Below are 165,945 nucleotides of genomic sequence, written 5' to 3'. Positions count from 1 at the left end.
AGCGCATCGAACCCGGCCGCGGCGGCGGTGAGCGGGTTCGGTGCGGTGCTGGTCATAGGTCCATCCAAACACGGACCACTGACACTAGAACGGCCAAAGAATTAGCTTTTGATCTGGGATTTTGTCCAACAGTTGATGCTTGCTCGGAGTGCCCTTCGACAGGCTCAGGGAACGGGACTCCGCGGTTGCCGAAGAGTATCGACAGCCTCGGGCTGTTCCGACGCGCTCAGAGGGCGCTGCTCAGTCGAGCGACGCCGGGACGAGCCGGAACCCACCCTCGGTGACCGGCTCGAGCCGCAGTTGGAAGAGACCGTCGATCACGAGGTCCGCATCGAGTTCGTGCGCCTCGTGCGTCCCAGCGATGCCGACCGTCCAGCAGCCGGCGGCGCGCGCTGCGGCGAGCCCGGCGGGCGCGTCCTCGAACACGACGCACGGCTGCGACTCCATGCCCAGCCGGGTGCGGCCGAGCAGGAACGGTTCGGGGTCCGGCTTGCCCTTCGTGACGTCGTCGAAGGTCACGACGACCTCCGGCCGCACGAGCCCGGCGGCCGTGATCCGGTTGCCGGCGATGAGCCTCGTGCCGCTCGTGACGATCGCCTTCGCGTCGTCGCTGAGCGCCGCCAGTGCCTCCGCCGCCCCCGGGAGCGCGATGACGTCGGCGACCTCGTCGGCCTCGATCTCGATGATCCGTGCGAGTGCTTCGGCGACCTGCTCGGGTGGGAAGATCGCGGCGAGCACCTGGGCGGCGGGCTGGCCATGTCCCGCGGCGAGCAGGTCGCCCTCGAGACCGTATTCGCGGGCGAGCTGCGCCCATGACCGGTTCACGGCCGGCGTCGAGTCGATGAGGGTCCCGTCGAGGTCGAAGAGTCCTGCGGCGAAGACCTGGTCGAAGATCGGTGCGGAGGCCTCGATGGTCCGTCCGAGGCCGAGCGCGCGTTGGACGGCGGCGAGCTGCTGCGAGGTGGACAACGCCGCTTCGATCGACAGATGCTCGATGGCGGGTGGGGTGTCGGTCGACGGGTCCACGATGTGCGTGTCCCGCTCGGCACCGCGTTCGGCCCGGCGGGCTGCGAGCGTGGCTGCATCGGCGCGCAGCCAGACGACCTTCGGGACGATCCCTGCCGCCTCGACGAGCGCGTCCCATTCGGCGCCGCCGCGGAGTTCCGCGGTGAAGGGGGCGACGAGCACCGCGCCGACACCGCTGTCGCGCTGGTCGGCGAGGACCGCTCGGAGGGCCGCGTACCGTGCCGGACGCATGGTCGGGCGCAGCTTCGCGTCGTTCCAGTGGAGCGGTTCGGCACCGTCGGGATCGGTCAACGCACCGAGACCGTCGAGCAACGGATTGGTGATGGTGTCGAGGTCGAGGAGCGGGAGTCGGAGGGCCCGGGCGAGCTCACGTCCGAGGGTGGTCTTGCCGCTTCCGGCTGCTCCTGCGACGACGACGATCACGCTGACTCCTCGATGATTCCGGGATGGCGACCCGCATCCGAGGGGGCTGAACGCCTCTTCGATGCAAGTTCCAAATGAATTTGATCTCTTTCAGACAACGTTGCTTGACAACGTTGTCGGTCTGCGGTCAGTATAGGCGCACGAAGGAACGACGGGGTTCTGCAGCTGCACCACCCCGACCGATGACAACGCTGTCAGGAGGTGGAGCCCATGGGCACCTGCAACCCCGCGATCACCGCGACCAGTCCGATCCGGACACGTGCGCACGTCCCGTCGCTCCAGGCCGGCTGCGACGTCCGGCCCGTTCCGCTTCCCGTCAGGGGGACCCGCTGATGCGGCCGCCCGGGATCAAGGATGTGGCTGCGCAGTCCGGCGTCAGCATCAAGACCGTCTCGCGGGTGGTGAACGGCGAACCGTCCGTGCACCCCGAGACCCGAAGCCGCGTGCTCGAGGCGATCGATCGCCTCGGGTACGTGCCCAACACGGCCGCCCGCTCGCTGAAGTCCGGCACCGGCGGCGCGATCGGCGTCCTCATCGACTCGCTCGCCGACCCGTTCTTCGCCTCGCTCGTGAGCGCCATCGAGGCCCGCGCGCTCAAGGAGGGCCTGAGCGTCCTCGTGGCGAGCACCGGGCTCGACGAGGGGCGCGAGCGCGACCAGCTCACCGGGTTCATCGCCGGCCACCAGGTCGCCGGCGTCATCATCGCCCCGGTCGCCGCGGAGCTGCCCTACCTCGAGGCGTTCCGGAACGTGACGCCCGTCGTGGCCGTCGACCGTCCGCTCGCCGCCTTCGACAGCGTCGTGGTCGACGACTACGCCGCCACCCAGCTCGCTATCCGCCAGTTCGTCGAGCTCGGCCACACCCGCATCGCCTTCTACGACCGGGACGAACGCTTCCTCACCATCCGTCGGCGCTACCGGGGCTACACCGACGTCCTCGCCGAGGCGGGGATCGACCTCGACCCGTCACTCGTCTCCTGGACCATCGACGGCTCGCTCGACTACGCCGCCGAGACGGAGCGCCTGCTCGGGCTCGAGGACCCGCCCACCGCGTTCTTCGCGTCGAACGCGAAGGCGGCGATCGGTCTGACGAGCTCCCTGCACCGCATCGGGCGCGAGGAGACGGCGCACATCGCGTTCGGCGACTTCACCCTCGCCGACGTCCTGCGGCCGGCCGTCAGCTGCATCAACCAGGATCCGTTCGTCATCGGCACCGCCGCGATCGAGCGACTCCTCGAACTGCGCGAATCACCTGCCGACGAACCGCGCGAGTGGGTCGTCCCGACCTCCCTGGTGTCGCGTGGTTCCGGAGAGATCCCAGGCCCGGCGCCGCGTCACACCGTGGACGCACGCACCGCGTCCACCACGAGCATGGTCGGAGGACCAGCAGCATGAGCACGACCCAGCCCACGAGGCTCGCCCAGCCGACGCGACTCGCGCCGAACCTCATCGAGCACTTCTACCGCGGCGGCGACCGCATCGCCGGCCTGCGCGGTATCGAGCAGCAGAGCGAGTTCCAGCCGGAGGAGTGGCTCGGAGCGACCGTGAGCCGCGCCGACCAGGAGCCCGGCGGCGCCATCGGACTCGCCCGCACCGTCGACGGCGTCCTCCTCCGAGACCTCGTCGCGGCCGACCCCGAGCAGTGGACCGGGGCAGGACAGGACCACGGCACCGACGCGGCCGACACCGGCATCCTCGTCAAGCTGCTCGACGCCCGTCAGCGACTCCCCGTCCACGTCCACCCGGATCGAGCGTTCGCCGCCTCCCACCTCGACTGCGCCTACGGCAAGACGGAGGCCTGGTTCATCCTCGACGCCGAGCCCGGTTCGGCGGTCCACCTCGGATGGAGCGAGGACGTCGAACCCGACGAACTCGACCGCCGTCGCGACGCCCAGGACAGCGAGTGGATGCTGTCGCACATGAACCGGATCGTCGTCGAGCGCGGCATGGGCATTCTCGTGCCGGCCGGCACGGCCCACGCGATCGACGGCGGCATCTTCCTCGCGGAGGTGCAGGAACCGACCGACCTCTCCATCCTCCTGGAGTGGTCGGTCACGACCTCGACGCGCGACGAGTCCCACCTCGGCCTCGGGTTCGAGACCGTGATGGGCGCGGTGTCGACGAAGGCGCTCCCGCAGTCCGAGATCGAACACCTCGTCGTGCTGCACGACCTCGACGCCCGGACGGATGCACCGGTCTCGTTGTTGCCCGCGGCCGCCGACCCCTACTTCCAGCTCTTCGCCGTGGCGCCCGGCACCGACGGCAGCGCATCCGTGGACGCCGGCTTCTCGGTCGCACTCGCGCTCACCGGCGCAGGCGCGCTGGTCCCGGAGGCCGGCGCCGAGGCCGTCGACTTCGCAGCCGGGGAGGTCTTCGCCGTCCCGGCCGGGTTCGGGCCCTGGACCGTCAGCGGCTCGGGCACGGTGCTCGTCGCCGGACCCGGTGCGGGCTGGCCGGCGACCCTCGCGTCGGGAGACATCCGATGACGCCACCCCTCGACGCAGGACCCGAGATCACGCAGCAGCGCACCACACACCACCGCCCCGAACGGCGGTACGACAGCCACCACACGCCGGACCCGTCCACCGGGGCCGGCTGGAAAGGAACGAGAACGACATGACGACTCCCGTCTTGGAGGCCAGAGGCCTCACCCGGCAGTTCGGGCACGTCCGCGCCCTCGACGAGGCGGACTTCGAGGTCTACCCCGGCGAGGTCACCGCCCTCATCGGCGACAACGGCGCAGGCAAGTCCACCCTGGTCAAGGCACTCTCCGGCAACCTCGCGGTCGACAGCGGCGTGATCAGGTTCGAAGGCGAACCGATCACCCTCACCTCGCCCATGCAGTCGAGTGCGCTCGGCATCGAGACGGTCTACCAGGACCTCGCACTCGCGCCCCACCTCGACCCCGTGCAGAACGTCTACCTCGGCCGCGAGATCATGCGGCCGGGCCTCGGCGGCCTGCTCGGCCTCATGAACGTCAAGGAGATGAGCAAGCAGTCGCGTCACGCCTTCGACGAACTCGGCGCGACCGTCCGTTCGCTCACCGACCCGGTGGGCGCGATGTCCGGTGGGCAGCGCCAGGCGATCGCCATCGCCCGTGCGGTGCACTGGGCCAACAAGGTCGTCTTCCTCGACGAACCGACGGCCGCCCTCGGCGTCCGTCAGACGAAGAACGTGCTCGAAACGATCCGCCGCGTGCGCGACAAGGGCATCGCGGTCGTCTTCATCAGCCACTCGATGCCGCACGTCATGGAGGTGTCCGACCGCGTGCAGGTGCTGCGGCTCGGCCACCGCGCGGCGACGGTCGACACGAAGGACACGAACATGGAAGAACTCGTCGGTCTCATGACCGGTGCCAGCACGAGGAACGTCGCATGAGCGCGGTGAAGCAGGCCGAGATGGGGCCGGAGACGACCGCCATCGAGACGGCCAAGGACCGGGAGACCCCGATCAAGAAGCTCTTTAAGGCTCAGGCCTTCCAGATCTTCATCGTCCTCCTCGTCGTCATCGCGATCTTCTCCGCGATCGCACCCGACACCTTCGCGCAGCTGTCCAACCTGCGGCTCGTCGTGCAGAACGCCTCCATCCTCGCGGTGCTCGGCGTCGGCATGACCTACGTCATCATCACCTCCGGCATCGACCTCTCGATCGGCTCCGTCCTCGTCTTCTCGGGCGTCGTGTCCGCGACGACGATGCGGGCCATGGGCGGCGACGACTGGGGGACCGCGATCGTCGGCATCCTCGTGTCGATCGGCGTCGGCATCCTCTGGGGTACCTTCAACGGCATCCTCATCTCCAAAGCGAAGGTGCCGCCGCTGATCGTCACCCTCGGTAGCCTCGGCATGGCGCTCGGCCTCGCCCAGATCCTCACCGGCGGCGTCGACATCCGCGAGGTGCCGTCGGTCCTCACCGATTCGATCGGGTACGGCAACATCTTCGGCGCAGTCCCGATCATCTCGGTCATCGCCCTCGTCGTCGTCATCATCGGTGCGCTCGTCCTCCACAAGACGAAGTTCGGCCTGTACACCTACGCGGTGGGCTCGAGCGAGGAGGCGGCACGACGCGTCGGCGTGAAGGTCGACCGTCACCTCATCCGCATCTACGCGATCTCGGGTGGCCTCGCGGGTCTCGCCGGCATCCTGTCGCTGTCGCAGTTCGGCACCACCGCGATCGCCGGTCAGTCGCAGACGAACCTGAACGTCATCGCCGCGGTCGTCATCGGTGGCACCTCGCTCTTCGGTGGCTACGGGACGATCTTCGGCACCGTCGTCGGTCTGTTCATCCCCGCCGTCCTCCAGAACGGCTTCGTCATCACCGGCGTGCAGCCCTTCTGGCAGCAGGTCGCGGTCGGCGCCGTCCTCATCCTGGCCGTCTACGTCGACCAGGTCCGCCGTTCCTCCGCAGCCCGCGGTGGATCCACGAGCTTCTGGCGAGCCCTCGTCAGCAGGAAGAAGAAATAACCCCTACACAGATCAACACCCCCCGCACCATCCCAGTAGTCCAGCAGTTCAAGAGAAACGGGAAATCACAATGAAGTGGAAGAAGTCAGTTCTCGGAGTCCTCGCGCTCGGCGCGTCGGCAGGCCTCATGCTCACCGGGTGTTCCGGTGGCGCGAGCTCGGGCGGCAGCAGCGCAGGCGCAGGTTCCGACGGCTACAAGATCGCGTTCATCCAGGGCGTCGCAGGCGACGAGTTCTACATCTCGATGCAGTGCGGTATCGAATCGGCGGCGAAGGATGCCGGCGCGACGGTCACGACCCAGGGTCCGGAGAAGTTCGACCCGACGCTGCAGAAGCCGCTCGTCGACTCGGTCGTCGCCTCGAAGCCGGACGCGATCCTGGTCGCCCCGACCGACGTGAAGGCCATGGAGGCCCCGCTGAAGGCTGCGGCCGACGCGGGCATCAAGGTCGTCCTCGTCGACACCACCGTCGACGACCCGTCGTTCGCGGTCTCGCAGATCTCGAGCGACAACAAGGGCGGCGGCGCTGCGGCGTTCGACGCGATCAAGGAAGCGCACCCTGAGGGCGGCAAGGTCCTCGTGGTCTCGGTCGACCCCGGCATCTCGACCACGGACGCCCGTGCCGAGGGCTTCCAGGAAGCGGTCAAGGGCGATGACAAGTTCACCGACCTCGGCGTGCAGTACAGCCACAACGAGCCGTCCACGGCTGCCGAGATCGTGACCGCGGCGCTCCAGAAGGACCCCGACATCGTGGGCATCTTCGCAGCGAACCTGTTCGCGGCCGAAGGTTCCGCGACCGGTGTCAAGCAGGCCGGCAAGGAGGACTCGGTCACCATCGTCGGGTTCGACGCGGGTCCCGCCCAGGTCAAGCAGCTGAAGGAGGGCACCGTCCAGGCGCTCGTCGCTCAGGAGCCGGCCACCATCGGTTCCGATGGTGTCGCCCAGGCGATCGCTGCGCTGAACGGCGACAAGGTCGAGGCCAAGATCCAGACCGGCTTCACCATCATCACCAAGGACAACGTCGACGGCGACGCGAAGGATGCCGTCTACCAGTCCAAGTGCGGCTAGGCCTTCCGGCCACTCCGCATCACCAGACCGCGACGGCGTCGGAGCATCGAGCTCCGGCGCCGTCGCGCTGTGTCCGGTCCGCCCTGCCTCGACGCCACCCTCCACGGGGTGCGAGAATCGCGACATGACCCAGGTGATCGTCGCGGCGACCGCGGTGCGCCGGCTGTCCGACGATGCTCCGGGACGGATCGAGGCGGAGGTCGTCGATGCGGCGGGGCGAGCCCACCGCCTGGTCATCACGGTCCCCGAACGCGCGAGCCATGCGGTCAGCGCGTCGACCGACGTCCCGTTCCGAATCGGGCTCCGGGCCGAGTACGTGCGGATGGAGGGACCGGCCGTGGTGATCCGGTTCGCGGACGGCGTCACCACCACCGAGGGCCTCGGCGGGATCCGCCTGGACCCGGACATCGTCCACTGGCTGTGAACGACTCGATCGACTGACGGTCGGGTCGGCGACGAGTCCTAGGCGACGAGGGTGAGGAGGCGCGCGACCTCGGCGGCGACGGCGCCGCGCGCGGGCCCCAGGTACTTCCGCGGATCGACGAGCGAGGGGGTCGCGTCGAGGTGCTCACGGACGGCTCGGGTGAAGACGCCGTTGATGTGGGTCGAGATGTTGATCTTGCGCATGCCCGCGTCCACCGCCCGCACGAGGTCCTCGTCGCTCACGCCGCTCGAACCGTGCAGGACGAGCGGGACGGGGACGGCCGACGCGAGTTCGCGGATGAGGCCGAAGTCCAGGGTCGCGCTCCGCGACGTCATCGCGTGCGAGCTGCCGACCGCGACCGCGAGGCCGTCGACGCCGGTGCCCGCGACGAACGCCGCAGCCTCACCGGGGTCGGTCCGGACGCCGGGCGTGTGTGCGCCCCCCTTCCCGCCGATCGCCCCGAGTTCCGCCTCGACCCACACGCCCTGCGCCTGAGCCGCGCGGGCGACCACTGCGGTGCGCTCGCGGTTCTCCTCGTCGGGGAGGGTGGCCGCATCGAACATGACCGAGGTGAAACCGAGACGCACCGCCTCGTCGACGAGCGTCTCGTCCTCGGCGTGGTCGAGGTGCACGGCGGTCGCGGTGCCGGCCTCGCGGGCGAGCTCCAGACTCGCGAGCCCGATCGGCGCGAGGCCGCCGTGGTACCTCGCCGCGTTCTCGGACACCTGCAGGATCACACCCCGGCCCGCGAGCTCGGCGCCGCGGAGGATGGCCTCGCCGTGTTCGAGCTGGATGACGTTGAAGGCGAGGACGGCGCGCTGCGCGTCGAGGAGCACGGCGGTGGAGACGAGCGTCATGATGGTTCCTCTCGGGGTGCACGCGGGACGATCGACCCGGTGCCGGTGGGGATGGTCAGGTGGTGGCCAGCAGCAGCTCGGGTCCGCTCTCGGCGAGTGCGTCGACGGTGTCCGGGTCGAGCCCGTCGTCGGTCACGATCTGGTCGAACTCGTCGAGTCCCGCGGCCCGGTGGAACGAGGTGGTGCCGAACTTCGCGGCGGTGACGGCGAGGATGCGTCGTCTGGAGATGTCGAGCATCGCCCGCTTCACCTCGGCCTCCTCGGGCAGGGTCGTCGTGGCGCCCGAGGTGAGCCCCACCCCGTTGGCGCCCAGGACGGCGACGTCGGCGTGGAGCCCCGACAGCCGTTCGACGGTCCACGCGCCGACGGTCGCCTGGGTGACGGCGCGGACCCGCCCCGGCAGGGCGAGCACGGTGAGTCGCGGCCGGTCACCGAGCAGGGCGACGATCGGCAGGCTGTTCGTCACCACGAGGAGTCGGCTGGCGTGGGGGAGGAGTGCGGCGACCTCCAGGGTCATCGCACCGGAGTCGAGGAGGACCACTCCCTCCTCGGGGAGCTGCTCGACGACGAGCCGCGCGACGGCAGCGCGCTCGATGCGCTCGCCTTCGCGGCGTCGTTGGAGGCTGGGCTCGAACGCGGGTCGCCGGGCGAGGACCGCGCCACCATGGTGGCGGCGGATGAGCCCCTGTCGCTCGAGTACCGCGAGGTCGCGACGGATGGTCTCCGGCGTGACGCCGAGTCGGCTGCTCAGCTCGGCGACCGACAGGGCGCCGTCGCCGTCGCGGGCACCCGCGAGGATCGCGGCGTGACGCTCTGCTGGGTACATGACTGCTCCGTCCGGTCTGGCCAGCGTATCCGAATCTGTCCGATATCCCTTCCGATTCGGTGGGATCGGTGCGAAGATCAACATGATCGGGCGCACCCGACGACGACGATGACGACGAACGGAAGGCCGCCGATGGCTGAGCACGGGCCGCACAGCGCACCCCACGAGTCGAGGTCGCGGTTCCTCCTCGGGATCGACGTCGGGCAGACCGCCGTCAAGGCCGTCCTGCACGACGAGCGGTTGCACCCGGTCGCCGTCGCTCGGCGCGCGAGCCCCGTCGACCGCCCGGTCGCCCGGCACGCCGAGCGGTCGCAGGACGACCTGTGGGCCGCGGTCGCCGACGCGGTGTCGGAGGTGATGGCGACGTCGGGTGTCGACCCGAGCCTGGTCGCCGCCGTCGGGATCACCGGCCACGGCGACGGCCTGCACCTCGTGACCGCCGCCGGAGCGCCGGTCGGCCCGGCCATCACGGCGATGGACTCCCGGGCGCACGTCGAGGCCGCCGAACTCGCCTCCGATCCCGACCGGCTGCGCGTGGTGCTCGAACGCTCCGGACAGCTGCCGACGCCGGGTGCCGCCGGCAACCTCCTCCGCTGGCTGCTCCGCCACGACCCGGAGCGTGTCCAGCAGGCAGACGCGATGCTCTTCTGCAAGGACGTGGTCCGCCTGCGGCTCACCGGCGAGATCTCCACCGACTACTCCGACGCCTGCGCCTCCTTCCTCGACGTCGGGACCGCCACCTGGAGCGCCGAGGTCCTCGACGCCTACGGCCTGCCCGCCGAACTGCTCCGTCTGCTGCCGCCGATCAACCCGAGCGGCACGATCGTCGGGTCGGTGCTGCCGGCGGCCGCCGCGGTCACGGGCCTCGTCGCCGGGACGCCGGTCGTGTCGGGACTCCACGACGTGCAGGCCTCGTCGATCGGCATGGGAGCGCTCGTCCCCGGGCGGCTCGCCCTCGTGGCCGGCTCGTTCAGCACGAACGGCGTGACGACGACCCAGCCCGACGTGGACCCGCGGTGGCAGTCCCGCCTCTCGATCACCCCGGACCTGCGGATCGCGATGTCCACCTCGGCGACGGCATCGCCCTCCTTCGACTGGACGCTCCGGCTCCTGGGCGTGACCGACGCCACCGGCCGCGACGCGCTGATCGCCGAGGCAGCAGCACTCCTTCCGGAGGAGCAGGTGCCGCTCGTCCTGCCCTTCCAATCGGACTCGCCGCTCGGCGCCGAGGCGTCGGCCACCCTCGTCGGCGTCCGAGACTGGCACACCCGGGCACACGTCCTGCGCGGAGCCCTCGAGGGCATCGTGCTCATGCACCGTTGGCACACCCGGGCGCTCGGCGAACGGTTCCGGTGGGACGAGCCGATCGTCCTCGGCGGCGGCCTCGCGCGGTCGCCGCTGTACGTGCAACTCGTGGCCAACGCCCTCCGGGCGCCCGTGACGGTCGTCGACTCCGAGGAGGCCGGAGCCCTCGGCGCCGCGATCGTCGCCGGGGTCGCCATCGGACTCCTGCCGTCGGTGGAACAGGCCCAGCACGACGTCGTCCGACACGCACCCGCCGTCCTGCCGACGGACGCCTCGGCGGCGTACTGGGCGGGGGTCGGAACCGCGTTCGACGAGCTCGTCGATGCCCTCGTCCCCTGGTGGCGACGACGGGCTGAGGAGTCGATCCCGGACGGTCCGGCGTGGGAACGCGACGACCGTGCCGGGGTGGAACGATGAGCGCGTCCGTCGGCGGCCGCGGGACGGCCACGTCCAGTCCGGTGGACGACCGGCGTCGGGAGATCCTCACCCGACTCGACCAGGACGGGCGGGTCGAAGTCGGCGTGCTCGCAGTGGACCTCGGTGTGACCGAGGAGACGATCCGGCGCGACCTCCGCGTGCTCGAACTCGACGGACGCCTCCGACGCGCGCACGGCGGGGCGGTGCGCACCGACCTCGACCCGGGCCAGGACTCCGGAGTGTCCGGTACGCTCGCCGCGCGGGCGCTGACCCTGGTCGACCCGGGCTCAGCGGTCTTCCTCGGCGCGGGCTCAGCCTGCGAAGCGCTCGCCGGGGGCCTCGCGACGACCGCCGGGACCGTCATCGTGACCGCTTCGGTGCCGGTCGCCCTGGCCGCGGCCGCTGCCGAGGGAGCGGCCGTCGTCCACCTCGTCGGCGGAACGGCGGACGGGCGCGGCGTCCTCACCGGTGCCTGGGCGCGCGAGCAGCTCGCCGGCCTCCGCCTCGACGTCGCGGTCGTCGAGGCGCTCGGTGTCTCCGCGGACGGCCGACTGCTCCACGCCTCGCCGGAGGAGGCGGCGGTCGTCGCGGCCGCGGTCGAACTCGCCTCCGCGGCGATCCTCCTGGCCGACCCGGCGACGTTCGGCGCCGACGGCCTCGCGGCCTCCGTCCCGGCCGCCCGCCTCGACGTGGCGGTGGTGCACCACGGCGTCGACGAACCGACCCTCGACGCCCTCCTCACGACCGGCGTCCGCGTCGAGACGGTCGGGGTGGACGCATGAGCGGCATCGTGACGGTCACGCCGGCGGCCGCGATCGACCAGACCTACCGCGTCGACGGGCTCCGACTCGGCGACGTCAACCGGGCGGTGGGCGTGTCCACCGAGCTGAGCGGCAAGGGCGTCAACGTCGCGCGGGCGGTCACCCTCTCGCCGCTCCCGGTCCGTGCGGTGGTGCCGATGGGTGCGGACGGACGGATCCTCGCCGACGACCCGGCGCTCCGGACGTTGCTCGCCGTCGTTCCGACCGACGGTCGGACACGCGTCAACACGACCATCCTGGACGCGGCGACCGGGACGACCAAGGTCAACGAACCGGCGATCCCGCTGCGTGCCGAGGACTGGGCCGCCGTCGTCGCCACCTCCGGCGCGGAGATCGACCGGATCGGCGCGGACTGGCTCGTCCTCTCCGGCACGATCCCGACGGTCCAGGGAAGCACCGGCCCCGTCGACATCCTCCAGTTGCTCCGTCAGGCGGGTGACCGGGGAGCGCGCGTGGCCGTCGACACCGCGGGTGCGGCGCTCGAGACCGCCGTCGCGAACCTCGACCTCGTCCACCTGCTCAAGCCGAACGCGCACGAGCTGGCCGAGCTCACCGGCCGTGAGCTGCTGACGATCGGTGACGTCGCGTCCGCCGCCGACGAACTGCACCGTGCCGGCTGCGACCTCGTCTACGTGAGCATGGGGGCAGACGGGGCGCTCCTCCGCACCGCGGCGGGGCTGTGGCACGCGCACGTCGCAGCCACGGTCGTGAACACCGCCGGTGCCGGCGACGCCTCGTTGGCCGGATTCCTCGTCGGACTCCACGGCGAGGACGGCCGGGACGACCCGGCGGCCGCGGTCGCGTCGGCCGCCGCCTGGGGTGCGCTCGCCGTGTCGAGCGCGACGACCATCCTCACCTCCCTCGAGGCGCTGACCACACCGGTCGCCGTCCAGGACCCCGACCCGACGACACCGCTGAGCGAGCCGGCCACGCCGCCACGCGACGAGACGGCGACGCCATGATCGATCAGGCCGTTCCACGCTTCCACGCCGCCGTGGACCTCGGTGCGTCGAGCGGTCGCGTCATGCTCGGCCGCTGGGCCGACGGCCGCTTGGCGCTCACCGAGGTGCACCGGTTCCCCAACGGCCCGATCACGCAGGACGGTCGACTCCGGTGGGATGCGGAGCGCCTGTTCGAGGAGACCCTCGTCGGGCTCGCGGAGGCCGTCCGGATCGCAGCGGCCGCGGGCGGTGTGCTCGACGGGATCGGGGTCGACAGCTGGGGCGTCGATGTCGCCCTCGTGGGCGTCGGCAGCGGTACCGCGTTCCCGACCGTGCCGCACCACCGCGGCGCCGACGCCGACGGTCCGGCCCGTGCCGCCGTGCTCGTCGACGCCGCGACGGCCTACGCGGTGACCGGCGTGCTGGAGCAGACCATCAACACCTCCTACCAGCTGCGGTCCCGTGCCGAGGAGCTCGACGTCCGCCGAGCCGACGGCGATCGCCCGACCGTGTTGCTCGTCCCGGACCTCTGGGTGTGGCTGCTCACAGGCGTCGTCGGAGCGGAGCGCACGATCGCCTCGACGACGCAGCTGCTCGATCAGGGCACCGGCGACTGGGCGGCGGAGCTCATCCGTCGCTGGGGTCTCGACGGCTTCGACTTCCCGCCGGTGGTCGCACCGGGGACGGTCGCCGGCCCGACGACGCCGGAGGTCACCGCGCGTCTCGGGTCGAGCGTGCCGATCCCCGTCCACCGCGTCGCGGAGCACGACACCGCGTCCGCACTCGCCTTCGCCCGCCCGGACGGCGCGGAGCTCCTCGTCTCGAGCGGCAGCTGGTCCCTCGTCGGGGTGTGCCTGCCGGCGCCGGTGCTCACGGAGCACTCGCGGGACGCCGGCTTCACGAACGAGGCCGGTGCCGCCGGATCCTCCCTGCTCCTCCGCAACCTGGCGGGGATGTGGCTGCTCACGGAGTGCGCCCGCGCCTGGTCCGCAGAGGACGGGAGCGCGGTCGACCTCGTCGAACTCGTGGCGGCCGTGTCGGAGGCAGAAACAGACGCGGCCACGGACGTCACGCCCGCCGTGTTCGACGTCGCCGACCCACGCCTGCTCGTGCCGGGGGACATGCCGGAACGCATCGCGACGCTTTGCCGGGAGACCGGACAGCGTCCACCGGGCGGACGGAGCGACACCGTGCGCAGCGTGGTCGAGAGCCTCGCGGTCGCCTACGCCGAGACGGTCCGGGCCTGCGAGGCGATCACCGGGGTGACGATCCGTTCGGTCCGCATCGTCGGCGGCGGATCGCGCAACCGGCTCCTGTGTGCCCGCACAGCGGCACGGACCGGTCTTCCGGTCACCGTCGGCCCGGCGGAGGCTTCGGCGCTCGGCAACCTGGCCGTGCAACTCGTCGCGGCCCGTCACGCGCCGTCGCTCGACGCGGTCTACCGGCACGGCCAGGACGATCACGACCATGACCATGACCATGAGCGGACACCGACATGACCGACCGCATAGACCAGCCGGAGACCGAGACGGACCTCCTCGACCGCTTCGTCGCCTTTTCGCGCGACCTCGGCCGCCCCGATCGGGCGTGGGCGCTCCTGGCGGAGGGCAACACCTCCCTGCTCCTGCCAGAGGACGGTGTTCGGACGATGCTCGTGAAGGCGAGCGGCGCGTCCATGGCCGTGGCGACCGCCGACGACGCGGTCCGTCTCGCGATCGGACCGGTGCTCGACCTCGTCGACTCGCACGCGGGCGGGGACGCCGAGGTGGCCGCGCTGTTCGATGCCGCGGCGCTCGCGGGGAACGGTCGGCGCCCCTCGGTGGAGGCGATCCTCCACGCCGTCTGCCTCGACCTGCCCGGCGTCGTCGCGGTCGGCCACACCCACCCCGTGCCGGTCAACGCCCTGCTCTGCTCGCCGTCGGCCGACACCCTGACCCGCGGTTCGCTCTTCCCCGACCAGATCGTGGTCCTCGGCACCGATCCGCTGCTCGTGCCCTACGTCGACCCCGGGCTCGAACTCGCCCGCACGGTCCGCCGGATGCTCCGTGGGCAGCTCGCCACGACCGGCCGGGTGCCGAAGGTCGTGTACCTGCAGAACCACGGGATGTTCGCCCTCGGTTCGAGTGCGGCCGAGGTCCTCCGGATCACCGAGATGGCCGTGAAGGTCGCCCAGGTGCTCCTCGGAACGCTCGCCGCGGGCGGGCCGGTGTACCTGAGCGACGAGGCCGTCGCACGCATCGACACGAGACCCGACGAACTGCTGCGTCGAGCCGCGCTCGCCGCACAGGAATCCACGACCCACCGCGCCGGGACGGCGCACGGAAGGACCACGACATGAGCCAGCCGACCAGCGCCACCGACCTCACCGGGCAGGTCGCGATCATCACCGGAGCGTCCTCGGGCATCGGCCGCTCGTACGCCCAGGCGCTCGCCGCCGCCGGGGTGCGCACGGTCCTCGTGGGACGCTCCACCGAGCGACTCTCGGCCGTCGCCGACGCCCTGCCGACACCGAGCGTGTTCCTGGCGGGCGACCTCGCCGACCCCGCCGTGTCCGAGCAGGCCGTCGCCCTGGCGCTCGCCGCCTTCGGACGCCTCGACATCGTCCTCGCCAACGCGGGCCTCTACGTCGGTGGTGACGTCGTCGACACCCCGATGACCGCGATCGAGGAGCTCGTCGGCGTCAACGTCCTCGGAGCGATGGCGACGGTTCGCGCAGCGCTGCCGCACCTCGTCGAGCAGGGTGCGGGCGACGTCCTGGTGACGAGCTCGGTGTCCGGGCACCAGGACATCCACTGGGAGCCCGTCTACTCCGCGACGAAACACGCCATGCAGTCGTTCGTCCACACCACCCGGCGGAACCTCGTCGGATCCGGGGTGCGGATGGGCGCGGTCGCCCCCGGCGTCGTGCTCAACGAGCTGTGGGGGATCGCGGAGGGGGCCTCAGGCGTGGAGGACCAGATCGCCGCACGCACCGGCATCCGCTCCGAGGACGTCGCCGACGCCGTGCTCTTCATGCTCACCAGACCCCGACACGTCACCATCCGCGACCTCGTCATCCTGCCCACCGACCAGGAGATCTGAGCGACTCGCGTCGCCCGACGACACCTCCATCAGCCCGCCCCGATCGAAGGACCACACATGTTCTCTGACCTCCACGGCCGTACGGCCGTCATCACCGGCGGGGCCCGCGGGCTCGGCTACTCGATCGCCACGGCGCTCGCCGCGCAGGGCGTCCAGGTGGCGTTGCTCGACCTCTTGCCGACCGTCCACGAGTCGGCCGAGCGGTTGGCGTCCGAGTACGGCGTCCGCACCTCGGCGCATGCGGTCGACGTCACCGACGCCACCGCCGTCGAGGCCGCCTTCGCCGCTGCCGAGGCCGAGCTCGGCGCGCCGTCGCTGCTCGTGACCGCGGCGGGCATCACCATCTGGGGCGACAGCGTCGACGTGCCGGCGGACACCTGGCGGAAGGTGCTCGCCGTGAACCTCGACGGCACCTTCTTCGCCGCGCAGTCCTTCGCCCGTCGAGCCATCGCCGCGGGCCGGCCCGCCTCGGCGGTCTTCATCTCGTCGATGTCGGCGTTCATCGTGAACCAGCCGCAGTTCCAGGCCTCCTACAACGCGTCGAAGGCGGCGGTCAGTCACCTCGCGTCGTCGCTCGCGGTCGAGTGGGCACCCTCCGGTGTCCGCGTCAACGCGATCGCCCCCGGGTACTTCCTCTCGGACATGACCCGTGAGTTCACCGAGGCGAACCCCGACCTGGCCGCCGAGTGGACCGCGGCCATCCCGGCGGGCCGGATGGGTCAGCCCGAGGACCTCCACGGGCTCGTCCTGCTGCTCGCATCCGACGCCTCCTCGTACCTCACGGGCCAGAGCCTCGTCATCGACGGCGGCTACACCGCCCTCTGAGCCGGCCCCACCCGCCGAACCGTTCGACCCGACCACACCGACCCGAGGACCCGCAATGACGACGACGCCGCCCGAACAGACGCCTGACGACCAGGCCGACCGCGACGCCGTGTGGGGCGCCAGGCGTCGACGCTTCGTCGAGGCCCGATCCGGTGCCGTCGAGCGTGCGTGGGCTCCGCGTGCAGTCCGCGTCGACGACGGACCGTCGACGGGCCGGCGCCAGGTCGAACTGCGCCACCTCGGCGGACTCGAGGTGACGGTCGAGGTCGACCAGTTCCTCGACCTCGGCGAGGCCTCCTGGAACGGCGAGGTCGTGTCCTTCGTCGCGCCGACGACCGCTCCGCAGGCCGAGAGCTGGGCCCGTCGCTGGCAGGGCGGTCTGCTGACGACCTGCGGGCTCGCCGCGGTCGGCGTGGCCGCGGAGGCGGACGGCGGGATGCACGGTCGGGCGCATCGCATCCCGGCGACCGTGACCCGCCGCGAGGGGCGATGGACCGCGGCGGGCCGGTACGAGCTCCTCGTCGGCGGCCTGCTCCGCGAGGGCGCCGTCTTCCAACAGAACCTCACGGTGTCCCGCAACATCCGAGCGGAGGTCGGCGTCGCGCGGATCCGTCTGCACGACGTCGTCCGGAACGAGGGGTTCGTCGCCGAGCCGGTGCGCCTGCTCTACCACGTGAACCTCGGCTGGCCGCTGCTGCACGGCGGTGCCGTCGTGGCGGCCGAGGCCGACGTCCCTGGCGGGGCGGGGTCCGAACGCACGGACCCCGGTGGCTGGCGGCGGGTGATCGGCGAGCCCGAGCCGGCGGCCGACGAGCAGGTCGATGCCCTCGACGCGGTCGCCGGGCCCGACGGCTGGTCCATCGCGACCCTGTCGGGCGAGGCCGGCACGGTCACGGTCCGGTTCCGACCGGAGCAGTTGCCGTTCCTCACGGTGTGGCGGAGCACGGCCGCGGGGTCGTACGCCCTCGGCATCGAACCCGGCACCTGCTGGCCGAGTCACGCGGCCGGTCCGGATCGCGGGAAGGCGGGCTGGATCGTGGAGCCCGGGGAGTCGTTCGAGGTCGACCTCGAGATCGTGTTCGAGCCGGCGGCCGACGACTTCGGCGACTGAGCCCACCGGCCTCCGTCACCATCCGGTTCCCGGTTTCCGAAGAATTCGCGCTCGGGTATGTCATCGATGACATGAACGAGGTATGCTCGCCATGACATCGATGACATGGAGTCATCGTCGGAAGCCGACACGGACGTCGGAACCTGAACGGACACCGCCGTGCACCCTGCTGCGAACCTCGACTCGACCGCCGTCACCTCCGTGGCCTCGGATCGATTCGTCGCCGGCCTCGACCTCGGCAGCACCGGCGTCAAGATCCTCGTGACCGACGCCGACGGTGCCGAGGTCCTCATCCACCAGCTGCCCACCCCGTGGCTCGCCGGTCCAGGCGGCACGACCGTGATGGAGGCAGCGTCCCTCATCGCCACCGTCCGGGAGCTCCTCGACCACGTCGGTGCGGAACTCGTGGACCGGTTCGGGCCAGCCGCACGGGTTCGGGCGCTCGCCGTCTCCGGCATGGGGGAGTCCGGGATCGTCCTCGACGCCGTCGGCCGGCCCGTCGCGCCCGCCATCGCCTGGTTCGATCCGCGCGGCGCCGAACAGCTCGCGGCCCTCCCCGCCGAGATCGCGGAGCAGTTCGCCGGTCGGACCGGCCTGCCGCTCGGCGTGCAGGTCTCGGTCGTCAAGCTCCTCCACCTCCGTGACGCCGGACTCGACCTCGCCGGGACGCGCTGGCTCAACCTGCCGGAGTACCTCGTCGCGGCCCTCGGCGGCGAGGAGGCCGCCGAGTACTCGCTCTCGTCGCGCACCGGCCTGCTCGATCAGGACACGGGTGAGCCGTGGCCCGAGCTGCTCGACCACCTCGGCGTCGACGCCTCGTTCCTCCCGCCGTTCACCGACGCCGGTGCCCCGCTCGGCACCGCGAGCAGTCCGTGGGTGCCGGCGGTCTTCTCCGGTGCGGCACTGACCGTCGCCGGCCACGACCACCTCGTGTCGGCCGTCTCCACCGGCTCGTTCCCCGCCGAGCGGTACCACGTGTCGATGGGCACGGCCGAGGTCCTGCTGCGACGCCTCGACGAACCACTCCCGTTCGCCGCCCGCGAGCGGCTCGCCGAGGTGTTCATCAACTGCGTCCGTCACGTCGTGCCGGGCACCTGGGTGCTCGTCGCCGGCGTCAAGACCGGTCTGCTCATGCGTCGCACCCTCCAGCTCGTCGGGGTGACCGACCGCGCAGGGCGCGACCGCCTGGACGACGAGGTCATGGCGCTCCCGGCGCGCGGGCTGCTCGGCGACGGCGACGTCTCGGTCGCGGGCGCCCGGAACGACGACGGCGTCCTCAAGCTCACGGTCCGTGCCGACGGTGCGGGACCGGCCGAGATCTTCGAAGCGGTGCTCCGGCATGGCAACGACGAACTCGCCGTGCTCATCGCGGCGATGGACCGCGAGGTCGCCCCGGCCACCTCGGCGCTGCTCACTGGCGGCTGGGCCGGCATGCGGTCCGTGCAACGCGCCCGAGCGGCCGTCCTGCCCGGCGTGCAGGTGTCGCACCGGTCTCAGGACACGGCATACGGCGCAGCCGTCTTCGCCGGGGCCCTCCTCGAACCCGCCACCTCCCGATCACATCCCTGACCGACCACCCGACCACGCAGACCGATCCTCCCCGGCGCGACCGCTGCCGGGACCAGACCCCATCCGAAGCACAAGGAGTACCTCATGAACGCAGTAGCCACCAGGACCAACGAGCTGACGACGCTCGAACGCCGCGCCATGGCCACGATCAGCACCCCGGGCGGTGGCATGCTCATCGTCGCCGGCGACCAGCGCAACGGCATGAAGGCCGTCATGACCGACGCCCCGAACGGCGCGGCCGGCATCAGCCGTGACGAACTCGCCGAGGCCAAGAGCGACCTCGTCCGGTTCCTCGGCAACCACGCACCCGCCATCCTCCTCGACCCGGAGGTCGCCCTCCCGCTCGTCGTCGACGAGCGCACCCTCTCCCGCACGACCGGTCTCGTCGTCGGCATGGACTCCTCGGGATTCGACACCGAGAACGGTCTGCGCCGGACGAAGTACGTCCCCGGCATGGACGCCCGCCGGGTCCGCGAACTCGGTGGCGACGCCGCCAAGATGCTCTTCTACCTGCGCTCCGACCAGCGGGAGGCCGAGCAGGTCGTCATCGACGAGATCGCCCGCCTCGTGGAGGAGTGCACCGCCGAGGGCGTGCTGCTCATCGTCGAGATCCTCGTGTACCAGCTCGACGGCGAGAGCGACGAGGCCTACGCCGAGATCTTCCCCGAGCTCGTGCGCGGCGCCGCGGAGATCTCCGTCGCCGCCGGTTCCAAGGTCCTGAAGCTCCAGTACCCGGGCTCCGCCGAGGCCGCCGCAGCCGTGACCGAGGCCGCTGCCGGCGTGCCGTGGGCCGTGCTGTCCGCCGGCGTCGACCACGAGACCTTCGTCGGTCAGGTCCGCACCGCGGTCGAGAACGGTGCCGGCGGCGCGATGGCCGGTCGCTCGCTGTGGAAGGATAGCCTTTCGATCTCGTCGGCGAAGCGCGAGGAACTGCTCACGAACCGGGCGCTGCCCCGCCTCCGTGAGCTCGAGCAGGTCATCGAGACCGCGCTCGCCGGTCGCTGACGGATCGTGGGCGGCGTCCTCGGTCGCCGCCCGCGAACCAGCCCGATCCGACCACGCCACGCAGGTGGAACCACCCGAGGAGCAGCCATGGCCACGATGCAGGACGTGGCGTCCCTCGCCGGAGTGAGCTCGAAGACGGTCTCCCGCGTGTTCAACGACGACCCGCACGTGCTCCCCGAGACGCGGTCGCGGGTCGAATCGGCCATGCGGGAGCTGAACTACGTCCCGAACGTCCTGGCGCGCACCTTCCGCGCCGGGCGGTCCTCCTCCGTCGGCGTCGCGGTCCCGGACGTCGTCGACCCCTTCTTCGCCGCGGTCGTCCGCGCCGTCGAGGAGGTCTGTTCCGTCTCGGGCATCACCACCCTCGTCACGAGCATCGGCGACGACCCGGCGCGCGAGCGTGCCGTGCTCGACTCGCTGCTCCGGTCACAGCTCATGGGGCTCGTCCTCGCGCCCGTCGCGGAGGACCAGTCGTGGCTCGCGCCGTGGGCCGAGCACACGCCCATCGTGTTCGTCGACCGCGCCCCCGGTGGACTCGACGCCGACAGCTTCGTCGAGGACGACCACCGCGGCGCCTACCTCGCGACGAGGCACCTGCTCGAGCACGGGCACACCCGGGTCGCCTTCATCGCCGACTCGGCACACCCGCCGAGCACCCGTCGCCGGCTCGAGGGCTACCGTTCGGCGCTCGCCGAGAGCAGGATCGACCTCGACGACGCGCTCGTCAGCCTCGACGCGACGGACCGCGGACCGGCCGCCGCCGTGGTCGACGCTCTCCTCGCCCTCGCTTCCCCACCGACGGCCCTGTTCTCGGCGAACGCGCGCGTGACGATGGCGCTCGTCCCCGCGCTGCGCTCACGGGGGATCGCCTCGCTCGGCTTCGGTGACTTCCCGATGGCCGACCAGCTCGATCCGGCGGTCAGCGTCATCGAACAGGACCCGGCACGCCTGGGCCGCCTGGCCGCCACCCGGGCGCTCGCCCGCTTCGGTGACGCGGACGGCGAGCACGAGCGCAGCACCGTCGTCCCCGTCGGGCTCCTCCTGCGGGAGTCCTGCGGCTGTCACCTCACCGCGTGATCCCCCGGGCGGCGGATGCGCCCCGCGCCGTCGCTCCGTAGCGTGGGAAGCTGTTCGCGACCACGGGGGATCACATGCAGCGACCGGACGACACACCGAACGAGGGCGGCTGGGCGCCGATCGGACAGCCCGCGCCTGGACCGATCCGGACGACGCTCGCCGACGGATCGCCGGCACCAGCACCGGCACCGGCACCGGCCGCGGCTCCGGTGATCGGTGCCGCCGGGCGTGCCGTGCTCGCGCAGCAGCCGGAGTCGGCGGCGGACCGCGAGCGCCGGCGCAACCGCGAGCTGGCCCCGATCCTGCCCACCAGGGTCCCGTGGGTCGCCGTCACGGTCTTCACCGTGCTCGCCGTCGGCCTCGCCTGGCTCGTCGCCGCACCGCTGTGGCTGTCGGGTGAGGGACTCGCGAACCCCTGGTTCCAGCTCATCGCCCTCGGCATGATGTACACCCCGACCATCGCCGCGCTCGTCGTGGTGCTGTTCGTCGCCCGGCCGAGGAGCATCCCGCGGCTGCTCGGACTCGCGCCGCTGCGCCCCCTCGGCCGGACCCTCGGGCTCTGCGCGGCGGCGCTCGTCGGGTTCCCCGTCCTCGCGTTCTGCTCCATGCTGCTCGGGCAGGCCATGGGGCTCATCGAGCTCGACCTCGTCGGCCTGTCCGGTCTGGCCGCCATCATGACCGCCTCGGGCGCCGGCGAGCTCGGGCGGGACGACCTCACCACGGTCGCCCTGGTCCAGCTCCTCACCCTGCCCCTCGGCGTCCTGGTGGCATCGCTGTCCGCGTTCGGGGAGGAACTCGGCTGGCGCGGCTGGTTGCTGCCGAACCTCCTGCCGCTCGGCACCTGGCCCGCCCTCCTGCTGTCCGGGGCGATCTGGGGCGTGTGGCACGCACCGCTCATCCTCCTCGGCTACAACTACCAGCGGACCGACCTGGTCGGCCTGCTCCTGATGGTGGGCTGGTGCATGCTGCTCGGCGTCCTCATCGGCTGGTTGCGGCTCCGCTCCGCCTCGGTCTGGCCGGCGGTGATCGCCCACGGCGCGGTGAACGCCGCCGTCGGGGCACTGCTGCTGTTCGCCAGCCCGACGTCGATGCAGGACACCGGCAGTGTGTTCGGCACCCTGCTCGGCTGGCCGGGCTGGATCCTCCTCGCAGCGACGGCGCTCATCCTGGTCGTCACCGGCCAGTTCGGGAAGCGTGCGGTGCCCGGACTGCGTGGCTCGGAGGTCGCCTCGCCCGTGAGCTGATCCTCCGACGCATGCGCGCCGCGTATGAGTCGCACCGGGCGGGCTGCTTGTCCGCCGCTTCGGCGCTTGGTGCACTGGGACGATGCGCAGACCCGATCTCCCCGAGGCACCCGTCCGCCCACGTGCCGCCCACGCTCGCCGTCACGGCGGTGGGGTGAGCGCACGGGTCCGCCGCCGGCGCCTCATCGTCGGCATCGCAGGCGGCCTCGTGCTCGCGCTCCTCGGAGGTGTCGGTGCGCTCGCGCTGCGGCTGCAGGGCAATCTCAGCTCCGAGGCCATCGCCGCCCCGACCGGACGTTCGACCGAGCCTGCGGAGCCAGGCGCACCGGACCCGGCGATCAACGTCCTCCTCCTCGGCTCCGACAGTCGTGACCTCGAGATCGGCGACTACGGCGAGGACACCGGTACCAAGCGCAGCGACGCGATGGTGCTCGTGCATGTGTCCGAGGGCAACACGCGGATCGACGCGATGCAGATCCCGCGTGACACGCTGACCGACCTGTCGATGTGCACGGACACCGGGCGGGGGACGCCCGACGACTACGGGATGGTGAACGCGGCGTTGAACTCGGGGGCCGCCTGTTCAGTCGCCGCGGTGCAAGCGATGACCGGTGTGCCGATCGACCATTTCATCGAGCTCGACTTCAGCGGCTTCCAGGCGATCGTCAACGGCATGGACGGGCTGGCCGTGTGTCTGCCGGCGGACATGGAGGACCCCTATTCGAACCTCGCGCTGCCCGCCGGAGCACAGGTCATCGACGGGACGCAGGCGCTCGCGCTCGCCCGCACCCGGCACGCGGTGGGTGACGGCAGTGACATCTCGCGCCTCGGCAACCAGCAGATGGTGATGTCCGCGATCGTGCAACGGGCGCTGAGTGCCGAGGTGCTCACCCGGCCGGACCGCCTCATCCGCTTCCTGGACGCGGTCACCTCCTCGCTCACCGTCGACACCGCGCTCGGCGACCTCGCGAGCCTGACCTCGCTCGCGCACCGGGTCTCACAGGTGCCGGCGTCGGCCATCACCTTCCTGACGATGCCGTGGACCGAGGCACCGTCGGACGCCAACCGGGTCGTCCCGAGCGATGACGCGGCGATCGTCTTCTCGAGCCTCGCCACCGATGTCCCGGTGCCGATCGCGGGAGTCGCTGACGCGTCCCCGGCGGAGCCGGTCGCCCCGGTCGAACCGGTGCGGGTCGAGGCGGTCAGCGTCCTCAACGGCTCGCAGACGAACGGGGTCGCGACGGCGACGGCCGACCGACTGACCGCCCTCGGCTACACCGTCGCGTCGATCGGTGACGCGGAGACGGACACCCCGGTGACGGTCCTGCTCGCGCGCGATTCGGACGCGGCTCGGGCGACGGCCGCCTCCCTCGCCCAGGAGCTGGGGATCACGGTCGTCGTGAGCGGCGAACCGGGGCCGGACGAGGAGGACGTCGTGCTCGTCATCGGTGACGACTTCGGCTCGCTGACCCCGCCTGCCGCGCCGGCGCCCGTCGAGGTCGAGTCCCGCAACGCCGCCGCGGACCTCTGCGGCTGACGCGGGGCGTCGTCAGACCCCGGGTGGGACCCGCTCCGCCAAGCGGAGGAAGGCACTCACGGCCGGCGTCCCGAGGCTGTCGTGGCGGACGAGCAGGCCGATGTCCCTCGTGACCGGTGTCGGGAACCGGCGGACCCGGGCGCCGTTCGCCGCCGCCCAGTCGGCGAGCCGCTCGGGGACCACGGTCAGCCCGACACCGGCGGTCGCGAACCGCGTGAGCGCGTCGCGCTGGGTGGTCACGATCACCCGCGGTGGCTGCACGCCGAAGCGGGCGTAGGCCTCGTCGGTCACGGCGCGCATCGACGTCCCGCGCGGGAGGGTCACCAGGGTGTGCGCAGCCAGCTCGTCGCCGGTGATGGTCGGCGGCGTGTGGCCGGCCTCGCGCTCGGCGACGGTCATCAGGCCGGGGAGGACGATCGCGAACCGCTGTTCCTCCAGGAGCCGCACCTCGACACCGGGGCCGGCGGTGGCCACATCGGCGACACCGAGGTCGATGCGCCCGAGGTCGACGGCTTCGAGGAGTTCGGCGGAGTCGACGGAACCCGTGACCTCGATGCGGACGTCTGGGTGCGCGGCGTGGAACCGGGCGACGAGTTCCGGGACGTGGGTCGCGACGAGCGAGGGGAGCGCACCGATCCGGAGCGAGCCGGCGGTGAGCGCCTGCTGCGCGTCGGCGAGCGCGCGGAGCCCTTTCGCCTCCTGGAGCATCCGTCTCGCCGGACCGAGCACGGACCGGCCGGCATCGGTGACCTGCATGCGTCGACCCACCCGGGTGAAGAGCGCGAGCCCGAGGTCCGTCTCGCAGCGTTGGATGCGTCTGGTGAGCGACGGCTGCGAGATGCGGAGGACGTCGGCCGCTGCGGCGTACGAGCCGTAGTCGACGACGGCGACGACCGCCTCCAGCTGCTCCAGGTTCATGCGTCGTGGATCCGGATCATGCCTCCACGGTACCGACACCTGCTGGATATGCCTGAGCGCCGAGGATCCCCACAGCAGGATGCCCCGCTGCGGGGGCTCCTGCTCCGGAGCGGATGCCCGGTCGGTGCCTACGGTGCGCAGGCCTCGAACACGTGGTCGGGGTCGTCCGACGGCGTGAGGTCGCGGTCCCGCAGGATCGTCGAGAACGGGACCTGCGGATCGGCGCACACCTCGTCGAAGGTGCCGCGCAGGTCGTCGGTGTACTCGATGTCCAGCACGGCGCCTCCGTACACCTCGGTGTAGGTGGCGCACTCGTCGAAGCGGTGGCACTCCTCCGTGACGGCGAAGTCGAACCCGACGTCGTCCCGACCACGTGTGCCGAGCTCGGCGGCGTTCTTCTGCCCGATGAGGAGGCCGGCATCGTGGGCGAGGTCGGCGTACCGGGTGGCGAGGGCGATCGCGTCCTCCACGGTGAGTCGACCGTCGGACCGGGTGTACGAGTCGAGGTTGTCGATCTCGACGGCGTCGAAGCCTGCCTCAGCGCAGCGGGTGATGCTCGCACCGACCCGCTCGGCGATGCGCGCACGACGGTCGTCGGTCGAGAGGTCGAAGATGAGTTCGTCGGGCCAGTTCTCGTCGATGATCGGTTCACCGGTGTCGTCGGTGAGGACCAGGTCGGGCTCGGCCAGCCAGGCCTCGCGATCGGCCGGCTGGCTCTGGAACCCGTTGACGTAGCAGATGGAGTACCGGTCGGGGTCGGGGGAGTCGGTGCTGTCGCGCGCGACGCCGCCCACCCCTGCCGCCGGTTCGTAGCCGCCACCGAGCTGGTAGTCGAAGACGACGTCCGTGGGGAACCCGCCCGCTGAATGGGTCGGTCCGGTGTCGGAGCTCGCACCACTCGGGAAGGTGGAGCAGCCGGCGGCGGTGACCGCGAGCAGGACGGCGGCGCCCGCCGCGATGAGCAGCTGCGCGCGACGACGGAGACGGTTCATGTCTCCACCCTAGGTCGCGGTCCCGTCCGGGGGTCGTCGCTCAGCCGGTACCGTTGGGGCATGAAGTATCTGGTGTTGTTCTCCGCGGGTGCCGCGCTCATCGTGCTCGGGATCGTCTTCGCGCTGCTCCTGGAGCTGCCCGTCGGGTTCCGCATCGCCGGGCTCGTGTCCATGCTGCTCGGCACCGTCCTGATGGGTGTCAACATCGGTCTGCAGTTCTTCGATCGCCGCAAGGAACGCGCACGTCGCCTCTGAGTCACCGCGGCGCAACCACCTCACCCGGTCGGTTCCCCGGCGTTACCCTCGATGGAACCCACTTCCACCGAGGCGGGACGACGACAACCCGGAGGCATCGTGGCGCGCGCGCTCTTCATCATCGACGTACAGAACGACTTCACCGAGGGCGGTGCGCTCGGTGTGGACGGCGGCGAGGCCGTCGCCGCGGGGGTCACGCGGCTGCTGGCCGAGCACGGGGACGAATACGCGCACGTGTTCGCCTCACGCGACTGGCACGACGCCGAGGGCGACAACGACGGTCACTTCGCGACGGGTGAGCCCGACTACGTGACGAACTGGCCGGTGCACTGCGTCGCGGGGAGTGCCGGCGCCGAGTACCACCACGCGCTCGACACCAAGAGCGTCGACACCCACATCCGCAAGGGCCAGGGCGCCCACGGATACTCGATCTTCGAGGGCGTGACGCCGGAGGGTCGGAGCCTGGGGGATGTCCTCGCCGAGGCGGGCATCACCGACGTCGACGTCGTCGGCCTCGCGACGGACTACTGCGTCCGGGTCAGTGCCCTCGACGCCATCGAGCATGGCCTGCAGGTCCGCGTCCTCGCCGGTCTCGTCGCGCCCGTCGACCAGGCCGCCGGGGATGCGGCGCTCGCCGAGATCGCCGAGGCCGGGGGTGTGGTCGTCCCCGTGTGACCTCCGTCCCCGGGTGCCCCACGCAGATAGTAAGCTAGCTGCGTATTCTTCGGAGCAGGGCGAGAACGGGGCGCGCGCATGACGCACGGACGACACGGCGGAACGCGGACGGACGCGGAAGCCCGGACGCAGCAGCGGGACCGTGCGGGTGCGCCGCGGTGGCTGCGGGTCGTGCTCCCCGCGGTCCTCATCCTCCTCTGGCTCACGGCCGCCGGCGTCGGCGGTCCGTACTTCGGGAAGGTGAGCGAGGTCGCAACCAACGACCAGACGAGCTTCCTCCCCGCGAGCGCGGACGCGACCGAGGTGCAGACAGCACTCGACGGGTTCCGAGAGGGCGACGACATCCCGGCCCTCGTGCTGTTCGTCCGCGACGGCGGGATCACCGACGAGGACCGGGGCGCAATCGACGACGAGCTGTCAGCGCTGTCCTCGACGGAGGGCGTCGCCGACGGCGTCTCGCCGGCCATCCCCTCCGAGGACGGAGCCGCGGTCGAGGTCTTCGTCCCGATCAGCGGTGACGCGGAGGTCGGCGACGTCGTCGAGGCCATCCGTGCACAGCTCGCCGAAGCGGCCCCGGCCGGCCTCGACGTCTTCGTCACCGGACCGGCGGGGTTCACCGCCGACCTCACCGACGCCTTCGCCGGCATCGACGGCATCCTCCTCCTGACCGCGCTCGGCGCCGTCTTCCTCATCCTCATCGTCGTGTACCGCTCGCCGGTCCTCCCGTTCCTCGTACTCGGCACCTCGTTGTTCGCCCTCTGCACCGCACTCCTGACCGTGTGGTGGCTCGCGAAGGCCGGCGTCGTCCTGCTGAACGGCCAGGTGCAGGGCATCCTCTTCATCCTCGTGATCGGTGCGGCGACCGACTACTCGCTGCTCTACGTCTCGCGGTACCGGGAGGCCCTCCGCGACCACGAGCGGCGGTGGGATGCGACGTGGGCTGCGCTCCGTGGATCGTTCGAGCCGATCGTCGCGTCGGGCGGCACGGTCATCGCCGGACTGCTCTGCCTGCTGCTCAGCGACCTGAACTCGAACAAGGCGCTCGGGCCGGTCGCCTCGATCGGGATCGTCTTCTCGGTCCTCGCGGCGCTCACCTTCCTCCCCGCGCTCCTGCTGGCCTGCGGTCGCACCTCGTTCTGGCCGCTGCGCCCGAAATACGGGAGCGAGCACCGGGTGCGCGCCTCATCGACCGACGACACCGCTGTGCCGACCACCGGTCTGTGGGGTGGGATCGCCCGTCTGATCTCCCGTCACGCCCGCGTCGTCTGGATCGGGAGCACCCTGCTCCTCCTGGTCGCGAGCCTCGGGGTCTTCCAGCTCAAGGCGGACGGCGTCGCCCAGAGCGACCTCATCCTCGGCACCTCCGAGGCCCGTGACGGTCAGGCCGCCCTCGGTGAGCACTTCCCGGCCGGCTCGGCGAGCCCCGTGTACGTCCTCACGCAAGAGGGCGATGCCGCGCAGGTCATCGGGATCCTCGAGGATGCTGACGGTCTCGACAGCGTCCAGGTGCTGTCGAGCGACGCCGCGACGGGCACCGCGGATGCGACGGTGAGCGACGGGGAGGCGGTGTTCACGGCTCCCGCCGCGGGGCCGCCGGGGACCCCGGTGGCGTCCGCCGAACCGACGGTCGACGACGGCCGCATCCTCCTCCAGGCGACCCTCGACGCGGCACCGGACTCCGTGACGGCGGAGGAGAGCGTGCGACAGCTGCGCTCGACCCTCGACGCCGAGGTCGGCACCCACACGCCGGTCGGCGGCGTCACGGCGACCGCCATCGACTCGAACGACGCGTCCATCCACGACCGGAACCTCATCATCCCCGTGGTGCTCGCCGTCATCCTCCTCATCCTCATGCTGCTGCTCCGCTCGGTGCTCGCCCCGGTCCTGCTGATCCTCAGCGTGGTGGTGTCCTTCGGTGCGGCCCTCGGGGTCTCCGCGCTCGTGTTCGACCACGTGCTCGGGTTCCCGGGCGCGGACCCGAGTGTGCCGCTCTACGGCTTCGTCTTCCTCGTGGCGCTCGGGATCGACTACAACATCTTCCTCATGACGAGGGTCCGCGAGGAGTCGCTGCGGGTCGGGACGAGGGCCGGCGTGCTGCGGGGGCTGGCGATCTCGGGCGGCGTGATCACCTCGGCCGGCCTCGTGCTCGCGGCCACGTTCGCGGCGCTGGGCGTCATCCCGATCCTCTTCCTCGCGCAGATCGCGTTCATCGTGGCGTTCGGGGTCCTCCTCGACACGATCATCGTCCGGACGCTGCTCGTCCCGGCCCTCAGCCACGACATCGGGAGCGCCATCTGGTGGCCGTCGAAGCTCGCGAAGGATCGGGTCGAGCACCGGCACGCGGCCTGACCGAAGCGGTCGCGACCGACTACCCCTGCTCAATGAGGAACGCCAGCACGGCGTCCTTGAACGCTCGCGACGAGACCGCGTTGAAGTGCTCGCGGCCGGGCAGCCCCACATAGCGGGCACCGGCGGCTTCGGCGAGCCGCCGACTGCCGGCGGCGACCGCGTCGTCGTCTCCGGTCACGAGCAGCATCGGCAGCGGCGGCACCTCGGCCGTGCTCGGCTGGGGTCCTCCGCGGAGGCCTTCCACCAGGGCGATGAGGGCCTCCACGTCGTTGCCCGGGACGCCCTCTGCCATCGTCACGTAGGTGTCGGTCAGGGCGTGCGCGATCGTCGTCCCGGTCCTGACATGGTGACGGGCCGACTCCAGGTCGAAGTCGCGGAGCGAGTCGCCCTCGGGGAGGCCGCCGAGGCTGAGGGAGCGCACGCGGTCGGGGTGCCGGACACCCAACCGCCAGCCCACCCGGGAGCCCAGCGAGTACCCGAGATAGTGCGGCTCGTCGACGCCGTAGCCGTCGAGGACGGACAGGACGTCGTCGACGAGGATGTCGAGTCGGTACGCGGCGGGATCCGTCGGTTTGTCGGAGGCTCCGTGACCGCGTTGATCGAGGGTCAGCAGGCGGTATCCGGCGCGCGTCAGCGTGCGTGTCCACCCGGCGAGGTCCCAGTTGAGTCCGGCGCTCGAGGCGAAGCCGTGCACCGCGACGATCGTGCCGAGGTCGCCTGAGCCCGGAGCCGGTTCGTGGAGGTACGTCGCGATCCGGATGCCGTCCGTCGACATGACGTAGGTGGGTTTGGTCGGGGCAGGCTGAGGAAGCACCCGTCAACGATACCCGCGGTGGCGCCGCGCAGGCTCAGTCGACGGCGACTGGCCGTGGTCCCTGCTGCATCATCTCGGAGAGGTACGGGGCGATGACGCTCGTGGAGATGCGGCAGTCGAGCAGGAGGACGCCCTGCGCCCCGGCGTGGACCCAGTCGGTGAGTCCGTCGAGGTCCGCGAGCGTGTCGATCGTCACGCCCTGGCCCCCCAAGGCCCGCGCGAGGGCGGCGAAGTCGACCTCGTCGATGAGCATCGGGGTCTGGTCGAGTCCACGCGAGCCGTATTGGTGGACCTCGGCTCCGTAGGCGGCGTCGTTGAAGACCACGATCACGCCGCTCGGTACCGTGCGGATGACGGTGTCGAGGTCGGGGAGCGCCATCAGGCCGCCGCCGTCGCCGGTGCAGAGGACGGTGGTGCCCCTGTGCCCGGCCGCCGCGGCACCGACCGCGCTCGGGAACCCGAGCCCGATCGACTGGTAGGCCGTCCCGACCATGACGAGGCGGTCGGGGGAGGGGATGTCGAAGTACATCGGCGCCCAGCCGATGAAGTGGCCGCCGTCCTGCACGACCGTGCGGTCGGCCGGGAGCAGCTCGTCCAGTCGATGCGCGAGGCTGCGCGGGTCGAGGCGCCCGTCGGCGCACAGTCCGTCGCCGGACGAGTCGTCACCCAGGTCGCGGTCGAGGTGCGGTGCTGGGCGGGCGTGACCGGCCGACGCGACCCATCCGGACCCCGCGCCGTCGGAGAGCCGTTCCAGGAGACCTGCGGCTGCGAGGGCCGCGTCACCGTGGACGAGCTCGTCGACCCTGGCGTTCGTCGGGGCGTCGGCGAGGTCGACCTGGATGACGTGGGCAGCGGGGGAGAAGGCCTCGCCGAACCGCATCGTGAACTGGTTGAGGCCGGCGCCGACGACGAGCACGACGTCCGCCTCGGCGATGCGACTCGCGGCGTGCTCCGTCGCGAAGCCGCCGGCCACCCCGAGATCGCGGGGGCTGGAACCGAAGAGCCCGCGTCCGAGCGCCGTGGTCGCGGTGTGGGCGTCGAGCCGCTCGGCGAGCTCGCCGAGGACCGGTCCGGCGTCGGCCAGCCAGGCTCCACGCCCGGCCAGGATGAGCGGACGGTGTGCGCCGCGCAGAGCGGCGGCGGCGGTGTCCAGGCGCCGCGCGACGGGCTCCACGCGGGACGGCCGGACGAGCGCCGGGTGGTGTGGTGTCCCGTCCGCTCGCAGCGGCTCGTCGGACGCCACGGCGGCGAGGTCGTAGGGGATCGCGAGTACGACCGCGGTCCGGCGGTGGACGGCGTGCTCGATGGCGCGGAGCGTGGTCGCGGTGGCGTCGTCACGACCGACGGTGAAGGTCGGCGCACCGAGCCCGGCGGCGATCTGGAACTGGTCGACGTCCCAGGGGCGGGCCCCGGTGGTCGGGGCGTCACCGACGACGAGGATCAGCGGGATCTGGGCCATCACCGCCTCCGCGAGGGGCGTCAGGGTGTTGGTGAATCCGGCTCCGTAGGTCGCGGTCGCGGCAGCGAGACCGCCGCCGGCGCGGGCGTAGGCGTCGGCTGCGGCGACGCCCCCGGCCTCGTGACGCATGGCGGTGAAGCGGGTTCTGGTCGTGGCGAGTGCGTCGAGGAGGTGCGCGTTGCCGTTGCCCATGACGCCGAACACCTCGGAGACATGGCGGGTGAGTGCCTGTGCCACCCGGGCGGAGACGGTGGAGGAGCGGGTCGACGTGGGAACGGTCGACGAAGCGTGTTCGGACATGGGAGACCTTCGAGAACGTGGACGGATGGGATTCCGTGTGTGTCTCGCCGGTGCTGGCCGCGCTATCGCCCTTTTTTCGAGCAACGACCCCCGTGCTGCGGAGTCTGACGAGCACACTCTACTCCGCGGCGACCGCGCTGCACAGTGCGGCAGCGACAGCATCCGCTCCACATCCGTGACGCCTGCCGGACAGTCGGACCCGGGTTCGACGGAGGCTGGCTCCATGAACCACATCGTGCAGGCCAACGCGGCCGAAGACCTCCTCGCCCTCATCCCCGGACTCGTCGGAAGCACTCCGAGATCGAGTCTCGTCGTCGTCCTGTTCGCGGGCCGTCACAGCCGCGGCGCACTCCAGGTGCACCTGCCTGCCGGAACGGACGTCGACCGGCAGGTGGCGGACGCCGCCGCGGAGCGAGCACTCGGGTTCGCCTGCCGGGCACCGGGTGTCGACGCCATCGTGCCTGTGGTCTACACGGACGACGCATTCGGAGCCGGGGCGGAGCCGCCGGGCAGGACGATCGCCGACGCCGTCCTCGAGCTGGCGAGCGCGCAGGGCTTCACGGTCAAAGACGCCCTCTGCTCGGCCGCTGACGGCTGGGGCTCCTACCTCGACCCCGGACTCCCCGCCGGAGGGCGTCCGCCGGCGATGGTGGCCTCGGCGGCGGTCCCGCCGGTCCCACCGCTCCCCTGGGAGCTCGTCACGACCGAGGTCCCGTCGGTGGACGTGGCGACGTTCGCAGCCGTCGACCTCGAGTACCGGGTGCTCTGCGCTCGACTGGCCTCCATGCTCGACGAGGCCGCCGATCGTGCCCGCATGACCTGGCGGATCGACGTCGGAGACGCCGTGGAACGACTCGACGGCCTTCCTGCGGTCTTCGAGGACGCGCTCGCCCGCGGCGTCGAGGGGATGACCGCCCGGGAAGTGGCCTTCCTGTTGCTGAGCCTCTCACGTCCTTGGGCGAGCGATCTCGCACTCATGCAGTGGGCGTTCGGGCGCGAGCTGGGCGAGGAACTCGACGACGCCGAACGCGCGTACGGGCATCTGCCGGTCGGGACGGACGACCCGGAGGTGTTCCATCGGGTCGCCCACCTGCTGGTCGGCGACGGACCGCATCCCGACGTCCAACGCATCCGTGCAGCGAGCAGCCTGCTCCTCGGCGTCGCGGCGCGAGCGTCGGAGTCCGCACGCGTCGCGCCGCTCGCCATGCTCGCCTGGCTGTCATGGGCGCTCGGCCAGAGCACGCGCGCGACCGCCTTCCTCGCCGAGCTGGTCGACGAGGAGCTGGACCACCCGCTGGCGGCGACCGTCGGGTCGCTGATCCGCCAGGGGCACCTCCCGGCCTGGGCGTTCTGCAGCACCCCGGGAACACGCGACGGTGTGGCCGCCCCCAGCGATCAGCCCGCCGCGTGACGCTCCAGGAAGTCGTAGACCTCGGAGTCGTCGACGCCCGGGAAGGTGCCGCTCGGCAGCGGGGAGAGGATGTGGGTGTGCAACCGGGCGCTCGGCCAGGCCTGCTCCCGCCACTTGTCGGCGAGGTCCGACGGCGGTCGACGGCAGCAGGTCGGGTCCGGGCAGGTGGAGACCGCACGCGTCGTGGTCTCCCGTCCGCGGAACCACTTCGCCTCGCCCCAGGGCACGCCGACCGAGATCGAGAACTCCCCGGCCTCGGTCGTGCCGGTCTGCGTCGCGCACCAGAAGGTACCGGCCGGGGTGTCGGTGTACTGGTAGAGCTCCGTGGTGCGGTTCGTCCGCGCGAAGGCGTTCCGTGCGCTCCACTTCCGGCACACGATCTGGCCCTCCACCGCGCCAGTCACGTCGACGGGCAGCGGCAGCGCATCATTCTCATAGGCCTTCGAGATCGCCCCGTCCTCGGAGACCCGCAAGAAGTGCAGGCGCATGTCGAGCCGGGCGGTCGCCAGGTTCGTCAGGCGCAGCGCCGCGGCCTCATGGGTGACCCCGAAGGCGTCGCGGAAGTCCTCGACGGCCAGGTTGCGGTCGCGCTTGGCCTGTTGCAGGAACGACACCGCGGCCGTCTGCGGCATGAGCGCCGCCGCAGCGAAGTAGTTGATCTCGAGCCGTTGCCGGAGGAACTCCGCGTAACTCGTCGGACGCTGGTGCCCGAGCAGGCGGTGCGCCATCGCCTGCAGGGCCATGGACCGCAGGCCGTGTCCGCCGGGGATCGAGGCCGGTGGCAGGTAGATGCGCCCGTTCTCGAGATCGGTGACGCTGCGGGCGGAGTGCGGCAGGTCGTTGACGTAGATGAGGTCGAAGCCGAGCTGTTCCGCCATGATGCTCACCGTGCGGTGGGTGAGTGCGCCGGTGCTGTGCCCGGCGCGCAGCACGCGCGACTCCGCGAGTTCCTCGATCTCGGGCAGGTGGTTGTCGCGCTCCCGCATCCACTCCCGCAACTCGGTGTTGGCACGCCGCGCCTCCTCCGGGGTCGCGATCGCCTCGCTCGCGTGCCGCTGCAGTTCGCGGTGCAGGCCCACGAGTGCGCGGAGGGCCTCGTCGGGGATGCCTTTCGACGGCTTGACGATCGGCAGGGTCAACTCGCCGTAGAGGGCACTGCGCTGGAGGCGGTCCAGCTCGATCTCCAGTGCCGCGCGGGGGTTCGGTGCCTCCTTCGACAGCAGGTCGGTCAGGTCGACCCCGAGCGCGGTCGTCAGCTCCTGCAGGACCGACAGCTTCGGCTCGCGTTTCCCGTTCTCGATGAGGGAGAGCTGGCTCGCCGCCAGCCCGACCCGTTCGCCGAGGTCGTCGAGGGTGAGGCCTCGCCGGGTCCGGAAGTGCCGGATCCGATGGCCGAGCGTGAGGAGTTCGGCAGCGGCGGTCGATGTGGGAGTCGGCGTCATTCCTTCACCGTATCGAAAGAACCGCGATTCTTGAAGGGTGAATACCCGTGAAGATCAACACAATCAGGCGCATGGTGGCTCTACGACCACTTCTTGACCGTCCCACCAACGCCGGAGGAACGCATGTCCATCGCCGAACTGATTCCCGATACCGCACCCGCCCTCGCCGCCCGCGCGGAGCTCCGAGCGGTGCCGCGCCCGAAGCGGACCGGCCTCGCCGAGCTGCACGCCTGGGTCGACGACCTCGCGGCCCTCCTGGGGCCGTCCGCGATCCACTGGGTCGACGGCTCCGCGAGCGAGTCGCACCGGCTCACCCACCAGCTCGTCGAGGAGGGGAAGCTGATCAAGCTCAACCCCGAGTGGCGGCCGAACAGTTTCCTCGCCCGCAGCGATCCGCGCGACGTCGCGCGCGTCGAGGACCGCACCTTCATCTGCTCCGAGCAGGAGGAGGACGCCGGCCCGACCAACAACTGGCGGGATCCCGCGGTGATGCGTGACGAACTGCACGGGGTCTTCGCCGGCAGCATGCGCGGTCGCACGATGTACGTCGTGCCGTTCTCGATGGGCGCGGTCGGCGGGCCGCTTTCGCAGCTCGGCGTGCAGATCACCGACTCGGCGTACGCGGTGCTCAGCATGGGGATCATGACGCGGATGGGTGACCGCGTGCTGGAGCTCATCGCCGACGGACAACCGTGGGTCAGGACCGTCCACTCGGTCGGCGCCCCGCTCGACGCGGGGCAGGCCGACGTGGTCTGGCCGTGCAACGACACCAAGTACATCGTCCAGTTCCCGGAGACGCGCGAAGTGTGGTCCTTCGGCTCCGGCTACGGCGGTAACGCACTCCTCGCGAAGAAGTGCTTCGCACTGCGGATCGCCTCGGTCATCGGACGCGACGAGGGTTGGTTGGCCGAGCACATGCTGCTGGTCCGGGTCGTCTCGCCGGAGGGCCGGGCGTTCCACATCGCCGCCGCGTTCCCCTCGGCCTGTGGCAAGACCAACCTGGCGATGCTGCGTCCGACGATCCCCGGGTGGACGGTCGAGACCCTCGGCGACGACATCGCGTGGATCCGACCCGGCGACGACGGCCGTCTGTACGCCATCAACCCGGAGGCCGGCTTCTTCGGGGTCGCACCCGGCACGGGCGTCGGCACGAACGCGACAGCCGTCGACACCCTGTGGGGCAACACGATCTTCACGAACGTCGCGCTCCGCGACGACGGAGACGTCTGGTGGGAGGGACTGACCCCCGAGCCGCCCGCTCACCTCGTCGACTGGCAGGGGCAGGACTGGACGCCCGAGTCGGGGCGCCCGGCGGCCCACCCGAACTCGCGATTCACCGTCGCGGCGGCGCAGTGCCCGTCGATCGCCGACGACTGGGACGCGGCCGACGGCGTCCCACTCGACGCGATCCTCTTCGGCGGGCGTCGCGCCACGAACGTCCCGCTCGTGGTCGAGGCCAGCAGCTGGGAGCACGGCGTGTTCATGGGGGCGACGATCTCCTCCGAGCAGACCGCCGCCGCAGAGGGCACGGTCGGCGAGCTCCGTCGCGACCCCTTCGCGATGCTCCCGTTCTGCGGCTACAACATGGCGGACTACTGGAGTCACTGGCTCCGAGTGGGCGGTGCACTCGAGCACGGCAAAGCGCCGCGGATCTTCCAGGTCAACTGGTTCCGGAAGGACGCCGACGGCTCCTTCCTCTGGCCGGGCTTCGGCGAGAATTCCCGGGTCGTCGAGTGGATCGTGCGGCGGCTCGAGCACGAGGTCGACGCACGGGAATCGGCGATCGGCCGGTTGCCGGTCCTCGACGAGCTGAACCTCGACGGCATCGACGTGCCCGAGGCCGACCTCGACGCCCTGTTCGCCGTCGATCGCGAGTCCTGGCTCGTCGAGTGCGACCTCACCGAGTCCTTCTTCGACACCTTCGGCAGCCGCGTCCCGGCCGCCCTCCGTGCGGAACTCGCCGCCCTGCGCTACCGCCTCCGATCCTGATGCGTCCGCTCGCCCCCCCCGACGACGGTCGGGCGAGCGGAGCGTCACACGAGGAGCTGGTGCTTGGCGAGTTCGCGGTAGAGCGGGACTTCGGTCACGAGGTCGCTGTGGGTGCCGACGCCGACCACCCGACCCTCCTCGAGGACGACGATCTGATCGCTGTCGACGACGGTCGAGAGCCGGTGCGCGATGACGATGAGTGTGCGCCCCGTCGCGACCGCGTCGATGGCCTCGCGCATCATCTGCTCGTTGACACCGTCGAGGCTCGAGGTCGACTCGTCCAACAACAGGATCGGGGGAGCCGCGAGGATGGCGCGAGCGATGGCGAGGCGTTGCCGCTCGCCACCCGACAGCATGATGCCGTCCTCGCCGACCGGAGCGGCGAGACCGAGCGGGTTGCGGTCGAGGACCCCGCCGAGGTTGACCGCATGCAGGACGCGCTCGCAGTCGGCGTCGCTCGCATCCGGTGACGACAACAGCAGGTTGTCACGCAGCGTGCCGGCGAGGACCGGGGCGTCCTGTTCCACGTACCCGATCTGGTCCCGGAGGTCGGCGCGGGGGATCGTGCGGATGTCGACGCCGCCCAGCCGGATGGCACCGGCCGTCGGGTCGTAGAACCGTTCGATGAGCCCGAGGATGGTGCTCTTGCCGGCGCCGGACGGTCCGACGAGCGCCGTGCGTCTGCCCTGCATCGCGGCGAAGGACACCCCACGGAGCACCTGACGACCGAGCGCCGACTGCGCCTCGGTGAGCCGGGCGGCGTCGGCGGCGACGACCTCTGGTGCGCTGGTGCCCTCGCTCAGCGCCTCGGTCGCGAGCGCCTCCGCTGCGGCCCGTTCGCGCTCGATGACCGCCGCGTCCGGGTAGGCGAACTCGACCCCGTCGAACTCGATCGCCGGAGCGGACGCTGAGGCGGCCCCGGGACGTCCGACCCGCGCGGCGATGGCCGCGTCGTCGTCGCCCTCGTCGGGCAGGTCGAGGATCTCCTGGATCCGGCCGAGCGCTCCGAGCGCCTGGTTGACGCTCGTGATCGCACCGAAGGCCTGACCGAGCGGCATGATCATCATGAACAGGAAGAGGATGAACGCGACGAGACTCGCGATGGTGATGGCCCCGGACGCGACGCGGAACCCACCGACGCCAAGGACGACCAGGAACGAGGTCTGCATGGCGATGCCGGCGACCGGGACGACCAGCGAGGAGATCTTCGCGATCCGCACGCCCACGCCGTAGACCTCCTTGGCCACGCCGTCCACCGCGTCGATCTCGCGGTCGGTCGCGTTGGACGCGCGGATGGTGCGGATGGAGCTGATGGCCCGCTCGACCGCGGCGGCGAGCTCACCCACCTTGGTCTGCTGCTCGCGGCTGGCGACGCGGATGCGTCCGCTCAGCGCGACGACCACGACGACCGAGAGGACGACGACGAGGAGGGTGAGGCCCAGCAGGACGGGGTCGATGATCGCCATGGCGATGAGTGCGCCGAGGAAGGTGATGGCACCGCCGACGGCGTCCACGAAGCCCTGCGTCAGGACGGCGTAGAGCATGGTCGTGTCGCTGCCGACCCGCGAGACGAGGTCGCCGGTGCGGCGCGTGTCGAACTGGCTGATCGGCAGCCGGAAGATGCGCGCGATCAGCTGGCGCCGGGAGGAGTACACGACTCCGGTGCCTGCACGCTGCAGCAGGTAGTGCTGGTACCCGCTGATGACGCCGGAGACCACGACGAGCCCGACGAGGAGCCACGCCAGGTTGCCGAGCGACCGGCCCGCCTCGACGACCCCGATCACCTGGCTGACGATGAGCGGCTGGGCGAGTGACGCGGCTGCTCCGATGACGCTCAGGATGATGACGACGATGAGGATCGAGCGGTGCTCGAAGATGTACGGCATGAGCTGCTTGAGGCTCGCGCGGGGACCGTCGTCCTTCGGTCGGCTGAACGGGTTGCGGCTGCGTGCCGGGCGCGCTGGGGTGCTCATGGTGCTCTTCCTCCGAGGTGCGGTGCGCGGCTCCGAGACGTCCATGGCGACGGCGCACCGTGGTTCAACTCTAGGCGACGGTCGCACGCGCCGAGCCCGAAGCCGACGCGCCGAGCGCCGACGCAGCAAGGGCCGGTGCGCGGAGGTGTCCTCCACGCACCGGCCCTCGGTGATCGCCTCGATCAGGCGTCGATGTCGACGTCCTTGGTCTCCTTGGAGACGATGAGGGCGACGAGCGTGATCAGGGCCATCACCGAGAGGTAGACGCCGACCCAGAACGGGCTGCCGCCGCCGGCACTCCACAGTGCGACGGCGATGAACGGTGCGACCGCTGCGCCGAGGATCGACGACACGTTGTACGAGATCCCCGACCCGGTGTACCGCACGTTCGTCGGGAACAGCTCGGGCAGCAGGGCGCCCATCGGTCCGAAGGTGAACCCCATGAGGCTGAACCCGATGATGAGCCAGATCATGACCCCGGTGAACCCGGCGCCGAGCAGCGGAACCCAGACGAGCCCGAACACGAGGATCGCGCTCGTCACGACGATGAGCGTCCTCCGGCGTCCGTACTTGTCGGCGAAGGGGCCGGACACGAGCGTGAAGATCCCGAAGAAGACCACGCCGGCGATGAGCATGAGGACGAAGGTCGTGTAGCTGTAGCCGAGGCCGGCGACCGGTGCGTCGAGCGGCGCACGGCCGTAGCTCAGCGAGAACGTCGTCATCAAGTAGAAGAGGACGTAGGTGGCGAGCATGAAGAAGGTGCCGAGGAGCAGCTTGCGCCAGTGCAGCTTGACGACGCTCGCGAGCGGCGACCGCTGCACCTTGCCCTGCTCCTTCGCGTTCGTGAACGCGTTGCTCTCGACGAGGCGGAGTCGGACCCAGAGGCCGACGATCACCATGACGACGGAGAACAGGAACGGGATGCGCCAACCCCACTCGAGGAACGCCTCGGACGGCATGGACGGGTCGTCGCTCGGCAGGATAGCCGCGATGATCAGGAAGAGTCCGTTGGCGATGATGAAGCCGATCGGCGCACCGAGCTGCGGGAACGTGCCGAACAGGGCACGCTTGCCGGTCGGCGCGTTCTCGGTCGCCACGAGGGCGGCACCCGACCATTCGCCGCCGAGCGCGAAGCCCTGTCCGATGCGGAGGATCACGAGCAGCAGCGGGGCGACCCAGCCGACGAGCTGGTAGGTGGGCAGGAGGCCGATGAGGAAGGTCGCGATCCCCATGGTGAGGAGGGCACCGACGAGCGTCGCCTTCCGACCGCGCTTGTCGCCGAGGTGCCCGAAGATGACGGCACCGACGGGGCGTGCCACCATCGCGGCGCCGAACACGGCGAAGGAGGCGAGGAGACCCGCGGTCGGGTACTCACTCGGGAAGAAGAGGTGCGGGAAGACGAGGACGGCGGCCGTCGCGTAGACGTAGAAGTCGTAGAACTCGATCGTCGTGCCGATGAGGCTGGCGAGGACGACACGAGAGCGCGGATTGACCGGGGCCTTGGTGACTGGGGTTGCTTCGAGAGACATGCGTGCGCGTTTCGGTTCGGGAATGGACGCCGTCGAAGCATCAGCACCGGTCGCGCACGCCCGCCGACGACGGCAGGATCAGAGGTTCGCCCGCTTGTGGCAGGACCATGACACTGTACGCCGAAGTGCGGCATTCCGGTATTCGGTTGCCCAGCAGGGCGGATGCCGATACCGGAATGCCGCGTGATGCGACGCGCTCGAGTCAGCCGCGCAGCTCGCGGAGGACGACCGCGGTGGCCACGGCGGCATCGGCGGCCTCCGCCCCCTTGTCCTCCTTCGACCCGGGAAGCCCCGCGCGGTCGAGCCCCTGCTTCTCGTCGTCGAGGGTGAGGACGCCGAAGCCGACGGGCTTGCCCGTCTGGATGCTGACCTGGGTGAGGCCGCTCGTCGCGGCGTCGGAGACGTACTCGAAGTGCGGCGTGCCGCCGCGGATGATCACCCCGAGGGCGACGACCGCATCGGCCCCGGCCTCGAGAGCGGCTTTGGCGACGACCGGGAGCTCGAAGCTCCCGGGGACCCGCACGAGGCGATGGTTGGCACCGCTCGCATCGAGGGCCTTGACGGCTCCGGCGATGAGACCGTCGGTGATGGTCTCGTGCCAGGTGCCGGCGATGACGACGATGTCGAGGCCGGTGCCGTCGACGCTGATGGTTGGGGATCCTTCGCCGCTCATGCGGTCTCCTGTCTTCGTCCCCGAGCGCATCGGGGGTTGGTGGTGTTCCCGCTCCTCGAAGGAATCGAGGGGCGGTGGTGAACTACGGGTGCGGGTGCGGTTCCGGTGCGAGCTCGAAGCCGATGCTGTGGCCCATGCGGTCGCGCTTCGTCTCGAGGTAGCCCTCGTTGAACAGGCCGACGCCGACCACCAGCGGGACGCGCTCGCTCACGGCGATGCCGTGGTTCGTGAGCTGTCGCTCCTTCTCAGGGTTGTTCGAGAGCAGGCGCACGGAGGTGATGCCGAGGTCCGTCAGGATCGCGCTCGCCGCCGTGTAGTCGCGGGCGTCGGCCGGCAGCCCGAGCGCGAGGTTGGCGTCGAGGGTGTCGAGACCGTCCTCCTGCAACCGGTACGCACGCAGCTTGTTGACGAGACCGATGCCGCGCCCCTCGTGCCCACGCAGGTAGACGACGACACCGCCGTGGCGCTGGATGGTGTCGAGGGCGCTGTCGAGCTGCGGACCGCACTCGCACTTGAGCGAGCCGAATGCCTCGCCGGTCAGGCACTCCGAGTGGACGCGCACGAGCGCACCGGTGGCCTGCGGGTCGCCGGCGATGATGGCGACGTGGTCGGCACCGGTCCTGCGGTCGCGGTAGGCGCGCAACCGGAACGAGCCGTGCGTCGTCGGGACGGTCGTCTCCACCTCGAAGGACACGTTCGACGACTCGGGGATGGCCGCCTGGGCGGCGCGTTCCTCGGCGCAGACCGCGGCCGCGTCGGGGTTCTCCTCGAGGAACGCGACGAGCGCGGCGATCGTCGTGACGAGCACGCCCTCCCGCTCGCCGAGCGCGATGAGGCCGGGCAGACGCATCATCTCGCCGTCGTCGGCGACGATCTCGGAGATCGCCCCGACCGGGACGAGCCCCGCGAGCTTCATGAGGTCGACGGCCGCCTCCGTGTGCCCGTCGCGCTCGCGCACCCCGCCGTCGACGGCGCGCAACGGGACGATGTGTCCGGGGCGCGAGAGACTGGCAGGCACGGACGCCGGGTCGGCGAGCACGCGCAGGGTGTGGGCGCGGTCGGCGGCGCTGATGCCGGTGCTGAGCCGGTCGGCCGCGTCGACCGTGACGGTGTACGCGGTGCCTCTGGGGTCCTCGTTGAGCGCGACCATCGGCGGGAGTGCCAGCCGGTCGGCGATCTCGTTCGTCATCGGTGCGCAGATGAATCCGGAGGAGTGCCGGACCGTCCACGCGATCCACTCCTGGGTGGCGGACTCCGCAGCGAGGATCACGTCGCCCTCGTTCTCGCGGCCTTCGTCGTCGGCCACGATGACCGGACGGCCCTGACGGAGTGCCTCGAGGGCCTCCGGGATGCTGGCGATGCTCATACGTTGCCCCTTCCGGTGGCGGTGGTGCCGACCGGGGCCGCGGACTGCGGATCCTGGTCGATGCTGCTGGGGAGTGCCGACTCGAGACGGCTGAAGGCGAGCATGCGCTCGACGTGCCGGGCGAGGATGTCGGTCTCGAGGTTCACACGGTCGCCGGGGACCCGATCGCCGAGCGTCGTCGCGGCCAGCGTCTCGGGGATGAGGGACACCTCGAACCAGGCCTCCGGTGCGTCCGGTGCGCTGATGGCGCTGACGGTGAGCGAGACGCCGTCGACGGTGATCGACCCTTTGTCGACGACGAGCGGCGCGAGTGCCGCGGGGAGCGAGACGCGCACGATGCGCCAAGCCTCGCCGGGCACCGTGGCCAGGACGCTGCCGGTGCCGTCGACGTGCCCTTGGACGATGTGTCCACCGAGGCGGTCACCGACGCGGGCCGCACGTTCGAGGTTGACCGGAGATCCGACCGTGACGCCGTCGAGCGAGCTCATCGCGAGGGTCTGGGCCATGACGTCGGCCGTGAACGTCTCACCGGTCTGCTCGACGACGGTGAGGCAGACACCGCTCACGGCGATGGAGTCCCCGTGCCGGGTGCCCTCGAGGGCGAGCGGGCCACGGACGGTGAAACGTGCCGAGTCGTCGCCGTGGTCGATGGCGACGATGGTGCCGAGTTCTTCGATGATGCCCGTGAACATGGGTGGTCCGTTCTCTGGGGGTCAGGCGGTGAGGTGGTGGGCGGCCGAGGCGGAGGCGCTGCGGTCGGGTGTCGTGATGACGAGGAGGTCGTCGCCGAGTGGTTCGACGCCGACGGTGGTGAGTCGGATCGCTTCGCCGATGCTGTCGACACCGAGGTCGCCGATCGCGAGGCGAGGGCCGCCGAGGAGCACGGGGGCGAGGTAGGTGAGGACCGTGTCGGCGAGTCCTGCGCGGAGGAACGCCGTGGCGATGGTCGGGCCGCCCTCGATGAACACGCTCCGGACGCCCGCGGCGCGGAGCTCGGCGAGCAGCGCGGCCGGATCATGCCCGTGGTGGAGGACGACCGGCCGGGGGTGGCGGTGGACGGCGGCGTCCCGGGGGATCGGGCGATCGCCCATGACGACGGGCAGGGGCTGCTCGGGCAGGAGGTCGCCGCGGTCGTCGCGAGCGGTGAGGCTCGGGTCGTCGGCGAGGACCGTCCCCGTGCCGACGAGGATCGCGTCGTGGGCGGCCCGCCGACGGTGGACGTCGTCGCGTGCGGCATCGCCGGTGATCCAGCGGCTCGTGCCGTCGCTCGCGGCGATCCGCCCGTCGAGACTCGAGGCCCATTTCACGGTGACGAGCGGACGCCCGAGGCGGGCGGTGGTGAGCCAGTCACCGAGGAGGTCCTCCGCCGGTCCGGCGAGCACGCCGCCGATGACGGTCACGCCTCCGTCGCGGAGCCGTTCCGCTCCACCCCCGGAGTGGTGGCCGGGGTCGTCCACGGCGAACACGACGCGCTCGACGCCGGCCTCGAGGAGGGCGACGGCACACGGACCGGTCCGGCCCGTGTGGTTGCACGGTTCCAGGGTGACGACGGCGGTCGCGCCACGGGCCGCCCCGGGCGCGAGGTGGGACAGGGCGTCGACCTCCGCGTGCGGGGTGCCGGCTCCGCGGTGCCAGCCCTCGGCGAGCACGGTGCCGTCGGCGTCGAGGATGACGCAGCCGACGCGGGGGTTGACGCCGCGGGCGGGGCCGTTGGCGGCGAGTTCGAGCGCGCGCAGCATGGCCTGCTCCTCGCGGACACTCGCCCGCGGTGCTTCGGTTCCTGCGCTCATCTGTCCGTCATCTCGGTCGGTACTGACACGAGTTCCGGGGTCGCGGGCAGGTGCTCGCCGGCGTCGACCATCGGCCGACGCCCGTGCTTCCTTCCATCCGGACTCGAACGCCGTCTGCGAGCAGACGCGTTCATAACCGTCGGTCCTGGAGTTCCACCAGGTCAACCGGGGCTCGCTTGCGCGAGACACGGGTCGCGGACTATCACCGCCGGTTCGGACTCTCACCGACCCCGGAGCACGTTACGTGTTGTCGATTCTAGGTCAACGGGCTGAGTGGGTGCCCTATTCCCGGTTCGGATGACGCCCGGTTGCAGCGCCTGAAGCGGCCGGGGTCAGCGCTGGGCGTCGTGCTGATCGATCGCCGCGCGGGCGGTTCCCTCGTCGACCACGAGGTCGGAGATGAGCCCTCCCGCCAACGCCCCGAGGAGCGGCGGCACCTTGGCGGCACCGGCGACCACGCAGATCCGACGGGAGACCCCGCGCAGCACGTCGAGGTCGGGTCCGGATGCGCGGTTGTTGAAGGGGATGTCCCGCCACGAACCGTCGGCGCGGAAGAAGACGGTCGCGACGTCCCCGACCGCCCCGGCGCTCGCGAGCGCCTCGAAGTCGCTGTCGTCGAGGTAGCCGCCGACGTACACGTGGCTGGGTACGCCCGAGAGCTGCGAACCGAGACCGAACAGCGCGACGTCCATGCGCCGTTGGATCTCGAGCACGCGTCGGATGCTGCGCTCCCGCCACAGGGCGAGCTTGGTCGACGGGTCGTCGAAGAAGGCCGGCACCGCGAACTGCTGCGCGTAGGCCCCGTAGGCGTCCGCGTACCGATGCAGGATCTCACTCGCGTAGAGGATGCCCGAGGTGCGCGTGTTGGCCGCACCGTTCAGCTGGACGATCTGCGAGTTGTGGGTCCGCTTGGGGGTGAGGTGCCTCGCCACCGCACTCACGGTCGAGCCCCATGCCAGGCCGAGCGTCATGTTCGAGTCGAACACGGAGCCGAGAAAACGTGCAGCCGAGAGGGCGACCCGCTCCAGACGGTCGATGTCGCTCGTGTGGTCGGGGACCGGGACGATGTGGGCGGTCACGCCGAACCGGTCGCGGAACTCCGCTTCGAGCCGCGACGGCATGTCGTGCGGGGAGCGCACCTGGATGTCGACGAGCCCGCTTTCCCGCGCATATCCGAGCAGGCGGGACACCGACGACCGGGAGGTGTGGAGCTCCTGGGCGATGGCCTCCATGGTGAGGTCCTGCACGTAATACAGCTGTGCGGCACGGAGCGCCTCGGCCGTCCGGTCCGGCTGGCTGAGCGCGTCTGCGAGCGACATCGGGTCTCCTTGCACGTTTGTTCACTAGGGCTGTTCAGAGTTGCAGCGGGTGTCACGATGTATTCAGTCACATCATTCAGCGGCGCGCAATCCCGGCAGCGTCGCGTTCCAACCGCGAAGAAGCGAGGCATCTCATGTCCCTCAAGTCGTCAGCTCCCCGTTCCACCGTTCAGTCCGTCATCGACCGCCCGCAGGCGTCGGTGCTCATCATCGGCGGCGGTATCAACGGCATCGCGACCTTCCGCGACCTGGCGCTCCAGGGCGTCGACGTCACGCTCGTGGAACGCAACGACTGGGCCTCCGGCGCCTCCGCCGCGTCGAGTCACATGATCCACGGCGGCATCCGGTACCTCGAGAACGGCGAGTTCCGCCTCGTCCAGGAGTCGGTGCAGGAGCGCAACGGGCTCATCAAGATCGCCCCGCACTACGTGAAGCCGCTCGAGACCACGGTCCCGATCTTCTCGACCTTCTCCGGCATCCTCTCCGCACCGTTGCGCTTCCTCACCCACAAGCAGGGCAAGCCGCAGGAGCGTGGCGCGCTGCTCATCAAGGTCGGCCTCACCGCGTACGACTCCTTCTCCCGTGACGGGGGCAGCGTGCCGCGTCACCGCTTCCACGGCCGCAAGAAGTCCCTCGCCGACCTGCCGAAGATGAACCCGGGCCTCAAGTACACGGCGACCTACTACGACGCCTCCATGCACGACCCGGAGCGCCTCGCGCTCGACGTCCTCATGGACGGCCTCGCCGCCGGCCCGCACGCCCGCGCCGTCAACTACGTCGAGGCGGTCGGCATGGGTGCCGACGGCGTCGAGCTCCGCGACACGGTCACCGGCCAGACCTTCACCGTGACCAGCGACGTCGTGGTCAACACCTCCGGCCCCTGGACCGACCTCACGAACGCCGGCCTCGGCGAGCCGACGACCTACATGGGCGGCACGAAGGGCTCGCACATCGTCCTCGACAACCCGGAGCTCTACGCGGCAACCAAGGGGCGCGAGATCTTCTTCGAGCACGAGGACGGCCGCATCGTCCTCATCTACCCGCTCAAGGGCAAGGTCATGGTCGGCACGACCGACATCGACGCCGACCCGAGCACCCCGAGCGTCTGCACCGAGGAGGAGGTCGACTACTTCTTCGACCTCGTGAAGCACGTCTTCCCGACCATCGCGACCTCGCGTGAGCAGATCGTCTACCGGTTCTCCGGCATCCGCCCGCTGCCGAAGCACGACGACGAGGCCCCCGGCTTCGTGTCGCGCGACTACCGGATCGAGCGCCGGGCCGCCGCTGCACGTCCGTCCACCACCGTGTTCAGCCTCGTCGGTGGCAAGTGGACCACCTTCCGGGCCCTCGCCGAGCACCTCAGCACTGACGTGCTCAACACCATCGGAGCCCCGCGCCCCGTGGAGACCCTCGGACTCGCGATCGGTGGCGGCGCAGGCTTCCCGCGCACCGACGCCGCGACGCGCACCTGGGTCGCCGCGCACGAGGACGGCACCGGCGCCAAGCGCGCCGAGCAGCTGCTGGGCCGGTACGGCACGAAGGCCGCCGCACTCCTCGAGCACCTGTCCGAGCACGGCGATGACCGCTTGCAGGGCGATGCCTACTACAGCGTGCAGGAGCTGGAGTACCTCGTCGAGCAGGAGCAGGTCGTGCACCTCTCCGACGTGCTGCACCGCCGCACGAGCCTCGCGTTCACCGGATCGCTGACCGCCGGCCTCGTCGACGAGATCGCCCGCGTCGTCGGCGGTGTCCTCGGGTGGGACGACGCCGAACGGACCGCGCAGATCTCCGCAGCGCTCGACCGCCTGCGCGACGCCCACCAGGTCGACCTCCGGGTCGACGCCGCTAAGGAGGCCCCGGCGTTCTCATAATGCACGAATGTGCAGGCAAGGCCCTTGTCCTGTGCAACAGGAGCTGGCTACCTTACAAACAACTGGTCAGTGCAACCTCGCCCAGCGGGGGCTCGCGCCTCGGCGTCGGCCCCCACACGGCCACACCTATGAAAGGTCAATGAAGACATGAACCTCGGAACCATCTTCCTCTCCGAGACCGTGGGGACGGCGATGCTCGTCCTGCTCGGTACCGGTGTGGTCGCCACGGCGATCCTCACGAAATCCAAGGGCCTCGGTGGCGGCTGGCTGCTGATCAACTTCGGTTGGGGCCTCGCGGTCTTCGCCGGCGTCACGGTGTCCTACGCCTCCGGCGGACACCTGAACCCCGCCGTCACGATCGGCTTCCTCACCACGGGGTCGATCGACTTCGGTACGGCGCTCGTCTACTGGGCGGCGCAGATGGTCGGTGCCTTCATCGGTGCCGTGCTGACGTACTTCGCCTTCAAGCAGCACTTCGACCAGGAGGAGGACCCGGGCAAGAAGCTCGGCGTCTTCTCGACCGGTCCGGAGATCCGCAGCTACGGCTGGAACCTCGTCACCGAGGTCATCGCGACCTTCGTCCTCGTCTTCGTCGTGATGTCCTTCGGCAAGACCGGCCCCGACGCGGTGGTCATCGAGGGCGTGCCCGGAGGACTCGCAGCCCTGGGCGCCCTCCCCGTCGCCCTGCTCGTCGTCGGTATCGGAGCCTCCCTCGGTGGCCCGACCGGCTACGCGATCAACCCGGCACGTGACCTCGGTCCGCGCATCGCCCACGCCCTCCTCCCCATCAAGGGCAAGGGCAAGAGCGACTGGTCCTACGCCTGGGTGCCGGTCGTCGGTCCTCTGCTCGGTGGTGTCCTCGCGGCCCTCGCCTCGATGGTGCTGCTCCCGGCCGTCTGACCTGACGCTGCGGCGGTGACCGGACACGATCATCGCCGCGGCACCCCGGGGCACCGGTTCCGGTGCCTCACCTCGCAACGCACGCAACGAAGGAGTATCCAATGGCGGACTACGTCATCGCAATCGACCAGGGGACGACGAGTTCCCGGGCCATCGTCTTCGACAAGAGCGGATCGATCGTCTCGACGGGCCAGCTCGAGCACGAGCAGATCTTCCCGAAGGCCGGCTGGGTCGAGCACAACCCGAACCAGATCTGGAACAACACCCGCGAGGTCATCGGCCAGGCGCTCAGCAAGGCCAACATCACCAGGCACGCCATCGCGGCCATCGGCATCACGAACCAGCGCGAGACCGCCGTCGTCTGGGACAAGACCACCGGTCAGCCCGTCTACAACGCGATCGTCTGGCAGGACACGCGCACGCAGGACATCGTGAACCGCCTCGCTGCGGACGGTGGCGTCGAGCGCTTCAAGAAGACCGTCGGCCTGCCGCTGGCGACCTACTTCTCCGGCACCAAGATCGTCTGGATCCTCGAGAACGTCGAGGGTGCTCGCGAGAAGGCCGAGGCGGGCGACCTCCTGTTCGGCACGACCGACAGCTGGGTCATCTGGAACCTCACCGGTGGTGTCAACGGCGGCGTGCACGTCACGGACGTCACCAACGCCTCGCGCACGCTCTTCATGGACCTCGAGACCCTGCAGTGGGACGACGAGATCCTCAAGGCGTTCGGTGTCCCGAAGTCGATGCTCCCGGAGATCAAGAGCTCTTCCGAGGTCTACGGCCACGCGTCCGACGACAGCCTCCTCCGCGAGACGCCGATCGCCGGCATCCTCGGCGACCAGCAGGCGGCGACCTTCGGTCAGGCCGCGTTCCAGCAGGGCGAGGCCAAGAACACCTACGGCACCGGTAACTTCATCATCTTCAACACCGGTGAGGAGATCGTCCACTCCGAGAACGGTCTGCTGACGACGCTCGGCTACAAGCTCGGTGACGCGAAGCCGCACTACGCGCTCGAGGGTTCGATCGCCGTGACCGGTTCGCTCGTCCAGTGGCTGCGCGACAACCTCGGCATGTTCTCCTCCGCTCCCGAGGTCGAGGCGCTCGCCAAGACCGTCGAGGACAACGGTGGCGCGTACTTCGTGCCGGCGTTCTCCGGGCTGTTCGCGCCGTACTGGCGTCCGGACGCCCGCGGTGCGCTCGTCGGGCTCACCCGGTACGTCAACAAGGGCCACATCGCCCGGGCCGCCCTCGAGTCGACGGCGTTCCAGACGGCAGAGGTCATCGACGCCGTCAACGCCGACTCCGGTGTCCCGCTGACGGAGCTCAAGGTCGACGGCGGCATGACCGCCAACGACACGCTCATGCAGTTCCAGGCCGACATCCTCGGTGTCCCGGTCATCCGACCGGTCGTCGCGGAGACCACGGCGCTCGGCGCGGCCTACGCGGCCGGTCTCGCCGTCGGCTTCTGGTCCGACCTCGACGACCTCGCGAAGAACTGGCAGGAGGACAAGCGCTGGGAGCCCAACATGGACTCCGCAGAGCGCGACCGCCTCTATCGCAACTGGAAGAAGGCCGTCACGAAGACCTTCGACTGGGTCGACGACGACGTGCAGTAGTCACGACCGACCGGAACGGCCCGTCCTCCTCGCGGAGGGCGGGCCGTTCTGTCGTCCGTCCTCGCTCGGCCCCGAAGGGTGCATTTGCGCAGAACTCCTGCAGTTTGAGGACCGGCATGGGAACAACCGCGCCATTCCGCCTGCCCGCGCCGACCGGTCCTGTCAGGCGCAGGAGTTCTGCGCAGACGAACTGCTCCCGCAAGACTCGCTCCGAGCCCCATCTCGTCGAGATGGGTGTCCCATCTGCGCACAACTCCTGCTCGTCGCTGCTGCGGTGCCTCCCTGGGGCCGATCCTGGGCGTCGGCCAGTGGCCAGCAGGAGTTGTGAACCATGCGCGACGGTGAAGCCCCGGCCGTGACCCTCCTCCACAGGGTTCCGGCAGTCCTCGACCGACGGTGAAGCCATCGCTCGTGACCGCCCGCTCGACCGGTGCCCCAACCATCGATGGATGGACAGCGCATCTTCTGGTCACACGATCTTCGCCCGCTCGACGCTTCTCGAGGAGGGGATGCGACCGCGTGAGATCACCCAGGCTGTGCGCGACGGAACGATCGTTCGCGTGCGGCGCGATCGATACGCGCTCCCCGGAGTGCACGATGATATCCGTGCCGCAGTGCGCATCGGGGGGAGGCGAGCATGCCTGTCCACCCTGGCCGCCCGTGGTGTGTTCGTGTTCGACGCCACCCGGGTCCATGTGCATGTGGACCGCAGCGCCTCACGACTTCGCGGACCGCGGGCGGAGGACCGACGGCTGGCTACCAGCGATCGACGGGAGTTCAGCCTCCACTCGAGACCGCTTGACCAGCCGTGCGGCACGTTCGACTGCGACGTGTCGATCATCGACGCACTGGCCCAGTCCATCCGGTGCCAGGCGCCGCGTATGGCACTTGCGACGCTCGACAGCGCGGTCCATCTCGGGTTGGTCGATGAACCTGACCTCCGTCGAGTCTTCGCCCTGGTGCCCGAACGCTTTCGTGCGCTCATGGCGTTGATCGATGGACGCGCCGAGTCAGGTCCGGAGACACTCCTGCGCTTGATCGTCCGCAGCCTCGGTCTGTCGTACGAGGTGCAGCCCCGCCTGGCGGAGGGTGGACGCGGTGATCTCCTGGTGGCTGAGTCGTTGTTGATCGAGGTCGACAGTCGAGCCCATCATGAGGGGTGGTCGCACGCCGTCTCAGACCGCACCCGTGACCTCAGAGCCGCCTCGCGCGGGCTGACGACGTTGCGACCGCTCTACCAGCATGTGGTGTCCGAGCCCGGCCTCGTTGCGGCGGCCATCACCGGTCTGATCGGGGAGGTGCGCACAACTCCTGCCCACCGCGCGGGCACTTCGCGGGCTGCGCGCTGAATGCGGCGGGCGCGGGCTTGCGGACAGCGACGAGCAGGAGTTGCGAACGGACGGCGGGATCAGGCGGGGCGGAGGAGTCCGACGCGGTCGTAGACCTCGGCGAGGGTCTGCTCGGCGACCTCGGTCGCGCGCGCGGCGTTGACCGCGAGCAGGCGGTCGAGCTCGGCGGGGTCGTCGAGGAGCTCGAGCGCGCGCGCACGGACCGGCTCGAGTTCGCCGACGACGACTTCGGCGAGGCCCTTCTTGAGGTCGCCGTAGCCACGACCCTCGAACTCGCCGACGACGGCCTCGATGGGGGAGCCGGTGATCGCGGAGTAGATGCTCAGCAGGTTCGAGACACCGGGCTTCTCCTGTGCGTCGAAGGCGATGACGCCGTCGTTGTCGGTGACCGCACGCATGATCTTCTTCTGCGTGACCTTCGGCTCGTCGAGCAACCAGATGATCCCCGCCGGGGTCTCGGCGGACTTCGACATCTTCGACGTCGGGTTCTGGAGGTCGTAGATGCGCGCGGAGTCCTTCTGGATCTGCGCCTTCGGGACGACGAAGGTGTCGCCGAAGCGGGCGTTGAACCGCTCGGCGAGGTCGCGCGTGAGCTCGATGTGCTGTCGCTGGTCGTCGCCGACCGGCACGATGTCGGTCTGGTAGAGCAGGATGTCGGCCGCCATGAGGATCGGGTAGGCGAAGAGACCGACCGACGAGGCGTCGCGCCCGTGCTTAGCCGACTTGTCCTTGAACTGCGTCATGCGCGCGGCCTCGCCCATGCCGGTGATCGTGTTCAGCACCCAGGCGAGCTGTGCGTGCGCCGGGACGTGCGACTGCACGTACAGGGTCGAGGCCGAGGGGTCGATGCCTGCGGCGATGTACTGGGCGGCCGTGCGGCGGGTCTTCTCGCGGAGCTCGGCGGGGTCCTGCGGCACCGTGATCGCGTGCAGGTCGACGATGCTGAAGAAGGCGTCGTGCTCCTGCTGCATCTGCTTCCACTGCAGGAGGGCGCCGATGTAGTTGCCGAGGTGGAGCGAATCGGCGGAGGGCTGCATGCCGGAGTACAGGCGTGGCTTGGTCATGTGGGTTCTCGCAGAGGGATGAGCGGCCGGAGCCGGGGCACGGGTGGTCTGGGTGGTGTGGTGCCGGTGGTCAGACGGCGTAGTCGACGACGACGGGGGCGTGATCGGACCATCGCTGGTCGTATGCCGCAGCCCGGTCGATCGTGTAACCGGACGCGAGGGCTGCGAGCTCGGGAGTGGCGAGCTGATAGTCGATGCGCCAGCCGGTGTCGGTGTCGAAGGCCTGGCCGCGCTGGGACCACCAGGTGTAGGGACCAGGGACCTGGCCGGCGGACTGACGCCCGATGTCGACCCAGCCGAGGCCGGTGCCGGTCACGCCGTCGACGCCCGTCACCGGCTCGCCCGCCGGGCCGAGGTAGCGGTCGAAGTAGGACCGTTCGGCGGGCAGGAAGCCGGCACGCTTGACGTTGCCCTTCCAGTTCTTGATGTCGAGCTCGGTGTGGCCCACGTTGAGGTCGCCGACGACGAGGGACAGCGGGTTGTGCTCGCGCAGTGCGGGCAGCCGCTCGAGCATCGCCTCGAGGAAGCGGAACTTCTCGACCTGCTTGGGGGTGTCGACCTCGCCGGAGTGGACGTAGGTGCTCACGACCGTGACGAGGGTGCCGTCGATGTCGAAGTCGGCCTCGATCCAACGACCCGCGCTGTCGAAGTCGTCGGCTCCGAGGGCGACGCGGTGGATGCCCGCCGATCGACGGCTGACGATCGCGACACCTGCGCGCCCCTTGGCGGTCGCGGCATCGTGCAGGATGTTCCACTCCGGTCCGAACAGTGTCTCGAGGTCGCTCGTCGCGGCGCGGACCTCCTGCAGGGCGAGGATGTCGACCCCGCGGTCTTCGAGCCAGTCGCCCATCCCTTTGCGGAAGGCCGCGCGGACTCCGTTGACGTTGACACTGGCGATGCGGAGGGGTGCAGACATGCCTCCAGCTTAGTCGCGGGGGCCGACAACGCCCTGGCCCCGGCGTCCGCCCGGGCGTCGGCGATGGGGTGGGTCCGACGCGTCCGCCGCGGGCGACTCGGGGGCTTCGCCGTGCTGTCGGATGAGCTCGGCGGAGGCCTCCTCGGCGTGCCGCACGCGTCGGCGGGCGAACCAGACCGCCGGGCCCTTGGCGCGCCGGAGGGACTCGCGAGCCTCCCGCAGTTCCGCCTCGGCGATCAGTCTCCTGGCCGCCAGCTCTTCGGCCGCCTGCTCCTCCGGTGTCGTCGTGCGCACACTGATGCCCTGGTCGTCGAGACCCACGGCGATCCACGCGGCGGAGGCGAGGATGACGCGGCTCACGAGGTTGAACCACAGCATGAGGCCGATGAACACCGCGAAGGTCGCGAGCAACGGGTTCCGAGAGGCCCCGGCGATCACCGCACTGCTCGCGACGCTCAGGAGCGAGAGCACCAGACTGCCGAGGAGCGCGCCGCCGAAGAGGTTGCGCCACGGGATCCGGATCCGGCTGAGCACACGGTACATGGCGCCGAGGGTGACGAGGTTCACGACGACCGCGACGACCAGTCCGACGACCCGGCTGCCGACGGTCACCCAGAACGTGCCCTCCAGTCCGACGAGCGACAGCAGCCAGCTGAGCGCCTGGGTGCTGGCGACCGACAGCGTCGCGGAGACGAGGAGGAGGACGCCGAAGGCGAGCGCCAGCACGAGGTCGACGACCTTCAGCAGGAAGAAGCTCGCGGCGACCTTCGGGAGCGCGAAGATCGACCGGACCGCCTGCCGGGTGTAATACAACCAACCGATCGCCGTCCAGATGAGACCGATGGCGGCGATGACCCCGGTCCACCCGAGGAGGGATGCGCTCGACAGCTGCTCCTCGGCGATGATGCCTTCGCCGTCGGTGCCGATGAGGCCGGGGACGGCGCGGTTGATGATCTCCACCAGTGCTTGGAAGACCTCGGCGTTGTTACCGAGCCAGATGCCGGTGATGGCGAATCCGACGTAGACCGCTGCGAACACGGCGAAGACGGCCTGGAAGCTGATCCCGGCGGCCAGGAGGTTGCCGTCCATGGCGAGATACCGATGGATGACGCGATAGGGCTTCAACCGCATGACCCACGTCGTGGCGCGCTCCGCTCTCGCCGCGCGGGGCGCGAGTCGTCGGATGAACGGGTTCTCGCTGTTCTGGATCCACTGGAACACCAGCGGTGGCGGCGTCTGCTGGAGCCGCACCCTGGGGGTGGTGCTGACGTCCGGCGCGTCGGCGGAGTCCTTCCTCGGCGCACGCGGATTGGTCACCGGACCAGCCTACAAGCGGGCCGGACCGGGGGAGAGGCGGTGCACTAGGGTCGAACCATGCGCGAGGCGGAGGGGCAACGCACGTTCACCGGCACCGGCGTCGGACGCGGCGTCGTGGCCGGTCCCGTGCTCCGCATGCCTGAGCCGCTGCCTGAACCGAGTGCCGACCCGTTCGGCGGGGACGTCACGCTCGAACAGGCCCGTGCCGTCGCGGCACTCAGCGCGACGCGGGCCGACCTGGAGGAGCGGGCTCGACGAGCCGGCGGACATGCGCAGGACGTGCTCGAAGCGCAGGCGGTCATGGCCGACGATCCGGCGCTCGCGGAGGACGTCGCGACGCGCATCGCAGCGGGGCGTTCCGCGGAGCGCGCCGTGTTCGAGGCCCTGGCGACGGTCCAGCAGGTCCTCTTCAACCTGGGGGAGCCGATGGCGGCGCGCGCGACCGACGTCGGCGACGTCTCGCAACGGGTCATCGCGCGGTTGCTCGGTCGGCCTGTCCCCGGCCCGCCCGAGTCGGACGAGCCGTTCGTCCTCGTCGCCGCGGACCTCGCTCCGGCGGACGCCGCGCTCCTCGATCTCGATCGGGTGCTGGCCCTCGTGACGAGTGGCGGCTCGGCGACCTCGCACACGGCCATCCTCGCGCGCGAGCAGTCGCTCATCGCCGTCGTGGGCGTCGCCGGAGCCGAGCAGTTCGAGGACGGTGAGATCGTCCTCGTCGACGCCGGGGCCGGGGTCGTCACGGGGTCGCCGACGAAGCGCGAGGTGCGGTCGGCCCGGTCCACCGCGGCCGAGCGCGTGCGGGTCTCGCCGCGCTCGCCGGGCGAACTCGCCGACGGCACTCCGGTGCCCCTGCTCGCGAACCTCGGGTCCGTCGCCGGCGCGCCCGGTGCCCTGGCCCTCGGCGCTGAAGGGGTCGGGCTGTTCCGCACCGAGCTCCTCTTCCTCGATCGCGCGGAGGCGCCTGGCGTCGCCGAACAGGCTGACCGCTACGGCGAGTTGCTCGCGGCGTTCCCGGGGAAGCGCGTCGTCGTCCGGGTGTTCGACGCCGGAGCCGACAAGCCGCTCGCCTTCCTCCGACCGGACGACGCCGAGCCCAATCCGGCGCTCGGGGTGCGGGGCATCCGGGCGCTCCGCGCTCATGACGAGGTGCTCCGAGACCAGCTCACGGCGCTCGCGCTCGCACAGGACGCCCACGAGGCGGACCTCTGGGTGATGGCCCCGATGATCGCCGACCTTCCCGAAGCCGCGGCGTTCGTGACCCTCGCCAAACGGCTCGGGCTGCGCACGGTCGGGGCGATGATCGAGGTGCCGTCGAGTGCACTGCTCGCCGCGCAGATCCTCGGGGTCGCGGACTTCGTGAGCATCGGGACCAACGATCTGTCGCAGTACACACTCGCGGCGGACCGTCTCCTCGGGCCCCTTGGCTCGTACCAGGATCCGTGGCACCCGGCCGTGCTGCGGCTCGTCAAGCTCGTCGGCGACGCCGGTCTCGCCTCAGGGCGCTCGATCGGCGTCTGTGGGGAGGCGGCAGCGGATCCGGCCCTCGCGGTCGTGCTCGTCGGCCTCGGGGCGACGAGTCTCTCGGTCACCCCGGCCGCGCTCGGCGACGTCCGGAGCGAGCTGCGCCGCTACACGCTCGAGGCGGCTCGCGCCATGGCGATGGACGCCCTGAGCGCCGCGTCGCCTGCTGAAGCGAGAGCTGCCGCGCTGGCCTGACGTCGCTCGACGCGCGGATCTTCTCGCACGAACACGTCCGGCCCAGCGCGGTGCGCTGGGCCGGACGGATGAACCGGGTGTGGGCTAGGAGACCTTGCCGGAGATCATGGCCTGCTTGACCTCGGCGATCGCCTGCGTGACCTGGATGCCGCGGGGGCACGCCTCGGTGCAGTTGAAGGTGGTGCGGCAGCGCCACACGCCCTCCTGGTCGTTGAGGATGTCCAGGCGGACCTGCGAGGCGTCGTCGCGGGAGTCGAAGATGAAGCGGTGCGCGTTCACGATCGCCGCCGGGCCGAAGTACTGGCCGTCGGTCCAGAAGACCGGGCACGACGAGGTGCACGCGGCGCACAGGATGCACTTCGTGGTGTCGTCGAAGCGGGCGCGCTCGGCGACCGACTGCACGCGCTCCTTGTTCTTCTCCGCGGGCTTGCCGGGCATGAGGAACGGCTGCACCTCGCGGAACGACGCGAAGAAGGGGTCCATGTCGACGACGAGGTCCTTTTCGAGCGGCAGACCCTTGATCGCCTCGACGTAGATCGGCTTCGAGATGTCGAGGTCCTTGATCAGCGTCTTGCAGGCGAGGCGGTTCCGGCCGTTGATCCGCATGGCGTCGGAGCCGCAGATGCCGTGTGCGCAGGAGCGACGGAAGGTGAGGGTCCCGTCCTGTTCCCACTTGATCTTGTGGAGCGCGTCCAGGATGCGGTCCGTCGGGAACATCTCGACGTCGAAGTCCTCCCAGCGCGGCTCGGCGTCCACGTCCGGGTCGAACCGACGGATGATCAGGGTGACCGTGAAGGACTGGATCTCCTCCGGTGCCGCGGCCGGCGGGTTCTCGAGCGTTGCAGTGCTCATCGCTAGTACTTCCTCTCCATCGGCTGGTACCGCGTGATGACCACGGGCTTCCAGTCGAGCCGGATGTGGTCGGCCGCGTCGGACGAGTGCGGGTCGCCGGACAGGTACGCCATCGTGTGCTTCATGTAGTTCTCGTCGTCGCGCTTCGGGTAGTCGTCGCGCATGTGACCGCCACGGCTCTCCTGGCGGTTGCGAGCGGAGTAGACGACGACCTCGGCGAGGTCGAGCAGGAAGCCCAGCTCGATCGCCTCGAGGAGGTCGGTGTTGAAACGCTTGCCCTTGTCCTGGACGGCGATGTTCTGGTACCGGTCGCGCAGGTTGTGGATGGTGGCGGTGACGCCGGCGAGGGACTCGTCCGTCCGGAACACCTGGGCGTTGCGGTCCATCTCCTCCTGGAGCTCCTTGCGGATCGTGGAGATCCGCTCGGTGCCGTTGGAGTTCCGCATCTGCTCGATGAGGCCGGAGACGAAACCGGCGGGGTTCTCGGGCAGGGGCGTGAAGTCGACGCTCTGGACGTACTCGACGGCGTTGTTGCCGGCGCGCTTGCCGAACACGTTGATGTCGAGGAGGGAGTTCGTGCCGAGTCGGTTCGAGCCGTGGACGGACACGCACGCGCACTCGCCGGCCGCGTACAGGCCGGGGACGACGGTGTTGTTGTCGCTCAGGACCTCGGCCTTGACGTTCGTCGGGATGCCGCCCATGGCGTAGTGCGCCGTCGGCATGACCGGGACGGGCTCCGTCACCGGGTCGACGCCGAGGTAGGTGCGCGCGAACTCGGTGATGTCGGGCAGCTTGGTCTCGAGGACCTCGGCACCGAGGTGGGTGCAGTCGAGGTAGACGTAGTCCTTGTTCGGTCCGGCACCGCGGCCTTCCGCGACCTCCTGGACCATGCAGCGCGCGACGATGTCTCGCGGGGCGAGGTCCTTGATGGTCGGCGCGTACCGCTCCATGAAGCGTTCACCGCTCGCGTTCCGGAGGATCGCACCCTCGCCTCGGGCTCCCTCGGTGAGGAGGATGCCGAGACCGGCGAGGCCGGTGGGGTGGAACTGGAAGAACTCCATGTCCTCGAGCGGGAGTCCCTTGCGCCAGATGATCCCGACGCCGTCGCCCGTGAGGGTGTGTGCGTTCGAGGTCGTCTTGTAGATCTTGCCGAAGCCACCGGTGGCGAAGATGACCGCCTTCGCCTGGAAGACGTGGATCTCGCCGGTGGAGAGCTCGTACGCGACCACACCGGACGGCTTGTCGACGCCGTCGACGTTCGTCATGATCAGGTCGAGTGCGTAGTACTCGTTGAAGAAGTTGATGCCGAGGCGGACGCAGTTCTGGAACAGCGTCTGCAGGATCATGTGGCCGGTGCGGTCTGCCGCGTAGCAGGCGCGGCGGACCGGAGCCTTGCCGTGGTCGCGGGTGTGGCCGCCGAAGCGACGCTGGTCGATCTTGCCCTCGGGGGTGCGGTTGAACGGCAGACCCATGTTCTCGAGGTCGATGACCGCGTCGATGGCCTCCTTCGCGAGGATCTCCGCAGCATCCTGGTCGACGAGGTAGTCGCCGCCCTTGATGGTGTCGAAGGTGTGCCACTCCCAGCTGTCCTCCTCGACGTTCGCGAGCGCAGCGGCCATACCGCCCTGCGCCGCTCCCGTGTGGGACCGCGTCGGGTAGAGCTTGGAGATGACGGCCGTCTTCGCTCCGGGGCCGGCCTCGATCGCGGCGCGCATGCCGGCACCGCCGGCACCGACGATCACGATGTCGAACTGGTGGTAGTGGATGCCGTCGATGACGGTGGACTCGGTGGTTTCTGTAGTCACGGTTTCCGTTGCTCGGTCTCGGTTGCTCAGTTGGCGGGGCAGAACGACGCGAGCAGGTCTGCAGGTGCGCCGGCGGGGCACGGGTCGAAGGTGAAGACGACCAGGGTCCCGAGGATGATGAGGATGGTGACGGCGGCGAGGATCGCGACCTTGAGGACGCCGCGGATCGTGCGACCCGTGGCGTAGTCGTTGACGATGGTGCGCATGCCGTTGCCACCGTGGATCAGCGCGAGCCACAACATGGCGACGTCCCACCACTGCCAGAAGGGGTTCGAGAGCTTGCCGCCGACGAAGGCGAAGTCGATGGCCTTGATGCCGTCACCCACCATGAGGTTGACGAACAGGTGGCCGAAGATGAGGACCAGCAGGATCACGCCGGAGACGCGCATGTAGATCCAGCCCCACTTCTCCCAGTTGACGCCCTTGCGGCGCGCGGGACGGGCGGGGGTGCGGGGAGCGGCGATCGTCGTCATCAGTGGCCCATCTCGCTGAACACGTTGATCAGGTGGCGCGGCGTGAAGCCCAGCATCGTCACGACCCAGAGACCGATGACGATCCAGAACATGGGCCGCTGGTACTTGGTGCCCTTCGACCAGAAGTCGATGAGGATGATGCGGATGCCGTTGTACGCGTGGTAGGCGATGGCGGCGACGAGCGCGACCTCACCGAGCCCCATGATGGGGTTCTTGTACGTGCCGATGACCGCGTTGTACGCCTCGGGGGAGACCCGCACCAGCGCGGTGTCGAGGACGTGCACGAGGAGGAAGAAGAAGATGGCGACGCCGGTGATCCGGTGGAGCACCCACGACCACATGCCCTCACGGCCCCGGTACAGGGTGCCGGCCGGGCGTTTGGATGTCGTGGATTCCAACGGTGACGTTCGCGTGAGACTCGCGGTCACGAGGTCCTCCCTGATAGTCGCTATCTGCGGCAGATCGTTCTGCCGTGCGGGGGTTGTTGCCTGCCGTGCGTCGAATCGGCGCGCTGGACCAAGTGTAGGCGGGGGATGCGCCGTCCCGCCGCTAAGGCTGGCCTAACTGTCTCGACGTCGAGAGAGGCCGGACATCTGCGCGACGACCGGGCGACACCGGGTGTTCACAACCAGTTCCGACGTTTGAACACCTTGTAGAGGATGACGCTCGTGGTGGCCATGAGCGCGAGCGCCATCGGGTAGCCGAACCACCACGACAACTCCGGCATGTGGGTGAAGTTCATGCCGTAGATCCCCGCGATGAGACTCGGGCCGAACAGGATGGCGGCCCAGGAGGAGATCTTCTTCACCTCGTCGCCCTGCTTGAGGCTCGCCTCGGTCATCTTCGCCATCTCCTCGTTCTGGCGTTGACCGACGAGGGTGCTGTTCACGGTCAGGATGTCGCGCAACAGCTCACGGTAGGCGTCGATCCGCTGGTTGACGCTCGTGAGGTGGTCGGCGACGTCGCGGAGGCCGCGTTGCAGTTCGTCGGCGACGCCGTACTTCGCGCTGCCCTGTTCGAGCGACAGCATCACATCGCTGAGCGGGTGCGTCGCCCGCTCGAAGGCGATGACCTCGCGGGAGAGCTGGTAGATCCGGCGGGAGACCTGGGACTCGCCGACGAAGACCTGCTCCTCGATCTCGTCGATGTCGTTCGAGAGCCCGGCGACCACCGGGCCGTAGCCGTCGACGACGGCGTCGATGATGGCGTACAGGATGGCCTGCGGACCGTAGGCGAGGAGTTCGTGCTCCTGCTCCATCCGCGCCCGCACGTGGGAGAGGTCGGGGGACTCGGCGTGCCGCAGCGTGATGACGAAGTTCGGGCCGACGAAGACGTGCAACTCGCCGAACTCGACGGTCTCGGTCTCGTCGACGTAGTTGGCGGCCCGGAGGACGACGAACAGGACGTCGTCGTACCGCTCGATCTTCGGCCGCTGGTGCGCGGTGATGGCGTCCTCGACGGCGAGCGGGTGGAGACCGAACTCCGCCGCCAGGACGCCGAGCTCGCCCGCGTCGGGCCGGTAGAGCCCGATCCACGCGACGCCGTCCGGGGTCTCATGGAGTGCGCGGAAGGTGTCTTCGAGCGAGGTGAGCGTCGAGCTGCGGGATCCGTGGCGGTAGATGCAGGCGTTGACGATGCTGTTGCGGCCGTCGAGGTCCGCTGCGTCCGGCGGACCGACGGGGACCGGGGGAGCCTGCTTGCTGCCGAAGGACGGGATCGGGATCCCGAGGACGTTGCGTCCAGCCATGCTCGTACCGTTCTTTCTCACGCTCGATCTGGCGCTCATCGTAAACCCGTCAGATGACGCTTCCGTGCCGTCGTCCTCAGGGTGGAGCCTGGCGGTACGCTCGGGGGATGACCACGCCCCTCGAACGCTTCTACGCAGTGATCCCGGCCGGCGGCATCGGCAGTCGTCTCTGGCCGCTCTCGCGAGCCGACGCACCCAAGTTCCTGCACGACCTCACCGGCTCCGGCAGCACGCTGTTGCGCGCGACCTGGGACCGCCTCGCGCCGATCGCCGGCGACCAGCGCATCATGGTCGTCACCGGGCGTGCGCACCGAGCGGCCGTCGAACAGCAGCTGCCCGACCTCGCCGACGCCAACGTGGTCCTCGAGAGCGAGCCGCGCGACTCGACCGCCGCGATCGGGCTCGCCGCCGCGATCCTCGTCCGCCGCGAACCCGACGTCATCGTCGGCTCGTTCGCCGCCGACCACGTGATCCGCGGCGACCGGCTGTTCCGCGCCGCGGTCGCCCAGGCCGTCACGGCCGCCGAGGAGCGCTACATCGTCACGATCGGCATCCAGCCCACGGAGCCCGCCATCGGGTTCGGCTACATCAAGAGCGCCCGCGACCTCGGCATCCGCGGAGCCGAAGGGGTCATGCTGGTCGACTCCTTCGTCGAGAAGCCCGACCTCGCCACGGCCAAGCGGTACGTCTCGAGCGGCGAGCACCTCTGGAACGCCGGGATGTTCATCTCGCGGGCCGACGTCCTGCTCGAGGAGATCGGCCGACAGAAACCCGAACTCCTGGCCGGCCTCCTCGAACTCGCCGAGGTCTGGGACGACGCGGCGGCCCGCGGACCGGTCGTCGACCGCGTCTGGCCGGCGCTCGAGAAGATAGCGATCGACTACTCCGTGGCGGAGCCCGCCGCGGCCGCCGGTCGCATGGCCGTGGTGCCGGCGCACTTCGACTGGGACGACGTGGGGGACTTCGCCTCGCTCGCCAAGCTCAACTCCGGTGGGCGCAAGTCCGACCTCGCCATCCTCGGCGAGAACGCGCGCGTGCTCTCGGACGCTTCCAGCGGCATCGTCGTCAGCCAGACCGGTCGGGTCATCAGCCTCATCGGCGTGCAGGACATCGTCGTCGTCGACACCCCGGACGCCCTGCTCGTCACCACGAGTGCCAACGCGCAGCGGGTGAAGAGCGTCGTCGACGCCCTCAAGCTGTCCGGTCGCGACGACGTCCTCTGATCGGCGACCGCGGTGACCGCGCTGCGCGAGCTGCTCCTGCAGGCGGCCGCGCGTCTCCAGGCCGCAGGCGTCCGTGACGAGGCTCTGGCGGAGGTCTACACACCCCGCGGACTCCCGCTCACGAAGCGGGCACCCGCGCTGCGGCCGATCGGCCGGGCGTGGCGCCTCGGGGTCGTCCTGCTCTCGGCCGACGGTCGCCTCTTCACCGCGGCCGAGTCCACTCGGGCGGTGGAGCCGAAGTGGTTCAACCACCGCTCCTCTGAGGTCGAGCACCGTCGGATCGCGCAGCAGGCGGCGCACCGCGGCCCGTTCGCCGAAGGCGACGTCGTCAACTTCGAGGTCGTCGAGCTCGCGCTGGACGAGGCGTCACTCCGGGAGGGTTCGGGTCCGTTGCGCCTCGTCGACGACACGGTCATGCTCCGCTGGGCCGGGCACGACCTCGGGCTCACCCCGCTCGACGCCTACCTCGACGACCGCGTCTCACTCCTCATCGGCGAGTGACCCGTCAGTTCGCCCGAGAACGGGCGGACCGACGGGGCGATCAGATCGCGGGGCCGAACCACTCCGTGTAGAGCCGCCAGAAGTTGCGGTTGCCGTAGGCGCTGCAGGCGTCGCCCGTGCCCGAGACGTTCGCGAGGGCTGCGGGGTTCGGTTGGTACGGCGTGTAGAGGTAGAGGTTGGCCGTCGCCTGGTTGCGGATGTCGACCTGGGTGCCGCCGCAGGCAGCGTCGGGGCTGTACTGGATGTAGACCGATCCCAGGTGATACGCCCGCTGGTAGGACTCACCCGGCACGTTGAGCGGGTACAGCGTGTACTGCCGGAACTGCCATGCGGAACGGTAGACCTGGTTCTGGAACCCGAAGTAGTCCGCGTCGCAGCTCGCGCTGAAGTTCGGGCCGGTGTCGGGACAGCCCCAGCCCATGGCGCGCGCGTAGCCGTATTCGCTCGGCCCGGTGATGAGCGACTGCTCCTTCTGCATGAGGACGAGCAGCACCTTGGGGCTGATCCCACACGCGTGGGCGACCTTCGCGACGATCCTCGCCGCCGACTCGTTCACGGCACCGCGGTAGGCCTCGCAGTGTCCGGGCTCGGCCGCCGGGACGGACTCGGTGCTGGCACGGAAGTCCGCCAGGCACGGCACGCCATCTTTCGGGGTACAGGGCTGGGAGGCGAAGAACGCCTGGACGTCAGCCTCGCTCATGGCGTTCGCGTCGTAGAAGTTCGCGTCGCTGATGATCTCGCCCGGGTCGAAGTCCGTGCCGCGGACCGTGGGCTGCGCCGGCTGGGTGGGCTTGCCGGGGGCCGGCGTGGCCGGCTTCGTCGGCTTCGGGGTCGCCGTCGAGGGCGTGGTCGGCGAGGGACTCGGGGTGGGCGTCGGCGTCGTCTGCGTCCGGCTCAGCTGCGAGCTCGCAGCGGCCGCGGTCGCCGGCGTGGTCGGCAGTGCGCCGAGTGCGACGAGCGCACCGATGCCGAGCGCGGCGAGCAGCCAGGCCGCGGTCGATCGATGCGCACGGCGACGCCGCGCGGGCGAGGGGACCGACGGAGCACGCATGACGACCAGCCTAATCGGGACCGGTGACGTGCAGGGCTTGCGGCGGCCGACAACCGACGGATAGCCTGAAGGCACTGTGAAGAACTGAGCGAATCGACGTCCCGCGCCTGCGGCAGACCATCACGAACGTGATGTGCCCGGCGGGAATCCATCGAGGTACGCCAGACGCTTCCAGGTCCGCCCAGGAGTTCGAGCCCAGCGCTCGCTCCCGACGTGTCGGACGACGACCGTACGCGGCGTGCCCCATCTCGAAAGGGGCCTCCATGCGAGCACCCGTGACCCACGCGACACCAGTCCACCGCCGCACCGCTTCGAGGTTCGGGCGATCCATCGACATCCAGCAGCTCCGCGCCGACGGCGTCACCCGCTCCTACGGCGACCGCGTCGTGTTGCGCGACGTCGACCTCGTCGTGTCGGCCGGGGACCGTCTCGGCCTGATCGGCGAGAACGGCGCGGGGAAGTCCACGCTGCTGCGCATCCTCGCCGGGATCGACGAGCCGGACGACGGCGAGGCCGTCCGCCCGGTGCGCACCGGCATCCTCATGCAGGAACTCGAACTCCCGGGGGACACGACGGTCGGCGAGCTGCTGGAGCAGGCGCTCGGCGAGGTCCGCGCCGTCGAGCGGGAGCTCGAGACGTCGGCGGCGTCACTCGGTGAGCGGGGTACCGCCGGTGACGGTTCCGCCGAGCAGCGGTACGCCGCCGCGCTCGATGCGGCGGAACGCGCGGACGTCTGGACGGCGGACGCCCGGTTGGACGCGGTCGTCGACGGCCTCGGCATCGCCGCGATCGAACGGTCGCGACGACTCGGTGAGGTGAGCGGAGGACAGCGATCCCGCTTCGCGCTCGCCGCGCTCCTCGTCGCCAGACCGACCGCACTGCTGCTCGACGAGCCGACCAACCATCTGGACGACGAGGCGGTCGCCTTCCTCCGCTCCCACCTGTCGGAGTGGCCGGGGCCGGTGCTCTTCGCGAGCCACGACCGTGCCTTCCTCGACGAGGTGGCGACGGGGCTCGTCGACATCGATCCGTCCCGACCGGTCCCCGTCGGCGAGGCGTCCGGCGTCGTGGAGTTCGGCGGGCCGTTCAGTGAGTATCTCGGCTGGAAGGCCGCAGAACTCGACCGGTGGTCGACGCGTTACGAGGAGGAGCAGGCCGAGCTGCGACGGCTCGCGTCCGCGGTGCACGACGTGGCCCCGCGGATCAACCACGATCGGGGCATCCGCGACAACAACCGGATGGCGTTCGGCATGCGAGGCGACCGCGTCGAGCAGCAGATCAGTCGGCGGGTGCGGAACGCGCAGCTCAGACTCGAGGTCCTCGAGCGCGAGCAGGTGCGGCGCCCGCCTCGCCAACTCTCGTTCGCAGGGATCCCGAGCGGCTCGACGGTCCTCGACGAGGGGGAGCAGCTGCTCGACCTCGCCGACGCCCGCGTCGACGGCCGGCTGCACCTCGAACGCCTGCAGCTGGCGCCCCGGTCGCGCGTGCTGGTCACCGGGGCGAACGGTTCGGGGAAGTCGACGCTCCTGTCGGTGCTCGCCGGTTCGCTGCGTCTCGATGCGGGGACCCTCCTCCGGCGGAAGGGGCTCCGGGTGGGGCTCCTCGAGCAGGACGTCGCGTTCCCGGAGGCGGATCGATCACCTCGGGAGGTCTACGACCGGACGCTCGGCGAGGCGCGTGCAGCGCGGACCCCGCTCGCGGGTCTCGGGCTCCTGGCGCTTCGCGATCTCGACCGTCCGATCGGTCGGCTCTCCGTCGGGCAGCAGCGCCGTCTGGCCTTGGCGCTCATCATCGCGAGGCCTCCGCATCTGTTCCTCCTGGACGAGCCGACGAACCACCTGTCGCTCGCGCTCGCGACGGAGCTCGAGGACGCGCTGGGCGATTACCCGGGTGCGGTCGTCATCGCGAGCCACGACCGGTGGCTCCGTCGGCGCTGGACCGGCGACACCCTGATGCTGGACCGCCGCTGACCGGGATCCCGGTCGGTCCTGCCTGGGCACCGAGCCGCGCTCGGTGCCCAGGTCGGAACTGCAGCTACCCGGAGCGCAAGGCGCCCGTCGACGGGGTCGCTCCGCGCTCACGTGCGCAGGAGCGCGGTCCGGTGATGCGCGTCTGCGCATCGCCGTGTTTCCGGCGGATGACGCCGGTGCCACCGTTCTGTAACGCTTCGGTCGCGAAGCCGGGATCGTCCGTCCGGCAGTCGTCGCATTGGGTAACGTAACCCCATACGCCCCGTGACCCGCGGGGCTGCATCTTGGAGGCTACCTTGGCAATCTCAACTCGGAAGGCCGCTGCGGGCGCAATCGCCGGCGTCGGTCTCATGGCACTGCTCGCCGGCTGCGCATCGGCTCCCAGCACCGGCGACGGCGACTCGACCGGTGCCGCATCCGACTTCCTCCCGTGCATGGTCTCCGACGCCGGTGGCTTCACCGACAAGTCGTTCAACCAGCTCGGCTACGAGGGTCTGACCGAGGCGGCGAAGGAGCTCGGCGTCGAGCCCATCACCGTCCAGTCCGACAAGGCCGACGACTACAAGCCGAACCTGCAGAGCCTGGCCGACCAGGGCTGCTCGCTCATCGTCAGCGTCGGCTTCGCCCTTTCCGCCGACACCGTCACGGCCGCACTCGCGAACCCCGACATCGACTACGCGATCATCGACGACGCCGCCGACAACGACTTCGACGGCAAGGTCGACGCCCCGAACATCAAGCCGATCCTGTTCGACACTGTCCAGGCCGCCTTCCTCGCCGGCTACGCAGCGGCCGACTACTCGAAGACCGGCGTCGTCGGCACCTTCGGCGGCCAGCCCTTCCCGTCCGTCCAGATCTTCATGGACGGCTTCGCCGAGGGCGTCGCGTACTACAACGAGCAGAAGGGCAAGAGCGTCCAGGTCGTCGGTTGGGACGTCGCCGCTCAGACCGGTTCGTTCACCGGTGGCTTCGAGGCCAACGACACCGCGAAGCAGCTCGCCCGCACGCTCATCGACCAGAACGCCGATGTGCTCATGCCCGTCGGTGGCCCGATCTTCCTGAGCGCGATCGCCGAGATCCAGGAGACCGGTAAGGACATCGCGATGGTCGGTGTCGACGCCGACCTGTTCGTCACGAACGCGGACACCGGCAACCTCTTCCTCACCTCCGTCCTGAAGGACATGAAGGCCGGCGTCGGCGACGTCGTGACCGAGGCGGGTGGCGGCAAGTTCGACGCCGCCGCGTACATCGGCACCCTCGAGAACGAGGGCGTCGGCATCGCGCCGTTCCACGACTTCGAGTCCAAGGTCTCCCCGACCCTGGCCGACGAACTCGACACGATCAAGCAGGGGATCATCGACGGTTCCATCAAGGCGACCTCGGTCTCCTCGCCCGTCAAGTAGTCCCTCTTCACCCGGGCCATCGCCCGGGACTCCGGGGGGAGGTCGCGATCCGCGACCTCCCCCCGCTTTGTCCGCGGCACGGTCGGACGGCGATCCCGACCGCCTGTGCCGACATCCGACACGTGACTAGATTGGGACCCATGAAGCTCGAGCTCCGCGGCATCACCAAACGGTTCGGCGCACTCACCGCCAACGACCACATCGACCTCACCGTCGAACCGGGGGAGATCCACTGTCTCCTCGGCGAGAACGGTGCCGGCAAGTCCACCCTCATGAACGTCCTGTACGGCCTGTATCAGGCCGACGAGGGCGAGATCCTCCTGGACGACGTCGTCCAGCACTTCCAGGGCCCTGGCGACGCCATGGGCGCAGGCATCGGCATGGTGCACCAGCACTTCATGCTCATCCCGGTCTTCACCGTCGCCGAGAACGTCATGCTCGGCCACGAGCAGACCAAGGGCGGTGGCCGCCTCGACGTCGCCGCGGCCCGCAAGCTCGTCATCGACATCTCCGAGCGGTTCGGCTTCAGCCTCGATCCGGACGCCATCGTCGGCGACCTCCCGGTCGGGGTGCAGCAGCGCGTCGAGATCGTCAAGGCGCTGTCCCGCAACGCCAACGTCCTCGTCTTCGACGAGCCCACCGCCGTGCTCACGCCGCAGGAGACGGACGAGCTCATGGCGATCATGAAGCAGCTCAAGGAGGAGGGGACGTCCATCGTCTTCATCACCCACAAGCTGCGCGAGGTCCGCGAAGTCGCCGACCGCATCACCGTCATCCGCCTCGGCAAGGTCGTCGGCGAGGCCTCGCCCACCGCGACGAACGCCGAGCTGGCGTCCCTCATGGTCGGGCGTCCCGTCGAACTCACGGTCCATAAGGAGGCGCCGAACCTCGGCGACACCACCTTCACCGTGCAGGACCTGTCCGTCGTCGACCACCTCGGCCAGCTCGTCGTCAACGGCGTCAGCTTCGAGGTGCGCGAGGGCGAGGTGCTCGCCATCGCCGGCGTGCAGGGCAACGGACAGACCGAGCTCACCGAGGCGATCCTCGGGCTGCAGCCGCACACCAAGGGCAGCATCAAGCTCGACGGCGTCGAACTCGTCGGGTCCACCCCACGGAAGGTGCTCGACGCCGGCGTCGGGTTCGTGCCCGAGGACCGGTCCGAGGACGGGCTCGTCAAACAGTTCACCATCGCCGAGAACCTCATGCTGGACCGATCGACCGGTGCGCCCTTCGTGAAGGGCGGCAACGTCCAGCGCGGGTTCCGCGACGAGTTCGCCCGCGAGAAGTCGCAGGAGTTCGACGTCCGGTCGCAGGGCATCGAATCGCCGGCAGGCTCCCTGTCCGGCGGCAACCAGCAGAAGGTCGTCCTCGCCCGTGAGCTCAGCCGTGAGCTGCGGCTGTTCGTCGCCGCACAGCCGACCCGCGGCATCGACGTCGGCTCGATCGAGTTCGTGCACAAGCGCATCGTCGCCACGCGCGACGCAGGCATCCCCGTCATCGTCGTGTCGACCGAGCTCGACGAGGTCGTCGCGCTCGCCGACCGCATCGCCGTCATGTACCGCGGCGGTATCGTCGGGATCGTCCCGGCATCGACCCCCAGAGAGGTCCTCGGCCTCATGATGGCCGGCGAACTCCCGGCAGGAGCAGCAGCATGAGCGAGACGTCCCACACCCCGCCCGGAACGGTCCAGCCGGTGGCACCGGGTGAGGCGAAGCCCGACACGACCCAGCCGCGCTCGAACAAGGTGCTCGCCGAGATCCTCAACTCGAGCATCGTCATCTCGATCCTCGCCGTCGTCCTGGCGATGGTCGTCGGTGCGATCCTCATCGCGCTGACCGATCCGAAGGTCCACACCGCCGCCGGGTACTTCTTCGCGCGCCCGGGTGACACCATCGCGGCGGTCTGGCAGTCGGCGACCGGTGCGTACGGCGCGCTCTTCCAGGGGTCGATCTACAACTTCAAGCGCCCGGACTTCCTGAACGGCATCCGCCCGCTGACGGAGACGCTGACCTTCGCGACCCCGCTGATCCTCGCCGGACTCGGTGTCGGCCTGGCGTTCCGGGTCGGCATGTTCAACATCGGTGGGCGTGGTCAGATGCTCATCGCCGCCGCCTGCGCCGGATGGGTCGGCTTCACGCTCGACCTCCCGCCCGTGGTGCACCTGCTCGTCGCGATCGCCGCCGGCATCATCGGTGGCGCGTTCTGGGGCGGCATCGTCGGTGTCCTGAAGGCCCGCACCGGTGCGCACGAGGTGATCATCACGATCATGCTCAACTACGTCGCGTTCTACCTCATCACCTTCATGCTCTCCACGCAGGGGCTGTTGCAGGCTCCCGGCTCGAACGTGCCGAAGAGCGCTGCGATGGCACCGAACGCGGTGCTGCCGAAGCTCCTCGGAGACCGCTACAACCTGCACGCCGGCTTCCTCATCGCGATCCTCGCGGTCGTGTTCGTGTGGTGGTTGTTCAGCCGGTCGTCGATCGGGTTCCGCTTCCGAGCGGTCGGTGAGAACCCGAACGCCGCGCGCGTCGCGGGTATCGACGTGAAGAACACCTACGTGTACGCCATGCTGCTCTCCGGCGGACTGATCGGTCTCGCCGGCGTCTCGCAGGTGCTCGGAACGGTGACCTCCGGGTTCGACAACGGCATCGACGCCGGCATCGGCTTCGACGCCATCACCGTCGCGCTGCTCGGACGCAGCCGGCCGGGCGGCATCCTCATCGCCGGCATCCTGTTCGGTGCACTCAAGGCCGGCGGGTACTCCATGCAGGCCACCCAGGGCGTGAACGTGCCGATCGACATCGTGCTCGTCCTCCAGGCGCTCATCGTGCTGTTCATCGCGGCTCCGCCGCTCGTGCGGGCGATCTTCTTCCTGCCGAAGCCCGACGGTTCGACGCGCCGAACGCGTCGCTCCGCCAAGAAGGAGGTGTCCGCATGAGTGGATTCACGCTCGACAAGCAGACGCCGCAGCCGGCTCCCGACGCCCCGATCGTCCTCGAGACGGTCGTCGTCCGCAGCTGGAAGGCTCCGATCGCGTTCGGGATCTTCACCGTCATCGCGTTCCTGTTGTTCGTCATCTGGCACCGCGACGGCAACAGCACGTTCCGGCTCTCCAGTGACGGCGACGTCATCCAACTGCCGACGGTCGTGCTCCCGTCCACGGTCACCGGCATCGTCGTCACGATCCTCCTGGCCGCCATCGCGGCGCTGAGCGCGTACCTCGTCACCACGGGCAAGAAGATCCCGCTCTGGCTCATCACCGTGTTCGGGGTGCTGTTCATGGTCGGGTTCCTGTCGTGGGCCGCCGCGGGCAAGGCGATCCCGATCACCGGGCTCCTGCTCGGCACGGTCGCGCTGAGCGTCCCGCTCATCTTCGGCGCGCTCGGCGGCGTCATCTCCGAGCGGGTCGGCGTCGTGAACATCGCGATCGAGGGACAGCTGCTCGCCGGCGCGTTCTCGTCCGCCTTCGTCGCCTCGGTGACGGGGAACGCCTTCCTCGGGCTCGTCGCGGCGATGATCGCCGGGACGCTCGTGAGCTTCCTGCTCGCGGCGTTCTCGATCAAGTACCTCGTCGACCAGGTCATCGTCGGTGTCGTGCTCAACGTCCTCGTCGTCGGCTTGACGAGCTTCCTGTACTCGCAGGTGCTCACGAAGAACGAGGCGCTCTTCAACAGCCCGCCGAAGTTCCCCCGGATCAACATCCCGATCCTCAGCGAGATCCCGCTCATCGGACCCGTGCTGTTCCGCCAGACGATCATCATCTACCTGATGTACATCGCCGTGGCCGTGGTGTTCTTCTGCCTGTTCTACACGCGCTGGGGCCTCCGCCTGCGCGCCGTGGGTGAGCACCCGCAGGCGGCCGACACCGTGGGCATCAACGTGAACCGGACGCGCTTCTGGAACGTCGCGCTCGCGGGCGCGATCGTCGGCCTCGGCGGGGCCTACTTCACCCTGGGCTCGGTCGGTGCGTTCAACAAGGAGATGACGGCGGGTGCCGGCTACATCGCACTCGCGGCGGTCATCTTCGGACGTTGGGACCCGCTCAAGGCGACCCTCGCCGCGCTGCTGTTCGGCTTCACGCAGAACCTCCAGTTCGCGCTGAGCGCCATCGGCTCCCCGGTGCCGAGCGCGTTCATGCTCATGCTGCCGTACGTCGTGACGATCTTCGCGGTCGCCGGACTCGTCGGCATCTCCCGCGGACCGGCGGCCGCCGGCAAGCCCTACGTGAAGGGCTGACCGTGAGCGACACGACGACCACGCCACCCGTCGACTGGGAGGCGCTGCACACCGCGGCCCGGGAGGCGATGGGTCACGCCTACGTGCCCTACAGCCGTTTCCCGGTCGGCGCGGCCGCCCTCGTGGACGACGGCCGGATCATCTCCGGCTGCAACGTCGAGAACGCCAGCTACGGCCTGACGCTGTGCGCTGAGTGCGCGCTCGTCTCCGCGCTCCACATGTCGGGCGGAGGACGCCTCGTGGCGTTCGCCTGCGTCGACGGCAAGGGCGAACGCCTCATGCCGTGCGGCCGTTGCCGACAGCTGCTGTACGAACACTCGACGGCGGGCATGCTGCTCGACACCGTCTCCGGCATCCGCACCATCGACGAGGTCCTGCCGGACGCTTTCGGACCACGTCAACTCGAGGAGTACCACGCATGAGTTCCGTAGAAGCATTCGACGTCGTCGACCTCATCCGCACGAAGCGCGACCGCGGTGAGCTGTCGACGCCGCAGATCGACTGGCTGATCGACGCCTTCACCCGGGGCTACGTCGCCGACGAGCAGATGTCGGCGCTGGCGATGGCGATCCTGCTGAACGGCATGGAGCGGCGCGAGATCCGCGACCTCACGATGGCGATGATCGCGAGCGGTGAGCGGATGAGCTTCGCGTCGCTCGACAAGCCGACCTCGGACAAGCACTCGACCGGCGGCGTGGGCGACAAGATCACCCTGCCGCTCGCCCCGCTCGTCGCCGTGTTCGGCGTCGCGGTGCCGCAGCTGTCGGGCCGCGGGCTCGGGCACACGGGTGGGACGCTCGACAAGCTCGAGAGCATCCCGGGATGGCGCGCGGCGCTGACGAACGACGAGATGATGGCGCAGCTGGCGGACGTCGGCGCGGTCATCTGCGCCGCCGGTTCCGGTCTCGCCCCGGCGGACAAGCGCCTGTACGCCCTGCGCGACACGACGGGCACGGTCGAGGCGATCCCGCTCATCGCGTCGAGCATCATGTCGAAGAAGATCGCCGAAGGTACCGGGGCGCTCGTCCTCGACGTCAAGTTCGGCTCCGGCGCCTTCATGCAGGACTACGAGCGCGCCGAGGAACTGGCGCGCACGATGGTCGCGCTCGGGACGGACGCCGGTGTGGCGACGACCGCGCTGTTGACGGACATGAACGTCCCGCTCGGTCTCGCGATCGGCAACGCGAACGAGGTCCGCGAGTCCGTCGAGGTCCTGGCGGGCGGTGGTCCGGCGGACGTCGTCGAGTTGACCCTCGCCCTCGCGCGGGAGATGCTGACCCTCGCCGGGCAGCCGGACGCGGACGTCGAGGGCGCCCTCGCGGACGGTCGGGCCATGGACGTCTGGAAGCGTATGATCCGCGCACAGGACGGCGACCCGGACGCACCGCTGCCGGTCGCCAAGGAGACGCACGTCGTCACGGCATCGCGCGACGGCGTGCTGGCGACGCAGGAGGCACTGCCGTTCGGCATCGCGGCCTGGCGCCTCGGTGCCGGTCGGGCCAGGCAGCAGGACCCGGTCATCCACGCGGCGGGCATCGACCTGCACGCGAAGCCGGGTGACGAGGTCCGGGCCGGACAGCCGCTCTTCACGCTGAGCGCCGACGACGCCGCCCGCTTCCCGCGGGCGCTCGAGGCTCTCGAGGGTGCCTACACGATCGAGGACACCGCGCCGCCGCGCGGCCCCATCGTCCGGGCCCGCATCGAGGCCTGACGGCCGCAGACGCTCAGTCCGTCGCCCGGTCCTCGAGGCGACGGACTGAGCCATGTCGCAGGATGCGCGTGAGCGGTACAGTGAACCCCGTGACCTCTGCAGACGAATCCCCCCTCTCCGGCGTCGACCTCCGCGCGCTCCCGAAGATCTCGCTCCACGACCACCTCGACGGTGGTGTGCGGCCGGCCACGATCATCGAGCTGGCCGAGGCCATCGGTGTCGACGTCCCCGTGTCGGACCCCGACGGCCTGGCCGACTGGTTCTACACGCAGTGCAACGCCGGTTCGCTCGTCGAGTACCTCAAGACCTTCGATCTCAGCACCGCGGTCATGCAGACCGAGGAGGGGCTCGTCCGCATCGCGCGCGAGTTCGTTCAGGACCTCGCTGCGGACGGCGTCATCTACGGCGAGGTGCGCTGGGCTCCTGAGCAGCACCTCACCCGCGGCCTCAGCCTCGACGCGGTCGTCGAGGCCGTCCAGGAGGGTATCGAGCTCGGTGTCAAGGACGCGGCCCACTCCGGCTCCGACATCCAGATCGGTCAGCTCGTCACGGCCATGCGGCACGCCGACCGTGCGCTCGAGATCGCTGAGCTCGCCGTGCGTCATCGCGAGCGCGGCGTGGTCGGGTTCGACATCGCCGGCGCCGAGGCGGGTTTCCCCGCCAGCAAGCACCGCCTGGCGTTCGACTACCTCGCGGCCGAGCTGTTCCCGGTCACCGTCCACGCGGGAGAGGCCGACGGCATCGAGTCGATCCGGAGCGCCCTGCTCGACGGCCGTGCGTTGCGACTCGGCCACGGTGTCCGCATCGCCGAGGACATCTTCATCGAGCGCGACGACGCCGAGTCCCTCTACGCCACGCTCGGTCCCGTCGCGGAGTGGGTCCGCGACCGCAAGATCCCGTTGGAGCTCAGCGCGCAGTCGAACCTGCAGACCGGAGCCATCGCGGCCTGGGGCGAGGAGCTCGAGGACCACCCGTTCGACCTGCTCTACCAGCTCGACTTCGCCGTCACGGTCAACGTCGACAACCGCACCATGAGCGACACGAGCCTGACGAAGGAGCTCGCGCTCCTCTCCGAGGCGTTCGACTACGACCTGACCGACCTGGAGACCTTCCAGCTGAACGCCGCCGCCGCGACGTTCCAGCCGTTGGAGATCCGCGAGGCCTTGGCGGACCGCATCTCGGAAGCGTTCGACGAGTTCCTCGACGACGACGAGGACTGACGATGTCGGCAGGTGCTGTTCCGGCGACCGCCTGGGCGGCACCTGCGCGGCAGGCTTCCAGCCTCGGAGCGTTACGATGGTTCCGATCCACTCGGGTCGACCGATCCTCTGATTGAAGCGATGCCACTCCCAGAACTGTCCGAAGCCAGCGTCGCGCTCCACGTCGATGCCGACGACTGGCGCGAGGCGATCCGCGTAGCCGGAGCGCTGCTGTCCGACACCCGCGCGACCGACGTCGCGTACACGCAACGGATGATCGACGTCGTCGAGGAATTCGGCGCGTACGTCGTGATCGCGCCGGGCCTGGCGCTCGCGCACGCCCGACCGGGCGCCGACGTCCACGAGGACGCCCTCGTCGTCGCGACCCTCGCTGCTCCGGTCCGGTTCGGCCACCCCCACAACGACCCCGTCTCGGTGGTCCTCGGCCTCGCGGTCACCACCGCTGAGTCACACGTGGGTTGGGTGGCGGAGATCGCCAACGTCTTCAACGACGAGACCGCCATCCCGCGGCTCGCTGCGGCCACGACGCTCGACGAGGTGCGAGCCGTGTTCGGTGCGTCACCGCTGTCCGGCGGGGGCCAGGCATGAAGATCGTCGCCGTCTGCGGTTCGGGAGTCGGCTCCTCGGCCATCCTCAAGCTCAACGCCGAACGCGCGCTCGAACGCCTCGACCTCGAGGCCGACGTCGTCGCCGGCGACATCGAGAGCCTCGGCACCACCGCGGCCGACGCCCAGGTGATCCTGACCTCGCCGGAGCTCGTCGAGCGCATCGGCAAGACCTTCGCCGACATCGTCGTCATCGACAACTACTTCGACCTCGCCGAACTCACCGAGAAGCTCGAACGCGCCATCGGCTGAGTGGTGTGCGCCCCGGTCTCCGGGCCGCACACCACCGGGCGCCGAGCCCGTCGAGGGGCTAGGAGACGAGCGCCGTGAGGTCCGTCCGCAGAGCGGCGAGCCGTGCGGTGACCGTGGCCGCCCGCTCGGCGGCGTCGCCGTCGGCGGACTGGACGTCGACGTACACCTTGAGCTTCGGCTCCGTGCCGCTCGGCCGGATCATGACCCTGGTGCCGTCGTCGAGCCAGACGCGCAGGACGTCGCTCGGCGGGAGCGCCTCGAACCCGTCGGCGAGGTCGTCGATCCGGGTCACCCGAGCTCCCGCGAGCTCCGTCGGCGGGAGCGCCCGCAGCCCGGCCATGACCTCGCCGATGCGGCTGAGTTCGGTGTAGCGGATGGAGATCTGGTCGCTGCCGAAGGAACCGAAGGTGTCCGCGAACCGGTCGAGGAGCCCCGCGACGCTCTCGCCCGCCTGCGCCGACGCCGTCGCGAGACCGAGGAACGCGACGGCGGCCGAGATGCCGTCCTTGTCGCGCACGGTCCCGGGGTTCACGAGGTAGCCGAGGGCCTCCTCGAAGCCGAAGAGCATGCCCGGCGTCCGGGAGATCCACTTGAACCCGGTGAGCGTCTCGCGGAACTCGAGGCCGTGCGCCTCGGCGACGAGGCGTAGGGCGGGGGAGGAGACGATCGAGCACGCGAGCGTGCCCTCGGGAGCCGCATCGCCGTCGAGTGCGGCACTGGCGGCCTGGGCGGCCCGCCAGCCGAGGAGGAGACCGACCTCGTTGCCGGTGAGCCGACGGAACCCCGAGGGGGCCGCGTCGTCGGGGATCGCGATCGCCAGGCGGTCGGCGTCGGGGTCGTTGGCGATGATGAGGTCGGCACCGACCGCTCGCGCCGTCGCGAAGGACAGGTCGAGCGCGCCCGGCTCCTCCGGGTTCGGGAAGCTGACGGTCCGGAAGGTGGGATCGGGATCGATCTGCTCGGTGACGAGATCCGGTGCCGGGTACCCGGCGGTCTCGAGGACGCGTCGGGTCGTCTCCCAACCCACGCCGTGCATGGCCGTGTAGACGACGCGCAGCTGGCCGCCCGCCGGGGCGGGAGCGACGGCCGCGGTCTCGGCGACATAGGCGTCGACGACGTCCTCGCCCGCGATCTCGAACCCGTCGCTGCGCGGGAGGTCCTGGACGAGCGCCGTCTCGGCGATGCGCCCGATGTGGGCGGCGATGGCCGCGTCGGCGGGCGAGACGATCTGGGACCCGTGGTGCTCGCCGCCCAGGTACACCTTGTAGCCGTTGTCGGCGGGCGGATTATGACTCGCGGTCACCATGACGCCGGCCGAGGCGTCGAAGAACCGCACGGCGAACGCGAGGACGGGCGTCGGCAGGAGCCGTGGCAGCAGGATGGCGCGGACACCGGCACCGGCCATCAGCTCGGCGGTGTCGCCGGCGAACACGGCGGAGTTCTTCCGGCCGTCGTAGCCGATGACGACGCTCGGCGTCACGCCTTCCGGTGCCTGCTCGAGCAGGTAGGCGGCGAGTCCGGCCGCGGCCTGCGACACGAGGACCCGGTTCATCCGGTTGGAACCGGCCTCGATGCGTCCGCGGAGGCCGGCCGTGCCGAACTGCAGACGGGTGTCGAAGCGGTCGTGCAGCTCTGCGACGGCCACGTCGTCGGACGCGCGGGCACGTTCGACGAGACCTGCCAGCTCGGCCCGGGTCTCGTCGTCGGGATCCTGGGCGAGCCAGGCCTCGGCGGTCGCGAGCAGGCTCGTCGCCTCGCTCACAGGGCCGCGACGATCTGCGCGAGGAGCTTGCTGATCACCGGCTCGGCCGCCTGACCGGCTTCGATGACCTCGGCGTGGCTGAGCGGCGTCTGCTGGATGCCGGCGGCGAGGTTCGTGATGAGCGACATCCCGAGGACCTCCATGCCGGCCTGACGTGCGGCGATCGCCTCGAGCGCGGTGGACATACCGACGATGTGGCCGCCGATCGCCTTCGCCATCTGGACCTCGGCCGGGGTCTCGTAGTGCGGTCCGCGGAACTGCGTGTAGACGCCTTCGTCGAGGTCGGGAGCGACGCTGTGCGCGATGTCCCGCAGCCGCTTGGCGTAGAGGTCGGTGAGGTCGATGAACGTCGCGCCCTCGAGCGGCGAGTCGGCCGTGAGGTTGATGTGGTCGCTGATCAGCACCGGCGTGCCGGGCGTCCAGTGATCCTTGATGCCGCCGGCGCCGTTCGTCAGCACCATGATGCCCGCGCCGGCCGCAGCGGCCGTCCGCACGCTGTGCACGACGCGGCGGACACCGTGGTTCTCGTAGTAGTGCGTCCGGGCGCCGATGACGAGCGCACGCTTCCCACTCGGGAGCAGGACCGAGCGCAGGGTGCCGACGTGGCCTTCGAGCGCCGGCTTCGAGAACCCGACGATCTCCGAGGCCGGGATCGTCGCCGTCGTCTCACCGATCAGGTCGGCCGCCTTGCCCCAGCCACTGCCGAGCGTGAGCGCGATGTCGTGGCGTTCCACGCCGGTCTTCTCGGCGATCTGGCCGGCGGCTTCGCGGGCGATCTCGAAGGGATCGACATCGGACAGATCGAGTGGATTCGCAGAGGTTTCGGACATCCTCTCACTCTAGACAGGGGTGGGGCCGCCGCCCAACCGTGGCGACCCCGCTCATCCGCGCACGATCCCGGCCGCCGCAGGCCCGAACGGGTTTGGTCCCGCCCCTGGTGGCGCGCGAGAATGGAGGCATGGCCTACGAGTTCGAACGCAAGCAGCGAGTGGCGATCATCGGAGGCGGACCCGGCGGGTACGAGGCTGCCCTCGCCGGGGCGCAGCTCGGGGCCGACGTCACGCTCGTGGAGCGTTCGGGCGTCGGCGGAGCGGCCGTCATCACCGACGTCGTCCCGTCCAAGAGCCTCATCGCCACGGCCGACGCGGTCGGAGCCATCGGTGAGGCGGCCGACCTCGGTGTGCAGTTCTTCGTCCGCTCGGAGACCACCGGCAAGCCCAGCCGGCCCGAGGTCGCGGTGAATCTCGCCGCCGTCAACAAGCGACTGCTCGGGCTGGCCCGTCAGCAGTCCGAGGACATGCGCGCGAGCCTCATCCGCGCCGGGGTCCGCATCGTCAACGGTCAAGGCCGGCTCGACGGACCGAACGAGGTCATCGTCTCGACCGACCTGTCCGCCGGCACCGACTTCGACCGGATCGAGGCCGACACCGTCGTCGTCTCCGTCGGCGCGAGCCCGCGCCAGCTGCCCTCCGCCCTGCCGGACGGCGAGCGCATCCTCACCTGGACGCAGCTCTACAACCTCACCTCCGTCCCCGAGCACCTCATCGTCGTCGGCTCGGGCGTCACCGGCGCCGAGTTCGCCTCCGCCTACACGGCGCTCGGCTCCAAGGTCACGCTCATCTCGAGCCGCGACCAGGTGCTGCCCGGTGAGGACGCCGACGCGGCGGCGGTCATCGAGAACGTCTTCAAGCGCAACGGCATGACGGTCCTCTCGAAGTCACGGGCCGATTCCGTCACCCGCACCGAGCACGGCGTCGTCGCCACGCTCTCCGACGGCCGCACGGTCGAGGGCTCGCACTGCCTCATGGCGGTCGGTTCGGTCCCCAACACCGCCGGGATCGGCCTCGAGGAGGCCGGCGTGCAGCTGACCGATTCCGGACACATCCGCGTCAACCGGGTCGCCCGCACGAGCGTCCCCAACATCTACGCCGCCGGCGACTGCACGACCTTCCTGCCGCTCGCGTCCGTCGCGTCGATGCAGGGTCGCACCTCGATGTTGCATGCGATGGGCGACGCGGTGAACCCGACCGAGATCCGCAACGTCGCCGCGAACATCTTCACGCAGCCCGAGATCGCGACCGTCGGCTGGACCCAGAAGCAGATCGAGGACGGCATCGCCCAGGGCGAGATCTACAAACTGCCCCTCGCCCAGAACCCGCGCGCGAAGATGATGGGCATCAAGGACGGCTTCGTCAAGCTGTTCGCGCGGACCGGCAGCGGCACGGTCATCGGCGGGGTCATCGTCGCGCCGAAGGCCAGCGAGCTGATCTTCCCGCTCGCCCTCGCCGTCGAGCAGCGGTTGAACGTCGATCAGGTCGCGCGCGCCTTCACGGTCTACCCGTCACTCACCGGGTCGATCACCGACGCGGCGCGCGCCATGCACATCGTCGAATAGACGTCGTCCTCGTCGAACCGTCGCCGATGAGCCGGACGTCACCGATCGCGGTTCGCGAGCACGATGCGTGCGACGGCGACCCGCGAGCGCACGCCCCAGGCGTGGAAGACGGCGCTGAGATGCTTCTCGACGGTCTTGCGGGAGATGCCGAGGGCCGTCGCGATCTCGTCGTTGGACAGGCCGTCCGCGACGAGTTCGGTGAGGTCGCGCTGTCGGGGCGTCAGCGGCGTGGTCGGGACGGGGACGGCGGTCAACGGCAGTGTGGCCGGGAGGCGTGAGGGGAGCTGGCGGCGGGACACGATCCCGAACGCGGCGAGCACCCGGGTGACGTGCGCGTCGACCGTGCGCGAGGAGAGCTGGAGGACGGACGCGATCTCCGCCGTCGAGTTGCCCTCCGCGGAGAGCAGGGCGACCTCGCGTTCGCGCGGCGACAGTCCGTCCCAACCGGATCCCGCGACCGGCGCGAGACGTCGACCGATCGCCTTCAGCTCCCGGGCGGCGGAGCGGGTCGCGGCGGTGTGTCCGCCGCGGACCGCCTGCTCGGCGAGCGCGGCCAACTCGCGGACGGCCTGCGTCCGGTCGGACATGGCGATCAGGGCGCGCGTCGCGAGGATCTCGCCGATCCCGGCTTCCAGCATGCGGCCGTCCGCCAACGCGCGGGTGGTCGCCGTGCGCGCGAGCGCCAGCGCCTCGGCGGGGCGCCCACGGAGGAGTTCGAGCTTGCACTGCATCCGGAGGATGGCCGGCCCGGGGACCCTGCGGTCGACGTCGGCGGCGATGAAGCCGATGAGGCGTTCCGATTCGACGATGTCGCGGTCGAGGAACGCGCTCGAGACCAGCAGTTCGATCGCGAGGGCCCGGTCCTGGACGGACAGGCCGCTGAAGTCGTTCCCCGAAGCGCTGCGGGCGAGGGCCGCGGCGCCGTGGTCGTCCGCGAGGGCTGCGAGACCGTAGCCGACGAGGAGATAGCACGTCGTCTGGAAGGCGCCCGTGGGCTCGGGGATGGCCTGACGGACGCGGCGCGCGAGCGTCCTGGTCGCCCCCTGCTCGGCACGGTTCCCGGCGACGAGGCACTGCACGGCCTCCGCGTACAGCGCGGTCGGTCCGCTCCCGGCCCGCTCGAACATCGCGAGCGCGGCGGCCTCGGCCTCGGCGACGCGTCCCTCGTTGAGCAGGAGGCGGGCGAGGACCCCGTCGACGAGTGTCCGGTACAAGCGCCCCGGGGTGGCGGCGATGTCGTCGGCGAACGCGTCGGCGAAGCGCCGGGCGGCGTGGATCAGGACGTTGACGACGGCACCCTCGACGAGCAGGTACCCGACGAGCCAGGCGAGGGTCGGTTCGAGGTCCCCGCCGTCGTCGACGAGGGCGTCCGCCTCCGCGAAGCACCCCTCCAGCTCCGAGCCGGACGAGCGGTCCGACCCGAGGGCCAGCCCGGCGGCTCCGAGCACGAGCAGGCGGGTCGTCCGGTCGGAGTCCGTCGAGGCGGCGAGCGCGTCCACCGCGTCCCGGCGACACCCCGCGAAGTCGGCGGTGGTGAACCGGGCGTAGGACAGGAGGGCGAGGACGCGGGGATCGGACGCAGCGCCGGGATCCGCCTCGAGCAGTGCGATCGCACCGGCGGCGTCGAAGTCCGCCACACGATCCAACGCATCTTCGAGGAGGTCGGCTGCTGACACCTGCTCAGCGTATCGTCGCCGGGTCCGATACGACGCCCGAAGGCGCCGTCCGGGTCAGCTGATGGTGAGGAGCTGGTGACCCGAGGAGACCGTGGCACCGACCGTCGCGTCGATCGCGCCGACCGTGCCGTCCTTGTGCGCTGTGATGGGCTGTTCCATCTTCATCGCCTCGAGGACGACGACGAGGTCGCCCTTCACGACGACATCGCCCTCGGCGACCGCGAGCTTCACGATGGTTGCCTGCATGGGCGCCGAGACGGAATCACCCGTCGCACCCGAGACCACTGCTGCACCACCGCGGCGGTGCGGAGCGGGAGCGGCGACCGGCGCACCGACGTTCAGTCCCAGCTGTCCGCCCGGAAGGCTGACCTCGAGACGCTTGCCGCCGACTTCGACGACCACCGTCGAGCGGGCAGCGGGTGCCTGCTGCGCATCGATGGATCCGTCCCAGGGCTCGATGTCGTTGACGAACTCCGTCTCGATCCATCGGGTGTAGACGCCGAAGGTGCCGTCCTCCGCCGTGAACGCGGGGTCGCGGACGATCTTCCGGTGGAAGGGGATGACGGTGGGGAGGCCGGCTACCTCGAACTCGTCGAGTGCGCGACGGCTCCGTTCGAGCGCCTCCTCGCGGGTACGTCCCGTGACGATGATCTTGCCGAGGAGCGAGTCGAACGCGCCTGAGATCGTGTCGCCGGCCGTGACACCGGAGTCGAGCCGGACACCGGGGCCGCCGAAGGTCTTGAACACGTGGATCGGGCCCGGCTGCGGGAGGAAGCCGCGTCCCGGGTCCTCGCCGTTGATGCGGAACTCGAAGGAGTGGCCGCTCGGCTGCGGGTCGTCGTAGTCGAGGACGCCGCCTTCGGCGAGACGGAACTGCTCGCGGACGAGGTCGATGCCGGTGACCTCCTCGGAGACCGGGTGCTCGACCTGCAGGCGGGTGTTGACCTCGAGGAAGGAGACGGTGCCGTCCTTGCCGATGAGGAACTCGCAGGTGCCGGCACCGAGGTAGCCGACCTCCTTGAGGATCGCCTTCGACGCGCGGTAGAGCTCCGCCACCTGGTCGTCCGAGAGGAAGGGTGCCGGTGCCTCCTCGACGAGTTTCTGGTGGCGACGCTGCAGCGAGCAGTCGCGGGTGGAGACGACGACCACGTTGCCGTGCGCATCGGCGAGGCACTGCGTCTCGACATGGCGTGGCTGGTCGAGGTACTTCTCGACGAAGCACTCGCCCCGGCCGAACGCTGCGATGGCCTCGCGGGTGGCCGACTCGAAGAGCTCGGCGACCTCCTCGCGCTCACGGGCGACCTTCAGGCCGCGACCGCCGCCGCCGAACGCCGCCTTGATGGCGACGGGCAGGCCGTGGACGTCGACGAAGTCGAGCACCTCCTCGGCACCCGATACGGGGTTGAGCGTGCCGGGGGCCAGCGGAGCGCCCACCTTCTCGGCCACGTGGCGGGCGGAGACCTTGTCGCCGAGCCGTTCGATGGCCTCGGGCGACGGGCCGATCCAGATCAGCCCTGCGGCCATGACGGCACGCGCGAAGTCCGCGTTCTCGGCGAGGAAGCCGTAGCCCGGGTGGACGGCGTCGGCGCCGGACCGTCGGGCGATGGACAGGAGCTTGTCGATGACGAGGTACGTCTCCGCGCTCGTCGTCCCGTCGAGGGCGTAGGCCTCGTCGGCGAGACGGGCGTGCATGGCGTCGCGATCCTGGTCGGCGTAGACGGCGACGGAGGCGATCCCGCTGTCCTTCGCGGCTCGGATGACGCGGACGGCGATCTCGCCACGGTTGGCGATGAGGACCTTGGTTATACGTGGCACAGTCCACGAGCCTACCGGGAGGCCCGGGTGAGCCTTTGGCTCACACGCACAAAAAAGCCGCAGGAACGACGTGTCGCCTCTACAAGGACCGGTCGTCAGAGGGCGCCGCGCCGGTTGCGCAGCTCGTGCCAGTCGTGTCCCAGCGTGCGGACGAGACGCCGCAGGGTCGGGAGCGAGAGGCCGACGACGGTCGACGGATCACCCTCGATGCGGGTGATGAAGGCGGCGCCCAGACTGTCGATCGTGAAGGCACCCGCCACCGCGAGGGGTTCCCCCGATGCGACGTAGGCGTCAATCTCGGCGTCGTCGAGGTCGTCGGCGAAGGACACCTCGGCGCTTGCGACCGCGCCGATCCCGACCGGCGAGGCGCCGGTGCAGTCGATGAGCCAGTGGCCGGAGTATAGGGTCCCCGTCCTCCCGCGCTGGGCGTGCCAGCGTTCGCGGGCGCGCTCGGGTGTGTGGGGCTTGCCGTGGACGACGCCGTCGAGGACGAAGACCGAGTCGCCGCCGAGGATGAGGTCGACCGCCTCGCCGCGTTCGCGCACGACGGCCAGAGCGGCTTCCGCCTTCGCACGGGCGAGGAGTGCCACCACCTCGTCGGGGGCGAGCGGTGCACCTGCGGCGAGGGTCGCGTCGTCGACGGCCCGTTCCTCGTCGACCGACGACGGGACGACGATCGGCTCGATGCCACTCGACCGCAGCAGGGCGAGTCTGGCCGGTGACGTGGAGGCGAGCGTGAGGCGCATGACGGTTCCTTCTGCAGTGGACGGTGGACTCCCGGCAGCCGCCCGTGTGACATGCTCGACGCATGAGCACGACGACTGCACGCACCGTGGAACTGGACATCACCAACGTAGCCCACGGGGGTGTCTTCGTCGCCCGGCACGAGGGCCGGGTGGTCTTCGTCCCCGACACGCTCCCCGGCGAGCGCGTGCGGGCACGCATCGTCGACGAGAACGAGAAGCGCTTCTGGCGGGCTGAGACCCTGGAGGTCCTCACGCCGTCCGAGCACCGCCGTCCGCACGTCTGGGCCGAGGCCTCCGTCGACCGCGAGCCGAGCGAGCGGGCGGGAGGAGCGGAGTTCGGACACATCGAGCTCGCCCACCAGCGTGCGTTGAAGCACCAGGTCCTCGCTGAGGGGCTCGAGCGGTTCGCCGGAGTCGCTCCCGATTTCACGGTCGCCGCGGTCGAGGGCGAGACGCCCGACGGCACCCGGTGGCGGACGCGGGTCTCCCTGCATGTCGACCAGCACGGCAACATCGGTCCCTACGCCTCGCGGTCCCACCACGTCGTCCCGGTCGACGACCTGCCGCTCGCGATCGAAGCGGTCGCTGGAGCGGCCAAGCTCGAGGAATTGCCGGACGGCACCACGTCCATCGACATCGTCGCCTCCTCGACCGGGGCGGTCCGCGTCCTGACTCGTACGGACGAGGTCGGAGGCGGCGACCGCCGACGCGGTGGCGGGCGCGGTCGACGCGGGGGACCGAAGCCGGTCCGTCCGGCGGCAGACCCGATCCGCGAGCTCGTCGGCGAGCGCGAGTTCATCGTCGACGCGAACGGGTTCTGGCAGGTACACCGTCAGGCTGCGACGACCCTCCAGCAGGCCGTGTCGGCGGCCATCGACGACGCGCGCTTCGACCCGCGCGCCGCGAACCTCGACCTCTACGGCGGCGTCGGCCTCCTGGCCGCGGGCGTGGGGGACCGCTTCGGCGCGACCACCCGCATCACGACCGTGGAGAGTGACGAACGGGCCACCGAGTACGCGGGCGAGAACCTGTCCGAGTGGGTGGGCGCACAGGCCGTCACCGCGAAGGTCGACGCCTTCCTGCGGTCGGAGATCGCGACGGGCAGTCGGATCGAGCGGTCCCGGTACGCCACCGCGACCGTCGTGCTCGACCCGCCCCGCTCGGGCGCCGGCGCGGAGATCGTCGCCATGCTCGGCGAGCTGCGGCCCGCGTCGATCGTCTACGTCGCCTGCGACCCCATCGCGCTGTCCCGCGACGTCGCCCTCCTGGCGGAGCAGGGCTACGAGCTCGACCACCTCGCGGCCTACGACCTCTTCCCCAACACGCACCACCTCGAGGCCGTCGCGGGCTTCTCACGGACGGCTTGAGCGGGCCCGAGCCGACGGAGGCGACTCGCGATCCGGCCGTCGCGCCCGGCGGGTCCGTCACTCGCTACGATGGTGCCGTGGTGACCGTCGCAATCATTGATGATCACGAGTCCGTGCGGCTCGGGATCGAAGCGGTGTGTGCGCACGCCGGGTATCAGGTCGTGGCGAGTGCCCCGACCGCCGTCGAGTGCATCGCCGCGTTGAACGGCGTCGTGCCCGACGTGGTCGTGCTCGACCTCTCGCTCTCCGACGGCAGCACGCCGACCTCGAACATCCACGCGGTGCAGGCTGTGGGGGCACACGTCCTCATCCACTCGATCGCCGATCGGGTCGCACTGGTGCGCGAGGCGCTGGCCGCCGGAGCGTCCGGGGTCATCCCCAAGTCCTCACCGACGGACACGGTCATCGCCGCCATCGGCACGGTGGCCCGTGGCGAGGCCCTGAACAACATCGAGTGGGCGAGTGCGATCGACGCCGACAGCGATTTCGCGCGGGCGCAGCTGGGTCGTCGCGAGCGAGACGTCCTGCACCTCTACGCGTCCGGCCTGCCGCTGAAGACCGTCGCCATGCAGCTCGGCATCGCCTACTCCACGGCCCGAGAGCACATCGACCGCATCCGGGTGAAGTACGTCGAGGTGGGTCGCCCGGCACCGACGAAGGTCGACCTGCTCCGCCGAGCGGTCGAGGACGGGATCCTCCCCGGCCTCGATCAAGGCGGGACGGATGTCTCCTAGCTTCCGGGCACCGACCAGGCATCCCGCGATCCCCGCGACCACGAGAGATGTCCAGGTTCAGCGCCGGATGCTGAACACCGCGAACTTCGAACGCCTCCTCGGCCGGTCGGTCGCGATCATCGGACTCGTCTTCGGACTGCAGACCGCGTTCACCACGCTCGGACAGGGCGTCCAGATCACCGGCTGGTTCGGCGTCGTCTACGTCTCGCTCGTCTTCGGGACGATGTTCGGCGCCATCATCTGCTGCCTCTTCCTGTGGCACCACCGCATCGCCTCCGGCGTCTTCGCCGCCGTGTTCTTCGTGGCCCTCCTCATCTGGCCGGCGGTGAACGCGCAGGCGTCGGCGGACATCAACCAGGAACCGTGGATCTGGTACCTCTGCACGATCGCCGTCGCGTTCGCCTGCATCCCGCTGCAGTTGCGGGGGGCCATCGTGTACCTCGTCGTGACCTCGGTCATGTACGGCGTCAACCGCGTCATCGACGCCGACTTCGCGCCGGCGTCCTTCGAGATCGGTGCGCTCGACGCGTCGTACGCGACGATCATCGGAGGGCTCATCGTCGTCCTCGTCGGGCTGTTCCGTGTGCTGGCCGGTCGGGTCGACATCGCAAGGGCGGCCGCCCTCGCCACCTACGACGCGGCCGTCAAGCAGCACGCCACGGAAGTGGAGCGCGTCGAGGTCGATTCGATCGTCCACGACAGCGTCCTCGCCTCCCTGCTCGCCGCGGATCGGGCGCTGACCCCGAAGTCGGAGGCGCTCGCCGTCATGATGGCGCGGGTCGCGATCGAACAGCTCGAGGGTGTCGGAGCGCCGATGACGAACGAGGACGAGGTCACCGGTCTCGCCGAACTCATCGAACGGCTGCGTGCGGCCGCGTCGATGCTCGGTGAACCGTTCTCCGTCACGGTCGAGGGGGCGTCCGGCCGGGTCCTGCCCGTCACGGTCGCGAACGCGGTCTACTGGGCGACGGTGCAGGCGATGGTCAACAGCGTCGAGCACGCGGGTTCGGGAGTGGCGCGGAGCCTGTCCATCGAGGGCACGGTCTCCGGCGGCGTCTGCGTCATCGTCGGCGACGACGGCGTCGGGTTCTGCCCCGAGCAGGTCGCCGAGGAGCGGCTCGGGCTGAAGGTCTCGATCGTCGAGCGGGTCGCCGCGGTCGGCGGTCGCTCGACGGTGATCTCCCGTCCGGGTGAGGGTGCCGTGATCCGCATCGAGTGGTCACCGGAGCACGACTCGTGACCCCGGCACCGCGGTACGCCCTCGTCATCCTCGCCGCCCTGTTCTCGGCGTACCACCTGCTCCGCGCGGCGCTGACGCTCGAGACACCCCGCGACGTCGTCCCGGTCCTCATCGCGATGCTCGTCTACGCCGTCGCGAGCGTCCTGAGTCTCTGGCCGATGGGCACGACGCGCATGCCGTCGTGGCTCGCGAGCATCAACCTCGCGACCGCGATCGTCGTCCCGTTGCTCGTGACCAGCCAGCTCGACCCCACGCGGAACAACGGGTACGCCACCTGGCACGTCGCGTCGATCGGGACACTGATGACGATCACCGTGGTCCGGCAGCGGGAGGCGGTCGCCTACATCGGGATCGTCTTCCTCACGGTCCAGTCGCTCCTCTGGGCGGGTCCGGGACTGGCGCTCGGGATGGGTGTCACGGGCAGCCTCATCTGGGTCGTCCTCGCGAGTGTGCTCACCCGATCGATCGCCGGGGCGCAGCATGACGCCGAGCGCCTGACGCAGGCGGAGCATGCGACCTCGGACTGGCAGGCGGCGCAGTACGCGCACGTGCACGAGCGGAGACGACGCCTCAGCCAGACGGGCCGACTGGCGACCCCGATGCTGCGCACGATCATCGCCAACGGCGGCAGGCTCTCCGTGGCCGATCGCACGGAGTGCCGGACGCTCGAGGCCAGTCTCCGCGACGAGATCCGTGGCCGCCACCTCCTGAGCGACCCGGTCCGGTCCGAGGTGCTCGCGGCCCGGCGGCGCGGCGCGATCGTGAACATGCTGGACGAAGGTGGCCTCGAGGAGCTGGACGCCGGCGTCCTCGACGCGATCCACGAGCAGATCGCCGAAGCGCTCGCCGCCTCGCAAGCCACCCGCCTCATCGTGCGGAGCGTCCCGGACGACGAACGCGTCGCGGTGACCGTGGTCGGCCTGCGCGCGGTGCACCGTGAACCGGGCGTCGCTGCGGGTCCGGACGACGACGACGAGGAACTCGACGTCTGGCTCGAGATCCCGCGCGACGGGTCCCGTGCCGACGTGGGTGCGGTCGGCGTGTCCGACGAGGACTGAACCGCTCCGACGAGGGCAGCGCCCGTCCACGGGCTCAGGGACCGAGGTGTTCCGGGTGGACTTCTTCCGGTCACTGAGCTTGTCGAAGTGCCCACGAGGAACCCCTTCGTCGGCGGGGTCAGAACGGGGCGGGATCGGGTGCCGTCCGGTGGTGTTTCCCGTCGGGTGTCGTCCAATCGAGCACCCCGCCGGGTCTGTGGTCGAGGTTCCACCCCGGCAGGTGCTTCATCCGATGGTGATGTCGACACAGGCAGGCGAGATTGCCGACATCCGTGGTGCCTCCGTCCTCCCACGCGATCGAATGATCGAGGTCGCAAGCCCGGGCCCGTCTTCCGCAGCCTGGTGCTCGACAGGTGCCGTCCCGGAGGCGTACAGCGCGTTGGAGGTCGGCCGGAACGCGGTACTGATTCCGCCCGACTGAGAGAACCGCACCGGTCTCGGGTTGGACGAGGATCCGGGTGTAGCTCGGTGCGTTCACCGCGATGCGTGCGGCGGTCTCGGGGTCGATGGGGCCGTAGCCGTCGAGCACGGCCGGGGCATCGCTCATGCCGACAATGCTGAGCGCCGGGACGGTGATCTGCACGGTCGGTGTGATGTGTTCCTGGACCTCGATCGGGTGCGGGAGCACCGGGTTCGATGCGACGTCTTCCGGGGTCACACCGGTCAGGGCGAGGGCCGCGAGCGCGTCGGCCTGGAGTTGTCCGCAGGTGCGGGTGTCACCGGCCTTGCGCGATTCCGTCGCTGCCGTCTCGACCCGCTCGATGATGCCTTGCGCGATCGGTGCGGTGGTGAACAGGTGCACCCACGCCATGCCGTCGGCGGCGGGTTCGAACTCGATCCGACGGTCCGCCTCGGACCGCCGGGCGCGGGCGGTGATCGACTCGGGGTGGAGACGCTCGCGCAGGACGCGGGCGCGCCTGCGGAGGTTCGCGTTGGTGGACGCTTCCGCGACCTGCAAGACTTCCGCGAGGAACACCGCCCGCCCCGCGGTCGGCACGTCACTGAGTTGGTCGATGATCGTCTGCGCATGCCGCGCCGAAATACGACCGGCTTCGAGGGATTCGAGCACAGCCGGCGCTTCGTTCACGAGCAGTTCGGCATCGTTGGTCGCACGCTGAACCGTCCGTTCCGGCGTCCGGGTCGCCATCGCGAGCGCCGCACAGGTCGACCGACGTGACAGGGCCTGCCGTTCCGCCGGCGGGAAGAACGCCGGAACCGTGGCGTCGGCGAAGGCGTCCGCGTAGGCGGCGGAACGGGCGAGGAGCCGGGCCTCCTCGGCGTCCAGAGCAGCACGCCGACGCTGGATGTCCGCGTAGCGGTCCGAGAACTCCGCGAGCTGCGCGGCGTATTCGTCGCCAGCTCGAACTGCGGAGGTGGTCTCGATCATGGCTCCAGTCCACCATGGACCACTGACATTCCAGATGCCGAGTGACGGTGACTGTGGAAGTTGCTCGTGTGCCCTTCGACAGGCTCAGGGACCGGGACAGGGTTGCTCGGAGCCGGAGGGAAACCGGGTGGACCTCCTCCCGTCACTGCGGTTGTCGGGGTGCCTCCGTGTGCCCTTCGACAAGCTCAGGGACCGGGGAGGGTGCTCAGGGGACCGGGGAGGGTGCTCAGGGACCGGGGGTGCTCCGGATCGGAGGAGGGCGCTCAGGGGCCGGGGGTGCTCCGGACCGGGGAGGGTGCTCAGGGACCCGGGGGAAGTCGCGCAGGCGGCGGGAGAGGTCGAACGAAAGGAGGGCCAGCACCCGATGCTGGCCCTCCGTGACGTTCGTGGGTCAGAGCGGTAACCCGAATACTGCTCTGACCCGCCCCCGAACTCCTGCCCGCTTACCCTAGATGGAGCAGGAGCTGGTGAAGTGGTCTCGATGAGACTCAACTGTCGAGAATGATCATCCCCCATCAGGGGTACCCCCGACAGTCGGCACTATGGAGGACACGAACGGGGGACAGCACCGCGCGCCACGAGGGGCAACCGGTGGTCGTCCGCCCAGGCGGCTCAGCCCGTGAACGCGCGCCAGTGTCCGGGGCCTGCTGTGATCCCCGTACGGAGGTTCCGCCTCGTCCGCTCCCACGTCGACGGGACGCGGGGCGCCGGGGCGGTGTCGGCGTCGCGCAGCGCCTGTTCGGCGATCGCGACGCTCAGCACCGCGGTCAGCGCAGCCAGCTCCTCGTCTGTGGGCGCACCGCGCACGATCCGCAGATCGATCGACGACGGCTCGGTCGTGCTCGGCTCGGTGCCGGTGCTCACAGCGGGATGTTCCCGTGCTTCTTGGCGGGCAGGCTCGCACGCTTCGTCCGGAGTGCGCGGAGCGCCTTGATGACCGAGACCCGCGTGGCAGCCGGCTCGATGACGCCGTCCAGCTCGCCGCGCTCGGCGGCGAGGAACGGGCTCGCCACGTTGTAGGTGTACTCGTTCGCGAGGCGCGTGCGCACGGCGGCGACGTCCTCGCCGGCCTCCTCGGCCCGCTTGATCTCGCCGCGATACAGGATGTTGACGGCACCCTGCCCGCCCATGACCGCGATCTCGGCCGTGGGCCAGGCGAGGTTGATGTCGGCCCCGAGCTGCTTCGAGCCCATGACGATGTAGGCGCCGCCGTAGGCCTTGCGCAGGATGACGGTCACCAGGGGCACCGTGGCCTCGGCATAGGCGTAGAGGAGCTTCGCGCCGCGGCGGATGACGCCGGTCCACTCCTGGTCGGTGCCGGGCAGGTAGCCGGGGACGTCGACCAGGGTGAGGATCGGGATGCTGAACGCGTCGCAGAACCGGACGAACCGACTCGCCTTCTCGCCCGCTTCGATGTTGAGCGTCCCGGCCATCTGGGAGGGCTGGTTCGCGATGACACCGACCGACCGTCCTTCGACGCGCGCGAAACCGATGACGATGTTCGGCGCGAAGAGCGGCTGGACCTCGAGGAAGTCGGCGTCGTCGACGACGTGTTCGATGACGGTCTTCACGTCGTAGGGCTGGTTCGGCGAGTCGGGGATGAGGGTGTTGAGGCGACGGTCCTCGTCGGTCGTCTCCAGCTCCACCTCGACGTCGAAGACCGTGGCCTCGGACAGGTTGTTGTCGGGCAGGAAGCCGACGAGGGTCCGGGCGTAGTCGAGGGCATCCGGCTCGTCGCTCGCGAGGTAGTGGGCGACGCCCGAGCGGGTGTTGTGCGTGTACCCGCCGCCGAGCTCCTCCATGCCGACGTCCTCGCCCGTGACGGTCTTGATGACGTCGGGGCCCGTGACGAACATCTGGCTGGTCTTGTCGACCATGATGACGAAGTCGGTGAGTGCGGGGGAGTAGACGGCGCCGCCGGCCGCCGGACCCATGATGATGGAGATCTGCGGGATGACCCCGGAGGCCTGCGTGTTGCGTCGGAAGATCTCGCCGTACTTGCCGAGCGCGACGACGCCCTCCTGGATGCGCGCGCCGCCGGAGTCGAGCATGCCGATGATCGGGACGCCCGTCTTCAACGCGAGGTCCATGATCTTGATGATCTTGTCGCCGGCGACCTCACCGAGCGAACCGCCGAAGATGGTGAAGTCCTGCGAGTACACGGCGACCTGGCGGCCGTGGATGGTGCCGGTGCCGGTGACGACGGCATCGCCGTACGGTCGTGAGCGGTCCATGCCGAAGGCGGTCGTGCGGTGCCGCACGAACTCGTCGAGTTCGACGAAGCTGCCGTGGTCGAGCAGCTGCTCGATGCGTTCCCGCGCGGTGAGCTTGCCCTTCTTGTGCTGCTTCTCGATGGCGGCTTCGCCGCTCGCCGTCACGGCCTCGTGATAGCGGTTCTTGAGGTCGGCGAGCTTCCCGGCCGTCGTGTACAGGTCAGGGCCGGAGGTGGTTTCGTCGGTCACGCTTTCACCTTACCCGGTGGTCCCCCGGCCGACCCGTTGACGATCGGGTACAAGCGGCGCGCTGATCCGTTGTCGGCATCGTCCAAGCATGCCGGTGGGTGACGCGGGCACCGACGACCGGCCTCAGTAGGGTTGTGCCATGGATCTGCCCCTCACCGCCGCCCTCGTCCCACGCCTCGAGATCCTCGCCCACGCCGGCTCCACCAACGACGAACTCGCCCGACGCGTGCGCGAGGACGGCGGCGACGCGTGGCCGGACCGCGCGGTCGTCGTCACCGACGATCAGCGCGGGGGACGAGGCCGCCTCGGTCGCGTGTGGACAGTGCCACCCGGCACGTCACTCGCCGTCTCGGTCCTGCTTCGGCCGGTCACTCCGTCGGGTGATCCGCTCCCGCTGCAGGCCTACGGCTGGCTCCCGCTCCTCGCGGGTGCGGCGCTCGCGGAGTCGCTCCGGGAGCTCGGGGTGCCCGCCGACGTGAAGTGGCCGAACGACGTGCTCATCGGCGGTCGGAAGGTGTCCGGCATCCTCGCCGAGCTGCTGCCGAGTGGGGACGCGGTGATCCTCGGGACCGGTGTCAACCTCCGTCAGCGTGCCGAGGAACTGCCGACCGACCGGTCCACCTCGCTCGCGCTCGCCGGTCTCGTCGATCCTGACCCGGACACCGTCCTCGTCGGCTACCTGCGCGCGTTCGGCACACTGTACGACGCCTACCTGGCGGCGTCCGGTGACGCCGAGGCCAGCGGGCTCCGAGCTGCGGTCACCGAGCGATGCGTGACGTTGGACAGCTCGGTGCGGGTGGAACTCCCCGGCGGCGACGTCCTGACCGGGACGGCCGAGCGGATCGACGCCGACGGGCGGCTCGTCGTCCGACCGACCGACGGTGGTGCGCCGGTCGCGGTGGCGGCCGGCGACGTCACGCACGTGCGCTGAGCGTTCCCGCCTGTTCGGTGAGGGACCGGCGTGCGAGTACCGTCGCGCCGGAGACGGCTGCCGGCATGACCAGCACGGACAGGACCGGCAGGAGGAAGAGGACCGCGACCGTCATCCCGAAGCCCAGGGTGCGGGCGCGTCTCCTCGCGAGGGTCCGGCGGCGGTCGCGCAACGACAATCCCCTCGCGTCGAACGCGTAGCCCGTCAGCTCGAGGGCGAGGAACCAACCGCTCATGGCGAGCCCGAGCACCGGGACCACCGTCTGGCCGATCACCGGGACGAAGCCGAGGAGGAAGAGGACGGCCGCCGTCGGGATGGTGAGCATGAGCAGGCCGAGTGCCCGGGTGACACCGGTGAGGAGTCCGCGCCAGGCGGACTCACCCGACTCCGGAGGAGCGTCGCCGAGGGTGCGTTCGACGTCGGCCCAGATCCGCTCGTAGAAGGGGTCGCCGACGAGGAGCGTCGCTGCGGCGTAGGCGTACAGCATCACCACGACGGCGACGGCCACCAATGCCACCGCTGCGGCCACCCGGATGGACGAGCGGTACGGCTCGTCCCAGGTGTCGGCGAACGGTGTCGCCCAGTCGACGATCGTGGCGGCGTTGACGCCGAGGAGGACGAGCAGCGCGATGAACACGACGCCCACGATCGCGGCGGGGACCATGCCGAGCAGCATGCGCTTTGGCGAGGTACCCCAGAGGCGGAACCCGCCGAAGAGGATGCCGATCCCCTCGAGGAACGACCCGACGACGCCGGGGTGCTGCGCCGTCGGTGCGGTGCTGTCGGCCGGTTTCACGCCTTCATGCTAGCCGGGCGGCCGATGTACGGATGCTCGGGATCGCCGACGGGCGGGGTGGGAGCAGGCGGCGGGTTGCCGCGACTGCTAAGAATGGGAGTATGGCTGATCCCGGTATGACGGGGCCGGGCAGGCCGGCTCCTCCCGCGGCGGCGACCGAACGTGTGGTCGCACGCCTGCGTCCGCATGCCCGGCGGCTCCTGCTCCCCGCCCTCCTGCTCATCGCGGTGAGCGGCGCCGGTGCGTACTTCTTCGGCTCGTTCGACCTCGAGTGGCAGAACTGGGCCGTCCTCATCGGCGGCGGGGTGATCGTGCTGGTCGCCTGCGTCCTGCCGTTCATCGCCTGGCTGTCGGTCCGCTACGTGATCACGACCCGGCGACTGATCGTCCGTCGCGGGTTCTTCGTGCGGACGCGCCAGGAGCTCTACCACGCCCGCGGCTACGGCATCACGGTGCACAAGAGCTGGGTGCAGAGCGCCTTCGGGAGCGGCAACGTCCGGGTGACGAGCGGTGGCGAGGTGCCGGTCGTCCTACGGGACGTCCCCGGTGCGGTCCTCGTCCAGAACGCCCTGCACGAGCTCGTCGCGGAGAACCAGAGCATCGCCGCGCCGTACCCGGCAGCACCGCCTCCGATGCAGCAGCCACCGGTCCGACGCTGACCGGTGCGGGGCGCGCCCGGCCGGTACGATGTTCGAGTCGGGGCACCCGCCGATCCGCCTCCGGATCCGCCCGTCCCGCCTGCCGAAACGAGACCCGCCGGCCGGTCGCCGGAGAGCTGGAGTGAACCCATGAGCATTCGCGTCGGAGTGATCGGCGGTGGTCAGCTGGCCAGGATGATGGTGCCCGCGGCCGTGAACCTCGGACTCGACATCCGGGTGCTCGCCGAGCAGGAGGGCATGTCTGCCCGGCTCGCCACCGTCGAGGTGGGCGACTACCGCGACGCCGACACGGTGCTCGCCTTCGCCGAGACGGTCGACGTCATCACCTTCGACCACGAGCACGTGCCACAGCACGTCCTGCGGGCGCTCGTCGACGCCGGTGTGCAGGTACACCCGGGACCGGACGCGCTCGCCGTCGCCCAGGACAAGCTGCTCATGCGCGAACGCCTCACGGAGCTCGGACTGCCGGTGCCCGACTGGGCGCGCGTGCACGATCAGGAGGAGCTCGCCGCCTTCCTCGCCGAGCACGGCGGGAAGGGCGTCGTGAAGACGCCACGTGGTGGCTACGACGGCAAGGGCGTCCGCGTCGTCCACGGACCGAACGAGGTCGACGACTGGTTCACAGCGCTCTCCGAGGACGCCAACGGCGGAGCACTGCTCGTCGAGGAGCTGGTGTCGTTCCGGCGCGAGCTCGCCCAGCTCGTCGCCCGGCGCCCGTCCGGCGAGGTGGTGCCGTGGCGCGTCGTCGAGACCGTCCAACTCGGTGGGGTGTGCAGCGAGGTCATCGCTCCGGCGCCCGGCTCGGCCGGTCGGCTCGCCGACACCGCGGAGGAGATCGCCGTGACCGTCGCGACCGCGCTCGGGGTGACGGGCGTCCTGGCCGTCGAACTCTTCGAGACCGACGACGACCGCCTGCTCATCAACGAACTCGCCATGCGTCCGCACAACAGCGGGCACTGGACGCAGGACGGTAGCGTCACGAGCCAGTTCGAGCAGCACCTGCGCGCCGTCCTCGACCTGCCCCTCGGCTGGACGGGCTGCCACCGCGATTGGACCGTCATGGTGAACGTCCTCGGCGGGCCCGCGGAGGGGACGCTCGACGACCGTTACCCGCAGGTCCTCGGTGCGCACCCGCTGGCGAAGGTGCACAACTACGGCAAGGACCCCCGCCCCGGGCGCAAGGTCGGCCACGTCAACGTCGCGGGCGACGATCTCGACGACGTCGTGTACGAGGCACGCGCCGCCGCGGCATTGCTCGGAGCCGAGAACGCCTGACCGCCCTTCGACAAGCTCAGGGGCCGGGTGAGGGCCTCAGGGACCGAGGGCTGGGCTCAGGGACCGATGACCGGTCCCTGAGCCTGTCGAAGGGCCTCGCCCTCGACCCCGGAGCGCCTCAGTACACGTCGCGGATATAGCGCTTCTCGCGCTTCAGCGTGTGCACGTACTCGGCCGCGGCCTCCGTCGAACGCCCGCCGTGTTCGGCGATGAGCTCGTGCAACGCCTGGTCGACGTCCTTCGCCATCCGTGAGGCGTCACCGCAGACGGCGAAGTGGCCGCCCTCTTCGAGCCAGGCGTAGAGCTCCTTGCCGTTCTCGCGCATCCGGGTCTGGACGTACACCTTCTCGCGCTGGTCGCGGGAGAACGCGAGGTCCAGACGGTCCAGCACCCCTCCGGTGAGCAGCTCGCCGAGTTCGTCCTCGTAGATGAAGTCGTGCGCGCGGTGCTGGTCGCCGAAGAACAGCCAGTTCCGACCCGTCGCCCCGCGCTCGCGGCGCTCCTGGAGGAACGAGCGGAACGGCGCGATCCCGGTTCCCGGGCCGACCATGATGAGCGGTGCATCGTCGTCCGACGGCACCCGGAAGCCCGCGTTCGCGGAGACGAAGATCCCGCTCGTGGCACCCTCCGCGACCCGGTCGGCGAGATGCGTCGACGCGACGCCGCCGTGCAGACGGTCGCCGACCGCGTACCGGACGCTCGCGACGGTGAGGTGCACGCGCCCGTCGGCCGCCAGCGGACTGGACGAGATCGAGTACGCGCGGTGCTGGAGCGGACGCAGCACGTCGAGGAGCGAGGCGGCGTCGAACCGGACCGCGGTGGAGCGCAGGAGGTCGAGGATGTCGCGGTCGCGCAACCAGGAGTCGAGCGTCTCCGCCTGGGCGAGCGCGAGGATCCCCGCCAGCTCCGAGTCCGGCGCGCGGTCGGCGAGCTCGGCCACGAGGTCCTTCGACGGGGTGCGGATCTCGAACCCGTGGGTGAGCCGGTCCGCCAGGGTCGAGCCGTCGACCGACTCGTCCGCGGTCGCGTCCAGTTCGGCGATGATGGCGTCGACGAGCGCCGGGTCGTTGCTCGGCATGACGCCGAGGGCGTCGCCGGCCGCGTATTCGATGCCGCTGTCGCCAAGGTCGAACTCGTAGTGCCGGATCTCCTTCGACGAGGCGGGCCCGGACAGGACGCGGTTGACGGCGAGGGTCGCGCCGTACGGCGTCTTGCGGGTCCACGGTGAACGCGTGCGGCCGGGCTTCTTCGCCGGTTTGGCCGCCGGCGCGGGAGCGGGTGCCGCATCGGCGTCCGTCGGGGCGAGGGCGCCGAACAGCGACAGCGCCTGCGTGGTCCACGCCGCGGCGGGCTCCTCGTAGTCGACGTCGCAGTCCACGCGGGCGAGGATGCGTTCCGCGCCGAGCTGCTCCAGACGCGTGTCGATGAGCTTGCCCGCCTGGCAGAACCCGTCGTATCCGGAGTCGCCGAGCGCGAGCACGGAGAACTTCAGGCCGTCGAGGCGTGGTGCGGTGCTCGCCTGAAGCGTCTCCCAGAACAGTTCGGCGTTGTCGGGCATCTCACCTTCGCCGTACGTGGAGGTGATGACGACGACGTGTCCCATCGTCGGGAGCCGGTCGACCTCGACGTCGTCGAGCCCGATCGTCGTCACCGCCACACCGTAGCCGGAGGCGGCTCGGCCGAGATCCTCCGCGATGGCCTCCGCGGTGCCCGTCTGCGTCCCGACGAGCACGTGCAGGGCGAGCTGCGGCGTGCGGCCACCTGCGTCGGTGGCGTCGATCGCGCTGGAGCGGACACCGGCCAGGAAACCGGCGAGCCAGACACGCTGCTCGGGGCTGAACGGTGCGTCCGCCGGGATGAACGGGTCGTCGGCGCTGCTGCCGAGCGCGGCGAGCGCCTCGAAGAGCACCGGGCTCGATCCGATCGCCGTCGGTGTCCGTGTCTCGGTCATGATCCCCTCCGGGCCGGGCGCGTTCATCGGCCACCCGCCAGCGTCAGTTCGGCCAGAGCGGCCGATGCAAGGAGTGCTTCGGTGCCACCGGTCACTGCGGATCGGGCACGGTTCTTGGCGTGCTGGTGCATGATCCACCCCGTGGTGCCCGGGTGGTCGATCGACCGCACGTTCCGCAGCCGCAGGGCCTCCGTGTAGTCGTGGAGTCGCTTCGCCGCGATCATGGCGGCGAGCGCCCCGTCGTCGTACCGTTCGAGCAGCTCTCGAGCCGCCCGCTGCACCCGCTGCATGACGAAGAAGTCCTCGGTGAGGATGAGCGTGCGCACGCTCGCCTGCACGAGCGGGTGCGACGGGTCGTCGACGCCGGGGGTGCGGGACAGCGCGACCTCCTGGGCGAGCTTCAGCACCGTGTAGCTCGTGAGGAGTGCGTAGACGTCCTGCGGGTCCGCCGCCGGTTCGCCGAGTCCGGGGGCACGACCGCCGCGGACCGGCCGGCGGTCGCGGTAGTCGAGCTTGAAGGTGCGGAGCTGCTGCGCCGCGAGGGCCGCGCCGAGCTCGTCGAGGAGTTCCTTCCGGCTCTTGGCCGCGAGGATCGCGTCGCTGTCCTGGTAGAGGAGCAGTGCGCGCGGCATGCCGAACACGAACTGGTGCCTCGCCGTGTCCCACTCGGCGAGCAACCGGGAGGCGAGCGGCGAACCGGTCGCCTCGACGTGCCACTCCAGCAGCAGGAGCACGGCGGCCTCGTGGAACGCGGCCTGCTCGCCCTCGGTGATCGATCCGAGGAGGAGCGAGTCCGCGCTGACCTTGCTCGGCAGTTCGCCCCGCGGGTCGTACTGGTAGACGAAGCCACCGCTCATCCCGTTGCCGAAGCCGATACCGAAGCCGCCGAGGTTCAGCACGGCGCCGTTGGTCATGTACTCGCAGGCGTAGTCGCCGACGCCTTCGACGACCGCGGTTGCGCCCGAGTTGCGGACGGCGAAGCGGTCGCCGGCCTCGCCCTGGACGAAGGTGCGTCCGCCGGTCGCCCCGAAGAGCGCGAAGTTGCCGATGAGGACGTTGCCGCCGTCCTCCGAGCTGCCGCCGCCGGGGGAGAGGATCGCGATGGTGCCACCGGAGGCGCTCTTCCCGACGCCGTCGTTGCAGGTGCCGGTGTGCCGCCAGTGCAGGCCGTCGACGCAGAACGCCGCGTACGACTGCCCCGCGGAGTGTTCGGTACGGATGGTCACGGTGTCGGCGGCGAGCGAACGGTGGCCGCGGTCGTCGGTGACGACGGACGGGATCGCCGCCGCCTGGGCGTCGTCGAGCTCGTGGTTGAGGATGCGCTCGAGGTCGATCGCGAGCTGCCCGCCCACGGAACGCCAGCGGTTGCCGAGGCGGATCCCGCCGTCGGCGTCCTCGGCTCCGAGGTCGAGCGTCGTCCGGCCGTCGTCGAAGAGTCCTGCCCGTACCCGCTCGATGAGGGCGTCGTCGAGCGTGAAGTCCTTCTCCAGGTAGACGGGGTCGGTGACGACGACCTCGGGGACGACCGCGAGCATGGCCCGCAGGTCGAGGTCCGCGACGGCGGCCGGGTGGTCGACGAGGTGGAGGAGGTCGGTGCGACCGCGGGCTTCGCGGAGCGAGCGGAGGCCGAGGATGGCGAGCCGCTCGCGGACGTCGTGCGCGATGTTCAGGAGGTACTGCGCGAGCGCGCGTGGGTCGCCGTCGAAGGTCTCCGGGTTGGTCGTGAGACCGGCCGGACACTTCACGTTGCAGTTCTTCGCCATGACGCACTTGAGCATCATGAGCGCGGTGGTCCCGAACTCGAAGCTGTCGCCGCCGAGCAGGGCGGAGATGACGACGTCGCGACCGGTCTGGTGCGCGCCGGAGCAGCGCAGGGTGACCTTCGACCGCAGACCGTTCGCGCTGAGGGCCTGGTGGACCTCGGCGATGCCGATCTCGGCGCTGCGTCCGGCGTACTTGAGGCTCGTCACGGCGGCTGCGCCGGTCCCTCCGGTGTTGCCGGCCACGTTGATGACGTCGGCACCGGCCTTGGCGACGCCGACGGCGATCGTGCCGATGCCCTCGGAGGAGACGAGCTTGACGACGACGCGGACCCGTGCCGCCTTGCAGTCGTGGATGAGCTGCGCGAGGTCCTCGATCGAGTAGGTGTCGTGGTGCGGTGGCGGCGAGACGAGCTCGATGCCGGGCGTGCCACCCCGGGCGGCGGCGATGTCCACCGTCACCTTGGGAGCCGGGAGCTGACCGCCCTCGCCGGGCTTGGCGCCCTGGCCGATCTTGATCTCGAGCTCCTGGAGCATCGGGTCGGCGAGGTAGCCGGCCCAGACGCCGAAGCGCCCGGAGGCGAACTGCTTGATGCGTGAGCCGCGGATGGTCCCGTAGCGGGACAGGTGTTCGCCGCCCTCGCCACTGTTCGACATCCCACCGACCATGTTGGTGCCGTGGGCCACCGCCTCGTGGGCGGTCGCCACGAGCGCGCCGTGGCTCATCGCCCCGGATGCGAGGGATCGGGTGATTTCGCTCGCCGGCTGGACGAGGTCGGTCGAGATGCTCTCGGCACCCTCGACGAGCATCGAGAAGTAGTCGTCGGCGGACCCCGTCGCCTCGACGATGAGGTCGCCACCGGAGATCCAGTGCCCCGTCACCTCGCCACCGAAGCGGTGGACGTAGTACTCGCCGAGCGCCGAGACCCGCGTGAGGTCGCCCGCGAGCGGTCCCGTGAGCTGCAGCCGGTGCCGCCCCTGTTCGGTCCGCGTCGCGCGCAGGCCGCGGACGACGATCGAGGAGTTGCCGACGGGGCCGAGCCGATCGAGCTCGCGCGCGAACTCCTCCGGGGTGGTCAGCCGGGTGATGTCCTCCGGCAGCACGAGCACGTCGCGGAGGGCGGCCGGGCGACGGCGCCGCTCGGTGGTCATCGACTGGACGAAGGAGCGGTAGCCGGGCGTGATGGTGAAGGCGTCGATCTCGTCGTCGTCGAGGGCGTCGAAGGAGGTGTGCTGGTAGGCGTCGTCGTCGATCCCGAACGCGTCCTCGAGGTTCCCGATGGTGTGGAGGCGCAGCGGGTCGTCGCCGAGCATGCCGCCGTCGCGGTCGACGGCGGTCGTGCCCGCTCGCGGCAGCTGCACGGGCTCCTCGGTGAGGTCGACGAAGCCGCGGACCGCGGTCGTCCCGTAGGAGTGGCCGGCGCCCTCGGCGCGTTCCTTGAACAGGCCGAGGAGCGGGACGTCCGCGTCGCTCGACGTCGTCAGGGCGCGCTGGTGCCAGGCGCTCGCCGTCCGGGCGATCCCGGCGAACCCGACGCCGCCGACGGGGGCGCGGAGGTGCGGGAAGGCGCGCGCGAGCACGGGGTCGCTCGTGTCGAGGTAGTTCGGCTCGAAGAACTCGCCGCCGATGTAGCTCTCGACGGTGCACAGGCCGACCCGACCCATGGTCTTCAGGAGCGACTTCTCGGCGGCGTACGCGAACCGTCGGAACGCGGCTTCCACGTCGTCGGGGTGCTGCTGTTCGGCGCGGAGACGGACCGCGAGCGGGTGCACCGCCGATGCACCGAAGCCGAGGGCGGAGGCGACGTGGTGCGAGGACGGCAGCTGGCCGCTGTCGACCACGAGCGACACGCGGAGCCGGAGGCCGTCGTCGATGAGTCGCTGGTTGACGGCCGCCACGACGAGGATGAGCGGCAGGGCAGCACCCTCCGCGTGGACGCCGCGGTCGCTGAGGATCGCGATGCCGCCGTTCTCTGCGGCGAACCCGGCGACCTCCGCGGCCACGCGCTCGACGGCGGCCTCGAGCGCGTCGGCGTTCGCCTGCGCGTCCACCTCGGGCCGGTAGAGGATGTCGAACCACGCGACCGGCGACTCGTGCTGAGCGCTGAGGCGCCGCAGTTCGTCTTCGCTGACGATGGGGGATCGGAGGACGAGCTGCTTCGTGCCGACCGTGCCGCTACCGGGCTTCGGACCGAGCGCGACCCGCAGGGTCATGCCGTCAGCCTCACGGATGCTGTCGAGCGGCGGGTTGGTCACCTGGGCGAAGCGCTGGGAGAAGTACTTCGCCAGGCCGCCCTCCTGGTCGGACAGGGCGTTGATGGCGTTGCCGTAGCCCATCGCCGAGATCCGCTCCTTGCCCGAGGCGAGCATCGGGTCCGTCATGAACCGGAAGCTCTCCTGGTTGAGGGAGTAGGCGACGTAGCGCTGCACCTGACTCAGCCCACCGCGGTAGGCGAACGCGTCGTCCGCCGAGGCCGTCAGTGCCGACACCGGGACGCCCCGGTCCTCGAGCGCGTCGAGGTCGGTGGCCGATGCGGCGAGCATCGCCGGGTAGTCCTTGCGTGCCGCGAGGAGCTCGAGCGCCTCGCCCGTTCGGAGGCGCGTGCCCGTGCGGTGGTCGTAGGCGAGCATGCCACCGGCCTCGATGCGACCGCGGTGGACCACCTCGTCGTCCGGGAACGGCAGCTGCCCCGCCTCGGAGGTGACGCAGAGGTAGTCCGCCGTCTCGACGCTGCGCAGTGGGCGCAGGCCGAGGCGGTCGAGCCGGGCGCCCACGGTCGTGCCGTCGTTGAAGATGAGGGCGGCCGGGCCGTCGTTCTTCTCCTCGACGAGCGAGAAGTACTCGAGCATCGCCCGAACCTCGCGGCTCAGCGTGCGATCGTTCTCCCAGGCCGGGGGCATGACCGATACGACCGCCTCGAGCAGTTCGAGGCCGTCCTCGACGACGCGGCTGTGCAGCGTCTGGTCGAGGCGCGAGCTGTCCGACTGACCCCTGGCCCGGATGATCTTCCGGCCCCGCGATGCCGCCAGCGCCGTCTCGGACAGACGGTTCTTGCGGTCGGTGTTGAGCTCGCCGTTGTGCGCCATGAGGCGGAAGGGCTGCGCCATCGACGGGTGGGGAGCGGTGTTCGTCGAGAACCTGGTGTGGAAGGCGAGGGTCCTCACCCGGTGCAGGGGGTCGGCCAGGTCGGCGAAGTAGGGGATGACCTCGCCGGAGTTGAGGCGTCCCTTCAGGACCTGCGTGCGCGTGCTGAGCGACAGCGGGTACAGGCCGTCGAGGGTGAGGTCCGTGTAGGCGGTGGCCTCGATCGCGAGCAGGGCCGCGTGCGCGCGCCGGTCGAGGTCCTCCGTGGAGGCGTCGTCCGACGGCTCGAAGATCCACTGCCGGATCGGCAGCTGGTACTGCACGGCCTTCGGGCGCAGGACGGCGTCGACCGTCGGCACGGCACGCGTGAGCAGCACGGTGAAGCCGGCCTCGGCGAGCGAGCGTTCGATGAGCGCCTCGGCGTCGCCGATCCGACCGTGGTCGACCGGGAGGAAGACGTTCGCGACGCCGAACCGCCCGGCGACGAGCGGCTTGCCGACGAGGGAGCTGAAGAAGTCGACCGAGAGGTCGATCTGCACGCCCGCTCCGTCGCCGACACCCTCGGAGGACATGCCGCCGCGGTGGGGGATGGCGCACAGGGCGGTGTCGCCGAGGGCGATGACGTCGTGGCTCTGCACGCCGTCCTTACGGGTGATGAAGCCGACGCCGCAGTCGCTCTTGTCGGTCTGGCGATCGACGAGGTCGGGCAGGGGCGATGGTGCTGCGGTGCGCGGGCGCGGTGGAACGGAAGACGAGATCACGACGGGGTACCCCTCGGAATGCGGGCGCTGGACGGCCCGGAGACGGTGAGATGACGGGACCGGATCTACGTCGCTGGAGGGTGGGTCCGTGTCGACGCGGGCGCTGGGTGCGGCGGCCGTCGTCTGCATGAATGGAGGTGTTCCGATCCTAACCGGGCCGTCCGGCCCACTCAACCGTAACGAGCCGAACCCGGCCGATCGGCGTAGGCTGGGTGTTTCCGGTACGTATGGGACACGCCGTGAGCGCTCCGGCGGCTCCCGTCGACGGCCCATCGCGCAGCGCCCGGATGCGCTGCGGGGCGGCTCACGGGCCGGCCCGTGGTGGATCGGATCGCGACCGGACGACCGATGTGCAGCCAGCTGCATGTTTTTCGGACCAGAATGGTGAGATGACGACAGAGCACACGGCTGCGACCGGTCGCGGCTTCGCGCACGCCAAAGCGATCCTGCTGGGCGAGCACGCCGTCGTCTACGGTTCTCCAGCCGTCGCCCTGCCCATCCCGTCGCTCCGGGTCGAGGCGACCGCCCGGCGCATCGACGGGGCCTCGGTCCTCGACACCGAGATCTCGCTCGGCCCGCTCGACGCCTCCGATCCGCTCGGGACCACCGTCCTCGAGACCCTCGCGCACGTCGGTGCGGCACCGGCCGGCGTCGAGGTCGTCGTCCGCGGGACGCTGCCGATCGGCAGAGGCCTCGGCTCGAGTGCCGCAGCGGCCAACGCGATCGTCGACGCCGTCGCCGACCTCCACGGTGTGGCGCTCGACGACGCCGACCGGTTCGAGCTCGTGCAGCGTGGCGAACGCGTCGCCCACGGGACGCCCAGCGGTCTCGACGCCCGGGCGACGAGCGCCTCGACGCCCATCCTCTTCACCGCCGGCCGCGTCGAGCATCCGCCGATCCGCTTCGGCGGCAGCTTCGTCGTGGCCGACACCGGTGCGCGCGGATCGACCCGGAAGGCGGTCGCCGACGTCCGCACCTTCGTCGAGCTGCACCCCGAGCGCGGCCGGGCGCTGCTGGCCGAGCTCGAACGCGGGACCGTGGAGGGCGTCGCCGACCTCGCCGCGGACCGCCGCGATGACCTCGGGACCCGCATGAACGCGGCGCAGGTGGTCCTCGACGAACTCGGCGCCGGTCACCCCGCCATCACGGCGCTCATCGCGGTCGCCGCGGCGAACGGCGCCCTCGGCGCGAAGCTCACGGGCGGCGGGCAGGGTGGATGCATCATCACCCTCGCCGCGGACCCCGCGTCAGCCCGACGCATCTCGCAAGCCCTCCTCGAGGCCGGAGCACTCGGCACCTGGACGATCGACGCGGAGGACTACGCGTGACCCCGACCCCACAGCAGCACGCCGAGACCGCGTCGGCCGACGGCGCCGCGACCGCGCTGGCCAACCCCAACATCGCCCTCGTCAAGTACTGGGGCAAGCGGGACGAGGCGCTCATCCTCCCGTGGACTGGAAGCCTCTCACTGACCCTCGACGCAGCGCCCACGACGACGACGGTGCGACTGACGGACGCAGCCGACGACGTCGTGCTCCTCGGCGGACGCCCCCTCGAGGGCACCGCCCGCTCCCGTGTCACACGCTTCATCGACCTCGTGCGCGCGCTCGCCGACCGAGACGAGCGCGTCACCGTCGACTCCCACAACGAGATCCCGACGGGGGCCGGCCTCGCCTCCTCGGCCTCGGGCTTCGCCGCGCTGGCGCTCGCCGCATCGACCGCGTTCGGACTCGACCTCGATCGCCGTGCCCTCTCCCGCCTGGCCCGCCGTGGCTCGGGGTCGGCCTCCCGCTCGATCTTCGACGGGATCGCCGTCTGGCACGCCGGCCACGATGACGAGAGCTCCTTCGCCGAGGCGGTGCCCGCGCCCGGACTCGAGCTCGGCATGGTCCTCACCGTCCTCGACGCCCGGGCCAAGTCGGTCTCCAGCCGCGACGGCATGCGGCGCACGGTCGACACCTCGCCGTACTACCCCGCCTGGGTGGAACGCACCCCCGTCGAACTCGAGGAGATGCTCGCCGCGATCGCCCGCGCCGACTTCACCTCCGTGGGCACGATCGCCGAGCGGAACGCGATGCGGATGCACGCCACGATGCTCGGCGCCGAGCCGCCGGTCCGGTACTGGGGACCGGCGAGCGTGGAACTGCTCGACCTCGTCGCAAACCTCAGAGGCCACGGCCTCGAATGCTATGCGACGATGGACGCCGGCCCGAACGTGAAGATCCTGTGTCGAGCCGACGCGGTCGACGAGCTCGCGACTCGGATCCTCGAGGCGCAGCCCGACATCGGCGTCATCCCCGCCAGAGCCGGACGGGGCGCGAGGCTCATCACCTCGGAGCCCGGCGGATCGGCGGGCGAGCAGACAACGGAAGGAGCGCGATGATCGAGATCAATGCGCCCGGCAAGCTCTTCGTGGCCGGCGAGTACGCCGTCGTCGAACCAGGGCACCCCTCCATCCTCGTCGCGGTCGACCGGTGCGTCACCGTCCGACTCGAGGCGAGCGAGCACGAGGGCCGCATCTTCTCCGACCAGTACGGCCGAGCGCCCATCATCTGGCGTCGCAACCGCAACGGGGTCGTCGTCGAGCACGAGGAACGCCCGCTCGACCACGTCCTCTCCGCCGTGAGCACGATGGAGACCCTCGTCGCCGAGCTCGGCGTGGCGCAGCGGTTCTCCGCGCTGTCCATCACCAGTGAGCTCGACGACGCGAGCGGCAGGAAGTTCGGCCTCGGCTCGAGTGCCGCCGTGACGACCGCCACCATCCGCGCCCTCGACGAGTTCTACCAGCTCGACCTGACCCGGACGCAGATGCTCAAGCTCGCGATCCTCGCCACCATCGACGTCGCGCCGGCAGCCTCCGGGGGCGACCTCGCGGCGAGCATGTTCGGCGGCTGGCTCCGCTACACCTCGCCCGACCGGGCGCGGCTGCGGGAGGTGCGCCACCGCGAAGGGGTGCTCGCAGCCCTCCGCGACCCCTGGGCCGAGCTGGGGCTCGAGCGTCTGTCGCCACCGACCTCCCTCCGGCTCCTCGTCGGCTGGACCGGCGAGCCCGCCTCGACCACGCGTCTCGTCGACGAGCTGCAGTCCCGCAAGTGGGCGGAGACCGCCCACTACACCTCGTTCCTCGCGGCCAGTCGCGCCGCCGTCGACGCCCTCACGATCGGCTTGAACGACGAGGACCCGGCCCTCGTGCTCGGCGCCGTCCGCTCCGCGCGCGCGACGCTCGCCGGTCTCGGCCGCGACGCCGGTGTCGACATCGAGACCGCCGCGCTCGCGCAACTCTGCGACGCCGCCGAACGCCTCGGCGGGGCCGCCAAGTCCTCCGGTGCCGGTGGTGGCGACTGCGGGATCGCGTTCATCGGGCAGTCCGTCTCCACCGCCGCCCTCGAGGACGACTGGTCGGCGCACGGCATCGAGCGGCTCCCGCTCACGGTGCACCCGCCGACCGGACTCATCGACGCCGCCCACAGCCCGTGGGGGCCGTCGGAGATCAGCCGTACCGACGACGACGCGGTCGAATCCATCAGATCCACCTACGCTCGTGCCTTCGCCGAGCAGCACGACGTCCTCCGGGGCGGAACGGAACCCCACGCATGAGCAACGAACCCGACGGCGTCGCACCGGTCCCACTCAAGTGGATCGGTCCGCTCCACCTGAGCGGCAACGTCATGGAGGGCGAGCAGGAGGTCCCGCTCGCCACCTACGAGAGCCCGCTCTGGCCGTCGGTCCGACGGGGCGCCCGCATCTCCTCCATGGTCCCCGGCGGCATCCGCGCGACGCTCGTCGACGAGCGGATGAGCCGCTCCGTCCTGTTCGAGGTCGACTCCGCCGGCGACGCCCTGCAGGCGCTCCGCGAGATCGAGCGCAGCCTGCCCGAGCTGCAGGCCGTCGTCGCCCGGTCGAGCCACTTCGCAGAACTCATCGAGATCAACTCGCAGATCGCCGGCAACCTGCTCTTCCTGCGCCTCGAGTTCCGCACGGGTGACGCGTCCGGGCACAACATGGTCACGCTCGCGGCGGACCGTCTCATGCCGTACATCATGGAGCGTTGGCCGATGCTCCGGTACGGTTCGATCTCCGGCAACTTCTGCTCCGACAAGAAGGCGACCGCGGTCAACGGCATCCTGGGCCGTGGCAAGAACGTCGTCACGGAGATGACGATCCCGCGGGCGATCGTCGAGCGGTTCCTGCACACGACGCCCGAGCAGATCGTGCAGCTGAACGTGCGCAAGAACCTCGTCGGGACGATCCTCGCCGGCGGTCTGCGCAGCGCGAACGCCCACTACGCCAACATGCTGCTCGCGTTCTACCTGGCGACCGGCCAGGACGCGGCGAACATCGTCGAGGGCTCGCAGGGCGTCACGCACGCCGAGGTCCACGACGGCGACCTCTACTTCTCCTGCACCCTGCCGAACCTCATCGTCGGCACGGTCGGCAACGGCAAGGGGCTCGGCTTCGTCGAGGAGAACCTCACCCGCCTCGGATGCCGCGAGGACCGTGAACCCGGCGCCAACGCCCGGCGACTCGCCGTCCTGTGCGCTGCCGCCGTCTGGTGTGGCGAACTGTCACTCCTCGCCGCGCAGACCAACCCCGGTGAACTCATGGCCGCCCACCTGAAGCTCGAACGCAGCGCGCAGACCGCGGCCGGCGCGCCCGCCTGACCCTCCCACCGCACCGGGGGACCGGTGCATCGTCGACGCTCGAACGGAGCACCCCGCACGTGAACACCAACCAGACCACCAGCCCCGCCGTCGGCATCGACGACATCGCCTTCGCGACCGGTGCGAACCGCATCGACCTCGCCGAGCTCGCGGGGCGCTTCGGCGTCGAGCCCGCCAAGTATTACGTCGGTCTCGGCCAGAGCGAGATGAGCGTCCCGGCCGCCGACGAGGACATCGTGACGATGGCCGCCGCCGCTGCCGCGCCCATCATCGAACGGCACGGCAGCGACCGGCTCCGGACCGTCCTGTTCGCCACCGAGTCCGGGATCGACCAGTCGAAATCCGCGGGCGTCTACGTGCACCGGCTCCTCGGCCTGCCGCAGGCGGTCCGCGTGGTCGAGCTCAAGCAGGCCTGCTACTCGGCCACGGCGGCGCTGCAGTTCGCGGCGGCGCTCGTGGCGCGGAACCCCGAGGAGACGGTACTGGTGATCGCGAGCGACATCGCGCGGTACGAACTGCACTCCAACGCCGAGCCGACGCAGGGCGCCGGGGCCGTCGCCATGCTCGTGGCCGCAGATCCGGCCATCCTCGAGCTCGAGACCGCGACCGGCGTCTACACGCAGGACGTCATGGACTTCTGGCGCCCGAACCACAGTGCGACGGCGATCGTCGACGGCAAGCTGTCGATCTCCGCCTACCAGGACGCGATCGAGGGTGCCTGGGCGGACTACCGGTCACGCGGCGGAGCGGACTTCTCCGAGGTCGACCACTTCTGCTACCACCAGCCGTTCACGAAGATGGCGATCAAGGCGCACCGGCACCTGGCCAAGTCGCTCGGCGCAGGGCGCACCCAGGAGGAGTTGGACGCACAGATCGAGCCGACGACCGGGTACAACCGCCGGATCGGGAACAGCTACACGGCCTCCGTGTACCTCGCGCTGCTCGCGCTGCTCGACGGTGACGACGACCTCACCGGTCGGCGCATCGCGTTCCTCAGCTACGGATCGGGTGCGGTCGCGGAGTGCTTCAGCGGCATCGTGCGACCGGGCTACCGCTCGGCGCTGCGGAGCGACGCGAACCGTGCGCAGCTCGATGCGCGGACGGTCGTCGACGATGCCCGCTACCTGCAGCTCCTCGAGGACGCGGCGTCGGCCGACGTCCACGACTCCGACCGTCCGCGCGAGACCGGAGCGCCGTTCCGTTTCGCGGGCGTCGTCGGCGATCGCCGGCAGTACGAGCCCACCTCCGCCTGACCCCCCGGCCTGGCTGTCTTGGGTGGTCGCCAGCGCGGTGCGCTGACGTCACCGCGGGTCGGGGACGTGAGCGCGGGTCTCCAGAGGGGCGCGCTCACGCGTGTGCCCCGCGGTCGTGCCGGTTCCCCCGCGCTCGCGTCAGCGCACCGCGCCGACGCCGGGTTCGACACCCTCGCGTCAGCGCACCGCGCTGGCACTCCACCAGGTCAGGGGCTGGTCACCCTCGGGAGGTGGCGGCTCGGATCCGGTCGACGAGGAACGGGCCCAGGGTCCGCGACCAGGTGGCCGTGATGTGGTGCAGATCGCGATAGACGAGCACGTTCCCGACGGCGAGCGGACAGGTCCCGGCGGCGCAGTACAGCTCGCCGAGGTCCACGACCGGCACGGCACCGTCGGTCATCGCCGCCGTGGCGGTGTTCAGGTCGAACGTCGGGTACGCCTCGGCCACGGGGAAGGCGCACGCCCCCGCGATGAGCTCGGCCGCGCTCGTGCGGTCGACGCACGCCGCCGCTTCGGTCGGTACACGGGGATTGTCCCGCAGCACGACGATCGACGTCCCCTGCTCGAGCACCGGTCTCCAGGCCGCGAGCGTCGCGCCGCGGATCGCGGCCTGCTCGGCCACCGACGTCTCGTCCGGACTCTTCGAGGTCACCAGGATGATGTCGTACGGCCGCTCACCCGTGAACGCCTGCTGCATGAGCGTCCGCCGCGCGTCACAGGCCGCCGAGTCGTCCGGTCCCGGCTCCCGCCACTCGCAGCCCTTGCCGACGTACACGTCGAGCCGCCAATTGCGTGCCTCGAGCTGGTCGACGAGGCCGGGGATGAGCATCGTGGCGTGCGAGTTCCCGGTGAGCGCGACCCGCGTGGCGTCCGGGCGATGGGAACCGAAGGTGCAGCCGGGGAAGTCCGGCGCATCGGCGGCTGCGGAACACCGGAAGGTGTCACCCGTGTCCTCGGTCCGCACCGAGAGCGGCGGCAGCAGTTCGTCCGCCAATGCCGGATTGGTGCAGCCCGAGACGGCCGCGTCGGCCCCGAAACACGGCTCGCCGTCCGTGACATAGGTGTCCACGGTGCTCGCGAGGGTGCGTTCCTCGGCGGCGACGGTCAGCAACCCCGCCGTCGGGATGCAGAGCACGAGTGCGGTCGCCGCGCCAGCCAGCAGGACGGTCCGTGTGGAGCGCGCGTGCGCGAGGACGGGGGCTCGTCGGACGGGGTCCTCGACGAACCGTTTCGTCAGCGCGGCGAGGACCACGGCGACGACCAGGAGTGCGGCAGCGACCGCCCAACCGAGCGGATCGCCGAGCGCGACGGGCACGCCGAGCACCCACGGCGCGACCACGATGAGCGGCCAGTGCCACAGATACAGCGAATAGGAGAGATCGCCGAGCAGGAGCGACGCACGTGTGCGCGCAATGGTCGTCACAGACCACCGGTGGGTCGACGACCCACCGACGATCACGAGGAGCGTCCCGAGGACCGGGAGGGCGGCGGCGATGCCGGGGAAGGCCGTCCGCTCGGTGAATGCGATCAGCGCGACCGCCAGGAGGACGACGCCGAGGACGCCGGAGGCCGTCCGCCAGCGGGTGCGGTGCACGACCACGACCGGCCCGAGGAGCGCGAGCAGCCCTCCGGCCGCGAATTCCCAGGCACGTGTCGGTGTGGCGAAGTACGCCGGCGCCGGATCCGCCGCCGTGTACAGGATCGAGCACAGGAGTGAGGCGGCACCGATGATCCCGAGCGCCACACCGAGGGTGCGGCGGAGGTCCGACGCTCGCCGCCGGGTGAGCCACACGCACAGCACGACGACGAGTGGCCAGGCGAGGTAGAACTGCTCTTCGACGGACAGCGACCAGAAGTGCTGGACCGGCGACGCGGCGCTTCCCTGCGCGAGGTAGTCGACGGAGCTCCCGGCCAGGAACCAGTTCTCCCAGGAGGTCCCGGCCGCCACGGTCTCGGTGAAGAACTGCGTCCAGGCGCTCGGCGGAGCGAACCGCCAGACGAGGATCGCGGTGACGGCGAGGACGAGCAGCGCGGCCGGCAGGAGTCGCCGGATGCGGCGGGCCCAGAACGCCGGGAGGTCGATGCGGCCCGTCTCGGTGGCCTGGCGTGCGAGGTGGCTCGTGATCAGATAGCCGCTGACGACGAAGAACACGTCGACGCCGACGTACCCACCGGGCAGGAGGCTCGACGACAGGTGGAAGACCACGACGGACAGGACGGCGATCGCGCGGAGCAGCTGGATGTCGGGTTGTGTGCGCGGAACCGCACCGAGGAGGGGAGACGCGCCGGTCCGCTCCTGCACCTGCCTCACGCGGTCTCCTCCGCCGTCCGGGTCGACGGACGGCGGGCTCAGCGTAGGGAACGCCGGTGACGCACTCGTGGACGACAGATGACCGGTTCGCTTCGGCTTCGGGTGTCGACGGCGGACGGCCGACGATCGGGTCAGCCGACGTTCGCGCCGAAGAGCAGGCCGAGCACGTAGGTCGCCGCGGCCGCCCCGTATCCGATCGCGAGTTGCCGCAGTGCCCGGCGGAGCGGTGGACCGCCGGAGAGGAGCCCGACGACGGCGCCGGTTCCGAGCAGGGCCACCCCGACCAGGAGTGCGGCGACGAGCAGTGCGGCGACACCCTGCAGCCCGAACAGGTAGGGCAGGACCGGGATGACGGCGCCCGATGCGAAGAAGCAGAAGCTCGAGAGTGCAGCTCCGAGTCCGGTCCCGATGGCCTCGTGCTCCAGCGCGGCACGGGCCTCGCGCTCGTAGGTCCCGGCACCGACGCGGGCCAGGACGTCCGCGGCGTGGGCCTCGGCTTCCCCGACGTCCATTCCGCGTGCGCGATAGACGAGGGCGAGTTCGTTCGCGTCGACGTCGAGGTGGGGGAGGGCGTCGTCGGCCGCCGGGTTGGGGCTGGACGCCTCGAGCAGTTCCCGCTGCGACCGGACCGAGACGTACTCGCCGGCTCCCATCGACAGCGCGCCCGCCAGGAGGCCCGCGAGCCCGGCGGCGAGGACGACGCCGTTGCCGACGCCGGTGGCGCTCATGCCGATGACGAGCGCGAGGTTCGAGACGAGTCCGTCGTTCGCTCCGAACACGGCCGCCCGGAAGGTTCCGGACAGGCGGTTGCGTCCGCGGGCGGCCAGGCCCCGGACGACCTCCTCGTGGATCTGCTCGTCGGCGGCCATGCGTTCGGTTGCCGCCCGTTCGGTCGCGTAGGGCGAGCGCGACTCGGCGCGCTGGACGAGCGCCAGGACGAAGACGGATCCGAACCGCCTCGCGAGCCAGCCGAGCAGCCTGGTCCGCAGGTCACCGCGTTGCGGCTTGCCGATGTCGTCGCCGAGGAGGGCGATCCAGTGCGACTCGTGACGTTTCTCGGCCTCGGCGAGCGCGAGCAGGATGTCGCGCTCCTCACCGCTCCGCCGACCGGCGAGATCGCGGTAGACGGCGGCCTCGGCGCGTTCGTCGGCGAGGTACCCGCGCCACCGACGCAGCTCGCGCTGGCTGGGCGGCTCATGGCGTGCTGCGGATCCATCCGCGGTCGTCGTGCTCATCCGCCGATTGTCCCAGACACCTGTCGATCGGTGCGCTGCGCGGTGCGGAGGCGTCCCCGGACTGGGGTCGCCTTGGGGAGGGCTTGTCCGCCAGCTGCGGTGCGTCATGAGCTGATCTTCAGCCGTCGCGATCTACGATGGTGCTCATGCCCGAGAACCCCGCCCCGTCCCTTGACGCCCCGCCGCTCGTCGGCGTCGTGATGGGCTCGGACTCCGACTGGAACGTCATGAGCGATGCGGCGCAGGTGCTCCGCGACTTCGGCGTGCCGTTCGAGGTCGAGGTGCTGTCGGCCCACCGCACGCCCGAGAAGATGATCGCCTACGGCAAGGCCGCCCATGGCCGTGGCGTGAAGGTCGTCATCGCCGGAGCCGGCGGCGCGGCGCACCTTCCTGGGATGCTCGCCTCCGTGACGACCCTGCCGGTCGTCGGCGTCCCGGTGCCGCTCTCCCGCCTCGACGGTCTCGACTCGCTCCTGTCGATCGTGCAGATGCCCGCGGGGGTGCCGGTCGCGACCGTGTCCATCGGCGGCGCGAAGAACGCCGCACTGATCGCCGTCAAGATCCTCGCCACGGCCGACGACGCCCTGCACCAGGCGCTCGTCGCCTACGCCGAGGCCCTCGCCGACTCGGTCGAGGAGAAGAACCGGAACCTCAAAGCGCAGCTATGACGAGTGCAGCCACCGCCGCGAAGCCGATGCGGTATCCCGACACCCGTTCACGCGAGGTGATGACCAAGCGTGCCTGGTGGCTCGTCGTCCTCAACCTCCTGATCCCCGGCTCCGCGCAGGTGCTCGCCGGCAACCGGAAGCTCGGGCGGTTCGGACTCTTCTGCACCCTGTCGCTCTGGGTGGTGGCGATCGTGGCCGTCGTCGCCTACCTGCTCTGGCCCGCCCCGGTCATCACCGTCGCGACGAACTGGTTCACCCTGACCGCCGTGCAGGTGCTCCTCGCTCTCTACGCCGTCCTGTGGGTCGTCCTCACCCTCGACACGCTGCGCCTCGTCCGCCTCGTGCGGGCCTCTCCGAACGCGCGGCTCGGCGTCGCGCTCTTCGCCACGTTGGCACTCGTCGCGGTCGCCGGGACAGCGGGCTATGGTGCGGTCGTGGCGGGCTCCGCACGTGGCACGATCGGCTCGATCTTCGCCCAGACCGCACCGGTCGAACCGGTCGACGGGTACTACACCTTCCTCCTCCTCGGGGGTGACGCCGGCGCCGACCGCGAGGGACTGCGACCCGACAGCACCTCGGTCGTCGCCGTCAACGCCGAAACGGGCAAAGCGACCGCATTCGGGCTCCCGCGCGACCTCGACCCCGTCCCGTTCCCGGAGGGCTCCGAGATGGCCTCGCTGTATCCGAACGGCTACGGCTACGAGGACGACTGCGACGTCGACGTCTGCCAGCTGAACTCCATCTATACCGAAATCCAGCTCAAGAACCCCGAGCTGTTCCCGAAGGCCGAGGCCGCAGGAAGTGAGCCGGGCATCGAGGCCATGAAGCAGGCGGCCGAGGGCGCGACCGGTCTGAAGATCCAGTACTACGTGCTCGTGGACATGCAGGGCTTTGCGACGCTCATCGACGCGCTCGGCGGCATCACCATGACGCCGACGCAGCGGCTCCCGATGGACGGCGATGAGGACCTCAACGACGTCACCGAGTGGATCGAGCCCGGTAAGCAGGTCATGGACGGTCGGACGGCACTCATGTACGCACGCTCCAGGCACTCGACGAGCGACTACGACCGGATCGCGCGCCAGCGCGAACTTCAGGACGCGATGCTCAAGCAGTTCAACCCGACGAACGTTCTGTTGCGCTTCCAGGAGATCGCCGCGGCGAGCCCGGACGTCGTGAAGACGGATGTCCCGCAGTCGATGCTCGGGTACTTCGTGAACCTCGCCGGGAAGACGAAGGCCGCAGGTCTCGCGAGCGTGGAGTTCGTGCCGCCGCTCATCGACCCCACCGAACCTGACTACGGGCTCATCAAGCAGACCGTCCAGGACACGCTCTGGCCGCCGACACCGACCGCGGATCCGACCGACGCGGGTTGACCCCGCGACCGGCCCACCGGGACCGGTCAGATCTCGGCGTGCAACTGCCAGACGCGCTCTGCGGAGTCGCGCCAGCTGAACGCCTGCTCGCGGTCCATGCCGAGGATCCGCAGTCGAGCGAGTCGTTCGGTGTCACCGACGACGTCGTTGATGGTGGCGATGAGACGGTCCGCGTAGCCCTTCGCACCGGACTCGACGACGACACCGGCTCCGCCGCCGACCTCGACGAGCGCGGGCACGTCGGAGTGGATGACGGGCGTGCCGAAGCGGAAGGCCTCGACGAGCGGGAGGCCGAAACCCTCGGCCAGACTCGGGTATACGAGTGCGGTGGCACGGTCGAGGACGACGGCCAGGTCGGCGTCGTCGAGGAATCCGAGTGCTCGCACGCGGCCCTCCGGAAGACCGGCCTCGTCGGCGACCTGCGCGAGCGTGACGTCTCCCCAACTGTCGGTACCGACGATGAGCAGCGGCAGGTCAGGCGCTCCCGGACGACCGAGCCCGGTGATGAGTTCGGTGATACCGCGACGCGGGTCGAGCGAGCCGACCGAGACGAGGTACTCGGAGGGGAGGTCGAGCGTCCGTGCTCGGCCGTCGGCATCCGTGGGGAGGGCGAGGGTGGATGCGGCGGCGCCTCCGATGACGCGGACCCGGTCGCCGAGGTCGATGATCTGACGCAGTTCGTCTGCCACGGCGTGGGTCGGGACGACGATGGCGTCTGCGTGTTTTCGGGCGCGTTTCACCATGGCCTTCTGCCAGCTGACCGACAACGGTGTCAGCGAGGACGGGTGTGACCAGGCGAGCGTGTCATGGATGGTGACGACGATCTGATTGCCGTCGTTGATGCGGTCGTGCCTGCTGAGCGGAGCGAGGAGACCCGGCGCGTGCACCATGCCGGTGCCGGCGCCGGGCGTGACGATACCGAGCTGCCAGGCGGCGCTGAGTTCACGCCGAGGCAGCGTCGTGCGGTGCAGGGCTGCGAGGCCCGGCAGCTTCGATTCGAGGAGGTCGACCTTCTCCTTCGACACCGCGGACACGATGCCTTCGACGTCGCAGCCGGGAGGTGCGCTCGCGATGATCTCGCGGGTGAGTTCCTCGGAGTACCGGCCGACACCACCTGCCACCGGAGCGACGATCTGGTCGACGACGACCCGGAGTGTCGTCACGGTGCCGTCACGACGCCGTGCTGCGTCGCTGCTTCGAAGGCCTCGCGCCAGTCGCGCATCGGCGCCAGACCTGCGACGGCCCAGGCGCCGTGGCCCAGCACCGAGTAGGCGGGGCGCGGCGCAGGACGGACGAAGGCGGAGCTGTCGGTGGGGGAGACCCGGGCAGGGTCCGCGCCGACCGCCGCGAAGACGGCCTGTGCGAACTCGTACCAGGAGGCCTGCCCACCGTTCGTGCCGTGGTACACCCCAGCCGGCGCGTCAGCATCGAGCAGCGCGACGATCTGCGCAGCCAGGTCCGCCGTCCAGGTCGGCTGTCCCAGCTGGTCGGTCACGACGCCCGGATCGACGCCGTTCGCCGCCAGCTTCGCCATCGTCGCGGCGAAGTTCCGTCCGTTCTTCCCGTACAGCCAGGCCGTACGGACGATGTAGGACCCGTCCGGGTGTTCCGCGAGGACGGCACGCTCACCGTCGGCCTTCGTCCGGCCGTAGGCGCTGATCGGAGCGAGCGGGTGGTCCTCCTGGTACGGCGAGGTGGCGGAGCCGTCGAAGACGTAGTCGGTGGACACCTGGACCAACTTCGCACCGGCCTCACGAGCGGCCACCGCGAGGTTGCGGGCTCCGACGGCGTTCACCGCGGCCGCGTCGGCCTCGTTCGATTCGGCGTCGTCCACCTTCGTGTATGCGGCAGCGTTGATGACCGCCGAGTGGCCGGCGACGGCGGCGCGGACGGCCTCGAGATCCGTCACGTCGAGCTCGGCGCGGCCGAGGGCGGTGACCGGACGGCCCACGAGGGCCTCCTGCAGGTCATGGCCGAGCATGCCGGAGGCTCCGGTGATGAGATAAGACAAGGTGTGGTTCCTCTCCGATGGGGCGAAGTCATCGTAACGTGTGGGGCTTCGGGAGGTTTGGACGGTCGGGACCGGACACCCCGAGCCGCCGCGGAACCGGTGTCCGCCTCAGCCGAGGGAAGGGCGGTCTGTCGGCTCCCTGACCGTGCCGGTCCGCGATGGGGGTTCTTCGAAGATCGTCCGTTGTGCTTCCTCGACGCGGGCTGCCGATGCGAGACCGTCCTTACGATGGTGCCCGTAGACCCAGTAGCGGTACAAGGCGAACCGGAACAGCGTGCCGAGGCCCAGCCCGATGACGTTGCTCGCGATGTTGTCGGCGAGGAGCGTGTCGTACCCGAGAACGTAGTGGCTGATGTAGAGGCAGAGGAGCGCGATCCCCATGCCGCCGAGCGACACGACCACGTACTCGACGAGCTCGAGGACGAAGTTCTTGCGACGGTGCTCACGGAACGTCCAGTAGCGATTGCCGATCCAGTTGAAGACGATGGCGACCGAGACGCTGACGGCCTTCGCCCCGATGGGCGACTGCAGGGCGTGATCGTGTCCGAACACGCCGAGCCGCAGCAGGTTGAACAGGGCGATGTCGATGCCGAACCCGATGAGCCCGACGACGCCGAACTTGAGCGCGTACTGCGCGATGCCGAACCAGACGCGCTCTGCGAGCCTCTTGAGGCGCTCCATGTTGCTCCCAAACGACGAAACCGATCGTTCGAGTATCACAGGGGACGCCGCTCCGTGCGCTGTGAGCGTTGTCACAGAGTGCCGCGGCAGTCGACGGATTGGTAGGATCGCCGGGTGCAGATCCGAGAACTGAACGTCCCAGACAGCTACGAGATCACGCCGAAGCAGTTCGGCGACGACCGAGGTGTCTTCCTGGAGTGGTACCGCTTCGACAAGCTCGAGGAGGCGAGCGGTCGCTCGATCAAGCTCGCCCAGTCGAACACGTCCGTGTCCAAGCGCGGCTCCGTCCGTGGCATCCACTTCGCCGACATCCCGATCGGGCAGGCGAAGTACGTCACGGCGACGCGTGGCGCGGTCCTCGACTACGTCATCGACATCCGCGTCGGTTCGCCGACGTTCGGCCAGGTCGACTCGGTGCTGCTCGACGACACCGACCGCAAGGCGATCTTCATCTCCGAGGGGCTCGGGCACTGCTTCGTGGCGCTGACCGACGATGCGACCGTCAGCTACCTCGTCACCGACGTGTACCGTCCTGACCGCGAGCATGGCATCAACCCGCTCGACCCGGAGATCGGACTCGTCATCCCGGACGCGGCAGGAACACCGCTCCTGTCGCCGAAGGACACCGAGGCTCCCGGCCTGTCGGAGGCGGCAGCGGCCGGCCTGCTGCCGACGTGGGACGACGCCCGCGCGTTCTACGCGTCGCTCCGGTCGAGCTGATCGCATGAGCGAGCCCGCCAACCGGTCGCTCGTCGGCACGGCACCCGTGGTGATCGAGCCCGACTGGCTCGGTCCCACGGCCTTCTGGCAGCCGAGGTTCTTCCCGCTCTCGGCGTGGGTCGAGCACGCGCCATTCGCCTTCTGGATCGCCGATGCCGTCCGACCACGTGTCTTCGCCGAACTCGGCACGCACTACGGTTACTCCTACTTCACCTTCTGCGAGGCGTTCCGTCGCCTCGGCTTGGAGACGAAATCCTTCGCGCTCGACACCTGGCAGGGCGACGACCACGCGGGTGCTTACGGTGAAGAGGTCTACGAGTACGTCACGGGCGTGAACGACCGGGAGTTCGGATCCTCATCGACCCTGCTGCGAGGGTACTTCGACGACTCCGTCGACCAGTTCGCCGACGGCACCATCGACCTCCTCCACATCGACGGGCGTCACGGCTACGAGGACGTCCTGCACGACTACGAGTCCTGGCGGCCCAAGCTCTCTGAGCGCGCCGTGGTCCTCTTCCACGACATCGCGGAGCACCAGGAGGGGTTCGGCGTCTGGCGGTTCTGGGACGAGATCAAGACCCGCCACCCCTCGTTCACCTTCGAGCACAATCACGGCCTCGGTGTCCTGGGCGTCGGTTCCGAGCTGCCCGAGACGATGGTCCGGTTCTTCGAGGTCGCGGCTCGGGAACCTGAACGCGTCCGCGACGCCTACGCGCGGCTCGGTGCGGACTTGTCCGCCATCGTCGCGGGGCGGGACGACGATGCCGCTGTGCGGGTGGCTCTCGAGGAACGAGGGGCTGCCCTCGAGGAACGAGGGGCCGAACTCGAGCATGCCGAACAGCTCGTCGCGGCCGCTGAAGCCGAAAACCTCGGCCTCCGCCAGCAGCTCGAAGCGGTGCGAGCAAGTACCAGCTGGAAGCTCACGGCTCCCGTGCGAAAGGTCAGCGGAGTGGTGAGGCGTCGCGCGGACTGAATCGCGCCGACCACGACCGTCTCGGCGGCGTCGGATCGCCGTGGCGAACTCCGACTAGACTGCATGAGTTATGCGAGGAATCATTCTGGCCGGAGGATCCGGCACGCGACTGTGGCCGATCACCAAGGGCATCTCGAAGCAGTTGATGCCCATCTACGACAAACCGATGATCTACTACCCCCTGTCGACGCTGATGATGGCCGGGATCGACGAGATCCTCATCATCACCACGCCGGAGTACAACGAGCAGTTCCGCGCGCTCCTCGGGACCGGGGCCGAGCTCGGCATCCGCATCGAGTACGCGGTCCAGCCCTCGCCCGACGGCCTCGCCCAGGCGTTCATCATCGGTGAGGAGTTCATCGGCGACGAGAGCGTCGCGCTCGTCCTCGGCGACAACATCTTCCACGGCACGGGACTCGGCTCCGCCCTCCGCAATCACAACAGCATCGACGGTGCGCTGATCTTCGCCTATCAGGTCGCCGACCCGACCGCCTACGGCGTCGTCGAGTTCGACGACGACTTCACGGCGATCTCGATCGAGGAGAAGCCGGCGAAGCCGAAGAGCAACTACGCCGTCCCCGGTCTGTACTTCTACGACAACTCGGTCGTCGAGATCGCGAAGACGATCGAGCCATCCGCTCGCGGCGAGCTCGAGATCTCGACCGTTAACGAGCGCTACCTCGAGCAGGGATCGCTGCAGGTCCAGGTCCTCGATCGCGGCACCGCCTGGCTCGACACCGGCACCTTCGAGTCGATGATGCAGGCATCCGAGTACGTCCGGGTCATCGAGGACCGTCAGGGGTTCAAGGTCGGGTGCATCGAGGAGATCGCATGGCGCGCCGGGTGGATCGACGACAAGCAGCTGGCCGTCCTCGCCGCTCCTCTGGTCAAGAGCGGATACGGACGTTACCTGCAGACCCTGCTCGCGCAGGCATGACGCTCGTCACCTCGCGCTGAGCGCACTGATCGTCACTCCGGGCCCGGTGCCGCAGTAGGTCGTCCGACCGCTGGGGTGCCGGGCCTGATCCGTGCGACGGCGAGCGCGTACAGGCACACGGCGATGTCGATGACGATGAGTCCGAACCGGCTCACGAGCACGATACCGAGGACCGAGCCGACCGGGACGACACTGGTGAGCACGAGGGCGAGGATCGCCTCCCGGACGCCAGCGCCGGCGGGCGCGATGATCGCGAGGAACCCCGCGACCCAGGCCAGGGCGTAGCCCGAGGTCGCGAGCGGCAGCAGACCCGGATCGAATGTGCCCAGCGACGTGACGATGGTCCAGAGATGGACGCCGAAGCACACCCAGCTGATGAGCGACCATCCGATGGCTGCGGTCAACGGGAGGGCCCGGATGGGCGGTAGAGGGTCCTTCCGGCGGAGGAGTCGGAAGGCGAACCCGATGATCCTCGTGAGGACCGGTGGCAGGAGGGCGATGACGCCGACGGCGATCGCGAGGACGACGAGCCAGCCGTAGGAAGCGGCCAGTGCCGGAAACGCGAGGAACGTGCCGGCGGCGACGGTTGAGCCGGCGATGAGGCTCACCAACAGCTGGGCTGTGAGGGTGATCGCCGTGACCCCCGTCGGGATGCCCGCGCGCGCGCCGAGCTGGCTGCCGGCGACGATGGGCCAGACACCGCCCGGCAGGTACTTGCCGATCTGGGACACGAACACGACGTGCGAGGCGTCCCGCACCGAGATGCGGTAGCCGAAGGCGATGACGACGGCCCGCCAGGCGAGCATCGAGAAGAAGACGCCGAGGAAGCCGGCCACGAGAGAACCGAGCAGCCAGACCGGTTGCATCGTGAGCACGCTCGAGACGAAGTCGTCCCAGCTGCGGATGACGGTCCACGTGATGAAGCCGATGACGACCACCGCGAAGGCGATCTGGAGGGGCCGTTTGACCTGGGTAAGCTTGTTCATGGCAGATGCCCATTATCTCCCACGGCGTCCACAGCCGGTGCGTGCGGCGATCGCCGCACGTCGATGGGAGCACCCGCCCGATCCGGAGGTCCCGTGCCACGTCCCCGTCTCCTCGTCCTCGCCTCCACGTTCCCGGCCCGTGCCGGCGACGGCGTGCCGGCGTTCGTGAGGGATCTGGCTCTGCAGGAATCCCTCGACTTCGACACCAGGGTCCTGGTACCACGGGTGCCAGGGGCCGCATCGGATGAGCAGGACGGTGACCTGCACATCACGCGATACCCGTATTTTCCGAAGCATTGGGAGGACCTCGCAGACGGCGCCATCATCGAGAACCTGCGTGCGAAGCCGATTCGCTGGCTGCAGGTTCCAGGGCTGTTCCTGGCCCAACTGATTGCGCTCCGACGTGTTCTCCGTGAGTTCCGTCCCGACGTCCTCCATGTGCATTGGATCATCCCCCAGGGGGTCGTGGCCCTGCTCGGCGGCCGACGCGTCCCGCAGCTCGTGACGACCCTCGGCGGCGACCTGTACGCGCTGAACGCCGCTCCGCTGCGTGCGCTGAAGGCGCGGATCGTGCGTCGGGCGGGCGCGGTGACCGTCATGAACGCCGACATGCGTGACCGCGTGATCGCGTTGGGCGCAGCGCCTGCAAGCGTCCAGGTCATCCCGATGGGTGCCGATCTGCCTCCGCTCCCTGCGTCGGAGCCGGCAGGGGCGGACGAGGCCGTACCGGCTCCAGGCGTGGTGCCCGCCCGCTTGATGTTCGTCGGGCGACTCGTCGAGAAGAAGGGTCTGTCCTACCTCATCGAGGCCGTCCGCCGGGCACCGGCCGGGTCGCTGGAGCTCGAGATCGTGGGCGACGGACCGCTGCGGACCGCCCTCGAGACGGAGGCATCCGGCCTACCCGTGGTCTTCATCGGTCAGCAGGGGCGCACCGAGCTGTTCGCTGCGTACCGCCGTGCCGACGTGGTCGTCTTCCCCTCGGTCGCGTCCACCTCCGGCGATCAGGACGGTCTTCCGGTCGCTCTGCTCGAGGCGATGCGTGCCGGCCGGGCCATCATCGCGACGGATCTGCCGGGGTTGAACGAGGTCGTGCTCGACGACGCGACCGGCTTGGTCGTACCCGATCGGGATACTGCTGCCCTGCTCCGAGCGATCCAGCGGCTCGCTGACGATCCAGACCTCCGGGAACGACTCGGCGCGGCAGCCGCGACGCACGCCGAGCAGTTCTCGATCGAGGCGATCGGCTCCCGATACCGCACGCTGCTGCACGACGTGCTGGGTGCCGTCGGTCGTCGTTCGTCCGACTGATCGGTCAGCGTCGTCCGAGCTGTTCCCAGGTCGAGGCGATGCCGCGCTCCAGGGGGGTCGTCGGAGGGGCGCCGAACTCGGAGCGGTAGCGTGCGGTCTCGAGCACGACGGTCTCGACGAACGTGCTCGGGACAGGTCGCGGAGCGACGTCCAGCGGTTGGCCGACGACCCGTGCGATGGCGTCCAGGACCTCCGAGACCGTGTGTCCGACGCCACTCCCGATGTTGTAGACCGAGTGTGCCGGGTCACCGGCGACGATCCGGGCGATCATCTCGATCGCGTCGTCGATGTAGAGGTAGTCGCGCACCATGCTGCCGTCGCCGTAGCGGACGATGGCGTCGCCCGCGGCGATGTTCGCGAGCGCGATGGGGATGAGCCCCTGGCGGCGGCCGGGGTGCTGACCGGGCCCGTACGGATTCGAGATGCGGAGTGACACCGCGTCGAGCCCACGCTTGACCCGGAAGTACCGGAGGTAGTGCTCGATCGTGAGCTTCCCGATGGCGTACGGGGAGCGGGGGAGGGCCGGGTCGGTCTCCCGGTATCGTTCGAGACCCTGATCGCCGTAGATCGCGCCACCGGTGGAGGCGAAGTAGAACCGTTCGATCTCGGCGTCGGCACACAGACCCAGGAGCTCGACGGTCTGTCCCACATTGGTGCGGAGATCGAGCGAAGGGTCGTTCTCAGAGGTCGCCGGCGCGGTCGTGGAGAGGAAGTGGAACACGAGGTCCTGACCGCGGACCGCGGCTGCGAGGTCGCTGCGGTCGAAGAAGTCTCCGGCCAGGATCGTCGCGTCGCGCGTGTCGAAGTTCCGCGGGGATCGGAACCGGTCGAACACCGTCACGTCATGACCGCGTTCGACGAGGGCGTCCACGAGTGGTCCGCCGAGGAACCCGTTGCCGCCGATGACGAGGCTGCGCACCATGGCTCAGCCGCCGTACCGCTGCAGCTTGAGGTAGTCGAGCATCTCCTCGTTGAGCGTGCGGTTGATCCTGGTGAGGTCGGCGACCACACCGATGGCGAAGGACAGGAGCGCGCCCATCAGCAGCGTCGCCCCGACGAGCAGGCTCTGGAGGTGGTTCCCCTCGTCCTGGACGATCGTGAGGATGAGGTACCGGACGAACGGGGTGAGCCCCGCGAGCAGCAGCAGGAGTCCGAGCCCGGCGAACACGACATAGGGCCGGTACATCAGGAAGGCCCGCACGATCGCGACACCCGACTGGTACATGTGCTCGCCGATGGATCGGAACAGTCGTGACTCGCGCGTCTTCGGATTCGTCGTGACCGGGATGCTCGTGATCGCCAGGCGTTTGTTGCCCGCCTGGATGATCGTCTCCATGCAGTAGCTGAACTTGGTGACCACGTTGAGCCGGATGAGGGAGTACTTCGAGTACGCGCGGAACCCGCTGGCCGCATCCGGGAGCGTCGTCTTCGCCGCCTTGTTGACGATGAAGCTCCCGAAGCGCTGCATCGCCTTCTTGAACGGGGAGAAGTGCTCGATGAGCGCCGTCTGCCGGTCCGCCACGACGATCTCGGCCTCACCCGCGAGGATGGGCTGGACCAGGTCGCCGATGCGGTTCTGCGGGTACTGGTTGTCGCCGTCCGTGTTCACCACGATGTCGGCGCCGTGGAGCAGGGCGTAGTCGACGCCGTCGCGGAACGACCGGGCCAGTCCCATGTTCGTCGAGTGCTTCACGAAGTGCTTCACGCCGTAGGACTTGGCGACCTCGATCGTGCGGTCGGTCGACCCGTCGTCGATGATGAGGATCTCGATCTCGTCGATGCCCGGGATCGAGGTCGGAATCGACTCGAGGACAAGCGGGAGGGTCTCCTCTTCGTTCAGGCACGGGATCTGGACAAAGAGCTTCATAGGCGACTTCCGGAACTGTAGGCGATACGACCGGTCCCAGAGTACCGTCGGATCCGTCGGGTCGCTGCTCGGAGCCGACCCGAGCAGGTCCGTCGGGTCATGCGGTCACCGGTTGCAGCACGAGGGTTGAGGCATACTGGGGGCTTTGACCCTGACGAGCCCGAGGAGTGCCGTGCAACGATCGCGACCTCGCGACGGCGTGTCCGCGCCTCGGAATCCCTCGATGCTCGGCCCGAGTCTCGGGTCGTCGGCGGTGTCCGTGATCGCGTGGGCTGCACTGGTGGCCTTCGTCGTGTGCACGATCGGGCCCGCGCTCGTCGGTGTCACGAGTTTCCTCGGCACCGACCTGCTGGTCTCCTTCGCCCCGTGGCAGTCGTCGATCGGGTTGCCGCAGGATCCGACGAACCGCTTCATCGGCGACACCATCGACACCGTGGTACCGCAGACCGCCTTGATCGTCGAGGCCGCACGGGAGGGCTCGTTCGCGGCGTGGAATCCGTACGCGGCGGGTGGTGCCGAGCTTGCCGGCCTGCCGAACTCGGGCGTGTACTCCCCGCTGTCGCTGCCGTGGTGGTTCCTCCCGGTGAGCGCCGCACCCGGCTACGTGAAGCTCCTCGAGATCGTCGTCATCACCCTCGGCATGTCCTTGCTCCTGCGGCGCTGGAGGCTGCCGAACGCGAGCTGGGCGGTCGCGAGCCTCATCTTCGCGTCGTCCGGATTCATGATCTCCTGGACGAACTGGCCGCAGACCCGTGTGGCGGCCCTGCTGCCGTTGTTGTTCTGGGCGCTCGACCGCATTGCGATCCGTCCCCGACCGGTCGACGTGGCCATCCTCGGGCTCGTGGTCGCCTCGCTCCTCCTCGGTGGCTTCCCGGCGGTCGCCGGCTACGCGCTCTATGCGGGAGGCGCCTACCTGCTCGTGAGGTCGATCGTCGTCCGGCGGCGATGGCAGGGGGTGCTGTCAGCAGTCGGCACCGGTGCCGCCGGTGTCGTGCTCGGTGTCGGTCTCTCCGCTTGGCAGCTCGTCCCGTTCGCGGTGAACGCGTCGAGTGTCCTCGATCTGTCTGCCCGCGCGGCAACGTCCGGCGCGTCACTGCACTGGGGCGACCTCGCGTCGCTCCTCGTACCGGAGGTTGTCGGAGATGTCGACGCCGGGCTCACCTGGGGAGCCGGGAATCCGATCGAGCGCTTGTCCTACATCGGCGTCGGAGCACTGGCCCTGGTCGCCGCCGCCGGTCTCATCGTCCCCCGGAGCCGGCGACTCCGCCCGAGTTTGACCTTCGTCGTCGTCGCGCTCGCGCTCAGTGTCGTCCTCACCTTCGTGGGCGGTCCGATCCTCGCGGCGTTCCAGGAGCTTCCGGTCTTCTCCAACAACCCGATCGCGCGGCTGCGGGTCCTCGTCGGGTTCTTCCTGGCGCTGCTCGCGGCGGTCGGCTTCGCCGCGGTGATCGATCCGACCTCGCTGCGAGCGGAGGTGCGTCTCCTGCGGCGCGCTCGGACGAGACGTCATCTCTGGTGGCGGATCCTGGCGCTCGTCGTCGTGATCGCCATCGGGTGCGTCGCGGCGTTCACCGTTCGCGACACGCTCTGGACGCTGCCCGCCGACGTCATCCCCGCGATGCGCGAGCACATCGGCGTGGTCGGAGCCTTCGCGGCCTTCGCCGTCCTCGTCGTCGTCGCCGCCTGGGTCGGTGGTCGACGTGTCGGCATTCTGGCGGGCTGCATCCTCCCAGTCATGCTCGTCGTGCCGGCGATCGTGGTCGCGAACGAGTGGTGGCCGCAGTCGCCCCCGGAGACGGTCTACCCGACCACGGCGACACATCGGTTCCTGGAGCGCGGACTCGGGGAGAGCCGGTACGCGTCCGTAGACCAGACGATGCTCCCGGGGACGAACACGATCGACCGGCTCCGCTCCGTCGGCGGGCACGCGTTCCACACGAGCGAGTGGCAGGATCTCCTGGAGGCGGTCGAGCCGGACGCGTTCTTCAGCCGGACGTACTCCGCTCTGCGTTCCGGGGATCTCGCGACCTCGATCCGCTCACCGATCCTGGACCGGCTCGCCGTCAAATACGTCGTCGACAATCCGGAGGCCACGGTACTCGGCCAACCGGAAGGCACGATCGACCGCACCGGCCGGGTGCAGGTCGCCGACGGGGACCGAGTCCGTTCCGCGGTGCAGTCCGGCCCGGTGCGAGGCGTCGTGTTCGCGTTGCCGGACAGCGTCGTGGGGCAGGACGACCCCGACGGAGTGACCGTCACCCTCGACATCCGCGACGCGGTGACCGATGAACGGATCGCGACGACGTCGACCTGGTTTCCCGCGCTGACCGCCGACCAGTCGGTCGCGGTGGAAGGCGAGGACATTCCAGCCGACCGAGCCTGGGTGGCAGAGCTGCGGTTCGACGGCATCGGCATTCCGGCTCCGGTCGCAGCCGATCCCTCCGGTCGGTTGGGGATCTCGCTCGTCCGTCCCGCCGACGACGGGCTCCGCGTCGCGCACACGGGCGACGCCACCGTCTATGAACGGACGACGGCACTCGATCGGATCAGATGGGCGTCGACCGCGGTGACGGAGACTGACCCTGCCGAGCAGGTGGCGACGATGGCGGACGGCTCCCTTCCGAGCACGGCCGTCCTGCTGGAGCGTCCGGAGGATGCTCGGGAGGTCGCGAGCGACCGAGCGGCCTCGACCGCCGCGGTCACGGTCCTTCCCAGCGACACCAGTCGCATGGAGGTCGAGGTGGTCGCCGATGGAGCAGGCTGGGTCGTGGTCGCGGACTCGCTTCGCCGACCGGGCTGGGCGGCGACGGTCGACGGGAAGCCCGTCGAGCTGCTGCCGGCCGAGCATGCCGGCGCGGCCATCGCGGTCCCGACCGGCGAGCACCGTGTCGTCCTGCAGTACACGGTCCCCGGGCAGCAAGTCGGTCTGGGGGTGACCGCGGCGTCGTCGCTCGTCGTCGTGGTCCTCGTCGTCGTGGACGCGTTCCTCGTCCGCCGCCGCCGGCGATCGCTCCTGAGTGGTGACCCAGGACTTCTAGGTTAGATTGGTCAGCATGTCTTCACGCCCGACCCCCGGGGTGCGATGAGCTACGTCAAGGAGATCCTCGGATCCCGCGAGCTCCTCGCGAACCTCACCCTCCGCGACATCCGCGGCCAGTACAAGCGAACCATCTTCGGCCAGCTGTGGTCCTTGGCGAACCCGCTGGCGCAGATGCTCATCTACACCTTCGTGTTCTCGTTCATCTTCCAGGTTCCGCTGCAGACGGGCGACCCGAGTGGGCTGCACATCTTCGCGCTCTGGCTCCTCTGCGGGCTCCTGCCCTGGATGTTCTTCTCGAACGTGGTGAACACCGGCATGGGCTCCCTCATCGCGAACACCGGACTGATCCAGAAGGTGTACTTCTCGCGCATCGTGCTCCCGATCTCCGCGGTCGGTGCCATCGGCTTCAACTGGTTGTTCGAGATGGCCGTGCTCTGCATCGCGCTGAGCCTGCTCGGTGCGTTCGTCCTGCCGTGGCTGCCGCTCGTCGTGCTCACCATGGTCCTCCTGGCGATCTTCGCCGCGGGCCTCGCACTGATGCTGTCCATCGCCAACGTCTACTTCCGCGACACGCAGTACTTCATGGGCATCATCATGCAGATCTGGATGTACGCGACGCCGATCATCTACCCGATCTCGCTCGTGCAAGCGCAGTCCGACAAGTACGGCCCGCTGTTCGGGACGCCGATCACGATCATCGACATCTACCGCATCAACCCGCTCGAGCACTTCGTGGCCGTGTTCCGGAACCTCCTTTACGACAACCGGTTCCCCGACCCCGCCGACCTGCTCACCATCGCCGCCTGGGCGCTCGTGTCCTTCACCGTGGGCCTGCTCGTCTTCCGCCGGCACGAGAAGAGATTGGCGGAGGCCCTGTGAGCACCGCAGCAGTCGTCGTGGACGACGTCAGCAAGAAGTTCCGGCTCTACCACGAGCGCAACCAGAGCATCAAGTCGGCCATCATGCGCCGACGTCGTTCCGTCCACGAGGACTTCTGGGCCCTCAAGAACGTCGGGTTCGAGGTGCCTGAAGGATCGACCTTCGGTCTCATCGGGTCGAACGGCTCGGGCAAGTCGACGCTGCTCAAGTGCCTCGCCAAGATCTACTATCCCGAGCAGGGGTCGATCACCGCGCGCGGCAAGCTCGCCGCGCTGCTCGAGGTCGGCTCGGGATTCCACCCGGAACTCTCCGGGCGGGACAACATCTTCCTGAACGGGTCGATCCTCGGGATGTCGCGGAAGGAGATCGAGCGCAAACTCGACACGATCATCGACTTCTCCGGCGTCGAGCAGTTCATCGACCAGCCGGTGAAGAACTACTCGTCCGGCATGTACGTGCGTCTGGGCTTCTCCGTCGCGATCAACGTCGACCCCGACGTCCTCGTCGTCGATGAGGTCCTCGCGGTCGGTGACGCGGAGTTCCAAGAGAAGTGCCGTCAGAAGTTCGTCGAGTACAAGCAGCAGGGCAAGACGGTGATCCTGGTGAGCCACTCGATGGACACGGTGCAGCAGATGTGCGATCACGCGGCCTGGTTGCGGCACGGCGAACTCGTGGAGAGCGGTGAGGCCGCTCCGACGATCGCCGCCTACCTCAACAGCCTCGGTGAGAACGCCGGCTGAGTGGAGCGAGCGGCGGTCCGAACCGCCGCTCAGGTGCGGAACGATACACTCGGCAGGTCTGTCGAGGACAGGATATGTCGAGGAGCAAGAGTGAAGAACACACGTAAGAGACGTCCGGGCGTCGTATCCGTCATCCTGGTGAACTACCGCGGATCCGCGGACACGATCCAGTGCGTGCGGACGCTCCGCGAAATCGACTTCCCGCAGGACCGCCTCGAGATCATCGTGGTCGAGAACGGCTCCGGCGACGACAGCCTCGAGCAGCTCGCCACCCTGGGGGACCTCGCGACGATCGTGCCCTCCAAGGTCAACGGCGGCTTCACCGGTGGTTGCAACCTCGGCGTCTCGAAGTCGAGCGGTGAATTCGTCGCCTTCCTCAACAACGATGCACGCCCCGACGACCAGTGGATCAACGCGGCGATGGACACCTTCGCCGAGAGCAAGGACATCGGCGCCGTCGCGAGCAAGGTGCTCGACTGGGAAGGTGAACGCGTCGACTATGTCGGCTCGGCGCTCACGTGGTACGGCATGGGGTACAAACCGCACGCCGGTGAACACGACCGACCCGAATGGAGCGTCGAGAAGGACGTCCTGTTCGGTACCGGCGCGGCGATGTTCGTCCGGGCCGAGCTCTTCGAGCAGCTCGGAGGGTTCGACGACCGCTACTTCATGTTCTACGAGGACGTCGACCTCGGCTGGCGCTTGAACCTCCTCGGCTACCGGTTCCGGTTCCAGCCGAAATCGCTGGCGTTCCACAAGCACCACGCGTCGATGGAGAAGTTCGGCAACTACTTCGAGACCTACCTGCTCGAGCGCAACGCCCTCTACACGCTCTACAAGAACCTCGACGACGAGGCCCTCAGCCGCTCGTTCGCCGCGGCGGTGCTGCTGGCGACGCGTCGCGCCACGGGTCGGGCGAAGCTCGACACCACGGCGCTCGATCTGCGCAAGTCGAAGGACGACGACGGCAGTCCGGCATCGATGCTCTCGAAGCAGCTCCTCGCCGGCGTCAACGCCATCGACCAGGTCGTGGAGAACCTCCCGGAACTCGCGAAGGACCGCGAGCTGGTGCAGGCGACCCGTACCCGGTCCGATCGCCAGCTGCGGCTCCTGCTCGGCAACATCGACGAGCCCGCATATCCGATCGAGAGCTATCTCGAGGGGTACGACAAGATCGTCTCATCACTGAACGTCCTCGACGAGCCGCTTCGACGCCGCGTGCTGATCATCACCGGCGATCCGATCGGTGCCAAGATGGCCGGTCCGGCGATCCGTGCTTGGAACATGGCCGACACGCTCGCCGACGAGCACGACGTGCGCCTCGTGAGCATGACCGGCGTCTCGATCGAGAGCGAGCGGTTCGAGCTCGACGTCGTGTCGCACCACCGGCCCGCGAGCATGAAGCCGCACGAGAAGTGGGCCGACGTTATCATCCTGCAGGGGCACGCACTCGCACTGTTCCCGGCGCTCGAGACGACGACCAAGGTGCTCGTCATCGACGTGTACGACCCGCTCCACCTCGAACAGCTCGAGCAGGGCAAGAGCGACAACCTCGTCACCTGGGGCGACCAGGTCTCCGACGCCACCGACGTGCTCAACCACCAGCTGGCCCGCGGAGACTTCTTCCTGTGCGCGAGCGAGCGCCAGCGACACTTCTGGCTCGGCCAGATGGCCGCGCTCGGCCGGATCAACCCCTACACCTACACGCGCGACGAGGACCTCGAGACCCTCATCGCGATCGCTCCGTTCGGCATTCCGGCCGGCCGTCCCGAGCACACCCGTCCCGCATTGCGCGGTGTCGTCCCGGGCATCGGTGTCGACGACAAGGTCATCATCTGGGGTGGCGGCATCTACGACTGGTTCGACCCGGGAATCGTGATCCGTGCGGTCGGCGAGCTCGCCAAGCAGCACCCGGACCTGCGGTTGTTCTTCATGGGTACGAAGCACCCGAACCCCTCCGTCCCCGAGATGCCCGCTGTGGTGGCAGCCCGTGCGTTGAGCGACGAACTGGGCCTGACCGGCACCCACGTGTTCTTCAACGACTCGTGGGTCGCATACGACGACCGCCACAACTACCTCCTCGAGGCGGACCTCGGGATCTCGACCCACTTCCAGCACGTCGAGACCACGTTCTCCTTCCGCACCCGCATCCTCGACTACCTGTGGGCCGGACTGCCGATCGTGACGACCGAGGGCGACTCGTTCGGTGACCTCGTCCGCGAGGAGACACTGGGCGTTTCCGTTCCGGAGCGCGACCAGCGCGCGCTCATGGACGCGATCGAGCACGTGCTCTTCGACGATGCGTCCCGCGAGGCGGCGAGGGCGAACGTGCAGCTCGTCCGCGAGCGGTTCGTCTGGTCGAGCGCGCTCGCCCCGCTCGTCGAGTTCGTCCGGAACCCCCGGCTCGCCGCGGACAAGGCCCCCGCCGAGGCCGGTGCGAAACCGGTCGTCCTGTCGTCCTCGCGTCAGCAGCAGACGCCGCCGCGGCGCACCGGCATGCGGCGTGACGTCGACCGGGTGGCGTACTACCTCAAGAACGGCGGCCCGAAGGTCGTCGTCGAGCGGTTCGCCGCGCGTCAGCAACGTAAGCGCGACGCCGACAACGTGTAGATATCGGCGTCGTGACGGCGTCGCTCAGGAAGGTTGCATGGACATGGTTGACGAGACGGAACACGAGGCGGGGACCGCGGACGACGGCGCCCTGTGGGTGCAGCCCGCTGGGCGGAGCACTGAGGAGCTCGTGGCGCAGGTCAAGGCGCTCCAACACCGCGTGCTGCTCGACGCCGACCGCCTCGTCGGTCTGGCGGCGGAGCGCGACACCCTGCGTGCTGAGGTCGATCGGTTCGCCGAGACCGAGCTCGCCGTCGCCTTCGCGCGGGTGGACCAGCTCGAGGACGAACGCGAGGGGCTCGTGCACGAGGTGCACAAGCTGCTGCGAGACCACCGTCTCGCGCTCGAACTGCGCGACGAGCGGACCCGTACCGAGGTCGACCAGATCCTGGCGTCGACCACCTGGAAGCTGGGCTCCGCCGTCATCAAGCCCATCAGCGGCATCCGCTCGGTGGTGCGCCGCTCGTGACCGCTCCACTGTTCAGCGTCGTCACCCCGGTCTACAATCCTCCGATCGACATGCTGCGGCAGATGGTCGAATCGGTCCGGCGGCAGGCGTTCCGCGACTGGGAGTTCATCCTCGTCGACGACGTCTCGCCGGATCCCCGGGTCCTCGAGGCACTTCGCGGCTTCGCGGCGGAGGACGACCGGATCGTCGTCGTCACCCGTGAATCGAACGGCGGAATCTCCGCTGCATCGAACGACGGCGTCGCCGCGGCGACCGGGCGGTTCCTGGTCCTGCTCGACCACGACGACCTCCTCGGCCACGGGGCGCTCGCGCAGGTCGCGCAGGCGATCGCCGCGGACGATCGGATCGATTACGTGTACACCGACGAGGACAAGGTGGACCTCGACGGGTACCACTACGACGTCTTCAAAAAGCCGGACTGGTCGCCCGAGCGGCTCCGCTCGCACATGTACCTCGGGCACCTGTCGGTCATGCGTCTTGCCCTCGTCCGAGCGGTCGGTGGATTCGACAGCACCTACGACGGATCGCAGGACCACGACCTCGCGCTGAAGGTCACCGAACGCGCACGGGTGGTGCACCACATCCCCGAGGTCCTGTACCACTGGAGGGCCCTTCCTGAGTCGACCGCCTCGTCGAGCGGGGCGAAACCATACACCTGGGATGCGGGTGTCCGTGCGGTCGATGCGCATCTCCAACGGGTCGGTATCGACGCGACCGCCGAGCGTGGTGACTGGCCGAACACCGCTCGCGTCCGCCGCGCGTTGGACCCGGCGACCTCGGTCAGCGTGATCATCCCCACGCGCGGCAGTTCGGGAGTCATCGACGACGTCGAGCGCGTGTTCGTGATCGGTGCCGTCCGGTCCGTGCTCGAGCATGCCGGAGACGTCGATCTCGAGATCGTCGTGGTCTACGACCTGACGACGCCGGCGACCGTCCTCGACCTCCTGCGCGAGATCGCCGGCGATCGGCTCACCCTGGTGCCGTTCGACCGGCCGTTCAACTACGGGGAGAAGTGCAACGTCGGGTTCGTCGAGAGCCGCGGCGAGATGATCGTCCTGCTCAACGATGACGTCGAGGTCATCTCGGACGACTTCCTGGTCGAGCTGGTCGCACCGTTGCTCCAAGCGGACGTCGGAATGACCGGCGCGCAGCTCGTGTACGAGGACGGGCTCATCCAGCACGCCGGTCACCGTTACGCGAATCGAGGGTTCTCGCATCCGCTCACCGCCTACCGCTTCGGTGATTCGGCGCCGCACGCCGCTCTCAAGATCGACCGCGAGGTTTCGGGCGTGACCGCCGCATGCGCCGCGCTGCGCCGCGACACCTACGCTCGCGTCGGCGGCGTCACTGAGTCGCTGCCGTTGAACTTCAACGACGTCGACCTGTCCCTGAAAGTGCGCTCCCTGGGACTTCGTATCCTGTATCTCGCTCGGGTGCACCTCTACCACTACGAGTCGAAGACCCGGATCGCGATCGTGCACGAGTGGGAACTGAGGACGGTACGTGCTCGCTGGGGCGTGATCTACCGTGACCCGTACCTTCCCGAACACCCGGACGACGCCTACCACCCCTACGCTTCCCGACGTTCGCGATCGCGCTCGTGGACGCCCGATTCGGCCTGAGCACCATCGACGCGCCGACATTCAGGTCATCGACAGCTGTTTCGAACCCGGTACCCTGAAAGGGGCACATCCGGCGTGCCGAGGAGGACTGATGACCGAGTGGCGCATACGCCCAGCGGCCTGCGTGGTGACGGCTCTGCTCGTCGGCGTCGGTCTGACCGGCTGCTTCGGCGGTGATCCGGCCGAGTCGAGCGCAAGCCCGACGCCGAGCCAGACCCTGCTTCCAGGCGTCGAACCCACCTTCAAAACCGCGGATCCGGAACCGATCCCGCTCGACGCGGTCATAGTGTTCGCCGGTGTCGACCCCGACGGAACGACGGTCTCGGCATCCGGCTACATCGCCGGCGTCATCGAGAACGGCGGGACCTGCACGTTCACGTTCTCCGGCTCGGGCCCGGACGTGGTCGTCACCAGCGAGGGACTCGCCGACTCGAAGACCACCTCGTGCGGCACCGTTCAAACCCAGATCAGCGACTTCACCAGCGGGACGTGGACGGCCGTCCTCTCCTACCAATCGGACAAGGCCGGAGCGCTCACCTCTGAGCCGCTGACGGTGGAGGTACCATGACGCGCCGCAGCCCACTCATCGTCATCGCGACGGTCTTCGCTCTCCTCGTCGGCGTGTTGACGGTCGCCCCGGCCGTCGCCCCGAGCGCCGAGGCCGCCAACGGGTCCGACTTCCGAGCCGGTTCGATCATCAGCGACCAGCTCTTCTACGACGGCGGCGCCATGAGCGCGCCTGCGGTCCAGGACTTCCTGAATCGAGCTGTGCCGAGCTGTCGTGCCGGTTACACCTGCCTCAAGGACTACGCTCAGGCGACTCCTTCCCGGGCCGCTGTCTCCGGTCGCTGTGCCGCCTATGCGGGTTCCGGTCGGGAATCGGCGGCGAGCATCATCTCCAAGGTGGGAGCGGCCTGCGGGATCAGCCAGAAGGCCATGATCGTCCTCATCGAGAAGGAACAGGGACTCATCACCGACACCTGGCCGAGCGATCGGCAGTACCGCAGCGCGACCGGCTACGGGTGCCCGGACACGGCCGACTGCGACACGACCTACTACGGGTTCTTCAACCAGGTGTACGCGGCTGCACTGCAGTTCAAGAACTACCAGGCGAACCCGACCCGGTGGAACCATGTTCCTGGGCGCGTCAACGCCGTCCGGTTCTCGCCGACCGCCTCGTGCGGGTCCAGCAACGTCTTCATCGAGAACGCCGCGACCGCAGGGTTGTACAACTACACGCCGTACCAGCCGAACGCCGCGGCGCTCGCGAACCTCTACGGCACGGGCGACGGCTGCAGTGCGTACGGCAACCGGAACTTCTTCCGCATCTACACCGACTGGTTCGGACCGACCAACGGGGTGTTGAACCCTGCAGGCGCCTACGACGCGTTGAGCGTCAACGTCGGGGCGAATGATGCGACCATCTCCCTGTCGGGCTGGACCCTGGACCTCAACCGCACCTCCGCATCGCTTGAGGCGCATGTGTACTTGACCTACCCTGACGGCTCGACCAAGGGGTCGGTCATGCAGGCGAACAAGTCCAGACCGGATGTCGCGCGCGCGTACCCGGGCGCCGGTGAGGCCCACGGCTACAGCACCAACATCACCGTCACCCGTGGGGGGACCTACACCGCTTGCGTATACGGGATCGGTTTGAGCGCCAACCGGTTGCTCGGATGCAAGTCGGTGAGCGTGCCGCAGGATGCGCCGATCGGTTCACTCGACGCGGTCCGGGTTACCGGAAGCGGTTCGACGACGGCGCTCTACGTCGCGGGGTGGGCGATGGATCCTGACGCCAAGTCGGTTTCGAACGACGTGCACATCTACGTGAGGCAACCCGACGGGCAACGTCCGGGAACCGCCATGACGGCGTCCGCATCACGCCCCGATGTCGCCAACGTGTACCCTGGGGCGGGCGCTGCCCACGGGTTCAGCCAGAGCTTCCCGGTGTCTGCAGGCGGGCGGTATGAGGTCTGTGCTTACAGCATCGCCAAGTTCTGGCAGAACGTCGGAGTGAACACGGAGCTCGGCTGTGTGGCGGTCGACCTCGTGAAGGACTTCCCGGCCGGCAGCTTGGATCTCGTCGACGTCAGTCAGTCAGCCACAGGCGCGTCGATCAACGTGGGTGGATGGACGCTTGATCGTGGCGCACTCGGAACAGCGATCCCGGTACACGTCTACATCACCGATCCGACCGGGAAGCGCTCCGGCTATGTGCGCGGGTCCGGCGGCCAGCGTGATGACGTGAATCGTGTCTACGGGGCCACCGGACCGCATGGTTTCTCCGAGTCCTTCCCCGTCACGGCTCCCGGTGACTACCAGGTGTGCGCCTACGGCATCGCGGTGTCGCCGCTCAGCGTCGGGATGAACTCCACGATCGGGTGCCGCACCGTGACCGTGGGGACGAGTTACCCGGTCGGGTCGTTCGACGGAGCCCAGGTGTCCGGTTCGACGACGGCCGGGAACGCCTCGCTGTCCGTCTCCGGGTGGACGGTCGACGCACAGCTTCCGAAGACGCCGATCCAGATGCACGTCTATGTCACGGCGCCCGACGGGACGGTGAAGGGGTACGCGTTCCAGGCTGACAAGGTGCGTTCGGACATTGCACGGATCTATCCCGCCTACGGCGGTGCGCACGGGCTCAGCGAGTCCATACCGGTGACGGCCGCTGGTGATTACAAGGTCTGTGGCTACGGGATCGGGACCGCGGTGTTCAACACCGGCAAGAACGTGCTCTTCGGTTGCACCACGGTCCGCGTGAACTGACCACGCCGATGCGACGATGAAGGCGCCGACACTCTCCAGGGTGTCGGCGCCTTCGTCGTCCGCAGCGGGGGAGGGGTGTCAGCGAACGGTCACGAGCTCGTCCTCGGCCCGCGCGCGCAAGGCGAGTCGTGCTGCTCCGAAGCAGGCCGCTCCGATCGTGAGGACGCCGATGGCGAGCCAGAGCGTCATGCCGCCCGGCGGCGCCCACTCCGGCCGGGTGATCATCGCGAGCCAGCTCCCACCGGTGTCGCCGATGCTGTACCGGCGCAGCGCCCCGATGTAGCTGAGGAACTGGGCGAATCCGAGCGCGGCGATCAGGATCACGACGAGTCGCCGCTGGATCGAGCGGCCGAGCGCCGAGCCGTGCTCGGCGAGCAGTGCGCCGATGGTGAGAAGCATGAGCGCGAACAGCGGCAGCGTGTACCGGCCCTGCCAGATGATCCCTCCCGAGGTCACCCACACGCCCTGGAGGAGCGCGGGGACGAAGACGACGGCCGCCATGAGGAGGACGGCGACCACCAGTCGACGCCCGCGGAGGAGGACACCGGCGCCGAGGAGCAGCAGGCCGATGACGGCCGGCCAGATGAAGAACACCGCGTCGGGGGCGGGCGTGTCGAGCCAGCCGAACTCGCCGATCATCTGCGCACCGTAGTAGAAGGTGAGGTCGAGGATGACCGCGACCCCGACGATGGGCGCGTCACCGACGTGCGGGTACGGGGGAGGCGGCGCATTGGGGTCGACCGCCATGGCGAGCGAGTTCGAGCCGAGCAACCATGCGGCGGCGGCGGCGGTGCCGAGCGCGACGAGGACGATCGTCACCTGCACCGAACGGCGCTTCAACAGCGCGAGGAGGTCCCGACCGGGTAGCAGCACGAGTGCCGCAGCGATGGCCATCGCGAGCCACAAGGGAGACAGACCACGCGTGTTGGCTGCAAAGACGCCGCCGACCACGAGAGCGCTCAAGGGGAGCCACAGCGGGGCCGCGGACTGTCTCGTCGTGATCGTCAGCAGTCCGACGACGGCCGCCATCATCGCGGTGACCTCGAGGCCGTTCGGGTTGATCGTCCCCGCCAGGAACAGGGTGACCGGTGTCGCCGCGGTCAGGAAGGCGATGACGGGCAGGGCACGGTGGCGCCAGGTGGCGATGAGCGCGAAGCCGACGGCGAGGAAGAACGAGCAGACCAGTGCGCTCATGAGCCGCATGGCGAAGATGCCCGTGGAGTCGTCGAAGACGAGCGACGGCCACCCCACGAGGACGTAGTACAGCGGGTTGTAGAGTCCGGCCGTGGTGGTGATGTCGACGAGGGTGGTCGGGTCGCCCGGCACCTGCGTGACACAGTCGGCCGTGACCGTCTCGGTGAAGGCGGTGCAGGTCTGATTGTTGGTCCAGGCGATGTACGACGGCACCTGCACCACGTTGCCCTTCGGCGTCGAGGGTCCGACGAGCTGCCCGCGAGCCACCGAAGCGGCCTTGACGATGTGCGCCGGCTCGTCGGGTGCTGCCGCGAGCGGGGTCGTCAGCGCCCAGGCGCTCGTGATCGCCGTGCAGACGATCCACGCGAACGCGAACACGATGAGGAAGCGGCGGACGAGGCCATGAGCCTGGCGTGCCCCCCGTTCCCGGTCGTCGATCGGTGGGACGGAAGGGGCTGAGGCCATGGGCGGCTGGTCCAATCAGGGAGCACACGCTGCATCTGGCCGCGCGTTCGGTCTGGTCTGCTGCGTCAGTCTACCCGCCGACCTGGGCGGCGGCCGGTGCGGCGGTACCATCGAATGTCGTCCGTCCCAAGCGAAGGATCCCGCTCCGTGCCTCTCGTTCTGCACCCTCCCGTCGAGGACCGGCGTGTCGGCTCCCGGTAGCGCCACGCCCGCCGACGCCGCGCGTCGCGGACCCAACGGCGCCGTCCTCATCCTCGTGGCTACGGCTGTCGGAGGTGGCGCGGGCTACCTGTTGCAGATCGTGACCGGGGCGGCGCTCGGAACGGCGGCGTACGCGCCGTTCTCCGTCTTCTGGTCCGCGCTCTACCTCCTGGTCAGCGCCCTCTCCGGGGTGCAGCAGGAGGTGGCCCGCGCGACGCACCCGGATCCCGTCACGGTCGAGACGTCGACGCGCGCGCCGGTCGTGCGGAACTTCGCCCTCGCCGCGTCCGCGGTCGCTGCCGTGCTCGTCGCCGCGACCGCCTGGCTGTGGGTCGGGGCGGTCTTCCCCGACGCGGGGTGGGCACTGGTCCCGCAGCTCGTCGTCGGACTCGCCGCCTACGTGATCGTGGCTGCGACGGCCGGCGTCCTGTACGGCCTCTCGCTCTGGACCTCGGTTGCGGCACTGACGATCGTCGACGGGCTCCTGCGGTTCGCGATCGTCGGTGGCCTCCTCCTGGTGACCGACGACACGACGCTGCTCGCCTGGGGTGTCGCCGCGCCGTTCGTGCTGACACCGCTCATCCTGTGGCCCTTCGTCCGCCGCGGGGTGGTCGGCCGGTTCGGCATCGACGTCGGTCCGACGGCCCTCAGCTGGAACGTGCTGCGGACGGTGGTCGCCTCCGCGGCGACGGGCGTGATGGTGAGTGGGCTGCCCCTCGTCATCCAGGCCACGGGCGACACCGTCTCGCCGAACGCCTTCGGATCGCTCACCTACGCCATCACGCTGACCCGGGCGCCCATCGTCATCGTCGTCTTGGCGCTGCAGAGTTACCTCGTCATCGTGTTCCGTTCCCACGCGGACGCCGTGCTCGGGTGGGTCCTCCGGATGGTCGTCCTCGTCATCGTGGTGGCAGGGGTGCTGGGCCTGCTCGCGTGGTGGCTCGGTCCGTGGGCGCTCTCCATCGTGTTCGGGCGCTCCGATGTCCTCGCGGGAGGGACCATCGGGCTGCTCGTCGCGACGGCCGGGCTCGTCGGCGCACTGTGCGTGACCGGGTCCGCGACGCTCTCACGATCGCAGCACACCGCTTTCGCGGCGGGATGGATCGTCGCCGCGCTCGCGATGGTCGCCACCCTGCTGCTTCCGCTCGGCCTCCACGAGCGCACGCTCCTGGCGCTCACGGTCGGACCGGTCGCCGGGCTCGTCGTGCACGTGGTCGGACTCCTGCGCGGACGCCCGGTCGCTTCCTGAGGGGCGCTCAGGCGCTGCCGGCGTCAGGCGGTGCCGTTGCCCTCGTCCGGTGCGCCGTCGGCGAGTCGGCGTTCAAGCTCGGTGATGCGCAGGTCCTGCAGAGCGCTCTCCTCGGCGAGCGTCCGACTCCGCTGCTCGAGTGTGGTCAGTTCCGAACTGTGCTGGATGCTCACGAGGAACAGGACGAGGATGCTCACGAAGAACACGAGGTTCGTCGGGATCTCCACGCCGATCGCGACGGCGACACCGGCGAGCACCTGGGGGAAGACACCGATGATGAGCGCGAGGCAGCCGGCGACGAGCCACCACACGGCGTGGCGCTCGCGCATCCTGCGGCGTCGGAGCATCTCGATGACGACCCCGAGCGTGAACAGGGCGGCGACGATGCCCAGGATGTAGGTGCCGAGGGGCATCATGCGGTCACCACCTCTCCTTGGAGCGCGACCGGCGGTCGGATGAGTGCGAACACAAGCGCGAGGCCGGCGCGCGCCAGGTAGGTCGCGGCTTTGAACGGGTTGTGCGACGGGGTGCCGCCAGCGCGGGGCCGCATGGCCACGGGCACCTGGCGGATGACGCAACCGGCGCGCGCGGCGATCACGAGCGACTCGATCGTGTCACCGAGGTATTCGGCAGGGTAGTGCTCGGCGAAGAGCCGGACCGCCCGAGGTCCCGTCGCGCGGAAACCACTCGTCGTGTCGGTGAGCTTCGTCCGTGCGACGCGGCTGAGGACGCCGGAGAGCACGACCATCGCCCACTTGCGGGGTCCTCGCACCTCGTAGTTGCCCGCACCCGCGAACCGTGCGCCGAGGACGAGGTCGGCGGTCGCCAGTTCATCGAGGAGCTGCAGCACGCCGGCCGGGTCGTGCTGTCCGTCCGAATCGACCTGCACGACGTTGCGGTACCCATGCTCGAGCGCGTACTTGAAGCCGACCCGCATCGCACCGCCGACCCCGAGGTTGAACGGGAGCTCGGCCACGACGGCGCCCGCAGACCTCGCCTGGACGGTCGTGTCGTCGGTCGAGCCGTCGTTCACGACGAGGATCGCGACACCCGGCAGCTTGTCCTGGACCTCACGCACCACGGCGGCGACGGACGCCTCCTCGTTGAGCGCCGGCATGACGATGAGCGTGCGTTCGAGCTGGTGCGGCATGAGGCAATCCTACTCAGGGAGAGCCTGGTCGATCCGTGCGACGGGCTGATCAGACGAAGGTGTGCCGGAGCAGGATGCGCAGTCCCGCGGTGTCGCGGGCGAGCGCCGCCTTCGGGAGTTGCAGGGCCGCGTTCAGCCGCGAGGTGACGTGCGCGCGGGCGACTCGAGAAGCCCGGTTCCAACCGAGTGCCGCCTGTCGGGCGGCCTCCTCGGCGAACACCGTGCGCTCCTGTTGGAAGCGCTTGCCGTCCACGGCGGTGTAGGAGGACACACTCCCGCCGTGTCGGCGATACCGGAAGACCGTGGTGTCGTCGAGCACGAGCGTGCCGCCGCCGCGGAAGATCTCCATCATCAGGGCGAGATCCTGGACCACGTGGAGGTCGGCCCGGAACCCGAAGCGCCGAACCGAATCGACGCGCCAGCACACGGACGGGAAGTACGCCCAGTTGCCGCGGAGCAGGCTGGCCGTGAGTCGCTCGCCGGCGAGCCGGACCGGCTCGGGTGCGGCCGGTCGGAGGATCGCCTTGATCCGGTCGCCCAGTGGTCGGACGACCTGCCCGTCCTCGTCGATCACTTCCACACCGGGCTGGATGAGGTCGACGTCGGGGAATCTCGCCGCGATGGTCGCCATCCGCGCCACGTACTCCGGGAGGAGCTCGTCGTCGCACCCCATGAGGACACACCGTTCCGCGGTCACGAGTTCGATGCAGCGGTCGAAGTTGCCGCTCACCCCGAGGTTCCGTTCGTTGCGGAGGTACACGATGCGATCGTCGCCGAGCGACTGCAGCCACTCGCCCGGCGCCGTGTCCGGATACACGTCATCGACGACGACCAACCGCCAGTCCGGATCGGTCTGCGCGAGCACACTCAGCACCGCCGTGCGGAAGTGGTCGAAGCGGCCGTAGAAAGGCATCATGATGTCGAGCGTCACCCCGGTACGGTAGCAAGCTTCCGGAGCGGGAGGGCCGCCCGAAGGAGACCACGGCCCGGGTAGAGTGGTCTTCCATGACTGAGACATCAGCCCCGGCGGCCCCGGCCACGACAGGCGTCACCACCAAGAAGGCCGTCATCACCGGTATCACCGGCCAGGACGGCAGCTACCTCGCAGAACTCCTGCTGTCGAAGGGGTACGAGGTGCACGGTTTCGTGCGTCGCGCGTCGACCTTCAACACCGGGCGGATCGACCACATCTACGACCCCGAGGCGACCCACGACGGTTCGCCCAGGCTCCAGTTGCACTTCGCCGACCTGGCCGACGGCTCGCGCCTCGCGACACTGCTCGCGGAGATCCAGCCCGACGAGGTGTACAACCTCGCCGCGCAGTCGCACGTACGGGTCAGCTTCGACGAGCCGGAGTACACCGGCGACACGACCGGCATCGGGACGGTCCGGCTCCTCGAGGCCATCCGCCAGATCGGTCTCCACTGCCGCTTCTACCAGGCGTCCAGTTCCGAGATGTTCGGGGCGACGCCGCCGCCGCAGAACGAGGAGACCCCGTTCTACCCGCGTTCGCCCTACGGCGTCGCGAAGGTCTACTCCTACTGGATCACCCGCAACTACCGCGAGGCCTACGGGATGTTCGCGGTCAACGGCATCCTGTTCAACCACGAGTCGCCGCGACGCGGTGGCACCTTCGTGACCCGCAAGATCACCCGCGCCGCCGCGCGCATCGCCGCCGGCCAGCAGGACTTCCTGTACATGGGCAACCTCGACGCCGTCCGCGACTGGGGTTACGCGCCCGACTACGTCGAGGGCATGTGGCGGATGCTGCAGGCCGACGAACCGACCGACTTCGTGCTCGCCACCAACACCGCGTACACCGTCAAGGACTTCCTGCAGTTCTCCTTTGAGCGACTCGACCTCGACTGGGAGAAGTACGTCAAGTTCGACGAGCGCTACCTCCGTCCCACCGAGGTCGACGCGCTCATCGGTGACTACGCGAAGGCCGAGTCCGTCCTCGGCTGGACCCCGAAGGTGCTCCCGCCGCGCCTCGCGCAGATCATGGTCGACTCCGACGTCGCCGAGCTCGAGGCGTCGGGCAAGCCCTACATCGACACCGCGGAGGTCTAGGCGCGGTGCGCGTCCTCCTCACCGGTGGTGCCGGCATGCTCGGTTCGAGCATCGCCGCGGTCTGGCCCACGCTCCGCGCCGCCGACGAGCTGATCGTGGCGACGCGTGCGGACGCCGACCTCACCGATCGAGCCGCCGTCGCAGCCCTTATCGGCCGGACGGCGCCGGACGCGATCGTGCACGCCGCCGCCAAGGTCGCCGGCATCCAGGCGAAGCTGCAGCGTCCCACCGACTTCCTGCTCGACAACCTCCTGATCGACACCTCGGTCATCCGAGGCGCGATCGACGCCGGTGTCTCCGAGCTGCTCTACGTGTCGAGCGCGGCGATCTACCCCGAGGGGCTCCCACAGCCGATCGGTGAGGGCGCTCTCCTCAGCGGCATGCTGGAGGGCGCGAACGAGGGGTATGCGCTCGCGAAGATCGCCGGGACGAAGCTCTGCGAGTACGCGAGTCGGCAGTACGGGTTCGCCTATCGCGCAGCAGTGCCGTCGAACCTCTACGGCCCGGGCGACGACTACACCCACGGTCAGGCGCACCTCATCGCCGCCGCCCTCGGCAAGGTCCACGCCGCCGTGGCGAGCGGCTCCGACGAGGTCGAGGTCTGGGGCGACGGCACCGCCCGACGCGAGTTCACCTACACGCCCGACCTCGCGGCGTGGCTCGTCACGCAGCTCGGCTCACTCGACGCGTGGCCCGTCACGCTCAACCTCGGGCCGGGTGTCGACCACAGCATCACCGAGTACTACGAAGCAGCCGGTCGCGCCGCCGGCTTCACCGGTCGCTTCCGGTACGACGCCACCAAACCTTCCGGCGTGCACCAGCGCCTGCTCGACTCAGCCGCAGCCCGTGCGCTCGGCTGGAACCCCACCACCCCGCTCGCGGCCGGCGTCGCCGCGAGCTACCACGCCTACCTCGCAGCTCAGGAGCCCCAGACAGCATGACCGACGACACCTTCGACTCCGGTTTCCCCCTCGCGACCTCCTCCTGGGACGCCGCGGAGTACGCCGCCATCCAGCGCGTCGTCGACAGCGGCCGCTTCACCATGGGGCCGCTGGTCGCGCAGTTCGAGCGCGATTTCGCCAGTGCGTTCGGCGCCGGCTTCGGCGTCATGGTCAACTCCGGTTCGAGCGCGAACCTCCTCGCGATCGCCGCTGCCGTCCTCGACGACCGGGTCGACCTGCAGGCGGGGGACGAGGTCCTGGTCCCCGCCGTGTCCTGGGCCACCACCTACTACCCGCTCCAGCAGTACGGCCTCATCCCGAGCTTCGTCGACATCGACGTCGACACCCTCAACATGGACCTGTCGCTCGCCGAGGCCGCCATCACCCCGCGCACCAAGGCGATCTTCGCGGTCAACCTCCTCGGCAACCCGAACGACTTCGCGGCGCTCACGGCACTCGCCGAACGTCACGGTCTCCTCCTGCTGGAGGACAACTGCGAGTCCCTCGGCGCGAAGGACGACGGTCGGTTCGCCGGCACGGTCGGTGCGATGGGGACGTTCAGCGCCTTCTTCTCCCACCACATCTCGACGATGGAGGGCGGGATGATCCTGACGGACGACGAGGCCACGGCGCAGATGCTCATCTCGCTGCGGGCTCACGGCTGGACCCGCGGACTCCCCGAGAAGAACGCCGTCCACGACAAGTCGGGCGACGAGTGGGACGACCTCTTCCGTTTCGTCCTTCCCGGGTACAACGTCCGCCCGCTCGAGATGTCCGGCGCGATCGGCATCGAGCAGATCCAGAAGGTCCCACAGCTCATCGCCGGCCGTCGGGAGAACGCCGTGTACTGGACGGAACGCTTCGCCGACCTCGATTCCGTGCGCATCCAGCGCGAGCAGGGCGAGAGCAGCTGGTTCGGCTTCTCCCTCGTGCTCGAGGGCGCGCTCGCCGGCCGCCGCAAGGAGGTCGTGCAGGCGTTCGCCGCCGCGGGGATCGAGTCACGGCCCATCGTGGCGGGCAACTTCACGAAGAACCCGGTCATGAAGTACCTCGACGCGAAGGTCCCGGCGGAACTCCCCGCCGCCGACAAGATCCACGAGGACGGGCTGTTCGTCGGCAACCACCACTTCCCGGTCCACGCCGGTATCGACCGCGTGTACGACGTGGTGGCCAAACTCTCCTAGGCTGGGTCTGCGCGGCCGCCCCACCGGTCCGCAGCAGCTTCCGTTCCACTGTCCACCTCTTCCCCCAAACCGACGAGGACCGTGCACCGTGACCCAGCCGATCAACGCGCCATCGAACGACGTCCTGACCCTCGACGAGGCGGCCGCGCGGCTCCTCGGCTGCCGGGCGGTGCTGTTCGACCTCGACGGCGTCATCACCCCGACCGCCGAGATCCATATGCACGCCTGGGCGAAGCTCTTCACCGACGAGCTCCTCGCCCACGGGATCACCGAGCCGTACACCGACGCCGACTACTTCCAGTACATCGACGGCAAGCCGCGGTACGACGGGGTGCGCGCGATGCTCGCGTCACGCGGCATCACGCTCCCTGAGGGTTCACCGACCGACGCGCCTGAGCTGGAGACCGTGTGCGGTCTCGGCAACCGGAAGAACTCGGTGTTCACGGCCGTCCTGGAAGCGGACGGCATCGCCGCGTACCCGGGATCGTTGACCTTCCTCGACACGGTCGAGCAGGCAGGGCTCGAGGTCGCCGTGGTGTCGAGTTCCAAGAACGCCGAGGTCGTCCTCCGAGCGGCAGGGCTCCGTGAGCGGTTCCCGGTCGTGATGGACGGCGTCGTCGCTGCGCGCGAGGGGATCGCCGGCAAGCCCGCACCGGACACCTACGTCGAGGCCGGTCGCCTGCTCGGCTACGCTCCGTCGGAGTGCGTCGTCGTCGAGGACGCGCACTCCGGGGTCGAGGCCGGCCGCCGCGGCGACTTCGGTCTCGTGCTCGGCGTCGACCGCGGTATCGGACACCAGGCGCTCATCGATGCGGGTGCGGACATCGTGGTCGATGACCTCGCCGAGCTCGTCGACCCACTGCGGTCGGCCTCGCGAACAGCCGGGCCGGACGCGCCGGCCGACTCACAGACCCCCACGGCACCCCACGACTTCTCCGAGGACCAGGCATGAACCACATCACCAGCGACCCGCTCGACCGTCACCGGTTCCCGCTCGACGACTGGGCGCTCGTCGAGACGCACGTCGACGCGGACGACGAGGGCACGACCGAGACCCTGTTCGCGCTCGGCAACGGCTACCTCGGGTTCCGCGGCAACGTCGAGGAGGGCCGCGACGGCCACGTCCACGGCACGTTCATCAACGGGTTCCACGAGACCTGGCCGATCCGTCACGCCGAGGAGGCGTTCGGCTTCGCGCGCGTCGGCCAGACGATCGTCAACGCGCCCGACACGAAGGTCGTCCGCCTCTATGTCGACGACGAGCCGCTGATCCTCAACGACGCCGACCTCCTGAGCTTCGAACGTCGCCTCGACTTCAAGACCGGTGTCCTCAGCCGCGAACTCGAATGGCGGACGCCCTCCGGGAAGCGGGTCCACATCCGTTCCCGTCGCATGGTGTCCTTCACCGACCGCCACCTCGCGGTCCTCGACTACGAGGTCACGTTGCTCGACGCGGACGCGTCGCTCGTGCTCTCCAGTCAGATCATCAACCGCCAGGACCGTCAGGACGACTACCTGACGAACGCACCCGAGCCGGGGATGGGCGACCCGCGCAAGGCGGAGTCCCTCACCGAGCGGGTGCTGCAGCCTCGCTACAAGCTCATCGACGGTCCACGAGCGATGCTCGGGTACCAGACGACGAACTCCGGCATGACGATCGTCGCCGGCGCCGACCACACGATCGAGACCGAGAACGAGTACGAGGTCTCGACGCACATCGAGTCCGACCTCGCGAAGCACGTGTTCACGATCCGCGGTCGCGCGGGCGTGCCCACGAAGCTCACCAAGATCATCAGCTACCACACCTCGAACGCCGTCCCGCCGAAGGAACTCGCCGACCGCTGCGCCCGCACGCTCGACCGTTCCGCCGAGAACGGCATCGAATCGGCGATCCGCAACCAGGAGCTGTGGCTGGAGGACTTCTGGGCGCGCTCCGATGTCGAGGTCCACGGACAGCCTGCCATCCAGCAGGCGACGCGCTGGAACCTCTTCCAGCTGGCGCAGGCGTCCGCACGCACGGACGGCGGCGGTGTCGCGGCGAAGGGTGTGTCCGGGTCCGGGTACGGTGGCCACTACTTCTGGGACACCGAGGTCTACGTCCTCCCGTTCCTCAGCTACACGGCGCCGCTCGTCGCACGGAACGCCCTCCGGTTCCGCCAGAACATGCTCGACGCCGCCCGCTCCCGCGCGACCGAGCTCAACCAGCACGGCGCCCTGTTCCCGTGGCGCACGATCAACGGGCTCGAGTCGTCGGCGTACTACGCGGCCGGCACGGCGCAGTACCACATCGACGCCGACATCTCCTACGCGCTACGGCAGTACGTCGCGGCGACGGGGGACGAGGACTTCCTCGCCCGCGGAGCCGTCGACATCTTCGTCGAGACGGCCCGCATGTGGGCCGACCTGGGCTTCTGGCGCGCGAACGGCAAGGACTCGTTCCACATCTACGGGGTCACGGGGCCCGACGAGTACACCACCGTCGTGAACGACAACCTCTATACGAACGTCATGGCACGGGCGAACCTGCTGTCGGCCGTCGAGGCCGTGGAGCGCCTCCGCGAGGACGACCCGGCCTCCTTCGAGCGCTTGGTCACGCGGCTGTCGCTCGACGACGCGGAGGTCCGCGAGTGGCAGCGCGCCGCCGAGCACATGCACATCCCCTTCGACAAGCGGCTCGGCATCCACCCACAGGACGCCCAGTTCCTCGAAAAGGAGTTGTGGGACCTCGATCACACGCCTCCGGAGCACCTTCCGCTCCTCCTGCACTTCCACCCGCTCGTCATCTACCGCTTCCAGGTGCTCAAGCAGGCGGACGTCGTGCTGGCACTGCTCCTGCAGGGCGACCACTTCACCGACGAGGAGAAGCTCGCCGACTTCGACTACTACGACCCGCTGACGACGGGCGACTCGACCCTGTCGGCGGTCGTGCAGTCGATCATCGCCGCCGAGGTCGGGTACCAGCGGCTCGCGCTCAAGTACTTCTGGTCAGCACTGTTCGTCGACCTCGCGAACCTGCATCGCAACACCCCTGACGGTGTGCACGTCGCCTCCACCGGCGGCGTGTGGAGTGCGCTCGTGCTCGGCTTCGCGGGCATGCGCGACCACGGCGGCGTGATCTCTTTCTCGCCGCGCCTGCCGGTCGACTGGCAGGGCATCACCTTCCGACTCACGGTCAAGGGCACGCGGGTGCGTATCTCCGTCCGGCGCACCGAGATGCGGTTCACCGTCGAAGAGGGCGATTCCGCGTCGTTCGTCGTCGGCGGCGGTAACGTGCTCGTCGAGGCAGGGACGACGGTCACCGTTCCGCTCGACAACCAGGGTCCGCACCTCGTCGGCGAGCCGAGCGCGAGCGACATCGAGGGCAGCCGCCGCGCCGACGGCTCGCTCATCACGGTGTCGATGCCGACGATCGCGCTCGGCCCGGCCGACACCGAGTCGATCCCGGTCATCCAGCCGCAGTCGGAGTAGCGCGACGCGGCTGGATGGCGGTCGCTCGCCATCCAGCCGCGTCGCGTCAGGCGAGTGTGGTCCGGAAGGTCTCGAGTGTGCGTGTCGCCACGCGTTCCCAGGAGAACTGCTTGGCGCGCTCCCTGCCCTGTTCGGTGAGTTCTGCCATCCGTGCGGGGTCGCTAACCGCCGTCGTCATGGCGTTGGCGATCGACTCCAAGGAGTGCGGGTCGAAGTACTCGGCCGCATCGCCCGCGACCTCCCGGTACACGGGGATGTCGGAGATGAGCACAGGGAGCCCGGCCATCATGGCCTCGAGTGCCGGCAGGCTGAAACCGTCGTGGAAGGACGGCATGGCGAGCGCGGTCGCCGTCTCGTAGAGGTGGCCGAGTTCCTCGCTGCTCAACCACGATCGCAGTTCGACCCAGTCGTGCATGCCGACCTCGTCGACGACGGCGCGCAGCGGGTCCTCCCCGTGGCTGCCGGTGATGACCACCCGAGGACGGATCGCCTCGTCCACGAGCGGCAACGCCCTGATGAGACCAGCCCAGTTCTTGTGCGGGCGCCGGTTGCCCGTCGCCAGGATGAAGGGGTGCTCCGTGTCCGGTCGTCGTTCGCCCATCGGCAGGGCGGTGCCGGCGAGGGGGATGAGGTCGATGCGGTCCGCCGGGAAGCCGAGGTAGGTGATGATCTCGCGCCGGGACACCTCACTGATGGTGATCATCCGGCTGGCGTTCCGTGCACCCAGGCGCTCCATGAACTTCACGGGTTCGGTGAACGCCGGGGTGCTCATCATCTGGGGCTGGCTCCAGTAGAGCATGTCGTGCATGGAGATCACGGTGGGCATGCTGCTCCGGGCGGGACCGAGCAGAGCCGGGCAGTGCAACAGATCCGCACGGTGACGCTTGGCGATGCGACCGATCGACCAGAGCTCGCCGATCGCCCACCGGAAGCGGTTCTCTCCGCTGATACCGGTGTCGATCATGTCCCCGGGGAACCAGGAACGGTCGAGCTGATATCCCTCCTTGCTGGCGAGTCCGACGAACTCGAACTCACTGCCGAGGCGGCCGATCTCGCGGTACAGCTCGCGGGCGTAGGTCTCCATACCGCCTTTCGTTCCGGTGTACGAGAGGAGGTCGACGGCTACGCGGGGCATAAGGCACGAGGATACCAGTGGGGCGGTCGGGATAGGCTGGTCCGCGGTCCATGAGCGGTGAGGGGCGGGTCCATGCCAGCAACAGCAGCAGTCGACGGACGCGTCTCCGTCGCCCTGTGCACCTACAACGGCGCCGTGTTCCTCGAAGAGCAGTTGGCCAGCATGCTCGCGCAGACCGTGCTCCCTGGGCAGATCGTGGTCAGCGACGACGGTTCGACTGATGGGACATCCGCCATCGTCGAACGCTTCGCCGCTGAGTCGTCCGTCCCGGTCCGCCTCCTCCGGAATCCGCGTCCACTCGGCGTGACGAAGAACTTCGAGGGGGCGATCCGCGCGACCACGGGGAGCCTCATCGTCCTCTCCGATCAGGACGACGTCTGGCGGCCTGACCGCGTCGAGCGTGCGTCGGCCGCCTTCGACGCGCGTCCGGAGCTCCAGATGGTGTGCTCCGACGCCCGTCTCGTCGGAGCCGACGGGGCGTCCCTCGGCACCACGCTCTTCGCGTCGCTGTCGATCGGCCCGCACGAACGAGACGGGATCCGGGCTGGCGACGCTTTCGGCGTGCTGTTGCGGCGCAATCTGGTCACCGGTGCGACCGCGATGCTCCGACGAGAGGTCTTCGACGCGGCCGTGCCGTTCCCGGCTCCATGGGTCCACGACGAGTGGTTGGCGATCGTCGCCGCATCGCGCGGACCCATCGAGCTGCTGGACGAACCGCTCGTCGACTACCGTCAGCACGGCGCGAACCAGATCGGGATCGTCGAGCCGACGCTGGCGTACAAGATCTCGAGACTGATGCAGCCGGGGCGTCAGCGCAATCGCGACATCGCGGATCGCGTCGCCGGACTCGCTTCCTGGCTCGACACCCTTGAGCCGGCGCCACTCGCCGATCGCTCGGCCGTCGACGCCAAATCGGCCTTCGAGCGGTTCCGGGCCGATCTCCCTCCGGCCCGATGGCGAAGGATCCTCCCTGTCCTGTTGCGTGCTCCCCGCGGCGAGTACCAGCGCTACGCGAGCCAGGGGGCCCTGGACATCGTCAGGGATCTGCTGCAGCCGGCCTAACCTCGGGTCAGATGCCACAGGGCCGCGCCGGCCACGACGACGCCGAGCGCGAGGAGGCCGCCCCGCCACGGCGCCCGATGACGCGCGGCGAGGAGGAGCAGTGCCATCACGACGAGCTCCCGGGCGTTCACGAGCCAGGCCGCGAACTGCAGGTCGTTGAGGGCGACGACGCCGACCGGGAGGGACAGCAGCACACCGACCGCCTTGATGGGACTCGCCCAGCGCATCCGGCTCTCGGCCTGGAGGACTGCCGTGACCGACCAGGCGACGACCGAGGGGGCGACCGACAGCGTGAGGACTGGGACGAGTGCCAGGGCGGGGTCCCAGTCGTCTGCGAGGAAGGGGCCCACGACCAGCTCAGCCCCGATGCTCGTCGCCATGGCGGCCACGACCGCCAGGACCAGGGATCGTCGAAGCGAAGCCTCCGTGAGCGCGACGATCTCGGACCCTCGGCCGTCACGTGCCGCTTCGGCAAGGACCGGCCGGAGGACGTTGATCGCAGCCAGCGCCGCCGCGTCGCCGATGCTCCGCGACAGCGACATGGCGAACGCGTACTGGCCCAGACGTGCCCCGCCGGCGAGAGCCCCGATCGAGAGGCGGTCGGTCTGTCCCTGTCCCCAGCCGAGCAGCGAGAACAGTGCCGTGTGGAGGTAGTCGCCCAGGACGTTCACGGTCGGTTCGCGGGAATGCGCGTCGGCGGCGGACGCGCGGGGGAGTCGCGCTGCGCGTCGCCGGTTGAGCAGGGCGAACCCCGCCTCCGCGAGCATCGCCTGCAGGGCGCTGGCGAGCAGCGATCCCGTCGCCAGGAGGGTCGGCACGCTGCAGAGCAGGGAGGCTGTCGACGACCACGCCTGATGCGATGCGATCTCCTTCCATCTCCCGGCTCGCTGCAGGCGGACCAGGGCGTCGGTGCCCACTGCTGATGCCGCCGGGACGAGGACGAACGGCGTGAGGGTGATCGCCTGCCATCGGTCCGGCCCGCCAGACGTCAGCAGCAGGGCTCCGACGGTCGCTGCGAGCACGGCGCCTCCGATCAGGGCGGACCAGACCCGGAACCGGTGGACGAACCGGTCCCCGGCCTCGGTGCCACCGTGGACGACGGCGGTCTGCCGGGCGGCCGTATCGCCGACGGTCTGGACGAGCGTGAGGGCGAGGACCATCCACGCGTACATGCCGACGAGGGACGGCGTGAGCCGGGCCGCGAGGACGAGCATGATGAGCGCCGACGCCACCCGGGGCAGGATCCGCTCGAGGATCGCCCAGGCGAGATGGATCATCGGCCGTTCACAGATAGCACGTGCCTCGGCGCACGCTCTCCCGGAGGCGTCCGATCCTGCCAGCCAACCGTTCGACGGCGAACCGTCTGCGGAGCGACCGGTGACCGCTCGTGACGATGATCAACAGGCACGCCGTGACCGAGAGGACCGCACGGATCGGCGATGATCGCGGCATCCCCGAGGAGCGGTGCCGGACATACAGATGGGTGACCCCGCGGCCGTAGTTGATGTGCTGCCGTATCACCTGTCGGAGATCGGCGCGGAGCGCGTACGTCACGACAGCGTCGGGCACGAGTACCGTCGTTGCTCCGGTCAGCGCGGCTCGCCAGAAGAAGTCCGTGTCGTCACCGCCGTCGCGGAACGTCTCGTCGAACCCACCGACACGTTCGTACACCTCCCTCGTGAACCCGCAGTTCGCACCGAACGGGCTCGCGAGATCCCAGCCGACGAACAGGAGCTCTCGCTGTCGCATGATGACGGTGCCGTCTGGCAGGGTGCGATCCAGCCCGCCACCGACGCACTCGGCGCCGGCTTCGAACGCGGCATGGTGCGCTGCCAGCCAGCCCTCGTGGACGATGTCGTCGGCGTCGCACAGCAGGATCCGGTCACCCCGTCCTGCTTCTACCCCTCGGTTTCGAGCGTGGTTGATGCCGGTCCGCGCGGAGGCGTCGATGAGACGCACACGGTCGTCGTTGCGGGCGACGGAACGGATGAGGTCGGCGGTCCCGTCGGTGGAGCCGTTGTCCGCGACGAGCACCTCGAGGTCGATCGAGGCATCCTGCTTCAGGACGGCGTTCAGCTGCGCGTTCAGTGTCGCTGCCCCGTCACGGCAGGGGATGACGATCGTGTACACGGGGGCCTTTCATGGGTGGAGAGGGGCGAAGTCCGTCGGGTGTCACGGGGTCCGTCGGAATGCTGACGGGATCGGGAACCGTTCGACGGTCGATGCGGCGGGACCGACGACGAGGGACCCTGGAGCGACGGACCGAGTGACGATGGCTCCGGTCCCGATCACGGACCCCCGTCCGATCGTCACGCCCGCCAATACGGTGACCCCGGCGGCCAGCCAGACGTCGTCCTCGATGACCACCGGCTCGACCTTGACGGGCTGCCCGGGCCGCACCGGATGGAAGTTCGTGTCGTAGATCCGCGCACCGTCTCCGATCGAGACGCGGTCGCCGATCACGATCGACTGCTCGGCGTGGATGCACGACCCCTGGTTGATGAAGACCCGGTCTCCGAGGACGAGCGAGCCGCCTGGGCCGGTGGATATCGACGAGCGCTGCGTGGTCGAGCGGAGCTTGAGGCGCACGCCCGCACGAAAGGTTCCGGGGATCACGAGGACGGGCGCGCGCCCTTCGAAGATCGCGAGGCGCGGACTCACACCGGCGCGGATCCACAGCAGAATGCCGGCACGGATGAGGCCCGAGGCGTTCACGGACAGTTTGCGGAGATGCAGGAGGGTTCGGCGCAGTGCTTTCGGCACGGGGTCCTTCGAATCGGCGGAGTTTGGAGTTCACTGGGTCGACCAGTATATTACAGATGCTCTTCGGTGATATTTCTCATGACAGAGCGAGACGTTCCGACAACCGAGTCCGTGAAGGCGTGCCATGACGACCGTGCTCCACGTCACCGACTGTTATGCGGGTGGCATCCCCGTGGCGATCGAGGCGTACGTGCGGAATTCACCGCCGGGTGTCGAACACCACCTGCTCGCGCAGATCCCGGACGGTGCCCCCGTCGACGACACGCTGTCCGACTGCTTCGCGTCCGTGACCGCCCTCGGACGGCGACCGCTCGCTGCCGTGCGAGCGATCCGCCGTGTGCGCCGTCGGACCGCGGCCGACATCGTGCACGCCCACTCGAGCTTCGCCGGCGCGTACGCCCGCGTGGCCCTGCGCAGTTCGCCGCGGACCCGCATCGTCTACACCCCGCACTGCTACGCGTTCGAGCGCGCCGACCTCTCGGTCTGGAGCCGCGGTACCTTCCGGGCCGTGGAGTGGCTGCTCTCGTTCAACGTCGAGACCATCGCCGCCTGTTCCGAGGGCGAGGCCGCAGCTGCGGAACGGCGCGGGCCCCTCCGACCGCGCGTCGTCCACGTGCCGAACGTGGTCGCGGTTCCGCTGTGCGATGCCCGCCGAGACGGCCTGGAGCGGCACCGGCCGCTGCTGGTCGCGAGCCTCGGGCGGATCGCTCCGCAGAAGGACCCGATGCGGTTCGCCGACGCCGCGGCGTCGATCCGTGCGCGAGGGATCGAGGTGGTCCCGGTCTGGATGGGTGGTGGCGCGGACGACGACGTCACCCGGTTGGAGGCCTCCGGTGTACACGTCACCGGGTGGATTCCGCACGCCGAGGTGGGCAGGCGGCTCGCGCAGAGCGACGTCTACCTCCATACCGCCGCCTGGGAGGGGTTCCCGCTCGCCGTCCTGGAGGCGGTGCAGGCTGGTGTCCCGACGCTCGTCCGCCCGATCGCCGCATTCGGGACGCTCCCGGAGGTCCTCACGCTCGACGGTGGTCTCGAGGCGCTCATCGCCAGCAGGCTGGCCGGACCCCGGGCCTTCGCCGCGTGGGCCGACACGAACGTCGCCCGCTGGTCGGATCGCCTTCGGGGCCACACGCCCGCCCATCAGCGGACGGCGCTCGCCGAGGCCTACCGGGTACCGCAGGTGGCCTGATGCGGGTCGCCGTGGTGCAGTGGGGCCGCACCGGTGCGGGCCCGCTCTTCGCCCAGGAACTGGCTCAGGCGCTTCAGGAGGACGGCTGCGATGTCGTCGTGTCCTATTCCCTCGACGCCGAGGTGGCCGACCGGTTCGTGGCACTCGGTGTGCCGCACTTCCCGATCCGCACGTATCGCGACAAGCGCGGCGCGGTGCTCGGTCTCCCGCGTCTGCTCTGGGCGGCGTTCCGGCTCGACCGGTTCCTCCGGCGGCATCGCATCGACGTCGTCGTCATCGCCATGGAGCAGCTCTGGCAGGGAGTGGTCGCGCCCGTGTTCCGCTTCGGCGGTCGTCGGAGCCTGCTCTGCGTCCATGACGCGACGATGCACCCCGGGGACTTCTCGCAGCTTGAACACCTCCTGCGTCGCGCCGAGCGTCGGTCGGCGGACGGAGCAATCGTGTTCTCCGCGCCGGTCGCCGATGCACTCACGTCCCGTGGTGAGTTCCGCGCGGACCGCGTCCACGAGACCGTCCACGCCGCGTACCGTGTCGAAGCGGGCCGTGCCGTGGTCCGGTCGACGTACCGGGAGGGTGTTCCGGTCGTCGGATGCTTCGGTCGGCTGTCTGCGTACAAGGGGCTCGGTCTCGGGGTGGAGGCGATCACCGAACTGCGACGTCGCGGGATCCGGGTCCGATTGCGGGTCGTCGGGTCCGGGACCGACGACGCTCTCGACCTCCTCCGACACGAGGACGACGAGCTCGAGAACCGCTGGGTCGGTCAGGAGGAGATCGCACAGGTGATCTGCGGGTTCGACATCGCCCTGTTGCCGTACACCGAGGCCAGTCAGTCCGGCGTGCTCGCCTACGCGATGGCGCTCGGGGTGCCGTCCGTCGTGACGCCGGTCGGCGGACTCGCCGAGCAGGCGATCGCGTCAGGATCGGGCATCGTGGCCACGGCGGTGACGTCGACGGCGCTCGCCGACGCGCTGGAGGAGATCCTTGCCGACGCCGGTCGCTACCAGACGCTCTCCGCGGCGGGTGTGCTTGCTGCAGCGGGTCCGTTCTCGTGGGCGCGCGTCGCAGCGGACGTGCGCGTCGCCGCAGCATCCGTCGTGTCCGTACGTCGCTGATGCGCGCGGGACGCAGCGGAGATCGGCCTCCGCGGGACCGGGGGTGCCGTCGCTCCGGGGCGCAGAGACAGGAGGAGGCACACCGCGACGATCAGCATCGGCGTGAGATGCCGGAGGAACGAGCCGTAGTCCGGCTCGAAGATCGACTGCACGATCAGGAAGGCGAGGATCGCCGCGAACAAGCGGTTCTGGAACGCTGTGAGGATCGGAGCGCCGCGGGGTGCTCGGAGCCTCGCCGACCGGATCGAGGTGATGAGCGATCCCCAGACGGCGAGGAGGACGAGCGCCACGATGAGGTAGATCGCCCCGCCGCGGAGCATCAGCGGGATCGGGATGATGAACGAGGCGAAGGTGAGGGCACTGTTGACGAACCCGGACACGGGGCCGGCACCGGGGAAGAACTGCACGATCAGGGTGTTGACCGATTCCGCGCTTCGGTGCTCGTTCACCGTGAGACGGTAGTGGTCGAGGTCGACGCCGACGACCAGTGGGAAGACGACGGAGAGCCCGGCGTACAGCACGAGGATGACCGCCAGCGTGGCTGTCCAGCTGCGCCGCGCCCGCAGGGCGAGACGGAGCGTCAGGTAGAGGCCGGCCACGAGGAACCAGTACGTGCGGAACCCCTGGGCGTAGAGCAGCATCGCAGCCACCGGCATCAGCTCGGCCGACAGGCCTCGTCCACGGTGGGCGATGAGCGCGAGTACCGCGCACACGGTCAGCAGGTCCTTCGTGTACGCGCCGTGGTAGATGGCGGCGAGCGCGACGCAACTGATGATGATGGCCCAGTCCACCCACTCGACCGTCGTCGTCGGGGTGCGGGAGATCGCCACCGTCAGGACGAGCAGGTAGCTCGCGACACCGACGAGGGCGGCGAGTGTCGGCAGCTCGGCCAGACCCATCCGGCGGTAGACCGCGGCGATGAGCTGGAACGACGAGTCGGCCTCGGTGAACGTCCCCCGATTCACGCTGATGATCGTGCCCTCGTCGTTCGCGAAGTGCCCGGGCAGTCCTGGTTGCTCGGCTGCCACCCAGGCGAGCGCGAGGAGCGAGGCGATCAGGAGGAGCGAACCGCCGACGAGCGGGCGGTCGTGTTCCCGCCCGCCGATACCGGGCGTCCGTCGTGTGAGTTGCCGGCGGCACGCGGCACGGTGGGCGCCGGCCTCCGCGCGGGCCCTGGCCGCGTCCCGACGCGTCAGGTGCGCGAAAGGCTGCCCGGAGGTCACGGACGGATCGTGTGCTCGAAGCGCAACCTCGGCTGGAGGTCGCCGAACCAGGTCTCCGCATAGTTGGACAGCTTGCCGTTGTTGTTGTCGAGCGCGACGACCCGGCGGCCCATCTGCAGCCCGATGAGCATGGCGTGGAGGCGATCGGTGACGACCTCCTCGCCGCGGGCGATCAGCCGCACGGCGGCGTCGAATCGACGTTCGGCTCGCCGCATCCACGCGGCATGATCGCGCTCCATGAGCGGTTTCAACACCGGGTGCTTCGCCGCCCGCCAGCCGAGCCACTCGTGCGCCCGGAGGTCCAGGGGGTCGGCCGGCCAGTCGGCGCTCTCGGAGCCCACGAGCCCACCCGCGCTCTCGCCGTCCGTCCGGGCGATGACGATGCGCCGCTGGGTCGGTTCGGGGGCGCTGATCGGGCCGAGGAGGTGCACCGCGTCCGGCGAGAGGCTGAGGTCCTCGACCTCGTCGCGGAGGAGGTCGTAGGAGGTCTGGTCGCGGACGGCGACCCGCAGGTTGAGCCGGGCGGCGAACCGTCGGGAGAACGCCCGGCGGTCCGCATCCGTGGGGAAGACGACCGACTGCGGTGCCTGGATGAGCAAGGTGTCGGCTGGGAGGCGCTCCGCGAGTTCGTAGCGAGCCTCGCTCAGCACCGGGTAGAGGCCTCCGAGGTTGCCGCCGCCCTGGATGAGGACCGGGATCGACGCGTCCCGGACCCGCTCGGGCATGCTGCCCGCGCTCGAGGTCGTGCGCACGTCGATGCCGTGTGCGCGCCAGAACCTGGCCTGTCCGAGGGAGATGGCTGAATCGCCCGAGTTCCGGTGATCGGGGAACTGGGTGTAGTGGAGTTCGGTGACGCCGCGATGCAGCTCGACGAAGGAGGTCTCGGCGCGCCGTCGCATGGTCTCGAGGTAGGGCATGGGTGCTCCGTCCGGATCGACACCGAGCGTTGCGCTGGAATCGGATACTTCAGTTGGTCGAATACATTATGCTCGATTGTCGCCGTGTCGTCTCGCACCTCGGCGATCGACCTCGCCCACCGCGCCTCGTGCGCGCCGAGGCTCGATCCGATGCACACCAGAACATCCCCAGGGAGGCCACCGTCATGCCCTTCGTCGAAGCCCGCCGCTGCTGGGAGCGACGGTGCTCGCGCATGGTCCTCGTCCTCGACCTCCTGGCCGTCACCCTGGCGCTCACCGTGACCCAACTCCTGTGGTGGGACGCGTACTGGCGCGGGACCGTGGAGGTCGTGGGGCCGTTCGGACGCCGAGACCTCGGCTACCCGGCGGTCACCCTCGCGCTCGCCGTCGCGTGGTGGTCGCCCCTGGCAGCGGCCCGATCGCGCCAGCCGCGGGTCCTTGCGGACGGTTGGACGCCCTATCGACGGGTCGTGGTGGTGACGACGACGGTCTTCGGCACGGTGGCGATGGCGTCCTATCTCCTCAAGCTCGAGATCGGACGCGGGTTCCTGCTCACCGCCATGCCGCTCGGGGTCGCCCTCCTCCTGGCGGTCCGATGGGGCGCCCGTCGACACCTCCGTGCGCGGCGACGCGGAAGCGCACTCGTCTACCGCACGCTGCTCGTGGGGGACCGCGACCAGGCGGTGCATGTCGCCGAGCGCATGCGCCGGGGCGACTGGGCAGGGCATCGGGTGGTGGGCGTCGCGACCCCGGGCATCGTCGACGATGACCGCATCGTGGGTGCCCCCGTCCTCACCGGGCGGCCCTCGATCGTCGATGCCGCCGAGGAGGTCGAAGCGGACACGGTGATCCTCGTCGGCCCCGTCGAACTCACCCCCGCCGAGCTCCGTCGCCTGGGTTGGGACCTCAGTGAGCGCGGGGTGAAGTTCATCATCGCGCCGACGCTCACGGGGGTGGCCTCGACCCGCCTGTACCTCCAGGCGGTGGCCGGCATCCCGCTCATCCATGTCGACCACGTGGAGCTGTCCCGGCTGGAGGCGGCGGCGAAGCGGGCGTTCGACGTCATCGGTTCCGCGACGCTGCTCCTGCTGCTCGCCCCGGTCATGCTCGCGGTCGCGCTCGCTGTGAAGACGACGAGTCGGGGGACCGTGCTGTACCGGCAGGAGCGCGTCGGCCTGCGTGGCCGCCCCTTCCGGATCCTGAAGTTCCGCTCGATGGCCGCCAACGCCGACACCGGAGCAGCCCTCGCGGTGCAGCAGCATGCGGGCGAACTGCTGACGAAGGCTCCGGACAATCCGCTCGTGACCCCGATCGGACGGATCCTCCGGAAGTACTCGCTCGACGAGCTCCCGCAGTTGTTGAACGTCCTGGGGGGTTCGATGAGCCTCGTCGGTCCGCGGCCGCACCGGGGGTGGGAGGTCGAACGCTACGACCTGCTCGCCCGGCGACGCCTCCTGGTCAAGCCGGGCATGAGCGGACTGTGGCAGGTCAGCGGGCGGTCCAACCTCTCCTGGGACGACTCGGTCGACCTCGACCTGTACTACGTGGAGAACCGGTCGGCCGCGATCGACCTGAAGATCCTCGCGCAGACGGTGCGAGCGGTCGTCGCCCCGGGAACAGATGCACGGTGATCCGGCGCCGCTCGGGGCCGGGTTCAGCGTTCCGGAAGCTTGTGCCGCCAGCTCAGTCCGCCGGCACCGATGACCGCGCAGACGACGAGGAGCAGCCAGCCGCCGCTCAGCAGCAGGCTGCTCTCAGCGGCGCCCGATGCGAGCAGGGTCACGACGATGAGGGCAGCCCAGACGTGCACGACGCTGCGCCGGTTGGTCGCGATGAGCCAGGTCCGCACGAGCGCCAGACCGCCGAGGAGGAGGAACAGGGCGAGCCCGATCAGTCCGAGCTGCAGGTACACGTCCAGGTAGGCGTTCAGCGCCGAGTCGTTCGTGCGGCCGAGGCTCGCGTCGATGAACCGGTACGGGACCGCATCGGAGACCCAGCCGCCCGTCCATCCCCAGCCGTTGAGCTCGCTCGGGGCCAGGCGTCGCAGGGTCTCCTGCCAGAGTGCGTAGCGCTGCTCGATTTCGAGCCCGAGACCGAGGGCGCGGAACACCTCGGATCGGAACAGGTACCCGATGAGGCCGACGAGCGCGAGGACGGCGAGGAGGACGAACTGCCAGGTGCGGCGCGGTTCCGGTCGGAGTTGCCGGAAGACGTAGAGCACGGCGGTCGCGATGCCGAGGGCCGCGGCGAGGAGCGCGATGCTCGGCGAGCGCGTGCCGAGGATGAGCCCGGCGGCGAGGGCGATGGACCCGATCGTCACCCCGTGCCGCACGGAGCGGGTCCGCCATTCGACGACGAAGGTGACGAGACCGAGCAGGGCCGCGATGCCGAGGGCGCTCCGGGTTCCGAAGACCCCCTCCAACGGGCCGCCGAAGGCGAGGTTCCCGCTGATCCCGAGGAACGGCAGCGGGGTGTCGATGAGCACGCCGCTCACGACCTCCAGCGCCAGGGAGGTGCCGAGGAGTGCGCGGAAGGCGGTGCCCGTCGCCCTGACGATCTGAATGGTGTCGCGGGTGAGCGCGATCACGATGGCGATGAAGGCCCACGCGAGCTGCCCGCCGATGGCGGGTAGGGTCGCGAGCGGCGTGGCGCTCCACACCACCGACACCGCGCTCCAGGCGAGGAACAGCAGGACCGAGATCGGCAGGAGGCCACGCCACTCGATGATGGGGAGGCGTGCGAGGAGGATGCCCGTGCCGATCGTCGCGAGGCCGACGAGCATCGCGCTGAACCCGGCGGCACCGATCAGGCTCGTGATGAGGTGCTCGCCGAAGGCGGTCGCGACGGCGATGGTGGCGAACGCGGCGGCCAGCGGCGCCGACGACAGGACGCGCGCGGCGACGGAGAACGCGTCGAAGTCCGCCGGTCTCACGCCGGGCTCATCCGCCGACGACGTCGCGGCGGTGCGCGGGTGCGAGGTCGGACGAGGCTGCGACGGTGGGAACAGGCCAGGCGGGTTCCTGCTTGGTCTTCACCACGAGGAGCACGAGGAGGACCCATCCGGATTCGATGAGCAGCCGACTCTCCGCGACCGATTGCACGACGAGGGAGACCGCGATGAGGACGGGGGCGAGCGACAGGGCCGTGTACGGCCGCTGTGCGTCGAGGTCGACGCGCGGACGGTCGACGGCCAGGAACCAGGTGCGGGTCAACATGGACAGGACGACCGCGGCGAAGAGCACCAGGCCGACGACGCCGAGTTGGAACCAGACGTCGAGCCAGGCGTTGTGCGCCTGGAGCTGTCGGACGCCGCGTCGGATGACCAGGTCGGTGAAGAGCGGCTCCCACGGTGCCCACGGACTCGAGAAGCCCCATCCGAAGACCGGCCGTTGTTCGATGAGGCGCCACACGGTCGCCCAGATGTCGAGTCGACCGGTGAGGTCCGGGCTCTTCCCGAGCAGGCCGAGGAGTTGCGTCCGGAAGACGACCGCTCCCACCGCACCGACGACCCCGATGCCGAGGAAGCCGAGGTACACCGGCGTCCTCGCCTCCGGGCGAGGTGCCTGACGGATCGCCAGTGCAGCGGCGAGGACCACCGCCGTCACCACGGCAGCGAGCAGGATGGTGGTCGAGAAGCTCAGGAGGAACATCACGACGGAGAGACCGAGACGGATGAGCAGGGTCCAGCGACGTTCCGGGCCGGCCAGCCCGGCTGCACCGGGCTCGTCGCGGCGCGCCGCCAGCCGGAGCCCGAAGACGATGATCCCGAGCAGCGCCACCACGGCGAGGAGGTTGGCGTTCCCCGAGATGCCCTGGACACGTCCTCCGGAGAACAGGAGGTCCCTCGACCAATAGTCGAGCAGGGGCGGGTCCGCCGAGTCCCCGGCGTAGAAGTTCGGGAGCACCGGGTGTCGGATGATCGCCGCGACGACGAACTCGAAGAGGAGGGAGAGTGACAGCACCCACGTCACGGCACGGCCGAGGACGCGGATGACCTCGGGCCAGGAGAAACAGCCCGCGAGGGTCACGCCGAGGATGGTGCACAGCGCCGCACCGAGCAGGGTCGCGGCCGTGCCGCTGGGGTAGGCGGACCAGGCGAGGGAGACGATCGACAGCACCCCGTAGCCGACGAGTGACCACGGCACCCGGGTGCGCCGCCAGTTCGGGCGGACGACCATCAGGCACGCGAGCGCGGCACCACCTGAGACGAGTGCCACCGCCGTGTAGCCCCAGATGGTGAAGAGGTTCGTCCAGAACGTCCCGGCGAGCACCGCGAACGTCGCGAACACCGCGACGTGCCTGACGACGAGTGCGCGTGTCGTCAGCGCTGCCGGCGGGCGGGGCGGGGCGGGTTCGGTGGACAGCATCGTGCCCCCAGGGTAGCGGCTGCGGCCGCCACCGAGGCCCTGGTCCAGCGCGGTGGTCAGACGAACGCCGCGGTGCCGGTAATGGCCCGCCCGACGATGAGCGCGTTCATCTCCCGCGTGCCCTCATAGCTGTAGAGGGCTTCGGCATCCGCGAAGAACCGGGCGGCGTGGTAGTCCAGCACGATGCCGTTCCCGCCCATGATCTCCCGTGCCCACGCGACCGTCTCGCGCATCCGCGCGGTGCAGAACGCCTTGGCGAGCGCGGAGTGCTCGTCGCGCTGGGTGCCCTCGTCGAGCATCTGCGAGACCCGGACGCACATCGCCATCGATGCCGTGATGTTCCCGAGGCACTTCGAGAGGAGGTCCTGGATCAGCTGGTGGCCCGCGATCGGCTTGCCGAACTGCACGCGCTCCTTGGCGTAGGCGACCGCCGCCTCGTACGCGCCGACAGCGACGCCGACACTCGACCAGGCGACGCCGGCGCGCGTGAGTCGCAGTACCTTCGCCGTGTCGCGGAAGGAGTTCGCGTGCTGCAGCCGGAGGCGCTCGGGGACCCGGACGTTGTCGAGGGTGATGTCGGCGTTCTGCACCATGCGCAGGCTGATCTTGCCCTCGATCTTGGTCGCGGAGTAGCCGGGGGAGTCGGTCGGCACGATGAAGCCCTTCACCTGACCGTCGGCGGTGTCCTTCGCCCAGATGATCGTGATGTCGCTGAAGGTCGCATTGCCGATCCACCGTTTCGAGCCGGACAGGATCCAGTCGTCGCCGTCCCTGGTCGCCGTGGTGCGGAGCCCCTGTGCGCTGTCCGACCCCGATTGCGGTTCGGTGAGACCGAAGGCACCGAGGACCTCGCCGGAGGCGAGCTTCGGCAGCCATTCGTCCTGCTGCTCCTGGGAGCCGCACTCGCTGATCGAGCCCATGGTGAGACCGTCCTGCACCCCGACGAAGGTGGAGATCGACGCGTCGATCCGGGAGAGCTCCATCGAGGCGAGGCCGCGGAACACGGCGCTGTTCTCGAACGGCGTCGTCTCCGGCCAGGCCCATCGGGCGACGTCGAGCTCGAGGAGCGGGGTGATGAGGTGCTTCGGGAACTCGGCTCGCTCCCAGTACTCGTTCACGATCGGCTTCGCCTCGGTCTCGGCCCAGGCTCGAAGGCGGGCGATGGCCTCCTGCTCGGGAGCCGTCAGAAGGCTCTCGAAGCCGTAGAAGTCGCTGGCGAGGGGTTCGAAGATCATGGTCCGTTGCTCCATTGCGTCCGCTGGCGCCGGATCGGCGTCCCGGCCAGCCTAGGCAGGTGCGCTCGGCGCGGACAACGGCTTGGTAGTTTGGTGCACGGTGCCGGGCGACCGCGTCGCACGGCTTGTAGGACGACGCCAAGCGGCCCCAGGGTCCGGCTGGCGCGTCACCCTCGTCCGTCGAAAGGGCCCCACCATGTTCGTGCCGCTCCGTGCCACTCCTCGTGACTACGCGTGGGGGTCGTCGACGGCGATCGCGGAGGTGCTCGGGTCCGAGCGCTCAGGACGTCCGGAGGCGGAACTCTGGCTCGGCGCACACCCCGGGGCGCCGACGCCGATCGCGGATCCGTCGACGGTGGGGGGACACGCCGACCTCGAGCGCTGGCTCGCCGCCGATCCCTCCGCGCTCGGCGGGCACGGCTCGCTGCCGTTCCTCCTCAAGATCCTCGCAGCGGCCCATCCGCTCTCGCTGCAGGCCCACCCCGACCTGCAGCGCGCCGCCGCGGGCTTCGCCGCCGAGAACGCGCGAGGGGTGCCGCTCGACGCTCCGCACCGCAACTACAAGGACGCGCTCCACAAGCCGGAACTCATCGTCGCCCTCCGGGACGGCTTCGAGGCGCTCTGCGGGTTCCGCGAGCTCGATGCGACCGATGCGCTGCTCGCCGAGCTGGTGGCCTCGGCGCCCGATCCGGCTGCTGCGGCGCGCATCACGATGCTCCGCGGGATGCTGGCCGCCCCCGACGGGCTCCGCGACACCGTGCGAACCCTGCTCGAGCAGCTCCCCGGCGGGCTGCTCGACGCCCTCGTCGCGTCCGCCGCTGCTCCCGGTTCGGGTGCATTCGACGCCGAGCGGACCCTGGTCGGACGGCTCGCCCAGGAGTATCCGGGCGATCCCGGCATCGCGGTCGCACTCCTCCTCAATCTCGTCACGTTGCGAGCCGGCGAAGCGCTGTACCTCCCAGCCGGGAACATCCACGCCTATCTCCGCGGCATCGGCGTCGAGCTCATGGCCGCGAGTGACAACGTCCTGCGCGGCGGGCTCACCCCGAAGCACGTCGACGTGCCCGAGCTGCTCGAGGTCCTGGAGTTCGAGCCGCGGCCGGTGCCGTGGCTCACCCCGACGGACCTGGGCGGGGGGCTCAGCCTCTTCGTCCCCGACGTGCCGGACTTCGAGCTGCTGCGGGTGGACCTGTCCGATGAGCCGTCCGAGCAGGAGTCGTCGTTCCGGCTCCCCGGCCCCGGGATCGCGATCGTGGTCGACGGTTCGGTGCGGATCACCGGAGCCACCTCGTCCATCGAGCTCGGTCGAGGTGGCTACGCCTTCATCACGCCCGACGAGGCGGAGCTGCGCTTCTCCGGGACCGGGACCCTGTTCCTGGCGACGACCCAGGACTGACCGCCCGGCCGGGTGGCCCGGTCCATCCAGCTCAGGCGCTCTCCCGCACCCCGAAACTCCGCCGGTAGGCGGCAGGCGTGGTGCCGAGGACGCGGTCGAAGTGGTGACGGAGGACGGCTGCGGTGCCGAACCCGGTGTCCGCCGCGATCCGCTCGACACCGTGGTCGGTCCGTTCGAGCATCTCCTGGGCTCGGAACAGGCGTTGCCGGTTCAGCCAGGCGGCCGGCGTGCTGCCGAGCTCCGAGCGGAAGCGGCGTGCGAAGGTCCGCTCGGACATGTGCGCCTGCCGCGCGAGGCGCCCGATGGGCAGGTCCTCGGCGAGGTGGTCGAGCATCCAGTCGACGACCGGTGCGAGCGACTCGCACTGCTGCGCCGCGACGGGGGAGAGGACGTATTGCGCCTGACCGCCGTCACGCTGTGGCGGGACGACCATCCGGCGGGCGATGACGTTCGCGCTCGCCGCGCCGTACTCCTGTCGTACCAGGTGCAGACACGCGTCGATGCCGGCAGCGGTTCCCGCGCCCGTGATGACCTTGCGGTCCTCGACGAACAGCACGTCCGGGTCGACGGTGGTGCCCGGGAACGTCGTCTGCTGCTCGCTCGTGTACATCCAGTGGGTCGTGCTGCGCCGACCGTCGAGCAGCCCTGCCTGACCGAGGACGAACGACCCGCTGCACACGCTGAGGACCCAGGCACCCCGTGCCTCAGCCGCTCGGAGGACGTCGAGGTAGGCCTCGTCGACCGCTCCGGCACGCGATCCACCACGACCGGTGATCACCACGAGGTCCGCCTCGGCCGCGAACGACAGGTCGTCGTCGACGATCATGTCGAAGCCCCGCGCACCGTCGTCGCTCAGGTTCATCCGGACCGGACCGGGGTCCTTCGTGACGATGCGGAGGTCGAAGGCGGGACCGCCCTGGTCCGACCGGTCGATGCCGAAGACCTCGCAGACGACGCTGAACTCGAACGGTTGCAGCCCCGGGATGGCGAGCAGGGCGACCTTCGACAGCATGGGACCTCCGGATGATCGATTTGGCAGGAATGTGCTCATTTGCGTCCATCCTGCCACTGGTGGCAGTTTTTCGCCATTCCTAGAGTTTCAGACATGTCCATCATCGCACTCGTCATCGGCATCCTCACCGTCCTCATCGCCGTCGTCGCTTCCGCCGCGAGCCTCCGTGCCGTCCTGACCGACGGCTATCGCCGTGTCCCCAGCCGTGCCGGCGCACGACGCACGCGCCTCCAGTAGTCTGGTCACTCCGTCTGCAGCACGGCAGGTGGAGGACTCCCTGGAGGAAGCATCGTGGCGTGGCTGGTGACGGGCGGAGCCGGATACATCGGAGCCCATGTGGTGCGGGCCTTCCAAGCGGAGGGGATCGACGTCGTCGTCCTCGACGACCTGTCGAGCGGACACGAACGCTTCGTTCCTGCGGGTGTGCCGTTCGTCCGCGGAACCCTGCTCGACGGCTCGGTCCTCGAGCGCACCTTCTCCGAGTTCGAGCTGAGCGGTGTCGTCCACGTCGCCGGGTACAAGTACGCGGGTGTCTCCGTGCAGCGCCCGCTCCACACGTACGCCCAGAACGTC

General features: G+C 69.8%; 138 protein-coding genes and 1 riboswitch (1 of these 139 running past the window's edge). Of the genes, 81 read left to right on the top strand and 57 right to left on the bottom strand.

Going from position 1 to position 165,945, the window contains the following annotated elements; translation table 11 throughout:
• Positions 1 to 240: 240 nt before the first annotated feature.
• Positions 241 to 1,449: an HAD-IA family hydrolase gene (locus tag AC4PMY_RS16990; protein ID WP_491623256.1), complete on the bottom strand. Its 1,209-nt coding sequence runs from the start codon at positions 1,447 to 1,449 to the stop codon at positions 241 to 243.
• 356 nt (positions 1,450 to 1,805) lie between these two features.
• On the opposite strand from AC4PMY_RS16990, the gene AC4PMY_RS16985 reads away from it, so the two are divergent.
• The 6 genes from AC4PMY_RS16985 (at position 1,806) to AC4PMY_RS16960 (ending at position 7,398) form a co-directional block, all read left to right on the top strand.
• Positions 1,806 to 2,843 carry a LacI family DNA-binding transcriptional regulator gene (locus AC4PMY_RS16985; RefSeq protein ID WP_491623255.1) on the top strand — a complete coding sequence of 346 codons (1,038 nt, stop codon included), beginning with the start codon at positions 1,806 to 1,808 and terminating at the stop codon, positions 2,841 to 2,843.
• Positions 2,840 to 3,934 carry a class I mannose-6-phosphate isomerase gene (locus AC4PMY_RS16980; protein ID WP_491623254.1) on the top strand — a complete coding sequence of 365 codons (1,095 nt, stop codon included), beginning with the start codon at positions 2,840 to 2,842 and terminating at the stop codon, positions 3,932 to 3,934. Before AC4PMY_RS16985 ends, AC4PMY_RS16980 begins: the two co-directional genes overlap by 4 nt.
• Before the next feature lie 130 nt (positions 3,935 to 4,064).
• The gene (locus tag AC4PMY_RS16975) at positions 4,065 to 4,826 is read left to right on the top strand and encodes an ATP-binding cassette domain-containing protein (RefSeq protein WP_064294785.1); all 762 of its coding nucleotides are present in this window, start codon (positions 4,065 to 4,067) and stop codon (positions 4,824 to 4,826) included.
• On the top strand, positions 4,823 to 5,908 hold the full coding sequence (locus AC4PMY_RS16970) for an ABC transporter permease (RefSeq protein WP_064294786.1): 1,086 nt from the start codon (positions 4,823 to 4,825) through the stop codon (positions 5,906 to 5,908). Before AC4PMY_RS16975 ends, AC4PMY_RS16970 begins: the two co-directional genes overlap by 4 nt.
• Positions 5,909 to 5,978: 70 nt before the next feature.
• Positions 5,979 to 6,974, top strand: a complete 996-nt coding sequence (locus AC4PMY_RS16965) for an ABC transporter substrate-binding protein (protein ID WP_064294787.1) — start codon at positions 5,979 to 5,981, stop codon at positions 6,972 to 6,974.
• Positions 6,975 to 7,098: 124 nt separating this feature from the next.
• The gene (locus tag AC4PMY_RS16960; RefSeq protein ID WP_064294788.1) at positions 7,099 to 7,398 is read left to right on the top strand and encodes a hypothetical protein; all 300 of its coding nucleotides are present in this window, start codon (positions 7,099 to 7,101) and stop codon (positions 7,396 to 7,398) included.
• Between the two features lie 38 nt (positions 7,399 to 7,436).
• Here AC4PMY_RS16960 and AC4PMY_RS16955 read toward each other — a convergent pair whose 3' ends face one another.
• Together AC4PMY_RS16955 and AC4PMY_RS16950 are read right to left on the bottom strand one after the other, a co-directional pair.
• Positions 7,437 to 8,255, bottom strand: coding sequence for a class II fructose-bisphosphate aldolase (locus AC4PMY_RS16955; RefSeq protein ID WP_491623253.1), 819 nt, complete (start codon positions 8,253 to 8,255; stop codon positions 7,437 to 7,439).
• Positions 8,256 to 8,310: 55 nt separating this feature from the next.
• Positions 8,311 to 9,081 (bottom strand): DeoR/GlpR family DNA-binding transcription regulator, encoded by a 771-nt coding sequence (locus AC4PMY_RS16950; protein WP_491623252.1) that lies wholly within the window; start codon positions 9,079 to 9,081, stop codon positions 8,311 to 8,313.
• Positions 9,082 to 9,213: 132 nt separating this feature from the next.
• Here AC4PMY_RS16950 and AC4PMY_RS16945 point away from each other — a divergent pair, with 132 nt between their 5' ends.
• The 13 genes from AC4PMY_RS16945 to AC4PMY_RS16885 all read left to right on the top strand — a co-directional run bounded on the left by AC4PMY_RS16945 (position 9,214) and on the right by AC4PMY_RS16885 (position 24,014).
• Complete coding sequence (locus tag AC4PMY_RS16945; RefSeq protein ID WP_491623251.1) at positions 9,214 to 10,803, top strand: FGGY-family carbohydrate kinase; 1,590 nt, start codon at positions 9,214 to 9,216, stop codon at positions 10,801 to 10,803.
• Positions 10,800 to 11,585 (top strand): DeoR family transcriptional regulator, encoded by a 786-nt coding sequence (locus tag AC4PMY_RS16940; RefSeq protein WP_491623250.1) that lies wholly within the window; start codon positions 10,800 to 10,802, stop codon positions 11,583 to 11,585. The genes AC4PMY_RS16945 and AC4PMY_RS16940 overlap by 4 nt, the downstream gene beginning before the upstream one ends.
• Positions 11,582 to 12,586, top strand: a complete 1,005-nt coding sequence (locus AC4PMY_RS16935) for a 1-phosphofructokinase family hexose kinase (RefSeq protein ID WP_064294793.1) — start codon at positions 11,582 to 11,584, stop codon at positions 12,584 to 12,586. Before AC4PMY_RS16940 ends, AC4PMY_RS16935 begins: the two co-directional genes overlap by 4 nt.
• The gene (locus tag AC4PMY_RS16930) at positions 12,583 to 14,064 is read left to right on the top strand and encodes a rhamnulokinase (RefSeq protein WP_064294794.1); all 1,482 of its coding nucleotides are present in this window, start codon (positions 12,583 to 12,585) and stop codon (positions 14,062 to 14,064) included. Before AC4PMY_RS16935 ends, AC4PMY_RS16930 begins: the two co-directional genes overlap by 4 nt.
• Positions 14,061 to 14,903: a class II aldolase/adducin family protein gene (locus tag AC4PMY_RS16925; RefSeq protein WP_491623249.1), complete on the top strand. Its 843-nt coding sequence runs from the start codon at positions 14,061 to 14,063 to the stop codon at positions 14,901 to 14,903. Before AC4PMY_RS16930 ends, AC4PMY_RS16925 begins: the two co-directional genes overlap by 4 nt.
• On the top strand, positions 14,900 to 15,646 hold the full coding sequence (locus AC4PMY_RS16920; protein ID WP_064294796.1) for an SDR family oxidoreductase: 747 nt from the start codon (positions 14,900 to 14,902) through the stop codon (positions 15,644 to 15,646). The genes AC4PMY_RS16925 and AC4PMY_RS16920 overlap by 4 nt, the downstream gene beginning before the upstream one ends.
• A 57-nt stretch (positions 15,647 to 15,703) precedes the next feature.
• Positions 15,704 to 16,471 carry an SDR family oxidoreductase gene (locus AC4PMY_RS16915; protein WP_064294797.1) on the top strand — a complete coding sequence of 256 codons (768 nt, stop codon included), beginning with the start codon at positions 15,704 to 15,706 and terminating at the stop codon, positions 16,469 to 16,471.
• 55 nt (positions 16,472 to 16,526) lie between these two features.
• Positions 16,527 to 17,582 (top strand): DUF4432 family protein, encoded by a 1,056-nt coding sequence (locus tag AC4PMY_RS16910; protein WP_064294798.1) that lies wholly within the window; start codon positions 16,527 to 16,529, stop codon positions 17,580 to 17,582.
• A 159-nt stretch (positions 17,583 to 17,741) separates the two neighbouring features.
• Entirely contained in the window at positions 17,742 to 19,151 is a 1,410-nt protein-coding gene (locus tag AC4PMY_RS16905) for an FGGY-family carbohydrate kinase (RefSeq protein ID WP_197479027.1), read from the top strand.
• Between the two features lie 84 nt (positions 19,152 to 19,235).
• Positions 19,236 to 20,156 (top strand): hypothetical protein, encoded by a 921-nt coding sequence (locus tag AC4PMY_RS16900; RefSeq protein ID WP_197479028.1) that lies wholly within the window; start codon positions 19,236 to 19,238, stop codon positions 20,154 to 20,156.
• Positions 20,157 to 20,243: 87 nt separating this feature from the next.
• Entirely contained in the window at positions 20,244 to 21,233 is a 990-nt protein-coding gene (locus tag AC4PMY_RS16895) for a LacI family DNA-binding transcriptional regulator (protein ID WP_491623248.1), read from the top strand.
• Between the two features lie 74 nt (positions 21,234 to 21,307).
• Complete coding sequence (locus AC4PMY_RS16890) at positions 21,308 to 22,477, top strand: CPBP family intramembrane glutamic endopeptidase (RefSeq protein WP_491623247.1); 1,170 nt, start codon at positions 21,308 to 21,310, stop codon at positions 22,475 to 22,477.
• Between the two features lie 82 nt (positions 22,478 to 22,559).
• Positions 22,560 to 24,014 carry an LCP family protein gene (locus AC4PMY_RS16885; RefSeq protein WP_082915970.1) on the top strand — a complete coding sequence of 485 codons (1,455 nt, stop codon included), beginning with the start codon at positions 22,560 to 22,562 and terminating at the stop codon, positions 24,012 to 24,014.
• 12 nt (positions 24,015 to 24,026) lie between these two features.
• Here the strand turns inward: AC4PMY_RS16885 and AC4PMY_RS16880 are convergent, their stop codons facing one another.
• Positions 24,027 to 24,932 carry a LysR family transcriptional regulator gene (locus AC4PMY_RS16880; RefSeq protein ID WP_491623246.1) on the bottom strand — a complete coding sequence of 302 codons (906 nt, stop codon included), beginning with the start codon at positions 24,930 to 24,932 and terminating at the stop codon, positions 24,027 to 24,029.
• 128 nt (positions 24,933 to 25,060) lie between these two features.
• Positions 25,061 to 25,924: an endo alpha-1,4 polygalactosaminidase gene (locus AC4PMY_RS16875; protein WP_064294802.1), complete on the bottom strand. Its 864-nt coding sequence runs from the start codon at positions 25,922 to 25,924 to the stop codon at positions 25,061 to 25,063.
• A gap of 60 nt (positions 25,925 to 25,984) precedes the next feature.
• Here AC4PMY_RS16875 and AC4PMY_RS16870 point away from each other — a divergent pair, with 60 nt between their 5' ends.
• The 3 genes from AC4PMY_RS16870 to AC4PMY_RS16860 all read left to right on the top strand — a co-directional run bounded on the left by AC4PMY_RS16870 (position 25,985) and on the right by AC4PMY_RS16860 (position 29,203).
• Positions 25,985 to 26,179, top strand: coding sequence for a hypothetical protein (locus AC4PMY_RS16870; protein ID WP_064294803.1), 195 nt, complete (start codon positions 25,985 to 25,987; stop codon positions 26,177 to 26,179).
• Positions 26,180 to 26,278: 99 nt separating this feature from the next.
• Complete coding sequence (locus AC4PMY_RS16865; RefSeq protein WP_064294804.1) at positions 26,279 to 26,854, top strand: isochorismatase family protein; 576 nt, start codon at positions 26,279 to 26,281, stop codon at positions 26,852 to 26,854.
• Between the two features lie 78 nt (positions 26,855 to 26,932).
• Positions 26,933 to 29,203, top strand: a complete 2,271-nt coding sequence (locus tag AC4PMY_RS16860) for an MMPL family transporter (protein ID WP_491623245.1) — start codon at positions 26,933 to 26,935, stop codon at positions 29,201 to 29,203.
• Between the two features lie 19 nt (positions 29,204 to 29,222).
• On the opposite strand, the gene AC4PMY_RS16855 is transcribed toward AC4PMY_RS16860, so the two are convergent.
• On the bottom strand, positions 29,223 to 30,017 hold the full coding sequence (locus AC4PMY_RS16855; RefSeq protein ID WP_491623244.1) for an alpha/beta fold hydrolase: 795 nt from the start codon (positions 30,015 to 30,017) through the stop codon (positions 29,223 to 29,225).
• A gap of 34 nt (positions 30,018 to 30,051) precedes the next feature.
• A complete protein-coding gene (locus tag AC4PMY_RS16850; protein ID WP_491623243.1) occupies positions 30,052 to 31,776 on the bottom strand; it encodes a thiamine pyrophosphate-binding protein in 1,725 nt (574 codons plus the stop codon).
• 223 nt (positions 31,777 to 31,999) lie between these two features.
• Between AC4PMY_RS16850 and AC4PMY_RS16845 the strand changes: the two genes are divergently transcribed.
• Positions 32,000 to 33,187 carry a DUF4192 family protein gene (locus tag AC4PMY_RS16845; RefSeq protein WP_071262538.1) on the top strand — a complete coding sequence of 396 codons (1,188 nt, stop codon included), beginning with the start codon at positions 32,000 to 32,002 and terminating at the stop codon, positions 33,185 to 33,187.
• Here AC4PMY_RS16845 and AC4PMY_RS16840 read toward each other — a convergent pair.
• Positions 33,172 to 34,629, bottom strand: coding sequence for a helix-turn-helix transcriptional regulator (locus tag AC4PMY_RS16840; RefSeq protein WP_071262537.1), 1,458 nt, complete (start codon positions 34,627 to 34,629; stop codon positions 33,172 to 33,174). The two genes, AC4PMY_RS16845 and AC4PMY_RS16840, sit on opposite strands and share 16 nt — an antisense overlap.
• Before the next feature lie 123 nt (positions 34,630 to 34,752).
• On the opposite strand from AC4PMY_RS16840, the gene AC4PMY_RS16835 reads away from it, so the two are divergent.
• Positions 34,753 to 36,618, top strand: coding sequence for a phosphoenolpyruvate carboxykinase (GTP) (locus AC4PMY_RS16835; protein ID WP_071262536.1), 1,866 nt, complete (start codon positions 34,753 to 34,755; stop codon positions 36,616 to 36,618).
• Positions 36,619 to 36,662: 44 nt separating this feature from the next.
• Here AC4PMY_RS16835 and AC4PMY_RS16830 read toward each other — a convergent pair whose 3' ends face one another.
• The 7 genes from AC4PMY_RS16830 to AC4PMY_RS16800 all read right to left on the bottom strand — a co-directional run bounded on the left by AC4PMY_RS16830 (position 36,663) and on the right by AC4PMY_RS16800 (position 45,268).
• On the bottom strand, positions 36,663 to 38,591 hold the full coding sequence (locus AC4PMY_RS16830) for an ABC transporter ATP-binding protein (protein WP_491623242.1): 1,929 nt from the start codon (positions 38,589 to 38,591) through the stop codon (positions 36,663 to 36,665).
• Between the two features lie 182 nt (positions 38,592 to 38,773).
• Complete coding sequence (locus tag AC4PMY_RS16825) at positions 38,774 to 40,120, bottom strand: MFS transporter (protein ID WP_491623241.1); 1,347 nt, start codon at positions 40,118 to 40,120, stop codon at positions 38,774 to 38,776.
• Positions 40,121 to 40,322: 202 nt separating this feature from the next.
• Positions 40,323 to 40,793, bottom strand: coding sequence for a 6,7-dimethyl-8-ribityllumazine synthase (gene ribH, locus AC4PMY_RS16820; RefSeq protein WP_064294813.1), 471 nt, complete (start codon positions 40,791 to 40,793; stop codon positions 40,323 to 40,325).
• An 82-nt stretch (positions 40,794 to 40,875) separates the two neighbouring features.
• A complete protein-coding gene (gene ribA, locus AC4PMY_RS16815; protein ID WP_491623240.1) occupies positions 40,876 to 42,159 on the bottom strand; it encodes a GTP cyclohydrolase II in 1,284 nt (427 codons plus the stop codon).
• Complete coding sequence (locus AC4PMY_RS16810; protein WP_491623239.1) at positions 42,156 to 42,851, bottom strand: riboflavin synthase; 696 nt, start codon at positions 42,849 to 42,851, stop codon at positions 42,156 to 42,158. The genes ribA and AC4PMY_RS16810 overlap by 4 nt, the downstream gene beginning before the upstream one ends.
• A gap of 21 nt (positions 42,852 to 42,872) precedes the next feature.
• Entirely contained in the window at positions 42,873 to 43,949 is a 1,077-nt protein-coding gene (gene ribD / locus AC4PMY_RS16805) for a bifunctional diaminohydroxyphosphoribosylaminopyrimidine deaminase/5-amino-6-(5-phosphoribosylamino)uracil reductase RibD (protein ID WP_064294815.1), read from the bottom strand.
• Positions 43,950 to 44,029: 80 nt separating this feature from the next.
• Positions 44,030 to 44,191, bottom strand: a riboswitch (FMN riboswitch).
• 90 nt (positions 44,192 to 44,281) lie between these two features.
• Positions 44,282 to 45,268, bottom strand: a complete 987-nt coding sequence (locus tag AC4PMY_RS16800) for a sugar-binding transcriptional regulator (protein ID WP_064294816.1) — start codon at positions 45,266 to 45,268, stop codon at positions 44,282 to 44,284.
• 134 nt (positions 45,269 to 45,402) lie between these two features.
• Here AC4PMY_RS16800 and AC4PMY_RS16795 point away from each other — a divergent pair, with 134 nt between their 5' ends.
• From AC4PMY_RS16795 to AC4PMY_RS16780, 4 genes are all read left to right on the top strand, one after another.
• Positions 45,403 to 47,139 (top strand): glycerol-3-phosphate dehydrogenase/oxidase, encoded by a 1,737-nt coding sequence (locus AC4PMY_RS16795; protein ID WP_491623238.1) that lies wholly within the window; start codon positions 45,403 to 45,405, stop codon positions 47,137 to 47,139.
• Positions 47,140 to 47,286: 147 nt separating this feature from the next.
• Positions 47,287 to 48,039, top strand: coding sequence for an MIP/aquaporin family protein (locus tag AC4PMY_RS16790; RefSeq protein WP_079002885.1), 753 nt, complete (start codon positions 47,287 to 47,289; stop codon positions 48,037 to 48,039).
• A 101-nt stretch (positions 48,040 to 48,140) separates the two neighbouring features.
• Positions 48,141 to 49,655 (top strand): glycerol kinase GlpK, encoded by a 1,515-nt coding sequence (gene glpK, locus AC4PMY_RS16785; RefSeq protein ID WP_064294818.1) that lies wholly within the window; start codon positions 48,141 to 48,143, stop codon positions 49,653 to 49,655.
• A gap of 449 nt (positions 49,656 to 50,104) precedes the next feature.
• Complete coding sequence (locus AC4PMY_RS16780) at positions 50,105 to 51,004, top strand: hypothetical protein (protein ID WP_491623237.1); 900 nt, start codon at positions 50,105 to 50,107, stop codon at positions 51,002 to 51,004.
• A 59-nt stretch (positions 51,005 to 51,063) separates the two neighbouring features.
• On the opposite strand, the gene trpS is transcribed toward AC4PMY_RS16780, so the two are convergent.
• From trpS to AC4PMY_RS16765, 3 genes are all read right to left on the bottom strand, one after another.
• Positions 51,064 to 52,068: a tryptophan--tRNA ligase gene (gene trpS, locus AC4PMY_RS16775; protein WP_079002883.1), complete on the bottom strand. Its 1,005-nt coding sequence runs from the start codon at positions 52,066 to 52,068 to the stop codon at positions 51,064 to 51,066.
• Positions 52,069 to 52,138: 70 nt separating this feature from the next.
• A complete protein-coding gene (locus AC4PMY_RS16770) occupies positions 52,139 to 52,984 on the bottom strand; it encodes an exodeoxyribonuclease III (RefSeq protein WP_064294819.1) in 846 nt (281 codons plus the stop codon).
• Between the two features lie 9 nt (positions 52,985 to 52,993).
• On the bottom strand, positions 52,994 to 54,301 hold the full coding sequence (locus AC4PMY_RS16765) for a YihY/virulence factor BrkB family protein (RefSeq protein WP_157583356.1): 1,308 nt from the start codon (positions 54,299 to 54,301) through the stop codon (positions 52,994 to 52,996).
• A 57-nt stretch (positions 54,302 to 54,358) separates the two neighbouring features.
• Between AC4PMY_RS16765 and ptsP the strand changes: the two genes are divergently transcribed.
• The gene (gene ptsP / locus AC4PMY_RS16760) at positions 54,359 to 56,017 is read left to right on the top strand and encodes a phosphoenolpyruvate--protein phosphotransferase (protein WP_064294821.1); all 1,659 of its coding nucleotides are present in this window, start codon (positions 54,359 to 54,361) and stop codon (positions 56,015 to 56,017) included.
• A gap of 84 nt (positions 56,018 to 56,101) precedes the next feature.
• Here ptsP and AC4PMY_RS16755 read toward each other — a convergent pair whose 3' ends face one another.
• The 5 genes from AC4PMY_RS16755 to corA form a co-directional block, all read right to left on the bottom strand.
• On the bottom strand, positions 56,102 to 56,869 hold the full coding sequence (locus tag AC4PMY_RS16755; RefSeq protein ID WP_064294822.1) for a succinate dehydrogenase iron-sulfur subunit: 768 nt from the start codon (positions 56,867 to 56,869) through the stop codon (positions 56,102 to 56,104).
• 2 nt (positions 56,870 to 56,871) lie between these two features.
• Positions 56,872 to 58,674 carry a succinate dehydrogenase flavoprotein subunit gene (gene sdhA, locus AC4PMY_RS16750; protein ID WP_064294823.1) on the bottom strand — a complete coding sequence of 601 codons (1,803 nt, stop codon included), beginning with the start codon at positions 58,672 to 58,674 and terminating at the stop codon, positions 56,872 to 56,874.
• A 26-nt stretch (positions 58,675 to 58,700) separates the two neighbouring features.
• Positions 58,701 to 59,147 carry a succinate dehydrogenase hydrophobic membrane anchor subunit gene (locus AC4PMY_RS16745; protein ID WP_064294824.1) on the bottom strand — a complete coding sequence of 149 codons (447 nt, stop codon included), beginning with the start codon at positions 59,145 to 59,147 and terminating at the stop codon, positions 58,701 to 58,703.
• Complete coding sequence (gene sdhC, locus AC4PMY_RS16740; RefSeq protein ID WP_079003985.1) at positions 59,147 to 59,545, bottom strand: succinate dehydrogenase, cytochrome b556 subunit; 399 nt, start codon at positions 59,543 to 59,545, stop codon at positions 59,147 to 59,149. The genes AC4PMY_RS16745 and sdhC overlap by 1 nt, the downstream gene beginning before the upstream one ends.
• Positions 59,546 to 59,769: 224 nt before the next feature.
• On the bottom strand, positions 59,770 to 60,894 hold the full coding sequence (gene corA, locus AC4PMY_RS16735) for a magnesium/cobalt transporter CorA (RefSeq protein ID WP_071262530.1): 1,125 nt from the start codon (positions 60,892 to 60,894) through the stop codon (positions 59,770 to 59,772).
• Between the two features lie 107 nt (positions 60,895 to 61,001).
• Between corA and AC4PMY_RS16730 the strand changes: the two genes are divergently transcribed.
• Both AC4PMY_RS16730 and AC4PMY_RS16725 read left to right on the top strand, forming a co-directional pair.
• On the top strand, positions 61,002 to 62,117 hold the full coding sequence (locus AC4PMY_RS16730; protein WP_064294827.1) for a mannose-1-phosphate guanylyltransferase: 1,116 nt from the start codon (positions 61,002 to 61,004) through the stop codon (positions 62,115 to 62,117).
• A gap of 12 nt (positions 62,118 to 62,129) precedes the next feature.
• The gene (locus AC4PMY_RS16725) at positions 62,130 to 62,618 is read left to right on the top strand and encodes a hypothetical protein (RefSeq protein ID WP_491623236.1); all 489 of its coding nucleotides are present in this window, start codon (positions 62,130 to 62,132) and stop codon (positions 62,616 to 62,618) included.
• 40 nt (positions 62,619 to 62,658) lie between these two features.
• Here the strand turns inward: AC4PMY_RS16725 and AC4PMY_RS16720 are convergent, their stop codons facing one another.
• Positions 62,659 to 63,669 carry a LasA N-terminal domain-containing protein gene (locus AC4PMY_RS16720; RefSeq protein ID WP_491623235.1) on the bottom strand — a complete coding sequence of 337 codons (1,011 nt, stop codon included), beginning with the start codon at positions 63,667 to 63,669 and terminating at the stop codon, positions 62,659 to 62,661.
• Between the two features lie 263 nt (positions 63,670 to 63,932).
• Here AC4PMY_RS16720 and AC4PMY_RS16715 point away from each other — a divergent pair, with 263 nt between their 5' ends.
• The 10 genes from AC4PMY_RS16715 (at position 63,933) to AC4PMY_RS16670 (ending at position 75,066) form a co-directional block, all read left to right on the top strand.
• Entirely contained in the window at positions 63,933 to 65,639 is a 1,707-nt protein-coding gene (locus tag AC4PMY_RS16715; RefSeq protein WP_491623234.1) for an ABC-F family ATP-binding cassette domain-containing protein, read from the top strand.
• Between the two features lie 296 nt (positions 65,640 to 65,935).
• Positions 65,936 to 67,042 carry a BMP family lipoprotein gene (locus tag AC4PMY_RS16710; RefSeq protein WP_064294831.1) on the top strand — a complete coding sequence of 369 codons (1,107 nt, stop codon included), beginning with the start codon at positions 65,936 to 65,938 and terminating at the stop codon, positions 67,040 to 67,042.
• Positions 67,043 to 67,182: 140 nt separating this feature from the next.
• A complete protein-coding gene (locus tag AC4PMY_RS16705) occupies positions 67,183 to 68,697 on the top strand; it encodes an ABC transporter ATP-binding protein (RefSeq protein WP_064294832.1) in 1,515 nt (504 codons plus the stop codon).
• Positions 68,694 to 69,980, top strand: coding sequence for an ABC transporter permease (locus tag AC4PMY_RS16700; protein ID WP_079002876.1), 1,287 nt, complete (start codon positions 68,694 to 68,696; stop codon positions 69,978 to 69,980). Before AC4PMY_RS16705 ends, AC4PMY_RS16700 begins: the two co-directional genes overlap by 4 nt.
• Positions 69,977 to 71,278: an ABC transporter permease gene (locus AC4PMY_RS16695; RefSeq protein ID WP_064294833.1), complete on the top strand. Its 1,302-nt coding sequence runs from the start codon at positions 69,977 to 69,979 to the stop codon at positions 71,276 to 71,278. Before AC4PMY_RS16700 ends, AC4PMY_RS16695 begins: the two co-directional genes overlap by 4 nt.
• A gap of 2 nt (positions 71,279 to 71,280) precedes the next feature.
• Entirely contained in the window at positions 71,281 to 71,700 is a 420-nt protein-coding gene (locus AC4PMY_RS16690) for a cytidine deaminase (protein WP_064294834.1), read from the top strand.
• Positions 71,697 to 72,989, top strand: a complete 1,293-nt coding sequence (locus AC4PMY_RS16685) for a thymidine phosphorylase (protein WP_079002875.1) — start codon at positions 71,697 to 71,699, stop codon at positions 72,987 to 72,989. Before AC4PMY_RS16690 ends, AC4PMY_RS16685 begins: the two co-directional genes overlap by 4 nt.
• Before the next feature lie 62 nt (positions 72,990 to 73,051).
• A complete protein-coding gene (locus AC4PMY_RS16680; protein WP_491623233.1) occupies positions 73,052 to 74,209 on the top strand; it encodes an adenosine deaminase in 1,158 nt (385 codons plus the stop codon).
• Positions 74,210 to 74,329: 120 nt separating this feature from the next.
• Complete coding sequence (locus tag AC4PMY_RS16675) at positions 74,330 to 74,797, top strand: PTS sugar transporter subunit IIA (protein WP_064294837.1); 468 nt, start codon at positions 74,330 to 74,332, stop codon at positions 74,795 to 74,797.
• Positions 74,794 to 75,066: a PTS sugar transporter subunit IIB gene (locus tag AC4PMY_RS16670; RefSeq protein ID WP_064294838.1), complete on the top strand. Its 273-nt coding sequence runs from the start codon at positions 74,794 to 74,796 to the stop codon at positions 75,064 to 75,066. Before AC4PMY_RS16675 ends, AC4PMY_RS16670 begins: the two co-directional genes overlap by 4 nt.
• 58 nt (positions 75,067 to 75,124) lie before the next feature.
• Here the strand turns inward: AC4PMY_RS16670 and AC4PMY_RS16665 are convergent, their stop codons facing one another.
• Together AC4PMY_RS16665 and AC4PMY_RS16660 are read right to left on the bottom strand one after the other, a co-directional pair.
• A complete protein-coding gene (locus AC4PMY_RS16665; protein ID WP_491623232.1) occupies positions 75,125 to 76,828 on the bottom strand; it encodes a phospho-sugar mutase in 1,704 nt (567 codons plus the stop codon).
• The gene (locus tag AC4PMY_RS16660) at positions 76,825 to 77,658 is read right to left on the bottom strand and encodes a purine-nucleoside phosphorylase (RefSeq protein ID WP_064294840.1); all 834 of its coding nucleotides are present in this window, start codon (positions 77,656 to 77,658) and stop codon (positions 76,825 to 76,827) included. Before AC4PMY_RS16660 ends, AC4PMY_RS16665 begins: the two co-directional genes overlap by 4 nt.
• A gap of 128 nt (positions 77,659 to 77,786) precedes the next feature.
• Here AC4PMY_RS16660 and AC4PMY_RS16655 point away from each other — a divergent pair, with 128 nt between their 5' ends.
• Positions 77,787 to 79,223 carry an NAD(P)H-quinone dehydrogenase gene (locus tag AC4PMY_RS16655; RefSeq protein WP_064294841.1) on the top strand — a complete coding sequence of 479 codons (1,437 nt, stop codon included), beginning with the start codon at positions 77,787 to 77,789 and terminating at the stop codon, positions 79,221 to 79,223.
• Between the two features lie 38 nt (positions 79,224 to 79,261).
• Here AC4PMY_RS16655 and AC4PMY_RS16650 read toward each other — a convergent pair whose 3' ends face one another.
• The 3 genes from AC4PMY_RS16650 to AC4PMY_RS16640 all read right to left on the bottom strand — a co-directional run bounded on the left by AC4PMY_RS16650 (position 79,262) and on the right by AC4PMY_RS16640 (position 83,460).
• Positions 79,262 to 80,899 carry a helix-turn-helix transcriptional regulator gene (locus AC4PMY_RS16650; RefSeq protein WP_491623231.1) on the bottom strand — a complete coding sequence of 546 codons (1,638 nt, stop codon included), beginning with the start codon at positions 80,897 to 80,899 and terminating at the stop codon, positions 79,262 to 79,264.
• Between the two features lie 54 nt (positions 80,900 to 80,953).
• The gene (locus AC4PMY_RS16645; protein WP_064294843.1) at positions 80,954 to 82,714 is read right to left on the bottom strand and encodes an ATP-binding protein; all 1,761 of its coding nucleotides are present in this window, start codon (positions 82,712 to 82,714) and stop codon (positions 80,954 to 80,956) included.
• Positions 82,715 to 82,809: 95 nt separating this feature from the next.
• A complete protein-coding gene (locus AC4PMY_RS16640) occupies positions 82,810 to 83,460 on the bottom strand; it encodes a Maf family protein (protein WP_491623230.1) in 651 nt (216 codons plus the stop codon).
• Between the two features lie 62 nt (positions 83,461 to 83,522).
• On the opposite strand from AC4PMY_RS16640, the gene AC4PMY_RS16635 reads away from it, so the two are divergent.
• The 4 genes from AC4PMY_RS16635 to AC4PMY_RS16620 all read left to right on the top strand — a co-directional run bounded on the left by AC4PMY_RS16635 (position 83,523) and on the right by AC4PMY_RS16620 (position 87,859).
• Positions 83,523 to 84,827, top strand: coding sequence for a class I SAM-dependent RNA methyltransferase (locus tag AC4PMY_RS16635; RefSeq protein WP_491623229.1), 1,305 nt, complete (start codon positions 83,523 to 83,525; stop codon positions 84,825 to 84,827).
• Between the two features lie 77 nt (positions 84,828 to 84,904).
• Entirely contained in the window at positions 84,905 to 85,561 is a 657-nt protein-coding gene (locus AC4PMY_RS16630; RefSeq protein ID WP_064294846.1) for a response regulator transcription factor, read from the top strand.
• Positions 85,562 to 85,628: 67 nt separating this feature from the next.
• Positions 85,629 to 86,801: a sensor histidine kinase gene (locus AC4PMY_RS16625; protein ID WP_079002866.1), complete on the top strand. Its 1,173-nt coding sequence runs from the start codon at positions 85,629 to 85,631 to the stop codon at positions 86,799 to 86,801.
• On the top strand, positions 86,798 to 87,859 hold the full coding sequence (locus tag AC4PMY_RS16620; RefSeq protein ID WP_064294848.1) for a DUF8320 family protein: 1,062 nt from the start codon (positions 86,798 to 86,800) through the stop codon (positions 87,857 to 87,859). The genes AC4PMY_RS16625 and AC4PMY_RS16620 overlap by 4 nt, the downstream gene beginning before the upstream one ends.
• Positions 87,860 to 87,977: 118 nt before the next feature.
• On the opposite strand, the gene AC4PMY_RS16615 is transcribed toward AC4PMY_RS16620, so the two are convergent.
• The 3 genes from AC4PMY_RS16615 to AC4PMY_RS16605 all read right to left on the bottom strand — a co-directional run bounded on the left by AC4PMY_RS16615 (position 87,978) and on the right by AC4PMY_RS16605 (position 91,708).
• Positions 87,978 to 89,246: an HNH endonuclease signature motif containing protein gene (locus AC4PMY_RS16615; protein WP_491623228.1), complete on the bottom strand. Its 1,269-nt coding sequence runs from the start codon at positions 89,244 to 89,246 to the stop codon at positions 87,978 to 87,980.
• A 612-nt stretch (positions 89,247 to 89,858) separates the two neighbouring features.
• Positions 89,859 to 90,110 carry an acyl-CoA carboxylase subunit epsilon gene (locus tag AC4PMY_RS16610; RefSeq protein WP_083397471.1) on the bottom strand — a complete coding sequence of 84 codons (252 nt, stop codon included), beginning with the start codon at positions 90,108 to 90,110 and terminating at the stop codon, positions 89,859 to 89,861.
• Positions 90,107 to 91,708 carry an acyl-CoA carboxylase subunit beta gene (locus AC4PMY_RS16605; RefSeq protein WP_071262519.1) on the bottom strand — a complete coding sequence of 534 codons (1,602 nt, stop codon included), beginning with the start codon at positions 91,706 to 91,708 and terminating at the stop codon, positions 90,107 to 90,109. Before AC4PMY_RS16605 ends, AC4PMY_RS16610 begins: the two co-directional genes overlap by 4 nt.
• A 139-nt stretch (positions 91,709 to 91,847) precedes the next feature.
• On the opposite strand from AC4PMY_RS16605, the gene AC4PMY_RS16600 reads away from it, so the two are divergent.
• A complete protein-coding gene (locus AC4PMY_RS16600; protein ID WP_071262518.1) occupies positions 91,848 to 92,639 on the top strand; it encodes a biotin--[acetyl-CoA-carboxylase] ligase in 792 nt (263 codons plus the stop codon).
• On the opposite strand, the gene AC4PMY_RS16595 is transcribed toward AC4PMY_RS16600, so the two are convergent.
• Complete coding sequence (locus AC4PMY_RS16595; protein ID WP_071262517.1) at positions 92,623 to 93,435, bottom strand: EI24 domain-containing protein; 813 nt, start codon at positions 93,433 to 93,435, stop codon at positions 92,623 to 92,625. The genes AC4PMY_RS16600 and AC4PMY_RS16595 overlap by 17 nt on opposite strands.
• 101 nt (positions 93,436 to 93,536) lie before the next feature.
• Between AC4PMY_RS16595 and AC4PMY_RS16590 the strand changes: the two genes are divergently transcribed.
• Both AC4PMY_RS16590 and AC4PMY_RS16585 read left to right on the top strand, forming a co-directional pair.
• Positions 93,537 to 94,094 (top strand): PH domain-containing protein, encoded by a 558-nt coding sequence (locus AC4PMY_RS16590; RefSeq protein ID WP_231884331.1) that lies wholly within the window; start codon positions 93,537 to 93,539, stop codon positions 94,092 to 94,094.
• Positions 94,095 to 94,223: 129 nt separating this feature from the next.
• On the top strand, positions 94,224 to 95,369 hold the full coding sequence (locus AC4PMY_RS16585; RefSeq protein ID WP_064295173.1) for a 5-(carboxyamino)imidazole ribonucleotide synthase: 1,146 nt from the start codon (positions 94,224 to 94,226) through the stop codon (positions 95,367 to 95,369).
• 118 nt (positions 95,370 to 95,487) lie between these two features.
• Here AC4PMY_RS16585 and AC4PMY_RS16580 read toward each other — a convergent pair whose 3' ends face one another.
• Positions 95,488 to 97,320 (bottom strand): sulfite reductase subunit alpha, encoded by a 1,833-nt coding sequence (locus AC4PMY_RS16580; protein ID WP_082916047.1) that lies wholly within the window; start codon positions 97,318 to 97,320, stop codon positions 95,488 to 95,490.
• Positions 97,321 to 97,343: 23 nt separating this feature from the next.
• Entirely contained in the window at positions 97,344 to 102,926 is a 5,583-nt protein-coding gene (locus AC4PMY_RS16575; protein WP_491623227.1) for a glutamate synthase-related protein, read from the bottom strand.
• 389 nt (positions 102,927 to 103,315) lie between these two features.
• Here AC4PMY_RS16575 and mvk point away from each other — a divergent pair, with 389 nt between their 5' ends.
• From mvk to AC4PMY_RS16550, 5 genes are read left to right on the top strand one after another with little or no spacing between them, the layout of a single operon-like run.
• Positions 103,316 to 104,254, top strand: a complete 939-nt coding sequence (gene mvk / locus AC4PMY_RS16570) for a mevalonate kinase (RefSeq protein WP_064295174.1) — start codon at positions 103,316 to 103,318, stop codon at positions 104,252 to 104,254.
• The gene (gene mvaD / locus AC4PMY_RS16565; RefSeq protein WP_491623226.1) at positions 104,251 to 105,309 is read left to right on the top strand and encodes a diphosphomevalonate decarboxylase; all 1,059 of its coding nucleotides are present in this window, start codon (positions 104,251 to 104,253) and stop codon (positions 105,307 to 105,309) included. The genes mvk and mvaD overlap by 4 nt, the downstream gene beginning before the upstream one ends.
• Positions 105,306 to 106,523, top strand: a complete 1,218-nt coding sequence (locus AC4PMY_RS16560) for a phosphomevalonate kinase (RefSeq protein WP_491623225.1) — start codon at positions 105,306 to 105,308, stop codon at positions 106,521 to 106,523. The genes mvaD and AC4PMY_RS16560 overlap by 4 nt, the downstream gene beginning before the upstream one ends.
• Positions 106,520 to 107,587, top strand: coding sequence for a hydroxymethylglutaryl-CoA reductase (locus tag AC4PMY_RS16555; protein WP_071262514.1), 1,068 nt, complete (start codon positions 106,520 to 106,522; stop codon positions 107,585 to 107,587). The genes AC4PMY_RS16560 and AC4PMY_RS16555 overlap by 4 nt, the downstream gene beginning before the upstream one ends.
• 59 nt (positions 107,588 to 107,646) lie before the next feature.
• Positions 107,647 to 108,840: a hydroxymethylglutaryl-CoA synthase gene (locus AC4PMY_RS16550; RefSeq protein ID WP_064295178.1), complete on the top strand. Its 1,194-nt coding sequence runs from the start codon at positions 107,647 to 107,649 to the stop codon at positions 108,838 to 108,840.
• A 217-nt stretch (positions 108,841 to 109,057) separates the two neighbouring features.
• Here AC4PMY_RS16550 and AC4PMY_RS16545 read toward each other — a convergent pair whose 3' ends face one another.
• Both AC4PMY_RS16545 and AC4PMY_RS16540 read right to left on the bottom strand, forming a co-directional pair.
• Complete coding sequence (locus AC4PMY_RS16545) at positions 109,058 to 111,151, bottom strand: acyltransferase family protein (RefSeq protein WP_491623224.1); 2,094 nt, start codon at positions 111,149 to 111,151, stop codon at positions 109,058 to 109,060.
• Positions 111,152 to 111,282: 131 nt separating this feature from the next.
• Positions 111,283 to 112,386: a VIT1/CCC1 transporter family protein gene (locus AC4PMY_RS16540; protein ID WP_491623223.1), complete on the bottom strand. Its 1,104-nt coding sequence runs from the start codon at positions 112,384 to 112,386 to the stop codon at positions 111,283 to 111,285.
• Positions 112,387 to 112,532: 146 nt separating this feature from the next.
• Between AC4PMY_RS16540 and purE the strand changes: the two genes are divergently transcribed.
• Both purE and AC4PMY_RS16530 read left to right on the top strand, forming a co-directional pair.
• The gene (gene purE, locus AC4PMY_RS16535) at positions 112,533 to 113,054 is read left to right on the top strand and encodes a 5-(carboxyamino)imidazole ribonucleotide mutase (protein ID WP_082916048.1); all 522 of its coding nucleotides are present in this window, start codon (positions 112,533 to 112,535) and stop codon (positions 113,052 to 113,054) included.
• Positions 113,051 to 114,430, top strand: coding sequence for an LCP family protein (locus AC4PMY_RS16530; protein WP_491623222.1), 1,380 nt, complete (start codon positions 113,051 to 113,053; stop codon positions 114,428 to 114,430). The genes purE and AC4PMY_RS16530 overlap by 4 nt, the downstream gene beginning before the upstream one ends.
• Positions 114,431 to 114,456: 26 nt before the next feature.
• Here the strand turns inward: AC4PMY_RS16530 and AC4PMY_RS16525 are convergent, their stop codons facing one another.
• The 3 genes from AC4PMY_RS16525 to AC4PMY_RS16515 form a co-directional block, all read right to left on the bottom strand.
• Positions 114,457 to 115,593: a glycosyltransferase family 4 protein gene (locus AC4PMY_RS16525; RefSeq protein ID WP_064295183.1), complete on the bottom strand. Its 1,137-nt coding sequence runs from the start codon at positions 115,591 to 115,593 to the stop codon at positions 114,457 to 114,459.
• Positions 115,590 to 116,441 (bottom strand): dTDP-4-dehydrorhamnose reductase, encoded by an 852-nt coding sequence (gene rfbD, locus AC4PMY_RS16520; RefSeq protein ID WP_491623221.1) that lies wholly within the window; start codon positions 116,439 to 116,441, stop codon positions 115,590 to 115,592. The genes AC4PMY_RS16525 and rfbD overlap by 4 nt, the downstream gene beginning before the upstream one ends.
• A 108-nt stretch (positions 116,442 to 116,549) precedes the next feature.
• The gene (locus AC4PMY_RS16515; protein ID WP_064295185.1) at positions 116,550 to 117,122 is read right to left on the bottom strand and encodes a GtrA family protein; all 573 of its coding nucleotides are present in this window, start codon (positions 117,120 to 117,122) and stop codon (positions 116,550 to 116,552) included.
• 114 nt (positions 117,123 to 117,236) lie between these two features.
• Here AC4PMY_RS16515 and AC4PMY_RS16510 point away from each other — a divergent pair, with 114 nt between their 5' ends.
• The 3 genes from AC4PMY_RS16510 to rfbA all read left to right on the top strand — a co-directional run bounded on the left by AC4PMY_RS16510 (position 117,237) and on the right by rfbA (position 119,752).
• Positions 117,237 to 117,842 carry a dTDP-4-dehydrorhamnose 3,5-epimerase family protein gene (locus AC4PMY_RS16510; RefSeq protein WP_064295186.1) on the top strand — a complete coding sequence of 202 codons (606 nt, stop codon included), beginning with the start codon at positions 117,237 to 117,239 and terminating at the stop codon, positions 117,840 to 117,842.
• A 4-nt stretch (positions 117,843 to 117,846) separates the two neighbouring features.
• Positions 117,847 to 118,815 carry a class I SAM-dependent methyltransferase gene (locus tag AC4PMY_RS16505; protein WP_491623220.1) on the top strand — a complete coding sequence of 323 codons (969 nt, stop codon included), beginning with the start codon at positions 117,847 to 117,849 and terminating at the stop codon, positions 118,813 to 118,815.
• A 70-nt stretch (positions 118,816 to 118,885) separates the two neighbouring features.
• Positions 118,886 to 119,752 carry a glucose-1-phosphate thymidylyltransferase RfbA gene (rfbA, locus tag AC4PMY_RS16500; protein ID WP_064295188.1) on the top strand — a complete coding sequence of 289 codons (867 nt, stop codon included), beginning with the start codon at positions 118,886 to 118,888 and terminating at the stop codon, positions 119,750 to 119,752.
• A gap of 32 nt (positions 119,753 to 119,784) precedes the next feature.
• Here the strand turns inward: rfbA and AC4PMY_RS16495 are convergent, their stop codons facing one another.
• Positions 119,785 to 120,738, bottom strand: a complete 954-nt coding sequence (locus tag AC4PMY_RS16495) for a lysylphosphatidylglycerol synthase domain-containing protein (protein WP_491623219.1) — start codon at positions 120,736 to 120,738, stop codon at positions 119,785 to 119,787.
• 93 nt (positions 120,739 to 120,831) lie between these two features.
• Here AC4PMY_RS16495 and AC4PMY_RS16490 point away from each other — a divergent pair, with 93 nt between their 5' ends.
• The gene (locus AC4PMY_RS16490) at positions 120,832 to 122,046 is read left to right on the top strand and encodes a glycosyltransferase (RefSeq protein WP_197479041.1); all 1,215 of its coding nucleotides are present in this window, start codon (positions 120,832 to 120,834) and stop codon (positions 122,044 to 122,046) included.
• 4 nt (positions 122,047 to 122,050) lie between these two features.
• On the opposite strand, the gene AC4PMY_RS16485 is transcribed toward AC4PMY_RS16490, so the two are convergent.
• Both AC4PMY_RS16485 and AC4PMY_RS16480 read right to left on the bottom strand, forming a co-directional pair.
• A complete protein-coding gene (locus AC4PMY_RS16485; protein WP_491623218.1) occupies positions 122,051 to 122,968 on the bottom strand; it encodes an NAD-dependent epimerase/dehydratase family protein in 918 nt (305 codons plus the stop codon).
• 3 nt (positions 122,969 to 122,971) lie between these two features.
• Positions 122,972 to 123,913, bottom strand: coding sequence for a glycosyltransferase family 2 protein (locus AC4PMY_RS16480; protein ID WP_071262508.1), 942 nt, complete (start codon positions 123,911 to 123,913; stop codon positions 122,972 to 122,974).
• Between the two features lie 223 nt (positions 123,914 to 124,136).
• On the opposite strand from AC4PMY_RS16480, the gene AC4PMY_RS16475 reads away from it, so the two are divergent.
• From AC4PMY_RS16475 to AC4PMY_RS16440, 8 genes are all read left to right on the top strand, one after another.
• Positions 124,137 to 126,956, top strand: a complete 2,820-nt coding sequence (locus AC4PMY_RS16475) for a hypothetical protein (protein ID WP_285039417.1) — start codon at positions 124,137 to 124,139, stop codon at positions 126,954 to 126,956.
• Between the two features lie 39 nt (positions 126,957 to 126,995).
• The gene (locus AC4PMY_RS16470; protein WP_064295194.1) at positions 126,996 to 127,832 is read left to right on the top strand and encodes an ABC transporter permease; all 837 of its coding nucleotides are present in this window, start codon (positions 126,996 to 126,998) and stop codon (positions 127,830 to 127,832) included.
• The gene (locus AC4PMY_RS16465) at positions 127,829 to 128,572 is read left to right on the top strand and encodes an ABC transporter ATP-binding protein (RefSeq protein ID WP_229939008.1); all 744 of its coding nucleotides are present in this window, start codon (positions 127,829 to 127,831) and stop codon (positions 128,570 to 128,572) included. The genes AC4PMY_RS16470 and AC4PMY_RS16465 overlap by 4 nt, the downstream gene beginning before the upstream one ends.
• A 90-nt stretch (positions 128,573 to 128,662) precedes the next feature.
• Positions 128,663 to 131,182, top strand: coding sequence for a glycosyltransferase (locus AC4PMY_RS16460; RefSeq protein WP_071262506.1), 2,520 nt, complete (start codon positions 128,663 to 128,665; stop codon positions 131,180 to 131,182).
• A gap of 43 nt (positions 131,183 to 131,225) precedes the next feature.
• Positions 131,226 to 131,651, top strand: coding sequence for a hypothetical protein (locus tag AC4PMY_RS16455; RefSeq protein WP_139205509.1), 426 nt, complete (start codon positions 131,226 to 131,228; stop codon positions 131,649 to 131,651).
• Complete coding sequence (locus AC4PMY_RS16450) at positions 131,648 to 133,273, top strand: glycosyltransferase family 2 protein (protein ID WP_491623217.1); 1,626 nt, start codon at positions 131,648 to 131,650, stop codon at positions 133,271 to 133,273. Before AC4PMY_RS16455 ends, AC4PMY_RS16450 begins: the two co-directional genes overlap by 4 nt.
• 91 nt (positions 133,274 to 133,364) lie before the next feature.
• On the top strand, positions 133,365 to 133,841 hold the full coding sequence (locus AC4PMY_RS16445; protein WP_491623216.1) for a hypothetical protein: 477 nt from the start codon (positions 133,365 to 133,367) through the stop codon (positions 133,839 to 133,841).
• Complete coding sequence (locus AC4PMY_RS16440) at positions 133,838 to 136,039, top strand: hypothetical protein (protein ID WP_064295199.1); 2,202 nt, start codon at positions 133,838 to 133,840, stop codon at positions 136,037 to 136,039. Before AC4PMY_RS16445 ends, AC4PMY_RS16440 begins: the two co-directional genes overlap by 4 nt.
• A 78-nt stretch (positions 136,040 to 136,117) precedes the next feature.
• Here the strand turns inward: AC4PMY_RS16440 and AC4PMY_RS16435 are convergent, their stop codons facing one another.
• Positions 136,118 to 137,698, bottom strand: coding sequence for a DUF2142 domain-containing protein (locus tag AC4PMY_RS16435; RefSeq protein ID WP_491623215.1), 1,581 nt, complete (start codon positions 137,696 to 137,698; stop codon positions 136,118 to 136,120).
• Between the two features lie 184 nt (positions 137,699 to 137,882).
• Here AC4PMY_RS16435 and AC4PMY_RS16430 point away from each other — a divergent pair, with 184 nt between their 5' ends.
• The gene (locus tag AC4PMY_RS16430; RefSeq protein ID WP_071262502.1) at positions 137,883 to 139,148 is read left to right on the top strand and encodes a hypothetical protein; all 1,266 of its coding nucleotides are present in this window, start codon (positions 137,883 to 137,885) and stop codon (positions 139,146 to 139,148) included.
• Positions 139,149 to 139,171: 23 nt separating this feature from the next.
• Here AC4PMY_RS16430 and AC4PMY_RS16425 read toward each other — a convergent pair whose 3' ends face one another.
• The 3 genes from AC4PMY_RS16425 to AC4PMY_RS16415 are packed head-to-tail and all read right to left on the bottom strand — an operon-like array spanning position 139,172 to position 141,229.
• The gene (locus tag AC4PMY_RS16425) at positions 139,172 to 139,564 is read right to left on the bottom strand and encodes a DUF2304 domain-containing protein (RefSeq protein WP_491623214.1); all 393 of its coding nucleotides are present in this window, start codon (positions 139,562 to 139,564) and stop codon (positions 139,172 to 139,174) included.
• Positions 139,561 to 140,298, bottom strand: coding sequence for a glycosyltransferase family 2 protein (locus AC4PMY_RS16420; protein ID WP_064295202.1), 738 nt, complete (start codon positions 140,296 to 140,298; stop codon positions 139,561 to 139,563). Before AC4PMY_RS16420 ends, AC4PMY_RS16425 begins: the two co-directional genes overlap by 4 nt.
• A gap of 49 nt (positions 140,299 to 140,347) precedes the next feature.
• Positions 140,348 to 141,229, bottom strand: coding sequence for a glycosyltransferase family 2 protein (locus AC4PMY_RS16415; protein WP_491623213.1), 882 nt, complete (start codon positions 141,227 to 141,229; stop codon positions 140,348 to 140,350).
• A gap of 74 nt (positions 141,230 to 141,303) precedes the next feature.
• Between AC4PMY_RS16415 and gmd the strand changes: the two genes are divergently transcribed.
• From gmd to AC4PMY_RS16390, 5 genes are all read left to right on the top strand, one after another.
• Positions 141,304 to 142,368, top strand: coding sequence for a GDP-mannose 4,6-dehydratase (gmd, locus tag AC4PMY_RS16410; protein ID WP_064295204.1), 1,065 nt, complete (start codon positions 141,304 to 141,306; stop codon positions 142,366 to 142,368).
• 5 nt (positions 142,369 to 142,373) lie between these two features.
• Positions 142,374 to 143,309: an NAD-dependent epimerase/dehydratase family protein gene (locus AC4PMY_RS16405; protein WP_491623212.1), complete on the top strand. Its 936-nt coding sequence runs from the start codon at positions 142,374 to 142,376 to the stop codon at positions 143,307 to 143,309.
• Positions 143,306 to 144,493 carry a DegT/DnrJ/EryC1/StrS family aminotransferase gene (locus AC4PMY_RS16400; protein ID WP_064295205.1) on the top strand — a complete coding sequence of 396 codons (1,188 nt, stop codon included), beginning with the start codon at positions 143,306 to 143,308 and terminating at the stop codon, positions 144,491 to 144,493. Before AC4PMY_RS16405 ends, AC4PMY_RS16400 begins: the two co-directional genes overlap by 4 nt.
• A 124-nt stretch (positions 144,494 to 144,617) precedes the next feature.
• Positions 144,618 to 145,445 carry an HAD family hydrolase gene (locus AC4PMY_RS16395; RefSeq protein ID WP_082916052.1) on the top strand — a complete coding sequence of 276 codons (828 nt, stop codon included), beginning with the start codon at positions 144,618 to 144,620 and terminating at the stop codon, positions 145,443 to 145,445.
• Complete coding sequence (locus AC4PMY_RS16390; protein ID WP_071262501.1) at positions 145,442 to 147,961, top strand: glycoside hydrolase family 65 protein; 2,520 nt, start codon at positions 145,442 to 145,444, stop codon at positions 147,959 to 147,961. The genes AC4PMY_RS16395 and AC4PMY_RS16390 overlap by 4 nt, the downstream gene beginning before the upstream one ends.
• Positions 147,962 to 148,007: 46 nt before the next feature.
• Here the strand turns inward: AC4PMY_RS16390 and AC4PMY_RS16385 are convergent, their stop codons facing one another.
• A complete protein-coding gene (locus AC4PMY_RS16385; protein WP_083397465.1) occupies positions 148,008 to 149,096 on the bottom strand; it encodes a glycosyltransferase family 4 protein in 1,089 nt (362 codons plus the stop codon).
• A 72-nt stretch (positions 149,097 to 149,168) separates the two neighbouring features.
• On the opposite strand from AC4PMY_RS16385, the gene AC4PMY_RS16380 reads away from it, so the two are divergent.
• Positions 149,169 to 150,158, top strand: coding sequence for a glycosyltransferase family 2 protein (locus AC4PMY_RS16380; RefSeq protein WP_071262499.1), 990 nt, complete (start codon positions 149,169 to 149,171; stop codon positions 150,156 to 150,158).
• On the opposite strand, the gene AC4PMY_RS16375 is transcribed toward AC4PMY_RS16380, so the two are convergent.
• Genes AC4PMY_RS16375 through AC4PMY_RS16365 form a run of 3 tightly spaced genes read right to left on the bottom strand, consistent with a single transcriptional unit; the run spans position 150,155 to position 152,921 of the window.
• Positions 150,155 to 151,435 (bottom strand): lipopolysaccharide biosynthesis protein, encoded by a 1,281-nt coding sequence (locus tag AC4PMY_RS16375; protein ID WP_071262498.1) that lies wholly within the window; start codon positions 151,433 to 151,435, stop codon positions 150,155 to 150,157. The two genes, AC4PMY_RS16380 and AC4PMY_RS16375, sit on opposite strands and share 4 nt — an antisense overlap.
• Positions 151,436 to 151,442: 7 nt before the next feature.
• Entirely contained in the window at positions 151,443 to 152,288 is an 846-nt protein-coding gene (locus AC4PMY_RS16370; RefSeq protein WP_071262497.1) for a glycosyltransferase family 2 protein, read from the bottom strand.
• Positions 152,289 to 152,330: 42 nt separating this feature from the next.
• Positions 152,331 to 152,921 carry an acyltransferase gene (locus AC4PMY_RS16365; RefSeq protein ID WP_071262496.1) on the bottom strand — a complete coding sequence of 197 codons (591 nt, stop codon included), beginning with the start codon at positions 152,919 to 152,921 and terminating at the stop codon, positions 152,331 to 152,333.
• 124 nt (positions 152,922 to 153,045) lie between these two features.
• On the opposite strand from AC4PMY_RS16365, the gene AC4PMY_RS16360 reads away from it, so the two are divergent.
• Positions 153,046 to 154,110, top strand: a complete 1,065-nt coding sequence (locus AC4PMY_RS16360; RefSeq protein ID WP_071262495.1) for a glycosyltransferase family 4 protein — start codon at positions 153,046 to 153,048, stop codon at positions 154,108 to 154,110.
• Positions 154,110 to 155,222 carry a glycosyltransferase family 4 protein gene (locus tag AC4PMY_RS16355; RefSeq protein ID WP_083397464.1) on the top strand — a complete coding sequence of 371 codons (1,113 nt, stop codon included), beginning with the start codon at positions 154,110 to 154,112 and terminating at the stop codon, positions 155,220 to 155,222. Before AC4PMY_RS16360 ends, AC4PMY_RS16355 begins: the two co-directional genes overlap by 1 nt.
• On the opposite strand, the gene AC4PMY_RS16350 is transcribed toward AC4PMY_RS16355, so the two are convergent.
• Both AC4PMY_RS16350 and AC4PMY_RS16345 read right to left on the bottom strand, forming a co-directional pair.
• Positions 155,108 to 156,445 (bottom strand): hypothetical protein, encoded by a 1,338-nt coding sequence (locus AC4PMY_RS16350; protein WP_071262493.1) that lies wholly within the window; start codon positions 156,443 to 156,445, stop codon positions 155,108 to 155,110. The two genes, AC4PMY_RS16355 and AC4PMY_RS16350, sit on opposite strands and share 115 nt — an antisense overlap.
• Positions 156,442 to 157,362, bottom strand: coding sequence for a polysaccharide pyruvyl transferase family protein (locus tag AC4PMY_RS16345; RefSeq protein ID WP_071262492.1), 921 nt, complete (start codon positions 157,360 to 157,362; stop codon positions 156,442 to 156,444). The genes AC4PMY_RS16350 and AC4PMY_RS16345 overlap by 4 nt, the downstream gene beginning before the upstream one ends.
• Positions 157,363 to 157,547: 185 nt before the next feature.
• On the opposite strand from AC4PMY_RS16345, the gene AC4PMY_RS16340 reads away from it, so the two are divergent.
• The gene (locus AC4PMY_RS16340) at positions 157,548 to 158,993 is read left to right on the top strand and encodes a sugar transferase (RefSeq protein ID WP_491623211.1); all 1,446 of its coding nucleotides are present in this window, start codon (positions 157,548 to 157,550) and stop codon (positions 158,991 to 158,993) included.
• 23 nt (positions 158,994 to 159,016) lie between these two features.
• On the opposite strand, the gene AC4PMY_RS16335 is transcribed toward AC4PMY_RS16340, so the two are convergent.
• The 3 genes from AC4PMY_RS16335 to AC4PMY_RS16325 are packed head-to-tail and all read right to left on the bottom strand — an operon-like array spanning position 159,017 to position 162,964.
• Complete coding sequence (locus tag AC4PMY_RS16335) at positions 159,017 to 160,294, bottom strand: O-antigen ligase family protein (RefSeq protein ID WP_071262491.1); 1,278 nt, start codon at positions 160,292 to 160,294, stop codon at positions 159,017 to 159,019.
• 7 nt (positions 160,295 to 160,301) lie between these two features.
• Positions 160,302 to 161,729 (bottom strand): O-antigen ligase family protein, encoded by a 1,428-nt coding sequence (locus AC4PMY_RS16330; protein ID WP_491623210.1) that lies wholly within the window; start codon positions 161,727 to 161,729, stop codon positions 160,302 to 160,304.
• A 56-nt stretch (positions 161,730 to 161,785) separates the two neighbouring features.
• Entirely contained in the window at positions 161,786 to 162,964 is a 1,179-nt protein-coding gene (locus tag AC4PMY_RS16325) for an acyl-CoA dehydrogenase family protein (protein WP_079003975.1), read from the bottom strand.
• Between the two features lie 196 nt (positions 162,965 to 163,160).
• On the opposite strand from AC4PMY_RS16325, the gene manA reads away from it, so the two are divergent.
• Complete coding sequence (gene manA / locus AC4PMY_RS16320) at positions 163,161 to 164,360, top strand: mannose-6-phosphate isomerase, class I (protein WP_491623209.1); 1,200 nt, start codon at positions 163,161 to 163,163, stop codon at positions 164,358 to 164,360.
• Positions 164,361 to 164,391: 31 nt separating this feature from the next.
• On the opposite strand, the gene AC4PMY_RS16315 is transcribed toward manA, so the two are convergent.
• Complete coding sequence (locus AC4PMY_RS16315; RefSeq protein WP_071262487.1) at positions 164,392 to 165,372, bottom strand: GlxA family transcriptional regulator; 981 nt, start codon at positions 165,370 to 165,372, stop codon at positions 164,392 to 164,394.
• Between the two features lie 93 nt (positions 165,373 to 165,465).
• On the opposite strand from AC4PMY_RS16315, the gene AC4PMY_RS16310 reads away from it, so the two are divergent.
• Positions 165,466 to 165,609 carry a hypothetical protein gene (locus AC4PMY_RS16310; RefSeq protein WP_175484440.1) on the top strand — a complete coding sequence of 48 codons (144 nt, stop codon included), beginning with the start codon at positions 165,466 to 165,468 and terminating at the stop codon, positions 165,607 to 165,609.
• 54 nt (positions 165,610 to 165,663) lie between these two features.
• On the top strand, positions 165,664 to 165,945 hold the start of the coding sequence (galE, locus tag AC4PMY_RS16305; RefSeq protein ID WP_491623208.1) for a UDP-glucose 4-epimerase GalE. 681 nt of this gene lie beyond the right edge of the window; the window shows 282 of its 963 coding nt (coding positions 1-282); it begins with the start codon at positions 165,664 to 165,666; its stop codon lies off the right edge, out of view.

The organism is Plantibacter sp. MDV22-iso1, from assembly GCF_058408345.1.
The sequence above is the reverse complement of the archived record's forward strand: the minus strand, read 5'-3'. Positions and strand labels throughout refer to the sequence as shown.

Bases quoted from the DNA above. Each gene is read 5' to 3' on its own strand.
- AC4PMY_RS16495 (WP_491623219.1), bottom strand. From the start codon at position 120,738: ATGAACAAGCTTACCCAGGTCAAACGGCCCCTCCAGATCGCCTTCGCG.
- AC4PMY_RS16325 (WP_079003975.1), bottom strand. From the start codon at position 162,964: ATGATCTTCGAACCCCTCGCCAGCGACTTCTACGGCTTCGAGAGCCTT.
- AC4PMY_RS16960 (WP_064294788.1), top strand. From the start codon at position 7,099: ATGACCCAGGTGATCGTCGCGGCGACCGCGGTGCGCCGGCTGTCCGAC.
- AC4PMY_RS16950 (WP_491623252.1), bottom strand. From the start codon at position 9,081: ATGTACCCAGCAGAGCGTCACGCCGCGATCCTCGCGGGTGCCCGCGAC.
- corA (WP_071262530.1), bottom strand. From the start codon at position 60,894: ATGGCTGGACGCAACGTCCTCGGGATCCCGATCCCGTCCTTCGGCAGC.
- AC4PMY_RS16790 (WP_079002885.1), top strand. From the start codon at position 47,287: ATGAACCTCGGAACCATCTTCCTCTCCGAGACCGTGGGGACGGCGATG.
- AC4PMY_RS16590 (WP_231884331.1), top strand. From the start codon at position 93,537: ATGGCTGATCCCGGTATGACGGGGCCGGGCAGGCCGGCTCCTCCCGCG.
- AC4PMY_RS16440 (WP_064295199.1), top strand. From the start codon at position 133,838: ATGACGCGCCGCAGCCCACTCATCGTCATCGCGACGGTCTTCGCTCTC.
- trpS (WP_079002883.1), bottom strand. From the start codon at position 52,068: ATGACCAAGCCACGCCTGTACTCCGGCATGCAGCCCTCCGCCGATTCG.
- AC4PMY_RS16700 (WP_079002876.1), top strand. From the start codon at position 68,694: ATGAGCGAGACGTCCCACACCCCGCCCGGAACGGTCCAGCCGGTGGCA.
- ribH (WP_064294813.1), bottom strand. From the start codon at position 40,793: ATGAGCGGCGAAGGATCCCCAACCATCAGCGTCGACGGCACCGGCCTC.
- AC4PMY_RS16375 (WP_071262498.1), bottom strand. From the start codon at position 151,435: ATGATCCATCTCGCCTGGGCGATCCTCGAGCGGATCCTGCCCCGGGTG.
- AC4PMY_RS16870 (WP_064294803.1), top strand. From the start codon at position 25,985: ATGAAGTATCTGGTGTTGTTCTCCGCGGGTGCCGCGCTCATCGTGCTC.
- AC4PMY_RS16755 (WP_064294822.1), bottom strand. From the start codon at position 56,869: ATGAGCACTGCAACGCTCGAGAACCCGCCGGCCGCGGCACCGGAGGAG.
- AC4PMY_RS16850 (WP_491623243.1), bottom strand. From the start codon at position 31,776: ATGTCCGAACACGCTTCGTCGACCGTTCCCACGTCGACCCGCTCCTCC.
- manA (WP_491623209.1), top strand. From the start codon at position 163,161: ATGTTCGTGCCGCTCCGTGCCACTCCTCGTGACTACGCGTGGGGGTCG.
- AC4PMY_RS16955 (WP_491623253.1), bottom strand. From the start codon at position 8,255: ATGACGCTCGTCTCCACCGCCGTGCTCCTCGACGCGCAGCGCGCCGTC.
- AC4PMY_RS16580 (WP_082916047.1), bottom strand. From the start codon at position 97,320: ATGACCGAGACACGGACACCGACGGCGATCGGATCGAGCCCGGTGCTC.
- AC4PMY_RS16555 (WP_071262514.1), top strand. From the start codon at position 106,520: ATGAGCAACGAACCCGACGGCGTCGCACCGGTCCCACTCAAGTGGATC.
- glpK (WP_064294818.1), top strand. From the start codon at position 48,141: ATGGCGGACTACGTCATCGCAATCGACCAGGGGACGACGAGTTCCCGG.
- AC4PMY_RS16840 (WP_071262537.1), bottom strand. From the start codon at position 34,629: ATGACGCCGACTCCCACATCGACCGCCGCTGCCGAACTCCTCACGCTC.
- AC4PMY_RS16685 (WP_079002875.1), top strand. From the start codon at position 71,697: ATGAGTTCCGTAGAAGCATTCGACGTCGTCGACCTCATCCGCACGAAG.
- ribD (WP_064294815.1), bottom strand. From the start codon at position 43,949: ATGAGCGCAGGAACCGAAGCACCGCGGGCGAGTGTCCGCGAGGAGCAG.
- AC4PMY_RS16540 (WP_491623223.1), bottom strand. From the start codon at position 112,386: ATGAGCACGACGACCGCGGATGGATCCGCAGCACGCCATGAGCCGCCC.
- AC4PMY_RS16695 (WP_064294833.1), top strand. From the start codon at position 69,977: ATGAGTGGATTCACGCTCGACAAGCAGACGCCGCAGCCGGCTCCCGAC.
- AC4PMY_RS16930 (WP_064294794.1), top strand. From the start codon at position 12,583: ATGATCGATCAGGCCGTTCCACGCTTCCACGCCGCCGTGGACCTCGGT.
- AC4PMY_RS16890 (WP_491623247.1), top strand. From the start codon at position 21,308: ATGCAGCGACCGGACGACACACCGAACGAGGGCGGCTGGGCGCCGATC.
- AC4PMY_RS16515 (WP_064295185.1), bottom strand. From the start codon at position 117,122: ATGGAGCGCCTCAAGAGGCTCGCAGAGCGCGTCTGGTTCGGCATCGCG.
- AC4PMY_RS16425 (WP_491623214.1), bottom strand. From the start codon at position 139,564: ATGATGCCCCTCGGCACCTACATCCTGGGCATCGTCGCCGCCCTGTTC.
- AC4PMY_RS16970 (WP_064294786.1), top strand. From the start codon at position 4,823: ATGAGCGCGGTGAAGCAGGCCGAGATGGGGCCGGAGACGACCGCCATC.
- AC4PMY_RS16600 (WP_071262518.1), top strand. From the start codon at position 91,848: ATGGATCTGCCCCTCACCGCCGCCCTCGTCCCACGCCTCGAGATCCTC.
- AC4PMY_RS16720 (WP_491623235.1), bottom strand. From the start codon at position 63,669: ATGCGTGCTCCGTCGGTCCCCTCGCCCGCGCGGCGTCGCCGTGCGCAT.
- AC4PMY_RS16770 (WP_064294819.1), bottom strand. From the start codon at position 52,984: ATGTCTGCACCCCTCCGCATCGCCAGTGTCAACGTCAACGGAGTCCGC.
- AC4PMY_RS16480 (WP_071262508.1), bottom strand. From the start codon at position 123,913: ATGAAGCTCTTTGTCCAGATCCCGTGCCTGAACGAAGAGGAGACCCTC.
- AC4PMY_RS16435 (WP_491623215.1), bottom strand. From the start codon at position 137,698: ATGGCCTCAGCCCCTTCCGTCCCACCGATCGACGACCGGGAACGGGGG.
- AC4PMY_RS16830 (WP_491623242.1), bottom strand. From the start codon at position 38,591: ATGAGCACCCCAGCGCGCCCGGCACGCAGCCGCAACCCGTTCAGCCGA.
- AC4PMY_RS16745 (WP_064294824.1), bottom strand. From the start codon at position 59,147: ATGACGACGATCGCCGCTCCCCGCACCCCCGCCCGTCCCGCGCGCCGC.
- AC4PMY_RS16340 (WP_491623211.1), top strand. From the start codon at position 157,548: ATGCCCTTCGTCGAAGCCCGCCGCTGCTGGGAGCGACGGTGCTCGCGC.
- AC4PMY_RS16935 (WP_064294793.1), top strand. From the start codon at position 11,582: ATGAGCGGCATCGTGACGGTCACGCCGGCGGCCGCGATCGACCAGACC.
- AC4PMY_RS16660 (WP_064294840.1), bottom strand. From the start codon at position 77,658: ATGTCCGAAACCTCTGCGAATCCACTCGATCTGTCCGATGTCGATCCC.
- AC4PMY_RS16945 (WP_491623251.1), top strand. From the start codon at position 9,214: ATGGCTGAGCACGGGCCGCACAGCGCACCCCACGAGTCGAGGTCGCGG.
- AC4PMY_RS16800 (WP_064294816.1), bottom strand. From the start codon at position 45,268: ATGTCGCTCGCAGACGCGCTCAGCCAGCCGGACCGGACGGCCGAGGCG.
- AC4PMY_RS16885 (WP_082915970.1), top strand. From the start codon at position 22,560: ATGCGCAGACCCGATCTCCCCGAGGCACCCGTCCGCCCACGTGCCGCC.
- mvk (WP_064295174.1), top strand. From the start codon at position 103,316: ATGACGACAGAGCACACGGCTGCGACCGGTCGCGGCTTCGCGCACGCC.
- AC4PMY_RS16390 (WP_071262501.1), top strand. From the start codon at position 145,442: ATGAACCACATCACCAGCGACCCGCTCGACCGTCACCGGTTCCCGCTC.
- AC4PMY_RS16345 (WP_071262492.1), bottom strand. From the start codon at position 157,362: ATGCCCTACCTCGAGACCATGCGACGGCGCGCCGAGACCTCCTTCGTC.
- AC4PMY_RS16400 (WP_064295205.1), top strand. From the start codon at position 143,306: ATGACCGACGACACCTTCGACTCCGGTTTCCCCCTCGCGACCTCCTCC.
- AC4PMY_RS16310 (WP_175484440.1), top strand. From the start codon at position 165,466: ATGTCCATCATCGCACTCGTCATCGGCATCCTCACCGTCCTCATCGCC.
- AC4PMY_RS16625 (WP_079002866.1), top strand. From the start codon at position 85,629: ATGCTGAACACCGCGAACTTCGAACGCCTCCTCGGCCGGTCGGTCGCG.
- AC4PMY_RS16910 (WP_064294798.1), top strand. From the start codon at position 16,527: ATGACGACGACGCCGCCCGAACAGACGCCTGACGACCAGGCCGACCGC.
- AC4PMY_RS16355 (WP_083397464.1), top strand. From the start codon at position 154,110: ATGCGGGTCGCCGTGGTGCAGTGGGGCCGCACCGGTGCGGGCCCGCTC.
- AC4PMY_RS16675 (WP_064294837.1), top strand. From the start codon at position 74,330: ATGCCACTCCCAGAACTGTCCGAAGCCAGCGTCGCGCTCCACGTCGAT.
- AC4PMY_RS16895 (WP_491623248.1), top strand. From the start codon at position 20,244: ATGGCCACGATGCAGGACGTGGCGTCCCTCGCCGGAGTGAGCTCGAAG.
- AC4PMY_RS16705 (WP_064294832.1), top strand. From the start codon at position 67,183: ATGAAGCTCGAGCTCCGCGGCATCACCAAACGGTTCGGCGCACTCACC.
- AC4PMY_RS16880 (WP_491623246.1), bottom strand. From the start codon at position 24,932: ATGAACCTGGAGCAGCTGGAGGCGGTCGTCGCCGTCGTCGACTACGGC.
- AC4PMY_RS16360 (WP_071262495.1), top strand. From the start codon at position 153,046: ATGACGACCGTGCTCCACGTCACCGACTGTTATGCGGGTGGCATCCCC.
- AC4PMY_RS16975 (WP_064294785.1), top strand. From the start codon at position 4,065: ATGACGACTCCCGTCTTGGAGGCCAGAGGCCTCACCCGGCAGTTCGGG.
- AC4PMY_RS16715 (WP_491623234.1), top strand. From the start codon at position 63,933: ATGCGAGCACCCGTGACCCACGCGACACCAGTCCACCGCCGCACCGCT.
- AC4PMY_RS16940 (WP_491623250.1), top strand. From the start codon at position 10,800: ATGAGCGCGTCCGTCGGCGGCCGCGGGACGGCCACGTCCAGTCCGGTG.
- AC4PMY_RS16900 (WP_197479028.1), top strand. From the start codon at position 19,236: ATGAACGCAGTAGCCACCAGGACCAACGAGCTGACGACGCTCGAACGC.
- purE (WP_082916048.1), top strand. From the start codon at position 112,533: ATGCCCGAGAACCCCGCCCCGTCCCTTGACGCCCCGCCGCTCGTCGGC.
- AC4PMY_RS16380 (WP_071262499.1), top strand. From the start codon at position 149,169: ATGCCAGCAACAGCAGCAGTCGACGGACGCGTCTCCGTCGCCCTGTGC.
- AC4PMY_RS16670 (WP_064294838.1), top strand. From the start codon at position 74,794: ATGAAGATCGTCGCCGTCTGCGGTTCGGGAGTCGGCTCCTCGGCCATC.
- AC4PMY_RS16655 (WP_064294841.1), top strand. From the start codon at position 77,787: ATGGCCTACGAGTTCGAACGCAAGCAGCGAGTGGCGATCATCGGAGGC.
- AC4PMY_RS16560 (WP_491623225.1), top strand. From the start codon at position 105,306: ATGATCGAGATCAATGCGCCCGGCAAGCTCTTCGTGGCCGGCGAGTAC.
- AC4PMY_RS16420 (WP_064295202.1), bottom strand. From the start codon at position 140,298: ATGCCGCACCAGCTCGAACGCACGCTCATCGTCATGCCGGCGCTCAAC.
- AC4PMY_RS16635 (WP_491623229.1), top strand. From the start codon at position 83,523: ATGAGCACGACGACTGCACGCACCGTGGAACTGGACATCACCAACGTA.
- AC4PMY_RS16920 (WP_064294796.1), top strand. From the start codon at position 14,900: ATGAGCCAGCCGACCAGCGCCACCGACCTCACCGGGCAGGTCGCGATC.
- AC4PMY_RS16730 (WP_064294827.1), top strand. From the start codon at position 61,002: ATGACCACGCCCCTCGAACGCTTCTACGCAGTGATCCCGGCCGGCGGC.
- AC4PMY_RS16470 (WP_064295194.1), top strand. From the start codon at position 126,996: ATGAGCTACGTCAAGGAGATCCTCGGATCCCGCGAGCTCCTCGCGAAC.
- AC4PMY_RS16315 (WP_071262487.1), bottom strand. From the start codon at position 165,372: ATGCTGTCGAAGGTCGCCCTGCTCGCCATCCCGGGGCTGCAACCGTTC.
- AC4PMY_RS16385 (WP_083397465.1), bottom strand. From the start codon at position 149,096: ATGCCCCGCGTAGCCGTCGACCTCCTCTCGTACACCGGAACGAAAGGC.
- AC4PMY_RS16925 (WP_491623249.1), top strand. From the start codon at position 14,061: ATGACCGACCGCATAGACCAGCCGGAGACCGAGACGGACCTCCTCGAC.
- rfbA (WP_064295188.1), top strand. From the start codon at position 118,886: ATGCGAGGAATCATTCTGGCCGGAGGATCCGGCACGCGACTGTGGCCG.
- AC4PMY_RS16810 (WP_491623239.1), bottom strand. From the start codon at position 42,851: ATGTTCACGGGCATCATCGAAGAACTCGGCACCATCGTCGCCATCGAC.
- AC4PMY_RS16615 (WP_491623228.1), bottom strand. From the start codon at position 89,246: ATGATCGAGACCACCTCCGCAGTTCGAGCTGGCGACGAATACGCCGCG.
- ribA (WP_491623240.1), bottom strand. From the start codon at position 42,159: ATGAGCATCGCCAGCATCCCGGAGGCCCTCGAGGCACTCCGTCAGGGC.
- AC4PMY_RS16530 (WP_491623222.1), top strand. From the start codon at position 113,051: ATGACGAGTGCAGCCACCGCCGCGAAGCCGATGCGGTATCCCGACACC.
- ptsP (WP_064294821.1), top strand. From the start codon at position 54,359: ATGCGCGAGGCGGAGGGGCAACGCACGTTCACCGGCACCGGCGTCGGA.
- AC4PMY_RS16475 (WP_285039417.1), top strand. From the start codon at position 124,137: ATGCTCGGCCCGAGTCTCGGGTCGTCGGCGGTGTCCGTGATCGCGTGG.
- AC4PMY_RS16980 (WP_491623254.1), top strand. From the start codon at position 2,840: ATGAGCACGACCCAGCCCACGAGGCTCGCCCAGCCGACGCGACTCGCG.
- AC4PMY_RS16845 (WP_071262538.1), top strand. From the start codon at position 32,000: ATGAACCACATCGTGCAGGCCAACGCGGCCGAAGACCTCCTCGCCCTC.
- AC4PMY_RS16330 (WP_491623210.1), bottom strand. From the start codon at position 161,729: ATGCTGTCCACCGAACCCGCCCCGCCCCGCCCGCCGGCAGCGCTGACG.
- AC4PMY_RS16585 (WP_064295173.1), top strand. From the start codon at position 94,224: ATGAGCATTCGCGTCGGAGTGATCGGCGGTGGTCAGCTGGCCAGGATG.
- AC4PMY_RS16455 (WP_139205509.1), top strand. From the start codon at position 131,226: ATGGTTGACGAGACGGAACACGAGGCGGGGACCGCGGACGACGGCGCC.
- gmd (WP_064295204.1), top strand. From the start codon at position 141,304: ATGACTGAGACATCAGCCCCGGCGGCCCCGGCCACGACAGGCGTCACC.
- AC4PMY_RS16795 (WP_491623238.1), top strand. From the start codon at position 45,403: ATGTCCCTCAAGTCGTCAGCTCCCCGTTCCACCGTTCAGTCCGTCATC.
- AC4PMY_RS16875 (WP_064294802.1), bottom strand. From the start codon at position 25,924: ATGAACCGTCTCCGTCGTCGCGCGCAGCTGCTCATCGCGGCGGGCGCC.
- AC4PMY_RS16505 (WP_491623220.1), top strand. From the start codon at position 117,847: ATGAGCGAGCCCGCCAACCGGTCGCTCGTCGGCACGGCACCCGTGGTG.
- AC4PMY_RS16915 (WP_064294797.1), top strand. From the start codon at position 15,704: ATGTTCTCTGACCTCCACGGCCGTACGGCCGTCATCACCGGCGGGGCC.
- AC4PMY_RS16640 (WP_491623230.1), bottom strand. From the start codon at position 83,460: ATGCGCCTCACGCTCGCCTCCACGTCACCGGCCAGACTCGCCCTGCTG.
- AC4PMY_RS16445 (WP_491623216.1), top strand. From the start codon at position 133,365: ATGACCGAGTGGCGCATACGCCCAGCGGCCTGCGTGGTGACGGCTCTG.
- AC4PMY_RS16780 (WP_491623237.1), top strand. From the start codon at position 50,105: ATGGACAGCGCATCTTCTGGTCACACGATCTTCGCCCGCTCGACGCTT.
- AC4PMY_RS16485 (WP_491623218.1), bottom strand. From the start codon at position 122,968: ATGGTGCGCAGCCTCGTCATCGGCGGCAACGGGTTCCTCGGCGGACCA.
- AC4PMY_RS16860 (WP_491623245.1), top strand. From the start codon at position 26,933: ATGACGCACGGACGACACGGCGGAACGCGGACGGACGCGGAAGCCCGG.
- AC4PMY_RS16965 (WP_064294787.1), top strand. From the start codon at position 5,979: ATGAAGTGGAAGAAGTCAGTTCTCGGAGTCCTCGCGCTCGGCGCGTCG.
- AC4PMY_RS16680 (WP_491623233.1), top strand. From the start codon at position 73,052: ATGCGCGTGAGCGGTACAGTGAACCCCGTGACCTCTGCAGACGAATCC.
- AC4PMY_RS16825 (WP_491623241.1), bottom strand. From the start codon at position 40,120: ATGTCTCTCGAAGCAACCCCAGTCACCAAGGCCCCGGTCAATCCGCGC.
- AC4PMY_RS16835 (WP_071262536.1), top strand. From the start codon at position 34,753: ATGTCCATCGCCGAACTGATTCCCGATACCGCACCCGCCCTCGCCGCC.